This is a genomic window from Kribbella steppae (assembly GCF_004342025.1).
Taxonomy (GTDB): Bacteria; Actinomycetota; Actinomycetes; order Propionibacteriales; family Kribbellaceae; genus Kribbella; species Kribbella steppae.
Window position 1 is genome coordinate 115,344 of sequence record NZ_SLWN01000001.1, and the last position, 178,533, is coordinate 293,876.

At 68.5% G+C, this 178,533-nt stretch carries 155 protein-coding genes, 1 pseudogene and 1 riboswitch (1 of these 157 cut by a window edge); of the genes and pseudogenes, 77 read left to right on the forward strand and 79 right to left on the reverse strand.

All coding sequences use genetic code 11. The annotated features are described in order from the left end of the window. The 4 genes and pseudogenes from EV652_RS00530 to EV652_RS00545 form a co-directional block, all read left to right on the forward strand. Nucleotides 1–713, forward strand: the 3' portion of a protein-coding gene (locus tag EV652_RS00530; RefSeq protein ID WP_132206954.1) for an ROK family glucokinase. Its footprint begins 253 nt before the window's first position; only the last 713 of its 966 coding nucleotides appear in the window; its start codon lies beyond the left edge, outside the window; the stop codon is at nucleotides 711–713. Between the two features lie 103 nt (nucleotides 714–816). Next, nucleotides 817–1,918 (forward strand): annotated as a pseudogene (locus EV652_RS00535) (ROK family glucokinase). A 16-nt stretch (nucleotides 1,919–1,934) separates the two neighbouring features. After that, on the forward strand, nucleotides 1,935–2,708 hold the full coding sequence (locus EV652_RS00540; RefSeq protein ID WP_158441059.1) for an endonuclease/exonuclease/phosphatase family protein: 774 nt from the start codon (nucleotides 1,935–1,937) through the stop codon (nucleotides 2,706–2,708). Between the two features lie 204 nt (nucleotides 2,709–2,912). Beyond that, nucleotides 2,913–3,242, forward strand: coding sequence for an STAS domain-containing protein (locus EV652_RS00545; protein ID WP_500784483.1), 330 nt, complete (start codon nucleotides 2,913–2,915; stop codon nucleotides 3,240–3,242). Between the two features lie 134 nt (nucleotides 3,243–3,376). On the opposite strand, the gene EV652_RS00550 is transcribed toward EV652_RS00545, so the two are convergent. Genes EV652_RS00550 through EV652_RS00565 form a run of 4 tightly spaced genes read right to left on the reverse strand, consistent with a single transcriptional unit; the run spans nucleotide 3,377 to nucleotide 7,819 of the window. Next, nucleotides 3,377–4,261, reverse strand: coding sequence for a carbohydrate ABC transporter permease (locus EV652_RS00550; RefSeq protein WP_132206957.1), 885 nt, complete (start codon nucleotides 4,259–4,261; stop codon nucleotides 3,377–3,379). Continuing rightward, complete coding sequence (locus EV652_RS00555; protein ID WP_132206958.1) at nucleotides 4,261–5,322, reverse strand: carbohydrate ABC transporter permease; 1,062 nt, start codon at nucleotides 5,320–5,322, stop codon at nucleotides 4,261–4,263. The genes EV652_RS00550 and EV652_RS00555 overlap by 1 nt, the downstream gene beginning before the upstream one ends. A gap of 8 nt (nucleotides 5,323–5,330) precedes the next feature. Then, nucleotides 5,331–6,584, reverse strand: a complete 1,254-nt coding sequence (locus tag EV652_RS00560) for an extracellular solute-binding protein (protein ID WP_132206959.1) — start codon at nucleotides 6,582–6,584, stop codon at nucleotides 5,331–5,333. Then, nucleotides 6,581–7,819, reverse strand: coding sequence for a hypothetical protein (locus tag EV652_RS00565; protein ID WP_132206960.1), 1,239 nt, complete (start codon nucleotides 7,817–7,819; stop codon nucleotides 6,581–6,583). Before EV652_RS00565 ends, EV652_RS00560 begins: the two co-directional genes overlap by 4 nt. A gap of 101 nt (nucleotides 7,820–7,920) precedes the next feature. Between EV652_RS00565 and EV652_RS00570 the strand changes: the two genes are divergently transcribed. Then, nucleotides 7,921–9,645, forward strand: coding sequence for a glycoside hydrolase family 36 protein (locus EV652_RS00570; RefSeq protein WP_132206961.1), 1,725 nt, complete (start codon nucleotides 7,921–7,923; stop codon nucleotides 9,643–9,645). Next, nucleotides 9,645–10,679 (forward strand): LacI family DNA-binding transcriptional regulator, encoded by a 1,035-nt coding sequence (locus EV652_RS00575; RefSeq protein ID WP_132206962.1) that lies wholly within the window; start codon nucleotides 9,645–9,647, stop codon nucleotides 10,677–10,679. Before EV652_RS00570 ends, EV652_RS00575 begins: the two co-directional genes overlap by 1 nt. On the opposite strand, the gene EV652_RS00580 is transcribed toward EV652_RS00575, so the two are convergent. Next, nucleotides 10,645–11,145, reverse strand: coding sequence for a LysR family substrate-binding domain-containing protein (locus EV652_RS00580; protein WP_242001467.1), 501 nt, complete (start codon nucleotides 11,143–11,145; stop codon nucleotides 10,645–10,647). The genes EV652_RS00575 and EV652_RS00580 overlap by 35 nt on opposite strands. On the opposite strand from EV652_RS00580, the gene EV652_RS46090 reads away from it, so the two are divergent. Next, entirely contained in the window at nucleotides 11,126–11,440 is a 315-nt protein-coding gene (locus EV652_RS46090) for an SDR family oxidoreductase (RefSeq protein WP_199237937.1), read from the forward strand. The genes EV652_RS00580 and EV652_RS46090 overlap by 20 nt on opposite strands. Here the strand turns inward: EV652_RS46090 and EV652_RS00590 are convergent. Further along, complete coding sequence (locus tag EV652_RS00590; protein WP_369409984.1) at nucleotides 11,415–12,731, reverse strand: MFS transporter; 1,317 nt, start codon at nucleotides 12,729–12,731, stop codon at nucleotides 11,415–11,417. The genes EV652_RS46090 and EV652_RS00590 overlap by 26 nt on opposite strands. A gap of 68 nt (nucleotides 12,732–12,799) precedes the next feature. Here EV652_RS00590 and EV652_RS00595 point away from each other — a divergent pair, with 68 nt between their 5' ends. Genes EV652_RS00595 through EV652_RS00605 form a run of 3 tightly spaced genes read left to right on the forward strand, consistent with a single transcriptional unit; the run spans nucleotide 12,800 to nucleotide 15,465 of the window. Next, on the forward strand, nucleotides 12,800–13,777 hold the full coding sequence (locus EV652_RS00595) for an ArsR/SmtB family transcription factor (protein ID WP_199237938.1): 978 nt from the start codon (nucleotides 12,800–12,802) through the stop codon (nucleotides 13,775–13,777). 26 nt (nucleotides 13,778–13,803) lie between these two features. Continuing rightward, a complete protein-coding gene (locus tag EV652_RS00600; protein WP_199237939.1) occupies nucleotides 13,804–14,451 on the forward strand; it encodes a hypothetical protein in 648 nt (215 codons plus the stop codon). Nucleotides 14,452–14,496: 45 nt separating this feature from the next. Further along, nucleotides 14,497–15,465 carry an EamA family transporter gene (locus EV652_RS00605; protein ID WP_242001468.1) on the forward strand — a complete coding sequence of 323 codons (969 nt, stop codon included), beginning with the start codon at nucleotides 14,497–14,499 and terminating at the stop codon, nucleotides 15,463–15,465. A gap of 102 nt (nucleotides 15,466–15,567) precedes the next feature. Here the strand turns inward: EV652_RS00605 and EV652_RS00610 are convergent, their stop codons facing one another. The 7 genes from EV652_RS00610 to EV652_RS00640 all read right to left on the reverse strand — a co-directional run bounded on the left by EV652_RS00610 (nucleotide 15,568) and on the right by EV652_RS00640 (nucleotide 23,779). After that, entirely contained in the window at nucleotides 15,568–16,716 is a 1,149-nt protein-coding gene (locus EV652_RS00610; RefSeq protein WP_132206966.1) for an alanine--tRNA ligase-related protein, read from the reverse strand. 216 nt (nucleotides 16,717–16,932) lie between these two features. Further along, the gene (locus EV652_RS00615; protein ID WP_132206967.1) at nucleotides 16,933–18,051 is read right to left on the reverse strand and encodes a glycosyltransferase family 4 protein; all 1,119 of its coding nucleotides are present in this window, start codon (nucleotides 18,049–18,051) and stop codon (nucleotides 16,933–16,935) included. Further along, on the reverse strand, nucleotides 18,048–19,292 hold the full coding sequence (locus EV652_RS00620; RefSeq protein ID WP_132206968.1) for a M48 family metallopeptidase: 1,245 nt from the start codon (nucleotides 19,290–19,292) through the stop codon (nucleotides 18,048–18,050). The genes EV652_RS00615 and EV652_RS00620 overlap by 4 nt, the downstream gene beginning before the upstream one ends. After that, on the reverse strand, nucleotides 19,285–20,754 hold the full coding sequence (locus EV652_RS00625; protein WP_132206969.1) for a hypothetical protein: 1,470 nt from the start codon (nucleotides 20,752–20,754) through the stop codon (nucleotides 19,285–19,287). Before EV652_RS00625 ends, EV652_RS00620 begins: the two co-directional genes overlap by 8 nt. 98 nt (nucleotides 20,755–20,852) lie before the next feature. After that, nucleotides 20,853–21,941: a C40 family peptidase gene (locus EV652_RS00630; protein WP_242001469.1), complete on the reverse strand. Its 1,089-nt coding sequence runs from the start codon at nucleotides 21,939–21,941 to the stop codon at nucleotides 20,853–20,855. Between the two features lie 177 nt (nucleotides 21,942–22,118). Beyond that, nucleotides 22,119–22,349, reverse strand: coding sequence for a hypothetical protein (locus tag EV652_RS00635; RefSeq protein ID WP_369409986.1), 231 nt, complete (start codon nucleotides 22,347–22,349; stop codon nucleotides 22,119–22,121). Nucleotides 22,350–22,468: 119 nt separating this feature from the next. Then, the gene (locus tag EV652_RS00640; protein WP_132206972.1) at nucleotides 22,469–23,779 is read right to left on the reverse strand and encodes an NYN domain-containing protein; all 1,311 of its coding nucleotides are present in this window, start codon (nucleotides 23,777–23,779) and stop codon (nucleotides 22,469–22,471) included. 174 nt (nucleotides 23,780–23,953) lie between these two features. Between EV652_RS00640 and EV652_RS00645 the strand changes: the two genes are divergently transcribed. Beyond that, nucleotides 23,954–25,735 carry a DEDD exonuclease domain-containing protein gene (locus EV652_RS00645; RefSeq protein WP_132206973.1) on the forward strand — a complete coding sequence of 594 codons (1,782 nt, stop codon included), beginning with the start codon at nucleotides 23,954–23,956 and terminating at the stop codon, nucleotides 25,733–25,735. Here the strand turns inward: EV652_RS00645 and EV652_RS45675 are convergent. Then, nucleotides 25,732–25,857: a hypothetical protein gene (locus EV652_RS45675; RefSeq protein ID WP_255512552.1), complete on the reverse strand. Its 126-nt coding sequence runs from the start codon at nucleotides 25,855–25,857 to the stop codon at nucleotides 25,732–25,734. The genes EV652_RS00645 and EV652_RS45675 overlap by 4 nt on opposite strands. Before the next feature lie 24 nt (nucleotides 25,858–25,881). Between EV652_RS45675 and EV652_RS00650 the strand changes: the two genes are divergently transcribed. From EV652_RS00650 to EV652_RS00660, 3 genes are all read left to right on the forward strand, one after another. Further along, a complete protein-coding gene (locus tag EV652_RS00650; protein ID WP_199237940.1) occupies nucleotides 25,882–26,022 on the forward strand; it encodes a hypothetical protein in 141 nt (46 codons plus the stop codon). Nucleotides 26,023–26,147: 125 nt separating this feature from the next. Further along, nucleotides 26,148–26,435 (forward strand): Lrp/AsnC family transcriptional regulator, encoded by a 288-nt coding sequence (locus EV652_RS00655; protein ID WP_132206974.1) that lies wholly within the window; start codon nucleotides 26,148–26,150, stop codon nucleotides 26,433–26,435. Between the two features lie 51 nt (nucleotides 26,436–26,486). Next, nucleotides 26,487–29,288: a DUF2510 domain-containing protein gene (locus EV652_RS00660; protein ID WP_132206975.1), complete on the forward strand. Its 2,802-nt coding sequence runs from the start codon at nucleotides 26,487–26,489 to the stop codon at nucleotides 29,286–29,288. A gap of 493 nt (nucleotides 29,289–29,781) precedes the next feature. Here EV652_RS00660 and EV652_RS00665 read toward each other — a convergent pair whose 3' ends face one another. Then, nucleotides 29,782–29,991 (reverse strand): hypothetical protein, encoded by a 210-nt coding sequence (locus EV652_RS00665; protein ID WP_132206976.1) that lies wholly within the window; start codon nucleotides 29,989–29,991, stop codon nucleotides 29,782–29,784. A 450-nt stretch (nucleotides 29,992–30,441) separates the two neighbouring features. Between EV652_RS00665 and EV652_RS00670 the strand changes: the two genes are divergently transcribed. Then, complete coding sequence (locus EV652_RS00670; RefSeq protein WP_132206977.1) at nucleotides 30,442–31,164, forward strand: hypothetical protein; 723 nt, start codon at nucleotides 30,442–30,444, stop codon at nucleotides 31,162–31,164. A 48-nt stretch (nucleotides 31,165–31,212) separates the two neighbouring features. Here EV652_RS00670 and trpD read toward each other — a convergent pair whose 3' ends face one another. From trpD to EV652_RS00685, 3 genes are read right to left on the reverse strand one after another with little or no spacing between them, the layout of a single operon-like run. After that, entirely contained in the window at nucleotides 31,213–32,253 is a 1,041-nt protein-coding gene (trpD, locus tag EV652_RS00675; protein WP_132206978.1) for an anthranilate phosphoribosyltransferase, read from the reverse strand. A 10-nt stretch (nucleotides 32,254–32,263) separates the two neighbouring features. After that, entirely contained in the window at nucleotides 32,264–32,683 is a 420-nt protein-coding gene (locus EV652_RS00680) for an Rv3143 family two-component system response regulator (RefSeq protein ID WP_132206979.1), read from the reverse strand. A 58-nt stretch (nucleotides 32,684–32,741) separates the two neighbouring features. Beyond that, complete coding sequence (locus tag EV652_RS00685) at nucleotides 32,742–33,659, reverse strand: cytochrome c oxidase assembly protein (RefSeq protein ID WP_132206980.1); 918 nt, start codon at nucleotides 33,657–33,659, stop codon at nucleotides 32,742–32,744. A 52-nt stretch (nucleotides 33,660–33,711) separates the two neighbouring features. Here EV652_RS00685 and ctaE point away from each other — a divergent pair, with 52 nt between their 5' ends. The 4 genes from ctaE to qcrB all read left to right on the forward strand — a co-directional run bounded on the left by ctaE (nucleotide 33,712) and on the right by qcrB (nucleotide 38,063). Then, entirely contained in the window at nucleotides 33,712–34,404 is a 693-nt protein-coding gene (ctaE, locus tag EV652_RS00690) for an aa3-type cytochrome oxidase subunit III (protein ID WP_199237941.1), read from the forward strand. Further along, nucleotides 34,401–35,270, forward strand: a complete 870-nt coding sequence (qcrC, locus tag EV652_RS00695) for a cytochrome bc1 complex diheme cytochrome c subunit (protein ID WP_132206982.1) — start codon at nucleotides 34,401–34,403, stop codon at nucleotides 35,268–35,270. The genes ctaE and qcrC overlap by 4 nt, the downstream gene beginning before the upstream one ends. 75 nt (nucleotides 35,271–35,345) lie before the next feature. Next, complete coding sequence (qcrA, locus tag EV652_RS00700) at nucleotides 35,346–36,395, forward strand: cytochrome bc1 complex Rieske iron-sulfur subunit (protein ID WP_132206983.1); 1,050 nt, start codon at nucleotides 35,346–35,348, stop codon at nucleotides 36,393–36,395. A 6-nt stretch (nucleotides 36,396–36,401) separates the two neighbouring features. Then, complete coding sequence (qcrB, locus tag EV652_RS00705; protein WP_132206984.1) at nucleotides 36,402–38,063, forward strand: cytochrome bc1 complex cytochrome b subunit; 1,662 nt, start codon at nucleotides 36,402–36,404, stop codon at nucleotides 38,061–38,063. A 45-nt stretch (nucleotides 38,064–38,108) separates the two neighbouring features. Here qcrB and EV652_RS00710 read toward each other — a convergent pair whose 3' ends face one another. Further along, entirely contained in the window at nucleotides 38,109–38,567 is a 459-nt protein-coding gene (locus EV652_RS00710; protein ID WP_199237942.1) for a MarR family winged helix-turn-helix transcriptional regulator, read from the reverse strand. A 40-nt stretch (nucleotides 38,568–38,607) separates the two neighbouring features. Here EV652_RS00710 and EV652_RS00715 point away from each other — a divergent pair, with 40 nt between their 5' ends. Next, on the forward strand, nucleotides 38,608–39,408 hold the full coding sequence (locus EV652_RS00715; protein ID WP_132206985.1) for an alpha/beta fold hydrolase: 801 nt from the start codon (nucleotides 38,608–38,610) through the stop codon (nucleotides 39,406–39,408). A 78-nt stretch (nucleotides 39,409–39,486) separates the two neighbouring features. On the opposite strand, the gene EV652_RS00720 is transcribed toward EV652_RS00715, so the two are convergent. The 4 genes from EV652_RS00720 to ctaC form a co-directional block, all read right to left on the reverse strand. Further along, nucleotides 39,487–40,755 (reverse strand): L,D-transpeptidase, encoded by a 1,269-nt coding sequence (locus EV652_RS00720; RefSeq protein WP_242001471.1) that lies wholly within the window; start codon nucleotides 40,753–40,755, stop codon nucleotides 39,487–39,489. Between the two features lie 156 nt (nucleotides 40,756–40,911). Then, nucleotides 40,912–41,307: a cytochrome c oxidase subunit 4 gene (locus EV652_RS00725; RefSeq protein ID WP_132206986.1), complete on the reverse strand. Its 396-nt coding sequence runs from the start codon at nucleotides 41,305–41,307 to the stop codon at nucleotides 40,912–40,914. After that, nucleotides 41,304–43,046, reverse strand: coding sequence for an aa3-type cytochrome oxidase subunit I (gene ctaD / locus EV652_RS00730; protein ID WP_199237999.1), 1,743 nt, complete (start codon nucleotides 43,044–43,046; stop codon nucleotides 41,304–41,306). Before ctaD ends, EV652_RS00725 begins: the two co-directional genes overlap by 4 nt. A 26-nt stretch (nucleotides 43,047–43,072) precedes the next feature. Then, nucleotides 43,073–43,966, reverse strand: coding sequence for an aa3-type cytochrome oxidase subunit II (gene ctaC, locus EV652_RS00735; protein WP_132206988.1), 894 nt, complete (start codon nucleotides 43,964–43,966; stop codon nucleotides 43,073–43,075). A gap of 151 nt (nucleotides 43,967–44,117) precedes the next feature. On the opposite strand from ctaC, the gene EV652_RS00740 reads away from it, so the two are divergent. From EV652_RS00740 to pulA, 5 genes are all read left to right on the forward strand, one after another. Beyond that, complete coding sequence (locus EV652_RS00740; RefSeq protein ID WP_132206989.1) at nucleotides 44,118–45,233, forward strand: cysteine desulfurase family protein; 1,116 nt, start codon at nucleotides 44,118–44,120, stop codon at nucleotides 45,231–45,233. Then, complete coding sequence (locus EV652_RS00745) at nucleotides 45,230–45,442, forward strand: sulfurtransferase TusA family protein (protein WP_132206990.1); 213 nt, start codon at nucleotides 45,230–45,232, stop codon at nucleotides 45,440–45,442. Before EV652_RS00740 ends, EV652_RS00745 begins: the two co-directional genes overlap by 4 nt. 43 nt (nucleotides 45,443–45,485) lie before the next feature. Beyond that, a complete protein-coding gene (locus EV652_RS00750) occupies nucleotides 45,486–46,061 on the forward strand; it encodes a GNAT family N-acetyltransferase (RefSeq protein ID WP_132206991.1) in 576 nt (191 codons plus the stop codon). Further along, nucleotides 46,058–46,774: an SIR2 family NAD-dependent protein deacylase gene (locus EV652_RS00755; protein ID WP_132206992.1), complete on the forward strand. Its 717-nt coding sequence runs from the start codon at nucleotides 46,058–46,060 to the stop codon at nucleotides 46,772–46,774. Before EV652_RS00750 ends, EV652_RS00755 begins: the two co-directional genes overlap by 4 nt. Before the next feature lie 231 nt (nucleotides 46,775–47,005). Next, the gene (gene pulA, locus EV652_RS00760; RefSeq protein ID WP_132206993.1) at nucleotides 47,006–52,696 is read left to right on the forward strand and encodes a pullulanase-type alpha-1,6-glucosidase; all 5,691 of its coding nucleotides are present in this window, start codon (nucleotides 47,006–47,008) and stop codon (nucleotides 52,694–52,696) included. A 31-nt stretch (nucleotides 52,697–52,727) separates the two neighbouring features. On the opposite strand, the gene EV652_RS00765 is transcribed toward pulA, so the two are convergent. Next, on the reverse strand, nucleotides 52,728–53,099 hold the full coding sequence (locus EV652_RS00765) for a DoxX family protein (RefSeq protein ID WP_132206994.1): 372 nt from the start codon (nucleotides 53,097–53,099) through the stop codon (nucleotides 52,728–52,730). Between the two features lie 77 nt (nucleotides 53,100–53,176). On the opposite strand from EV652_RS00765, the gene sigJ reads away from it, so the two are divergent. Then, complete coding sequence (sigJ, locus tag EV652_RS00770; protein ID WP_132206995.1) at nucleotides 53,177–54,043, forward strand: RNA polymerase sigma factor SigJ; 867 nt, start codon at nucleotides 53,177–53,179, stop codon at nucleotides 54,041–54,043. Here sigJ and EV652_RS00775 read toward each other — a convergent pair. Beyond that, entirely contained in the window at nucleotides 54,017–54,916 is a 900-nt protein-coding gene (locus EV652_RS00775; RefSeq protein WP_242001472.1) for a diacylglycerol/lipid kinase family protein, read from the reverse strand. The two genes, sigJ and EV652_RS00775, sit on opposite strands and share 27 nt — an antisense overlap. Before the next feature lie 37 nt (nucleotides 54,917–54,953). Between EV652_RS00775 and EV652_RS00780 the strand changes: the two genes are divergently transcribed. Both EV652_RS00780 and EV652_RS00785 read left to right on the forward strand, forming a co-directional pair. Next, a complete protein-coding gene (locus tag EV652_RS00780; protein WP_242001473.1) occupies nucleotides 54,954–56,354 on the forward strand; it encodes a serine hydrolase domain-containing protein in 1,401 nt (466 codons plus the stop codon). A gap of 73 nt (nucleotides 56,355–56,427) precedes the next feature. Beyond that, nucleotides 56,428–57,366, forward strand: coding sequence for an NAD-dependent epimerase/dehydratase family protein (locus EV652_RS00785; RefSeq protein ID WP_132206997.1), 939 nt, complete (start codon nucleotides 56,428–56,430; stop codon nucleotides 57,364–57,366). Between the two features lie 59 nt (nucleotides 57,367–57,425). Here EV652_RS00785 and EV652_RS00790 read toward each other — a convergent pair whose 3' ends face one another. From EV652_RS00790 to EV652_RS00800, 3 genes are read right to left on the reverse strand one after another with little or no spacing between them, the layout of a single operon-like run. Then, nucleotides 57,426–57,926: a DUF3830 family protein gene (locus EV652_RS00790; protein WP_132206998.1), complete on the reverse strand. Its 501-nt coding sequence runs from the start codon at nucleotides 57,924–57,926 to the stop codon at nucleotides 57,426–57,428. Then, nucleotides 57,923–59,368, reverse strand: coding sequence for an amidase (locus EV652_RS00795; RefSeq protein ID WP_132206999.1), 1,446 nt, complete (start codon nucleotides 59,366–59,368; stop codon nucleotides 57,923–57,925). Before EV652_RS00795 ends, EV652_RS00790 begins: the two co-directional genes overlap by 4 nt. Next, nucleotides 59,365–60,483 (reverse strand): D-2-hydroxyacid dehydrogenase, encoded by a 1,119-nt coding sequence (locus tag EV652_RS00800; RefSeq protein ID WP_242001474.1) that lies wholly within the window; start codon nucleotides 60,481–60,483, stop codon nucleotides 59,365–59,367. The genes EV652_RS00795 and EV652_RS00800 overlap by 4 nt, the downstream gene beginning before the upstream one ends. Before the next feature lie 80 nt (nucleotides 60,484–60,563). Between EV652_RS00800 and EV652_RS00805 the strand changes: the two genes are divergently transcribed. The 9 genes from EV652_RS00805 to EV652_RS00845 all read left to right on the forward strand — a co-directional run bounded on the left by EV652_RS00805 (nucleotide 60,564) and on the right by EV652_RS00845 (nucleotide 71,884). Then, complete coding sequence (locus EV652_RS00805) at nucleotides 60,564–61,313, forward strand: maleate cis-trans isomerase family protein (protein ID WP_132207000.1); 750 nt, start codon at nucleotides 60,564–60,566, stop codon at nucleotides 61,311–61,313. Nucleotides 61,314–61,460: 147 nt separating this feature from the next. Next, the gene (locus tag EV652_RS00810; RefSeq protein WP_132207001.1) at nucleotides 61,461–62,645 is read left to right on the forward strand and encodes a M24 family metallopeptidase; all 1,185 of its coding nucleotides are present in this window, start codon (nucleotides 61,461–61,463) and stop codon (nucleotides 62,643–62,645) included. A gap of 4 nt (nucleotides 62,646–62,649) precedes the next feature. Next, on the forward strand, nucleotides 62,650–63,891 hold the full coding sequence (locus EV652_RS00815) for an aminotransferase-like domain-containing protein (protein ID WP_242001475.1): 1,242 nt from the start codon (nucleotides 62,650–62,652) through the stop codon (nucleotides 63,889–63,891). 200 nt (nucleotides 63,892–64,091) lie between these two features. Continuing rightward, nucleotides 64,092–64,200, forward strand: a riboswitch (guanidine-I (ykkC/yxkD leader). 54 nt (nucleotides 64,201–64,254) lie between these two features. Further along, a complete protein-coding gene (locus tag EV652_RS00820; protein WP_132207002.1) occupies nucleotides 64,255–65,841 on the forward strand; it encodes an amino acid permease in 1,587 nt (528 codons plus the stop codon). Next, on the forward strand, nucleotides 65,838–66,536 hold the full coding sequence (locus tag EV652_RS00825; protein ID WP_199237943.1) for a DUF1989 domain-containing protein: 699 nt from the start codon (nucleotides 65,838–65,840) through the stop codon (nucleotides 66,534–66,536). The genes EV652_RS00820 and EV652_RS00825 overlap by 4 nt, the downstream gene beginning before the upstream one ends. Further along, nucleotides 66,533–67,150, forward strand: coding sequence for an urea amidolyase associated protein UAAP2 (locus EV652_RS00830; RefSeq protein ID WP_132207003.1), 618 nt, complete (start codon nucleotides 66,533–66,535; stop codon nucleotides 67,148–67,150). Before EV652_RS00825 ends, EV652_RS00830 begins: the two co-directional genes overlap by 4 nt. Beyond that, nucleotides 67,147–69,096, forward strand: coding sequence for a 5-oxoprolinase/urea amidolyase family protein (locus tag EV652_RS00835; protein WP_242001550.1), 1,950 nt, complete (start codon nucleotides 67,147–67,149; stop codon nucleotides 69,094–69,096). The genes EV652_RS00830 and EV652_RS00835 overlap by 4 nt, the downstream gene beginning before the upstream one ends. Then, nucleotides 69,093–70,673, forward strand: coding sequence for an allophanate hydrolase (atzF, locus tag EV652_RS00840; protein WP_132207005.1), 1,581 nt, complete (start codon nucleotides 69,093–69,095; stop codon nucleotides 70,671–70,673). Before EV652_RS00835 ends, atzF begins: the two co-directional genes overlap by 4 nt. Nucleotides 70,674–70,684: 11 nt before the next feature. Continuing rightward, nucleotides 70,685–71,884: a M20 family metallopeptidase gene (locus tag EV652_RS00845; RefSeq protein WP_199237944.1), complete on the forward strand. Its 1,200-nt coding sequence runs from the start codon at nucleotides 70,685–70,687 to the stop codon at nucleotides 71,882–71,884. A 74-nt stretch (nucleotides 71,885–71,958) separates the two neighbouring features. On the opposite strand, the gene EV652_RS00850 is transcribed toward EV652_RS00845, so the two are convergent. The 3 genes from EV652_RS00850 to EV652_RS00860 all read right to left on the reverse strand — a co-directional run bounded on the left by EV652_RS00850 (nucleotide 71,959) and on the right by EV652_RS00860 (nucleotide 76,939). Continuing rightward, on the reverse strand, nucleotides 71,959–72,435 hold the full coding sequence (locus EV652_RS00850; RefSeq protein WP_132207007.1) for a VOC family protein: 477 nt from the start codon (nucleotides 72,433–72,435) through the stop codon (nucleotides 71,959–71,961). Nucleotides 72,436–72,503: 68 nt separating this feature from the next. Continuing rightward, on the reverse strand, nucleotides 72,504–73,547 hold the full coding sequence (locus tag EV652_RS00855) for a cation diffusion facilitator family transporter (RefSeq protein ID WP_132207008.1): 1,044 nt from the start codon (nucleotides 73,545–73,547) through the stop codon (nucleotides 72,504–72,506). 95 nt (nucleotides 73,548–73,642) lie between these two features. After that, nucleotides 73,643–76,939, reverse strand: a complete 3,297-nt coding sequence (locus EV652_RS00860) for an FAD-binding and (Fe-S)-binding domain-containing protein (protein WP_242001476.1) — start codon at nucleotides 76,937–76,939, stop codon at nucleotides 73,643–73,645. Between the two features lie 45 nt (nucleotides 76,940–76,984). On the opposite strand from EV652_RS00860, the gene EV652_RS00865 reads away from it, so the two are divergent. After that, entirely contained in the window at nucleotides 76,985–77,713 is a 729-nt protein-coding gene (locus tag EV652_RS00865; RefSeq protein WP_132207009.1) for a maleate cis-trans isomerase family protein, read from the forward strand. Next, a complete protein-coding gene (locus tag EV652_RS00870) occupies nucleotides 77,710–78,357 on the forward strand; it encodes a GntR family transcriptional regulator (RefSeq protein WP_132207010.1) in 648 nt (215 codons plus the stop codon). Before EV652_RS00865 ends, EV652_RS00870 begins: the two co-directional genes overlap by 4 nt. Before the next feature lie 61 nt (nucleotides 78,358–78,418). Here the strand turns inward: EV652_RS00870 and EV652_RS00875 are convergent, their stop codons facing one another. Beyond that, on the reverse strand, nucleotides 78,419–79,900 hold the full coding sequence (locus EV652_RS00875) for an NAD-dependent succinate-semialdehyde dehydrogenase (protein ID WP_132207011.1): 1,482 nt from the start codon (nucleotides 79,898–79,900) through the stop codon (nucleotides 78,419–78,421). Between the two features lie 99 nt (nucleotides 79,901–79,999). Here EV652_RS00875 and EV652_RS00880 point away from each other — a divergent pair, with 99 nt between their 5' ends. The 3 genes from EV652_RS00880 to EV652_RS00890 all read left to right on the forward strand — a co-directional run bounded on the left by EV652_RS00880 (nucleotide 80,000) and on the right by EV652_RS00890 (nucleotide 83,699). Further along, entirely contained in the window at nucleotides 80,000–81,253 is a 1,254-nt protein-coding gene (locus EV652_RS00880) for an aspartate aminotransferase family protein (RefSeq protein ID WP_132207012.1), read from the forward strand. 179 nt (nucleotides 81,254–81,432) lie between these two features. Then, nucleotides 81,433–82,764, forward strand: coding sequence for an amidase family protein (locus EV652_RS00885; protein ID WP_132207013.1), 1,332 nt, complete (start codon nucleotides 81,433–81,435; stop codon nucleotides 82,762–82,764). A 122-nt stretch (nucleotides 82,765–82,886) separates the two neighbouring features. Continuing rightward, nucleotides 82,887–83,699 (forward strand): MerR family transcriptional regulator, encoded by an 813-nt coding sequence (locus tag EV652_RS00890; RefSeq protein ID WP_132207014.1) that lies wholly within the window; start codon nucleotides 82,887–82,889, stop codon nucleotides 83,697–83,699. A 48-nt stretch (nucleotides 83,700–83,747) separates the two neighbouring features. Here the strand turns inward: EV652_RS00890 and EV652_RS00895 are convergent, their stop codons facing one another. Then, complete coding sequence (locus tag EV652_RS00895; RefSeq protein WP_132207015.1) at nucleotides 83,748–85,136, reverse strand: MFS transporter; 1,389 nt, start codon at nucleotides 85,134–85,136, stop codon at nucleotides 83,748–83,750. A gap of 203 nt (nucleotides 85,137–85,339) precedes the next feature. Continuing rightward, nucleotides 85,340–86,053: a TetR/AcrR family transcriptional regulator gene (locus EV652_RS00900; RefSeq protein ID WP_132207016.1), complete on the reverse strand. Its 714-nt coding sequence runs from the start codon at nucleotides 86,051–86,053 to the stop codon at nucleotides 85,340–85,342. Nucleotides 86,054–86,156: 103 nt separating this feature from the next. Between EV652_RS00900 and EV652_RS00905 the strand changes: the two genes are divergently transcribed. After that, on the forward strand, nucleotides 86,157–87,773 hold the full coding sequence (locus EV652_RS00905; RefSeq protein ID WP_132207017.1) for a DHA2 family efflux MFS transporter permease subunit: 1,617 nt from the start codon (nucleotides 86,157–86,159) through the stop codon (nucleotides 87,771–87,773). Between the two features lie 205 nt (nucleotides 87,774–87,978). On the opposite strand, the gene erpA is transcribed toward EV652_RS00905, so the two are convergent. Both erpA and EV652_RS00915 read right to left on the reverse strand, forming a co-directional pair. After that, on the reverse strand, nucleotides 87,979–88,335 hold the full coding sequence (erpA, locus tag EV652_RS00910) for an iron-sulfur cluster insertion protein ErpA (protein WP_132207018.1): 357 nt from the start codon (nucleotides 88,333–88,335) through the stop codon (nucleotides 87,979–87,981). A 276-nt stretch (nucleotides 88,336–88,611) separates the two neighbouring features. Next, on the reverse strand, nucleotides 88,612–89,706 hold the full coding sequence (locus tag EV652_RS00915) for a glycerate kinase family protein (RefSeq protein WP_132207019.1): 1,095 nt from the start codon (nucleotides 89,704–89,706) through the stop codon (nucleotides 88,612–88,614). A 114-nt stretch (nucleotides 89,707–89,820) separates the two neighbouring features. On the opposite strand from EV652_RS00915, the gene EV652_RS00920 reads away from it, so the two are divergent. After that, nucleotides 89,821–90,222, forward strand: coding sequence for a VOC family protein (locus EV652_RS00920; protein ID WP_132207020.1), 402 nt, complete (start codon nucleotides 89,821–89,823; stop codon nucleotides 90,220–90,222). 182 nt (nucleotides 90,223–90,404) lie between these two features. Here the strand turns inward: EV652_RS00920 and EV652_RS00925 are convergent, their stop codons facing one another. Continuing rightward, nucleotides 90,405–91,103: a LacI family DNA-binding transcriptional regulator gene (locus EV652_RS00925; RefSeq protein WP_132207021.1), complete on the reverse strand. Its 699-nt coding sequence runs from the start codon at nucleotides 91,101–91,103 to the stop codon at nucleotides 90,405–90,407. 102 nt (nucleotides 91,104–91,205) lie between these two features. Between EV652_RS00925 and EV652_RS00935 the strand changes: the two genes are divergently transcribed. After that, entirely contained in the window at nucleotides 91,206–91,742 is a 537-nt protein-coding gene (locus EV652_RS00935; protein WP_199237945.1) for a CGNR zinc finger domain-containing protein, read from the forward strand. A gap of 283 nt (nucleotides 91,743–92,025) precedes the next feature. Beyond that, nucleotides 92,026–92,700: a deoxyribonuclease V gene (gene nfi / locus EV652_RS00940; protein WP_132207022.1), complete on the forward strand. Its 675-nt coding sequence runs from the start codon at nucleotides 92,026–92,028 to the stop codon at nucleotides 92,698–92,700. Here nfi and EV652_RS45680 read toward each other — a convergent pair. The 8 genes from EV652_RS45680 to EV652_RS00980 form a co-directional block, all read right to left on the reverse strand. Continuing rightward, nucleotides 92,665–93,522, reverse strand: a complete 858-nt coding sequence (locus EV652_RS45680) for an SRPBCC family protein (protein WP_255512554.1) — start codon at nucleotides 93,520–93,522, stop codon at nucleotides 92,665–92,667. The two genes, nfi and EV652_RS45680, sit on opposite strands and share 36 nt — an antisense overlap. A 19-nt stretch (nucleotides 93,523–93,541) precedes the next feature. Then, a complete protein-coding gene (locus tag EV652_RS00950; protein ID WP_132207023.1) occupies nucleotides 93,542–94,396 on the reverse strand; it encodes an FAD binding domain-containing protein in 855 nt (284 codons plus the stop codon). After that, nucleotides 94,393–96,777: a xanthine dehydrogenase family protein molybdopterin-binding subunit gene (locus tag EV652_RS00955; protein ID WP_132207024.1), complete on the reverse strand. Its 2,385-nt coding sequence runs from the start codon at nucleotides 96,775–96,777 to the stop codon at nucleotides 94,393–94,395. Before EV652_RS00955 ends, EV652_RS00950 begins: the two co-directional genes overlap by 4 nt. Further along, on the reverse strand, nucleotides 96,774–97,241 hold the full coding sequence (locus tag EV652_RS00960; RefSeq protein WP_132207025.1) for a (2Fe-2S)-binding protein: 468 nt from the start codon (nucleotides 97,239–97,241) through the stop codon (nucleotides 96,774–96,776). The genes EV652_RS00955 and EV652_RS00960 overlap by 4 nt, the downstream gene beginning before the upstream one ends. 239 nt (nucleotides 97,242–97,480) lie before the next feature. Continuing rightward, nucleotides 97,481–98,677 (reverse strand): XdhC family protein, encoded by a 1,197-nt coding sequence (locus tag EV652_RS00965; RefSeq protein ID WP_132207026.1) that lies wholly within the window; start codon nucleotides 98,675–98,677, stop codon nucleotides 97,481–97,483. Next, nucleotides 98,670–99,764: a vWA domain-containing protein gene (locus EV652_RS00970; protein ID WP_132207027.1), complete on the reverse strand. Its 1,095-nt coding sequence runs from the start codon at nucleotides 99,762–99,764 to the stop codon at nucleotides 98,670–98,672. The genes EV652_RS00965 and EV652_RS00970 overlap by 8 nt, the downstream gene beginning before the upstream one ends. A 7-nt stretch (nucleotides 99,765–99,771) precedes the next feature. Continuing rightward, a complete protein-coding gene (locus EV652_RS00975; RefSeq protein WP_132207028.1) occupies nucleotides 99,772–100,668 on the reverse strand; it encodes an AAA family ATPase in 897 nt (298 codons plus the stop codon). A 38-nt stretch (nucleotides 100,669–100,706) separates the two neighbouring features. Continuing rightward, the gene (locus EV652_RS00980; RefSeq protein WP_132207029.1) at nucleotides 100,707–101,354 is read right to left on the reverse strand and encodes a nucleotidyltransferase family protein; all 648 of its coding nucleotides are present in this window, start codon (nucleotides 101,352–101,354) and stop codon (nucleotides 100,707–100,709) included. Between the two features lie 73 nt (nucleotides 101,355–101,427). Here EV652_RS00980 and nadA point away from each other — a divergent pair, with 73 nt between their 5' ends. Beyond that, nucleotides 101,428–102,618, forward strand: a complete 1,191-nt coding sequence (nadA, locus tag EV652_RS00985) for a quinolinate synthase NadA (RefSeq protein WP_206752077.1) — start codon at nucleotides 101,428–101,430, stop codon at nucleotides 102,616–102,618. A 97-nt stretch (nucleotides 102,619–102,715) separates the two neighbouring features. Here nadA and EV652_RS00990 read toward each other — a convergent pair whose 3' ends face one another. From EV652_RS00990 to EV652_RS01000, 3 genes are read right to left on the reverse strand one after another with little or no spacing between them, the layout of a single operon-like run. Beyond that, complete coding sequence (locus tag EV652_RS00990; protein ID WP_132207031.1) at nucleotides 102,716–103,903, reverse strand: glycosyltransferase family 4 protein; 1,188 nt, start codon at nucleotides 103,901–103,903, stop codon at nucleotides 102,716–102,718. After that, nucleotides 103,903–104,319, reverse strand: coding sequence for an FAD synthase family protein (locus tag EV652_RS00995; protein WP_132207032.1), 417 nt, complete (start codon nucleotides 104,317–104,319; stop codon nucleotides 103,903–103,905). Before EV652_RS00995 ends, EV652_RS00990 begins: the two co-directional genes overlap by 1 nt. Then, the gene (locus EV652_RS01000; protein WP_132207033.1) at nucleotides 104,319–105,050 is read right to left on the reverse strand and encodes a CDP-alcohol phosphatidyltransferase family protein; all 732 of its coding nucleotides are present in this window, start codon (nucleotides 105,048–105,050) and stop codon (nucleotides 104,319–104,321) included. Before EV652_RS01000 ends, EV652_RS00995 begins: the two co-directional genes overlap by 1 nt. Nucleotides 105,051–105,286: 236 nt before the next feature. Between EV652_RS01000 and EV652_RS01005 the strand changes: the two genes are divergently transcribed. After that, nucleotides 105,287–106,525, forward strand: a complete 1,239-nt coding sequence (locus EV652_RS01005; RefSeq protein WP_132207034.1) for an IS110 family RNA-guided transposase — start codon at nucleotides 105,287–105,289, stop codon at nucleotides 106,523–106,525. 259 nt (nucleotides 106,526–106,784) lie between these two features. On the opposite strand, the gene EV652_RS01010 is transcribed toward EV652_RS01005, so the two are convergent. From EV652_RS01010 to EV652_RS45035, 3 genes are all read right to left on the reverse strand, one after another. Continuing rightward, nucleotides 106,785–107,210 (reverse strand): adenylyltransferase/cytidyltransferase family protein, encoded by a 426-nt coding sequence (locus EV652_RS01010; RefSeq protein ID WP_242001477.1) that lies wholly within the window; start codon nucleotides 107,208–107,210, stop codon nucleotides 106,785–106,787. Between the two features lie 88 nt (nucleotides 107,211–107,298). Then, complete coding sequence (locus EV652_RS01015; RefSeq protein WP_132207035.1) at nucleotides 107,299–108,522, reverse strand: glycosyltransferase; 1,224 nt, start codon at nucleotides 108,520–108,522, stop codon at nucleotides 107,299–107,301. 161 nt (nucleotides 108,523–108,683) lie between these two features. Further along, the gene (locus EV652_RS45035) at nucleotides 108,684–108,965 is read right to left on the reverse strand and encodes a hypothetical protein (RefSeq protein ID WP_242001478.1); all 282 of its coding nucleotides are present in this window, start codon (nucleotides 108,963–108,965) and stop codon (nucleotides 108,684–108,686) included. On the opposite strand from EV652_RS45035, the gene EV652_RS01020 reads away from it, so the two are divergent. Both EV652_RS01020 and EV652_RS01025 read left to right on the forward strand, forming a co-directional pair. Beyond that, complete coding sequence (locus EV652_RS01020; protein ID WP_242001479.1) at nucleotides 108,955–110,301, forward strand: right-handed parallel beta-helix repeat-containing protein; 1,347 nt, start codon at nucleotides 108,955–108,957, stop codon at nucleotides 110,299–110,301. The two genes, EV652_RS45035 and EV652_RS01020, sit on opposite strands and share 11 nt — an antisense overlap. 173 nt (nucleotides 110,302–110,474) lie before the next feature. After that, entirely contained in the window at nucleotides 110,475–112,058 is a 1,584-nt protein-coding gene (locus EV652_RS01025; protein ID WP_242001480.1) for a right-handed parallel beta-helix repeat-containing protein, read from the forward strand. On the opposite strand, the gene EV652_RS01030 is transcribed toward EV652_RS01025, so the two are convergent. The 6 genes from EV652_RS01030 to EV652_RS01055 are packed head-to-tail and all read right to left on the reverse strand — an operon-like array spanning nucleotide 112,033 to nucleotide 118,543. Beyond that, nucleotides 112,033–113,418: a mannitol dehydrogenase family protein gene (locus EV652_RS01030; protein WP_242001481.1), complete on the reverse strand. Its 1,386-nt coding sequence runs from the start codon at nucleotides 113,416–113,418 to the stop codon at nucleotides 112,033–112,035. The two genes, EV652_RS01025 and EV652_RS01030, sit on opposite strands and share 26 nt — an antisense overlap. 13 nt (nucleotides 113,419–113,431) lie before the next feature. After that, complete coding sequence (locus tag EV652_RS01035; RefSeq protein ID WP_132207037.1) at nucleotides 113,432–114,271, reverse strand: ABC transporter permease; 840 nt, start codon at nucleotides 114,269–114,271, stop codon at nucleotides 113,432–113,434. Beyond that, entirely contained in the window at nucleotides 114,268–115,152 is an 885-nt protein-coding gene (locus EV652_RS01040) for an ABC transporter permease (RefSeq protein WP_132207038.1), read from the reverse strand. The genes EV652_RS01035 and EV652_RS01040 overlap by 4 nt, the downstream gene beginning before the upstream one ends. Further along, complete coding sequence (locus EV652_RS01045; protein ID WP_132207039.1) at nucleotides 115,149–116,258, reverse strand: ABC transporter ATP-binding protein; 1,110 nt, start codon at nucleotides 116,256–116,258, stop codon at nucleotides 115,149–115,151. The genes EV652_RS01040 and EV652_RS01045 overlap by 4 nt, the downstream gene beginning before the upstream one ends. Next, complete coding sequence (locus tag EV652_RS01050) at nucleotides 116,255–117,487, reverse strand: ABC transporter substrate-binding protein (RefSeq protein ID WP_132207040.1); 1,233 nt, start codon at nucleotides 117,485–117,487, stop codon at nucleotides 116,255–116,257. The genes EV652_RS01045 and EV652_RS01050 overlap by 4 nt, the downstream gene beginning before the upstream one ends. 60 nt (nucleotides 117,488–117,547) lie before the next feature. Next, nucleotides 117,548–118,543 carry a LacI family DNA-binding transcriptional regulator gene (locus EV652_RS01055; RefSeq protein WP_132207041.1) on the reverse strand — a complete coding sequence of 332 codons (996 nt, stop codon included), beginning with the start codon at nucleotides 118,541–118,543 and terminating at the stop codon, nucleotides 117,548–117,550. Between the two features lie 195 nt (nucleotides 118,544–118,738). Here EV652_RS01055 and uxaC point away from each other — a divergent pair, with 195 nt between their 5' ends. Then, nucleotides 118,739–120,169 (forward strand): glucuronate isomerase, encoded by a 1,431-nt coding sequence (gene uxaC / locus EV652_RS01060; RefSeq protein ID WP_132207042.1) that lies wholly within the window; start codon nucleotides 118,739–118,741, stop codon nucleotides 120,167–120,169. A 201-nt stretch (nucleotides 120,170–120,370) separates the two neighbouring features. Further along, the gene (locus tag EV652_RS01065; RefSeq protein ID WP_132207043.1) at nucleotides 120,371–121,909 is read left to right on the forward strand and encodes a right-handed parallel beta-helix repeat-containing protein; all 1,539 of its coding nucleotides are present in this window, start codon (nucleotides 120,371–120,373) and stop codon (nucleotides 121,907–121,909) included. Here the strand turns inward: EV652_RS01065 and EV652_RS01070 are convergent. Both EV652_RS01070 and EV652_RS01075 read right to left on the reverse strand, forming a co-directional pair. Further along, nucleotides 121,906–123,189, reverse strand: a complete 1,284-nt coding sequence (locus tag EV652_RS01070) for an O-antigen ligase family protein (protein WP_242001482.1) — start codon at nucleotides 123,187–123,189, stop codon at nucleotides 121,906–121,908. The two genes, EV652_RS01065 and EV652_RS01070, sit on opposite strands and share 4 nt — an antisense overlap. Before the next feature lie 2 nt (nucleotides 123,190–123,191). After that, entirely contained in the window at nucleotides 123,192–124,817 is a 1,626-nt protein-coding gene (locus EV652_RS01075) for a Wzz/FepE/Etk N-terminal domain-containing protein (RefSeq protein ID WP_132207044.1), read from the reverse strand. A gap of 169 nt (nucleotides 124,818–124,986) precedes the next feature. Between EV652_RS01075 and EV652_RS01080 the strand changes: the two genes are divergently transcribed. From EV652_RS01080 to EV652_RS01090, 3 genes are all read left to right on the forward strand, one after another. After that, on the forward strand, nucleotides 124,987–127,200 hold the full coding sequence (locus tag EV652_RS01080; RefSeq protein WP_132207045.1) for a LamG domain-containing protein: 2,214 nt from the start codon (nucleotides 124,987–124,989) through the stop codon (nucleotides 127,198–127,200). 150 nt (nucleotides 127,201–127,350) lie between these two features. Beyond that, on the forward strand, nucleotides 127,351–128,871 hold the full coding sequence (locus tag EV652_RS01085) for a WD40 repeat domain-containing protein (protein WP_132207046.1): 1,521 nt from the start codon (nucleotides 127,351–127,353) through the stop codon (nucleotides 128,869–128,871). Between the two features lie 102 nt (nucleotides 128,872–128,973). Continuing rightward, complete coding sequence (locus EV652_RS01090; protein WP_132207047.1) at nucleotides 128,974–130,470, forward strand: fibronectin type III domain-containing protein; 1,497 nt, start codon at nucleotides 128,974–128,976, stop codon at nucleotides 130,468–130,470. 199 nt (nucleotides 130,471–130,669) lie between these two features. Here EV652_RS01090 and EV652_RS01095 read toward each other — a convergent pair whose 3' ends face one another. The 5 genes from EV652_RS01095 to EV652_RS01115 all read right to left on the reverse strand — a co-directional run bounded on the left by EV652_RS01095 (nucleotide 130,670) and on the right by EV652_RS01115 (nucleotide 136,296). After that, nucleotides 130,670–131,938, reverse strand: a complete 1,269-nt coding sequence (locus EV652_RS01095; protein ID WP_132207048.1) for an MATE family efflux transporter — start codon at nucleotides 131,936–131,938, stop codon at nucleotides 130,670–130,672. A 163-nt stretch (nucleotides 131,939–132,101) separates the two neighbouring features. Then, nucleotides 132,102–132,890, reverse strand: a complete 789-nt coding sequence (locus tag EV652_RS01100; protein ID WP_242001483.1) for a WecB/TagA/CpsF family glycosyltransferase — start codon at nucleotides 132,888–132,890, stop codon at nucleotides 132,102–132,104. A gap of 3 nt (nucleotides 132,891–132,893) precedes the next feature. Beyond that, nucleotides 132,894–133,877 carry a GDP-mannose 4,6-dehydratase gene (gmd, locus tag EV652_RS01105; RefSeq protein ID WP_132207049.1) on the reverse strand — a complete coding sequence of 328 codons (984 nt, stop codon included), beginning with the start codon at nucleotides 133,875–133,877 and terminating at the stop codon, nucleotides 132,894–132,896. Further along, a complete protein-coding gene (locus EV652_RS01110) occupies nucleotides 133,874–134,806 on the reverse strand; it encodes a GDP-L-fucose synthase family protein (protein ID WP_132207050.1) in 933 nt (310 codons plus the stop codon). Before EV652_RS01110 ends, gmd begins: the two co-directional genes overlap by 4 nt. Beyond that, nucleotides 134,806–136,296, reverse strand: a complete 1,491-nt coding sequence (locus EV652_RS01115; protein ID WP_242001484.1) for a sugar transferase — start codon at nucleotides 136,294–136,296, stop codon at nucleotides 134,806–134,808. Before EV652_RS01115 ends, EV652_RS01110 begins: the two co-directional genes overlap by 1 nt. A 244-nt stretch (nucleotides 136,297–136,540) precedes the next feature. Between EV652_RS01115 and EV652_RS01120 the strand changes: the two genes are divergently transcribed. Beyond that, entirely contained in the window at nucleotides 136,541–137,230 is a 690-nt protein-coding gene (locus EV652_RS01120) for a phosphatase PAP2 family protein (RefSeq protein WP_132207052.1), read from the forward strand. A gap of 37 nt (nucleotides 137,231–137,267) precedes the next feature. Here the strand turns inward: EV652_RS01120 and EV652_RS01125 are convergent, their stop codons facing one another. The 11 genes from EV652_RS01125 to EV652_RS01175 form a co-directional block, all read right to left on the reverse strand. Beyond that, nucleotides 137,268–138,161 carry a phytanoyl-CoA dioxygenase family protein gene (locus EV652_RS01125; RefSeq protein WP_132207053.1) on the reverse strand — a complete coding sequence of 298 codons (894 nt, stop codon included), beginning with the start codon at nucleotides 138,159–138,161 and terminating at the stop codon, nucleotides 137,268–137,270. A gap of 129 nt (nucleotides 138,162–138,290) precedes the next feature. Next, nucleotides 138,291–139,607, reverse strand: a complete 1,317-nt coding sequence (locus EV652_RS01130; protein WP_132207054.1) for a glutamate-1-semialdehyde 2,1-aminomutase — start codon at nucleotides 139,605–139,607, stop codon at nucleotides 138,291–138,293. Further along, complete coding sequence (gene rfbC, locus EV652_RS01135; protein ID WP_132207055.1) at nucleotides 139,604–140,152, reverse strand: dTDP-4-dehydrorhamnose 3,5-epimerase; 549 nt, start codon at nucleotides 140,150–140,152, stop codon at nucleotides 139,604–139,606. Before rfbC ends, EV652_RS01130 begins: the two co-directional genes overlap by 4 nt. 13 nt (nucleotides 140,153–140,165) lie before the next feature. Beyond that, nucleotides 140,166–141,422: a polysaccharide pyruvyl transferase family protein gene (locus EV652_RS01140; protein ID WP_132207056.1), complete on the reverse strand. Its 1,257-nt coding sequence runs from the start codon at nucleotides 141,420–141,422 to the stop codon at nucleotides 140,166–140,168. 2 nt (nucleotides 141,423–141,424) lie between these two features. Then, nucleotides 141,425–142,372 carry a glycosyltransferase family 2 protein gene (locus EV652_RS01145; RefSeq protein WP_132207057.1) on the reverse strand — a complete coding sequence of 316 codons (948 nt, stop codon included), beginning with the start codon at nucleotides 142,370–142,372 and terminating at the stop codon, nucleotides 141,425–141,427. Beyond that, a complete protein-coding gene (locus EV652_RS01150; protein WP_199237946.1) occupies nucleotides 142,369–143,646 on the reverse strand; it encodes an MATE family efflux transporter in 1,278 nt (425 codons plus the stop codon). Before EV652_RS01150 ends, EV652_RS01145 begins: the two co-directional genes overlap by 4 nt. Before the next feature lie 12 nt (nucleotides 143,647–143,658). After that, nucleotides 143,659–144,780: a class I SAM-dependent methyltransferase gene (locus EV652_RS01155; protein ID WP_158441061.1), complete on the reverse strand. Its 1,122-nt coding sequence runs from the start codon at nucleotides 144,778–144,780 to the stop codon at nucleotides 143,659–143,661. A 14-nt stretch (nucleotides 144,781–144,794) separates the two neighbouring features. Continuing rightward, nucleotides 144,795–145,460 carry a PIG-L deacetylase family protein gene (locus EV652_RS01160; protein ID WP_132207060.1) on the reverse strand — a complete coding sequence of 222 codons (666 nt, stop codon included), beginning with the start codon at nucleotides 145,458–145,460 and terminating at the stop codon, nucleotides 144,795–144,797. Further along, nucleotides 145,460–146,317: a sugar phosphate nucleotidyltransferase gene (locus EV652_RS01165; protein WP_199237947.1), complete on the reverse strand. Its 858-nt coding sequence runs from the start codon at nucleotides 146,315–146,317 to the stop codon at nucleotides 145,460–145,462. Before EV652_RS01165 ends, EV652_RS01160 begins: the two co-directional genes overlap by 1 nt. Before the next feature lie 24 nt (nucleotides 146,318–146,341). Then, nucleotides 146,342–147,574 carry a class I SAM-dependent methyltransferase gene (locus tag EV652_RS01170; RefSeq protein WP_199237948.1) on the reverse strand — a complete coding sequence of 411 codons (1,233 nt, stop codon included), beginning with the start codon at nucleotides 147,572–147,574 and terminating at the stop codon, nucleotides 146,342–146,344. Then, complete coding sequence (locus EV652_RS01175; protein WP_132207062.1) at nucleotides 147,574–148,668, reverse strand: NAD-dependent epimerase/dehydratase family protein; 1,095 nt, start codon at nucleotides 148,666–148,668, stop codon at nucleotides 147,574–147,576. Before EV652_RS01175 ends, EV652_RS01170 begins: the two co-directional genes overlap by 1 nt. Before the next feature lie 177 nt (nucleotides 148,669–148,845). On the opposite strand from EV652_RS01175, the gene EV652_RS01180 reads away from it, so the two are divergent. The 11 genes from EV652_RS01180 to EV652_RS01230 all read left to right on the forward strand — a co-directional run bounded on the left by EV652_RS01180 (nucleotide 148,846) and on the right by EV652_RS01230 (nucleotide 164,877). Beyond that, nucleotides 148,846–150,168, forward strand: a complete 1,323-nt coding sequence (locus EV652_RS01180; protein ID WP_132207063.1) for a UDP-glucose dehydrogenase family protein — start codon at nucleotides 148,846–148,848, stop codon at nucleotides 150,166–150,168. Next, nucleotides 150,165–151,394: a glycosyltransferase family 4 protein gene (locus tag EV652_RS01185; RefSeq protein ID WP_206752078.1), complete on the forward strand. Its 1,230-nt coding sequence runs from the start codon at nucleotides 150,165–150,167 to the stop codon at nucleotides 151,392–151,394. The genes EV652_RS01180 and EV652_RS01185 overlap by 4 nt, the downstream gene beginning before the upstream one ends. Before the next feature lies 1 nt (nucleotide 151,395). Further along, the gene (gene asnB, locus EV652_RS01190) at nucleotides 151,396–153,315 is read left to right on the forward strand and encodes an asparagine synthase (glutamine-hydrolyzing) (RefSeq protein WP_132207065.1); all 1,920 of its coding nucleotides are present in this window, start codon (nucleotides 151,396–151,398) and stop codon (nucleotides 153,313–153,315) included. Nucleotides 153,316–153,340: 25 nt separating this feature from the next. Continuing rightward, the gene (locus tag EV652_RS01195) at nucleotides 153,341–155,488 is read left to right on the forward strand and encodes a bi-domain-containing oxidoreductase (RefSeq protein WP_132207066.1); all 2,148 of its coding nucleotides are present in this window, start codon (nucleotides 153,341–153,343) and stop codon (nucleotides 155,486–155,488) included. Continuing rightward, on the forward strand, nucleotides 155,485–157,461 hold the full coding sequence (locus tag EV652_RS01200; protein ID WP_132207067.1) for a heparinase II/III family protein: 1,977 nt from the start codon (nucleotides 155,485–155,487) through the stop codon (nucleotides 157,459–157,461). The genes EV652_RS01195 and EV652_RS01200 overlap by 4 nt, the downstream gene beginning before the upstream one ends. Before the next feature lie 78 nt (nucleotides 157,462–157,539). Continuing rightward, entirely contained in the window at nucleotides 157,540–158,760 is a 1,221-nt protein-coding gene (locus EV652_RS01205) for a Wzz/FepE/Etk N-terminal domain-containing protein (RefSeq protein WP_158441062.1), read from the forward strand. Next, nucleotides 158,757–160,388, forward strand: a complete 1,632-nt coding sequence (locus EV652_RS01210; protein ID WP_132207069.1) for a YveK family protein — start codon at nucleotides 158,757–158,759, stop codon at nucleotides 160,386–160,388. Before EV652_RS01205 ends, EV652_RS01210 begins: the two co-directional genes overlap by 4 nt. Before the next feature lies 1 nt (nucleotide 160,389). Further along, nucleotides 160,390–161,628 carry an O-antigen ligase family protein gene (locus EV652_RS01215; RefSeq protein WP_132207070.1) on the forward strand — a complete coding sequence of 413 codons (1,239 nt, stop codon included), beginning with the start codon at nucleotides 160,390–160,392 and terminating at the stop codon, nucleotides 161,626–161,628. Beyond that, entirely contained in the window at nucleotides 161,625–162,827 is a 1,203-nt protein-coding gene (locus tag EV652_RS01220; protein ID WP_132207071.1) for a glycosyltransferase, read from the forward strand. The genes EV652_RS01215 and EV652_RS01220 overlap by 4 nt, the downstream gene beginning before the upstream one ends. Before the next feature lie 32 nt (nucleotides 162,828–162,859). After that, nucleotides 162,860–164,497 carry a right-handed parallel beta-helix repeat-containing protein gene (locus tag EV652_RS01225; protein ID WP_132207072.1) on the forward strand — a complete coding sequence of 546 codons (1,638 nt, stop codon included), beginning with the start codon at nucleotides 162,860–162,862 and terminating at the stop codon, nucleotides 164,495–164,497. A gap of 5 nt (nucleotides 164,498–164,502) precedes the next feature. After that, the gene (locus tag EV652_RS01230; RefSeq protein WP_132207073.1) at nucleotides 164,503–164,877 is read left to right on the forward strand and encodes a hypothetical protein; all 375 of its coding nucleotides are present in this window, start codon (nucleotides 164,503–164,505) and stop codon (nucleotides 164,875–164,877) included. A 91-nt stretch (nucleotides 164,878–164,968) separates the two neighbouring features. On the opposite strand, the gene EV652_RS01235 is transcribed toward EV652_RS01230, so the two are convergent. The 4 genes from EV652_RS01235 to EV652_RS01250 form a co-directional block, all read right to left on the reverse strand. Beyond that, nucleotides 164,969–165,526, reverse strand: coding sequence for an RNA polymerase sigma factor (locus EV652_RS01235; RefSeq protein ID WP_158441063.1), 558 nt, complete (start codon nucleotides 165,524–165,526; stop codon nucleotides 164,969–164,971). A gap of 147 nt (nucleotides 165,527–165,673) precedes the next feature. Further along, nucleotides 165,674–167,050, reverse strand: a complete 1,377-nt coding sequence (locus EV652_RS01240) for a sugar transferase (protein ID WP_242001485.1) — start codon at nucleotides 167,048–167,050, stop codon at nucleotides 165,674–165,676. A gap of 413 nt (nucleotides 167,051–167,463) precedes the next feature. Next, the gene (pspAA, locus tag EV652_RS01245) at nucleotides 167,464–167,724 is read right to left on the reverse strand and encodes a PspA-associated protein PspAA (protein WP_242001486.1); all 261 of its coding nucleotides are present in this window, start codon (nucleotides 167,722–167,724) and stop codon (nucleotides 167,464–167,466) included. Nucleotides 167,725–167,735: 11 nt separating this feature from the next. Further along, nucleotides 167,736–168,551: a PspA/IM30 family protein gene (locus EV652_RS01250; protein WP_132207076.1), complete on the reverse strand. Its 816-nt coding sequence runs from the start codon at nucleotides 168,549–168,551 to the stop codon at nucleotides 167,736–167,738. A 165-nt stretch (nucleotides 168,552–168,716) separates the two neighbouring features. Here EV652_RS01250 and EV652_RS01255 point away from each other — a divergent pair, with 165 nt between their 5' ends. From EV652_RS01255 to EV652_RS01300, 10 genes are all read left to right on the forward strand, one after another. Next, nucleotides 168,717–169,304 (forward strand): DUF3043 domain-containing protein, encoded by a 588-nt coding sequence (locus tag EV652_RS01255; RefSeq protein ID WP_132207077.1) that lies wholly within the window; start codon nucleotides 168,717–168,719, stop codon nucleotides 169,302–169,304. 55 nt (nucleotides 169,305–169,359) lie between these two features. Continuing rightward, a complete protein-coding gene (locus EV652_RS01260; protein WP_132207078.1) occupies nucleotides 169,360–170,370 on the forward strand; it encodes an aldo/keto reductase family protein in 1,011 nt (336 codons plus the stop codon). Continuing rightward, a complete protein-coding gene (locus EV652_RS01265; protein WP_132207079.1) occupies nucleotides 170,367–170,576 on the forward strand; it encodes a hypothetical protein in 210 nt (69 codons plus the stop codon). Before EV652_RS01260 ends, EV652_RS01265 begins: the two co-directional genes overlap by 4 nt. Nucleotides 170,577–170,853: 277 nt before the next feature. Further along, nucleotides 170,854–171,555, forward strand: a complete 702-nt coding sequence (locus EV652_RS01270; RefSeq protein WP_132207080.1) for an SCO2322 family protein — start codon at nucleotides 170,854–170,856, stop codon at nucleotides 171,553–171,555. After that, a complete protein-coding gene (locus EV652_RS01275; protein WP_132207081.1) occupies nucleotides 171,556–172,656 on the forward strand; it encodes a CbiQ family ECF transporter T component in 1,101 nt (366 codons plus the stop codon). It abuts the gene before it with no gap. Beyond that, nucleotides 172,653–174,263 carry an ABC transporter ATP-binding protein gene (locus EV652_RS01280; RefSeq protein WP_132207082.1) on the forward strand — a complete coding sequence of 537 codons (1,611 nt, stop codon included), beginning with the start codon at nucleotides 172,653–172,655 and terminating at the stop codon, nucleotides 174,261–174,263. The genes EV652_RS01275 and EV652_RS01280 overlap by 4 nt, the downstream gene beginning before the upstream one ends. Further along, nucleotides 174,260–175,099: an ECF transporter S component family protein gene (locus tag EV652_RS01285; RefSeq protein ID WP_132207083.1), complete on the forward strand. Its 840-nt coding sequence runs from the start codon at nucleotides 174,260–174,262 to the stop codon at nucleotides 175,097–175,099. The genes EV652_RS01280 and EV652_RS01285 overlap by 4 nt, the downstream gene beginning before the upstream one ends. Beyond that, a complete protein-coding gene (locus EV652_RS01290) occupies nucleotides 175,092–175,622 on the forward strand; it encodes a bifunctional adenosylcobinamide kinase/adenosylcobinamide-phosphate guanylyltransferase (RefSeq protein WP_242001487.1) in 531 nt (176 codons plus the stop codon). Before EV652_RS01285 ends, EV652_RS01290 begins: the two co-directional genes overlap by 8 nt. 299 nt (nucleotides 175,623–175,921) lie before the next feature. After that, entirely contained in the window at nucleotides 175,922–176,740 is an 819-nt protein-coding gene (locus tag EV652_RS01295; protein ID WP_242001488.1) for an adenosylcobinamide-GDP ribazoletransferase, read from the forward strand. A gap of 467 nt (nucleotides 176,741–177,207) precedes the next feature. Then, entirely contained in the window at nucleotides 177,208–178,407 is a 1,200-nt protein-coding gene (locus tag EV652_RS01300) for an ROK family transcriptional regulator (RefSeq protein WP_132207086.1), read from the forward strand. Nucleotides 178,408–178,533: the final 126 nt, after the last annotated feature.

Here is a 178,533-nt window from a genome sequence, read left to right on the forward strand (position 1 = left end):
GGGACGAGCCGCTCGGCGCCCGGCTCGCGGAGACGCTCAAGATCCCGGTCGTGGTCGAGAACGACGCGAACGCCGCGGCCTGGGGTGAGTTCGCCTTCGGTGCGGCCAAGGACGTCGACCACATGGTCTGCATCACCGTCGGCACCGGGATCGGCGGCGGCGTCGTGATCGAAGGCGAGCTGTTGCGCGGAGCCTATGGTGTCGCGGCCGAGCTCGGGCACATGCGCGTCGTACCGGGCGGGCATCGGTGTGGTTGCGGTGCGCGCGGGTGCTGGGAGCAGTACGCGTCGGGCCGGGCGCTGGTCCGGGAGGGCCGGGCGCAGGCCGAGTCGGGGTCGCTGGCGGCAGCGCAGATGCTGAGCGTGTGCGGGATCTCGGATCCGGCCGAGCTGACCGGGCCGATGATCACCAAGGCGGCCACCGCGGGCGACCCGTGCGCGGTCGAACTCCTGGACGACCTCGGCCGCTGGCTGGGCGAGGGTCTGGCGAGTATCGCGACGCTGTTCGACCCGACCACGATCGTCATCAGCGGCGGGGTGAGCGCGGCAAAGGACCTGCTGCTGAAGTCGGCCCAGGTCGCGTTCGAGAAGCATCTCCCGGCCAAGGCCAACCGGCCGCACCCGAGCTTCGGCCTGGCCGAGCTGGGCACCGACGCCGGCATCATCGGCGCCGCCGACCTGGCCCGCCGCCCCGCCACCGCGGCACCTGCATGACGGCGTACCGGCTGGTGGACCGGCGGACGCGGGATACTGGAGGTAGCTCGGCGGGGGTCGGGGGTACGACGAGGAGGCTCGTGCAGTGGCTCTGACGCAGGCATTGACGATCGGGATCGACATCGGCGGCACCAAGGTGGCCGCGGGCGTGGTCGACCCGGAGGGCAACATCCTGGACCGGTTGCGCCGGGACACGCCGACGAAGGACCCGCGGGAGACCGAGGACGCGATCGCGGAGATCGTTCGCGACCTGGAGTCCCGGCACGACGTGATCGCGGTCGGCATCGGTGCGGCCGGCTTCGTCGACGGGACGCGGTCGTCGGTCCTGTTCGCCCCGCACCTCGCCTGGCGGCACGAGCCGCTGCGGGACGCGGTCGAGCGCCGGCTCGGGCTGCCGGTGGTGGTCGAGAACGACGCGAACGCGGCCGCCTGGTCCGAGTGGCGGTTCGGCGGTGGTCAGGGCGAGAGCCACCTGGTCTGCGTGACGCTCGGCACCGGGATCGGCGGCGCGATCCTGAACGACGGCTCGCTGCAGCGCGGGAAGTTCGGCATCGCGGGCGAGTTCGGGCACATGCAGGTCGTGCCCGGCGGGCATCGGTGCGAGTGCGGTAACCGCGGCTGCTGGGAGCAGTACGCCTCGGGGAACGCGCTCACCCGCGAGGCGCGCGAGCTGGCGCTCTCGGGTTCGCCGGTGGCGCACAACCTGCTGCGGGCAGCCGACGGCGATCCGCGGAAGATCAACGGACCGATGGTGACCGAGCTGGCCAAGGACGGGGATCCGGTCGCGGTCGAGTTGCTGGAGGACGTCGGCCGCTGGCTCGGGATAGGTCTCGCCAACCTCGCCGCTGCATTGGATCCGGGCACGTTCGTGATCGGTGGTGGTGTGTCGGATGCTGGTGAGCTGTTGCTGGCGCCGGCGCGGGAGGCGTTCAAGCGGACGCTGACGGGGCGCGGGTTCCGGCCGGAGGCGCGGATCGTACGCGCTGTGCTCGGTCCTGAGGCCGGCATGGTCGGTGCTGCCGACCTGGCCCGCGAGGAAGCGACCTGGCTGCGTCGGGTTCGGGTCAAGACGACCGCAGTCACGGCGAAGACCGCGGCTGCCCGCAACCGCACGACCCGCCTCGAACGAGCCGCTCGCAAGTCAGCCGGCCGTCGTACCGGAATGCGCGCGGCAGCGCCCGACGACCTGCACCACGCCGACCTGAACGGCGACCCCGAAGCATGACCCTCGGTCCCGACCCGGGATCTGGGACGGCGAGCGAACCTGGCTCGGGTACGGCGGGCAAGCTCGGACCGCCCGGTGATGCGGCGGTGCTGCGGGTGCTGTCGTACAACGTGCATCGGTGGGGTGACGACCGGGCGGCGCTGGCTCGGGTGGTGAAGGCGTGCGCGCCGGACGTGATGCTGGTGCAGGAGGCGCCGACCTGGTGGGGCACGCGGCGGAAGCGCCGGGCGATGGCGGACAGCTTCGGCATGCAGTACGTCGCCGCGTCGGCCCGCAACGCGATTCTGGTTGCCGATGGCATCGAAGTCGCCGAACCGCTGCACTGGCGGATCTGGCGCCCGTTCGTCCGCCGCCGGCTCCGGCTGATCGCGACCCAACTGCCCGGCGGCGCGGTCGGCGGCCGCATCACCCTCGGCTCCACGCCGCTGGCCTTGGTGGTCTGTCACCTCGGCCTCCACATCCTCGGCCGGCAACACGAGCTCGAGCAGGTCCTCCGCGGCTGCCGTTCCTTCGGTACGCCGTACCTCCTGGTCGGCGACCTCAACGAGGAACCCGATGGCCCGGTCTGGAAACGCCTCGCCGAAGAAGGCCTCACCGACCTCGGCGCCGACGCCGGCCCCACCTTCAGCTCCACCAACCCCCACAAACGCATCGACGGCGCCCACCTCACCCCACCCCTCACCGGCCGAGTCCTCCCCACCCCAGCCACCCCCGAAGACCTAGCCGCCGCCTCCGACCACCTCCCCACCCTCATCGAACTAACCGCCTGACCGCCTGCCCAGAGCACCCAGTCTTCCAGCATTACTACACACAGTAGCCGGGGGTTAGCTGGCGGGTACCTAGACGGTTGAAAGGCGGCTGTTCAATGGGTTTGTCGCCGTGCTGGATGTGAGGAGACGTCAGTGGAAAGTCCTGTCCCGGAGCCGCGTGTGGTTGCGTCCGCTCGGCCGCCGTCGGAAGTGAGTGGACCGTTTGTGTGCGGGTGGAGCGCTGTTGGTGAGTGTGCTGTGGTGCGGGTTGCCGGTCAGGTCGACGGCGTCACGGCGTCGGCGTTCGAGACCGAGCTCAAGCGCGTGATCACCACCAAGTTGCCGAAGCTCGTGGTGGACCTGCGGCGCGTCACCGTGATGGAGCCGGCCGGCATCGACGTACTCGCCGAGGCCCACAACCTGGCCGTCAAGCATGGTGGATGGGTGCGCACCTCCGGCGCGGCGAAGTGGCTGGTGGACCTGATCCGGAGCATCGGACCAGACCACTACCCGACCTTGGCGGAGGCTCTCCCCGCCTACCGCCGCGCTATCTGACGTACTGCGGCATCATCCGATCAGCTGATGCCAGCGCGACCTGGATGGGCGATGTGGCTGGGGTGGCTCGTCCGCGAGGCTCGTTGCATGACCACAGAGAGTACGAGAACGCTCCGTGGCTGTCTGTCCATACGTCAGCGGCCGCCGGTGAAGGTGATGCCGTTGGTGATCTGCTTCTGAGCCACGAAGAACACCACCAGGCAGGGCAGCGTGATCATCACGGAGGTTGCCATCAGCAACGGCGTGTCGGTGCCGTTGACGGACTGGAACCCGGCCAGTGCGAGCGGCAGCGTCTTCCACTCGTCGGAGTTGATGTAGATGGCCGGGCCGAGGAAGTTGTTCCAGTACCCCATGAACAGCAGGATCGACACCGCGACGACGGCCGGCCGGGCCAGCGGCAGGTAGACGAGCAGGAACATCCGGAACCAGCCGCAGCCGTCGACGACCGCGGCGTCGGCCAGCTCGGCCGGCATCCGGGCGAAGAACTGCCGGAACAGGAAGATGAAGAACGGGGACCCGAAGAAGGCCGGCAGGATCAACGGGTAGAGCGTGTCGACCATGCCGAGGTTGTTGAACAGCATGAACTGCGGCACCATCGTCACCTCGCCGGGCAGCAGCATGGTCGCCAGGACGACGGCGAACACCACCCCGGAGAACCGCACCCGCAGCCGGGCGAAGGCGAACCCGGCCAGCGCACACGAGAACACCGTCCCGACGATCGGGATGAACGTCGTCAGCACCGAGTTCAGCGCGTACCGCCAGAACGGGAACGACGTGACCGCTCGGGTGTAGTTGTCCCACAGGAACTCCTGCGGCCACACGCTCGCGCCCGAACTGCCCACCCCGGCCAGCGATCGCAGCGACGTCGCGATCATCCAGAGGAACGGGTAGACGAACGCCACCGAGCCGAGGACCAGGACGACGTAGAGAGTGATGGTGAGCGGCACGTTGCGCCGCCAGAACGGCCGGTCGGTGCGGAAGGCGACGGCGACCGGACGGGTTTCGGCCACGACGGCCATTACTTCCTCCTCAGTCGGCGACTCGATCGGCGGCGGTGCCCCGACAGTTCGGTCTCGTAGTACACGGCGAAGGCACTCCCCCGCGCCGTCACGGCGGTCAGCGCCAGGATGACGACGAACAGGATCCAGGCCAGCGCGGACGCGTAGCCCATCCGGAAGTTCTGGAACGCGTTGTCGTACAGGTAGTAGACGAAGAACAGCAGCGAGTCCTTCGGGCCGCCGTTCGCGATGAAGCCCTGAGTGAAGATCTGCAGCGCGCCGATGATGCCGGTGAGCGCGTTGAACAGGATGATCGGGGACAACTGCGGCAGCGTCACGTGCCAGAAGATCCGGACGGCGCCGGCCCCGTCGAGCGCGGCGGCTTCCTGCAGGTTGACCGGCACGTCCTTCAGGCCGGCCAGGTAGATCACCATCGCCCCGCCGACCGTCCACAGACTCATCAGGATCACCGTCGGCAACGCCCAGGACGCGTCGTTGAACCACCCCGGACCTTCGATCCCGACTTTGCCCAGTACGTCGTTCGCCAGCCCGTACTGCGGATTGAACACCCAGAGGAACAGCACCATCTGGGCCACGCCGGACACCAGGCTCGGCAGGTACCAGACAGTCCGGAAGAACCGCATTCCGGGCAGGTCCGCGTTCAGCAGCAGCGCCACCAGGAACGCCAGCACGGTCTGCAGCGGAACGCTGATCACCGCGTACAGCAACGTCACCTTCAACGCCTGCGCGACCCGCGGATCCTGGAACGCCTCGCTGTAGTTGGCGAGACCGACGAACTTCGGCGGCGTGATCAGGTCCCAGGAGGTCAGGCTGACGTAGACCGAGGACAGCATCGGGCCGACCGTGAAGAGAGCGAATCCGATCAGCCAGGGTGAGATGAACAGCCAGAACGCGATCGTCTTGTCGGCCCGCGGCCACTTCCGCTTCGCCCCGTACGCCGCCAGTCCGATGACGGCGTACAGGACGATCAGCAGGAGCAGGAACGGGACCAGCGGCACGAGTACGGCGGGTACGCCCCAGGACTCCGCGAGGCTCCGGATCCAGCCGATGGTCGGATTCATCGCCTACCTCACTGCTTCAGCGCGGCGGTGCACTTGTCGTTGAGCCCGGGCAGGATCTTCGCCACATCGTCCTTGCCGCTGCCGAGCGCGGTGTAGCTGGTGATGCCTTTGTCGGCGTCGCCGGAGATCTGCGCCTCCCGCGGCACCGACGGGCTGACCAGTCCGGTCTTCATCGCGGTGGTGAAGGCGGCCAGGTTCCGCTCGGCCGGGAGTACCTTCTCCAGCGTGCCGGTCGACTCGGCGATGATCGGTACGCCGAGCGCGGTGTTGCCCTGGATCAACTGCTTCTGCGCGTCCGGGTTCGAACTGGCGAACTCGACGAACTTCTTCGCCGTCTCCAACTGCTTGCCACTGGCCCTCTTCGAGATCGCCAACCCGCCGACCTCCATCGGGAATCCCTTGCCCGGGACCGGGACGAGGGTCCAGTTCGGCTTGCTGATCTTGGCGAAGTCGGCGATCGTCCACGGCCCGAAGTCGCTGAACGTGCCCAGCCGGCCGGCCGCGAACCACTGCGCCTGGTCCTGCCCCTGGATGTCGAGCGACGTCGGCGCGTACCGGTTCTTCTGCATGTCCACCAAGTACTGCGCGGTCTTCAGTCCCTGCGCGTCGCCGAAGGTGCATGCGGTCGCGTCGGCGTTGTAGAACCCGCCTCCGGCCGCGGTCAGCCAGCCCTTGAACCACAGGTTGCTCGCGCCGTACACCCGGCTCTTGCCCTCGCCGTGGGACAGCTTGGCAGCGACCTCCTGGTACTCGTCCAGCGTCAGCGGGGTGGTTGCACTCGGCAACGGCAGTCCCGCAGCCTTGAACGCGTCCACGTTGATCGCCATCACCTTGGGCTTGGCGGTGAACGGCATCGCGTAGTATTTGCCGTCGTACTTCAGCGACTCGGAGATGTTCGGCTGGACGAACTTGCCCGGGTCCACCTGCTGCTCGGCGAAACTGGGCGCGAACCCGGCCAGGCTGGTGTTGCTGATCTCCATCACGGTGGACTGGGTACCGGCCGCGATCGAGGTCTGCAGCTTCTGCTCGTAGTCGGCCTGGATCCAGTTGGTCGTCACCTTGGTACCGGGGTTGGCTTTCTCGAACGCGGCCGCGATCGCCTTCAGCGAGGCGGCCTCGGAGTTCGTACCCCAGAACGAGAAGCTGATGTCGGCGTTGCCGCTGTCGCCGCCGGTGTTGGCGGCGGGCGGGCTGCCGGTGGCGCAGCCCGCTGCGAGCAGTACGGCGGCCATCGCCGGGATGAGGCGGTTGGGAAGCTTCATGAAGGGTCCTTGGTCTGAGTGCTGACCCGGGCGGTCCGACCGGGTTCGAGGGTGTGTGGTCCGGCCGAACCGACCCTCACCGTCAGCGGCCCCGGTCCGCTGTGCACAGTGATCTCGGCGGTGTGCCGGCCTTCTTGGGTGATGCGCAGGTCCCACTCGCCGACCCGGACGTGGTCGGCGGTCAGCCGGCCGATCTCGGCGGGCAGATGCGACTCGATGGTCAGCGCCGCGTGAGGCGCGTCCGGCCGCAGCCCGAGCAGACCGGCCACCAGGTGCTCGACGACGGTGAACGAGATCTCCGGGTAGTCGTCCCGGCTGTCGATCAGGTGCTTCGTCCAGCGCCAGGCGGACTCGTCGCGACCATGTTTGAAGAACACAGCCGGCAGGTAGCTGAACGACTCGATGTTCAGCGGCGGGTGGGTTTCCAGCTGGGCTTCCACGTAGTCGAGGAGCCGCTCGTTGCGTTCCCCGGTCCCGCTGAGCCCGAACAGGGGGACCAGATCGTGCGACTCCAGCCCCCAGCCGTAGTCGAGTCCGTCCTTGGTCCGGCCGCGGGCGAACTGCTCCCCGTTCCACCAGTCGTTCAGGAACGTCGCCTGGATCCGCTCGGCCTCGGCGTGGTGGCCGAGTTTGCGGAGTACGGCGTACTGCAGCGCCAGGCCGTCGCCCGCGACGATGAGCGGCGCCTCCCGCTCGTTGTAGGTGGCGGTGCCGAGGAAGATGTCGCCGGTCCCTCCCGCCTCGGGTACGCCGTCGCCGTCGGAGTCGTGGGCCTCGACGAACGCACCGATGCTGTGGCGGTAGTACGCCGCGAGGTCGGCGTCATCGAGCCAGCGGCGGTCACCGGTCCAGTCGTGCTGTTCCAGCGCCCGGTAGGTCAGGTCGAACACCGCGGGGATCTCCCGGACGAAGTGCTCGTCGTGGTGGTAGTCGAGGGCGGCGATCCGCCCGTCGAAGTGGAACGCCCAGATCGGGAACCACTTCCGGGCCGGCGTCGCCGAGCGGGCGAAGTGCCGGAACATCGCGAAGTTCTCCGCGTCCAGACCGAGCAGGTGCGCCCCGATCGCCTGGTGGCAGACATCGCGCGAGTAGAACATCGGCCGGGACGGGTAGCCGGCCCAGTACGACGGCAGGTTGCCCGCCGCGGCATCGGTCTGGACCCAGTCGAGCGCCCGCTTCCGGGCCCAGCCGAAGGCGTCCTCGACGATCGGGTTGTCGGAGCTCAGAGCCAGCACGGCCACTCCTCGGAGAATCGGATATTAGCGCTAAAACTAGGAGCGTCCAGCAATTCAGTCAATACCTTCTTGCACCTCGGTTTTACCGCTATAGTCCAGACGTGACGACTTTCGAGATCTGCTCGCCCGACGGCCGCACGCTCCGCACCGGCTCGGTCTCCGGCGCCCGCTCGATCACCGCACTGCCGGCCACCGAGCCCGGCGTACTGCGGTACGACGTGGTGGCCGAGGACGTCGTCCGGATGCGGTGGACCTGGCCGGCCGAGTCCGCGGTCACGCTGTGGCGGGCGACGCAGGGATCGCATCGCGAACTGCCGACCGACTGGGGTTCTCACCGCGACATCCGGTCGGTCCGCTCGGCGCCGGTCGCGAGTCTCGTCGACGCCCAGGACCACAGCCTGCTGACCGTCGCGCTGTCCGCGACGGTCCGCGGGTGCGATTTCGCGATCGGTGTGCACGAGGAAGGCGCCGAGCAGCTGATCCAGCTCGCAGTCGACGACATCGAGCCGACCGACGGCGTCCGCCGCTTCACCCTGCGGATCGACCTGCGCGACCAGCACTTCGCCGCAGCGCTCAGAGGTGTGACCGAGGACTGGGCGGACGAGTTGGGCGATCGGATCGCGCCGGTGCCCGAGCTCGCCCGGCAGGCGATGTACTCCACTTGGTACAGCGACCACCAGCACGTCTCGGCCGAGTCAGTCGAACGGCACGCTCGCGCGGGAGCGTCGTACGGCTGTCAGGCGGTGATCGTCGACGACGGCTGGCAGACCGATGACACCGCGCGCGGCTACGCCCATTGCGGCGACTGGGAGCCGACCAGCCGGACGTTCCCCGACATGGCCGGGCATGTACGGCGGGTGCACGAGCTCGGACTTGATTACGTGCTGTGGCTCGCGCCGCCGTTGATCGGTGCGCACTCCAAAGCGTGGGAGCGGTTGAAGGACCGGACCCTCGGCTACGTCGACGGACTCAGCGCCTCGGTGCTGGATCCGCGGTACCGCGAGGTGCGTGACCACATCGTCGAGAGCTGCCTCCGGCCGGTGCGGGACTGGGGTGTCGACGGGCTGAAGCTCGACTTCCTCGACTCGTGGGCCTGGTCGTCTCCCCCGCCGGCACCCGACGGTGACTGCTCGTCGATCGACGAGGGCGTCGAGCTGATCCTGCAGGCGATCACGGCCGAGCTGCGGCCGAACGTCTTGATCGAGTTCCGGCAGGACTACGTGAACCCGCGGCTGTGGCAGTTCGGCACGTTCCTGCGGGCCGGAGACTGCGCGATGGACCCGGTGGAGAACCGGGTCCGCACGATCGACAGTCGCTTGCTGGCCGGCGATCGAGCGGTCCACTCGGACATGCTGATGTGGCATCCGGCGGCGGCCCCGGAGACGGTTGCTCAGCAGTTCATCGGTGCGATGTTCAGTACGCCGCAGGTGTCGGTGGAGCTCGATGCACTGCCGGTGGAGCAGGAGCGCGTCGTACGGTTCTGGCTCGGGTTCCTGCGGGACCACGCCGATGTGCTGCTGCACGGCGTACTGACTCCTTCGCGTCCGGACGCGCGCTACACCCAGGTGCGGGCCGTCGGTTCGAAGACTGTGGTTGCCGTTTTCGCCAACCCTGTCGTGCGTTTGAGTGACTCCGATCGGTCGGTCGTGCTGGTGAACGGTGGCAGCGAAGCGCGCATCCTGGTCGAAGGTGCTGGGCCTGGACCGGTCGACCTCGTAGTGTCGGACTGCTCGGGTGTCGAGGTCTATCGGGGTACGACGAAGGCGCCGGAACTGTGGGCGATCGACGTACCTGTGGCCGGCGTGGCCCGGATCGAGCGGAACTGATGGAGGGGGCTGGATTGGCCGAGCAGCGGAAGCCACGGCGGACAACGGTCGCGGACGTGGCCCGGCTGGCCGGGGTGTCGGCGATGACGGTGTCGAACGTGCTGAACGCGCCGCATCGGGTGAGCGACCCGACGGTGCGGACTGTGCGCGCCGCGATCGAAGAGCTCGGCTACGCCCCGAACCACGCCGCCCGGGCCTTGTCGTCAGGTCGCAGTCAGGTGATCGGGCTGCCGCTGTACCTCGACGACGATGCGTTCAGCGACCAGAACCCCGGGCTGGGCGGCTTCCTGCACGGATTGCTCGGCGGTCTGGTGAAGTCGGCGGCGATCTCCGGGTACGGCGTCCACGTCACCACACCGACCGAAGGTGCGACCGAGATCGCGCTGTACGAGAAGCTGATCGCGGCCCGGCAGGTCGACGCGATCGTCGTCCTGGAGACGATGCCGCAGGACGCGCGGATCGAGTTCCTCAGCCAGCGGCCGTTCCCGTTCGTCGCGTTCGGGCGGACCGGGCCGCAGCAACGCCAGTGCTGGGTCGACGTCGACAACGAGACCTCGATGGCCGGCATCGCACACCATCTGGACGCGACCGGCCGGACCAAGGCTGCCTACCTCGCGACGGACAGCGCGCTGCCGTGGGTGCATCAGCGACAGGACGGGTTCTGCCGGGAGTTCGCGTCACCGGTGGCAGTGGAGTCGTTCGGTTCGCTCGAGCAGGTGTCGGCGTACGTCGAGGAAGCGCTCGGTCGCCGTGATCAGCCGGACGTGTTCGTGGCCGACAACGATGCCTATGCCGTGGTCGCGATGCGCGCGCTGCAGCGGCTCGGGGTGAAGGTCGGCCAGGACATCGCCGTCACCGGCTTCAACGACTTCCCCTTCGCCGGCATGCTCGACACACCTCTGACCACCGCCCGGATCCCGCTCCGCGACATCGCCTCGTGCCTCTTCGACCGCGCCCTGGGCGAGATCAACGGCGACCCGGACGAACCCGGCCGCCTCGTCACGGCTCCGCTGGTTGTTCGCTCGAGTGCCTGATGGCGCAATCGAGGAAGCGCGCGATCCAGAGCGAACGGCTGCCGGCCGGCCAGACCAACATCATCTGGTACGGCGCTATGTCGCGGACCGGGAGATAGACGACATCGGGGCGTTGGTTGCTTCGAGCAAGTGAGGTGGGGACCAGGGCGGCCGCTTGCCCGAAGGCGACGACCTCCAGCAGTTGGGATGCGTCCTGGATGATCGGGCCGTCCACCGGGCGACCCGGATGGGCCGACCAGTAGTTTTGGTCGGCGTCGCGCGCGCCACTCCACCGGGGCGCGGGGATATCGGCCAAGTCGTCGGGGCTGAGGACATCACGGGCAGCCAGTTCATGACCGGCCGGAAGTGCCGCCACTCGTGGCTCGGTCCACAACAGTTCGGACTCCAGGCCGTGATCGTCGAACGGCCGGCTGACCAGCGCCACATCCGCCCGGCCGTCGCGGACCATGTCCGCCTGCTCGGTCACTCGAGCTGCTGTCGGACCCGGACGGCCGGCTGGCATCCCAGGGACTGCTCGCGACAGCTCGTCCAAGGCTGCGCTCAACGCGTTGACACTCGTCTACGCGAGCGCGTTGCGGAAGGACGGAATCAAGGTCAACGCTGCGAACCCGGGTCTGGTGCCAACCGATCTGAACTCGCGCGCCAAGGTTCACCGCGGCGACCGGACGACCGCGGACGGCGCCGCGGTGCCGGTTCTGATCGCGACCCTTCCTCCCGACGGTCCGAGTGGTCTGTTCAGGGGACCTGGGTCGCTGGACTAGGTGGTTCCCTGGTGAGTGCCTGACGGGCGATCAGCAGCGTGACCGTCGTACCGAGGATGCCGGAGAAGGCGATGGTGAGGTTCGGTTTCAGGAACGTGCCGATCAGGCCGGCGAGGGCGATGCTGAGGCCCTGGATGGCCATCAGACCGCTGGTCTGAACGGTGAACAGGCGGCCTCGGTACGACGGGTCGACGGTGGCGAGGATCATCGGGTCGATGGCCTGGTTGAAGGCGTAACCGGCGCCGGAGATCGCCAGCAGGACGGCAGCCACTGCGATGGAAGGCGTTGCCAGGAAGGCGATTGCGGGGATCTGGCTGGCGATCAGGAGTGGGACGACGAGCCGTCGCCGCGTGGTAGGGGTGAACCGCGCGACGACGAGCTCGCCGAGTACTGTGCCGGCCGCGTAGCCGGTGAAGAGTGCGCCGGCGGTCGCAGCTGCTGTGCCGGCTTGGGCGGTGTAGGCGACAGCCAGGCCGTCGGGTACCGAGGAGAAGGCGGGCGCGACCCAGGTCAGCAGGATCAGGGTGCGCAATCGCCTGGTGGTGAACAGGTAGCGGAGACCGCTCAGCGAATCGCTGACCGTGTTGCGCTGGCGCTCACCGGGCGGCGTGTACGGCGTTCCGACGCCGATAAGCACTGCGGATGCGGCGAAGGTGACGACGTCCAGCGCCAGCAGCCAGGTGGGGCCGATGGCTGCGACTGCGATCGCGCCGAGTGCGAAGCCGGTGAGGACGGTCAGCTGGCTGATTGCCCGGAGCAACGATCGGCCGACCGGGAAGAGGTCGGCGGGCAGCAGGTGGGCGAGGCTGGCGGCGCGCGCGCCGGCGAAGATCGGGGCGATGATGCCGGTCAGGAGAAGAAGTCCCAGCAGTGCGCCGACCGGTAGGTCCGGGATCAGCATGAGACCGATGCAGAGGGCGCTGAGCAGGTCGCACACCACCAGGACCCGGCGTGCTGGGAAGCGGTCGGCGATAGAAGAGAGCACGATCCCGCCGAGCGCGTAAGGCACGAATGAACACACCAGCACGAGGGCGGAGAGGAGCGGTGAGCCGGTCCGCTCGAACACGAGGATGGACAGGGCCACCTGAGCTGCGATGGTTCCGACCATGGACACGGTGTGGGCAAGGAAGATGTTCCGCATCCCAGGAACCGCAAGCACAGCCAGATAACCGGTCCTCCGGGCCGGCGGAGTCAGGGTGGCAGACGCAGACCCGGCCGTCGTGTGGTTGGCCGGCTCGTCCGGAGGGGGTGGCGGGACGGGGCCGGGGTGTGGTTGGCGGTTGGGAGTCACGGGGTTGAGCGTGTCTGGGATGGGTGGGGGTGGAGTAGAGTTTTGGGTGTGGCCGAAAGTTCTGGGCGATGACGGTCCTGCGGTTCACGCAGGGGGATACGTTGCGGTGCCGGTTCGGGGCCTCGCCGTTGTGGGAGACGATGTCGGCGGTGCGGGTGCTGCACGGGTCCAGGCATCGGCCGTTGTACTCGTCCTGGGTCGCCGCGAAGGCTGAGGTGGCGGCCACGCTGGATCTGCGCGGGTTGCAGGCGGTGCAACCTCGCGTGGGCTTCACACCTGACTTCCTGACGCCGCCACCCAAGGCGTCCCGGGCGAAGTTCGCGACCGAGATCGCCCGAGTGCGGAGCACGCCGCTCGAGCGAGTGCGGGCCGAGTTGATCCGGTCCCGCGACGAGCTCAACAACCCCGGCGCACCCGAGATCAACCGGATGCTGAAAGACCTGTCCGGCACTCGGGAGCGGCTCGCCGACGAGATCGAGAGCGCCTGGACCACCCTGATCCAGCCCGACTGGCCGCTCATCAGCCGCGTCCTCGAGGACGACATCGCCTACCGCGGCCAGCAACTCACCGACGGCGGGCTGGCGGCTCTGTTTGACGACCTGCACCCGACGCTGACCTGGGAGGACGACCGCCTCATCGCCACCCGGTACCGCGAGCCGGGCCGCGAACTCACCGGGCAAGGGCTCCTCCTCGTCCCCGGTGTCTTCGCCTGGCCGTACCTGGTGATGGTCGTCGACCCGACCTACCAACCCACAGTCGTCTACCCTGCACGCGGCGCAGCCCGGCTGTGGTCCGACGCCCCCGCTCCCCCGGACCCACTGGCCCGTCTGCTCGGTCGCACCCGCGCAACTTTGCTGGTGGCGCTGGACCCGCCGGCAACGACCAGTGCGCTCGCAGCACAGTACGGACTGGCCCTGGCAACGGTTGCCGAACACCTGTCCGCACTCCACGGTGCCGGGCTGGCGACCAGGCGGCGTACGGGTCATCAGGTGCATTACCGCCGTACCGAGGTAGGACAGGCAGTGGTCGACGCCTCCGTCGGTTGAGGGCAACGCCGGGTCAGAATGCTCGTGTGAACAAGATGCGTCACATTCGGCGGTGGCCGGCTTCGCTCGCCGTGCTCGCAGTACTGGTGCTGCAACTGCTCGTGCCGACAGAGATCGCCACATTGCCGCGGTGGATCATGCCGGCGCTCGGTGCGGCCCTGCTGCTGCCGCTGGTGTGGGCCAACCCGTTTCATCTGCGCCGGGACGAGCCCTGGTTGCGGTGGGTCGAGTTGGCGCTGCTCGCCGTACTCGTGCTCGTCAACGTCTTCTACCTGGCCGAACTGATCTTCTACCTGGGTTCCGGCGACGCCAACGACGGCATGGTGCTGGTGAAGGCCGCGTTGCTCATCTGGGTGACGAATGTGGTCGCGTTCGGGGTCTGGTACTGGGAGGTGGACCGGGGTGGGCCGTTCGCCCGGGCGCCCGAGCACGAGCATGAGGCCGAGCGGGCCGATCTGCTGTTCCCGCAGATGACGGTCGACCTGCCGGGCTGGGAGCGCTGGCTGCCCGGGTTCACCGACTACCTGTTCGTCGCGTTCACCGCCGCGACCGCGTTCAGCCCGACCGACACGATGCCGCTGACCGCACGGGTGAAGACGCTGATGGGGATCCAGTCGGCTGTCTCGCTGCTGACGATCGCGGTGATCGCGGCCCGCGCGGTGAACGTGCTCTGAGAACGCGCTCGACAGAGATGTAATGGGCATGAGAGGGTTATGCCCATGTACAGCACGAAGTCGGTGGGGCTCGGTTTCGCCGTGTTCTCGGCGGTGACGTTCGGTGGCTCCGGACCGTTCGCGAAGGCGCTGATCGGGGCCGGTTTCAGCCCTGAACAGGCCGCCTGGCTGCGGATTCTCGGGGCCGCGGCGCTGCTCATCCCGCTCGTGCTGATCTTCCGCGGCGTCAGCGGCCTGCGCGCCGCCCGGTCGTCGTGGCGAATGCTCGTCTTGTACGGACTGACCGGGATCGCCGGCTGTCAGACGCTGTTCTTCATCGCGGCCAGCCGGCTGCCGGTCGGGGTCGCGCTGATGCTCGAGTTCACCGGGCCGGTGCTGGTGGTCGCGTGGCTCAAGTTCGGGCAGAAGATCGCCGTACCGCGGACTGCGGCGGTCGGAGTCGGTATCGCGCTGATCGGTCTTGCGACTGTGGTGGAGATCTGGTCCGGGCTGACGCTCGACCTGGTCGGCCTGATCGCCGGACTCGGTGCGGCCGCGTGCCAGGCAACCTACTTCATCCTGATCGACAAGCTGACCGGCGCCGCGGATCCGCTGGTGATGACCGCGGCCGGGAGCGTGGTCGGTGCGGTGGTGCTGACCGCGATCTCCGCGCCGTGGGGCATCCCGTGGCACGCACTGGTCGAGACGATCGCGATCGGCGACCGCTCCGCGCCCGGCTGGGTGCTGGCCACCTGGCTGATCGTCGTCAGCACGGTCGTCGCCTACCTCGCCGGCGCCGCCGCGGTGCAGCGGTTGTCGGCCGCAGTGGGTGGTGCGGTCGCCTACGTCGAGGTCGTTGCCGCGAGCATCTTCGCCTGGATCCTGCTGAACGAGACGTTGCGTACCAACCAGATCATCGGCGGCGTGATCGTCCTGGCCGGTGCCTTCGTCGCCCAGTCCTCCGTCGGCAAGGTCGCCCCACCGGAGGTCCCGGACTCCGACACGCCTCGGACGCTGGACTCGGCGGGGGTTTGAGCGGTACCGAAGGACAGGAGGTAGTCCGCCCGCTCAGCGCCCGGCTCGCTCAGGCCGGCCGGCATCAGCCCACTGGCGGCGACCACCTCCTGTCCTTCGGTCCTACCGCAACGAGTCCACCAACTCCCTGGGCAACCCGTGTGTCTCGTGCAGGTACTCGTAGTCGGTGTCGTCGAGGGACTTGTGGAAGCGCTCGTGACTGAGGACCTTGCGGCCGCGGTCGAGCAGGTTGCTGAACCGGATCTCCTCGTCGATCAGGATCCGGCGGACCAGCGTGACCACCTCGCCCTGGTGGAAGTGGTTCAGCGTGTGCTCGAACAACTCCATCGGCAGGTCGGACAACGTGCGTGACTCGTCGTCGCGCCACAGGACGGTCAGCACCCGGCGAATCAGCCGGCGCAGCACGTAGCCGCGGCCGGTGTTCGACGGGTGCACGCCGTCGCCGACGATCACGATGCTGGATCGCAGGTGGTCGATGACGATCCGCTGCGACTGCTCGTCCAGCCGCCACATCTCCGGGATGATCCGCATCCACGGCTCGAACAGCGAGGTCTCGTAGACCGAGTCCTTGCCCTCCATCAGCATGGTCAGCCGCTCGAGACCGAGGCCGGTGTCGATGTTCTGCTGGAGCGGTTCAAGCGATCCGTCGTCGAGGCGGCGGTACCGCATCATCACGTGGTTCCACACCTCGACCCACCGCTTGTCCGTGCTCGGCGTGCCCTCCGGATCACCCTCGCCGGTCCAGACGAAGATCTCCGAGTCGGGTCCGCACGGTCCGGTCGGGCCGTTCGACCACCAGTTGTCGTCGGTGGTCAGCTCGATCGGCAGCCCGAGCTCCTGCCAGGTCCGCAACGACTCCTGGTCGATCGGGACCTGGCCGTCACCGCCGAACACGGTCACGTACAGGCGCTTGGGGTCGATACCGAACCCCTGGGTGATCAGCTCGTGGCCCCAGCGCAGCGTCTGGCTGCTGCCGTAGTCGCCGAGCGACCACGAGCCGAGCATCTCGAACACAGTGAGGTGGGTCGGATCCCCCACCTCGTCGAGATCGGTTGTTCGCAGGCATCGCTGGATGCCCACGAGTCTGCGCCCCAGGGGATGAGGTTCCCCTTCCAGGTACGGCGTCAGTGGATGCATACCGGACGTCGTGAAGAGCACCGGATCACCGAGCCGCGGAATGAGCGTGGACCCGGTGGTCGGAATATGGCCGCGGTCGAGGAAGTAGTCGATGAAGGTCCTGCTGATGTTCATGGTTCTGGTCCTGTCTTTCACTGACCGGAACCAGACCACCGGGCTTCAGAAACAACAAAACCGGCGAACCGTTTCCGGTCGCCGGTGGGAGGTCGAGATGTCAGGCAGCGGCAGCCGGAGAGCAGTGAGCTCGTACGGCTGCGGTAAGTCGGGACATCTGATGCATGTCCGCCAGAGTACACGACCCGCGACGCTCCCTGTCCAGCGCGTTCCCGATCACAAGTCGAGCAGCTCCCGCAGTACGGCGCCGCTCCCCGACCACGACCAGCTCTCGCGAACCCAGGCCCGACCCGCCGCTCCCATCGCCTTCGCCTTCGCCGGATGGGTGAGCAGAGCGATGAGCCGGGCAGCGACGGCAGGCGGGTTGTACGGGTCGACCAGGTAGCCGGTTTCGCCGTGCCTGACCGTGTCCGCGGCTCCACCCGAGTCTCCGACCACGACCGGCTTGCCGGCGGCGGACGCCTCGAGTGTGACGATCCCGAGCGCCTCCGGCTCGAGCCCGAACCGCCGGGTCCGGCACGGCATCGCGAATACGTCCGCGGCGTCGACGTACGGCGGGATATCCGTCCACGGCACCGGACCGGTGAAGACCACGGAGGACGTGATGCCGAGGGACGCCGCAAGACCCTCCAACCGTTCGCGGTCCGGACCGCCGCCGACCAGCAGGAGAATGGCGGACGGTACGGCGGCCAGCACCCGAGGCCAAGCGCGGATCAGCGTGTCCTGCCCTTTCCGCGGGATCAGCCTCGACACGCACGCGACCACGGGCGCACCTTCGAGCCCGAGTCCTTTGCGCACCTGCTCTCCCCCGCACTCCGGGAAGAATCGGTCGGTGTCGACCCCAGGAGTCAGCCGTCGCATCCGTCGTACTGCGGCCGGTGACAGCGCCGGCGCGATCTGGTCCGCACACCACGACGAGACCGTCGTCACCGTGTCGGCCGCGTCGCCGATCCGCCGGAGCGCCTGGCGAGTGCCCGGTACACCGGCCCACCACGTCTCGTGCCCGTGCGTCATCGCGACGATCCGCCGCGCCCCGGCCCGTCGCAGCGCCGGCCCCATCAGGCCGAGTGGCGCGGCCGCCCCGAACAGCACCCGATCCGCGTTGTGCTCACGCATCAGCCGTACGGCGTACTTCGTGATCCGCGGCGTCGGCAGCAGCATCGTCGTGGGGTCTCGCACCACCGGGAACGGCAGATCTGAGTCGTACGACGTGTCGCCAGGTGAATGTGACGTGTAGACGACGACGTCAGGCAGCTCGTCGCACAGGGACCGGACGAACGTCTCGATCCCGCCCTGGCGTGGCGGGAAGTCGTTGGTGACGACCAACACCCTCATCGCTGGACCAACGGTGGCACCGACGTACCGTGCTCGGCCGCCCAGGACCGGCCCATCGCGATCCGCTCGGGTGCGGTCGGGTGACTGGCGAACATCCAGTACCGCCAGCGGCTCGGGTTCAGCCCCGAGATGTTCGTCACGGCCAGATCGTGCTGCATCGCGACGAAGTTGCCCGGATCGTTCGTCAGCCGCAGCGAGTGGTAGTCCGCCCGGGCTTCGATCCGGCGGCTGACCAGGTTCTGCACCGGAGCGGAGAGCGTCGTACCGGCGACGATCACGGCCAGCAGCAACGCGGTCCGGCGCGGGTCGGACATCCGTGCCCCAAGCAACAACTTGAGCAAGATCACCGCGAAGGCGGTCCCGAGCACACCGATCAGGGTGCCGTGCAGTACGTCGTCCTCCGCGGCGTGACCGAGTTCGTGCGCGACGACCAACCGGACTTGCGCGGGCGGCACATCCTTCAGCAGCGTGTCGTAGACGACCAGCCGCCGGGTCGAGCCGAAGCCCGAAACGTAAGCATTCAAGGCGGTTGTGCGCTTGGACGCGTCCGCGACCAGCACATCCTTGACCGGTACGCCGTCGTCCGCGGCCAGCTTCATGAAGTCGTCGCGCTGCGGTCCGGCCGGCATCGAGGTGAACTCGTTGAACCGCGGCTCGACCAGCACCGGATAGGCGAACGAGACCCCGAGCACGAGCACCGCACCAGCGATTGCCGCAGGCAACCACCACCACGAGCGCCAGCGTTTCGCCAGCCCGACCAGGCCGACCGCGATCACCGCGAGCGCGAGCGACATCAGCAACCAGTTGACCGCCCGGTCACGGGTCCACAACCCCCAGTCCTGCACCGACAGGCCGTACTTCCGGCTGACCCGCTCGGCCATGACATCGGTCGGCACGGTGATCACGCTGGTGAGGAGTCCGAGACCGGCCACGAGCAGCGGTACGGCGACGTACCACCGGCGAATGCGGATCGCGTCGTACAGGCGGCGGCCGAGCGGGCTGAAGCCGATCGCCAGCGGGACCAGCACGGACAGCACCCACGAGGTGGTTGACCACGGCAACAACTCGTGCCGGAACGCGTTCTGGCGGGCGATCTCGGCGGCGGTGAAGTCCAGCGTCGCGTCCGGCGTGGGCAGGTCGATCAGGTGCCACGGGGTGGTGACGACGATGACGACGGTGAGTGCGGCAGCGAGGGCGACGGCGACCACAGGTGGCGTCCACCGTGCGGCCGCGTCAGACACCGGCGAGCCTCTTGAGGTACTGCTGCCACTCCGCGACGAACTCCTGCTCGGTCATGCCGAGCACGGACTTGAAGGCGTCGGCCAGACCGGTCGGACTCTTCGACGCGTGCACGGCCCGGTAGAACTTCACCAACTTGCTCTGCCCCTCCCGCTCGGCGATCAGCCGGCAGGCGAGCCAGGCCGACTCGTAGGCCTGGGGCAGCTCCGACGACGACGCGGCGAACGCCTCGGGCGCTGGGAGTGCCGTCGGCACCTTGCCCGCCCGGATCGCCTTGAACAACTCCTTCGCCGCCGACTCGTCCTGTACGGGTACGGCGGTGAACGCGACGTAGTCCGCGAACCCCTCGGCCAGCCACAACGGTACCGGCGAGGCGGTGGCGGTCGACGCGACGTGGGTCGTCTCGTGGGTCAGCACGATCTTGCGGCCCTGTCTGCCCAGCTCGTCGAACAGCTTGGGGTTCGCCACGATCCGCACCGGCGCACCGGCTTGCGGGGTGTCCAGCTCGGCCATCGTGACCGCGGCGATCTGGGTATAGGTGTTCGGCTGCGCGCCGAGCACGAACTCCATCTGGGCTTGTTTGGCGGGCAGGTAGACGACCGCCTTCTGGCGCCAGCTCCGGCCCCAGACCTTGCTGACCGACTCGACCGCACGGTCGGTGGCGGAGACATAGCTCTCCGCGTTCGCCTCCGAATCAAGGCTGATCACCAGACTGCGATCACCCTCGGCCACGTCGATCGGGCCGAGCGCCCAGATCGGCCGCCGCTGACCGGCCACGAACCGCTCCGAGAAGGAGGCCGCGTACGTCGTACCGTCGCGGGTGACGAAGGTGACCGGCAGGGTCTCGCGGGCCGGTTTTGCGTCGTACCCGCTGAGTTGCCAGGAGACCTCGACCTGGGCCAGCCAGGACTCGCTTCCGCCCAGCGCGGCCTGGCGGTCGGGAGTGAGTGCCGCGGTGTCGTCGCTGACGTAGCGGAACTGGAAGCTGGCGATCGGGAGTTTGCCGAGGTTCGCGAAGATCGTGCGGGCGCTCTCGCGGAACTCGGTCGCCTGCGGGTCGACGGTGGCGAGGAACGCGGACCGGCTCTCGTCCTCGACCGCCGTGGACATCTTCTGCAACACCGCTCCGCCGACGCTGGCACGCCGTACGCCCTCCGCGGCCTCGTCCGGCGTGGTCGAGGTCTGCGGGGACTCCGCGGTGATCGGAACACCTGGATCGGCAGGCGCGTCGGCGATCTGGCGCAGACCGGCATACCCGGCTCCGGCGACCAGGCAGACGGCGACGCCGAGCGCGACCTTCCGCACGATCGGACCGAACGTGGGCGGGACCCGACGCCCGCCATCGACCCGGTCCGCGGTCTCCGGGTGGGGGGCGGGAGGCACCGCGGGCAGGGGCATCGTGTCGCCCTGTTCGTCGATCACCTCGGCCCCTCGCTGCTCACCTGCCCCAGTCAGGCGGGACACTACGTGCCTCCTCTGACAGTAGAGCACTCGGATGGTGGTGAAATGACTCGGCTCCGGGGATGAGACCCCGGAGCCGATGAGTATGACAAAGGTGCGGTTCAGCCCGGACGGACCGCGGTGCTGTAAGGCATCAGGTCGATCGGGTCGGTCTTCACCGGCTTGCCCGGGCGGCTCGCGTGCACGATCCGGCCGTTGCCGATGTACATCCCGACGTGGCTGATCGGCGAGTAGTAGAAGACCAGGTCACCCGGCATCAACTGGCTCTTGCTGACCCGGCGACCCTCGCTGGCCTGCGCCTTCGACGAGTGCGACAGCGAGACACCGGCCTTGCCCCAGGCGTACAGCATCAGGCCGGAGCAGTCGAACGAGTTCGGCCCTTCGGCGCCCCAGACGTACGGGTCGCCCAGCTGCGCCATCGCGGTCTGGACCGCGATCCCGGCGCGGCCGTTGGCCGGCACCGGCAGATCGTCCATCCGGTCGCCGTCCCGGCTCGGACGCTCGTCCTTGGCCTCCTCGGCTTCCTTCTCGTTCTCCGCCTGGATCCGGGCCCGCTCCTCGTCACTGAGCTTGTCGAGCACCTTCTCGGCGGCGTCGAGGTTGGTCTGGATCTGCTTCTTCAGCGCGTCCTGCTGCGCCTGCACGGCCTGCAGCGCGGCCAACTCGGTCTGCTCGCTGGCCTTCAGGTCGCCCAGCTTGCCCTGGGCCTGCTGGTAGCGGCGGAGCGCCGAGTTCTGCTGGCCGGCGAAGGCCTGGGCGGTGGAGGCCTGGCTGAGGAACTGGTCGGGGTTCGTCGACAGCAGCAACTGCGCCGTCGTCGTCATCCCGGAGGTCTGGTATCCGGCGACCGCGAGGGAACCGATCTGCCGCTTCACTCCGTCCACCTGGCCCTGCTGCTTCGCGATGGCGGCCTGCAGGGCCTTCACCCGGGCACCGGAGGCGCTGATCTGCCCGCGCAGGTCGTTGGCCGACTCACCGGCCTCCTCGGCCTTGTGCTGCAGAGCGGCGACCTGCTTCTTCGCCGTGTCCAGGTCCGGCTTCGGATCAGCGTCAGCCGCTCCCTGGATGAAGATCACGCCCGCGACGACTGCGGTGCTGGTGATGGCGGCGAGGGCGATACCCCTGGTGCGGTTGATGCGTCCGGTGGACACAGCCCGGTCGGTCCCTTCCTCTGCTCGCGCCGTCCCCATTGACCACGCCTTCCGCAACGGAACTTACACTGCGGGACCTGACGGGCCACCCATCGGCTTCGTGCTGCCCGGTCGGTCTGATCGGCCGACACCCTGAGGCAACGAGAGGTAACAGTAGTGACCGTTTCGTGACCAGTGCAATTCGCCCCTCGGGTTTGATCCAAAATTAACGAAGGATCACCCCGACCCAACGGCCGTTCCACCTTCCCCGTCAGGGGTTTCGGCAGCAGTGTCAGGATGGACGCTGCTGACAGCGTGTACCAGGCGTAGCGGTGGCACCAGGCCGGACTCGGCCAAGGCGTCCAGCGCGGCCTTCTCGTCGTCGTCGATCCGCAGCGTGCCGGCCCGTTCAGCCGAGAAGCCGAGCACGACCGTCACCACGCAGTCCTGGCAGCCCGGACCTCTCATCACACAAGCGTCGCAGTCGATCAGCACAACGTCCTCCAAAGTGGGGAAGCACCCGGACTTGCATCCGGCTGAGAAGGACGCTAGAGACCCCCGCCGACAGTTTGTGCGGGTTACCGGCTTCAGGCGCGGGCGATCCGGCTGATCAGAGTGGTTGCCGAGAGCGACCGGGCACCCATCGTGATGATGCTTTCGGCAACTTCGCGGTCGGTCGACACGACGACGATCGGGCGGCCGGGCGGTTCGGCCCGGACCAGTTGCCGGATCACCTCATCGGCGATCACCCCGGCCGGGCTGAAACGCACCCGCACACCGCGCGGCGGATTCAGTTGCACGGGGCCCGAAAGTTCGGCGCCGTCGAAGACCACCGTCACCTCGATGCGACGCTGCGCGACCAGCGCCCCCAGTGCCGTCACCAGTCGCTGACGCTGCGAATGCAACGGCGAGTTCGGCCATGCGGTCTTCGTCACGTTGTAGCCGTCGATGATCAGATGTACCTGCGGCAACGACAACAACTCGTCGAACAACGCCGGGTCGTCGTCCGGCGCCGTACGCCCGACCGGTGCGGCCGAAGGCTCCGTCCCGGCGACGGTGTCGGCCGGCCGCAGCTCTCCCCCAGGCGGCAGCGCCAGCTCGCGACGCAGCCCGCTCGCTGCCTCGATCACCGTGTCCAGGAGCAGCCGGGTCCGCGTCGACGCGAGCTCGCGTTCCTGTCCCGCCGTACGACGGGCGGCGTGTTCGACTGCTTCGAGTTCGGTGATGCGGGCCCGGAGTTTGCGCAGCTCACGGTCAACTTCGGCGCGGGCGGCGTCGACCCGTTCGTCGGCCGTCTCGGCCTCGGTGGTGCGGAGTTCCAGCTCGACCTGGAGACCGCTGATCCGCTGCCGCGCCTCGTTGAGCTTGCGCCGCAGCGAGACGTTCTCGGCCTTGAGCTCGTTGACCTGTTCGCGCAGCCGTTCGCGGACCTGCCGGGTCTCGGTCCGCGCCTGGTCGAGCTGGTCGGACAGCCTGCTGACCGCCTCCTCGGCGACGCGCGGTGCCTCCACCGGCACCTGCGCGGCGGCCGCGGCGAGGTGCTGTTCCCAGTCGTCCGGGCGGAGCAGGAAGGCCAGAGCCGCGACCTCGACCGGGTCTGCGGCCGGCACCGGTACGCCGTCGGCAACCGCATCGCCGAGCTCTGGGTGCTCCCGCCGTACCTGGAACGCCGTCAGCCGGCGGAAGTGGTCGTCGGTCTCCAGGATCGGACCGAGGACGGACGCCGAGAGCTTGGCTCGTTTGGCCGGCGCGAAACTGGCGAACCGGCGCAGCGGTGACGGGATGTCGGACGCCGGCAACTGGCCGAGAGCCTGCGCGGCGAGGGCGAGAACCCGTTGCCGGACCGGTTCGGGCAAAGAGGTAGCGGCGGAGCTCGCGGCGGTGCCTGCCTCAGTCACCGGTCCGCAGTCCGGCCCGAACGAAGGTCTGGCTGAGCCAGTGACGCAGACCACAACGCCCCGGCGCGTGGGCCGGTTTCGCGGTAGTCGCCTGTGTACGCATACAGAGAGCCTAGTCGACTCCTACGCGTGTCACCTGCGGAATTGTCGGTGGTGGCTTTTAGCGTCGTTGCCATGACCAGCCCGGCTCCGGACCAGCTGACGCCGATTCGTGGTGTGCAACCGAGTTTCGACGACCTCGGTACGCCGCTGCGCGACGTCACGTTCTGCGTCGTCGACCTCGAGACCACCGGCGGCGCGCCGGGGGACTCGGGGATCACCGAGATCGGCGCGGTCAAGGTGCGCGGCGGCGAGGTGATCGGTGAGTTCCAGACCCTGGTCAACCCGTCCGAGCCGATTCCGCCGTTCATCGCCGTCCTGACCGGCATCACCAACGTGATGGTTGCCTCGTCACCCCGGATCGGTTCGGTGCTGCCGGCGTTCCTGGAGTTCGCGCAGGGCTGTGTGATGGTGGCGCACAACGCGCCGTTCGACATGGGTTTCCTCAAGCACGACAGCCAGGTGCACGGGTACGACTGGCCCGACTTCGCCGTCGTCGACACCGCGTTGCTGGCCCGCCGGGTGATCACGCCGGACGAAGCGCCCAACTGCAAACTCGGCACTCTGGCCAAGCTGTTCCGGACCACCACCACACCGAACCACCGCGCGTTGTCGGACGCCCGCGCGACCGTCGACGTACTGCACGGGCTGTTCGAGCGCGTCGGCTCGCTCGGCGTGCAGACGCTGGAGGACCTGCAGACGTTCTCGGCCCGGGTCGCGCCGGCCGTGCGAGCGAAGCGGCACCTGGCCGAAACGTTGCCGCACGCACCGGGTGTGTACCTGTTCACCGACGACCGCGGCGAGGTGCTGTACGTCGGGAAGTCGAAAGACCTGCGCAATCGGGTCAGGTCGTACTTCACCGCGTCCGAGACCCGGACCCGGATCGGCGAGATGATCGGTATCGCCACCGGGGTGCGCGCGATCGAGTGCGGCACGTCACTCGAGGCCGAGGTCCGCGAACTGCGGCTGATCGCGGAGCACAAGCCGCGGTACAACCGGCGGTCGAAGTTCCCGGAACGGCAACATTGGCTGAAGGTCACCGTCGAACCGTTTCCTCGCCTGTCGCTGGTCAAACAGGTGCGCGACGACGACGCCGGGTATCTCGGCCCGTTCAGCTCGCGGAAGACGGCCGAGCGGGCGATGGCCGCGCTGCACGAGGCGTTCCCGATCCGGCAGTGCACCGCGCGGATGTCGCGGAATCCGCAGCTGTCGCCGTGTGTGCTGGCCGAGATGGGCCGCTGCGTGGCGCCCTGCGACGGGCGGATCTCGATGGATTCGTACGGCGAGTTCGTGACCATGCTGCGGACGGCGCTGACTGTGGACCCGACCCCGGTGGTCGAAGCGCTCGACCGGCGGATCGATCTGTTGTCGGCGGGCGAGCGGTTCGAGGATGCCGCCGTACATCGGGATCGGCTGAGTGCGTTCGTGCGCAGTTCGGCCCGGATGCAGCGGATGGCGTCGGTGACGGGGTGTGCGGAGATCTGCGCGGCGCGGCGGACCGACGACGGCGGGTGGGAGCTGCACGTGATCCGACGCGGACGGCTGGCAGCGGCGGGGATCAGCCCGCGCGGGACGGATCCGCGCCGATACCTGGAGATGCTCCGCGCCTCCGCCGAAACCGTCCTGCCCGGCATCGGCCCGGTCGCGTCCGCCTCCCCGGAGGAGATCGAGCTGGTCCTCCGGTGGCTCGACCAACCCGGTATCCGCCTGGTCGAAATGGACGGCACCTGGACCTGCCCGGTCAGCGGCGCCGGCCGCCACCTGACCCGCCTCGACAATTCCCACTCCGAGGAGCACCACCACCCCACCGAGCGCCGCCGCCGGCTCCGCCCGCTGGGCCCCGCCCGCGCCGGCTAAGCCTCGATGAATTGGTAGTCGGCAGTGATTCGGCCATCCGGCGCGAGCAGCAGGAGGTCGATGCCGATCGCCAGCGTCTCTCCCCCACCGGACGGCACCATTGCCCAACGAAGCTTGACCATGTCCCGGAGCGCCGCAACCTCGCCGTGCCACGTGAACTCGAACTGACCCGCTTCGGTACGGCGATCGAGGTCACCGTCTCGGAGTTGCGGATGGAGGCGTTCCTGCCCGCGGACGAGCCGACCGCGAAGGCGCTGCGCTTACTCGATCCAGCGGCATCGGACTGAGCGGTGGAACGACCGGCCGTGGTCGGTGCGTCGTACCGGCGTCCGTCGTACCGGTGGAGACCGGGTTTCGGGGTCGGCGGCACTATGCTTCAGCGGGTTGAAATGTGATTCGAGGAGAGGACGGCATGGTCACCGCGATCGTGTTCATCAAGGCCGACGTCGCGCGGATCCCGGAGGTCGCCGAGCAGGTGGCGGCGATCGAGGGCGTCAGCGAGGTCTACTCCGTCACCGGTGGGCTCGACCTGATCGCGATGGTCCGGGTCGCCCACCACGAGGACCTCGCCACCGTCATCCCCGAGAAAGTGAACCGGGTGCCCGGAGTGGTGAGCACCGAGACCCACATCGCCTTCCGCGCGTACTCGACGCACGACCTGGAGGCGGCCTTCAGCCTGGGTCAGGAGGACGGTGTCTGAGGGCCGGGAAACCGCGGTCCTGCTGACACGAGCTGAAGTTACGGTGAACGCATGAGCAACCCTCCCGCAGGCTGGTACCCGGATCCCACCGGGCAGCCGAACACCATCCGCTGGTGGAACGGGAAGCAGTGGACCAACCGCACCGAGAAGGAAGACCTCTCCCAGCACCCCACCTCGGCCGCGAGTGGGGCGAACACCACACCGGCCAACGCCGCTCCCGCCCAGTCCGAGTGGTCCCCGCAGGCAGGTTGGACAGCGGACCCCAACCAGCCGACGCAGGACGGCGGAGCAGGTCAGGGCGCTGGGGCAGGTCAGGGCGCTGGGGCAGGTCAGGGCGCTGGGGCAGGTCAGGGTGCTGAGGGGGCTCAGAGTGCTGGGGCGGCTGGCAGTGCTGAGGATGCGCGCAGCCCGTTCGAACGAGCACGCGCCACGTGGGATGCGCCTGTGATTGCACCGGCACCACCGGAACACTGGACGCAACAGCCAGTACCGGACGAGCCGGTCGACGAGCCAGTTGCGGCCACGCCCCAGCAAAACCAGGCGAATCAGCAGGCCGGCTGGACGCTCAAGCTTGCTCCGTCCCCAGAGGACACTGCCGGAGGTACGACGGACGCCGCAGCCGCTCACGGCACGGCTGCCGGTGCTGCCGCCGGAGCCGGCGCGCAGGAGTCGCAGGGTTGGTCAGCCGTGAGCTGGACCCAGCACCCGAACACCGGCGGACCTCAGCCTGACGGACAGCCGACCCAGGACCAGCCACAGGCTCAGTCCTGGGGTGCGCAGGCGACAGACGAGCCCACAGCAGTCCAGCAAGCCCAGGGCGTAGACCTGGATCAGACGGACGGCTGGGCCCAGCAAGCCTCAGGCCCGCAGTCCGGGCAGCAACAGCCGCCGAGCCACGCGGCATGGGGTACTCAGTCCGAAGGCCAACAGACGTGGAGCATCCAGCTCCCCGACGGCCCGACACAGGGCCAGCAGGCCGACGGCTGGGGCACGCAGGCCGCCGAGACGCAAGCGCAAGGCCAGCAGCCGTGGGGATCTCAGGCGGGCGAACAGCAGGCCCAGGGCCAGCAGGCCTGGGGCGTTCAGCCGGGTGACGAACAGCAGGGCTGGGGACAGCAGACTGAAGCTGACCAGGCGCACGCCCAGCAAGGCTGGGGTGCGGAGACCGGCCAGGGCCAGCAGATGTGGGGTGTGCAGGCCGTCGGCGAGAACAACCAGGGCAGCCAGGGCTGGGGCACACAGCAGGCAGGCGACGAACCTACGCAGGTGCAGCAGAGCTGGGGCGTGCAGCCGGATGAGGAGCAGAGCCAACAGCAGGCCTGGGGCGTGCAGGCGGACGAGCAGCAGCCTCAAGGCCAGCAGCCGTGGGGTGTGACGCCGGCCGGCGACAACGCCGAGCAGGGTCAGCAGCCGTGGGGTGCGCAGGCCGCCGACGCCGCCCAGGGCCAGCAGGGCTGGGGGCAGCAGGCCGAACCTAATCAGGCGCAGGCGTCTGGCTGGGGGCAGGAGCACACTGCCGCGAATCCGTGGCAGACGGCTGGTGAGCAGATGGGCGCCGACAACGGCTGGGGTCAGACGTCCGGCGATGGGTGGGGTAGTGCCCAGCAGACGCCTGCCGACGGTGGGCAGCAGGCGGCTAGTGGCACGTGGGGTGGCGGCGACCAGCAGGCGGCCAGCCAACCGTGGGGCGGCGACCAGCAGAGCTCCGGGCAACAGGCGAGCGCCGAGGCATGGGGTGGCGGTGCGCAGCAGGCGGCCAGCCAACTGTGGGGTGGCGACCAGCAGGAGTCCGGGCAAGACAAGGCAACTGAGGCCTGGGGAGCGCAGGGCACCGGGCAGCAGACCGCCGGTGAGTCCTGGGGTTCCCAGGGCACCGGGCAGCAGACCGCGACTGAAAGTTGGGGTGGGCAGCAAGGCTCGGGGCAGCAGGCGGGTGCCGCGGGGTGGGGTGCGCAGGGCGCTGGGCAGCAGACCGCTGGCGAGGGTTGGGGCGCGCGGCAAGGCGCTGGGCAGCAGACGGGTGGCGAGGCGTGGGGTGGGCAGCAGCAGGGGTGGCAGGTTCGGGAGGTTGACGCGGGCGCTGGGGGCGGGCGTGGGGGGAAGGGTTCGGCCAAGGGGAAGACGAAGAGTTCGGGTGGTGGGGGTGGGGGGTCCTCGGCGAAGTTGCCGTTGATGATCGGTGGGGCGGTTGCGCTGGTGATGTTGGTGGTGACGGCCGTCTTCATGATCACGTCCGGGGATGACGAGAAGGCGGGGCCGGACCCCACGCCGACGAATCAGCCGACCGGGAACCAGCCGACGGGCGAGAGCAGCACCAAGCCCGGGCAGTCGAAGAACCCGAAGCTGCACGAGGGCGCCCGGATCTCGTCGGACGCGATCTCGTTCCCGCGGCAGAACCCGCCGTGGTCGGACCGGAAGCGGCTGACTAAGCAGCTGCTCAGCTCCAGCGGGCAGTACGTGCTGTTGCAGGAGAACTTCGACGGCAAGAACGACTGGTACGCCGACGTCTTCGTCGGAGCGCTCGGCACCGGGTCCGGTTTCAGCGGTGACCCGAAGGCGACCGCGGCGGCGTTGTCGATCCAGTTGCGGAGCTCGCTGTACGGCGACATCCCGGTGACTTTCAAGACCGTGAGCAACGGCGCGGTGAAGCGCTCGGACAAGTCGGGCTGGTACTTCCAGCAGCAGGTGACCGCGAAGTCGACGAAGTTGACCGCCCGGGTGCTTACCCTGACGGTGGCCGTTTTCGACCTCGGTGACGGCACTGCAGTCGCTTACATCAGCGACATCCCCACCAACCGGCCGGATCTGAGGGCGGCCGAGAGTCAGGCCTACAAGGGAATCAACGTTGGCTGAGAACGAAGACCAGACCCCGCAACCGCCCCAGCGGCCTCCGGCCCGGCATAGTGCACCCCCGCACGAGCCGGCGGGCCAGGGCGGTTATCCACAGGCGTACCCGCCGGACAAGGTGCCGCCGTCTATCGATCCACTCGCAGGCACACCACAGGCCCCACCGGCACCAGACGCCTGGCAAGCCGCCGGACCGCCGTCAGGAGCTGACCGGCGTTCAGGAGGAGCTGCCCCTCGGTCGGCAGGGCAGGACGAAGGCGGCTCGGGTGACCCGTTGTTCGGCCAGTCCCCTGCGCCCGCGCCGCCGCCTCCTCCATCGGCAGCCCCTTCCGCCGGACCTGCTGGTACGCCGTCCTCCGGCCAGCCGGCGCAGACCAACCCGTACGGGCAGCAGCCCAGCCCGCAGCACTCGGCACCGCAGAGCCCTCAGCAACAGTCCTGGGCCCAGCAGCAGCTAAGCCAGCAGCAGTCCGGGCAGCAGCACGCCGCTCAACACCAGTCAGGTGCACAGCAGTCGGGTGCACAGCAGGCCGGCCACCAGCAGTCGTGGGCACAGCAGCAGCTGAAGCAGCAGCAGGCCGGGCGGCAGCAGCCGCAGGGCTCCGGCCAGCAGCCAGGGCAGCCGCATTACGGCCAGCAGCAGCAACCCGGCTACCAGCAACAGTCCGGCGGCTCTCACCAGGCGCAGCAGCCAGGCAGGGCGCAGCATGCAGCTCAACCGCCCGGCTCGCCGCAAACCGGCCAGCAGGGTGGCAACTACTCACCCGGCCGCGGCCAGCCCCCGTACGGCGGCCAGCCACAGACCCCGCCCTACCCGCACCAACCCGGCCAGCCGTCACACGGTCAGCAGCCTGGTCAGCCGTCGTATGGACAGCGCCCCGGTCAACCTACGCAAGGCCAGCACGCCGGCCAGCAGTCACAAGGCCAGCGCCCAGGCCAGTCGTCGTCGTACGCCCAGCAGTCAGGCCAATCGCCATACGGGCAGCACGCAGGGCAGGTGTCGTACGGGCAGCACGCAGGCCAGGCGTCGTACGGACAACAAACAGGGCAGCAAACTGGTCAGCAGGCCGGTCAGGGTTATGGGCAGCCGTTGCCCGGCTCGGACGGCGGCGGCAGCAGGAGTAAGAGCGGCAGCACCGGCGGCGGTGGGAAGTCGTCGATGAACAGTGTGATGAGGGCGCGGTTGATCGGCGCGCTCGTGCTGGTCGTCGCCGCCCTCGCTGCCACCGGGGTCAGTGTCGGCTGGATCTGGACCAAGGCCGACGCGGTCACCCCGGTCACCTTGCCGTCCGGTGGGCAGAAGCCGATGGAGACGGTCGACCCGTCGGCGAAGCCGTCCGAGACGCCGACCCCGACCGGCAAGGTCCTCGGCACCGAGATGGTGGCCGACAACAAGGACGTGATGCCGATCATGAGCTCGGCCTGGACCAGTCAGTACGAGCGGACCGGGCTGTGGGGCGGGACCGCCATCTGGTTCACGGTGCACAAGAACTACGACGGTAAGAAGAACGACTGGGGCAACTACGTCGCGTTCGGCCAGTTGCCGCCGCAGATCAACTACGTCAACACCGCGGCCGGACGGCGGCAGGCCGCGAGCCAGGCGGGCTCCCGGGCGATCGTCGAGCTGTACACGAAGGACGCGAAGATCTCCGCGGTCACGCACAAGGCGATCACCGTCGGCGACCACCCGGGCCACGAGATCACCGCGCGGGTCGCGATCAACCAGCCGCCGTTGAAGGAGACCTTCTCGACGATCATGATCGCGGTGATCGACCGCGGTGACGGTACGGCGGCGGTCTCGATCGGGGACTTCGCCGGGTCCACACCGGCCTGGCAGAACGTCTGGCGCTACAAGGTCAGCCAGATCAAGATCAACCAGTAGGCGAAAGGGCCGGCGGGGACAACCCGCCGGCCCTTGCTACAAAGAGAGCTACCGCACCGAGGCGCAGGCGCCGATCCAGCGGTCCAGCACGTCCTTGGCGGCGCCCGAGTCGATCGCCTCCGCGGCCAGGTCCATCCCGGCCCGGATCCGGTGAGTGATCGGCTCGTCGGTCGGCGCGTACGCCGCCAGCGCCGCACCCGCGTTCAGCAGTACGACGTCCCGCACCGCTCCCGCCTCACCGTCGAGCAACGCCCGCACGACCTTGGCGTTGAAGACGGCATCCGCACCCTGCAACGCGTCCGCCGTCACCGGCGCGATCCCGAGCTCGCGCGGATCGACCGTGAACGGACCTTCCACCGAACCCCCACCGACCGTCCACACCTGCGACGTCGTCCGGGTCGTCAGCTCGTCCAGCCCGTCGTCGCCGTGGAACACGAGCGCGTCGATGCCCCGCCGCGCCAGTACGCCGGCCATCAGTCCGGCGATCCGGCTGTCGCCGACCCCGACCGCCTGCGCGGACGGGTCACCCGGGTTCGCCAGTGGACCAAGAAAGTTGAAGGTCGTCGGCACCCCGAGCTCACGCCGCGGTACGGCGGCATGCCGCAGCGCGGGGTGGAACGCCGGGGCGAAGCAGAACGTGATCCCGACCTGCTCCCCCACCTCGGCCACCTGCGCGGCGGTGAGGTCGAGCGGAATGCCGAGCTCCTCGAGGACGTCGGCCGCACCGCACGCCGACGAGGCCGCGCGGTTGCCGTGCTTGAGCACCTTGGCACCCGCGCCGGCGGCGACGATCGCGGACATCGTGCTGATGTTCACGGTGTGGGCTTGATCACCGCCGGTCCCGACGACGTCCAGGGTCCGGCCGGAGATGGAGATCCTGGTGGCGAAGTCGCGCATGGTCGCGACCAGGCCTTCGACCTCGGTGACCGTCTCGCCCTTGGAACGCAACGCGATCACGAACCCGGCGAGCTGGGCCGGCGATGCCGCACCGGACAGGATCTGCTCCATCGCCCACGCGGTGGCGGACGCGTCGAGATCCTCACGCCGGAGCAGCGGATTGAGGACCTGTGGCCACGTGTAGGTGGTCATGGTCACTCAGTCAGGCAGTCGTGGCGGGAAGCTTGGCCAGCCGCTGCCGGAGCAGGTCGGCGGTGACCTCGGCCATCCGGACCGGATCGATCGGGTGCGAGACCGCAGCCTCGGCCCGCGACCAGGTGGCCAGCCAGGCGTCCTGCGGACGGCCGGTGATGACGAGCACCGGCGGGCACTGGAAGATCTCGTCCTTCAACTGCCGGGCGATCCCCATCCCGCCGGCCGGTACCGCCTCGCCGTCCAGGATGGCCAGGTCGATCCCGCCCTTGTCCATGGTCTTGATCACGGCCGGCTCGGTCGCGCACTCGAAGTACTCGAGCGTGGGCAGATCAGCGGCCGGCCGCTTGCCCAGCGCGAGCCGGACGGATTCCCGCGTCGTACGGTCGTCGCTGTAGACGAGCACCTTCAGCGGACGCTCTGAACTCATCGATCCATCCCAAGCTGTGTGTCTGTGACGAGTGGACATGCAACCAACACGGCGAATGCTACCGGGGCGCCTGTCCGCTCCGGCGAGCCTGTTCCTCCAACCGGTCCAGGCGGCGGTCCTCACGGCGCGCCTCGCGCTGCGACTCCTTCACCCACTGGACGAAAAGTACGCCGAAGAAGACCAGCCCGACGATGTCGCCCGAGCCCCACAACAGCCCGCCCGCGATGTACTGGTCGTGCAGTGGTGACGGCGGCCAGGACCGGCCGAAGCTGGTGTACCAGTCCTCGGCGATCAGCGTGTTCGCGGACATGATCGTGATGCCGAGGAAGGCGTGGAACGGCAGCGTGAGGAAGATCAGGATCAGCCGGAACGGATAGATCACCCGGCCGGGCACCGGATCGAGGCCGAGCAGCGGCCAGAAGAACAGCGCGCCGATCAGGATGAAGTGCACATGGAGCAGGTCGTGCAACGCGGCCGAGCGCAACGTGGCGTCGTACCAGCCGCTGAAGTACAGCGCCCAGGGGCTCAGCACGAACAGGGTGAAGCCGATCAGCGGGAAGCACATCACCTTGGCGAACCGCGAATGCAACACGGAGAGCAACCATTTCCGCGGCCGGGCCGGAAGGGTGCGCAGGGCCAGCGTCACCGGCGCGCCGAGCGCCATCATCAGCGGCGTGAGCATCGACAGGACCATGTGCTGGGCCATGTGCACGCTCAGCAGCACCGTGTCGTAGGTGCCGAGCGCCGACTGGGTGGCGATGACGGCACTTCCGAGCCCCAGTCCGACGAAGGCGAAGGTGCGGCCGCGGGACCACTTGTCACCCCGCGCGCGAAGCTTGTGGACGCCGTACAGATAGAGCGCGGCCAGTGCGACGATCACGCCGAGTAACACCGGTTCGAAGGTCCAGGCGGTCAGCAACCGGACCGGTGTGAACGGCGCGATCTGGTCGCCGGGCCCGGCGTGGAGGGGAAGCACGCTTCAACAGTAGAAAGCACCAGTCGGCGACATGCATGGGGGTGGTCGTGGCATGCGATCCCCCGACCGACATAATGACCGCGTGGCCACTGCAACTGCGCTCCCAGCGTCTCGTGAACACGGACACCACGACCGTCCCAGCATGGTCAGTGTCGGCACGATCGTCTGGCTCGCGAGCGAACTGATGTTCTTCGCCGCCCTGTTCGCGGCGTACTTCACGATTCGGTCGGTGACGACCGCTTCTGCCGCACCGGGAACGGAGACGTTGTGGCAGACGTCCACCGAGATGCTGAACGTCCCGTTCGCCTCGGTGAACACGTTCATCCTGGTCGCCTCGTCGTTCACCTGCCAGGCGGGTGTGTTCGCCGCCGAGCACGGCAAGGTGGGCCGGTCCGGCTCGGTCGCGAACGTCCGCGGCTGGGGGATGCGTGAGTGGTTCATCCTCACGTACCTGATGGGCGCGGTCTTCATCGCCGGCCAGGTGACCGAGTACGCCGCCCTGGTCCACGAGGGCCTGTCGATCTCGTCGTCGCCGTACGGATCGGTGTTCTACCTGGCCACCGGGTTCCACGGCCTGCACGTGACCGGCGGTCTCATCGCTTTCGTGTACGTCCTGGCCAGGACGTACCTGGCTCGTAAGTTCACCCACGAACAGGCCGTCTCGGCGATCGTCGTGTCGTACTACTGGCACTTCGTCGACGTGGTCTGGATCGCCCTGTTCGCGACCATCTACCTGCTCAAATGAGTGAGAAGAGACTTTCCTTGTCACCGGCGCGCTTTCTCTCTGCGCGACGACGGCACCGGTCCGCCGGCCTCGTCGTGCTCCTGTTCGGCCTCCTGGCAGTGGGCTCGGCGTACGCCGCCTTCGCCCCTGACAGCGCGGTCGCGGACAACTCGGCCCAGTCCCAGCAGATCGAAGAGGGCAAGAAGCTCTTCGCGGTCGGTTGCGCCAGCTGCCACGGCCTGAACGCCGAGGGCGGCGGCAACGGCGAGGGCGAGATGGCCGGCCCGTCGCTGATCGGCGTCGGCGCGGCCGCGGTCGACTTCCAGGTCGGTACCGGGCGGATGCCGGCGATGCAGCCGGGTGCGCAGATCCCGCGCAAGACGCCGGCGTACACACAGGAGGAGATCGAGGCCCTGTCCGCGTACGTCGCCTCGCTCGCCCCCGGCCCGGCCGTTCCGGCGCAGGAGGCGTACGACGTGAGCAAGGCCACTGACGAGCAGATCACCCGCGGTGGCGAGCTGTTCCGCACCAACTGCACGGCGTGCCACAACTTCGCCGGCAAGGGTGGTGCGCTGCCGAACGGCCGCTACGCGCCGTCGCTGATGGGCGTCAGTGAGAAGCACATCTACCAGGCGATGCTCACCGGTCCGCAGCAGATGCCGGTCTTCTCCGACCAGGTGCTGCAGCCGGAGGACAAGCGCGACATCATCGCCTACCTGAAGGCGCTGGAGACCCAGAAGGACCCGGGTGGCTTCGGTCTCGGCCGGCTCGGTCCGGTGTCCGAAGGCTTGTGGGGCTGGCTGGTCGGTATCGGCCTGCTGGTCTGCGTAGCGGTCTGGATCGGCGCCAAGGGCGTCAAGGCCAAGGGAGCGAAGGCCAGTGAGTGAGCGCAGCGAACTCACCATCGAGCAGAGCAGTGACTCTCGGCGCTCATTCGCGCCCGGAGCGAAGCGAGGACGCGAATGAGTGACGACAAACTGCCGGTGAAGGCAGAAGAAGAGGGGCACGGCCAGGTCGAGGTGGCCGAGCCGATCGCGGACCCGGGAATCGAGCCGCACGAGTACCGGATCACCGACGTCGACCCGAAGGCGGCCGACCGGGTCGAGCGCCAGGTGGCCACGATGTTCGGCCTGGCCGGCCTGCTCACCCTCGGCACCTGTGTGGCGTATTTCGCCATCCCGCGCGACGCCGAGCTGACCTTCGGCCCGCTGTCCGGCAACGCGAACAACATGACGCTGGGCCTGACGCTGGGCCTGGCGCTGTTCCTGATCGGCGCCGGCGCGATCCAGTGGGCCAAGAAGCTGATGGTCGACGAGGAGATCTCCGAGGAGCGGCACCCGGCGCACTCGACGATGGAGCAGAAGGCCGAAATCATCGCCGCCTTCCACCAGGGTGTCGACGAGTCCGGATTCACCCGGCGCAAGCTGATCCGCCGGTCGCTGCTCGGCGCGATGGCCCTGCTCGGTCTGCCGCTCATCGTGTTCCTGCGCGACCTCGGCCCGTTGCCGGGCCGCGCGCTCTACAGCACGATCTGGGCGAAGGGCATCCGCGTCGTCAACGACGTCACGCTGCGCCCGATCAAGCCGTCCGACATGGTGATCGGCCAGCTGGTCAACGCCGCGCCCGCCAACCTGGCCGCCATGCAGGAGGAGAGCCCGGTCGAGTACCAGAACTCCAAGGCGAAGTCCGCGGTGATCGTGGTCCGGATCAAGCCGAGCGAGATCATTACGCCGCCCGGCCGGGAGAACTGGGGTGTCGACGGCATCCTGTGCTACTCCAAGATCTGCACCCACGTCGGCTGCCCGATCTCGCTGTACGAGCAGGTCACGCACCACGTGCTCTGCCCATGCCACCAGTCGACGTTCGACCTCGCGGACGGCGCCAAGGTCATTTTCGGCCCTGCCGCCCGGCCGCTGCCTCAGCTACCGTTGGCAGTGGACTCGGAGGGCTACCTGGTCGCGCAGAGCGATTTCACCGAGCCAGTCGGTCCGAGCTTCTTCGAACGAGGGTGACCGCACGTGTCTGACAAGGATTTCCCACCACCGGTCAAGTACCTCGATGACCGCCTGGGCATCGGGAAGATCGGCCGGAAGAACCTGCGCAAGGTGTTCCCGGACCACTGGTCCTTCATGCTCGGCGAGATCGCGCTGTACAGCTTCATCATCTTGATCCTCACCGGCATCTTCCTCACCTTCTGGTTCAAGCCGTCGATGGCCGAGATCGAGTACCAGGGCTCGTACAGCCTGCTCAAGGGCCTGCACATGTCCGAGGCGTACGCCTCGACGCTGGACATCTCGTTCGACGTCCGCGGCGGCCTGCTGATGCGGCAGATCCACCACTGGGCGGCGGTGCTGTTCATCGCCGCGATGATGGTGCACCTGCTCCGCATCTTCTTCACCGGCGCGTTCCGCAAGCCGCGTGAGCTGAACTGGGTGATCGGCTTCACGATGCTGTTCCTCGGCATCATCGAGGGCTTCATCGGCTACGGTCTGCCCGACGACCTGCTGTCCGGGACCGGTCTACGGATCACCCAGGGCATGATCGGTGCGTCACCGGTGGTCGGCACGTACATGAACTTCTTCATCTTCGGCGGTGAGTTCCCCGGCGACGACATGGTGCCCCGGTTCTTCATCGTGCACGTGCTGCTCATCCCGGGCTTGATCCTGTTGCTGGTGTCGGTCCACCTGTTCCTGGTCGTGTACCACAAGCACACGCAGTACCCGGGCCCCGGCCGGACCAACAACAACGTGGTCGGCTACCCGCTGATGCCGGTGTACATGGCCAAGGCCGGCGGCTTCTTCTTCGTCGTGTTCGGCGTCACCGCCCTGATGGGCGCTCTGATGCAGATCAACCCGGTCTGGCTGTACGGGCCGTACAACCCGGCGGAGGTGACGGCGGGATCCCAGCCGGACTGGTATATGGGCTGGCTGGAAGGCTCGGTCCGCATCATGCCCGGATTCGAGTCGACCTTCTGGGGCATCACGCTCAGCTGGAACCTGATCATCCCGGCCCTGCTGATACCACCTGCCTTCGTCACTCTGGTCGCGCTCTATCCGTTCATCGAGGCCTGGATCACCGGTGACAAGCGGGAGCACCACCTGCTGGACCGGCCGCGCAACATGCCGACCCGGACCGGTATCGGTGCCGCCTTCATCACCTTCTACGGGCTGCTCTGGATCGGTGGTGGTAACGACCTGGTCGCCACCCACTTCGGGATCTCGCTGAACAACGTGACCTGGTTCCTCCGGTTCGCGGTCATCCTCGGCCCGATCTTCGCGTTCTGGATCACCCGGCGGATCGCGATCTCGCTGCAGCGGGCCGACAACGACCGGATCCTGCACGGCCTGGAGTCGGGCATCATCGTCCGCTCCCCCGACGGTGCGTACTCCGAGAAGCACACCCCGATCGGGACGTACGAGGCCTACGAGCTCACAGCCCGGGACCGGATGCTGCCACTGGAGATCGGTCCGGAGACCGACGACAACGGCGTCCGCGCCCCGCGCCGGGCCCTGAACAAGCTCCGCGCCCGGCTGTCGCGCTTCTACTTCGCCGACGCGGTGCAGAAGCCGACCTACGAGGAGGTCGAGGAAGCTCACGCCCACGGTCAGGGACCGGGCGACGAGCACGAGGAACTGACCGACACGGAGACCTTCCGCGAGGTCACCAGCGACAGGTCCTGATCAGCACCACACCAAGAAGCCCCGGCCCCGCCGGGGCTTCTTGCGTTATCCGATGGCCTCGTTGACCGCGTTGAGGTACTTGCCGACGACAACCCGCTCGGACTGCCCCAGCTCGACCGCGATCAGGCGCTCGAGCAGCGGGCCGAAGAACTGCCAGCCGAGGTCGACCGCGCTGTCGGACACCTGGAGGCGCGCACTTCGGCCGTCCGAGTGGCTTCTGAGGCGTTCGACGTGCCCGGCGGCCTCCAGCCGGTGGATGACCGCCGTCGTGGCCTGAGAGCTCATTCCCAGCTGTCCAGCGAGCCATCCCGGCGTTGCCTCCACTCCGGCCCTCTCGGCGTCCAGCAGGCGGATCAGCGCGCGTACGTCGGTCCCGTGCAAACCCGTCGTACGCGCGAACTCCCCCACCGCCAGCTCCAGGCGCAGCGCGACCTCCCGCAGCCGGTGCACCAGCTCCAACGCCGCCGCCCGCTCCGGATCCGCCGGCATCACTCGTTCACGCATACCCGGCAACTTACCTCACTGAGTGAGCTATCCTCGCCTCATGACCTTCCAGGACGCGTACGACGCCCTGCTCGAACGCTGGGGTGTCCCGGTGGATCAACTCGACATCGGCGGCACCCACGTGAACGCCTGCGGGCCGCTCGATGCCCCTCCCGTGGTCCTCCTCGCCGGCCACGGCGCGACCTCTCCGGTGTGGTTCTCCGTCGCACCCCGGCTCGCCGAACAGCACCGTGTCTACGCGATCGACCTGCTCGGCGACGCCGGCCGCAGTACCGGCACCCCTCCCCGCACGATCGACGATCTGATGACCTGGCTGACCGGCGTACTCGACGGCCTCAGCGTCGACCGACCACAGCTGGTGGGACATTCGTACGGCGCCTGGCTAGCCCTCACCTACACACTGCGGAATCCCGCGCGGGTCGACCGGCTCGCACTCATCGACCCGACAGATTGCTTCACCGGCCTGCGCCTCCCCTACATCGCCCGAGCGCTGCCGAGCCTCCTTCGGCCCTCCCGGCAGCGCACCCTGTCGTTCCTGCGCTGGGAAACCCAGGGCCTACCGGTCGACGAGCAATGGCTCGAGCTAGCCGCCCTGGCCGCTGAGCAACCCACCGCGCCCTTCGTCCGCCCCAAGCGCCCCACCGACGACCAACTACGGTCCCTGCGACCCGTTCCCCTGGTCCTCGTTGCCGCCCGCAGCAAGAGCCACGACCCCGATCACCTCACTCAACGCGTCACCACGCTCATCCCGTCGGCAACCGTCGTACGCCTGGAAACGGCGACGCACCACTCGCTGCCCGTCCTGCACGCAGACGAGGTAGCGAAGGCTTTGTCAGCCTGAGAACTGGTCCGGCACCTAGGATCTGGTGCCGTGCAGAGCATGGCTCGGAAGTGGCTGGGGCGTCGGAGGAGCTGTGGGTCAGGACAGGGCTGAGCCGGCCTTGTAGGCGGCCCAGGTCGTGTTCCAGTCGGTCCAGCCGTTGCCTGGCTCCATCTTGCGGGTGGTGCCGGTGACGATGACGGGGTCGCCGCGGAGGGTCTGCTGGAAGTACCACTGGCCGTTCGCGAGACTCATGCCGACGCAGCCGTGGCTCACGTTCGCGCTGCCCTGGCTGCCGGACGACCACGGTGCACCGTGCATGAACTCGCCGGAGCTGGTGACCCGCTGGGCCCACTTCACGTCGTGGATGTCGTAGTACTCCGGGTCGCCCGGCTTGATGCCGACGGTCCGCGCGTCCATCCGCTTGGTGGCGAACTTCTCCATGATCACCTTCACCCCGCTGCGGGTGGTGAAGCCGTCCTTGCCGGCGGTGATCGGGATGCTCCGGGCCAGCTTGCCGTTGATGGTGACGTACATCGTGTGCTTCTTGACGTCGACCCTGGTGACCACGGACTTGCCGATGGCGAAGGAGATCTTGCGGCTGGCCGAGCCCCAGGTGTTGCTGCCGGCGTTGACGCCCTGGGTGTCGATGTTCACCGTCACCTTGGTGCCGGCCGGCCAGTAGTTCTTCGGCCGGTAGTTGACCTGCTTGCTGTTCACCCAGTGCCAGCTGCCGTCGACCGGGACCGACGTGGTCACCTTGAGCCGCTTCTCGACCGCCGCCTGGTCCTTGACCGGGTTGTTCCAGTAGATCTGGATCGGTAGCGCGACGCCGACGGTCTCACCGTTCAGCGGGACGACCGAGGCCTTCAGGTTCCTGGCCGCCTTCAGCGTCTTGAAGGTCGAACTGATCGGCACAGTGGCGCCGTCGGTGCCCTCCGCGGAGCCGGTCACGGTGTACGACGCTCCAGGCTCGAGCTGCGGCGCGGACGTCCACTGGTTCTTCTCGGTGTTGAAGCTGCCGGCCACCGTGTCGCCGTCGTCGTCCTTGAGCCTGACGTCCTTCAACGTGCCCACTGAGGTCTTCACGGTCACCGGGGTGTCCGGCTTGACCGAGGTGGCGCCCTTGGCCGGGACGACGGAGACGCTGGCCGCGCCCGGGTCCGGCGACGGAGTCGTCGAGGCACCGGGGGTGGTCGAGGCACCCGGCGTACCGCTACTCTGCGTCGCACCCGGCGATGGCGAGCCTCCCGCCTCGGTGTCACTGCACGCGGAGCCGACCAGCAGCATCACGCAGATCCCCGCCACGGCAAGGCCATGCTTGCGCACCGAACCGCTCACCATTCCCCAGCTCTCCCCTGTTTGCATGAATCGCCGCCAGGGTAACCCGTCGTACCGACAGATCCCGGCAGCGCACCGCCACTGAAGTGGTACGGACCACAACGGTCCGTTCTCCGTGGCACCCCATAAGACGCGCAAAGGCGCCATCCGGTTGGCTCCGGATGGCGCCCGTACGGCGTTCAACTAGTGAGCGTGGTCACCGCGGTAGTACTCGAAGATGAACCCGGACAGCGTGAGGATGCCGAGGGCGCAGCCGGCGATGAACAGCCACCAGCCGAAGACGATGCCCAGCACCACCACCGACAGGGTGAGCGCGCACCACAGCGGCCACCACGAGTACGGCGGGAAGAAGCCGAGCTCACCGGCTCCCTCGACGATCTCCGCTTCCTTGCGGTCCTCCGGCCGGGGGTCCATCCGGCGCGCGGTGATGCTCAGGTAGAACGCCACCAGCAGGGACAGGAAGAACGTCATCACCAGTGCGGTGGTGCCGGTCGGGTCCTCCGACATCAGCCAGTAGATCGGCGTGACGACCAGCACGAACACACTCAGGATCCCGAAGACCCAGGCTTCGATCTTCACGCCCTGTCCTCCCTGTCGGTCTCGATACCGGCGTTCTCCTTCAGGTTCTCGACCCGGCCCTGGTCCTCACCGGCGTCGAGCAGGTTGTCCTTCGAGGCCTGGTTGTCCGGGTACTCCGCCAGCGCGAGGTCCGCGTGGTGCAGGTCGAAGGCCGGGCTCTCGGACCGGATCCGCGGCAGCCGGTCGAAGTTGTGCCGCGGCGGCGGCGAACTGGTCGCCCACTCCAGCGAGCGGCCCCAGCCCCACGGGTCGTCCACGCCCACCAGCGGCGCCTTGCGCGACTTGTAGACGTTGTAGAAGAACGGCAGCATCGACATGCCGAGGATGAAGGCACCGATGCTGGACACCTCGTTCAGCGTGGTGAAGCCCTCGTTCGCGCCGTACGACGCGTAGCGCCGCGGCATCCCCTCGACACCCAGCCAGTGCTGCACCAGGAACGTGGTGTGGAAGCCGATGAACAGCAGCCAGAAGTGGAGCTTGCCGAGCTTCTCGTCGAGCATCCGGCCGGTCATCTTCGGCCACCAGAAGTAGAACCCGGCGAACATCGCGAACACCACCGTGCCGAAGACGACGTAGTGGAAGTGCGCGACCACGAAGTAGGAGTCGGACAGCTGGTAGTCCAGCGCCGGCGAGGCCAGGATGATGCCGGTCAGACCGCCGAACAGGAAGGTGGTCAGGAAGCCCACCGACCACAGCATCGGGGTGTCGAACGACACTGAGCCGCCCCACATGGTGCCGATCCAGTTGAAGAACTTCACCCCGGTCGGGACCGCGATCAAGAACGTCATGAAGGAGAAGAACGGTAGGTTCACCGCTCCGGTGACGAACATGTGGTGCGCCCACACCGCCACCGACAGGATCGCGATACCCAGCGTCGCGCAGACCAGGCCGATGTAGCCGAAGACCGGCTTGCGGCTGAACACCGGCAGGATCTCGGTGATGATGCCGAAGAACGGCAGCGCGATGATGTACACCTCGGGATGCCCGAAGAACCAGAACAGGTGTTGCCACAGCAATGGCCCACCGTTCGCGGCATCGAAGACGTGAGCCCCTAGAGCTCGATCCGCCTCCAGCATCAGCAGCGCGCCGGCCAGGATCGGGAACGCGATCAGGACGAGGATCGACGTGACCAGGATGTTCCAGGTGAAGATCGGCATCCGGAACATCGTCATACCCGGTGCGCGCATGGTGATGATCGTGGTGACGAAGTTGACCGCACCGAGGATGGTGCCCAGACCGGCCATCCACAGACCCATGATCCACAGGTCACCGCCGACACCCGGCGAGCGGACCGCGTTGGACAGCGGGGCGTAGGCGAACCAGCCGAAGTCGGCCGCGCCGCCCGGGGTGAAGAACCCGCTGATGGTGATCAGTCCGCCGAACAGGAACAGCCAGAAGCTGAACATGTTCAGCCGCGGGAAGGCCACATCCGGGGCGCCGATCTGGACGGGCATGATCACGTTCGCGAAGCCGACGAACAGCGGGGTCGCGAACAGCAGCAGCATGATCGTGCCGTGCATGGTGAAGAGCTGGTTGTAGACCTCTTCGTTCACGATCTGCAGACCCGGCTTGGCCAGCTCGGCCCGGATCAGCAGCGCCATCACGCCGCCGATCAGGAAGAACGCGAACGAGACGATCAGGTACAGGTGGCCGATCAGCTTGTGGTCGGTGGTGGTCAGCCACTTGACCGCGATCTGGCCCTTGCTGCGCCGCCGGGGCAGCACGCTGGTCGCACCGATGGCGCCGGTGCGTTCGGCGAAGTCGGTCACTTCTCGCCCTCCTCTGGCCCGTGGCCAGGAATGGTGGTGGCGTCCTGGCCACCGGTGGCGGCGCCGGTCTGGCCCTTGGCGGCCAGTTCACGCAGGTGCGCGTCGTACTCGGAGCGGGTGACCACCCTGACGGAGAAGACCATCCGGCTGTGGTAGAGCCCGCAGAGCTCGGCGCACTTGCCGGCGAAGATGCCGGTCTTGGTCGGGGTCAGCTCGAACTTGTTGGTCCGGCCGGGGATGACGTCGAGCTTGAAGTAGAACGCCGGCACCCAGAAGGAGTGGATGACGTCCGGCGAGGTCAGGTCGAACTGGACCGTCTCGTTCACCGGCAGCCACAGCTGGGCGGGCTTGTCCAGCGTGCCGGTCTCCCAGACGCCTTCCTGGCCGTCGACGGTCGCTTTGTAGTTGAAGGTCCACTGCCACTGCTGGCCGACCACGTTGACGGTGTTCTGCGGGGAGTTCGACATCGCGGTGATCTGGTTGCCGTGCTCGACGGTGTAGTAGAAGAGCACACCGATGATGGCGAACGGCGCGAGCGTGTAGAGCACCTCGAGCGGCAGGTTGTACCGCACCTGCCTAGGAGCGTCCTCGTCGCGCTTGCGGTACCGCACGACGACCCACAGGATCAGGGCCCAGACCAACACGCCGACGATCAGGGCGGCGATCCAGGCGCCGATCCAGAGGCTGAGGACGGCCTCGGTCCGGTCCGATGCGCCCACGGGGAGCCCGAGTCGTTTCCACTGCTCTTTGTTCGCCGTCGAGCAACCGGTCAGCAGCAGGGTGCCGAGCACCACTACCGAACCGACCAGCAGGCGTCGCTTTCCCGGACGTGTGGCGCTGGCAGGACCTGCCGCGCGCTCGTCCACTCCGGGCGTGCCGTTCGAACCCACGGGGCGCCTTTCCCTTCCCAAGTGAGACTGACGACCAAACACTACTGGACACCTTCTGCGGTCCCGCGCATAGGTAGGGCCGAGAGCATGTCGGCTCCTGCGCTGCGTGCTGCGCGGCACTCGGTGGGCGACATGCTCTAGCGTTTCCCCTGTGAGCGAGCGTGCGTATCTGGACGCGGCGGCGGCCGAGTCGTTGCATCCGGCAGCGCGGGAAATGTTGCTGTCGGCAGTCGATTCCGGCTGGGCCGATCCGGTCCGGCTGCACCACGAGGGACGGACCGCACGGCTGCTGCTGGACAACGCCCGGGCGGTGCTCGCGGACGCGGTCGGGGTGCGCCCCGACGAACTCTTCCTGACCACCTCCGGTACGGCGGCCATCCACGCCGGGCTGACCGCGATCACGGCTGCCCGCCGACGGGTCGGTACGGCGGTTGTCCACAGCGCGGTCGAGCATTCCGCCGTACTGCACACGGCCGGATCCGCGGGCGTGGAGGTCGGTGTGGACTCGACCGGGCGGGTCGACCTGGAGGCGTTCACCGCTGCGGTTCGTGAACCGGGAGTGGCGGTCGCGGCGTTGCAGTCCGCCAATCATGAGGTCGGGACCCGGCAGCCGATCGAGGCCGCGGCTGAGGCTTGTGGCGACGTACCACTGTTTGTCGACGCAGCCGCTTCGATCGGGCACGACGACGTACCGGCCGGGTGGTCTGCGCTGGCCGCGAGTGCGCACAAGTGGGGTGGACCGGCCGGTGTGGGGCTGCTCGCCGTACGCAAAGGAACGCGGCTGGCGCCGGCGTGGCCGATGGACGAGCGGGAGGACGGCCTCTCCCCCGGGTTCCCGGACGTCCCCAACACACTCGCTGCGGCGGCCGCCCTGCAGGCTCGCCAGGCTGAGGCTGCGGAGTTGAACAAGCAGCATCGGGCCTGGATCGACGAACTCCGGCACCGCGTCGCCGCGGACATCGCCGATGTCGAGGTGGTCGGCCACCCGGACGACCGGCTGCCGCACGTGCTCACCTTCTCCTGTCTGTACGTCGACGGCGAGGCCCTCGTCACCGCCTTGGACGCAGAGGGCTTCTCGGTCTCCAGCGGCTCGGCCTGTACGTCGAGCACCCTGCGACCGTCCCACGTGCTCGCGGCGATGGGCGTCCTCACCCATGGCAACGTCCGCGTCTCGCTCGGCCGGGCCACGACGTACGACGACATCGACCGATTCGCGACGGTGTTGCCGGGGATCGTGCAGCGGATCCGGGCGGAGGTCGGCCTGTGAACACCGACCTCGACTGTCTCGGCCTGCTCTGCCCACTGCCGGTGATCAAACTGGCGAAACTCTTACCGTCCGTGGCGGTCGGGGACACGATCACGGTGCTCGCCGACGATCCGGCGGCCGCCACCGACATCCCGGCCTGGTGCCGCCTCCGCAACCAGGAACTCGTCTCCGCCGACGCCCCCCGGTTCGTCGTACGGCGCGTGAGCTAAAACCTCTCGCCCTCGGCGCGACCCGGTTGGCAGACTGCACAGCGTGAGCGACTTCTCGTACAAGCCGACGTTGACCGGTGAGCTCGTGATCCTGCGGCCTGTGGACGAGGGCGACTACGACGCGCTCGCCGCCGCGATGGCGGACCCGGACGTCACCAGGTTCACCGGGAGCCATGGGGAGATCGGCGAGGAGAAGGCGCGGGAGTGGTACCGGACCCGGAAGGACCAGACCGACCGGCTCGACCTGGCCATCGTGGACAAGGCGACCGGCTCGGTGGTTGGCGAGGCGGTCCTCAATCAGTGGGATCCGGACAACCGGTCCTGCAGCTTCCGGATCCTGATCGGCCCGTCCGGTCAGGGCCGCGGGCTCGGCACGGAGGCCACCAGGCTGATCGTCGACTACGGCATCGAGGAGATCGGGCTGCACCGGATCAGCCTCGGTGTGTACGCGTTCAATCCGCGGGCGCAGCGTGCATACGAGAAGGCCGGCTTCGTCGTCGAGGGCCGGCTCCGCGACGAGCTGTACTGGGACGGCGAGTGGGTCGACTCGATCGTGATGTCCGTGCTGGCTCCGGAGTGGCAGCGCACCAAGAAGAGCGGGCTAACGTCTGACGCGTGATCGACGCTGAGCACATCGCCGTACTGACCGGAGCCGGGATCTCCACCGCCTCCGGGATCCCCGACTTCCGCGGGCCGCAAGGGCTGTGGACGAAGAACCCGGCCGCGGCGGCGATGTTCGACATCGACGAGTACGTCGCCTCCCGCGCGGTCCGGGTCGAGGCCTGGAAGTTCCGGCTGACCGCGCCCGCGTGGACCGCCGAGCCGAACCCGGGCCACCTCGCTCTGGTCGACCTCGAACGCCAGGGCCGGCTGACCGGCCTGATCACCCAGAACGTCGACGGCCTACATCAGAAGGCCGGCTCCTCCCCCGCGATCGTCCACGAACTGCACGGCACGGTCTGGTACGTCGACTGCCTCGAATGCACCCGCCGCATCCCGATGGCCGACGTACTCACCCGGCTCGAAGCCGGCGACGAGGACCCGGCGTGTGTGGTCTGCGGCGGCATCCTCAAGTCCGCCACCGTTTCGTTCGGCCAGTCGCTCGACCAGCGCGTCCTCGACGCCGCCGTCGCCGCAACCGAAGCCGCGGACGTCTTCCTCGCCGTCGGCACCTCTCTGCAGGTCTACCCCGCGGCCGGTCTCTGCGACATCGCCTTGGCAGCCGGCAAGCCCCTGGTCATCCTCAACGCCGAGCCGACCCCGTACGACGAGCAGGCCACCACCGTCCTGCACACCCCGATCGAGACCACCCTCCCCACCCTCGTGACCTGACCGTACGAGTTTCCCCGGGGGCTGCGACAGGAACTGGTGGGCTGAGACACGGAATAACCTGTCCCGGCCCACCACGCCCTGTGTCAGGTCCCCCGACAGGTGCCGATTCCGCGCCTCCTTACGCCCCGATTGGCGGCAGTGACCTTTCCGTGACCTTTCAGGTCTCCTCACGGTGAAAGTGGCGGGCTAGCGTCCCCGGCAGGGTCAAGCGGCAGCTGGAGGGGGACCGTCATGCGCGGGTTCAGGTTCAGGCGATGGACGGCGGGGTTCACCGCGGCGGCGGTGATCGTGCTCGGACTGGGGACGGCGGCACCGGCGCCTGCGCAGGTCGCGGCGGATCGGGTGATCACGCTGGCGGGGTCGCTGCAGAGCGAGCTGGGCTGTGCGGGCGACTGGGATCCCGGCTGTACGGCGAGCAGTCTCGGGGCGGCGGCGCCGTACACGAAGGTCTTCGACGTCCCGGCCGGGTCGTACGAGTACAAGGTCACCGTCAACGGCAGCTGGGACGAGAACTACGGTGCCGGCGGCGTACTGAACGGTGCGAACATCCCGCTGCGGATCGAGGGGCCGGCCAAGCTCTCGTTCAGCTATGACGACACCAGCCATCTCGTCACGGTGAAGCCGGTCGACCTGGCGGGGCCGGCGGTGACCCCGGCCGACAAGGCGTTGTCGACGCCGAGCCTGCGGCAGGACCTGACCAAGGAACGGTTCTACTTCGTGATGGCGGACCGGTTCGCCAACGGGGACACGTCCAACGACGCCGGCGGACTGACCGGCGACCGCCTCGCCACCGGCCTCGACCCGACGGACAAGGGCTTCTACCACGGCGGTGACCTGACCGGTGTGATCCAGAAGCTCGACTACATCAAGTCCCTCGGTACGACGTCCATCTGGCTCACGCCGTCCTTCAAGAACCGGCCCGTGCAAGGTGCCGGCGCCAACGTCAGTGCCGGGTACCACGGCTACTGGATCACCGACTTCACCCAGATCGACCCACACCTGGGCACGAACGCGGACATGAAGCAGCTGATCAGCCTGGCCCACGGCAAGGGGATGAAGGTCTTCTTCGACATCATCACCAACCACACCGCGGACGTGATCGACTACCAGTCCGGCCAGTACGGCTACATCCCGAAGTCCACCTCGCCGTACAAGGATGCGGCCGGCAACGTCTTCGACGACAAGGTGTACGCCGGTGGGGACACGTTCCCGCCGCTGGACCGGAACATCTCGTTCCCGAACGTCCCCGTCTTCCGAACACCGGCCGACGAGACCGTGAAGGTGCCGGCCTGGCTGAACGACCCGACGCTCTACCACAACCGCGGCGACTCCACCTTCGCCGGCGAATCGGCGGAGTACGGCGACTTCGTCGGCCTGGACGACCTGTTCACCGAGCAGCCCAAGGTCCGCGACGGGATGACCGACGTCTACAAGACCTGGGCCGAGTTCGGTATCGACGGGTTCCGGATCGACACGGTCAAGCACGTCAACATGGAGTTCTGGCAGAAGTTCTCCCCCGCGGTGCTGGCCGCGGCGCACGGTGCGGGGTCGAAGGACTTCTTCATGTTCGGCGAGGTGTTCGACGCCGACCCGAAGTTCATGTCGACGTACACCACGCAGGGCGCGCTGCAGGCGACGCTCGACTTCGGTTTCCAGCAGAACGCGGTCGCGTTCGCCAAGGGCGACCCGAGTACGAAGCTGCGCGACTTCTACGCGAACGACGACTACTACACCGACGCGGATTCGAACGCGTACCAACTGCCGACATTCCTCGGCAACCACGACATGGGCCGGGTCGGCACCTTCCTCAAGCAGGCCGGCGCGTCCGGGCAGGAGTTGCTGGCGCGTGACCAGCTCTCGCACTCGCTGATGTTCCTGACCCGCGGTCAGCCGGTCATCTACTACGGCGACGAGCAGGGCTTCACCGGCGCCGGTGGTGACAAGGACGCGCGGCAGGACATGTTCGCGACGCAGACCGCGGACTACAAGGACGACGAGATTGTCGACGGCACCGCTACGACGACGATCGGCAGCCAGGACCGGTACGACGTCGACGCGCCGATGTACAAGCACATCGCGGCCCTGCAGAAGCTGCGGGCGAAGTACCCGACGCTCGCCGACGGCCGCCAGATCCACCGGTATTCGTCGAACTCCGGCGGGCTGTACGCGTTCAGCCGACTGGGTCAGGACAACGTCGAGTACGTGGTGATTGCCAACAATGCGACAACCGCAAAGTCGGCAACGATCCCGACGTACGGACCCAACACCTGGCTCAAGCCGGTCTACGGCGGCTCGAAGGCGGTCAAGACCGACCGCGAAGGCAGAGTCGTGCTCAGCCAGCCGCCGCTGTCCGTGACGGTGTATCAGGCGGCCAACAAGGTTCCCCACCGCACCAACGCGCCTGCTGTCTACATGAGCTCGCCTGAGCCGGGTGCGACGGTCGGTGGGCGTGCTGAGATCGCAGCAGCGGCGCCGGAGAACACTCCGGTGACTGTGACGTTCGGCTACCGCCCTGTGGGTACGACGGCGTGGCAGCGACTGGGCTCCGACGACAACGCGCCGTACCGCGTCTTCCAGGACGTGTCCGGTCTGCCGAAGGGGACATTGCTCGAGTACCGCGCCGTACTGAAGGATGCGTCCGGCAACTACTCGGTGTCGGGCTCGTACGGCGTTGTTGGCGACGCACCGGCTCCAGGTGGCGGTGGCGGCGGGACAGGACCCGTCGTACAGCCGGCCAACGTCAGTGTGCCCGGCGACCACAACAGTGAGATGGGATGCCCGGCCGACTGGTCGCCGGACTGCGACCAGGCGCAGCTGGCGCTGGACCAGCAGGACAAGGTCTGGAAGGGCACGTACCCGATCCCGGCCGGTGAGCACGCTTACAAGGCCGCGATCAACAAGACGTGGGACGAGAACTACGGGGCGGGCGGCAACCAGAACGGCGCCAACATCTCCTACACGGCAACCGCTGCGCCCACCAACTTCTACTACGAGCACGGCCGGCACTACGCCACGTCCAGTGCCGAGGGGCCGATCATCACCGTGCCGGGCACCTTCCAGAAGGCGCTGGGCTGTACGAACGACTGGGACCCGGCCTGCATGCGACCCTGGCTGACGGACCAGGACGGTGACGGCATCTACACCTGGTCGACCACCGAGATCAAGGCGGGCAGCTATGAGGCGAAGGTCGCGCACAACCTGTCCATGGCCGAGAGCTACCCGGCCAACAACATTCCGATCACCGTGCCGGCGGACGGGCTCGTCGTCACCTTCTCCTACGACATCGCGAGCCACGTGCTGACGGTCACGACGGCCACACCGGGAGCACAGCCTGACCTCAGCCAGGCCAAGGCCTACTGGCTCACCAAGGACCTCCTCGCCGTACCGGCGGTCGCACACCCGGAGAGGTCCCGCTGGCGGCTGCACTGGTCGTACGACGGTTCTCTCAAGGTCGACGCGGACGACATCGGCGGTACGTCGTCCGGCCTCCGCTACGACTCGGCCGGGATACCCGCCGACGTGCTGGCCAAGTTCCCGGCGCTGCAGGGCTACACAGCGCTGAGACTCGGCAAGGCTGATGCCAAGAAGATCCTGACCGGACAACTCGGGTTGGCGCAGTACGACGACGCCGGACGGTTGCTCGACGCGACCGGCGTACAGATCCCTGGCGTCCTTGACGACCTGTACGGCGGCTCGGCGACGAACCGCTCGTACGGCGTGACCTGGCAGGGCGGAGCGCCTCGGTTCACGCTCTGGGCGCCAACTGCACAAAAGGTCAATCTGCTTGTCGGATTGCAGACAATCCCCATGCAGCGCAACGACGACGGCTCCTGGTTCGTGAGTGGGCCACGGTCGTGGAAGAACGCGACGTACCGCTATCAGGTGACCGTGTTCGCGCCCTCGACGGGCAAGGTGGAGACGAACGTCGTCACCGACCCGTACTCGTTCGCGCTCACCACCGACTCGACGCACTCGGTCGCGGTCGATCTCAACGATCCGGCCGGAAAGCCGGCACTGTGGTCGACGACGCCGTCACCGAAGCTGCCCCGGGCGGTCGATTCGACGATCTACGAACTGCATGTCCGCGACTTCTCGATCAACGACACCACCGTGCCGGCCGCACACCGCGGCACGTATCTCGCCTTCGCCGACGAGGGCAACGGCACGAAGCACCTGCGGTCTCTCGCGACCGCCGGTCTGAACACGATCCATCTCCTGCCGACATTCGACATCGCGTCGATCCCGGAGACCGGCCAGCAGTCGCCGGCCTGCGACCTCAAGTCGTTCCCGCCCGACTCCGAGCAGCAGCAAGCCTGCGTGACGGCGGTCGCGGCGAAGGACGGTTTCAACTGGGGTTACGACCCGTTCCACTGGCTCGCGCCGGAGGGCTCGTACGCGACCCAGCGCGACGGTCTGGCCCGGGTCGCCGAGTTCCGCACGATGGTCGGCGGACTGCACAAGTCCGGGCTGCGCGTCGTACTGGACCAGGTCTTCAACCACACGCCGTCCGCCGGTCAGGCGCCGACGTCGGTGATGGACAAGGTCGTACCGGGCTACTACCAGCGGCTGAACTCCACCGGCAAGGTGGAGACGTCGACCTGCTGCAGCAACATCGCCACCGAGCACGCCATGGCCGAGAAGATCATGGTCGACGGCACGGTCAGCTGGGCGAAGAACTACCGCGTGGACGGCTTCCGCTTCGACCTGATGGGCCACCACAGCAAGGCGAACATGCTCAAGGTCCGGGCCGCGCTGGACAAGCTGACCCTGGCCAAGGACGGCGTCGACGGCAAGAGCGTCTACGTGTACGGCGAGGGCTGGAACTTCGGCGAGGTCGCGAACGACGCGCTCTTCGTCCAGGCCCGGCAGGGCAACCTTGGCGGCACCGGCATCGGTACGTTCTCCGACCGGCTGCGTGACGGTGTCCGCGGCGGCGGCCCGTTCGACGAGAACCCGCGGATCCAGGGCTTCGGCTCCGGCGCTGCGAGCGACCCGAACGGCGATCCGATCAACGGCTCCCCCGCGGACCGTGCGAAGCGCCTCGCCCACGACACCGATCTCGTCCAGCTCGGACTGGCCGCGAACCTGCGCGGGTTCACGTTCCGCTCCGCCGAGACCGGGGCCGTCGTCCGAGGGGATGCCGTCGACTACAACGGCAGCCCGGCCGGGTACGCCGACCAGCCGGACGAGGTGATCACGTACGTCGATGCCCACGACAACGAAACGTTGTGGGACTCGCTGACGTACAAGCTGCCGACGGCCCTGACCATGCCGGACCGGATCCGGATGAACACGGTGTCGCTGGCAACGACCGCGCTGGCGCAGACCCCGTCGTTCTGGCACGCCGGCGCGGACATGCTGCGGAGCAAGTCGCTGGACCGGAACTCGTACGACTCCGGCGACTGGTTCAACACCCTCGACTGGACCGGCGCGGACAACGGCTTCGGCCACGGCCTGCCGCCCAAGCCGGACAACGAGGCCAAGTGGCCCTACATCAAGCCGCTGCTGGGCAACCCCGCCCTGAAGCCGACCGCGACCGAGGTGGCGACGGCTTCGGCAGCGGCCGCCGACCTGCTGAAGCTCCGCTTCTCCACGCCGCTGTTCCGGCTGGGCTCCGCCGACCTGATCAACACCAAGCTCACCTTCCCGCTGAGCGGTACGACGCCAGGTGTGATCACGATGCGCATCGACGACACCGTCGGCCCGGACGTCGACCCGGCCTTGAAGGGAGTCCTAGTCGTCTTCAACACCACCGGCTCAACCGTCACCCAACAGGTCCCGGGCCTGACCGGTGCCAACCTGTCCCTGTCCCCGATCCAGACCGCCGGCTCGGACCCGGTCGTCAAGCAAACAACCTGGACCGCCTCATCTGGCACCGTCACCGTCCCGGCCCGCTCGGTCGCCGTACTGGTCCAGACCTAACCACGTCGAGCCTGCTCGAGAGGACCAAGCGCTAGCCCAGTGCGGCGAAGCGGCTGGCTGCTACGAAGGAGGCTAGTGCGAGCAGGGTGACATTGGCGGCGACCGCCTTCGGTTCGCGGAGTGAGGCGTGGGAGACGGCCGCGCCGATCATCACCCCGACCAGACCGACCGCGGCCAAGGGGGTGAGGACGCGCGCCGTACCGCTCAACCACGGCACGAACAGCGCGGCCACGGCGAACAGCTCGGCCACCGCGACGGCGCGGACGACCGGCATCGGGAACGGCGCGATGCCGGTCTGCCCGGTCGCAATCAGCCGCTCCCTCGACATCGTCGACTTCGCGACCCCGGAGACGGTGAAGACGACCGCCAGTAGTCCGGTCAGGATCCAAGTGATGGTGTTCATGCGGGTTGTAGACGATCGACAACCCGATCCTGTGACACTGTCACTGGACGAGGCTGTCGATCGTCTCAGAGGATGTGATGGAGGAGTTCAGGCCGCTGTTGCTGTCGATCGCGTACCGGATGCTGGGCAGTTTCGGTGACGCGGAAGACGTCGTACAGGAGGCCTATCTGCGCCTGCATCGCGAGGAGCGGGTCGACTCGCCGAAGGCGTTCCTCACCACCGTGACGACGCGGCTGGCGATCGATCAGCTCAGGTCGGCCCGCCGGCAGCGGGAGACGTACATCGGTCCGTGGCTCCCCGAGCCGGCCGTCGACGAGTACGTCGACCTCGCAGAACGGGCGGCGTTGTCGGACTCGCTTTCGACCGCGTTTCTCGTCGTACTGGAACGCTTGTCGCCGGACCAGCGGGCGGTGTTCCTGCTCTGCGACGTCTTCGGATACTCGTACGACGAGGTCGCCGCGATCATCGGCAAGACCCCGGCCGCTTGCCGCCAACTCGCCGTACGCGCTCGCCGTCACCTGTCCGAGGACCGGCCGCGCTTCGACGCGTCCCGGCAGGAAAGAGACGAGCTGGTACGACGTTTTGTCGCGGCCGCCGAGGAGGGTGAGCTCGACGATCTCGTGGAGATGCTCGCGCCCGATGTCACGTTCACCGGCGACGGTGGAGGCAAGGCGCTGGCGTTCCCTCGGCCGGTCCACGGCGTCGACAGCGTCAGCAAGCTGGTGCTCGTCGCGTTCGACAAGGTCGCCGACCTCGGCTTCACGATCAGCCGCGTGCACGTCGGCGGTCAGCCCGGCATGCGCGTCCACGACGCTGAGGACCGGACCCTCGCGATCTGGTCGTTCGTGGTGACCGACGGCCTGATCACGTCGATCCACGGAGTCGTCAATCCGGACAAGCTGAGCCACCTGCAGCGGTCAGGGCACCCGGACGATCAGGGCTGACGGGTCGACCGACGCACTCAGCGTGCGGCCGTCCGCGATCGTGTCGCCGTCCAGCTCCCGTCGTACCGTCTTCGCGGCGGTGACCTGGATCCGTCGGCCGGTGAACCGCTCGACGTGGCGCTCCCGCAACGGCTTCACCACCAGGCTCGCCGCGAGCCGGGGCCACTGGCTGATCCGTCGCGGCGCGAGTACGACGGCGTCGATCAGACCGTCGTCCGGTACGGCGTCCGGCAGCAGCGGGATGTTCGCCTGCAGGGTCCCCACGTTGCCGATCACCACGGTCCGGGCCCGGCGTCGTACCGGCGGCTGATCGTCGACAATGATCTCGACCCGGACGAACGGATGGTTGAGATTCCGCAGCGTGGCCACGACGTACGCGGCCCAGCCGACCCGCTTCTTCAACTGGTCGGGTGCGTCCTCGATGATCGCGGCGTCGAGCCCGAGCCCTGCCATCACCACGAACCGGTCGGTCGGCAGCTCGTCCCCCTCGACCTCGACGCTGTCGATCCGCTGCTCGTTGCCACCGAGCAGTTCCGTCAGCGCGGTCTCGAGGTCCAGTGAGATGCCGAGATTGCGCGCCAGCAGGTTGCCGGTCCCGACCGGTAGCACGGCGACCGGGATCCCGCTCCTGGCCAGCTCGGCGCAGACCACCCGCACAGTGCCGTCCCCGCCGGCCACCACGACCAGATCGACGGTCTCCTCGATCGCCCGCTTGGCCATCGTCGACCCGGCATCGTCCTCGGTCGTCTCCAGCCAGAGGGAGTCGTCGAACCCCTGCTTGGTCAGTGCGGTGTCGACCGTATGGCGGAACTCCTCGACGTCCGACACCTTCACCGGGTTGAGGATGACCGCGGCTCGCCTGATGGAACTCACCTGATATTTGTCCGTTCGGGGAGATAGCGTGCTCGGGGTGAGCAGCCTTCCACGGAGTACCCCAGAATCCCAGGGACTATCCGGCACCGCGCTCGACGCATTCGTCACGGCGCTGGACGTGTCCGACCAGGAGATCCAGACCGTGATGCTGCTGCGGCACGGTCACGTCGTACTCGAGGAGGAGTGGTCGCCGTACCGGCTGGCCGATCCGCATCTGCTGTTCTCGGTGTCCAAGAGCTTCACCTCGACCGCCGTCGGGCTGGCGATCGACGCCGGGCTGCTGTCGCTCGACGACACGGTGATCTCGTTCTTCGAGGCCGACGAGCTGCCGGAGACGATCAGCGACAACCTGGCCGCAATGACGATCCGGCACCTGCTCACGATGACGACCGGGCACGCCAAGGACACCGTCGAGGCGCTCAGCCGGGACCGCCGGATGGTGAAGATCTTCCTCGGCCTCGACGTCGAGCACGAGCCCGGCACGGTGTTCGTCTACAACAGCGGCGCGACGTACATGCTGTCCGCGATCCTGCAGCGGCTGACCGGCGAGACGCTGCTCGACTACCTGCGGCCGAGGCTGTTCGAACCGCTGGGCGCTGCGGAAGCGACCTGGCAGGTGTCAACGGAGGGCATCACCACCGGCGGCTGGGGGCTGAGCCTCAACACCGAGTCGCTGGCTCGCTTCGGGCAATTGTTGCTGCAGCGCGGCGTGTGGGAGGGCAAGCAGCTGGTCCCCGCCGAGTGGTACGAGGCGGCGACGTCGAAGCAGGTTCCCAACGACAGCGAGGAGAATCCGGACTGGCATCAGGGGTACGGGTTCCAGTTCTGGCGCGGCCGGCACAACACCTACCGCGGCGACGGCGCGTTCGGCCAGTTCTGCCTGATCTTCCCGGAGTACGACGCCGCGCTCATCGTCACCAGCGCGACCGGGGAGATGCAGGCCATCTTGAACACGGTCTGGGACCACCTGCTGCCCGTCCTGGAGGGCAAAGAGGTCGCTCCGGTTGTGCGGGCCGAGCGGCTGGAGCTGCCGCCACCTGGCGGTCCCGCGCCTTCCGGTGGGAACGAGCGCACCTACCGGTTCGCGGAGAACGAGCTCGGGTTGGAAGCGGTCCGGTTGGCTGCCGACGGCACCGGTACCTTCTCGTTCAGCTTCGCCGGGCCGGGAGACGGCGGAACGCTCGACGTCGTCTGCGGTCCCGGCGGCTGGCAGGAGCATCGTGGCGTCGGTGTGCTCGAGGACGCCGACCCCGCTACCGGGCAGCGCCTGGTGACGAGCGCGTACGCCGACGGGGACCACTACGTGGCGACGATCCGCTTCGTCGAAACACCGTTCGTCCTCACCCTCGCCTGCCACCCGCCCGCGGACACGCTCACCATCGACGTCACCCAGAACGTCTCCTTCGGACCGACCTCCTTCACCCTGACCTCAGAGTGATCCACGTCACTGTCACAGCCCGGGGGTCGCGCGTGTCCTCCGGGTTGTAGCAACAGACGACGGAGGAATCACCATGAAGGTCTTGGTGGCAGGTGCGACCGGCGGACTGGGCCGGTCGCTGGTACCGAAGCTGATCGCGGCCGGGCACGAGGTGACCGGGATGATCCGGTCGGAGTCCGGTGCGGCCGGTCTGCGCGCCGATGGCGCGGGTGTCGTTCTCGCGGACGGCCTCGACGCTGCCGCGGTGATGGCCGCGGTGGACTCGGCTCGGCCGGAGGTCGTCGTACACCAGATGACGGCCCTCAAGGGCGGCATCGACTTCAAGAAGTTCGACCAGAGCTTCGCGGTGACGAACCGGCTCCGCACCGAAGGCACGGACAACCTGCTCGCCGCTTCCCAGGCTGCCGGCGTACGACGGTTCGTCGTCCAGTCGTACGCCGGCTGGAACTTGCAACACGGTGGATCCGCGACGAAGACCGAGGCGGACCCGCTCGACCCGGATCCGGTGCCGGCGCAGCGGCAGACGATGGCCGGGATCAAGCACCTCGAGTCGGTCGTCACCAACGCCGACGGGATCGAGGGCATCGCGCTGCGATACGCGGGCTTCTACGGCCCGACCGGCGACATCGGCAAGGGCGGCTCGATCGTCGACCTGATCCAGAAGCGCAAGCTCCCGTTGATCGGCGACGGCACCGGCGTGTGGTCGTTCATCCACTACGACGACGCGGCCGACGCGACGGTCAAGGCAGTCGAGAGCGATGCCACCGGCATCTACCAGATCGCCGACGACGACCCCGCACAGGCAGCGGTCTGGCTCCCCGAGTTCGCCCGCATTCTCGGCGCGAAACCGCCTCGCCACATCCCCACCTGGCTGGCCCGGCTAGCCGTCGGCGACGTCGGCGTCGCTGCCTTCACCGAAATCCGCGGCGCCGACAACACCCTCGCCAAAGCAACCTTCGACTGGCACCCCGGCTACCCCTCCTGGCGCGAAGGCTTCCGCAAGGGCCTCTGACATCTGAGGACTCAGGCCGACGATGCGGGCTGAGTCCTCAGTCCTGGCGGTCTGGTGCCTCAGTCGCGGCGGGTGAAGGTGAGGGTTTCGCCGCGGGCGCCGCCCATCCAGAGGTCCTGGCAGGCGGCCGCCATACCGTCCAGATTCTCGACGATCGCGCCGAAGACGTTGCCCGGCACCCAGCCCTGGTCACCGTTGATCAGCAGGTTGTTCCGTCCGTAGAACACGGCCAGATCGACGATCGAGCCTTGGGTCCCGGTGCCGGTGGTGTTCTCGTACCCGTACGCCGGATTGCCCAGATCGTCGGAGTCGAACGAGAACCAGCACAGGTCGCCGGGAATCGGCGTCACCGTGGTGTTCTCCTTCCCCGGATCGGTCGGCGCGAAGGCGGGCAGCAGCGTGTAGATCTCGTTCCGCGCGTACTTCCCGTGGAACACCGGCGCAGACAACGGCAGCGCGTCCCACACCGCCGCGCAGGTCCGCGGCGCCACATCGTCGAGCAGCCTGGCGACACAACTCACGCCGCGCTTGTCCAGGCTGACGGTGATGAACCTGCTCATCGTGCCTCCAAGGTCGGTGTCCGTGAATGCCAGTCCGTGGCGGCTTGGTAGGCCTGACCGACGCGCAGCGTGAGCGCGTCCGCGTGCCGCGCGCCGACAATCTGCAATCCGACCGGCAGACCGTCCGACGTGAAACCACAGGGCACGCTCAACGCCGGTTGCTGGGTGAGGTTGAACGGATACGTGTACGGCGTCCAACTCGTCCAATCCGGCGACGACCAGCCATCCGGCACGTCCTGCCCGATCGGGAACGCCGTGATCGGCACAGTCGGCGTGATCAGTACGTCGCACTGCTGGTGGAACCGTCCCATCAGCAGCCCGAGTTCCATCCGTTCGGCGGTGGCGTCGAGGAAGTCGGAGGCCGTGTACGACGACCCGAGCTCGGCGACCCGCCGCAGTCCCGGGTCCACCCGATCGTCAACCGTGTAGGCCGACAAGACCTTCGCCGCACCTGACCACCACAGCACGTTGAACGCGTCGACCGGATCCGCGAACCCTGGATCGACCTCGGTCACCTCGGCGCCGGCCTCCGCGAGTACGCCGACCGCCGCCCGCACCAACTCCTCGACCTCCGGTTGATTGTCGACAAACCCAAGATCGGACGAGTAGGCAATCTTCAATCCGGCAACGCCACCGTCGATCCCGGCCAGGAACGACGTACCCGGCGTCGGCATCGCCGACCAGTCACGCGCGTCGAACCCGGTGACGACGTCAAGCAGCGCGGCCGCGTCCCGTACCGTCCGAGTCATCGGTCCGGCATGCGACAGCGTCCCGAACGCACTCGGCGGAAACAACGGGATCAGCCCGTACGTCGGCTTGAGCGCAACCGTGCCCGTGAACGCCGCCGGGATCCGAACCGAACCGCCGCCGTCGGTCCCGAGCGACCAGGCCCCCATACCGAGCCCGACGGAGGTCGCCGAGCCCCCGCTCGAACCACCCGAGGTCTTCGACGGATCCCAGGGATTACCCGTCGCGCCGTACTTGGAGGAGTCGGTCACGCCCTTCCACGAGTACTCCGGCGTCGTCGTCTTCCCCAGGATCACCGCCCCGGTCTCACGCAGACGCGCGACGGCCGGCGCATCCTCGTCCCACGGCCCTGCCTCGTCGATCATCGTGCTGCCACGCAAGGTCGGCCACCCCTTGGTCCACAGCGCGTCCTTGATCGACGTAGGCACTCCGTCGCCGGGACCCAGTGGCTCCCCACGTTGCCACCGGACCTCCGACTCCTTCGCCGCGGCGAGTGCCCCTTCGGCATCCACCAATACGAAGGCGTTCACTGCCCCGTCGTACCGCTCGATCGCCTCCAACGCCGCCCGAGTCGCCTCGACCGGTGAAACCGCGCCGCTCCGGAAACCCGCGATCAGTTCGGTGGCTGGGATGAATGGGAGTTCGGTGGCCGGGGTGAACGAGGTCGACTGTGGTGACGGATCTGACTGGGTCATCGGGCTCCCGAGGGGATGTAGCCGAGCTTCTTGTCGACCACGTTGCGGAGAGGTTCGCCGGCCTGCCAGCGCTGCAGATTGTCAACAAACTGCGCCGCGAGAACGTCTCGCCAGCCGATCACGTCACCAGACATGTGCGCGGTGATGGTCGCGCCGGGCGCGTCCCACAGGGGATGGTCGGGTGGCAACGGTTCACGATCGAAGACGTCGAGCGTCGCCGCGATTCGCCTGTCCTGCAAGGCATTCAGCAGCGCCGCCTCGTCAACCATCGGACCACGCGCGACGTTGATCAGATGCGAACCGGGCTTCATCGCATCCAGCACCTTGGCGTCGACCAGTCCGCGAGTCGCCGCGGTCAACGGCGCCGCGAGTACCAGGTGATCGACCTCGCCGACCTCGTCCGCAAGGTTGCCGCTGGCAATAACCTCCCCGAAGTCCGGATCCGCGGATCGCGCCACCCGGCCGGCTCCTCGTACCTGCAGCCCTGCCGCACGGAGCAGGCGAGCGATCTCTCGCCCGATCGCCCCAGTCCCAACCACCAACGCCTTCGTGCCGAGCACAGTGTGTGTCTCCCGGTGCCGCCACTCACGCCGTCGCTGCAGATCGAGACTGTGACGGCTGTCCTTCGCGTGCGCGATCACCGCCCCGAGCACGTACTCCGCGATCGGCCGATCGAACACCCCATGCGCATTGGTGACAACAACATTGGAATCGCGCAGCTCATCAAAGAGCAGCGTGTCGACTCCGGCCGCCGTCACATGGATCCACTCCAGCGTCCCGGCGTCGGCCCAAACATCCCGCACCGCAGTCGAGAAGAAGTCCCATAGCAACAACACTCGAGCGCCGCGAACGGCCTCCCGCAACCCGTCCGCATCGCAATACCGGAACTCAACCTCCCCCGCCGCACGCCCCTCCACCCCCGGCGGCCGCAACAACCCATCACCCCGGCCCGCAACCCCAGCGCCACCACCCCCAGCGACCTCACCACCGCCACCGGTCGCACTCCCGGCCCGCTCACCGCCTGCAGTCTTGGGGCCGTCACCGTCGGCGTTGGGACGATCGGGGGCCCGCTCACAGAGCACCGCGATGACGGGACGCTCAGTGGAGGGAGGCACGCCTTGAGGCTAGGAACCGATCCGTAGGATTGTCAACAATCCCTTGTCGTCGCGACCAGCAGGACCGCACACTGAGTCGCATGACGCTCCGTCCGCCCACTCACCCGCTGCCGGCGCCGACACCACCGCTCCTGCAGACGGGGATCGGCGTCGTCGCGCCGTACGACTTCGCGCTGGATCGCGAACTCTGGCGATGGGTCCCGGACGACGTCACCCTGCATCTCACGCGTACGCCGTACGCACCGCTCGCCGCGACCCTCGAGATGGCGGTGCACATCTCCGACCCGGAGTTGATCGCCCGCGCCACAGCCGACGTACTGCCGGTGGCGCCGCTCGCCGTCGCGTACGCCTGCACCTCGGGCAGCTTCGTCGGCGGCCTGACCGGTGAGGCCGCACTCGTCGACGCGATGGTGGCCGCCGGTGCCCCCACTGCGGTGACAACGAGCGGCGCGCTCCTCCTGGCCCTGCGTCACCTCGGCATCAGCCGGGTCGCGACAGTCACCCCGTACACGGACGACCTCACCGCCGGACTGACCGCCTTCCTCGGCGAGGCCGGCGTCGAGGTGGTCGCGACCGCCGGGCTCGGCCTGATCGCCCAGATCTGGACAGTCCCGTACGAGGCCACCATCGAACTAGTCCGCAGCATCGACACCTCCGCCGCGGACGCCGTCTTCATCAGCTGCACCAACCTCCCCACGTACGACGTCATCGCCGGCCTCGAGGCGATGATCGGCAAACCAGTCCTCACCGCCAACCAGGTCACCATGTGGTCAGCCCTCTCCCTGGCCGGCCACCCAGCCATAGGCCCAGGCCAACACCTCCTCGCCTGATCGCCTCCCCCACCACCGCGCTCGCCTGAGCTATCCACCACCTGCCCCGATCAGCCCACCGACTGGGGGTTCTTCTCCGCCGACTTCTGCGGTTAAGCTCCATCGTATTGTCGACAATCTGCAATCGACCGAAGCTGAGGTGAGTGTGTGCCGGACTTGCTGGAGCAGGCGGTTGAGCCGGGCGAGTACGCCGGTCGGCTCCAGCGGGTGCGGGCCGCGATGGCCGGGCGCGACCTCGGCGCTTTGTTTGTCAGCGATCCCGCAAACCTCTTCTACCTGACCGGGTACGACGCATGGTCGTTCTACACACCGCAGTGCCTACTGGTCCCCGCCGATGGCGAACCACATTTGTTCGCGCGCGCCATGGACGCGGCCGGAGCGGCGTACACCTGCAACCTGCGTGCCGACCAGATCCACGGCTACCCCGAGGATCTGGTCCACCGCCCTGACGTCCATCCGTACGACTGGATCGCGGCCAGCGCACGCGAACTCATCCCGCCCGGCGGCGACGTGGCCATCGAGGGCGACGCGCATTACTTCTCCGCCCGCGCGTACCTTGCCCTCGGCAACGGTCTACCCGGGCACCGGCTGGTCGACTCGGCCGAGCTGGTGAACTGGATCCGGCTGGTCAAGTCACCGCACGAGCTCCGCCAACTCCGGATCGCCGGCTCCATCGCCGCGCAAGCGATGCAGCTCGCCCTCAACCAGCTCCGCCCGGGCCGCCGGCAATGCGATCTGGTCGCCGAGATCATGGCCGCTCAGGCGATCGGTACGGCGGAACACGGCGGCGACTACCCGGCCATCGTGCCGATGCTCCCGACGGGTGAAGCCGCGGGTACGCCGCACCTCACCTGGACCGACCGTCCGTTCCGCATCGGCGAGGCGACCACGATCGAACTGGCGGGCGTGTTCGGCCGCTACCACGCTCCGCTCGCCCGCACGGTGATGCTGGGCGATCCGCCGCAGCGGCTGCGCGAGACGGCGAAGGTCGTGGCCGAAGGTATGCGTGCGACGTTGTCGACAATCCGACCGGGCGTCACCGGCAGCGTCGTCCACGCTGCCTTCAATGACGTGATCGCCGCGCACGGGCTGGTGAAGGACTCACGGATCGGGTACTCGATCGGCATCGGATACCCGCCCGACTGGGGTGAGCGCACGGTCAGCCTGCGCCCCGGCGAGACCACCGTGCTGGCGGCCGGGATGGCGTTCCACGTGATCCTCGGGATGTGGATGGACGGCTGGGGTTACGAACTGTCCGAACCGGTGGTCGTCACCGACCACGGCGTGGAGCGACTGACCGACCTGACCCACGAACTGACGATCAGGAGATAGCCCAATGACGCAGGAAGCCCGTGGCAGTGCCGGTCCGTCGAGCACTGGCGCCGTACCCGGAGCGAAGACTCTCCCGTACGCCAAGCGCGTCACCGGGCTGGTCGGGTCGGTGATCGACTCGAGCACCTCACTGCTGCACAAGCAGACCCACGACATCGTGCGGTTCGCGATGGGCTCACCGGCGGCCGAAGCGGTGCCGTCGGCAATCCTGGCCGGTATCGCCGCCGACGAACTGAGTCGCGCCGACGCGTACGACTACGCGGCCACCGAAGGCGATCCGCCACTGCACGAGGCGCTACTGGAGACACTGCGCGGGACGAGTGACGAGACCACCGCCGACCGGCTGACCATCACCGCAGGCGGGATGCAGGGTCTCGACCTGTTCTGCAAGCTGTTCGTCGACCCCGGCGACCTGGTCGTCGTCGAATCACCGACGTACACGAACGGCAGCGCGACCGCTCTCTCGTACGGCGCTCAGCTGCTGGAGGCCCCGGTCGACGCCGACGGGATGATTGTCGACAATCTCGAGCAGCTCCTCGACGGGCGGCGACCGAAGGCGATCTACACCATCCCGACGTTCCAGAACCCGTCCGGCGCGACTCTCTCGCTGGAGCGACGGCAGCGGCTGCTCGAGCTGGCCCGGTCCTGGGGATCGATGGTGATCGACGACGACCCCTACGCGCTCCTGCGGTTCGCCGGCGATCCCTTGCCGACAATCCGCGAGCTCGGTGCCGGTGATCCGCTGGTGTTCGCGGTCCGGACGTTCTCGAAGATCGTCGCGCCCGGGCTGCGGGTCGGCTGGGTGGACACCGATCCGGAGTTGCAGCCGCTGCTGATCAACGCGAAGCAAGCAATGGACACATGCACGAACCTGCCGGCCCAGCGGCTGCTCACCGGGTTCCTGCGGGGCGGGCATCTCGAGGATCACCTGGTCACCCAGCGCGCGGAGTACAGGCGCCGCAAGGAAGCGATGCACGCGGCCCTGCAGGAGCACTTCGGCGACATCGCCCGCTGGACCGACCCCGAGGGCGGCTTCTTCCTCTGGGTGACGCTGGAGAACGGCGTCAACACCGCCGAGCTGTTCGAGATCGCCTTGGCCGAAGGCGTGGCGTTCATCCCCGGTACGGCGTTCTCCCCCACCGGACGATTCACTGACGCGCTAAGACTGTGCTTCGCGTCGACCAAGCCGGACCGGATCCACGAAGGCGTCGCCAGACTGCGGCGGGCCGTCGACAAGCTCGCCTGACCGCACCGCGGCGACGAATGCATCGCCAGACGGCGACGAACGCAACCCCTGGCGGTTCGGGGCGAGAGGCCGTGTTGTTGCCATAGGCAACCGCTCTCACGAGCGCTGAGCCAGTGAGAGGATTCGTTTACGCCGTTGTTACACAGGACGCGGGCCGCCGAAACCAACGCGCCCTGAACTGAAAAGGACCCGCCGAGACGGCGGGGCGCCCCTAGGGTTCCGCTGCCGGCGACGGCAGGCCTGGTCCGAGAGGGGAGACGGCGCTGTCACGACGGCGCCGTTCCACGGCGGGACAAAAGCCCGGGAGGCCTTGAAGGCCCCGGGCTGCCGTGTGCATTCCGGGCCGATCCGATGGAGGCCGGAATGTCAGCCACCCCTGAAACACTGACCTCACCCAACGCCAAGGAACCAGGCGCCGAAGACCTGGGCCGATTCGGCTATTCCCAGCAACTCTCACGCCGGGTCGGCAGCTACGCGTCGTTCGCGGCCGGCTTCTCGTTCGTGTCCATCATGACGACTGTCTTCCAGCTGTTCGGGCTCGGCTTCGGCTTCGGCGGTACGGCCTTCTTCTGGACCTGGCCGGCGGTGCTCGCCGGGCAGTTGATGGTCGCCCTCTGCTTCGCCGAACTGGCCGCGCGCTATCCCCTGTCCGGCGCGATCTACCAGTGGGCCCGGCGTCTCGGCGGCGCCGTCGTCGGGTGGTTCGCGGGCTGGACGATGGTGATCGCGCAGATCATCACGCTGGCCACCGCCGCGATCGCCCTGCAGGTCGTCCTCCCCGCGGTCTGGTCCGGCTTCCAGCTGGTCGGCACCGACTCCACGCTGGCCTCGAAGGACGGCGCCGCGAACGCCGTCGTACTGGGCTGTCTTTTGTTGACAGCAACCACGTTGCTGAACGCGACGAGCGTGCGGATCACCGCGGTCGTGAACTCGGTCGGCGTGACGTGTGAACTGATCGGCGTCGTACTGATCGTCGTGTTGTTGACAAGTCGCGCCGAGCGCGGTCCGTCCGTCGTCCTGCACACGACGAACCTCGACAGCACGACCGGGTACGTCGTACCACTGCTCATCTCGGCGTTGATGGCGGCGTACGTGCTGGTCGGCTTCGACAGCGCGGGCGAACTGTCCGAGGAGACGCACAAGCCGCGCGCGACGACGCCGCGGACGATCATCCGCGCGGTCGTCGCGTCCGGGATCGGCGGCGCCTTCCTGATCATCGCCGCGCTGATGGCAGCCCCGTCCCTGACCAACGGCGACCTCGCCACGCAGGGTCTCCCCTACGTCCTGACCAGCCGGCTCGGTACGACGGCCGGCAAGCTGCTGCTCCTCGATGTCGCCCTCGCGGTCTGTGTCTGCACGCTGGCGATCCAGACGGCGGCGGCCCGGATGATCTTCTCGATGGCACGCGACAACGTTCTGCCGGCGTCGGCCCGGCTGCGCCAGGTGTCCCGTCGTACCGGCACCCCGGTGGCAGCCACCATCGTGCCCGGCGTGCTCGCCGCCGTGTGCCTGGTGGTGAACTTCGGCAACGCGGGTCTGTTCCTCGGCCTCGCGAGCGTCTGCATCATGCTGCTCTACATCGCGTACCTGATGGTCACCGCACCTTTGCTGGTACGGCGGCTGACGGGCAACGGACCGGCCGCCGGGGTCGACGAGAACGGCCGGCCGCTGTTCTCGCTCGGGCGATTCGGTCTGATTGTCAACATCATCGCGGTCGCCTACGGACTCGCGATGGCGATCAACCTGGGCTGGCCACGGGCCGATGTGTACGACCCGGCGGGCGATGGCTGGTATCTGCACTACCTCCCGCTGATCACGCTCTCCATCGTGGCTGTTGGTGGGCTCATCGCATATCGCAGTCAGCGCAGCGCGTACCACGCCTCCATCGGCCTTGTCGTACCGCCAGCCGCCGCAGCTGGGGTCGCAGAGGCAGAAGGAGCGAGCGCGTGAATCACGACATCCCTGGCGCCGCCGCCTGGTCCGCACCGGTCCGCGCGGGGCGCAGCATCACCCTGACCGCTCTGGCCGACGGCGCGAACGCGTCGGTGCTGATCATCGGCGCGGATCGGCTTGATCGGCTGAACGTCCCGGACACGCTGAAGTCGCAGATGTCCGCCCGGATCCGGGCCGGCCTGGTCCTGATGTCGGACCGCGGCCTTGCCCTGGCGACAGTCGTCGCATCGAGCCTCGACTGGCACGACTGCCTGACCGGATTCGTCCCCGACCGATTGTTGACAATCGAACTCGCCAAGCATGGTTTCGGCCCGGCGGACCTGCACGGCTGCATCAACTTCTTCTCGAAGGTCGCGATCGCTGACGACTCCCGCGCATCGCTGGCCTTCGAGCCCGATCACGCGCGCGCCGGAGACACCGTGACCCTGCGGGCCGAGCAAGACCTGCTGGTCTTCATCTCGACCGCACCCCACCCCCTCTCCGACAAGGCTGCCGGCCTCACCCGCTCCGACCAGGCTGCCGCCGGCCTCACCCATTCCGACCTGGCTGCTGCCGCCGACGATCCTCGCTCCGACCAGGCTGCGGCCGCCGGTGTCGCCGTACGGATCGAAGCCTCGGGTCGTGGCGACGATCCCGACCTGCGGGAGGAAGCACTCCGCGCGCTTGAGCTGACTCGGGAGCTGATCGCATGACTGTCACCGAGACAGCCGTCAGCCTCGACACCATCGTGGACCCCGGAGACGGCGCGCTCATCACCGTGCCCGCAGGCGGTCGATTGCAGATTGTCGACCTTCACGGGAACCAGGCCGTCGACACCTTGTTCTACGACGCCCACGACATCGACAACCGCTACTCCGCCTTCGACACGATCCGCGAACAGCGCGCCGTCTTCCTCACCACCGGCTCGCGTCTGTTGTCGACAACCCTCGACGAACTCGCCGTCATCACCGACGACACCTGCGGTCGGCACGACACCGTCGGCGGCGCGTGCTCGCAGGAGAGCAACGTGATCCGGTACGGCGACTTCACCCGTCACCAGCACGCGTGCCGCCAGACCTTCCTGCACTACGGCGCGCAAGCCGGCATCGGACAGCGCCAGCTCACGCACAACGTCAACTTCTTCATGAACGTCCCCGTCACCTCGGGCGGCGACCTGAAGTTCGATGACGGCCTGTCGGCTCCGGGCCGGTACGTCGAGATCACCGCGACCCGGGACATCCTGGTTCTGATCAGCAATTGTCCGCAGGTCAACAATCCTTGCAACGGCTGGAATCCGACGCCGGTCCGACTCCTGGGCTGGTGGTGACGTTGGCAGTCATCACTGTCATCTCCCCGGGCAACCAGACGACAGTGCAGGACCTGACCGGCCGACCAGGGCTGTGGGATGTCGGCGTACCGCCGTCAGGCGCGGCCGACGAACTCAGCTTCGCGCTGGTCAACACGGCGGTCGGCAATCCGGACAGTGCCGCGGGTCTGGAATGCGTGCTCGCCGGACCGGTGCTGACGTGCGACGAGGACCGGCTGATCTGCGTCGGCGGCGCTGTCAACAATGCGACGATCGACGGACTCCGGGTGCGACCCGGCATGGTCGTCCGCCTCCCCGCAGCAGCTGTTCTGGACGTCGGTCCACTCGACGGACCCGGGATGCGGGGGTATCTCGCGATCGAAGGTGGGCTCGACGTCCCGCGCGTACTCGGCAGCCGATCCACCTTCATCCTGGGCGGTTTCGGCGGTCAGGACGGCAGACCGCTCGTGGCCGGCGATCGACTCCCGCTCGGTCGCCGGGAGAACCTGCTCACCCCGATGTCGGTCGACTTGCCGACCATCTCGGGTTCCTGGAATCTGCGCGTGATCCCGGGACCGCATGGCGCTCCAGATCACCTCACCGACGAGGGGGTCGAGGCGTTCTTCGCAAACAGTTGGATTGTCGACCATCGGTCCGATCGCACCGGGACCAGGCTCGTCGGACCCGTCCCGGGCTGGGCCCGGACCGACGGTGGTGAGGCCGGCCTGCATCCGTCCAACGTGCACGACTCGGCATACCCGGTCGGCGGCATCATGCTGTCCGGCGACACTCCGGTGATCGTCGGCAAGGACGGACCGTCGCTCGGCGGCTTCGTCGTACCGGCCGTCGTGATCGAAGCCGATCGCTGGATGCTCGGCCAGCTGAGCGCCGGCGACTCCGTCCAACTCGTACCGGTGACGCTGGAGACCGCGACCGAGGCAATCTCGGTACGACGCCGTTGGCTCACCGACCTCCGGCAGGAGCCGGGGCCGGTCGCATCCATCGTCAGCAGTAGCGGGCGTCCGGAGGTCCTCCATCAGTCCGACGGCGTACCGCCGTACACCATCAGATGTGCGGGAGAACGTCATCTCCTGGTGGAAGCCGGACCGGCCGAGCTCGACCTGACCGTCCGGGTGTGGATTCACCTGTTGGCGCAGGCCTTGCGGGAGCACCGGCCGGACGGTGTCGTCGAGATCGTCGAGGGTGTGCGGTCGCTCCTGATCGCGGTGGACTCTTCGCGGTTGAGGCTGAACGAGCTGGCCGAGGGGCTCGCATTTCTGGCGGCAGGGCTGGCCGATCCGGAGACTGTGGTGCTGCCTGCGCGCGAGGTCACTCTCCCGATCGCGTTCGACCACCCGGAGGCGCACGAGGCGATGCGGCGGTACGCGACCTCGGTCCGGCCCGACGCGCCCTGGTGCCCGGACAACGTGGAGTTCATCCGGCGGGTCAACGATCTGCGGCGTCGGGACGAGGTGTTCGAGATCATCCAGGAGGCGACGTACCTGGTCGTCGGGCTGGGCGACGTCTACCTCGGCGCGCCGGTCGCCGTGCCGGTCGATCCCCGGCACCGGCTGGTGACCACGAAGTACAACCCGGCCCGGACCTGGACCCCGCAGAACGCGGTCGGGATCGGCGGGATCTACCTCTGCGTGTACGGCATGGAAGGACCCGGTGGGTACCAGTTGGTCGGACGCACTGTCCCGGTCTGGCGGCTGTCCCCCAACGACGAGCAACCCTGGCTGCTGAGGCAGTTCGACCTGATCAGATTCACGCCGGTGAGCGCCGAGCAACTCGCCCACGAGCGGGCCGAGATCAAGGCCGGACGGGCCGACCTGCGGGTCAGCCCGGCGACCTTCTCGATCGCCGACGTACACCGGATCGAACAGGAGGCACCTGTGGACATAGCGACGGTACGGGCGAAACGGCGAGCCGCGTTCGAAGCCGAGCGGGCCAGGTGGGGAGCATGAACGTCTGGATCAGCCGGGTCGAGCCGGTCGTGGCCGCGCCAGGACCGTTGCACGGTCTCACGATGGCGCTCAAGGACAACATCGATCTCGCCGGGGTGCCGACCACGGCCGGCGATCCGCGGAACTCCCGTCCGGCGTCGCGGAACGCCTTCGTGGTCGACCAGTTGATCGCGGCCGGCGCCGTACCACTGGGGAAGACCAACCTGGATCAGTACGCGACCGGGCTGGTCGGCACTCGGTCGCCGTACGGCGCTTGTCACTCGGTGTTCTCCGCGGACCACGTGTCGGGTGGATCGAGTTCGGGCAGTGCGGTCGCGGTGGCGAGCGGGCAGGTCGACTTCGCGCTCGGGACGGACACCGCCGGGAGTGGCCGGGTGCCGGCTGCCTTCAATCGGATTGTCGGCATCAAGCCAAGTCGTGGGCTCGTCTCCGCGCGGGGTGTCGTACCGGCCTGCCGATCGCTCGACTGCGTGACGGTGATGGCCCGGTCGGTCAGGACGGCGCGTGCGGTCTTCAACGTGATGGCGGCCTTCGACCCGGACGACGCTTGGTCGCGGCGAGCTTCTGACCTGCCCCGGAGTCGGGCTGGTCGTACGCCGGGGGGTGCCGCGGTGATCGGCGTACCGGATCTGGATCTGGACCTCGATCCGCTGCACGAGCAGGCCTGGCAGCAGACGCTCGACCAGGCTGATCGGCTGGGCGACGTGGTGAAGGTTGATGTGCGGCCGCTGCTCGAGGCAGCAGAGTTGCTCTACTCCGGGCCGTGGCTGGCCGAGCGGTGGCTCGCCTTCGGGGACAAGCTGGACGACGATCCTGCAGTCGACCCGACGGTGCGGTCGATTGTCCACAATGGTGCGACGCTGACGGCGGCAGACGCCTTCGCGGGCTTCGATCGACTCGCGACACTCACTCGCGCGAGCGAGCATCTGTGGACCGAGCTCGACGCACTGCTGCTGCCGGTGACCTCGGGCCACCCGACCCTGGCCGAAGTGGCGGCGGATCCTGTCGGCGTGAACAGCAGGCTGGGACGCTTCACGAACATGGTCAATCTGCTCGACCTGTGCGCGGTCGCGTTCCCCGGTCCGGACCGTTCCGACGGCTTGCCGTTCGGGGTCCAACTGCTCGCGCCCGCCGGTCATGACCAGGTGCTGATGGACCTCGCCGCTGTGTGGTGCGGCGAGGCGACAGAGGAGGTTCTGCTCGCAGTCGCCGGGGCTCATCTGACCGGCCAGCCACTCAACGATGAGCTGGTACGACGTGGTGCCCGGCTCGCGTTCGATGCGCGGACTGCTTCGTCGTACCGGATGTACCTCCTCGACGGACCCAGGCCAGGTCTGACTCGGACGTTGTCGGACGAAGCCGGTCCGGGGATCGACGTGGAGGTGTGGAGTCTGCCCGCGGCCGAACTCGGTGGGTTCGCGGCGACTGTCGAGCCACCACTCGCGATCGGCCCGCTGGAGCTGTCGGACGGGCGGCGGATCCTGGGGTTCGTGTGTACGGCCGACGGGGCAGATCCCGCGCGTGACATCACCTCGTTCGGTGGCTGGCGCTCGTACCTGGCCGGGAGGTCCGCCTAGGCTTCGTGTCCATGACCCCTGACGAACAGAGCGTCCTCGACCGGATCGACGAAGAGCTGCTGGTCCGGGTCACCTGCCAGTTGCTGCAGGCAATCGGGCAGAACCCGCCCGGCGAGGAGGCGGCGACGGTCGCGGTGCTTGCGGCAGCTGGGCGGGAGCTCGGGCTCGACGTGGTGACGTCACCGGTCGAGCCCGGGCGCGACAACGTCAGCATTACCCTTGCCGGGGGCAACGGTCCGGGTCTGTTGATCCTCGGTCATACGGACGTCGTACCGGTCGGTGACGGATGGACGACCGACCCGTACGGCGGGGTGGTGAAGGAGGGGCGCATCTACGGACGGGGCGCGTCAGACATGAAGGGTGGACTCGCCGCCGCGCTGGTCGCGATGGCCGCTCTGCGTGGCGCCGGCTTGAGCGGACCGGTCGAACTCGCGGCAGTGGTGGACGAGGAGGAGACCGGCAAAGGCATCCGCGCGTACGTCGACCACGCGCGCGGAGCCGCCGTCGCCGCCGGGTCGGGGCCGGGGTTCCTTGGGTGTATTACGGCTGAGCCGACTGATCTGCAGACGATCATCGCGGCGCGGGGTGACTCGTACCTTCGGGTCGCGGTCCATGGGCGGGCCTGTCATGCGGGGAATCCGGACGACGGCGCCAACGCGATTTACGGTGCGGCCGCCGTTGTCGCCGAGATCGAGCGGCTGCACGCCGAACTCGCCGCCGATCCTCATCCGTTGCTCGGGCCTGCGACCTGGAGTGTCGGTCAGATCAACGGTGGTACGGGCGGTTCGATCGTCCCGGCCGATTGTGTGATTGTCGCCGATCGACGGCTTCTGCCTGGCGAGTCGCCGGCCGCCGTACTCGATGATCTGCGGGCGCGCGTGGCTGCGCTGCGGCTCGAGGATCGCGGGTTGTCGGTCGAGCTCGAGATGCCGATGGAGATGCCTGCGTTCGAGACGGCTGCGGATGCGGAACTCGTCCGCGTGATCGAGGCGGCCAGGATCGATGCCGGCGGCCCCGAGCTGCCGCTCGCGGGGTGGACGGCGGCCTGCGATGGAGGGTACGTCGCACGCGACCTCGACGTACCCGTTGTTGTCCTCGGTCCCGGCTCCGTCACCACCCAGGCCCACCGGGCCGACGAGTCCGTCCCCATCGCCGAACTCGTCACCGCGGCCCGCGCCTACACCCTCACCGCCCTACGCCTACTCACCTGAGCCGCCGCCGGCCACGTGCGGCATCGGTCAGCCGCGGCTCCGTCAGCCACCGCCTGGGTCAGTCGCGGCCGGGGTCAGGCGCGGCCGGGGAAGAAGTCGGCGCCCGTCACGTACTCCATCCGCCGGGTGAACTCGGGATCCGACAGCCGCTCCATCATCTCCTGCTCGGTCAGCTCCTCGACCCGGGTCTGGATCCAGTAGAGATTGCCGAACGGATCGCGCACCCGCCCCACCTTGTCGCCGAAGAACAGATGCGTCACCTCGGTCACCGACGCCCCGCCGGCCGCGACCGCCTGTGCCTGCGTGGCCTCCGCGTCGTCGACGTACAGACGGAGAAAGGCAGGCGTCGCAGGCCACTCCGGCCGGGAGTCGAACATCATCACGATCGCGTTCCCGATCCGCATCTCCGCGTGCCCGATCCGGCCGTCCGGCCCCACCATCCGGTCGATCTCCTCGGCCCCGAACGCCCGCGTCAGCCAGTGCATCAACCCGTCCGTGTCCGCCCCGATGATCCACGGCGTCACGGTCGTATATCCCTCGGGAATCGGCATCTCAGATCTCCTTCGCTCAGTGTCGGACGAGAGCAACGCTAGAAGGAGAACCGGACAAGTTCTGACCTCTACTGAACTTCGGCCGGACTGACGTGGACGGTGGCGCTGTGCAGCTTGGGCAGGGAGTGCGAGAGGCGATGCTGGGCCTCGTGGGCGATGGCGTGGGCGGCGGCCAGAGTGAGCGTCGGGTCGACGATCACGCTGGTCTCGGCGCGGATGCGGTGGCCGGTCCAGCGGAGCCGGAGGTCTTCGATCGCGGTGACGCCCGGCGTACCGCGCAGCGTGGTCTCGGCAGTGGTCAGCAGTTCGGGGTCGACGGCATCCATCAGGCGGCGGTAGACATCCGTCCACGCGCTCTTCAGTACGACGAGGATCGCGACGGTGATGGCGAGTCCGACGATCGGGTCGGCCAACGGGAAGCCGGCCAGTACGCCGACAGCACCTAGTACGACGGCCAGCGACGTGAACCCATCGGTGCGCGCGTGGAGTCCATCGGCGACCAACGCGGCCGATCCGATCCGGCGACCGACGCGGATCCGATACATGGCGACAATCTCATTGCCGACAAAACCGGCCAGGCCGGCCGCGATCAGCGCGCCGAGGTGGCCGAGCGGCTGCGGATCGATCAGCCGGCGGATCGACTCGTACCCGGCGATCACCGCGGACAACGCGATCATCCCGACGATGAAGATCCCGGCGAGATCCTCGGCCCGGCCGAACCCGTACGTGTAGCGCCGGGTCGCCGGACGGCGCGCGAGCACGAACGCGACCCAGAGCGGTACGGCGGTCAACGCGTCGGAGAAGTTGTGGATCGTGTCGGCCAGCAGCGCGACCGATCCGGTCAGTACGACGAGGATCGCCTGAACGACCGCGGTCACACCGAGCCCGGCCAGGCTGAGCTTGACCGCGCGAATCCCCTCCGCGCTCGCCTCCAACGCCGCATCCACCGACTCCGCAGCATCATGCCGATGCGGCCGCACCACCCCAAGCACCCACCCCACCACCCCGCGCCGCCCGCCCCCGCCGTACTCATCCCCGTGCCCGTGCCCATGACCGTGCTCGTGCCCGTGACCGTGCCCGTGACCGCGCTCTTGCCTGTGCCCGTGGTCCATAAAGACATGCTATCTGCGCAATCATGCATATACGCAAGTAGCTGCCCACCGTGGAACCTTGCCGAAGCCGCCTCGGCTTCTGTCCGCGGTCTCGCCTACCTCTTGAGGGCTTGGGCGAGGAGTTCGGCCAGATGCTGGGCATGGCGCGGGGTGCCCTGAGCGATCTGAGTGCGGCAGCTGAAGCCGTCGGCCAGTACGGCGGTTGCGTCGGGCAACGAACGTACGGCGGGCAGCAGCACGCGCTCACCGATCGCCTTCGAGACGGCGTAGTGGTCGCGTTCGAAGCCGAAGTTGCCGGCTAAACCGCAGCAGCCCGAGTCGGGGATGGTCGCGTCGATGCCGGCCGCTGACATCAGTCGGCGGTCGGCGTCGAAGCCGAGGACGGCGTGCTGGTGACAGTGCGTCTGGACGAGGGCCTCTCCGCCGACCTGCGGTGGTTCCCAGCCGGAGTCGACCAAGAACTCGGCGAAGGTCCGTGTCGACTTCGCTGCTTTGTCGGCGAGCGGATTGTCGGCAATCAGATCAGGTGCGTCGTGCCGGATGGCCGCCGTACAACTGGGTTCGAGCCCGACGATCGGCGTGCCGTCGGCGAGATATGGCGCAAGGACCTCGAGCGACCGATTGAGGACGCGCCGCGCCTTGTGCAACTGGCCGGTGGAGATCCAGGTCAGCCCGCAGCACACCCGCTTGTCCGGCACGACGACCTCGAACCCAGCCGCCTCCAACACCTCCACCGCCGCCCGCCCGATCTCCGGCGCCAGACGATCCGTAAACGTATCCGCCCACAACACAACCCTCCCGCGCCCCGCCGCCCCCACCGAGCCCCGGCCATCGACATCAAGGCCACCACCGGGCGCGCCCTGCCCACCCGCCGTACCTCGATCACTCGCCGCGTCACCACCACCCACTGCGTCGCCGCCATCCGCCGCGCTCCGCCCAGTCGCCACGCCTCGGGCGAGTGGCGCGGTTTGTGTGCGCTTCGCGAACCAGCTTGTGAAGCTCTGGTGGGCGAAGGGTGGGATCTCGCGCTCGGGTGCGATGCCGCCGAGGCGTTTCGTCAGCCGCAGCCGGGCGAAGCGATTCGCGAGACCCGGCACCGGGGAGGCGAGCCGGGCCCAGAGCGGGAGCCAGCCCATTGACCAGTGCGACAGCGGCCGAGCCCACGGACGGCGCGCGTAGTGATGCTGGGTGAACTCGGCCTTGTACGTCGCCATGTCCACGTTGACCGGACAATCGGACAGACATCCCTTGCAGGACAGGCAGAGATCGAGCCCATCGCGAACTTCGGTCGACCGCCAGCCGTCCGTGATCAGGTCGCCCTGCAGCATCTCCCACAGCAGATGTGCACGCCCGCGGGTCGAGTGCTTCTCCTCGCGGGTGACCTGGTAGCTCGGGCACATCACGCCGCCCGAACTCTGCCGGCACTTGCCGATCCCGACACAGCGCCGCTGCGCCTGCGCGAAGTCGTGCTCGTCCTCCGGGTACGCGAAGATTGTCGGCAATCGACGATCCTTCGCCGGCCCGTCGTGCCGGATCGCCAGGTCCAGCGGCGGCGGTTCGACGATCATGCCGGGGTTCATCACTACGGCCGGATCCCAGATCTCCTTCAGCTCCGCGAACAATCGGACACCGTCGGCGCCGTACATCCGGCTGAGCAACTCGCCCCGCGCCCGCCCGTCACCGTGCTCACCGGACACCGATCCCCCGAGCTCGACGACCAGGTCCGTCGACTGCTCGACGAAGTCCCGGTACGTCGCGATGCCATCCCGACTGAGCAGGTCGAAGTCGATCCGCATATGCATGCAGCCCTCGCCGAAATGCCCGTACGACGCCCCGGACAAACCGTGCCGCCCCAGCAAATCGTCGAGGCCGCGAAGGTAGGCACCGAGCCGCTCCGGCGGTACGGCGGCGTCCTCCCAACCACCCCACGCCTCTGCACCGTCAGCTCGACGAGTCGCCAGGCCGGCGGCGTCGGTGCGGCAGCGCCAGAGCACCGCTTGCGCCTTCGGATCCGTCACCAGGCTCGCGGTGGCGGGTGAGCCGGAGTCGTGCAGTTCGTCGAGCATTGTCTGCGCGGACCGGGCGGCCAGCACCTCGTCCTCGCCACCCATCTCCACCAGCAGCCAGGCTTTGCCGTCGGGCAGGCCGGCGCGTACGGCGGCATCCCGCACCTCGGCCGGGAGTCGCTCGACCAGATCGATGTTGATGGACTCCATCGTCAGTGGACCGTGCCGCAACACGATCGGCACACAGTCAGCTGACGTGATCGAGTCCCCGAACCCGAGCACACAGAGGACCTTTGCCTTTGGCAACGGGGTGAGCGCGACGGTCGCGCCCAAGGTTGCCGCCAGGCCGCCCTCACTGCCGGACAACAGCCCGGCGACGTTGTACCCATGCTCGGGCAACAGCCGGTGCAACGCATACCCGGAGATCTGCCGCGTGAACTGCCCGAACCGTCGCCGGATGAGCAACTCATTGCGATCCACGAAGGCCTGCACCGCCCGATGCAGCTCACCCTCCCGACTACCCCGCGCGGCGTACCCCGCCCGCAGGTCCAGGACGTCACGCCCCTGCATTCCAGCCAGAGCACCCGAAGCGCCCGCCTGCCCACCTGAGGCCCACACCTCCGCGGCACCTGTATGCAAGCCAGCAGCACCTCCGCGCGCGCCAGCAGCATCTGCCGGCAGGCCCGACGGGCCTGGCCGACCCAATCCGCCCGGCGGCGTCCCCGACCCGCCCACCTGCGTGCCCGGACCGCCCACCTGCATACCCGCGGCGCCCCGGTAGGCGCCCGCAGCGCCGGGCAAGTTCGTGCCGGCGTCGACCGTGAGTCGGGTGCCGTCGGCGAGGATCACGTCCAGGGAACGTAGGTTGTCCGCGGTGGTACCCCAGGCGACCGAATGCGCGCCGCACGCATTGTTCGCAATCATCCCGCCGAGCGTCGCCCGGCTACCTGACGACGGATCGGCACCGAACGCCAGACCGTGAGACCTGGCCGCCGCCAGCAGATCCGTGAGCACCACCCCCGGCTCGACCACCGCGGTCCGCGACTCCGCGTCGATGTCGAGGATCCGATTCAGATGCCGGGACACATCGACAACCACCCCACCGATCGCGTTCCCCGCCATCGAGGTCCCCCCACCCCGCATCACCACCGGCGCCCCCGCCGCGGCAATCACCGCAACCGCGGTCGCGAGATCGTCGACATCAGCCGGCACCACAACCACGTCCGGTACGGCCCGATAGTTGGACCCGTCCGCCGCGTACAACGCCCGCATCCCGCGATCGTCCCCGACCACCCCACGCAACCCCCGCCGCAACTCTCCAACCAACCGCACCACGTCGTAGCCAGGCTCGGAAGTTCCGGTCGTAGGGTTGTCTGGGGTTAACATTGTCGACAATCTACCCATTTCGGTGCGGGTCAGCCAGGAGGACGGATGGTCACAGTAGGGCTCCTCTATCCCGGTCACAGCGCGGAAGACGACTACCCGGCGCTCGAGGCGCGGCTGGACGGGGCGGTCAAGCTCCCGGTCGTGATCACCTCCGTCGGCGAGGATGCGCACCGGGTGGACGCACTGCTCGACCTGGGCCGCGCCGAGCGGCTCGCCGAAGGCGCCTCCGAGCTCGCCTCCGCCCAGCCGGACGCGGTGATGTGGGCCTGCACGTCGGGCAGTTTCGTCTTCGGACCCGAGGGTGCCCGCAACCAAGCCTCCGGAGTCGCTCAGGCGCTCGGCGTACCGGCATCCTCGACGTCGCTCGCGTTCGTCGACGCTTGCCGGGCGCTCGACGTACGGCGGGTCGCGGTGGCGGCGTCGTACCCGGAAGATGTCGCGAAGCACTTCGTCCGATTCCTGACCGCGGGCGGGGTCGAGGTGGTCGCGATGGGCAGCCACGGGATCATCACCGCCGCCGAGGTCGGCACGCTCGAACCGGAGCAGGTGGTCGCGATGGTGAAGGCCGCGGACCACCCGGACGCCGAGGCGATCCTGGTACCAGACACCGCGATGCACACGCTGGAGATCGTCGACGATCTGGAGGCGGCCGCCGGCAAGCCGGTGCTCACGGCCAACCAGGTGACGGTGTGGAAGGGGCTCCAGTTGATCGGCCCGGTACCGTCACTGCCAGGCTTGGGACGATTGTTTTCAGCAAGGGGGACACACGCGTGACCAGTTTCATCGAGCCGTTGGCGCAGGAGTCGACGCCGAGCATCATCGCCGACAAACTGCGCAAGGCCATCAGCCACGGCGAGCTCAAGCCGGGCGCTCAGCTCGGCGAGGCGGACCTGGCCCGCAAGCTCGGCGTCAGCCGCGGACCGCTCCGGGAGGGGATGCAACGGCTGACCCAGGAGGGCCTGCTGGTCTCGATCCGCAACCGTGGGCTGTTCGTCATCGACATGACGCCCGAAGACGTCCAGGACATGTACCTGGCTCGTGAGGCGATCGAGCGCGCCGCCGCGCGAAGGATCATCGCCGGCGACCACGAGGCGGCCGGCAAGGAACTCCTCGCCATCGTCGAGGACATGGCCACCGCCGAGGGCGACCCGGCCGCGGTCGGCGAACTCGACATCGCGTTCCACGAACGCCTGGTGGCACTCGCTCGCAGCCCTCGCCTGTCCCGGATGCACCAGACCTACATCACCGAGACCCGCATGTGCATCCACGCCCTGGAGGCGACCTACACCGTCTCCGACGTCCGGGTCGGCGAACACAAGGCCCTGGCCGAAGCCATCCGCGCCGGCGACCATCTCCTCGCCGACGACCTCCTGATAGCTCACATGGACGACGCCGTCACCCGCCTCACCACCCGCTGACTCCCCCGCCGCCCGGCGACGGTTGTACGACCACCCGCTGACGTCCCGCCGGGCGACGGGTCTACGGCAGTGCGATACCGATGTACTTGGTCTCCAGGAACTCGTCGATGCCGACGGTGCCGCCCTCGCGGCCGAGACCGGACTGCTTGACGCCGCCGAACGGTGCGGCGGGGTTGGAGACGATGCCCTGGTTGAGGCCGACCATGCCGGTTTCCAGGGATTCGGCGACGCGGAGGGCGCGGCGGAGGTCGTTGGTGAAGACGTAGGCGACCAAGCCCCACTCCGTGTCGTTGGCGGCGGCGACGACCTCGTCCTCGGTGTCGAACGGGGTCAGCGGAGCGACCGGGCCGAAGATCTCCTGGTCGGCCATCAGGGCGTCCCGTGGTACGCCGGTCAGCACTGTCGGCGGGTAGAAGTAGCCGTTGCCAGCGGCAACCTCTCCGCCGGTGAGGACGGTGGCGCCGCGATCCACCGCGTCGGCGACCAGGGATTGCACCTTCGCCAGCCCCGCCTCGTCGATCAACGGTCCGACCTTGACGCCCGGCTCGGTACCGCGGCCGACGGTGAGTGCCGACATCTTCGCGGCCAGCCGGCGCCCGAACTCGTCGATTGTCGACGAGTGGACGAAAAGACGATTGGCCGCCGTGCAGGCCTCGCCCATATTGCGCATCTTCGCCGCGATCGCGCCGTCCACCGCCTCGTCCAGGTCCGCGTCCTCGAACACGATGAACGGCGCGTTCCCGCCGAGTTCGAGCGACGTCCGCAGTACCTTCTCCGCGCTTTGCTCGAGCAGCATCCGGCCGACGCGGGTGGAACCGGTGAACGACAGCTTGCGAGCCAGGCCGGAGCGGATCAGCGGCTCCATCACGCCGCCAGCGTCCATCGCGGTGACGCAGTTGACCGCACCCGCCGGTACGCCGGCCTCGGCCAGGATGTCCATCAACGCCAGCATCGACAGCGGCGTCTGGTGCGCGGGCTTGATCACGCTCGTACAGCCGGCCGCGATCGCCGGGCCGAGCTTGCGGGTGCCCATCGCCATCGGGAAGTTCCACGGCGTGATGAGCAGGCACGGGCCGACCGGCTGCTTGGCGATCAGGAAGCGCGCGTTCCCGGCCGGCGCCGTCTGGTACCCACCGTCGATCCGGACCGCCTCGCCCGCGAAGTGCCGGAAGAACTCAGCCGCGTACACGATCTCGCCGCGCGCCTCGGCCAGCGGCTTGCCCATTTCCAGCGTCATCAGCAGTGCGAGTTCGTCAGCCCGCTCGAGCAGCAACTCGTACGCCGCGGTCAGCATGTCGGCCCGCTCACGCGGCGACAGCTTCGCGAAGGCGGGTTGCGCGGCGACTGCCGCGTCAAGCGCCGCGCGGCCATCAGCCGGCGAGGCATCCGCGACCGAACACAGCTTCTCGCCCGTTGACGGATCCAGTACGTCGAACGTCCGGCCGTCTGCTGCGTCGACCCATTGCCCGCCGACGTACAGCCGCTTCTCGACGGCGTCGACCACCTTCGCCTCGTCGGCGCTGAGCCCTGGATATGCGGTCATGCGGCCTCCATTGACAGTCCAGATGCCTGAGATACGCTGATTGTCGACAATCTACCAGTTGACGAAAAGTGTCGACCGGACGCGTGAAGGGGAGCCGCCGTGCCCGAGCTGTCGCAGGTCTTGAAACAGGCAACCGGAGTCGTCGCCGCCCGGGGTGAGGGTGTGTTGCTGTTCGACGAGGACGATCGGCGGTACCTCGACTTCACGGCGGGCATCGGGGTGACGTCGACCGGGCACTGCCATCCGCGTGTGGTCGCGGCCGCGCAGGAGCAGGTCGGCAAGATCATCCACGCGCAGTACACGACGGTGATGCACCGGCCGCTGCTCAACCTGGTCGAACGGCTCGGCGACGTACTCCCCCAGCACCTCGACCGGATGTTCTTCGCGAACTCCGGCAGCGAGGCGATCGAGGCGGCGCTGCGCCTCAGCCGGCAAGCGACCGGTCGGCCGAATGTGATCGTGTTCCACGGCGGCTTCCACGGCCGGACGGTGGCGGCGGCATCGATGACGACGTCGGGGACCAAGTTCCGGTCCGGGTTCAGTCCGCTGATGGCCGGCGTACAGGTGTCGCCGTTCCCGGACCCCGGGCATTTCGGCTGGCCGGAAGAGCAGGCGACGGACTTCGCCCTGAGCCAGTTGGACTACACATTGCAGACCTTGAGTACGCCGGCCGACACCGCAGCGTTCTTCGTCGAGCCGGTGTTGGGCGAAGGTGGGTACGTCCCGGCGAACGAGCGGTTCTTCGCCGGACTCCGGGAACGCGCCGACCAGCACGGGATCCTGCTCGTCGTGGACGAGGTGCAGACCGGGTTCGGCCGGACCGGGAAGTTCTGGGGTGGCGATCACTTCGGTTCACATCCGGACATCCTGGTCACGGCGAAAGGGCTGGCGTCCGGGTTCCCGCTGTCCGGGATCGCGGCGCCGGCCGCGCTGATGGAGAAGGCGTGGGCCGGCTCGCAGGGTGGGACGTACGGCGCCAACGCGGTCGCGTGCGCGGCGGCACTGGCGACGCTGGACGTCATCCAGGACGAGGGACTGGTGCAGAACTCGGCCGAACGGGGTGCGCAACTGAAGCAGGCGCTGCAGTTGGTCGCGGACAAGCACGAGCAGATCACCGACGTGCGCGGACTCGGGTTGATGATCGGCAACGAGTTCCGCGACGCCGACGGCAAACCCGATCCGGTCACGGCGGCCGCCGTACAGCAGGAGGCAGCGAGGAGGGGTCTCCTGCTGTTGACCTGCGGCGCCTGGGGTCAGGTCGTCCGCTTCATCCCGGCGCTCGTGGTGAACCCGGCCGAGATCGACGAGGCGGCCGGCGTCTGGTCAGACGCAGTCACCGCCGTCATCTCCTGACGGCCCACCGAGAGCACGCCGTCCGGGCGGCCTCATCACCCGCCCGGACGGCCGCCGCGATGACCGGAGCACCGCGTCCAGCCAGCGCGCCGGCCGCAGCGCCAGGCAGCACGACCGCACCGCATTCCCACTGCGGCGGGTGTTGACTCTCACACTGTGTTAGGCCGTAGACCGGCGGCATGAATGGAACAGCAACGGAGGTTGCCGCACGGATCAGGGTCGGCGAGGTGTCGTCTCGTGAGGTCACCGAGGGGATGCTCGCGCGAATCGCGGCCGACACCGACGTGAACGCGGTGGTCGAGACCCGACCGGAGTTCGCTCTGCAGGCGGCGGCAGACGCCGACGAGGCGGTCGCGGTGGGTCGCGAGCTCGGGCCGCTGCACGGCGTACCGATGACGGTCAAGGACTGCTTCAACGTCGCGGGTCTGCGTACGACGTGGGGCGATCCGGCGTTCGCAGAGTACGTCGCGGACTGGGACGCGACTGTGGCCGAACGTCTCGGCCAGGCCGGCGCGATCATTGTCGGCAAGAGCAATGTCCACACGATGCTCGGGGACTTCGGACAGACCACGAACGAGATCTACGGCCGGACGAACAATCCCGCGGATCTCACCCGTACGCCGGGCGGCTCGAGCGGAGGTGGTGCGGCCGCGTTGGCTGCTGGTCTCACCTACCTGGAGTACGGATCGGACCTGGTCGGGTCGATCAGACTGCCGGCGGCGTACTGCGGGGTGTATGGCCTGAAGCCCACCACCGGACTGGTACCGATGCACGGCTTCCAACTGCCGGGACCGCCTGAGCCGCCGACCGAGTTCCCGATGTTGTCGACAATCGGACCACTAGCGCGATCGGCAGCGGACCTGCGTACAGCGCTGACTGTCACCGGTGGTCCGGCGGCACCGTTCTCGTGGCGACTCCAGCCGCCGCGGCACGACCGGTTCGCGGACTTCCGGGTGGGCGTCGTACTCGATCACGCGGACGCGCCGGTGTCGAGCGAGGTGGGTGCGGCGCTGTCGGACACGATCGATCGCCTTGGCCGGAGCGGGGCGAAGATCGTCGAAGGATGGCCGGCGGGTGTCGATGCGTCGGAACAGGCCGAGGCGTTCGGGTTCCAGGTCGGTTTGTTCTTCGCGCTGCAGGGAGGAACATCCGAGTTCGCCAGTCTCGCGGAGGTGGCCGCACGGGAGCGGCGGCGGATCGCCCTTCGGCTGACATGGCAGCGGTACTTCGAGGACGTGGACGTCTTCGTCTGTCCAGCGAGTTTCACGACCGCGTTCCCGCACGACAACAGGCCGTTCGACGATCGGACAATCATCACGTCGTACGGCGAGCAACGCTACGACGCGCAGGTGTTCTGGATCGCCCATGCGTCACTCACCGGACTGCCCGCCCTCAGCATGCCGATCGGATCGACACCCGCCGGCCTTCCCGTAGGCGCCCAGGTCATCGGCCCCTGGCATGAGGACGACACCCCGATAACCTTCGCGGAACGCCTCGCTGAGCTGGACTGAACAACGCCGATCCCTGCAGTCGGGCCTTCGCGGGCCGGCGATGGGTCGGACCGAACTCGTTCGCGCGGCTGGGGGCGGCTGGGCGAGGTTGCTGGTTGACTCGGGGTGGATGGGAGGCCGGATTGTTTGCGATCGGGGACTTTGCCAGGCATGGGCGGGTGTCGGTGCGGATGTTGCGGCACTACGACGCGATCGGGTTGCTGCGACCCACGCACGTGGATCCGGCGACCGGCTACCGGAGTTACGATGCCGGCCAGTTCGCGGAGCTCAACCGGATCGTCGCGCTGAAGGACCTCGGATTCTCCCTCGAGCAGGTGCGGACGATGATCGCGGACGAGATCAGCCCGGCCGAGGTCCGCGCATTGTTGACAATTCGCCGCGCGGAACTGGAGTCCACAGTCGCCGAGAGCGTTGCCCGGCTCGCGCAGGTCGAGTCGCGTCTCCGCGGCATCGAGGGCGCGTTGCCGACTGCCGACGTGGTGATCAAGGAGTTGCCCGCCGTACGCCTGGTGGGACTGACCACGACCGCCGCAAGCTTCACCCCCGAGGACATCGGGCCGGTCGTACGTCCGCTGTGTGCGGAGCTCGGCCGGCGGCTTCCCGATGCCGCGGTGCGCCCGGCAGGCCGATTGACCTGTCTGTACGAGCGATCACAGCGGTCCGAGGACGAAGCCGTCGTACGCGCGACTGTTCCGGCGTCGATCGATGCCGAGGGCAACCTCAACGGACTCGAAGTGGTGGATCTGCCCGCCATGCGGGCCGCGACGCTGGTGCATCGCGGGCCGATCGATCAGGTACTACCCGCGTGGCAGGCGCTGGCTCGCTGGATCGACGACAACAACCATCGGTCCGGCGAGCCTGCGCGGGAGCTCTACCTCGACTGCCCGGACGACCCAGCCCAGTGGGTGACCGAGCTACAGGAGCCCATTGCGTGATCGCCATGGGCTCCTGCTCGCGTGGTTCGCGACAGGCTCCTGTTCGGCTCAGGCCTTGGCGGGTTCCAGGGCTACTGGTGGCAGGGCCCCATCGGTGCCCGGGGTCTCGGTGCCGTTGAGGGGGCAGCGCGTGGTTTCGGGGACCTTGACGAGGGCGATCGCGCCGACGACGCAGGCGGCCATCATGTAGTACGCCGGCATCAGCGCGTTGCCGGTTTGGGCCGTGAGCCAGTCGTTCACCGCGGGCGCCGTACCGCCGAACAACGACGTCGACACGTTGTAGGCGATCGCGAAACCGGCGTACCGGACGTGGGTCGGGAACATCGCCGGGAACGTGGCCGAGATCGTCGCCAACTGCGGGACATAGAGCAGTCCGAGTACGGCGAACCCGATGATCGCACCGGCCACGTTCGTACCCATCAGCAGGAACATCGGCGTGCCGAACACGAACAGCCCGGCCAGCGAGAACCACCACAGCGGTTTGCGGCCGACGCGATCCGACAGCCGGCCGGCGAACGGCAGGAACAGCATCATTGTCAACATTCCGATGATCGGCACGATCAGCGACTCGTCCGAGCTGAGGCCGATCTCGCTCTCCAGGTACGTCGGCATGTACGTGAGCAGGGTGTAGTTGACGACGTTCAGCGCGACGACCAGGCCGCCGAGCTGCAGGATCGGCCGCCAGTAGCCGGCCAGCAGATCCTTGAACTGCGTGGTCGTCTCCTCTTCCTTCTGCCCCTTCGCCTCCAACTCACGGAACACCGGCGTGTCCTCGAGCCGCGAGCGCAGGTAGACGCCGACCAGGCCGAGCGGCGCGGCGACCAGGAACGGCAGCCGCCAGCCCCACGAGTGCATCGCGTCGTCGCCGAGCACCAGCGAGAAGCCGAGCATCAGCAGCGCACCGAGGGAGAAGCCGGCCAGCGTGCCGAACTCCAGGAAGCTGCCCAGGAATCCGCGCCTGCGGCTCGGGGCGTACTCCGCCATGAACGTCGCGGCGCCGCCGTACTCACCACCGGTCGAGAAGCCCTGGATCATCCGGAGCAGGACCAGCAGGATCGGCGCCCACAGCCCGATCGCGTCGTACGTCGGGACCAGGCCGACGCACAGGGTGGCACCGGACATCATCAGGATCGTGATCGCCAGCACGTGCTTGCGGCCGAGGCGGTCGCCGAGCGGGCCCCAGATCAGGCCGCCGAGCGGCCGGACCAGGAACGAGACGGCGAAGGTCATCAGCGCGAGCAGGGTCGCGCTCTCGGTGTCACCCGGGAAGATCGCCGCCGATATGTAGGTCACGCCGTACGCGTAGATGCCGTAGTCGAACCATTCGGTCGCGTTGCCGATGGCCGATGCGGCGATCGCCTTCTTCAGCACCCCTGGGGGCGGTTCGGTCTCGACCGACGGTTTCCTGCTGACCGGCGGCTGGCTCTCGGCGTCCACGGGATCCTCCTGTCGTCACTCGGCCTCACCCGGGTGCCCAACACACGCCTTCAGCACACTCGCCTACGCGTTCCGCGAACGTGCCGCCTCACGCCTGTGGCGCACTCTGACGGCCAAGTCGTACTTTTGTTGACAATCCGAAGGTTAACCATGTGCATTCGTGAACAGCAAGGACCAACTCGAAGCAGGCTGCGCTGAGGCGGTCAGTTACCGTCGGCGAGCGAAGCCAGGCCCGCAGTGATGACGGTGATCCCGAACTCGAACCGCTCGTCACTGCTGGCCCCCGCGGTCAGCGCGCCGGCCAGGGCAACCGTCAACGGGAACCGATCGGCCGGCAGGGACTCGAAGAAGCCGCGGAGATACGCGACGAAGCCGTCGATGTCGTCCTTGGTCCATGTCGCGGCTCCTCCCTTCACCGTCTCCTCGAATGCGGTCGCGGTGACGAAGAGCGGGATCAGGTCGACCGCCCAGGCGGCCGCCTGGTCCGGAAGGTTGCCGGCCTTCAGAATGCCGAGCATCCGTTCAGTGCTGAGCAGCGCCCGCTCCCCCAGCGGGACCTGGCCCATCGCCGCTCGGGCGACCCCCGGATTCGCCCGCATCACGCGGAGCATCTCGCGCATCGCGTCCTTCAACTGCTCCTGCCAGCGGTCCGGATCCGGCGTATCTGGAAGGTTCATGTCCTGCGCCGCGCGGTCGACCAGCAGTTGGTCGAGCTCCTTCTTGTTCGCGACGTGCGCGTAGAGCGAGGCGGGTCCGGTGTCGAGCACCTGGGCGACCTTGCGCATCGAGACCGCGTCGTACCCCTGCTCGACCAGCAGGCGCATCGCGGCGTCGACGATCCGCTCCCGGGTCAGCGGCTCACGGATGGCACGGACGGGCTTCTCGGGGCTGATCGGCTGCCACGGCGACTGACTCATACCGCCCACTGTAGCGAACACCGTACTTGACAGGAACAGTGTTCGCGCGTAGAACGGTGTTCGTTAACGAACAGTGTTCGCCCAGATCTGACAGGAGCCGACGATGAGCACCTCGACCAATACCCCACCGGCCCCACCCGCCGGGCAACCATCAACCGCCTCAGCCGGCTCAACCGTGACCCCTGACTCGGCCGGCTCGACCACGGCGCTGGACTCGGCCGGCTCAGCCGCTACGCCCGACTCGGCCAGCTCGACGCTGGATTCGGCCGGATCGTCGGACTCGGCCGGCTCGTCCGGGGTGGCGGACTCGGCCGGCCCGACTGGTACGCCGTACCGGTGGCGGTGGATCGTGCTGGCGACCGTGTTGATCGCCGAGATCATGGATCTTGTCGACGCGACGATTGTCAACATTGCAGCGCCGTCGATCCGGGCCGAGCTCGGCGGGTCCGAGTCCGCGATGCAGTGGATGCTGGCCGGCTACACGCTCGCGTTCGCGATCGGGCTGATCAGCTTCGGCCGGCTCGGCGACCTGGTCGGACGACGCCGGCTGTTCGTCATCGGTGCGGCCGGGTTCACCCTCGCGTCCGTGATCTGCGGGCTGGCCACCTCACCGGAACTGCTGATCGGCAGCCGGGTCGCGCAGGGTGTGCTCGGCGCGGTGATGATCCCGCAGGGGTTCGCGATCCTGAAGGCGGTCATCCCGCCGGCGGAGATCGGCAAGGCGTTCGCGATGTTCGGTCCGGTGATGGGATTGTCCGCAGTCGCCGGACCGATCATTGCCGGTGTCCTCATCGACGCGAACTGGTTCGACGCGGGCTGGCGGATGATTTTCTTCATCAACGTCCCGATCGGCATGCTCGCCCTGTTCGGCGCGCTCCGCTTCATGCCCGAGGTGAAGACACCGGGCGCATCCCGGCTCGACCCGGCCGGCGTGATCCTGGTCAGTCTCGCGTCCGGGTTGCTGATCTACCCGCTGGTCGAGGGCCGTGAGCTCGGCTGGCCTTTGTGGACAATCCTGATGTTGATCGTGTCGATCCCGATGTTCGCGCTGTTCGGCTGGCGCGAGCGCCGGTCCGGGAACCCGGTCATCGACCCGTCGCTGTTCCGCAGTCGCGGGTACGTCGCCGGCCTCGGCGTGATCACCACGTTCTTCCTGGCGATGTCCGGTTTCATGCTGGTGTTCAACCTGTTCACCCAGCTCGGACTGCACTACAGCCCGCTGAAGGCCGGCCTCGCGATGGTGCCGTTCTCACTCGGGATCGCGATCGGCGCGCCACTGTCCGGCGGACTGCTCGCGCCGAAACTCGGCCGCAACGCGCTGCAACTCGGCATCGCGGTGATGACGCTGGCGATGGGCGGCGTGTGGTTCACCCTGCACGCGTACGGCGACGCGACGACGATCTGGAACCTGGTCCCGGCGACCCTGGCCACCGGGATCGGCGCCGGAATGGTGTTCGCGCCGCTGTTCGACATCATCCTGGCCTCGATCGACGACCAGGCCGCGGGTTCGGCGTCCGGCGTACTGACCGCGATGCAGCAGTTCGGCGGGGCGATCGGCGTCGCGGTGATCGGCACGATCTTCTTCCAGCTGCTGCCGGAGCACGCGTTCCTCGGTGCCACCAAGACCACGGTGGTGGTCGCGATCGGACTGTTCGTGGTGAGCCTCGCCGTCAGCTGGCTGCTCCCGAAGCGCGCCCGCGAGGGAGCCGCCGCCCACTGATCTAGGGCGACCGTCAGTGGAAGAAGTCAGCCCACCCGGCAGATCGACCGAGTGCCGCCACGGCGACCATCGGTGGGACGAGTCGGGGCAACCGTCGGTGGGACGAGTCGGAGCGACCGCCGGTGGGACAAGCCGCCGTCGAGTCGGCCGCGGGCATGCGAAAGCCCCGCTCCTCAGTGCTGAGGAGCGGGGCTTTCGGGCTACGTCAGTTGAACGAGTCGCCGCAGGCGCAGGAGCCGGTGGCGTTCGGGTTGTCGATCGTGAAGCCCTGCTTCTCGATGGTGTCGACGAAGTCGATCGAGGCGCCCTTCAGGTACGGCGCGCTCATCCGGTCGGTCACGACGTTCACGCCGTTGAAGTCGGCCACCACGTCACCGTCGAGCTGACGCTCGTCGAAGAACAGCTGGTACCGCAGCCCGGAGCAACCACCCGGCTGTACGGCGACCCGCAGCGCGAGGTCGTCGCGTCCTTCCTGCTCGAGCAGCGCCTTCACCTTGGCGGCGGCCCCGTCGGTGAGGAGCACACCTGTGGCGACGGCCTGCTCGGTCTGCGCTTCAGTCATTCCTGACTCCAGTCATCTCGTGAGCGCCCGGCTGCTGTGGGCAGGCAGCCGTGCGCGGAAAGTCCGCTGTCATTCCAGGCCAACACCCGTCGATCTGGAACCATTCCCATGGTCGCACACCAATTTCCTGGATCAACTACCTGCCTCGCTGGCCGGACGCCGATTCGACGCACGGCCCGCTCGCCGGCGTTCCGCCGTACGGGCGCCACCCGGTTCCCCGGCGTCCGCGGTACGGGCACCACGCGGCTCCCCGGCGTTCCGCCATACGGAACGAGGTCAGCGGGCCCAGGTCTTGGCGACACGCTCCGCGACGGCGGCCAGCGAGCCGTGCGGGTCGGCGAACGCCTGCGCCTCCCCCACCGCGTCGACAAGCGAGTACGCCGACTCGACGCCCATCGTGCGCATCTCGCGGGAGCCGATCAGGACCTTTCCGGCCAGTACGACGCACGGCCGCATCGCGTCGTTCGCCACCTTCGCGACCCCCGCGATCACCTTGCCGTCACGCGACTGGAAATCGAAGGCACCCTCACCGCTCAGCACCAGATCGACCCGCGACGCCTTCTCCTTCAGCCCGGTCAGCTCCGCGACGAGGTCGATCCCGGACACCCGTTCGGCGCCGAGCAGCAACAGTGCGTAACCGAGTCCACCGGCCGCGCCCGCGCCATTCTGATCCGCGGTCTTGCGATCCGCGAGCTCCGCGAAGTGCGTCAGCCAGCCATCCACCTCGGGCTTGCGCTCGTCCGCGAGGCCCTTCTGCTTACCGAACACATTGGTCGCGCCGCGCAGCCCGAGCATCGGGTTCTCCACGTCACTCGCCGCGACGAACTCGATCCCGGCCATCCGCGTCCGCGCCGGCTCCAGGTCAACCTCGGTCAGCGCCGCGAGGCCTGCCGCTCCGGCGTCCAGGCTGCCCCCGGCGGCTGTCGCTCCCAACGCGGCGAGCAGACCCGCGCCGGCGTCGTTCGTCCCGGATCCACCGAGCCCGAGGATGATCCGCTTCGCCCCGGCGTCGACCGCGGCCGCGATGAGCTGGCCAACGCCGTACGTGGTCGCATCCTCCGGCCGGCGCTGCTCCGGCTCGACCAGGTGCAGACCGCAGGCCTGCGCGGTTTCGACGTACGCCGTTTCGCCCGCGAGCAGCACCGTCGCCGGGGTGTCCTCGCCGAGCGGTCCGCGGACCGTCACCGACAGCAGGGTCCCGTCGACGACGGCCGACAGTACGTCGATGAACCCGGGACCGCCGTCGGCCATCGGCGCGACCAGCACCTCCGCGTCCGGGTCCCGCCGCCGCCAGCCTTCCTCGATGGCAGCCGCCGCCTCAACGGCGGTGAGGGTTCCCGCGAACTTGTCCGGCGCAATCAGCACTCGCATGCCGACATCCTCTCCCACATCCATTCGCCCCCGCCGCCCGGGAACCACCTCGCGGACACGCCTCGCCTTCAGGTCCGTTGACTCGTCTCAGCGCGGGCAGTTGGATCGGCAGCCATGAAGACAATCCTCTTCGCGTACCGCGTGAGCGATCTCGAACGGTCGCTCGCCTTCTACCGGACGGTGGGCTACACCGAGCTCGGCACCGTGCCGTTCGACGACGGATCCAGCCTGGTCTGGCTGAAGCTTCCGGACGAACCGGCGGTGTCGCTCGAACTGGTACACCGGCCCGCCGACGGACCGGTCAAGATCGGCGGCTTCGAGCACTTCGCGATCGAGGTCGAGTCGCTGAGTGAGACGATCGAGCGTCTCACCGAGGCCGGTCTGGAACCGGGATCGATGGAATTCCCCGCGGGTTCCGAGGGCCCGAAGACGTCCTGGCTCATCGACCCCGACGGCTACCGCATCGAGCTGGTCGAGTGGCCGCCTGGCGGGCCGCCGGTGGTCGACCAGGCGTAGTGACGGTCGGCCGACCAGGCGTAGCTACGGTTCGGTCGACTAGGAGTGGCTATGGTCGGTCGACCAGGCGTAGCTACGGTCGGTCGACCAGGCGCGCCGAAAGGGGTACGGCCAGTTCGTGCGCCGCCACGACCTCCTGCGGCGTTCTGCCCTGCGGACTGCATCGCGGCGGCCGACTTCCGCTAGCGTGACCGCGACGCCGCCCCTTGCCGGATCGCCGGGATCACAAGGTGACGTCGTTCGGCCGGACCGACAGCGGCCACGCGGTCGAGCAGGAGACCAACCGCCTTGTCGGCGAACGCCTCATGATCACCGGGACCCGCCTTCTCGGCGAACGCCTCATGATCACCGGACCCCGCCTTGTCAGCGAACGCCTCGTGATCACTGGGACCGGCGAGCAGCGAGTGCGCGTACTCGATCGAGACTCGGTCGAACGCGAGGTCGGAACGCCCCTCCCCCAACAGGACCACCGGCCGGCTCGGAACCGCCGCGGCGCCGGCAGATGCCGACGGCCACAAGAGAATTCCGTCGACCAGCCGGTCACGAAGACCGTCGAGGGCGAGCTCTTCCGCAACTCTGTCTCCGTCCGTCTGCTCGATCAGAACGGCGACGCCGCGCTTCTTCGCTGCCCGGCCGACGGCTCCGGCGAGCCCGGCGAAGTACTCCAGGGCGAGGTCGGGAATCGCCAGCGCGATCACGCCGCAACTCCCCTTGCGCAACGAACGGGCGCCGAGGTTGGGGCGATAGTCCAGTGCGGCGATCGCGGCTTCCACCTTCGCCCGGGTCGCCGGCGTGACATGCGGATAGTGGTTGATGACGTTGGAAACGGTCTTCACCGAGACACCGGCTCGCTGGGCGACATCACGCATCCGCGCCGTCATCGATCCCCCCGTGCCATCACGTGCTCCTGGAATTCATCACGTTACGGCGCCTCGGCGTGAGGTGCAACGCGTTAACGCCGTTCAACGCGTTATGTTGGTGTGGTGCGAGTTCAGGTGGAGCCGATGCCGCTCGACACTCTGGTCGAGCTGGTGAACGGCTGGGGCGTCGAACCTCGCCGCGCGGGTGCCAGATCGGTGGTACCCCCGCTCGCCGACCACGTCGGCCGGGCCGGCGTTCCCGCCTCGGTGGCCGATGTGCTGACGGACTCCGAGCTGATCCAGTTCGCCGACACGGTCTTCGGGATCTTCGCTTCGGGGGGTACGGCTGCTCGCGTCGCCGCGATCTCCGGCCTGCTGACGCGCATCGACGTACGGCCCGACCTCACCTTGGAAGACGGCGACGTCCGGCGGAGGTGGTGGGCGGACGCCGACGACGCTCTGCTGGCCGCGGCTCTGCTGGCCCTGAGGGCGCAGCTGTCCGACGAGGATCCCGCTCGCCTCGGCGTCTGCGTCGACGGCGGTTGCGCGGACATCTACATCGACGTCTCACCCGCTGGGCGGCGGCGCTTCTGCTCGGTCACGTGCCAGAACCGTGCCCGCGCCGCGAGGTACCGGCGCACCCGGCGAAGCGCCCCGTGACCAGTCCGGCCCCATGACCTGTCCGGCCCCGTGACCAGTCCGGCCCCGTGACCTGCCCGGCCGGATGACGTGTCCGGTCCGATGACGTGTCCGGTCCGATGACCTGTCCGGTCCGATGACCTGTCCGGTCCGATGACCTGTCCGGTCCGATGACCTGTCCGGTCCGATGACCTGTCCGGTCGGATGAGCAGCCGGTCGGATGAGCAGCCGGTCGGATGAGCGGCCGGTCGGATGAGCAGCCGGTCCGGTGAGCATCCGCGGGACGGACGGATACGGTGCCTGGATGCAGTGGCCGAGTACACCCGCTGAAGCGATTGCCGTTCAGGAGGAGCTGCGGGAGCTTGTCGACAGTACGGATGTCGGCGATCAGCCGCGGTATGTCGCCGGGCTTGATGTTGCGTACGACGGGGATCGGTTGGCGGCCGCGGTCGTCGTACTCGACTGGGAGACGTTGGCCGAGGTTGATCGGGCGGTCGTGCTTGGGGAGACGACGTTTCCTTATGTGCCTGGGTTGTTCGCGTTCCGGGAGGTTCCAGGGCTGCTGGAGGCGCTGAGGAAGTTGAGTACGACGCCGGATCTGCTGGTATGCGATGGGCAGGGGTTGGCGCATCCGCGGCGGTTCGGGCTCGCATGTCATCTCGGTGTGTTGACCGGGCTGCCGGCGATCGGGGCGGCGAAGACGGCGTTCGTGGGTACGCATGCCGAGCCCGGCCCGGCGCGGGGTGAGTCGGCCGATCTGATTGTTGACAATGAGGTTGTCGGCGCTGTGGTGCGTACACAGGACGGGGTGAAGCCGATCTATGTGTCCGTCGGGCATCGCGTCAGTCTCTCGACCGCTGTGCAGCATGTCCTGCATCTGTCGCCTCGGTATCGGTTGCCGGAGACAACGCGGGCGGCTGATCACCTGTGTCGGCAGGCGTTGTCAGCGGCGGAGCAGGCGGCGGATGAGGAGTGCTAGTACGGCGCCGATGAGGTAGGGGCGGGCTCGACGGACGAGTGCCGGTACGAGCGCGGAGCCCAGATCCAGCGTGGACGCGCCGGCAGTTGGCTCGCCGGATGGGGCCGGCTGAGCCTGACTTGTCGGCTCGTTGGAGACACCTGCAGCGCCGGTGGGAGTGGCGGGTCTGGTTGCGGAGGCGGTGGGCTCGGTTGTGGAGGCAGTGGGTCCGGTTGCGGAGCCGCTGGATTCGGTTGCCTGGCCGCTGGACTTGACTGCGGGGGCGGTGGGTTTGGCTGCGGAGCCGCTGGACTCGGCCGCGGGTGCGCTCGATTCGGTTGCCGCACTGCTCGACCCTGCTGTCGGCGCGGTGGGTTTGGCTGTTGTGGGTGGGGATTGGGTGGTGAGGGTGGTGGTTAGGCAGGTGACGAATTCGGCTAGGAGGTGGTCGGAGACGTCTTGGATGAGGCCGCGGCCGAACTGGGCGGGCCGGCCGGTGACTGTCAGGTCGGTTTCGACGGTGACCGCGGTGGCTGTGTCACCCGAGGCGTCCAGGCGGGCGGTGACCCGGACGGACGCCGTACTGTTGCCGCGCCGGTCCTTGCCCTTGGCCTCGACCACGGCGTGATGGTCCGCCGGGTCGCGTTCGACAAACGTTCCGGTGCCGGAGTACGTCAGCGACACCGGTCCCAGTTTGACCTTGCACGTCCCGGCGAACCCGTCGCCGTCGTACGACGTCAGGGTGGCGCCGGGAAAACACGGCACCACCCGTTCGAGGTCGTTGAACGCGGCCCAGGCCTCCTCGACCGGAGCCGGTACGACGAACTTGTGCTCGAGCTTCATCCACTACCTTCCGCAGATCTCATCCAGTACCTGCCGCGGCCAGCACAGCGCGCCGGGTCAGGACCGACGCCAGGTGCCGCCGGTACTCGGCGTCACCGTTGAGGTCGGTCACCGGAGACGTCCCGTCGGCTGCCCGGGCGGCGGCCTCGCGGACGGCTTCGGCGGTCGCCGGCCGGCCGATCAGCAGGTCCTCGACCGCGGTCGCCCGGATCGGCGTCGAGCCCATGTTGGTCAGCCCGACCCGCGCCTCGGCGATCGAGTCCCCGTCCAGCCGGACCGCGGCTGCGACGGCGACGATCGACCACTGCTGCGCGACCCGGTTGAACTTCTCGTAGTGCGCTCCCCAGCCGGTGTACTTCGGCACCCGTACCTCGACCAGCAGTTCGTCCTCGGCGAGCGCCGTACTGAACACGCCCTGGAAGAAGTCGCCGGCGGCAACGGTACGACGGCCTTCCGCGCCGGCGATCACGAACGACGCGTCCAACGCGACCGCGACCGCCGGCAGGTCGCCGGCCGGATCGGCATGGGCCAGCGAACCGCCGAACGTCCCGCGGTGTCGCACCTGCGGATCCCCGATCGTTGCCGTGGCCAACGAAATCAGCCGGGCGTGCTCGCCGACCAGCGGATCTGACTGGACCGTGCTGTGCGATGTCATCGCACCGATCACCAGCGCGTCCCCGTCGTCGCGGACGCCGCGCAAATCGTCGATCTTCCCAATGTCGACAATCGACTCCGGCGCGGCCAAGCGCAACCGCAGCACGGGCATCAGGCTCTGACCGCCGGCCAGCACCTTGGCGTCGGAGTGTTCGCGCAGCAACGCCACCGCCTCGTCGACCGACGTCGGTGTGAAGTACTCAAAGGCCGCGGGAATCATGACTCCGCACCTCCCTGCAAGGCTTTCCAGACCCGGTACGGCGTACATGGCATCGGCACGTCCGACACACCGAGATGGCGAACCGCGTCGATCACCGCGTTCACCACGGCCGGAGTCGACGCGATCGTGCCCGCCTCGCCGACGCCCTTCACCCCCAACTGGTTCGTCGTCGCCGGGGTCTCGGTGCGTGCGGTCTCGATCGACGGCAGATCGGCCGACGACGGGACCAGATAGTCGACGAACGACCCGGTGATCAAGGTGCCGGTCTCGTCGTGCACCGCTTCCTCGAACAGCGCCTGCGCGATGCCCTGCGCGATACCGCCGTGCACCTGGCCCTCGACGATCAGTGGATTGACGACAATCCCAACGTCGTCAACGCTCACGTACGACCGGATCGTCGTGGCACCGGTCTCCGTGTCGACCTCGACCGCGCAAAGGTGAGTACCGTGCGGGAACGAGAAGTCGTCCGGCTCCAACGTCGCGTCCGCATCGAGCGACCGCTCCGCACCGCCGTCGAGCTTGTGCCCCTGGAACACCGCGAACGCCAACTCCCCCAGCGTCATCCCCGACTCGGTGCCACGCACGCCGAACCGGCCGCCGCTGAAGTCGAGGTCGTCCGCGTTGGCCTCGAGCAGCTGGGCCGCGATCGGCTTCGCCTTCTCGATCACCTTGTCGGCCGCGGCAAGCACGGCCATCCCGCCGACCGCGAGCGACCGCGAGCCGTACGTGTCCAGTCCGCGCCCGGCGACCTGCGTGTCGCCGTGCAGCACTTCCACGTCCTCGAAGGCGACGCCCAGCCGATCGGCGACCAGCTGACTCCACGCCGTCTCGTGCCCCTGGCCGTGCGGGCTCGTCCCGGTGATCACCTCGACTTTGCCGGTCGGCAACATCCGGATCGACGCGTGTTCCCAACCGCCACCGACGTACCCCATCGAGCCGAGCCAGCGCGACGGCGCCAGCCCGCACATCTCGGTGTACGTCGAGACGCCGATGCCGAGCTGGACCGGGTCGCCGGACTCGCGCCGCTTCAGTTGTTCGGCGCGCAGGTCGTCGTACCCGAAGAGCTCCTTGGCCTTGGCAGTCGCGGCCTCGTAGTTGCCGGAGTCGTAACGCAGCCCGGTCACGGTCGGGAACGGGAACTCGTTGTGCTTGATCCAGTTCCGTTCGCGGACCTCGAGCGGGTCGACGCCGAGCTGCGCGGCGAGTTCGTCCATCATCCGCTCGACCACGAACGTCGCCTCCGGCCGCCCGGCGCCGCGGTAGGCGTCCGTCCAGGTCAGGTTGGTGAAGACGTTGGTGCAGCTCAGCCGGTACGCCGGGAACTTGTAGATGCCGTTGTACATCAGGGCCCCGAGGATCGGGACGCCGGCCGAGACGAGCCCGAGGTACGCGCCCATGTTGGCGAGCAGATCGACCTTGAGACCGGTGACGTTGCCGTCGCGGTCAGCAGCGAGGGTGACCTTCTGCCACTGGTCGCGGCCGTGGTGGGCCGCCATCAGCGACTCCGACCTGGTTTCGCTGTATTTACAGGGCTTTCCGGTACGGCGGGCCGCGATCACCGTGAGCACTTCCTCCGGCGTGAACTGCAGCTTGCCGCCGAATCCGCCGCCGACGTCGGGAGCGATCACGCGGATCTTGTGCTCCGGGATGCCGAGAACCAGCGAGATGAAGATCTTCACGAAGTGCGGAACCTGGGTCGAGTCCCACACCGTGAGCTGTTCGCTGGTGGGGTCGACCACGATCGACCGCGGCTCCATGAACGACGGGATCAGCCGCTGCTGGCGGAACTCGCGCTCGATCACGATGCCGTCGTCGCGCGCTGCCGCGATCGCGGTCTCGACCTCGCCGCCGTGGCCGGCCTCGGCCGAGTCGTAGACGAAGGTGGCCGACACGTTGGTGCCGAGACCGGGATGCGCGAGCACCTCGTCGGCGGCGGCCGCCTTCAGGTCGAGCGCGGCCGGAAGCTCCTCGTAGTCCACGTCGACCAGGTCGGCCGCATCGCACGCCTCGGCCGCGCTCCGGGCCACCACGACGGCGACGATCTCGCCGGCGAAGTTCACCGTGTCGACGGCGATGGACGGGTGGTCCGGCTGCACCTGTTCAGGCGTAGCCGTCCAGGCGAACGGCAGCCCGCCTTGCTCATCGGCGAGATCGGCGCCGGTCAGTACGGTGACCACGCCGGAAGCCGCTCGTGCGGACTCGGTGTCGACACCGGTGACCCGCGCGTGGGCGAAGGGGCTGCGAACCATCGCGAGGTGCAGCATGCCGGGCAGTACGACGTTGTCGGTCCAGCGGGTCCGGCCGGTGATCAGCCGGGCGTCCTCCTTGCGCCGACGGGGATTGCCGATCTCGGCGACCGGGCGTTCCTCGGTGGCGGTCATTGCGCACCTCCGGCGGCCGCAGCCTGAACCGCACGCACGATGTTCTGGTAGCCGGTGCAGCGGCAGAGGTTGCCCTCGAGCCCGAGCCGGATCTCCTCCTCGGTCGGGTTCGGGTTGTCGGCCAGCAGATCCAGCGATTGCATGATCATGCCGGGCGTGCAGTAGCCGCACTGCAAGGCGTGGTTCTCGTGGAAGGCCTGCTGCATCGGGTGCAACTGCCCGTTGGTCGCGAGGCCCTCGATCGTGGTGACCTCGTGCCCGTCGGCCTGGACCGCGAACAGCGAGCACGACTTCACACTTCGCCCGTCGAGGTGGACCGTGCACACACCGCAGTTCCCGGTGTCGCATCCGACCACTGTCCCTGTCTTTCCCAGCTGCTCGCGCAGGTAATGCACCAGCAGCGTGCGCGGCTCCACGTCGTCCGTGTAGCTGCTTCCGTCGACTTGCACCGTGATCCGGGTCATCGCCCCGCCTCCAGAAGTAGGCACCCACCTGGACCCGATCCTGCTCTCGTGTGATCTCCACCACAAGAGATCGGACCACTGCCAAACACCTGGCCAGTGCCAGCCAGGGATGGAGTGGGCGCTGGCGACGTGGATGGATGGCCGAGGCTGGTGCTGCCGGTGCCGGGCCCGTCCCGCCGAGACGTGCGGGACGGGTGCATGCGCCGGGCCCGTGGTCGGGGTGAGGGGTGGCGGGGTGGTCAGTGGTGGATGGGGCCGGGGTGGGTTGTGAGGCGGGTGCCGGCGCCGCCCCAGCGGAGGGCGATGATTTCGGCGGCGATGCTGACCGCGGTCTCTTCGGGAGTCCGGGCGCCGAGGTCGAGGCCGATCGGGCTGGCCAAGCGGGCGATCTCGGTCTCCGTGAGGCCGGCTTCGCGGAGGCGCTTCAGCCGGTCGTCGTGGGTACGGCGGGAGCCCATCGCGCCGATGTAGCCGAGTTCCGGCAGACGCAGCGCGACCTCCAGGAGCGGTACGTCGAACTTGGGGTCGTGCGTGAGCACGCAGATCACCGTCCGCCCGTCGATCCGCCCAGCCGCGGCCTCAGCCGAGAGATACCGATGCGGCCAGTCGACAACGACCTCATCCGCCGACGGGAACCGCGAGGCCGTTGCGAACACCCCGCGCGCATCGCACACCGTCACCCGATAACCGAGGAACGCGCCGAGCTTCGCCACCGCCGCCGCGAAGTCGATCGCGCCGAAGACCAACAGCCGCGGCACCGGTGCGTACGACGACACGAATACCCGCATCCCCTCACCACGCCGCTGCCCGTCCGGCCCGTACTCCAACGTCTCCGTCCGCCCCGCCGCCAACAGCCCCCGCGCATCGTCAGCCACCGCATCATCAGCCCGCTCCGACCCCAGACTCCCCACCGTCCCCGCCGAGGTCCCACCAGCCCCACCCGCCGACGGCGCATCCGACGGCGTACCCATCGACGGCGCGCCCGCCACGGCCTCGTCGACTGGACGCACCACCAGCCGGCGGCCGAGTCGGGCCGAGTCCGGATGGGCAACCACAGTTGCGACCGCGACCGGTCGGCCAGCGTCGATGTCGGCTGCCACCTCGTCCAGCCAGGGGTACGACGTTCTGTCGACGCGCTCGACGAAGATATCGATGATGCCGCCGCAGGTGAGGCCGACCGCGAAGGCCGACTCGTCGCTCACGCCGTACCGTTGCAGCACCGGCTCACCGGACTCCAGGATCTCCTCACCGAGTTGGTAGACCGCGCCCTCGACGCAGCCACCCGAGACGCTGCCGACCGCCTCGCCGTCGGGTCCGACCAGCATCACCGCGCCAGGCGGCCGCGGCGCCGACTCGAACGTCGCCACAACGGTGCCCACGGCAACCGACTCCCCCGCGCGCCACCACTCCACCAACCGCTCGAGCACGTCACGCATCGGCTACCACCTTCAGAAGATCCGCAAAGCTGGCCAGGCTGTGTCCCGCGACCAGGTCGTCCAGGTGCGGCAGTACGGCGACGATCCCGGCCTGCACCGGCATGTACCCAGGCTTGCCACGATGCGGGTTCAGCCAGACCACCCGGTGTGCCAGACCCGCCAGCCGCTCCAACTGGGCACCGAGCAGCGACGCGTCCCCGCGCTCCCACCCGTCACTGCACACGACCACGACCGCCCGCCGCGCAGTACCGCGCTGACCCCAGCGATCCAGGAACACCTTCAGCACCTCACCGAGTCGTGTTCCGCCCGACCAGTCCGGTACGACGTCGCCAGCGAGCCGCAACGCAAACTCGGGGTCGCGGTGGCGCAGTGCCGGTGTGACCCGGGTCAGCCGAGTGCCCATGGTGAAGACCTCCACCGACCGCGGTGCAGCCAGGACGAGCGTGTGAGCCAGTCGCAGCAGACTGTCGGCGTACGGGCGCATCGAGCCGGACACATCGACGAGCAGTACGACGCGACGGGGCCTGGTGCCGCGTCGGCGGTAGAGGACTCGGCCGGGCTCGCCGACCTGGCGCAACTGGGCGCGCAACGTCCGCCGCGGGTCGATGTCGCCTCGGTGCGACGGGCGGCGCCGGGCGGCGCGCCGGACCGGGCTCCGGGGGCGGAGTGTGCCGAAGAGCCTGGCCAGCTCGGCCCGGTCGCTTGCGGACAGTTCGGCGACGTCGCGGTGGCGCAGGACTTCCGTCGTACTCGCGGAGACGTTGAGCGAGCGGTCGCTGTCCTCACCGTCAGCGGCCTCGTCGACATCGAGGGCTGCCTGCACCGTCGTCGACGTCGGCGTACGGCGAACAGCCCGGCCCGACCGTTCACCGGAGAACCAGGCGGCGAACACCTCGTCGTACCGCGCAGTGTCGTCCGGCCCGCTGCACAGCGCGGCGCGGCCGGCCCAGTAGACGTCGGCGGCGACAGCAGCGTCCAGCGCGGCGACAGCTCGGAGGAAAAGGTGGACGCGATCGGCGGTGACGGCCAGGCCCGCGTGCCGGAGTGCCGATGCGAAACCGGCCAAGGCGAGGTCTGGAGCGGTCATGGTCGCCTCAGCTCGCCAGCAACCGGTCCAGCGACTCACGCACCCGGTCCGTGTCTTCCCGGTACTTGAGCACCGCCCCCAGCGTCGCGGCCGCCGCCTCGATATCGAGCGTTTCCGTGCCCAGTGCGTCGAGCGCACGCGCCCAGTCGAGGGTCTCCGCGACGCCCGGCGGCTTGAGCAGGTCCATGTCGCGCATCCGCTGCACCGAGCGCGCCACCTGTTCGGCGAGCCGCTGCGACACCTCTGGCAGCCGGGTGCGCACGATCTCGACCTCACGGGCCAGACCGGGGTGGTCGATCCAGTGGTAGAGGCAGCGACGCTTCAGCGCGTCGTGGACCTCGCGGGTCCGGTTGGAGGTGAGTACGACGATCGGCGGGACCTCGGCGGTGATCGTGCCGAGCTCCGGGATCGTCACCTCGTGGGTCGACAGCACCTCGAGCAGGAACGCCTCGAACTCGTCGTCGGCCCGGTCGATCTCGTCCACCAGTAGTACGGCGGGACTCTCCCGAAGCGCTCGCAACACCGGACGGGCGAGCAGGAACCGCTCGTCGAACAGAGACTTCTCGACCTCTTCGAGGGCAGCGTTGGTGGTTTCGACGTCCGGGTCGGCTCGGGTCGCCTCGACGGTGCGCAGATGCAGGATCTGGCGCGGGAAGTCCCAGTCGTAGAGGGCTTGAGTCGAGTCGATGCCCTCGTAGCACTGCAGCCGGATCAGCTGGACGCCGAGCGCTTCGGCGATAGCGGCGGCGAGTGAGGTCTTGCCGGTGCCTGGTTCGCCCTCGAGCAGCAGCGGGCGGTGCAGGGCGAGCGCGAGGTAGCCGACCGTGGCCAAGCCGTCGTCCGCGAGATACCCGGTACCGCGCAGACGGTCAGCGAGCTCTGCGGCGGAGCCGACGGACTTCATCTGCACAGCATTACCCGACGCGCCGACGTTGCCAAGGCTCAGCCGAGCCGATGCCCCTCCGGCAATCCCTCGACCGTGTCCACATCCACCCCATCGGCGAGGTCGCCACACTCGACCTCCACCGGCGGATGCTGCTTGAGGTAAACCCGAGCGCCCTGGTCCCCGACCGAGGTAGCAATCACCCCGTCCCAATGGTCACGACCGAGTACGACGGGGTGCCCCGGAGTCCCGTGGTAGACGGCCCGAACCAGGGCCGACCGGTCGGCCTGGGCCGCTAGGCGCCGGACGACATCGGCGGTGAGACCGGGAACATCAACAGGCACGATGAGCGCCGCGCTGGGGAGAGGTACGGGTGGCACCACGGAGAGCGCGGGGTGGTGAGTCGCGGCCGGGCCGCGCTGCGGATCGGCGAGGCGCTGGAGCGCTGTCAGCCCGGCTCGGAGGGACGCGCCCATCCCCTCCTGCCAGTCGGTTGCCTCGACCAGTTCGACCGAGTCATCCAGTTCAGCCGCCACCTGGTCGGCGGAGGCGCCGATCACGGCAAGCACCGGGGAGCACCCAGCCTCACCCAGCACGCGCGCCGTGCGGGCCGCCCACGAGACACCCTCCGGGTCGCGGATGAGGGCTTTGGGGGCGCCCATGCGGTGGCCGGCGCCGGCGGCCAGGAGCAGTCCTGCGATCTTCACTCTCGGAGGGTAGCGATTTCACAGTCTGAGCAGTGACGTCTACCACGCAGCGCAAGGGGCGCGACGTGGCACGATGTTTGACGTGACGACTACTGCGGATGGCCCGAAGGCTCTTCCTCTGCTGTTCCTGGGACAGAACACCGACCCTCACTCGGAGCGGGGCGTCGAGTGCCCGGGCGCGCTGCCGCCGGCCTCCGACCCGGATCTGGTCGAGCGGGCACTCAAGGCGAAGGCGGCGCTCGGCGACCAGGTGTTCGTACTCGGTCACCACTACCAGCGCGACGAAGTGATCCAGTTCGCCGATGTCACCGGTGACTCGTTCAAGCTGGCCCGTGACGCCGCGGCCCGGCCGGACGCGCCGTACATCGTCTTCTGTGGTGTGCACTTCATGGCCGAGTCGGCCGACATCCTGACGAACGAGCAGCAGACGGTGATCCTGCCCGACCTCGCGGCCGGTTGCTCGATGGCGGACATGGCCCGGATCCAGCAGGTCGAGGCGGCCTGGGACGCGCTCGCCGACGCGGGCGTCGCCGACGTGACCGTGCCGGTCACGTACATGAACTCCAGCGCCGACATCAAGGCGTTCTGCGGCCGCAACGGCGGCGCCGTCTGTACGTCGAGCAACGCGGACACCGCGCTCGAATGGGCCTTCCAGCAGGGCGAGAAGGTGTTGTTCCTGCCCGACCAGCACCTGGGCCGCAACACCGCCGTACTGAAGATGGGCCTGAGCCTGGACGACTGCGTCGTCTACGACCCGCACAAGCCGGGCGGCGGGCTCACCCGCGAGCAGCTCGCGGCCGCGAAGATGATCCTGTGGCGCGGGCACTGCTCGGTGCACGGCCGCTTCACCGCCGCCTCGGTCGACGACGTCCGGGCGCGGGTCCCCGGTGTCAACGTGATCGTCCACCCCGAGTGCCAGCACGAGGTCGTCACCAAGGCGGACCTGGTCGGCTCGACGGAGTACATCATCCAGACCCTCGAGGCGGCCGAGCCCGGTACGTCGTGGGCCGTCGGCACCGAGCTCAACCTGGTCCAGCGGCTGGCCAAGCAGCACACCGACAAGAACATCGTCTTCCTCGACAAGACGGTCTGCTACTGCGCCACCATGAACCGGATCGACCTGCCGCACTTCGTCTGGGCGCTGGAGAACCTGGTCGCCGGCCACGTCGTCAACCCGATCAAGGTCGACGCCGACACCGAGAAGTACGCCAAGCTCGCCCTCGACCGCATGCTCGCCCTCCCCGGCAAAACCGCCCGCGACTGACCGCATTTGGCTGGTTGACCCACCGTCTACAGGGTTTGCCACCCTGAATCCGGGTGCCAAACCCACAATCCGACGGGTCAGCCAGCCAAATTGGGAATCAGTGAGAGACGCGGGCTGGGGCGTACCAGGCGGCGAGGATGTCGGGGAGTCGGTCGGGACCCCAGCGGTCGACTGGGGTGATGCGGCCCTGGAGGGACGCCAGACCGCGAGCGAGCTCGCCCACCACATCGCCGCGCCAGGACACCGCGACGCCTTCACCGGGGCCGACGATGACCGACGGGCCGCCGCGGTCCAGGCAGACGACCGGACAGCCGGAGGCGAGCGCCTCCGTCACCGCCCAGCCCGCGGCCTCACGCAACGCCGGCGCGAGCAGCGCGTCGGCGCGGAACATCGCGGCCAGGACGTCCTCGCGCGGCAGTTGGCCCATGAACTCGACCCGATCGCGGACACCCAACTCATCCGCGAGCCGCTCGGCACGTCCCCAGTCCGGACCGTCGCCGATGATCCGCAGCTCCCAGTGCGCAGCCTCTGGACGCGCGAGAGCGCTGATCCCGAGCAGCACACCCTTCCACGGGATCAACCGCCCGACGAACAACGCCGTCTTGATGCCCGGGGCACCAAACGGTTCATACGGCCCGGATGCGGTGAAGCGGCGGATCGCGACGTTCGGCTGGACCGCGATCTCCCGCGCGTACGGGCGGAACACCTCGGCCACATCGTTGTTCTGAGCAACCATCAGATCGGCGCGCTGGGCCAGCCTCCGCCCGGTCAGCCGCCGCCGGATCCCGGTGTAGGTACGCCGTACCAGCTCAGCCAGCAAGCCACGCGCCCCGAGCCAGTGCGCCATCGACAACGGCGCCGTGGTCGACCCGCCGACCGGACCCCAGATCACCTTGGCGGACGACTCCTCCACCACCCCCGCGGACATCCAGTCGACCGCGAAGGTCAAATGGTGAATCACATCAAACGAATGCTCCGCGTGCAGCTCTCGCGCCGTCCGCCGGGCCAGCCCCTGCCAGAGCGGGTAGTACCAGTACACGTCGGCCGGCCGGCGACGCAGCTTGAGCACCCACTTGGGCAGTTCCAGCGGTACGACGGTCAGCGATGGAACCGGCCGGATCGCCAGCTCCTCCGCGATCTCGTGCGCGAACTTCCCACGGGTCAGCAGCCACACGTCGTGGTCGCGTGCGGCAGCCTTCGCCCAGGCCCAGCCCGCACCCGGCTCCGACCCGCCCTTCGGCCGGCACGCGTACGCGCTGAGCAGGACCTTCGGCCGGGTCGACATCAGCCCATCCCCTCCAGCAACCTGCGCAGATCCGTGCTCGAGGTCGAGGCCGTGTACGGGAAATAATGCACGCTCGCACCGACCTCCCCGAGCAGCCTCTCCAGTCTTGTCCCCTTCTCGGTGCCCTTCCAATCGTCACCTTTGAACAAGACGTCGTACCGGAGCTGCTTCCACATCTCGAACTTGTCGCTGGACCAGTCGCTGACCACCTCGTCGACCAGGCCGAGGGCCCGGACCACCTCCATCCGCTCCTCGTGCGGGACCACCGGCGGCCGGCCCTTGATCCGGGCCACCACGTCGTCCTCGACCACGCCCGCGATCAGGTGGTCGCAGTGCTCCCGGGCGCGGCGCAGGATGTTCAGGTGACCGATGTGGAACATGTCGTACACACCGGGTGCGTACCCGACCACGCCCATCAGCCGCGCACCCCCGGCACCAGCAGCGCCATCTCCCGGTACCACTTGGCGATCGCGGCCGCCAGGAACACCAGGTTGACCGCGAGCAGCGCGCCGTACAGGACGGCGAACACCGACGGCCAGGCGAAGGTGAGGAAGACCAGGCACAGTACGCCGTAGTCGGTCGGTGCGATCAGCAACGACTTGAGCACGGAATCGCCACGCTCGTTGGGCTTCTGCCCACCGCCGTGCCGGCGGCGGAGCTGATCGATCAGGATGAGCCCGAAGAACAGCACCGACGACATGCAGACGTAGGCCAGCGGGATCAGCAGCACCGACTCATTGCTGAAGGCATCGAAGCGGTAGAACGAGATCAGTACGGCGCTGTGCAGCAGCACGATCTTGACCGCGTCGATCATATGGTCGAGCCACTCACCCAACGGCGATCCGCCACCGCGCAGCCGGGCCAGCTGACCGTCCGCGGAGTCGAGGCCGTAGCCGAGCACCAGCAGGGCGGTCACCGCCAGCGCGAGCGTCACCGAGGGCCGCACGGTCGCAATCAGCACGATGCCCACCAGCGAGCAGAATCCGGACGCGAGGCTCACCTGATTCGGCGTGCGCCGACCCAGAAAGGCGGCGGCCGCGAACACGCGGCCGATGCGGCGATTGACGAACCGCGAGTACGCCGGCGTACCCGCCGACGGCTTCTGCGCACGAGAGAGCTGGGCAACGGTCTCCCGGAGGCCGGTCACTAGGGCACCATCCTTGCTGCGGGCACCGATATGGTGCTTGCTGTTCGGACTCGGCGGCAGCCGGGGTGACGGTCTAGGTCGGTCGCTCGTTGAGAGCCTCCATGACACCACCGCCCCCGGTTGTCCTGAGGCCGCGGACTGGCAACAGGGAGATGCGCCGTAGAGCGCCGGTTAGTGACCGCCCAGGTGCCGGCCTCGTCGCCGCTGGGTCGTCGCTGCCACCGCAAGGAGTCGTGTTGTCTGTTGCGTTGCCTCCCGCGCAGTTGTTCGCCGGGCTGGACTGGGCCGCCGAGGTCCATGCCGTGTGCGTGATGGACCCTGCCGGAACGATCGTCGCCCGGTTCACCATCGCCCACACCGCCGACGGGATCGCCATGCTGATCCGCCGCCTGGCCAAGCTCGCGGAGCCCGGTGACGTGCAGGTCGGGATCGAACGGCCCAACGGCCGCCTGGTCGATCTGCTGCTCCAGGCCGGGCACCCGGTCGTGCCCGTCTCGCCGAACGCCATCAAGTCCTGGCGCGACGGCGAGGTCCTGTCCGGGGCGAAGTCCGACGCCGGTGACGCCGCCGTGATCGCCGAGTACCTCAGGTTGCGGCAGCACCGGCTGCGCGTCGCCACGCCGTACTCCGACGACACCCGCGCACTGCGGACCGTCGTGCGGACCCGCACCGACCTTGTCGACATGCGCGTCGCGGCCACCAACCAGCTCGCCGCGCTGCTGGACGACCACTGGCCCGGCGCCAAGGCCGTGTTCGCCGACGTCGAGTCGCCCATCAGCCTGGAGTTCCTGACCCGCTACCCCACCCCCAACAGCGCCAAGCACCTCGGCGAGAAGCGCATGCAGGCGTTCCTGACCAAGCACGGCTACTCCGGCCGCCGCCCGGCCACCCAACTGCTGGAACGCCTGCGGTCGGCCCCCGCCGGCACCAGCAGCGACGCGTTGACCGAGGCACTGCACGACACCGTTCTCGCCCTGGCCGACGTCCTGAAAGCACTCAACACGGCCGTGAAGAACCTCGACCGGTCGGCCACCGCCCACCTCGGGGAGCATCCGGACGGCGAGATCTTCACGTCGCTGCCAAGGTCGGGTCAGATCAACGCCGCCCAGATACTCGCCGAGTGGGGCGACTGCCGCCAAGCCTACGAGACCCCCGACTCCGTCGCCGCACTCGCCGGCTGCACCCCGGTCACCAAAGAGTCCGGAAAACACCGCGCCGTGCACTTCCGCTGGGCCTGCAACAAACGCTTCCGCGTCGCGTTGACCACCTTCGCCGACAACAGCCGCCACGCCAGCCCCTGGGCCGCCCACATCTACAACCAGGCCCGCGCATCCGGCAAAGACCACCCCCACGCCGTCCGCGTCCTCGCCCGAGCCTGGATCCGCATCATCTGGCGCTGCTGGCACGATGGCGTCCCCTACGACCCCGCCAAACACGGTGCCGCAGCGGCGCTCATCAACCCCGTTGCAGCCTGAGGTTGACACAGGGAGTGTCATGGGGCCTCCCGGCCTGGACTGAGGAGCGGAGGGAGCCCGGTCGTGGGGCCTCCCGGCCTGGACTGAGGAATGGAGGGAGCGAAGCGACCGGAGTGACGAGGGAAGGCCGGGAGCCAAAGCCCCACGACCCGCCGCGCCGGAGGCGTGGCAACGTGCACAGCGACTGGAGTGACGAGGGAAGGCCGGGAGGCAAAGCCCCATGACCCTGCCGGCGCCGAAGGCCCGGCAAATAGCACTGTCATGCCACGGAGCTGCGCGACTGCCGCTGGTCGATCGCGGCGCGCAGGATCGGGCTGCGGGAACCACGGCCGGCCGGCAGGACGCTGACCAGCTCGGCCGGAATCCCGTCGAGCTCGTCGACGCCGAGCACGCCGTCGGTGCCACTGGCAGCGAACACGGTCTGGACCCCCGGTACGCCGGTCAGCCACTCGGACCGGACGTTGTCCACCACAACGACCTCGTCAACACAGCGCAGATGCTCGAGGATCTGGGTCCGCTCGACCAGCGGCACGAACGGCCGCGCACCCCAGGCGTCGAACGCCCAGTCGTCGGTCAGCACACCCACCACCAGCCGGTCGCACGCCTGGCCGGCCCGTCCGAGCACGTCGAGGTGCCCGACGTGGAACAGGTCGAAGACCCCAGCCAGAAATCCGACTCGCGACAAGCTACTTTCCCCCAGCAAACGATGTTCCCCCACGTGACCCCGCACGTCCTCGCCGACCTTATACCGTGTGCTCACAGCCCGCCCAGCGTCATGCGTCGTGCTCACGGCCCGCCCAGCGTCCCCGGCGGGTCCGGCCGCCGTCCGCGTGCCGGGCGATCGCATCGGTATAGATCCTCTCCGTGGCCACCAAGTCGTGCTCCGGGGTGAAGCGGTCGAGGTAGACCTGTCGGGCTCGTTCGCCGAAGGCTACCGAAGTGAGGGGATCGCTCACCAACCCGAGGGCCTTCCGCAGGCTTTCGGGGTCCCCGGGCTCTGTCAGTGCCCCGGTCTCGCCGTCGTCCACCAACTCCGCCAGCGCACCCAGCCGGGACGCGACCACAGGCACGCCGTGCGCGAAAGCCTCCACCACCACGAGTCCGAAGGTCTCATACGAACGCGCCGGTACGACGGCGACGCGCGCGGACCGGAGGACTTCCATCCCTTCGGCCCACGGTAGTTGACCCTTCACCTGAATCGACGAGTCCCGCGCTGCCCGCGCCTCCGCCTCGGCACGCAGTGGACCGTCACCGATCACGACCAGCTCGCCGAGCGAGGAGTCCCAGGCCTGCAGCAGATCCGCGAAGCCCTTGTCCTCCTCCAGCCGACCGAGGAACACCAACGCATCGCCGGGCCCCTGACGTACTTCGCCGGAGTGCGGCACCGCGTGCGGTTTCACCACGATCTGGTCCGGATCGAAGCCGTGGGCGACGTACCGCCCGCGGACGAACTCTGACGGCGCGACAAACGTGGTGACGTACCGCTGCCAGGTGCGGAGCGTGTTGTGTACGCCGATGCTGGTCGCCAACGGCAACGTCTGCACCCGCGACTCCCGATAGCAGCCGTGCCGTACACCGGCCAACGGAAGCTTGCCGACGCAGGATTCGCACGGCCGCCCGTCGCGCTGCAGGACCGCGTTGGCGCACATCAGCCGGAAGTTGTGCAGCGTCGCCACCACCGGCAGGTCCAGCCGGTACGCCGCGCGCAGCACGGACGCGCTGAACAGCGGGAAGGTGTTGTGGACATGCACCACATCGGGCCGTTGCTCCTGCAATAGAAGTGTTAAATCGCGTTCCGCCGAAAATGACCAGACGGAGCGGAACGGTAACAGAGCGCGATCTTTCCGGCCCATCTCGGCGATATCGTCGCTGTTCCGCAGGTACAGGTCGACGTCATGTCCTGAGTTACTCAACAAATCAACCGTTTGCGCGACCACGGTGTTCTCGCCGCTGGGTTGACCCGTCCGGTAACGGTTGTGCAACATGGCGACCCGCATGGCACTACCTTATGTCTCGCGGTGGCTACACCTGGTTCCGAGGACTTCCCGGGCGAGTGTGTGCCACACACCCCGGAGGGTGCATTGAGGAAGTTGTGGTTCGCAGCGCTTATCGCGGCTGCGCTCGCCGTTGTTACAGTCGCGCTTCCGGTCATCGCCAATCAGAAGAACGCAACAGACGTCGCGAAGTCACGCGATCTCAGCGACCCGGCGACCTCCGGTGTGCTCCCCTCGCACCGTGCCTCCAAGACGCCGGCGGCAACGGTCCCACCCAAGGCCACCACGACGACCGCGCCCTCGAAGAAGCCGGCCACGACGCCGGCCTCCACCACCCCGAAGCCGACCACCGCGCCGACGACCACCAAGGCGCCGACCGTCCCGAGCGCGGACGAAGGTGACGCCGGCCCGGCTTTCGCGGGACCGTGCAGTGGCGTGGTGATCAAGCCCGGCCAGAACGCCCAGTCGATCGTGAACTCCAAGCCCGCCGGTACGACGTTCTGCTTCGCGGCCGGCCTGCATCGCATCACCGAGACGATCCGGCCGAAGGCGGACACCACGCTGGCCAGTGCGGACCGCGCCGTACTGACCGGATCCGTACCGCTGACCGGCTGGGCCAAGTCCGGTGCCACCTGGGTGGTGCGTGGGGCGCTTCCGGCGGCGTACGGGATGAGCGGGCAGTGTGAGGACAACAAGGCGAACATCTGCCACCTGCGCGAGCAGGTCTTCGTGGACGGCGAACACCTGACCCGGGTGGCGAGCCTGGCCGCGGTCGAGGCCGGCACCTTCTACGCCGACTACGCCGGGAACGCGATCTATGTCGGCAGCGACCCGGCCGGACACGCGGTGGAGATGTCGAAGACGAAGACCGCGATCGAGTCCGGCTCGACCGGTGTGATCGTCCGCGGCCTCACCATCGAGCACTTCGCCAGCGCACCGCAGGCCGGCGCGCTGGTCTCCGGCCCGGGCTGGAAGGTGACCGCGAACGACGTCCGCTGGAACCACGCCGTCGGCGTGATGCTGGTCAAGGCGAACAATACCCGGGTCGAGAAGAACCTGATCCGCAACAACGGCCAGCTCGGCCTGGGCCAGTACAGCTCGGCCGCGGCGACCGTGGCCCGCAACGTGATCACCGGTAACAACACCGACGGTTTCTGGATCGCCGACTGGGAGTCGGGCGGGATCAAGTCGACCCGCTCGTCCGGCACCGTCAGCGGCAACCTGATCAAGGCCAACCGGGGCGTCGGGATGTGGGCCGACGTGGCCGACGACGGCCGGGTGATCAGCGGCAACAAGATCATCGGCAACGCCGCCGACGGGATCCGCTACGAGATCAGCCGCAACGGCACGATCGAGAGCAACACGATCAGCGGCAACGGCTTCGGCACCGGCCGCGGCTCGGGGACGTCGCTGTGGGACGGCGGCGGGGTCAACATCAACACCTCGACCAACGTGACGGTCCGGAACAACGTTGTCTCCGGCAACGTCAACGGCGTGACGATCCAGTCCCGGACCCGCGGCACCGGACCGTGGGGCACCTACCTGCTGCGCGACATCCAGGTCACCGGGAACACGATCGAGATGACCGACGGCAGCCAGAGCACCGGCATGGTGAAGAACTCCGGCGCCGAGGTGCCGGCCGGCGAGGTCGTTTTCAGCGGCAACAAGTACGTGCTGGACGCACTGGGCGCACAACGGTTCGCCCGGTTCGGCACCAAGCTGACCGCGGACGGCTGGCGGCAGGCGGGGCTGGACTCGCTCGGCAGCTTCCTGCTGAACTGATTGTCCCAGGCAATCACCGTTCGAAGCCGGGCTCACGCTCCGCGATCGATGCCGAATGCAACTTTTCCTACCGGAATGTGTTGCAATAGCTACCTGAAGTAGTAGTCTGCTGTGCGAAGCCGCGCCATGGGGGGTGCGCTCAGGACCCACCTGTGCCCCCGGAGGCTCCCGCAGTGAAGACTTCTCGCATCGTTGTAGCGATCGTTGCAGCCGGCACCTTTGCCGCCGCCGGAACGGCCCTGACCGCGACCGGCTCGCCGGTGCTGTCCGACGACCACGCGGACCTGATCCCCGGCATCCTGCCCGACGACCAGCCGTCCACCCCGACGGCCCCACCGACGCCCGCACCGGGCGGCCTCCAGGCCGGACCGTCGCAGGCGCCCGCCTGCACGGGCGTCACGATCACGCCCGGTCAGGACGCGACCCAGATCATCGACGACGCGCCGAACGGGACCACGTTCTGCTTCGCCGCCGGTCTGCATCGCATCAGCCAGACCATCCGCCCGAAGCCCGACCAGGTGCTGGCCAGCGATCAGGGCGCCGTACTGACCGGATCGGTGCGGCTGACCAAGTGGTCCGCGTCCAACGGTGACTGGGTCACCACGGGCGCCCTCCCGCCGGCGTACAGGCAGACCGGGCAGTGTGAGGACAACGTCGCGAACATCTGCTACCTGCGCGAGCAGGTCTTCCTGGACGGGAAGCACCTGACCCGGGTGGCCGCCCGCGACAAGGTTGTCCCCGGCACCTTCTACGCCGACTACCCCGCGAACGCGGTCTACCTGGGTGACGACCCGGCCGGGCGCTCGGTGGAGATGTCGAAGACCGACACCGCGATCCAGTCGAGTGCGAACGGCGTCACCGTGCGCGGCCTGACGATCGAGCACTTCGCCACGCCGCCGCAGGGTGGCGCGATCCAGCTCGGACTGGGCTGGAAGGTGTACGCCAACGACATCCGCTGGAACCACGCGGTCGGAGCGATGCTGGTCAACGCCGACAGCGCCGTACTGGAGAAGAACCTGATCCATCACAACGGTCAGCTCGGCATCGGGCAGTACAGCACGCTGAACGGCACCATCTCCGGCAACGAGGTGAGCTACAACAACACCGACGGTTTCTGGATCGCCGATTGGGAGTCCGGCGGGATCAAGACCACCTGGTCCAACGGCGGCTGGGTCACTGGCAACCTGATCAAGGCCAACCGCGGTGTCGGGCTGTGGAGCGACGCGTACGACGACGGCCGCACCTTCAACGCCAACCAGATCATCGACAACGCGGCCGACGGCATCCGCTACGAGATCGGCCGCAACGGCACCATCGCGGACAACACGATCACCGGCAACGGCCTCGGTACCGGACGCGGCTCGGGGACGTCGCTGTGGGACGGCGGCGGGATCAACGTCAACACGTCGTCGAACGTGCAGGTCCGCGACAACGTGGTCGCGAACAACGTGAACGGCATCTCGATCCAGTCCCGCACCCGCGGTTCCGGTCCGTGGGGCCTGAACCTGCTCCGCGACATCGTTGTCTCCGGCAATCAGGTGACCATGAAGGGCGGTACCACCGCGACCGGGATGGTGCAGAACTCCGGTGCCGTCATCCCGACCGGCGAGGTCACTCTGAAGGCCAACACCTACATCCTCGACAGCCTCACCGCCGACCGGTTCCAGAAGACCGGCCAGTGGTACAGCGCGACCGAATGGCGCCAGACCGGTCAGGATGCCGGCAGCACCTTCACGATCCGGAGCTTAGTGCGCTGACGTGCTCGACCAGCAGTTCGCGCAGGACCTGTGAGTTGCGCAAATCCGGTGTGAAGACGGAGTCCACACCCAGGAGTGCGTCGACCACAGCGGCCGGCTCGGAGGCGCCTGCGACAGCTGCCTTCAGCCGGTCGGCCTGCGGGTCGTCCAGGCTCGGAGTCTTCAGGACGTAGACCATCCAGGCCGCGACGGCCAACGAGATCACCCGGGGCTCGGCACCGGCGGCCAGGCGGTCGCGGACCGTGCCGAGCATCCGGACCGGCAGCTTGACCGAGCCGTCCATGGCGACCTGCGTCGTACGGTGCTTCAACGCGGGATTGGCGAAGCGCTCCAGCACGGTGGCGCCGTACTCGGCCAGGTCCAAACCGTCGGGCGGGTTCAGGGTCGGTACGACGTCCTCGGTCATCAGCGCGCGGGCGAGCGTGGAGAGCTCGTCGTCGCGAACCGCTTCGGCGATCGTCTCGTAGCCGCGGAGCGCACCGAGGTAGGCGAGCATCGAGTGGGTGGCGTTGAGCATCCGGAGCTTGGCCTGCTCCCACGGCGCGACGTCCTGGGTGAGGACGGCACCGGCGCGCTCCCAGGCTGGGCGGTCGCCGACGAAGTCGTCCTCGATCACCCACTGCAGGAACGGCTCCGCGACCACGACCGCTTCGTCGCGTACGCCGAGCAGTCGCGCGGCCTCCGCACGGTCCGCGTCGGTCGTCGCCGGGACGATCCGGTCCACCATGCTGGCCGGGAAGCGGGTCGCCTCGAACACCTCGGGCACCTTGCCGAGGGCCTCGAAGTACTCCCCCACCAGCGTGCGCAGGAAGGGGCCGTTCGCAACCAGGTTGTCGCAGGACACGATCGTCAGCGGCTCGACCCGGCGCGCGAGCCCGGCAGCCAGCTGGCCGACCACGGTCCGCGGCGGGCGGCCGGTCAAGTCGGCCTGGATCTCCGGATCCTCGAGATCGAGCCCTGCCCCGGCGGCGCGGTAACCCTTCTCCGTGACCGTCAAGGTCACCACGGACACCGCCGGATCCGCGATCCGCGCGACGACGGCCTCCGGGTCCTCGGGTGCGGTCAGCACCTCGCGGATGCTCCCGATCACCTGGATCGACGGGTCGCCCAGTCCGCGCTCCAGGACGGCGTACAGACCGTCCTGAGGTGCGAGCTGATCGCGAACCGTGGCCGAGCGCTGGCTCACCCCGGTGATCCCCCACCGCGTGTCCCCGCTGACCACGGCAGCCCGCTCGGTGAACACAGCCTGGTGCGCCCGGTGGAACGCACCCAGCCCGAGGTGGACGATGCCGACCGACAGCTGCCGCGGGTCGACCGCGGGGGCGACGGGAAGGTTGGTGAGACTCAGCCTGCTGCTCAAGCGACGACTTCTTTCACTCGGATGGTTCTTCTTTGACACGGGCCACCAGTTGGGTGGGGTTGACGAAGCGCAATGCCACCACCAGCAGTACCAGCATCATGGCTGTGTACATGACGGCCATCGCGTCGACCGACTGCTGAGCACGGATGCCGGCCGCGGACATCGAGTAGTAGAGCGCGACCACCAGCGTCTGCGAGTCCGGCCCGGCGGTGAGGAAGGTCAGCTCGAACATCCCGACCGTCCGGACCAGCACCAGGATCGCCGAGGCCAGCAGACCGGGCACGAGCAGCGGCGCGAGGATCTTCAGGAATACCGCGCGGGTGTTCGCACCGAGCATCCGGGCCGCACTCTCGATCCGCGGGTCCACCTGCTCGATGAACGGTGTCATGGTCAGGATCACGAACGGCACCGACGGGACCAGGTTGGCCAGTACGACCCCGGAGAGGTGCCCGGCGAAGCCGAACTTGTAGAGCACGGTCGCGAGCGGGATGCCGTACGTGATCGGCGGCATCAGGATCGGCAGCAGGAAGGTCAGATACACCAGCCGCTTCCCCGGGAAGTTCTGCCGGGCCAGCACGTACGCCGCGGGAGCCCCGACCAGCACCGACAGTACGACGACCAGCCCCGACGCGAGCAGGGTCACCGAGATCACCTGGAGCAGGCCGAACTCGCGCCACGCATCGCCGTACCACTGGGTCGTGAAACCGCTCGGCACCCAGGTGTCGAACCAGCGCTTCCCGAACGAGCTGACCAGGACCGACCCGACCACACCGGCCAGGTTGACGAAGAAGAAGATGACCGCGGCCCAGATGAACCACGCGGTCGGGGTCGCTTTGATCGCTCGGCTGCTCATCCCTTGCCTCCCGTCGATCCGGTGTAGAGCCGAGCCCGCCAGAGCAAGACGATGACCACGACGACGAGCTCGACCGCGCCCATGATCATCGCGATCGCCGACGCGTACGCGTAGTCGTACTGCTCGTACGCCGCCTGATACGCGGCGAGTGAGATCACCCGGGTCGAGCCGGCCGGGTTACCGACCAGGACGGCCGACGGGAAGACCGAGAACGCGAGTACGAACGTCAGCAGGAACGTCGTCGCGAGACCGGGCGCCAGCAATGGCAACGTGATCCGGCGGAACCGCTGCGACCGGGACGCGCCGAGGGTGGCGGCCGCACGCTCGAGGGTCGGGTCGATCCCGCTCAGATACGACAGCACCAGCAGGAACGCGAACGGGAACCCGGTGATGATGAGCGAGAAGAACACACCCCAGTAGTTGTTGGTCAACCGGACCGGGTCGTCGATGAGGTGCAGCGACATCAGCACCCGGTTGAACCACCCGGTCGGGCCGAGATAGTTCAGCAGCCCTTGTGCCGTCAGCACGGTCCCGAGGGTGATCGGTACGACGAGCAGCGTCGTGAGCAGCCGTTTGCCGCGGAAGCGCCCACGCATCCGGAACGCGATCGGCACGGCTGCCAGCACGTTCAGCAGCGCGGCCGGTAAGGAGATCTTCAGCGTGGTGAGGATCGTGTCGCGCTGGTAGGCGTCGTCGAAGAATTTCTGGTAGTTGGCCAGCACGCCGCCGCCGTTCATCGGCTGGAACGACAAGCTCAGCCCGTAGAGGAACGGGTAGATGAACAGCAGCAGCACGAAGATCGTGGCCGGCAGCAACAACCAGAGCTTCCGGTCGACGCCACGTTCGGCCAGGCGGTGCTGCCAGCTGAGGGTATTGCTCATACCGCAAGCCCTGCGGAGGCCAGCTCGGCGGCGGGACGATCGGCGGCGCCGTCGGACGGATACACCAGCAGCCGTCCGGGGCTGATCGTGATCGACACCTGCTCGCCGGCTTCGGTCTTGCGCTCAGTGCGGGCGTGCAGCCGGGTGCCGTCGTCCAGCATGATCTCGATGGCGCATTCGCGGCCTTGGTACTCGACGACCTCGACCCTGCCCTTCAGCCCGGCGATGTCCTCGCTACCCAGCTTCACGTCTTCAGGCCGTACTGCTGCGACCACGTCGTCGCCGGTGGCGACCTCACCTTGCGGTACGCCGTCGATCGTCGTACCACCGAGAGGTACGGCGACCGCGTCGCCGCTGACCCGGCCGGCGGTGAGCGGCAACAGATTGCGGTAGCCCATGAAGTCGGCGACGTGCCAGCTGGACGGTTTGGTGTGAACCTCCTCGGGCGTGCCGATCTGCTGCACCCGGCCCTGGCGCATGACGACCAGGCGATCGGCCATGCTGAGGGCTTCCTCCTGATCGTGGGTGACGTACACCGTGGTCAGGCCCAGCGACTGGTGCAGGCGGCGGATCTCGGTGCGCATCTCCAGCCGGAGCTTGGCGTCCAGGTTGCTGAGCGGTTCGTCCATCAGCACCAGCGACGGCTCGAGCACCGTCGCGCGCGCGATCGCGACACGCTGCTGTTGACCACCCGACAGTTGACCGGGCAGCTTCGAGGCGTGGTCCTCGAGCCGGACCATCTCGATCGCAGCGGTCGTCCGGCGCCGTACCTCGTCCTTCGGCAGGCGCTGCATCCGTAGGCCGAAGGCGATGTTGTCGCGGACGGTCAGATGCGGGAAGAGCGCGTAGTTCTGGAAGACCATGCCGAAGCCGCGCTTCTCCGGCGGCAGCGTGTCGATCCGGCGGTCGTCCTGCCAGATGCTGCCGGCGGTCAGCGGCAGCAGCCCGGCCAGGCAGTTCAGCGCGGTGGACTTGCCACAGCCGGACGGCCCGAGCAGGGCGATGAACTCGCCCCGCTCGATGGTCAGATCCAGCCCGGCCAGGGCGTCCGCCGTACCGAACCGTCGGCCAACACCCTCGAGCCGCAGCCGGTTGAAACCACTCACGACTTCTTGACCTTGCTGCCGCCGACCTCGCGGTCCCACTTGTCGAAGGCCGCGACCAGGCTCTTCGCGTCCAGCGGCACCTCGGTCGGATTGTCGGCAATCAGTTTGTCGTACTCCGGGCGGCCGAACTCGGCGATAGCGTCCTTGCTCTCCTGCGGTGCCTGGGCCAGTTCGACACCCTTGATCGCCGGGCCGGGGTAGAAGTAGCCCTTGTCGTACGCCTTCGCCTGCTGCTCCGGGGTGAGCATGAAGTTCAGCAGTTGCAGGATCGCGGCCTGCTTGTCGGTCGAGACACCCTTCGGTACGACGGCGTAGTGCGCGTCGGTGACCCAGTGGAACCCCTTCAGCGGGGTGATCGCGGCTTCCTTCGGCACAGTACCGAGCACTCGCGGGTTGATGTCCCAGCCCGTCGTACTGGCGATGATGGTCGCGGAGCCGTTGGCCAGCGCCTTCATCGTGTCCGCGGTGCCGGACGGGTAGAAGTCGACGTACTGGTTGAGCTCCTCGAGGTACGCCCAGGTCTTGTCCCAGCCGTTGATCGGGTCCTTCGGGTCCTTGTCGCCGAGGATGTACGGCAGGCCCATCAGGAAGGTGCGGCCGGGACCGGAGTTGGCCGGGCGGGCGTACATGACCTTGCCCTTGTTGGCCTTCGCGTAGGCGAGCAACTCCTCGGCCGTCGTGGGCGGCGTCGGGACCTTGGCCGGCAGGTACTCCAGTAGTGGGCCGGACGGGTAGTAGGTGACGGTGATGCCGCTGTTGCCGGCCAGCTCCTGCATCTTCTGCGCGGGCGGCAGGTAGTCCTTCATCCCGGCGACGCGATCGGCGTACTTGGGCAGCAGATCCAGCCACAGACCCTGCTCACGACCGGCGGCCAGGCCGTCGGTGCCGGTCAGGACGATGTCGAGGTCGACGCGGTTCGCGTTCTGCTGGGCCTTGATCTTGCCGGCCAGCTCAGGCGCCGGCGCCTTGGAATAGGTCACCTTGGAGATGACGTCGGGGTGCTGCTTGACGAACTCGTCGATCATCCCCTGGGTCAGCTGCAGGTTGCCGGCCACGTCGAGGATGTTCAGCGTCACCGCCTTCGACGGCTTGTCCGGTACGTCGCCGGTGCTCTCGGCCACCGGCTGGTTGGTGGTCGGTGCGCCGCATGCGGTCAGTACAGCGATCGCGCCGATCGCGGCGATCAGGCGGCGGTTCTTGCGATGGCCGATTCTCCGCTGAATGGGCATCGGGAGTGTCTCCTCTGGATCAAGGGCGGTCCCGGCCGGAGCCAGGGTTGATCACGCGAATCAGTGGTGTGGTGCGGGGCCGGTGGACTCCCGGACGATGAGCTCGCCGTGCAAGGTGCCGCGGGTGGCGATGGCGGTGTCGGGATCCGGGTCGTCGAGGACGGCCAGCAACAGCTCCACCGCGATCCGGCCGGCCTCCTGTTTCGGCAGCCGGACCGTGGTCAGGGCGGGCCTGGCCATCCGGGACATGGCGATGTCGTCGATGCCGACCACGCTGAGGTCGCCGGGCACCGAGATCCCCCGTGCGTGCAACCGGGCCAGCAGCCCGATCGCGACCAGGTCGTTGTAGGTGACCACCGCGGTGGCGCCGGTGGCGACGGCCTGGTCCGCCGCCGCCATGCCGCCCTCGTACGTCGGCGCGAAGCTGCCGACCCGGGCCAGCTCGGCACCCTGGTCGTAGAGGGCGTTGCTGAGGCCGAGGCTGCGGTGCTGGGTCGACCACGAGGTGACCGGTCCGCCGACCCAGGCGATCCGCCGGTGGCCGAGCGCCACCAGATGGGCGACCGCCTGCTGCATGCCCTCCTCGTTGTCGTAGATGATGCCGGGCACGCCCTCGGCGGTGCGGTTGACCAGTACGACGTTCGTCTCCTGGGCGATCGCGGACAGGTCGGCGTCGCTCGCACGGGGTGAGCACAGGATCAGCCCGTCGACCTGTTTGGCCAGTGCACGCACCAGGCCGACCTCGGCCGTCGCGTCCTCGTCGGTGTCCGCGACGAAGACAGCCACGTCGTACCGACGGGCGCGGGCCTGGACGCCCTTGGCGACACTGGCGAAGAACGGGTTGGCGAGGTCAGGCACGACCAGGCCGATGTTGCCGGTCCGGCCGGTGATCAGGCCGCGGGCGGCCCGGTTCGGCTGGTAGCCGAGCTGCTCGACCGCGGCGGCGACCCGGGCCCGGGTGGCGGCGTTGACCATCTCCGGCATCGAGAGCGCACGGGACACAGTCGACGGCGACACGCCGGCCAGCCGCGCCACGTCACGGATGGTCGCGGGCATGGTCACCTCCTCCTGGCTCGGCCCAGCCCCAACTCACGCCGCTGAGTCTGCAATCGGTTTCACCGATGTGTCAAGACCTCACACCCTCGCCATCGCGGCCTGAAGAAATCGCCTTGTGGACAAAGGGTTGTGTCGCGCCGGAGTGACTGCAATCCTTTGCAGCAGCCGTTGCAGCCGACCCCTCACGGAGGACCCATGCCGAAGGCACTGCAGCCCCATCCGGACCGCGCTCTGCCCGCCGGCGAGGCACGTGACATCGCCCGGCGGATCCACGCGTCGACGAAGGACCTGCCGCTGCTCTGCCTGCACGGGCACGTCGACATCGCGTTGTTCGCCACCGACGCACCGTTCGGCGACCCGGCCGAGCTGCTGGTGGTCCCGGACCACTACGTCACCCGGATGCTGATCTCGCAGGGCATCTCCCCCGAGCGCCTCGGGGTGCCCCGCCGCGACGGCGCCCCGGCCGCCGACCCGCGGGAGATCTGGCGGGAGTTCTGCGCGAACTGGCACCTCTTCCGGGCCACCCCGAGCCGGTACTGGCTGGAGCACGAGTTCGCCGAGGTGCTCGGCGTCACGACCCATCCGTCGGCGGAGACCGCGGACGAGCTGTACGACCAGATCTCCGCACGGCTCGCCGAGCCCGAGTTCCGGCCGCGGGCCTTGCTCGACCGGTTCGCGATCGAGCTGATCTCCACCACCGACGCCGCCACGGACGACCTGGCCCAGCACGCCAAGGTGGCCGCGGACCTGCCCGGCCGAGTGATCCCGACCTTCCGCCCGGATGCCGTCGTACACCCCAACCGGCCGGACTGGAGCGACCTCATCCAGCAGCTCGGGGCGTTGGCCGACGTCGACACCTCGACGTACGACGGGTATCTGCAGGCGCTCCGGCAACGGCGTCAGGTCTTTGTGGAGGCGGGTGCGCGGGCGACCGACCACGGGCACCTGAGTGCGGCCGCCATTCCGCTGTCCGATGCGGAGGCTGCGCGGATCTACGCGGGTGCGTTGAAGGGTGACGTGTCGGCGGAGGACGCGAGCGCGTTCGCCGGCCACATGCTGTACCAGTCGGCGGTGATGTCGGCCGAGGACGGCTTGGTGATGCAGCTGCACCCCGGCGTACTGCGGGATCACGATCCGGCGATCCACTCGACGTACGGGCCGGACAAGGGGCACGACATCCCGGTGGCGGCCGAGTTCACCCGGTCACTGCAGCCGTTGCTCGAGCGGTTCGGGCACGCGGCGGGCTTCCGGATGGTGCTGTTCACTGTGGACGAGACGGTCTACTCGCGGGAGCTCGCGCCACTGGCCGGTGTGTACTCCGCGGTGCGGCTCGGAGCGCCGTGGTGGTTCCTCGACAGTCCGGACGGGATGCGCCGCTTCCGCGAGCTGGTCACCGAGACCGCCGGCTTCTACAACACCTCCGGCTTCGTCGACGACACCCGGGCGTTCCTGTCCATCCCGGCCCGCCACGACCTGGCCCGTCGCATCGACGCCGGCTATCTGGCCAACCTGGTCCTCCAGCACCGCCTCGACGAGGACGACGCCTTCCAAGTGGCCCGGGATCTCGCCTACAACCTCGCCCGAGACACCTACCTCAGCGGGCCGGGCGTACCGTCGAACGGGTAGTAGTCGGACACACCCAGTCGGCCAGGCCCACCTGACGCCTAGCCGCTGCGGCCAGACCTGTGGGCGGCTGACCACTACCCGTCGTTCGGTACACCTGGCGAATCATCGCTGTGGGCTGCCGCCCGACCCGGGCGAGGGCGGACCTCGGGTGCCGGTAGTCTCCACCAGATCTGTTCGCCGGGGGCGGGTGAAGGGACCTTGATGAGGCGTCGTCGTGTCGCGGCGAGTGGTGCTGTGCTGGTGCTGGTGCTGGCCGGGTGCTCGGGCGGTGAGGAGAAGCCGTCGGCGGGTAGCCCGGCGACGCCGACCGTGACCGTGACGGTGCCGACCGCTCCCCCGGCTGCTGAGGCTGCGGTGTTAGGTCCGACGGGACCGGGTACGGCGAAAGCGTGTCGAGGGACCGCGATCGCGGTGGGAGCCGATCCGCAGCAGGCGATCGATGCCGCGCCGGCGGGGACGACGTTCTGCTTCGCCAAGGGTGTGCATCGGATCAGCCGGGCGATCCGGCCGCGGGCTGGTGTCACGTTGGGCGGCGGGCCGGGCGTCGTCCTGACCGGGTCGGTGCGGTTGGACGGCTGGAAGCGGGACGGCGACCGGTGGGTGGTGCGTGGGGTGCTTCCGGCGCCGTACCAGCTCAAAGGGCAGTGTGAGGACAACAAGACCAAGCCGTGCCAGCGCGGCGAGCAGGTGTTTGTCGACGGCAAGCATCTGACCCGGGTGATGAGTCTTGAGCAGGTCAAGCCGGGAACGTTCTTCGGCGACTACCAGGCCAATGCCGTGTACGTCGCCGATGATCCGGACGGCCGCGCGGTCGAGATGTCCCGGACGCCGACCGCGATCGAGAAGTCCGCGGACGACGTCACCGTCACCGGGCTGACCATCGAGCACTTCGCCAGCCGGCCGCAGGGCGGGGCGTTGCAGGTCGGCCCGGGCTGGACGGTGATCGCGAACGAGGTCCGCTGGAACCACGCGGTCGGGATCATGGTGATCGAGGGCGACCGGGCCGAGCTGAGCCGCAACACGGTCGCCGACAACGGGCAGCTCGGGATCGGGCAGTACAAGTCGGCCGACGTACGGATCACCGCGAACCTGGTCACCCGGAACAACACCGACGGGTTCTGGATCGCCGACTGGGAATCCGGCGGGATCAAGTCGACCCGGTCGTCGGGTGAGGTGTCCGGCAACGACATCGTGGCCAACCGCGGGATCGGGATGTGGAGTGACATCGCCGAGTACGACCGGCGGATCACCGGAAACCGGATCCGGGACAACGCCGCGGACGGGATCCGCTACGAGATCAGCTACCAGGCGGTGATCGAGCAGAACGTTGTCGAGAGCAACGGGTACGGCACCGGCCGCGGCTCCGGCGGGAGTCTGTGGGACGGCGGCGGGATCAACGTGAACACCTCGGCCGGCGTGCAGGTCCGCGGCAACCTGGTCAAGGCGAACCGGAACGGCATCTCGATCCAGTCCCGCACCCGCGGCGACGGTCCACGCGGCACGTACGTGCTGGCGGACGTGGTGATCGAGGGCAACCAGGTCGTGATGAACGACGCCACCGCGAGCACCGGCGTGGTCGAGAACAAGGGCTCCCCCACGAAGGCCGGCGCCGTCACGTTCCGCCGCAACAGCTACCAGCTCGACGGGAAGACCCCGGACCGCTTTGCCTACCGCGGCAAGACCATGACGTGGAACGAGTGGCAGCAGGCCGGCTTCGACCAGGACTCCATCAGCAGCTAGCGGGCCAGAGCCTGCGCTTGCTGCCTGGCTTGGTGGCGTATTCGGTCGGCGTCGCAGACGGCGGCGGCGACCAGCAGATGCAGGGTCATCGAGCTCAAGTCGGACAGGCCGCTCTCATTGAGCGAGGCGACAGTGATGTAGCCGAGAAGCATCGCACCGCAGGCCTTCACGTACGGCGTGGGGGCGCGGAGGACCGAGATCCAGGCGACGATCAGCGCGATGCCGACGATCGTGACAGCGAGCAGGCCGGTCTCCCAGTAGAGGCCGAGCCAGCTGTTGTCGATCGCCATCACGTCGATGTCACCCTCACCGCGGCGCAGCAGCACGCGTTTGTTGCCCAGGCCGTGGCCGATGATCGCGGTCTGCAGCGACACCTTCTCGTCCAGCACCGCCTGCCAGCTGGTGGTGCGGCCGCTGAGCGAGCTGATCTGCTGGGTGCCCTGGCCGCGCAGCAACCAGGTATGCAGCGACCCGATCGTCAGGAAGGCGACGCCGATCAAGGCGGGCACCCCGAGACTGACGATCCGTCCGGCCCAGGTCTTCCGGGTCAGGATGAGCGCGAGCACCAGCCCGAACGCGATCGCCGCCGCGGACGTGCGGGTCCGGCTGGCGGCGACCAGGACGACGCCCAGCCCGATCAGCCCGGCGGCCGGTACGGCGGACAACTTCTTGCAGACGAACCCGATCAGCGCCAGCCCGAGCAGGATCGCGCCGACCTCACCGACCCGCGGCGGCAGCATCGGGATGATGACACCTTGCAGCCGGTATCCCGCGCCGAGCGACCTGAGCGGCCGCCAGGCCTGGCTCGGCGCGTACGCCAGGCTCAGGATGACCGTTGTCGCGAGCAACAGATGCGCCCAGAGGTGAGCCCGGATCAGCCGCTCCGGGATCTGCACCAGCGGCCGCCAGAGCAGGAAGAGCAGCAGCAGCCCGATCAGGAAGCGGGCCAGCCGCATCAGCGGTCCGGTCGGTTCGGCCAGCAGGAACGCGGTGGCGGTCGCGAACAGCACGTACAACAGGTAGAGGCTGCTCGACGGGGTGAACCGGGTCTTGAAGCCGGGCTTGGTCGCGGCCAGCGCGATCAGGAAGATCGCGCCCAGCAGCAGGCCTTTCATCAGGCTGTTCGTCGACCCGGTGGTCCCCTGCGGCGCGGCTACCCGGGACGACCAGGGCTGGACGCCGAGCACGAACAGGCACCACAGCATCAGCCAGAACCAGGCCGGCTTCTGGACCTCCTCGACGGTCCCCGGCACCGGCCGCTCCAGCTGGTACGACGACACGGTCAGCGGATCGGTGGAGTGGCCGAGTCGGCCGACGTGAAGTTCAGCGGGATCCCCAGCGTCTCGTCGTGCGCCGAGGCACCGATCAGTACGACGCCAAGCACCGGTGCACCCGCGAAGTGCAGGGCTCCGGTGAGCCGGGCGACGTCCATCTCCTTGTCGTGACCGACCTGCACCACCAGCACCGACGCGTCCACGGCGGCTGCCAGCGGCGTGATCCCGTGCCGGCCGACCGCGGCCGGGCCATGGATCACGACGGAGTACCCGGGTGGCAGATCCGCCACGATGCCCGGCACCAGCGACGGGCCGACCGCCTCGGCCGTCTCCTCGTGGTTCAGACCGGGCGGCAGAACGTACAGGTCGGCGACCGTACCGGGCCGGAACAGCTTGCGGGCCCGGATCGCCCGGGTCGCGGCCGGCTCGTGCACCAGGTCGGTCAGTCCCTCGTGCCCGGTCACGTGCTCCAGAACCGGCGTACCCTCCACGTCGGCCAGGACCAGCAGGGTCTCGCGGCCGTCGCGGGCGTTCGCCTCGGCCATCGCGAGCGCGATCCCGGCCGAGTTCGGCGTCGGCGAGGCCGAGACCACGAGCATGGCGCCGGGGCCGCCGCCGGCGAAGGCGCGCGGGTTCAGCTCGCGCCGGGCCAGGGCGCCGCTCGCCTCGGCCCCGAGCGCGGTGATCTCGTACTGCGGGAGTTCGGGGGCCGCACGGTGCCACAGCCGACGGCGGTTGCCCTCCGACGCGGCGATCACCGGCGAACTCGCCGCCCTGGCCGCCTGGTCGCGGGTCAGGATGTACGGCGTCAGGTGAGACCTGAGCAGGGCCAGGCCGAAGCCGAGCACCAGACCGAGGATGGCGCCGACCAGGATGTCGCGGGCAACCATCGGCGACGCGGTCGCGGTGTCCGTCGTGGCCGGGGTGACCAGCTCGCTCCCGGTGCCGACGGCGGTCAGCGCCTTGAGCATCGCGGCGGCCTCGTCGGCCGCCTGCCGGGCCTCGGTCGCCAGGTCGACCCGCTGGCCGCGCAGGGCTGCCGCGGTCTGCGCGTCGCCCCGCTGGACCGCCTCGTCGATCTGGCTGACCAGGCTCTTGGACTGCTGGTTGGCTGTCTTCGACCGGTCCTGTGCCTGGCCGGCCAGAGTGGTCAGCAGCGACTTCGCCTCGTCGTTGCGGGTCTTGAGGTAGATGACCGCGATCGCGTTGGCACGCCGTACCGCTTCCGAGGAGGTCGGGCCGTCGGTGGTGACCAGGTACGCGTTGTCGGTGACCGCCTTGACCCGGGTCACCGCGGCCAGGTCCTGGACAGTCTGGTCCGTGGTCGGCAGGCCGAGCGACTTGGCCACGCTGCGCAGGAGCGTCGGGCTGGCCATCACCCGGGCCTGGGTCTCGGCCGGCAGGTCCATCCCGAGCGGGCCGGTCTTGTCCGCGCTGCTGGTCAGTTTCCCCACCAGTGCGGGCGGTACGGCGGGGCCGATCACCAGTTGGCTCGACGCCGTCCAGCGCTCGGTCTGGGAGAAGGCGAACACGGAGGCGCCGACGAGTCCGAGCAGGATGCAACCCAGGATCAGCCATTTCTGCCGCAGCAGTGACTGGGCGGTCTCGCGCCAGACCACGGTGCCCGGTTCCATCCAGACCTCATTCCCTTGGAGCCAGCGACCCAGGATACGACCTCATGGGCGCGGGCTGGCCAAAGCATCTCTTTCTGTGGCCTACTCTCTTCTCGGGGGATCTCCGGGAGCAGTCCGGGGATTCATTTTCGGCGCCGAGATCGCGCCTGTCCGAGGGGGACACCGCAGGATGAAGAAGAGATGGCTGTTCGCGCGCCTGGGGGTCGTAGGCGCTCTCATCGCCGGCTCGCTGGTCGTCGTACTCGCGCCACCGGCGCAGAGCATCGAGGCCTCGCTGTCGGCGGCCAACAGTCCGACCTGGCAGACCAACGCCAGTGTGCAGGGAATCGCCGTCGCGGCCGGTAAGGCGTACGTCGGCGGCCGGTTCACCAGCGTCCGCCCGCCGGGCGCCGCGGCCGGCACGAGCGAGGTCGCGCAGGCCTATCTGGCCGCCTTCGACGAGAGCACCGGCGACCTGGTCACGTCGTTCACCCCGGTCCTCAACGGCCAGGTGTACGCGGTGGCCGCCTCGGCCGACGGCTCGCGGATCTACGTCGGCGGTGACTTCACCACCGTCAACGGCGTGACCCGGAACCGGATCGCCGCGTTCGACACCGCCACCGGCGCCCTGGTGACGAACTGGAAGCCGTCGGTCTCCTACCGGGTCAAGACCATCTCGGTCTCCGGCGACACCGTCTACTTCGGCGGCTCGTTCGGCCTGGTCAACAACATCGAGCGGCTCCGGCTGGCGGCGGTCAGCGCCGACGTCGGCACCCTGTTGCCCTGGGCACCCGCGGTGAACGGCGACGTGTACGCCGTGGACGTCGCCGACGACGGCTCCAAGGTGTATGCCGGCGGCCAGTTCAGCACCGTCAACGGCACGAACCAGAACACGGTGACCAGCCTCGACCCGGTCTCCGGCGGCGTGCTGCCGTTCCCCGGGGCGACCGCCGTACCGCCGCCGAACGGCTCCTGCACCACCCGGGTGAAGGCGATCGACGCCAGCGGCGACACCGTGTACTTCGGCAACGGCGGAGACGGCGGCGGCTGCTTCGACGGCACCTGGGCGGTCGACATCGCCACCAACACGCTGAAGTGGAAGAACCAGTGCCTGGGCGCCACCGAGACGGTCAAGGTCGTCAACGGCTGGCTGTACAAGGGCTCGCACGCACACGACTGCGTGAACCAGGGAGCCGGCGGCTTCCCGCAGGGCTTCGGCTACCGCTTCCTGCTGACCGAGAACCTGACCGACGGCTCGCTCGGCCCGTGGTTCCCGAACACCAACGCCGGACCGCCGACCGAGGTCGGCCCGCTCGCCTTCGCGACCGGCGGCAACGACCTCTGGGTCGGCGGCGACTTCACCACCACGAACGGCGTCGGCCAGCAGGGCCTGACCCGGTTCACCAACGCGACCCCGGGTGCCGCTCCGGCCAAGCCGGCCAAGCTGCTCCCCTACAGCGTCGAGCCGGGCGTCGTACAGATCCATTTCCCGACCGTGCTCGACAACGACGACAGCACGCTGACCTACCGCCTGCTGAAGGGGTTCAGCAACACCACCATCGCGACCTGGACGGCCAAGTCGACTCCGTGGGACCGACCCTGGCTGCACTTCACCGACGCCGCCGCGGTGCCGGGTGAGGTGACCAACTACCGGGTCGAGGTGACCGACGGCAGTACGACGATCCGGGGCAACTACTCCGACCCGATCACGGTCGCGAGTACGCCTTCCACGGCGTACGACCAGATCGTCAACTCCGACGGGCCGCAGGCGTACTGGCGGCTGGGCGAGGCGGCCGGTACGACGGCGTCGGTCGACTCGTCCGGGCAGAGCAACAACGGCACGTTCACCGGTGTGACGCTGGGCAGCACCGGAGCGATCGCGGGCAACACGGCCATGACGATCAGCTCGAGCAGCGGCCGGATGGTAGGCGAGAAGGCGTACAGCATGCCGCAGCAGTTCACCGTTGAGGCGTGGGTCAAGCAGAGCGGCTTCAACCGCGGCGGCCGGATCATCGGCTTCGGCAACTCCAAGACCACCAACAGCGGTGGCGGCGGCGACCGGATGCTGTACATGCGCACCAACGGCTCGATCGTGTTCGGCGTGAACGACGGCGCCCAGCGCACGCTGACCAGCACGTCGGGCAAGAACGACGGGCAGTGGCATCACGTCGTCGGCAGCTACGACAACGGCTCCATGAAGCTGTACGTCGACGGCGCGCTGGCCGGCAGTGCGAACGTCGGATCGGCGTCGCTGTACTACGGCTGGTGGCGGGTCGGGTACGACAACACCAGCAGCTGGCCGGGAGGTGGAGCGATCCAGACCGGAATGGCGCTCGACGAGGCTGCGGTGTACCCGTACGCGCTCAGCCCGGTCCAGATCCAGGCGCACTTCGACGCGCGCTGAAACTCTGAGTCTGGGAACTGCAGCACAAAGTCATAACGCGAGGGGGAGGTCGGCTTCCGGTCGACCTCCCACAGCGCTAATGTCCGCTGGGTGCGTGCGTGAGGCACGCACCGCCCAACGACTGAACCCCGCCCAGTCCAAAGGACATTGATGAAGAAGTATGTACTGGCCGTTGTCACCGCTGCGGCCGTCCTCGCCGCTGCGCTGATCCCCTCGGGACCGCCGGTGGAGGCGGCGACTCCGGGCTTCGGCTCGGCCGTCTCGGCCATCAAGCAGACCTCGTGGCAGACCAACAACAGCGTGAACGCGCTCGCGATCAGCGGCAACACGGTGTTCGCCGGTGGTCTGTTCACCAAGATCCGGCAACCAGGTAAGCCGGCCGGCCAGGGGGAGGCCGTCCGGACCTACATCGCCGCGTTCAACCGCACCACCGGTGCGCCGACGGCGTTCGCGCCGAAGCTGAACGGCCCGGTCTACAGCATCGCCACCAGCCCGGACGGCAACTGGGTCGTGATCGGCGGCGACTTCACCACCGTGAACGGGATCAAGCGCAGCAAGATCGCGATGTTCTCGGTCGTCACCGGCAGGATGGTCTCGGCCTGGGACCCGGTCGTGTCCGCCCGGGTCAAGGCGCTGGCCATCTTCGGCAACAGCGTGTTCATCGGCGGCGCGTTCGCCAAGGTCGACGGCGCGGTCCGCAATCACCTCGGCGCGGTCCGGCTGATCCAGGGCGACCTGCTGCCGTGGAACCCGAGCGCCAACGGTGACGTGTACGCGATCGACCTGTCCGACAACGGCACCCGGGTGTTCGTCGGCGGCCCGTTCAGCACCATCAACGGCAAGGACCACTATTCGCTGGCGATGACGAACAACACCACCGGCGCGGCGTACTCGTTCCCGGCCGCGGCAGCGATCCCGAAGCCGACCGCGACCTGCACCACCCGGGTGAAGGACATCGACACCCTCGGCGACAACGTGTACGTCTCCAACGGCGGTGACGGCAGCGGCTGCTACGACGGCGTCCTCGCCGCGCAGGTCAGCACCGGCAAACTGCTCTGGAAGAACAACTGCCTGGGCGCGACCGAGGCGATCAAGGCGATCGGCAACTGGGTCTACAAGGGCTCGCACGCGCACAACTGCAGCGACAGCGGCGCCTTCCCCGACGGCACCGGGACGCACTACCTGCTGGTCGAGAGTGCGATCAACGGCAAGATCGGGCCGTGGTTCCCGAACACCGACGCCGATCAGAGCAGCACCACCCAGGTCGGTCCGCTGGCGATGGCCGGTACGAACACCGACCTCTGGGTCGGCGGTGACTTCCTGAACGTCAACGGCAAGCCGCAGCGCGGGCTGACCCGGTTCACCAACACTCCGGGCGGCGCGGCCCCGGCCGTACCGAAGGCCCCGATCCTGGCGCCGTCGTCCGCCAAGGTGTCGGTGCGGTTCAGCGATGTGTACGACCTGGACAACATCTCGCTGACCTACAACGTGTTCCGGGGAACGACGAACATCGGCTCGTTCAAGTACATGTCGTACTACTGGGAGGCCCGCAAGGCCTACACGGTGGTCGACACCGGTGTGAAGAGCGGGCAGACAGTCACCTACCACATCGAGGTGCACGACGGGCGCAACATCATGAAGGGCCCGTCGGTCAGCGTGAAAGTGCCGTAGGAAGCGGTACAGGGGGTCTGCCTCTTCAGGCAGACCCCCTTCGTCTATAGACGGGCGGGGGGCTGCCGGTCGTAGATTAGTTGTCAGGGGCAAGGGGGAATCATGGGGAGAGTTGTCTGTTTGGTGGCCGCGGCCGGTTTGGCGCTGAGCGTCGTACCGGCGCAGACCGCGATCAGCACCGGCGCATCGCTGACCGCGATCGCGAATCCAGCCTGGCAGACCGACGCGAGTGTGCTCGGCCTGGCCGTTGCCAAAGGCAAGGCGTACGTCGGCGGCCGGTTCACCAAGGTCCGTCCGCCGGGCGCCGCGGTCGGTACCAATCAGACGGCTCGGACCTATCTGGCCGCGTTCAACCAGAGCACCGGCGCGCTCGACACCGCGTTCAACCACACGCTGAACGGCGTCGTCTGGTCGATCGTGGCCTCGCCGGACGGCTCCCGGGTGTACGTCGGCGGTGACTTCACCCGCGTCGACGGCCAGGTACGGAACCGCATCGCGGCCTTCGACACCGCCACCGGCGCGCTGGTCGCGACCATCAAGCCGAACGTGTCCTACCGGGTGAAGACCCTCGCGATCGGCGGGACCAGCCTGTACTTCGGCGGCTCGTTCGGGCTCGTCAACGGGGTGGTCCGGAATCGCGCGGCCGCGATCAGCACGGTGAACGGCGGTCTGTTGGCGTGGAACCCGAACGCCGACGCGGACGTGTACGCGATCGATGCGGCCGACGACAATTCGAAGGTCTACCTCGGCGGTACCTTCGCGAAGATCGGCGGGGTCAGTCGCTGGGCGGTTGCCAGCGTCAACAACTCCACCGGCGCGCAGCTGCCGTTCGCCGCGGCGTCCGCCGTACCGCTGCCGCCGAGTGGGTGCACGTCCCGGGTCAAGGACATCGAGACCGCGGGCAACCGGGTGTACTTCGCCAACGCCGGAGACGGCACCGGGTGCTTCGACGGGACCTGGGCCGCGGACGTTGCCACCGGCAACCTGGTCTGGAAGAACACCTGCCTCGGCGCGACCGAGGCGCTGACCTATGTGAACGGCTGGCTGTTCAAGGGGTCGCACGCGCACAGCTGTCCGGGCGCCTTCCCGGACGGCACCGGTGGTCACTTCCTGCTGCTGCAGAACCCGGCGAACGGGTCGCTCGGGCCATGGTTCCCGAACACGAACGCAGGTCCGCCGACCGTGGTCGGGCCGCTCGTGTCGGCCACCGGTGGGGCCGATCTGTGGGTCGGCGGTGACTTCACCAAGGTCAACGGGGTCGGTCAGCAGGGTCTGACCCGGTTCACCAACCTCGGCGCGGGCGCCAAGCCGCTCGGCCCGGTGTTGCCGACCTTGTCCAGTACGACGGCCGGCCAGGTGAAGGCGACCGTGCAGACGTCTCTGGACAACGACGACATCAGGCTGACCTACCGGCTGCTGCGCGGCGCGAGCAACACGGTCGTCGCGAGCACAACGGCGAACTCCACCTTCTGGAGCCGCCCGAACGTCACTATGACGGACACATCAGCACCTTCTGGTACGTCGCAGCTGTACCGGATCGAAGTCTCCGACGGTAACAACGCAGTCCGCGGCGGCTACGCCACCATCACAGTCCGCTGACTGCAGTAAGACGGGCATCCGGAATCCGGAGTGCGCCTCGCTGAGGCTGAGACAGGAAACGGTGGACTGACACCTGATATTTCCTGTCCTAGCCCACCGTAGAGTGTCTCAGCCATCCAGATCTGCCCCGTCTTGACCAGCATCCGGAACCATTACGCAGCCCGGAGCCACGCCACGCCACAGTCACGAACGTGAAGGGTCAGTTGGAGGCTCGGCGATGGGCGGCGATGGCCCGATGTGCCTCGTTCCACCAGAGGAGCAAGGTGCAGAAAGCGGCCCCGGCCAGGCCCCACGCCGCGCCCTCCGGCCCCCACCAGTAGGCACCGCCTACCCCGCCCACGATCAGGATGACCGATGAGATCAGGCGGACCCGGAGGCCCCTGGTGGCGGCTGTCAGGGCTCGCATGATGGCGAAGGCGCCGGCGTTGGAGGCACCGAACGCCTGCAGCAGGATCACCGGCACCATCACAGTGCTGGCCTGCGCCCAGACGCCTGGGCCGAGGAGCTCCTCTCCGACGACCTCAGGCAGGAGCAGGAAGACCGCTCCCCATGCCAGCGCGCCCGCACCCACACCGAGTGAGATCGCCAGGCCGACGAGCCACAGGCGTCGATAGGAGTGCCGCAGCGCCCGCGCTGCCTCGGGGACCGAGATCATCCGGATGCCCTGGTTGATCACGTTCACCGGGCCGAGCAGGACCTGCGCGCCCCGGATGCCCGCGGTCGCCGCCAGGCCGGCGGCGGCCGTGATGCCAAGCATGTAGACCTGGATCGTGCCCGACACCGCGAGCATCTCCCCCATGTACTTCGGGGTGAGATCCCAATGCGTCCGCACCCACTCGCGGATCAGCTGCCGTCGCGGTGCCACACCCGCCTGGAACCGCCCGGCCACGGCCGCGATCACCGCACCGAGTCCCCACCCCAACGTCAGCGTGAACGCGGACGCCGTACCGCTGAGATAGAGCCCGCCGAAGATCGCGAGCATCGCCAACAACCAGATCAGGTCGTTGACGAAGGCTCGATGTCCCTCGCCGACGACGAAGAAGGCCCACCGCCACGCGTCCTGGAGCAGGAGGCCTGGCATCGTCACCGCGAACGCGATCAGCACACCCCTCGACGGCACGCCCGGGACTGCCGCGATCGCCAGACCGACCAGCAGCCCGACGAAGCCCATCAGCAGTGCGGTCGCCGTACTGGCGCGAACAGCTCGTTGCCAGGCCGAATTGCGTTCACCTGAGTAGCGGACGGCCAACGGCTCGGTGGAGAGAGCCCGCGAGACGTTGAGGGCGATCGTGTAGCCGCCGAAGGCAAGCGCGTAGACACCGAAGTCCGCGACCGTGCTGGAGCGAGCGACGACCACACCGACAGCGAGATTGCTCAGACTGGACAGGGCCTGGTCGGCCAACCCCCAGCTCGCCCGGCCGGCCGGTCCGGCCAGTCGCCGGAGCTTCGGCCGCCGGGGGAACTTCACCGCAGCACTCTAGGCCCTGTCTGATGGTCCCGCGCCGTAGCGAGCAGGTGCTCGGTGCGGTAGCTCGGCGTGCTGGAGCGGAGGTCTCGATGCGGAGCATCGTGGCCTTCGCGCCAGTGCGGCGAGGTGCCGTGCCGAGTGCCGCGCAGTAGGCGGGGGACCATCAGACAGGGCCTTGGACGGGCCTCGGTGGATTGCGGAGGATGGCTAGCAGGAAGCGCGGGATGCCCAGGACGTACCGGCGCCACAGCCGCTTGGGCTCCTTGTAGAGGCGGTAGCTCCACTCCAGCCCCGACCGCTGCATCCACAGCGGTGCCCGGTCCAGCCGGCCGGTGTGGAAGTCGAACGCGGCGCCGACACCGATCAGGATCGCGGCGTCCAGCTTGTCCCGGTGCTCGGCCATCCAGCGCTCCTGCTTCGGCGCGCCGAGGCCGATCCAGATGATGTCCGCCTTGGACGCGTTCATCTCGGCCACCACGGCGGCGTCCTCCGCCTCGGTCAGCGGCCGGTACGGCGGACAGTGCACACCGTCAACCTTCAACGCGGGGTGGCGGTCCTGGAAGGTGTCGCGCAACTCCTCGGCGACTCCATCGGCACCGCCGTAGAAGTACTGCGTCCAGCCGCGCTCTGCCGCCTCGGCCATCACCCGCTCGAGCAGGTCCGGCCCGGCGACCCGCCCCATCCGGTCGAACCCGGCCCGCTTCCCCGCCCACACCAGCGGCATTCCATCGGGCACGGTGAGACCGGAGGTGTTGAAGACCTTGGTGAGGTACTCGTCGGCTCGGGCGTGCAGCAGCGAGTTCATGTCGGAGACGCAGACCAGGTGCCGCTCGCCGCGGTCGATCCAGCGCGCGAACGTCTCGACTGTGCTGTCCAGGTCGGTCACGCTGACATGGATGCCGAGCACGTCGACGCGGTCGGCTGTGGTTGTCTCCACCTGCATGTCGGTCATCGGTCAGTCCTCTTGGGTCAGCGCGGCCAGGTCCGCGTCGACCATGATCCGGACCAGCTCGGGCACGTGGACCTGGGCTTTCCAGCCGAGCTCGGTGGTGGCTTTGGACGCGTCCCCGATCAGTGAGTCCACTTCGGTCGGACGCTCGTACCGCGCGTCGTGGTCGACGTACTGTTCCCAGTCCAGCCCGACGTGGTCGAAAGCCAGCGAGACGAAGTCCTTGACCGAGTACGACGTACCGGTCGCGATCACGTAGTCGGACGGGATGTCGTGCTGCAGCATCCGCCACATGCCCTCGACGTACTCGGGTGCGTAACCCCAGTCCCGGCAGGCGTCCAGGTTGCCCAGGTACAGCCGCTGGTCCAGGCCGAGCTTGATCCGGGCGACCGCGCGGGTGATCTTGCGGGTCACGAACGTCTCGCCACGGCGCGGGCTCTCGTGGTTGAACAGGATCCCGTTCACCGCGAACATGTCGTACGCCTCGCGATAGTTCCGGGCCATCCAGTAGCCGTACACCTTGGCCGCGCCGTACGGCGACCGCGGGTAGAACGGGGTGTCCTCGTTCTGCGGCGGCGGGGTCGCGCCGAACATCTCCGACGAGCTGGCCTGGTAGAACCGGCAGTCCAGCCCGATCATCCGGATCGCCTCGAGCAACCGCGTGGTCCCCATGCCGGTGGTGTCACCGGTGTACTCCGGCTCGTCGAAGCTGACCCGGACATGGCTCTGCGCGGCCAGGTGGTAGACCTCGGACGGCTGGATCGATGCCAGCAAGGTGACGAGGCGCGAGCCGTCGGTCAGGTCGCCGTAGTGCAGGAACAGCCGCTTGTCCTCGGCCTGCGGACCTTCGTACAGATGGTCGATCCGCCGCGTGTTGAACGTCGAAGCGCGGCGGATCAGGCCGTGCACCTCGTAGCCCTTGGCCAGCAGCAACTCGGCCAGGTACGAACCGTCCTGGCCGGTGATGCCGGTGACGAACGCCTTCTTCATGCCTGCTCCTGGGACAGATACCAGGCGTAGGTGGCGGCCACACCGTCTTCGAGGTCGGTGGACGGCTTCCACCCCAGCGCGTTCAGCCGGCTCACGTCGAGCAGCTTGCGCGGCGTACCGTCCGGCTTGGACAGATCGTTGCTGATGGCACCGGTGTAGCCGACCACCCGGGCGACCAGCGCGGCCAGCTCGCGGATCGTCACGTCCTCGCCGACACCGACGTTGATCGGCTCCGGCTCGTCGTAGTGCTCCAGCAGGTGCAAGCACGCGTCGGCGAGGTCGTCCACGTGCAGGAACTCGCGTCGCGGCGTACCGCTCCCCCACAGCACGACCTCGGGTGCGCCGGACACCTTGGCGTCGTGGAAACGCCGGATCAGCGCGGGCAGCACGTGCGAGCTGGTCAGGTCGAAGTTGTCGTTCGGCCCGTACAGGTTGGTCGGCATCGCCGAGATCCAGCGCAGCCCGTACTGCCGCCGGACCGCCTGGACCTGCATGATGCCGGCGATCTTGGCGATCGCGTACGCGTCGTTGGTCGGCTCCAGCTCTCCGGTCAGCAGACTCGACTCGCGGATCGGCTGCTCGGCGTACTTCGGGTAGATGCACGACGAGCCCAGGAACAGCAGTCGCGGCGTGCGGACCTCCAGCGCGGCGTCCATCAGGTTCACCTGGATGCGCAGGTTGTCACTGAGGAACTCGGTCGGGTGGTCCCGGTTCGCCAGGATGCCGCCGACCCGGGCCGCCGCGTCGATCACCACCGCCGGGCGGTGCTCGGTGAAGAACGCGAACGTCGCGGCCCGGTCCCGCAGGTCCAGGTCACTCGAGGTCGCGCCGATCAGCTGGGTGAAGCCGACCGCTTCCAGCCGCCGCCAGATGGCGGATCCGACCAGGCCGCGGTGGCCCGCGACGTATACCGGTGCTGCTCTGTCCATCAGTACGCTCCTGCGCCGTAGATCACCGCGCGCACGGTCTTCCAGAGAATCAGGAGGTCGAGCGTCATCGACCAGTTGTCGACGTACCGCAGGTCCAGCCGGACCGACTCGTCCCAGGACAGGTCGCTGCGGCCGCTCACCTGCCACAGGCCGGTGATGCCGGGCTTGACCAGCATCCGCCGGGAGTCGTCCGCGGCGTACAGGGCGACCTCTTCCGACAGCGGCGGACGCGGGCCGACCAGGGACATGTCGCCGCGCAGCACGTTGAACAGCTGCGGCACCTCGTCGAGCGAGAAGCGGCGGATCCACCGGCCGAGCGGTGTCATCCGCGGGTCGTCGCGCATCTTGAAGATGACGCCGTTGCCGTCGCTCAGCGCGTACAGATCACCGAGCCGCTGCTCGGCGTCGGAGTACATGCTGCGGAACTTCAGCATGGTGAACTCGACCCCCGCGCGGCCGACGCGTTGCTGCCGGAAGAGCACCGGCCCCGGGCTGGACAGCCGTACGGCGATGGCCAGGCCGACCAGCAGAGGCGACAGCAGAGTGATGAGACCGAGCGCCAGGACCCGGTCGAAGACGGCCTTCATCAGGTGCGGTCCGCCGCTCACCGAGGGACGCTCCAGGTGCAGCAGGGACAGGCCGGCGACCGGGCGGACGGAGATCCGCGGGCCGGCGACCTCGATGATGCCGGGTGACACGATCAGTTCGATGCCGCGCTGCTCCAAAGCCCAGGACAACCGGCGCAGCGACTGCCCGGCCAGCTCGGGATCGGTCGCGATCGCGACCACTTCTACCGCGTGACGATCGGCGGCAGCCAGGATGTCCGGCTCGTCCAGCTCGTCCGGCTGGATCGGCCCGGCCGAGTGACGGTCGCCGCGTGGCCGGCAGGTCGCCACCACGCGGAACCCGTCGGTCGGCCGGCTCTCGAGGTGCTCACACAAGGTTGCGGCCGGGCCGCTGCGCCCGACCACGAGAACCCGATGCATACAGCGGCCTCGGACCCGGTGCCGATGCAGGTCCTTCCGCAGGGCATAACGCAGTACCAGCGCGGATCCCACCATCACCGGAATCGCCAGCACGATGAAGCCGCGGGCGATCTCGGTCTTGGTCACGTACGACGCCATCGCGACGGCGGCCGTGAGACCGACGCCGGAGCGCAGCAGCGACCGGAACTCGTCCGGACCGGCGCCGAAGTAGCGGGGGTCGTAACCCTTCGACAGGGCGACCGCACCCACCCAGGCCAGCGGAAGCACACTGCTCACGAGCAGATAGCCGCTGCCGACGTGATAGCCGAACCGGGTCAGCAGAGCGATCGAGACACCGAGCATCGCGGCCAGCAGGTCGCCACCGACGGCAGCCCAGCGATAGACGCCCACCCAGTGCGGCTCGGTCGACCGCGAGGGCAGCGGAACGATCGCGGGCACCTCGTGCGGCACCACCCAGAGCGGCCGGCGGCCATCGACCGCGTCAGGCGCCTCTGCTCCGCTCACTCCGACCTCTCGTCTCACGCTGCCAGCACACGGTCACGGTATGTGTCCGCCGCAGTCTGCAATCTGCCCCTTGAACTGTCAAACGGGAGATCGCCACTCAAGGTAACGGCGCACACTGCATTGCCTGAACATCCCCAGAATTCACCCGCCTGTCGGCCGAGCGACATCGCAGCGTACTACGGGCGAGGTTCTGCAGCGACGGTGACTCGACAAGCCTTGGCTAGAATTTGCGTGGGGGTGGGGAATGAAACGGGACAACATCGAACGCCCGCGCGCGCCCGCGCGCACGGCGCTGACACCGGCGGTCCGCCGGCCGGTCACCGCGCTGGCACTGCTCGGGCTGCTGCTGCTGGTCGTGCCGGCGCTGATCTTCGCTGGTGACACCAGCGCGAGCCGCCTGGACACCGCCGCCAAGGCGTTCGTTCTCGAGCACGCGCCGGCCGGCTCGTGGGACATCATTCGCGGCCTGGACTGGCTCGGCGAACCGATCGGCCGGGCGCTGCTTCTGATCGGCGTCACGCTGGCCTGCCTGGCCGCCGGGCGCCGCGCGCTGGCGATCACCGCCGCGGTCAGCATCGCCACGATCAGCGTCCTCGCCACCGCGCTCAAGCCGCTCGTCGGCCGGCGCATCCACGAAGGCTTCCTGTGCTACCCCAGCGGGCACAGCGCGGCGCTCACCGCGGCCGCGCTGATCGTCGGGTTGCTCGTGGCCGACGTGTTCGTCCTCCGCTCCGTCGCCAGTACGGCGGTCATCCTCGGAATCACCGTCGTCGGCGGAGCCCTGACCGCCTGGGCACAGATCAACCTGGATGCGCACTACCCCACCGACACGGTCGGCGGGTTCGGTTGCGCGCTGCTCGTGGTCCCGGTCACCGCGTGGCTGATCGACCGGTTTGCCGCGCGCCGGGCAGCGAACCGGCCGGCGTCGAGGTGACGCCGGCCGGATCGTTCCGCTGATCGGGAGCCTGGACTCAGGCGACCTCGATCGCGGGTGTGTCGAACTCCGCGATGACACCGGCCGGGACATGCTCGAGGTCGCTGACCCGCAGGTAGTCGCCCATCGTCGTACCGGAGCAGTCCGAGTCGATGTTGGGTGCGGCGCGGCCGGCCAGTGCATCACCAAGGTGCACTGTGCGCAGGTCGATGCTGAACCGGGTCCGCCCCGAGGTGTTCGGCACGCTGGAGTGCAGCTGGGCACCCGAGAACAGGATGATCCCGCCGGGCTTGCAGATCGGACGGATCTGAGGCACCAGCTCGACCTCCTCCTCCGGCACCGGCTGCACCCGGGTGTCGACACCGATCTGGGTCGCCGCGATCTGCCGGCTGGTCGCGTTCCACTCCGCGTAGTTGTAGACCCGGGAGCTGTTCCGCACCGGGGTCTGCCAGTACTTCGGGTGGAAGGCGAGCCCGTTGTCGGCACCGATCTCGAAGATCGGCAGCCACCAGTTCAGCTGGACGTACGGCGCCGAGTACCAGGTGTCGCGATGCGGATGGAACGCGAACGCGATCCCGGTGGTCAGGTAGTCGTTCGACGTCGAGCTGCGCATCCGCGGCACGTCGAAGTAGACCTGCTCTTGGTCACACCCGAAGTCGGTCAGCATCTCCTGGATCAGCCGCTTCGACTCCGGGTGATGGATGAACCTCGGCTTCAGCTCGGCGAGCAGCGCCGCGTAGTCCTCGACGGCCATCTCGAACTGGGCCGTCTCCGGATCCAGCGGCGCGAACGCCTGCCGGGCCATCTCGCCCGCGAACTCGGTCAGAGCCAAGGTCGACGGGCGTGGTGAGTAGACGAACAGGTCGCCGTCGTACAACTTCTGCCTGCGTTCGTCGTCGCAGAACTCGGCGTCGACATAGATGGAATGCATGATGAACCCCCTCGTGCGCGAACCGGCTCCGTGCCGGTTCGAGTGACCAAGCCCCGTACTTGCCCCAGCCGTCTGTGCCTCACGGGCTCATCGGCAGGCGCCCCCCAGAGACGTCGTCGTAGCCGTGCGTTATGCGTACCGGCGGAACACCGGCTTGACCGGCCGTCCGCCCATCCACCCCCTCGGATCTCCGGCGTCGAGCGCCTTGCGATACACCAGGCAGGCTTGCTCGACGGTGTCGACGGTGCGGGCGATGTCCTCGTCGGTCAGCGCGGCGCTCACCACGAAGGACGGGCCGATCACCCCGCCGAGGACGAGCTCCCGCAGGAACAGGGTGCGGTACTGCTGGGACGGCTGCAGCTCCTCGTCGAGCGTCGCGAAGACCAGGTTGCTGGCCCGGCCGCGGACGACGACATGGTCCTCGACACCGGCCGCGGCGGAGACCTCCCGGACTCCCGCCGCCAGCTTGTCGCCCAGCTCGTGCAGCCGGGCCGCGATGCCTTCGGTCGCGTAGACGTCCATCACCGCGATGGCCGCCGCGAGCGCATGAGTCTCGGCGCCGTGGGTGGTGGACAGCAGGAACACTCGCTCATGGTCGTCGCGCAGACCGCCGCGCTCCATCAGTTCACGCTTGCCCGCCAGCGCCGACACGGCGAACCCGTTCCCGAGGGCCTTGCCGAAGGTGGACAGGTCGGGCGTCACGCCGTACACGCCCTGCGCGCCCGCCTCGGAGAACCGGAAGCCGGAGATCATCTCGTCGAAGATCAGCAGCGCGCCGTGCCGGTGGGCGAGGTCGCGGAGTGCCTCGAGGTAGCCCTGCGGCGGGTCCTGCTGGGGCGCGGCCTCCAGGATGAGGCAGGCGATCTGCCCGTCGTGATGGGTCAGCAGTTCCTCGGTCGCGGCCAGGTCGCCGTACGGGAAGGCCACCGTCAGGTCGGCGATCTCGCCGGGAATACCGGCCGACATCGGCGTCCGGGCGATGAACCAGTCGTCGATGGAGAAGAACGCGTGGTCGGAGCAGATCGCCACCAGCGGCCGCCCGGTGACCGCACGGGCCAGCTTCACCGCGGCGGTGGTGGCGTCCGAGCCGTTCTTGGCGAACTTCACCATCTCCGCGGTCGGTACCGAGGCCAGGAAGCGTTCGGCCGCCTCGAGCTCGACGATGCTCGGCCGGACGAAGTTGCTGCCGCGGCCGAGTTCCCGCTGGACCGCCTCGATCACCTTCGGGTGGGCGTGCCCGAGGCTGACGGCGCGCAGCCCCGAGCCGTACTCGATGTACTCGTTGCCGTCGACGTCCCAGACGTGGGCGCCGAGGCCGTGCGAGATCACCGGAGCCATCTCGGCCGGGTACTGGTCATCGCCCTTGGCGTACGTGTGCGCGCCACCCGGCACGAGCTCGTGCAACCGGGCGTTGGCCTCGACGGACTTGTCGAACGACTTGGTCATGTCAGCCTCCTGGTGGCGTCGGCGAGGGTGGGGGCGGCTTTGTCCCGGGCCGACATCAGGCTGACCGGCAGCGGCCAGTCGATGTCCAGGCCGGGATCGTCGAAGGCGATCGACACGTCCTCGCTCGGGTCGTGCGCTCGGTCGATCCGGTACGAGACGTCGGCCGGATCCGTCAGCGCCTGGAAGCCGTGGGCGCAGCCGGCCGGCACGTAGACGGTGACCTGGTTGTCGCCGGTCAGCTCGAAGTACTCCACGTTGCGGTACGTCGGCGAGTCCTTGCGCAGGTCGACGACGACGTCGAGGACCTCGCCGTACGAGCAGCGCACCAGCTTCGCCTCGCCGGCGCCCGCGCGGACATGCATGCCGCGGACGACGCCCTTGGCCGACCGGGAGACGCTGTCCTGGACGAACGCGTCCGGGTCGAGTCCGGCCGACGCGACCACCTCGCGGTCGAACGTGCGGCAGAAGAAGCCGCGCTCGTCCACGTGCGGTGTGGGCAGGAACAGCAAAGCCCCCGCGATCCTCGGTACCTGGATGACGTCCATCGGTCCCCTCCTACTACTGGTCACTGCTCGCCGGCACCGACGTGTCCGAGCCGAACAGAGTCGCGGACAGTACGGCGAACTGCCGTTCGAGCGATGCGGCGAACTCGGCGTTTCTGGCGCGCATCGCGGGTTCGATCCCGGCCGCCCGCGCCTCGAGCGCCCGGAGCTGATCCATCAGCAGCGACACGTCGAGACTCCGGATCGACTGCCGGAACTCGGCCAGTTGCATCTCTCCCATCAGCACGTCGCTCTTGACGCCGTAGCTGATCGAGATGGTCGGCTTCGACAACTTCAGCGCGGCCTGCACGTTGTGGTAGCGCGAGGCAACGACCAGGTCGACCTCGGCCAGCTGTTGCATCAGCTCGCCGAGCGACTCCGCGGGCTCGCGCACGAGCCGCTTCTCGACCAGCTCCGGCCGGGTCTGCCGCAGGTCGTCGTACACGACCGACACGACGGCCTCGTCGGACGGGTCGCCGGTGACGAGGCGGATCCGGTAGCCCTCGTCGACCAGCCGGCGGGCGAACTCGACGATCTTCCCGCGGTAGTCCGCCGAGATCTCCGCGGATCGGGCCCGGTCGGCACTGGTGCCGTGGTACGCCATCACGCCGAGGCCGACGGTCGGACGGGACGCACGGACCGGAGGCTGCAGCACCGGATCGGGCAGCGAGAAGGCCAGATCCGGATAGACCGGATCCTGGCTGGTGTCCAGGCCCATCTGCCGCATCGCGTCGCGCGAATAGGTGTCCCGGTACGAGCGGTACGTCGTCAGCCGCGCGGCACTGGTGAACAGCCACCGGTTCGCCCGCTCGTGGGCCACGTTCGCGCCCACGCTGACGAAGGCGACCTTGGCCCCCGCCAGCCGGGCCGACACGCACATCAGGAACAGCGCGTACGGCCAGCCCCACGGGTTCAGCTCGAGCGTCGTCTCCAGCACGCCCATGCCGGGCACGATCACGATGTCGAACCGGCGGAACAGCCTGGGCATCCGGAACAGGTCCGCCACTTTGCCGAACACCTTGCGCATGTTGGTCGTCAGCCGCGTCCGTCCCGGGCCATGGGCCTGGTACCAGGTGATCGCCGTCGACGGGATGCCGTACTGCCGTTCGAGCTCCTCAGGGCCGGAGCACACACAGCTGATCTCGGCCTCCGGGTGCTTGGCCCGGAGGAATCGCAACATCGCGTCGAGCGACCCGTGGTTTCCGAGGTTGCCCGATCCCAGCAGGCCGAAGATCGCGATCCGCGGCGGCCTGCTTGTGCCCGCAGTGCTCATTCCTAGGAAACCCTCCGCTGACCGGCGACCGCGGAACTGTCCGGGATCGCGGTCGGTGCGCTGGGCGGTGCGCTGTCCTCGATCCGGTGCGACGACCTGCCGGGTACGGCACGGTCGGCCATCCAGCGGGCCAGGTGGGCGTAACACCGGCGCCGGTCCGCCGACGACAGCGGCGCCCGGCGGATCCCGCCGACGAAGCCGCCGACGTACTCGGCCAGCAGCCGGACGGTCGGGTGGCGCAGCCGGCTCGCCCGGCGCGGCTCCATGTTCGCCGACCGGGAGCGGATGGTCGGCTTGGCCCGCTCCGCCCGGTCCGGGTGGTCCCGGCGGAAGAACAGCAGCTCGGGCACCTGATGGAAGCGTCCGTACAGCGCCAGCTCCGCCGTGATCGTCCGGTCGGAGTGGTGGTAGCTCCCGTTCAGCGGCGTACGGCGCAGGATGTCCGAACGCATCACGCCGTAGAAGTCGTCACCGCCGACGGTGAACAGCAGACTCCGGAACCGCTCAGGCGCCCGCGGATTGTCGGTGTCGAGCCGGTAGTCGACCTTCAGGACGATCTCGCCGTTCGCGTCGATGATCGCCTGGTGGGCGTGCGCCAGGACCAGCGACGAGTCGGCGTCGAGCGCCTCGATACAGCGCAGCAACAGGTCCCGGCCGTACAGATCGTCGTACGACGCCCACTTGAACAGCTCGCCGCGCGAATGCTCGAAGGTCCAGTTGTGGTTCGGTGTCGCGCCGATGTTGACCGGCTGCCGGAAGTAGCTGATCCGCGGGTCCCGGGCCAGGTACTCGCGGCAGATCTCTTGCGTGCTGTCGGTCGAGGCGTTGTCCGAGATGATCAGCTCGAAATCGCCGTAGCTCTGTCCCAGTAGGGCGTCCAGGGACTCAGCCAGATACTTCTCTCCGTTGTAGACCGGAAGACCGATACTCAGCCTTGGTACCACGTTCATGTGCTCCTCATTTCTGGCATCTCCTCCCGGCCCGCCGCCCCGACCGGCTCCGGTTCCGTCTCATGCCGCCGTTCGCGGATCCCCACCTCGAGACTCCACCACCAAACGATCGCGCCGACGAGCGTCGCACCGGCCGATCCCCAGGCCGAACCGAGGGCGCCCCCCAGCGCCGCACCGCCGACCCCACCGACCAGGTACGCCGCCGACGCGTACAGCTGTGCCCTCAAACTCCGCCGGGCCACGCCGAGTGCGCGCAGACCGGCCGCCGCACCGGTATAGAAACTGGCGAACATCACCGACAAAGTTGCTGGCAGCAACAATGGTTCGGTGCTGTCCCAGACCTCGCCGAGCAGCGCGTGCCCCCACGCGTGCGGCAAGGCGATGATGATCGTCATCCCCCACGCCAGCGCGGCGAGGGACTGGGCGCTGCCGAGCAGCAGACAGAACCGTTGCAACGCCCGCACCGACCGGCGCAGCATCCGCGCCGCCTCCGGCACCGCCACCAGACCGATCCCGGACAGCACGATGAAGAACGGGCCGAGCATCATCTCGGCGCCACGGACGGTGCCGACCGCTGCGACCCCGGCGATGGCGCCGAGGCCGTACATCTTCAGTTGGTACGCGCCGCTGATGGTCACGTTCTCGGCCAGATAGCGCAGCCCCAGGTCGCGATGGTCCCGGAACCACTGCCGGGCCCGGAACAACCTGGGGAAGACGCCGGCCTGCAAACCACTGACCAGCGCCGCGAAGATCCCGGCCGCACCCCAGGCCAGGACGAACTTCGTGACGCTCGGACCGTCGTGTTTCGCCAAGTACAGCAGCGGAACCAGTCCGAGCGCCCAGGTGATGTCACTGACGAACGCCTTGCCGCCCTGACCCGAGGCGAAGAAGGCGAACCGCCAGCTGTCCTGCAACATCAGCCCTGGCAGCACCAGGCCCAGCGCGATGAACGCGGCGCCGGGTCTGCCACCGAGCGCGGCCCCCACCGCGACACAGATCGCCCCGGTCGCCAGACCGACCGCCATCGCCATCCCGGACGAGCTGGCCACCGCGGTCTTCCAGAGCGGACGCGGTACGCCGCTGAACCGAACCGCCAGCGGATCGGTCGCGAGCCCGCGCGAGATGTTGACCACTACCCCATACGTCACCCAGGCCAGGCTGAACGCTCCGAATTCCACAGCGCCCAGCGACCGCGCGACGACGATGCCGACCACGAAGCTGACCAGGCTGGTGACAGCCTGGTCAGCGAGTCCCCAGGTAACGCGGCGCAGCACCCCTCTCATGGGTCAGCCCACGACTTCGTGCGGTTCGGGTAGCGGGACCAGGTACGTGGCACCCCAGCCGCCACCGGCTTCGAGCTGAGAGATCACTTCGTCGGCGATGTCCCAGGTGAGCACCAGGACGACGTCCGGCCGTGCGGCCCGGAGTTCGTCGATCGGCCGGATCGGGACACCACAGCCACCAGGGATCCGGCGACCGTGCTTGCCCGGTGCGGCGTCCACCGTGAACGCCAGCAGGTCGGTGCCGACCTTACTCAGGTCCAGCAACACCGGCGCCTTCGACGGAGCGCCGTACCCGAGCACTGTCCGGCCGGCGGCCTTGTGCCGGGTGAGTTCGTCGTGCAGCGCACCGGCTGCGTGCCAGGCGGCCTCTTGCAGGGTGGCCAACTGGACCTCGTCGGCGATACCGGCGGCGTCCTCGTCCTCCTGTAGTACGGCGACCGATGCGTCCGGCTTGACCTCGTCGGCGTGCCGCAGCATCACCATCAGGCTGCCGCCGAACATGTCGACCTGCTTCACCGACTCGACCGCCAGGCCGTGCAGTGCCGCCAGCCGGTCGACCGCACTGAGCGACAGGTACGACCAGTGCCCGTGCCGGATGGTGTCGAACTGGTTGCCGATGAACAGCGGCAGCAGGTGGTGGAACTCCAGCACCAGCAGCCCGCCCGGTGCGAGCCGCTCCGCCCGCAGCCTCATCATCTCGCCGACGGCCGGCTCGTGTGCGATGCCGTGGACGTCGACCACCAGGTCGGCCCCCTCGCCGTCACCGGCCAGCCGGCAGCCGGCGGCGTACAGGTGCTCGAGCCACGATCCGCCGTGGTGGCTGGCGAACTCGAAGACGACACCGCCGCTGAGCTGCGGGTAGTCCCGCAGCAGTTCCTTCACCGACGACTCGGCGTGCGCGATGCTGGTCGCGGACTCGACGGCCAGCGGCGGCTCGGGCAGCTGCGGCTCGACCGGCCCGAGCTGGACCAGCGTGCAGTCACGGCACAACCACAGCTCGAGCGGCCAGCGCGGATCCGGACCGGGTGTCTCCGCGGTCGGGAAATAGTCGGCACACGGCTGCGCACCGAGATCCACCACCGGTACGACGCTCTCCCCCGCACACCCACGACACTTGAAGTTCACTGCATCCCCTCCGGTCACCATGTCAACGTTGCCTTGGCCGTGGTGAACGCTTCGGCGTACTGCGCCCGGCACTCCATCCCGCGCAGCCGGGCCAGCCCGGCGAAGACCTCTTCGTCGAACCAGTCGTGCCGGACCTGGGACGGGAAGGCCTTGTGCAGCCGGGTGATCTTCTCCCGCAGCTGCTCCTCGGTCAGGTCGACGTACAGCCACGGCCGGCTGATGTCGCCGTCCCACTTGGGGATCTCGTAGTGCAGCACCAGGTGATCGCGCCACACCGTCGGCGCCAGTTCGGCGATCAGACGATGGTCCTGGTGCGCGTCGGTGCGGCTCGGCGCCAGCACCAGGTCAGGGCGTCGGCCACCCTCGGACTGTCCGGCCCGGGCCGTTGCCTCGAGCAACTCCTTGGTCTCGTTCCAGAACGACGGCAGCCGGCCGTCCGGCAGCTCGGCCGAGGTAACGGTCACCTCGCACTCCGGCAGGAACAGCTCCGCGGCGCGGCGGGCCTCCTCGAGCCGGAGCGGACTGCCGGTCGCGATGACGAACTCGGCGGTCAGCTCCGGTACCGACTCGGCCAGCTTGAGCAGCGTGCCGCCGCAGCCGATCTCGATGTCGTCCGGGTGAGCGCCCAGGGCCACCAGGTGGACCGGACGCTCGATCAGACCGAGCTGGAACGGCAGCATCAGATCGCCACCACCATGGGTGCGTCGTCGCCCGGCAGGTCCGGAGCCTTCTCCAGCACCTGCGCGCGCTGCTGCCGGGCCTCATGGCTCCAGAGCGCCCACGGCTTCTTGCCGGAGCGGTACAGCTCCTCGAGCTGGCTGCGCTCCTTCAGGGTGTCCATCGGCGCCCAGAACCCGTGGTGTGGGATCGCCTCCAGCCTGCGCATCGCGGACAGCCGCGGGAACGCGTCCCCGACCAGGTCCTCGTCCTCGTGCAGGACGTCGAAGATCTCCTTCTTGAGCACGAAGTACCCGCCGTTGATCCACACGTTCAGGTCGGCGGCCGACCGCAGCCCGGTGATCCGGGCGTCGGTGCCGAACTCGACCACGTGGAAGGACGCCTGCGGCGGAACCGCGAGCAGGCTGGCGGTGATGTCACTGGTCATCACGTGGTCGACGATCTTGTCCATCGGCGCATCGGTGAGTACGTCGCCGTAGTTGGCCAGGAACGCGTCGTCGTCCTCCAGATACGGCCGCACCCTGCGCAGCCGCTCCCCGATGGAGGTGTCGATCCCGGTGTCGACGAAGGTGATCTTCCACTCGCTGATGTCGGAGTCGAGCAGCTGGATCCGCTGCCCGCCCTTCGACATCACGAAGTCGTTGGACACCGTCTCCTCGTAGCGCAGGAAGTACTCCTTGACCGCGGACCCCCCGAAGCCCAGGCACAGGATGAACTCGGTGTGCCCGAAGTGCGCGTAGTAGCGCATCACGTGCCACAGGACCGGCCGGTCGCCGATCGTCATCATCGGTTTCGGTGCGGAGTCCACCCCGCTGCGCATCCGCAGCCCGAACCCCCCACAGAAGATCACGACCTTCATTGACTTTCCCTCCCCTGGTCGTGTTCAGATCACTTCGAGGCGCGGGATGGGGACGACGAACTTCGCGCCCCACTCCCGTGCGTAGCCGAGTTGGTGCACGATCTCCTCGCGCAGGTTCCACGGCAGGATCACGATGTAGTCGGGGCGCGTCTCGGCGAGGCGCTCCGGGGCGAAGATCGGGATGTGCGTGCCCGGCAGGAACATGCCGTGCTTGTGCGGGCTGCGGTCCACCGTGTACGGCAACAGGTCCTCGCGGATGCCGCAGTGGTTCAGCAGCGTGTTGCCCTTACCGGGAGCGCCGTACCCGGCGACGGTCTTGCCGTCGCGCTGAGCCTGGATCAGGAACTCGACCAGCTCGGCCTTGATGGTGAAGACCTCGCGCGCGAAGCCTTCGTGGCCCTCGACCGTGTGCAGGCCGGCGTCTTCCTCGTCCTTCAGTACCTTGAGCACCAGCTCGGACGGCTCTCCGGCGGTCTCGACCGGCGTCGAGAAGAGCCGCAACGATCCGCCGTGGCTGGCCAGTTCCTGGACGTCGACGACCTTCAGGCCGGCCTTCTCCAGCGCGAGCGCGGCGGTCTTGAGCGTCAGGTACTGGTAGTGCTCGTGGTAGATCGTGTCGTACTGACGCCGCTCGATCAGCCGGAGCAGGTGCGGGAACTCCAGCGACACCAGGCCGTCGTCCTTGACCAGCGCGCGCAGGCCCTTGGCGAAGTCGACGATGTCCGGCACGTGCGCGAACACGTTGTTGCCGACGACAAGGTCCGCCTGCCCGTGCCGAGCGGCCGCGTCCTTGCCGGTCTCCTCGCCGAGGAAGTAGCTCTCGGTCCGGATGCCCTTCTCGTTGGCGATCTCGGCGATGTTCGCGGCCGGCTCGATGCCGAGCACCGGGATGCCGAGCGCCGTCGCGTGCTGGAGCAGGTAGCCGTCGTTGCTGGCGGCCTCGACGATGAGGCTCTCGGCGCCGAGGTCCAGCCGCTCCTGCATGTCCACGACGAACCGGCGGGCGTGCTCCACCCAGCTGGTCGAGTACGACGAGAAATACAGGTAGTCGCTGAACACGTCGTCGGCCGCGACGTACGCCGGCAGCTGGACGAGCAGGCAGTTGTCACAGATCCGGACGTTCAGCGGGTAGAACGTCTCACCGCTGTCCAGCTGGTCGGCCCGGAGGTAGCTCTCGCACGGCGGCGACATCCCCAGATCGACGAAAGTTCGGGTCAAAGGCTCGCCACACAGGCGACAGCCGACGGACTCCCCCATCAGTGCTTCTCCTCAACTGAGTCTTTTGCGGCGAAAACCGGTGCCTCAGGTCCGGGGAACTGCTCGTCGGTCTGCCGGCGCAGCTGGTCGTCGACCAGGCCCGCCGACAGCAGTTGCTGGATCCGGCGCAGCCGGACGAACTGCGCCGAGTCGAAGTCCGCCTGGGTCAGGCCGTGCCGTTCGTAGGCGGCGGCGAGCTCGTCGACGCCCTTGCGCACCGTCCACTGCAGCTGCAGGTCCGGGAAGACGTCGTTGAGCTTGCCGAAGTCGACCTTGTAGTTGCGCAGGTCCGGGCCGGCGCCGTCGGCGATCGACAGGGTCGAGCCGGGGACCGCGTCGCGGACCATCTCGGCGATGTCGCGGACCTGGACCACGTCCTCGGACCGGCCGACGTTGAACGCCTGGTCGTGGATCATCTCGCGTGGCGACTCGAGCACCTTCAGGAACGCGCGGCTGATGTCCTCGATGTGCACCAGCGGCCGCCACGGTGTGCCGTCGCTCTCCAGCCGGACCTTGCCGCTCGTCATCGCGATCGCGGTCAGGTTGTTCACCACGATGTCCAGCCGCAGCCGGGTCGAGACGCCGTACGCGGTCGCGTTGCGTAGATAGGTGGGGCTGAAGTTGTCATCGGCAAGCTTGGCCAGTTCCGACTCGGCCAGCGCCTTGGTCTCGCCGTACGGCGTGACCGGGAACATCTCGGCGTCCTCGGCGACCGCTTCGGAGCCGGCCGCGCCGTACAGGCTGCAGGAGGAGGCGAACAGGAACCGCTCGATCCCGGCGTCCTTGGCGGCCTGGGCGACCTTGAGGGTCCCGTCCAGGTTGACCGAGTACGTCGCCTTGCGGTTCAGATGGCCGAGTGGATCGTTCGACAGCGCGGCCAGACAGACGACTGCGTCGTACCCGGCCAGCTCGGCCGGGCCCACGTCGCGCATGTCGCGCGGCGGCCGGGAGCCGATCGGGTCCGGCCCGCCGAGCAGGTCGCAGCCCTCGTACAGCCCGGTGTCCAGTCCATCCACCTGGTGCCCGGCGTCCCGCAGGAACGGCACCATCACCGCACCGATGTACCCGCGATCTCCGGTGACCAGAACTCTCATCCGCCCGCTCCTCCGCTTGGCTCTGTCATCGCTACAACAGATCACCGAGCCGGCCCCTTGATACATCGCCGCGGATTCGATTCCGGGGGAATTCGGATGTATCAGCATCGGCTGGTCAGTGCTCCATAGAGGGCTGACAGCAGCAATGGGGAGTTCCACGCTCAATTGGGGGGCGTTATGAAGGTTGCCGTATTCGGCTTGGGCTACGTGGGGTCGGTGACGGCGGCATGCCTGGCCGCCAACGGCCACGACGTCTGGGGGGTCGATGTCGACACCGCGAAGGTTGGTCCGATCACAGAGGGACACAGCCCGGTGGTCGAGCCTGGCCTCGACGAACTGGTGGCGGAGGGTGTCACCGCGGGCAGACTGCACGCGACCACCGACCCGCGACTGGCATTGGACGGAGCGGACGTCTCCCTGATCTGTGTGGGAACGCCGTCGACCTCCAGCGGCAGTACTGACCTCACTTACATTCGGCGCGCGGTCCGTGACATAGCGGAAGCGGCCCGTATGGTCGCACCGCCGGCCTCGGGTTTCCACAGCATCGTCGTCCGCAGCACGGTCCCACCGGGCACCGTCGACGACGTCGTCGAGCGAGTCCTGGCCGAGGTGCCGGACTCCGGCGACTTCACCTTCGGTACGGCGATGTGCCCGGAGTTCCTGCGGGAGGGATCCGGACTGGCCGACTTCTACGACCCGCCGTTCGTCGTGGTCGGCACCAGGAACCCGAAGGTCGGTACCGCTCTGACCGACTTGTTCGGCTTCCTGCCCGCCGAGGTGCAGGTGGTCGACGTACGGACCGCGGAGGCGCTCAAGTACGCCTGTAACGCGTTCCACGCGACCAAGGTCTCGTTCGCGAACGAGATGGGGCGGATCTTTCGGTACTACGGGGTGGACTCGCGCGAGGTCATGCGGATCTTCGTCCAGGACACCACCCTCAACATCTCGCCGTACTACCTGCGCCCGGGCTTCGCGTTCGGCGGCTCCTGCCTGCCGAAGGACTTGCGCTCTGTCCTCCACCTGGCCCGGCTCAACGACACAGACCTGCCGCTGCTGGCCGGCACACTCACGACCAACGAGCTGACCGTCCGCGACGTCGTGGACCGCGTCGTGGCCGGACCCGGCCGTGAGATCGCGCTGCTCGGCCTGAGCTTCAAGACCGCGACCGACGACCTGCGCGAGAGCCCGAGTGTCGAGCTGGCCGAGCGGCTGATCGGCAAGGGCTACAACCTGCGCATCTACGACGCGATCGTCAACCCGAGCCGTCTGGTCGGCGCCAACCTGCGGCACGTGCGGTCCAAGCTGCCGCACCTGCAGCGGGTCCTGACCGCCGACCCGGTCGAGGCCCTCCGCGGCGCCGACCTGGCGCTGGTCTCGGCTACCGACAGCTCGGCCATCAGCGCCCTGCTCACCACCCCGCCGGCCCGGACCATCGATCTGAGCGGCCGGCTCGGAACCGAGGTCGAGGCGCTGCCCGGATACGAAGGAGTCGGCTGGTGAGTGGTCCGCGCGTCCTGATCATCATCCAGAACCTGTGGGTCCCGTTCGACCGCCGGGTCTGGCTGGAGTGCCAGGCCCTGGCAGGATCCGGGTACGACGTGACCGTGGTCTGCCCGAAGGGCCCGAACGATCCGTCGTACCAGGTCCTCGACGGCGTCACCGTGCACAAGTACAAGGCGTACGCGCCCGGCGGCAGCAAGATCGGTTTCATCGCGGAGTACGTCTACTCGTTCCTGATGACGCTGCGACTGGTGCTGCGGGCCCGGAAGGCCGGCAAGTTCGAGGTCATGCAGGCGTGCAACCCGCCGGACATCTTCTGGCCGATCGCGCTGCTGCTGCGCCGGCTCGACCGGACCCGGTTCGTGTTCGACCACCACGACCTGTGCCCGGAGCTGTTCCAGTCCCGCTTCGGCGGTACGACGAGCCCGGCGTACAAGGGACTGCGCTGGCTGGAACGGCGGACGCACCGCACCGCCGACCACGTCATCTCGACCAACGACTCCTACCGTCACATCGCGATCACCCGCAGCGGTAAGGCCAACCACGACGTGACCGTCGTCCGCACCGGGCCCGACCCGGAGAAGCTGCGTCGCGGCACCGCCGACGAGTCGGTCCGTCGCGGCCACCGCTACCTGGTCACCTACATCGGTGTGATGGGTCCGCAGGACGGTGTCGACATCGTGGTCCGCGCGGCGGACGTGGTCGTCAACAAGCTCGGCCGGACGGATATCGCGTTCACCCTGATGGGTGGCGGCGACGCCTTCGACGAAGTAGTCGCGCTGCGGGACGAGCTGGGCCTGGACGAGCACGTCGAGTTCACCGGCCGGGTGCCGGACGAGACGGTCCGCACGGTGATGTCGACGGCCGACCTCGGTGTGTCCCCGGACCCGAAGAATCCGCTCAACGACGTCTCCACGATGAACAAGACGATGGAGTACATGGCGTTCGAACTGCCGGTCGTCGCCTTCGACCTGATCGAGACCAAGGTGTCGGCCGCCGACGCCGCGGTCTACGTGGAGCCGAACGACGTGGAGAAGTACGGCCAGGCCATCGTCGACCTGCTGGACGACGAGGTCCGCCGCCGCCGGATGGGCCGGCTCGGTCGCGAACGGGTCGAGCAGGTGCTCGCCTGGAAGCACCAGCAGAAGGCCTATCTCGAGGTGTACGACCGGCTCACCGGTCACTCGCGCCTGGTCGGCGACTTCCCCCAGGCTGCGGGGTCCTGACGTGTGCGGCATCGCCGGTTGCTATCAGCAGTACGACGGCCTCGCGCTGGCCGAGACGATGAACAACCGGATCGCACACCGCGGTCCGGACGCCGACGGTGTGTACCGGTTCGAGGACGGTGACATCCGGGCGTACCTTGCGCATCGCCGGTTGTCGATCATCGACCTGTCCTCGGGTGCGGACCAGCCGTTCACCAAGCGGGGCCTGACGATCAGCTACAACGGCGAGCTCTACAACTACAAGGAACTGCGCGCCGAGCTGGCCAGGTCCGGGGTCACCTTCCGGACCAGTTCCGACACCGAGGTGGTGCTGGAGGCCTGGCGCCGCTGGGGTCCGGCGGCGCTGACGCGGTTCCGCGGCATGTTCGCGTTCGCGATGCTGGACGAGGACAGCGGCAGCCTGTACCTGGCCCGCGATCCGCTCGGCATCAAGCCGCTGTACGTCCGCCGCCGGCACGGTGGCGTGATCTTCGCGTCCGAGCTGAAGGCACTGGTCACCGCGATCGGACCTGAGCTGCGCACCGACCCGACCGCGATGATCGCGTCGATGCTCTACTACTGGCTGCCCGAACAGCAGTGCGCGATCGACGGTGTGGAGAAACTGCCGCCGGGTTCGTGGGCCGAGTTCCGGCCGGACGGCAGCAGCCGGCACGAGACGTACTGGCGGGTGACGGACGTCGCCACCGAAGCGGCCGCCGGGCCGCCCGCCGACCTGCGGACCGTGATCGAGGAATCGGTCGCCGCCCACCTGGTCGCCGACGTCGGCGTGTCGACGTTCCTCAGCGGTGGTCTCGACTCCAGCCTGGTCACGGTGCTGGCCAAGCGCCTCGACCCCAGCATCGACTCGTACACGATCACCTTCCGGTCGCAGGACCAGAAGCTCGAGGCGATGCCGGACGACGCGATCTACGCCCGCAAGGTGGCCCAGCAGTTCGGGATCGACCTGCACGAGATCGAGATCGCGCCGGACGTGGTCGAACTGCTCCCCCGGATCGTCGACATCCTGGACGAGCCGATCGGCGACCCGGCCGCGATCAACACGCTGCTGATGTGCGACGCCGCCCGCGACGCCGGCGTCAAGGTGCTGCTGTCCGGGATGGGCGCCGACGAGTTGTTCGGCGGCTACCGCAAACACCTCGCCTGTGTGATGGGAGCGCAGTACCAGCGGCTTCCCGGCGTACTGCGCAATGGTCTCGTCGGTCCCGCGGTCCGGCGGCTGCCGGTCACCGCGAACGGTCGCGGCCTGCGGTACGCGCGCTGGGCGAAGCGGTTCCTCACCTTCGCGGACCTGCCCGAGGAGGCCGCGTTCCGGCGCAGCTACACGATGTACGACGCCGGCGAACTGGCCGGCCTGCTGAGTCCGAACCTCGAGCCGTACGTCGGCAAGCTGATCGCCGAGCACAGCGACATCTACCACGACACCACGCTCGACGACCACGTGAACCGGATGTGCCTGGCCGACGCGCGGATGTTCCTGCCCGGCCTCAACCTGGCCTACACCGACCGGGCCAGCATGGCCGCGTCGACCGAGGTCCGGACACCGTTCGTGGACCCGATCGTCGCGCAGGCGGCGTTCTCCATCCCGGGCAGCGAGAAGATCCACCGGCGGCAGGGCAAGCTCGCGCTGAAGAAGGCGGCCGAGGCCTGGTTGCCGAAGGAGATCATCTACCGGCCGAAGGCGTCGTTCAGCGCGCCGCTGCGGGCCTGGGTCCGCAACGACCTGCGCGAACTGGTGGACGACGTCCTGCTGCGCGGCGAACTGGTCGGCAGTGGCTTCCTGCAGCAGTCGGCGGTGCAACGGCTGGTCGACGACGAGCGGGCCGGACGTGAGGACTACTCGAAGCAGATCTGGCAGCTGCTGACCCTGGAGACCTGGACCCGGCACATGCGCTCGCTGGGCGTGACCATCACCTCCTTGTGAAGACTTCTCTCTCTGAAGGACTGGCATGAAACAGGTTGCACAGAACTACAAGTCCGGTGAGCTCGCGGTTCTCGACGTACCGGCGCCGACCTGCGCGCCCGGTGGTGTCCTGGTCCGCTCGCTCTACTCGCTGATCTCGACCGGGACCGAGCTGATGAAGGTCGGCGAGGCCAAGCTGTCCATGCTCGGCAAGGCCCGGGCCCGGCCCGACCAGGTGAAGAAGGTCCTGGACTCGGTCGCTCAGCAGGGTGCGGTCAACACCTACAAGAAGGTGATGAACAAGCTCGACTCCTACACGCCGCTGGGCTACTCGCTGTGCGGTGTGGTGGTCGAGGTCGGCCCCGGTGCCGAGGAGTTCAGTGTGGGCCAGTTGGTCGCTGCCGCCGGCAACGAGTTCGCGCTGCACGCGGAGTACAACTGGGTGCCGGTCAACCTGTGCGTTCCGGTGCCGGACGGCGTACCGCCGGAGCAGGCCGCGTTCTCGACGGTCGGTGCGATCGCGATGCACGGCGTCCGGCAGTCGGAGGTGCAGCTCGGCGACACCGCAGTCGTGATCGGGCTCGGCCTGGTCGGTCAGCTCGTGGTCCGGCTGCTGGTCGCGGCCGGGGTCCGGGTGTTCGGGATCGACACGGTCGAGGATCGATGCCGGATGGCGGAGAAGGCGGGCGCGCTGCACTGCTCGTCGGCCGACGAGGCCGGGATCGCCGTCCTGGAGCGGTCATTGCTGGAAGCAAGCAACGGGCTGGGCGCGGACCACATCCTGCTCGCGGCCGGCGGCCACTCGAACGGTCCGGTCGAGACGGCAGCGCGACTGGCGCGCGATCGTGCCCGGGTCGTCGACATCGGCAAGACCAAGCTCGACCTGCCGTGGAACGCGTACTACGACAAGGAACTGGACCTCCGGTTCTCCCGCTCCTACGGCCCCGGCCGGTACGACGACCGCTACGAGCTCGAGGGTATCGACTACCCGGCCGGCTACATCCGCTGGACCGAACGCCGCAACCTGGAATGCTTCGTCGACCTGATCGCCCGCGAACAGATCGACATCGGCTCCCTGGTCGCCCGGGTCTTCCCGATCGCCGACGCGACCGAGGTCTACCAGCAACTGAGCTCAGGCGCCCTTCCCGGCGTCGGCTTCCTCTTCGAGTACCCGGATATTCCGCAGGAAGAGAAGCAGGAGACGACGAGGGTTGCGCGCCCGGCCGAAAGCACAGCTGGTGCGGCGCGACTTGGATTCATTGGCGCAGGTAACTATGCGTCCTCCATGCTCCTGCCGCATCTTCAGAAGAACGAAGATGCGGTGCTGGCTCACGTCGCGACCAACAAATCGTTGTCCGCGGCCAATGCACAACGTCGGTTCGGTTTCGAGCAGATCGCCACTGAGGCGAATGCTGTGCTGTCGGATGAATCGCTCGACGCAGTGTTCGTGGTGACGCGGCACAGCACGCACGCCGAGCTCACCTGCCGCGCGCTGGAAACCGGCAAAGCCGTCTTCGTCGAGAAGCCGTTGGCGTTGAACGACGAGGATCTCGACCGGATCGTCGCCACCGCGGATGCCACCGGCAACGATCGCCTGATGGTCGGGTTCAACCGCCGGTTCGCTCCGCTCCTGACCGACCTGCGCGACCGCTTCGGCACACCCGGCGGCGGCTCCTCGCTGCGCTACCTGGTGAACGCCGGCCGGCTGGACCCGTCCAGCTGGTACCTCGACCAGGACAAGGAAGGCAGCCGGTTCGCCGGTGAGGGCGGCCACTTCATCGACACCCTGAGCTGGTGGCTCGACAGCCCACCCACCGAGGTGTACGCCGTACCCGGACCGGACGCCGGCGACGTGATCGTCAGCCTGCGGTTCGCGAACGGATCGGTCGGCACGATCAGCTACGTCGGCGGTGGCAACTCACGGTTCCCGAAGGAGACGGTGGACATCACCGGCGGCGGCCGTAACGGCCGGCTGGACAACTTCCAGAGCGCCTCGGTGTGGACCGGCCGGAAGCCGTCGACGCGCAAGGCCCGCAGCACCGACAAGGGCCAGCGGATCGAGCTCGAGCGGTTCGTCGCGGCGGTGAAGTCCGGCGGCCCGATGCCGATCTCGTTCGACTCGCTGATCGCCACCACCCGCGCAACCATCGCAGTGGACAAGAGCCTCGCCAGCGGCAAACCGGAGAGCATATGAATCGCCAGCCCCTGGGCTGGTACGTCCGTCGCGTGCGCCGGATGTCCCCCACTGAGCTGGTCTGGCGCGCGCGCGACCACGGACGACGTACTGCCTGGGCCTACCAGCAGGTCCGGCCCGGGCAGGACTCGACGATCCAGCTGCCACTGCGCAAGGAGCTGACCTTCCCGGCGACACTGCCTCCGCATGCGGCGGACGCCGTACCGGAGGAAGCGCGCAAGGCGGTGATCGCGACCGCCGACGCGATCCTGGCCGGGAAGCTGGAGGTGCTCGGAGTCGACCGGACCGATCTGAAGTCGCCGGACTGGTTCCGCGATCCGATCACCGGGCGGCGGTCGGATCCGTCGGAGTACACGTTCCGGCTGAACCATCGCAACGAGGAGTTGGTCGGAAACGTCAAGCAGGTCTGGGAGTTGTCCCGGCATCACCACCTGACCCAGCTGGCCGCGGCCTGGTACCTGACCCATGACGACACGTACGCCGACCGCGTCGCCGAGCACCTGAACGACTGGTGGCGGTCGAACCCGTTCCTGTCCGGCGTCCATTGGGCCAGCGGCATCGAGATCGGGATCCGGCTGATCAGCTGGACCTGGATCCGGCGGCTGCTCGACGACTGGCCCGAGGTCACGGATCTCTTCGAGCACAACCAGTTGGCGCTGCGGCAGCTCTACTGGCACCAGCGCTACCTGGCCGCTTTCCAGAGTCGGGGTTCGTCGGCGAACAATCACGTCATCGCGGAGGCCGCCGGCCAGTTGGTGGGCGCCTGCGCGTTCCCCTGGTTCGCCCAGAGCGACAAGTGGCGTGCGGACGCGGCTGCGCTGCTGGTGCGGGAGTTGGACGCCAACACCTTCCCGTCCGGCGTCAACCGTGAGCTCGCGTCCGACTACCACCGTTTCGTCTCCGAGCTCGGCCTGTACGCCGCTCTGGAGGCAGACAAGGCCGGTCATCCGCTGAGCCAGCAGACCTGGTCGCTGCTGACCCGCACGTTCGATGTGGCCGCGGCGATTGTCGACGAGACCCTGCGGCCGCCACGCCAGGGCGACGACGACGAAGGCATGGTGCTCGTCCTCGATCCGCCCGATGTGCACAGCTGGTCGGCGTTCGTGTCACTCGGCGCTGCCACGCTCGGCAGCCCGTCGTGGTGGCCGTCGAGTCCGTTGACGGCGACCGCCGTACTGGCAGGAAGTTTGATCAGCGGCACCCAGCCGCATCGCCCGGCAGAGCGCCCGGACCACTTCGCCGACGCCGGGATCACGATCCTGCGCAGTCGCACCGGTGTCGACGGAGGTGGCGGGCCGGAGATCTGGTGCCGCGCCGATGCCGGACCGCACGGGTTCCTGTCCATCGCGGCCCATGCCCACTGCGACGCGCTCTCACTCGAGGTCCGGGTCGGCGGCGTCGACATCCTGGCCGATCCAGGCACGTACTGCTATCACGGCGAGGAAGAGTGGCGGAACTACTTCCGCTCCACCATCGCCCACAACACGGTCGAGGTCGCCGGTGCCGAGCAGTCCGTCTGGGGCGGCCCGTTCCTGTGGCTGCGCGGCGCAACCGGACGCGTACGGCGCTATGCGGCCGACGGCGACGTGGTCACCTGGGACGCCGAGCACGACGGGTACCAGTCCGGCGAAGTACCGATCACTCACCGGCGGACCGCCGTACTGGATGACGGCGTGCTGCGGGTCGAGGACCGGCTGGACGGCCCGGCCGACGTACGAATTGCGTGGCATCTCGGTCCGGATGTGACGGTCGAACTGGACGGAGCGACCGGGCGGCTGAAGTGGCCGAACGGGTCCGCGGTCGCCGAGTTGCCGGCCGGATTGAGCTGGACCGCGCACTCCGGTGGCGACGATCCGTTGCTGGGCTGGTACTCACCGCGATTCGGCCGCAAGGTGCCGATTACGACACTGGTCGGGTCCGGGACGCTCGGACCCGACGCCCCAGCGGTCAGCAGGTTTCAATTCCGGTCTTGACCGGAGGTTGCTGTATCAGTCCCGGTTTCCGGCCCTCTATTACTCCGAACCAATCGTGACGCTCGTCTGGAGGGGCATGTGAGCGCACAGCAGCTCGACGTCAAGAAGTCCTGGCGAGCCATTCGGCGATACCGCCTCATCGTGGCCGCCGTGGCAGCCGTCGGCTTGCTCGGCGGTGTGGGCTACGGCCTGCTGGTACCGCCGATGCACACGGCCACATCGCTCGTCGTCCTGCCGCCGCCACCCGCGGCCGACCAGGAGAAGGCGGAAGGCACGCAGAGCATCGAGACCCAGGTCTTCATCGCCGAGAGCGAGCCGGTGCTCAAGAGCGCCGGACAGAACCTGTCCCCGGCGCTGTCCACCAAGGTGGTGCGTGACCGGGTCAAGGTGACGGCGGTGACCACGGACGTCATCAAGATCGATGCCAAGGGCACGACAGCGGCGCAGTCGATGCGGCTGGCGAACGCAGTCGCCGAGGTCTACCTGGTCTTCATCACCACCGACCAGGTACTGCCCGGCGACCTGGGGAAAAAAACGGGGGCACGCGTGCTGGAGCAGGCGACAAGCGCACGGGACGGCAACCTGGCCGTCCATCTGGGGATCTGGGGTCTGCTCGGTGCGCTGCTCGGCGCCATCGCGGGGGCGATCGGTGTACTGGCCAAGGCCCGCGGCGACCGGCGGCTCCGGCTCCGGGACGAGATCGCGGACGCGGTCGGTCTGCCGGTGCTCGCTTCGGTCTCGTCGTACCGGGCGACCGACGTGTCCGACTGGACCTATCTGCTGGACCACTACTCACCGACCGCGGTCGAGGCCTGGAGCCTGCGCAAGACGCTGCACCACCTCGGCCTGGACGTGAAGGGCGGGAGCACGCCGCTCTCGCTGACGGTCATCTCGTTCGCCGGCGACGACAAGGCGCTGCCGCTCGGTCCGCAACTGGCCGCACTCGCGACCTCGATCGGCATCTCCACCTCGATCGTGGTCGACACGCACCAGGAGCCTGCCGGGAAGGTTGCCCTGGACATCCATCTGGTCGTGGTCGACCGGGACGCGCCGCACCTGGCCGGCACCACCCGGACCACCAACACGATCGTCGCGCTGTCGGCCGGCATGGTGACGGCCGAGGAACTGGCCCGGCTGGCCGTCGCGGCCGCGGCCGACGACCGCACCATCGACGGCCTGGTCGTCACCGATCCGGACCCGTCCGACCGCACCATCGGGCGTGTCTCGCAGTCCACCCGCCGATCCGGTTCGCGGCTGCCAACCCTCCTCACCGGCACCACCGCGCGGAGGATCAAATGAGCAATCAGCCACATACCGAGCCCGTCACCACTGATCCCGGCTGGACCGACGACGACGGCCTGTTCGTCAACGAACCGTCGAGCGCCTTCCCGCCGGACAGCCTGGTCACGTTCCGGTTCCTCCGCGACGCCGTCCTCCGGCACTGGCGCATCTGGGTGGTGCTCGCTGTCGTCGGACTGCTCGGCGGGCTGGGGTCGACCTACGTCGTGCCGCAGCCGCATGTGTCCTCGACCCGGCTGCTACTGACCCACAAAGAGGGTGAGGACCCGGCCAAGGCGATGGCCACGGACCTGAGTCTGGCCACCACGCACACGGTCGCGCAGCGGGTGATCGATCTGCTCGGGCTGCAAGAGACTCCCGACGACCTGATGAAGCGGTACACCGCCACTCCCCTGACCGACCGCGTGGTCGAGATCAAGGTGCAGGCCGAGACATCGGACCAGGCCAGCAAGCAGGCAACGGTCGTGGCCCAGGTCTACCTGGTCTTCCGCAAGGAGCAGATCGCGCTGCAGGACGTCCCGCTGCGTCGCGATCTCACCGCCGCCGAGACCGCACTGTCCGTCGCCGAGGCGGCGGTCCGCGCGGCCGGAGACGATCCGGTCGAGCTGAAGCGGCCGAACAGCCCGGAGGCGCTGCGGCTCGGCGTCGCCCGGGACCGGGTGCAGTACGTCCGTCAGCAGATGCTGGACCAGGAGGTCCAGGCCTCCCGGATGAACAGCAGCCGGATCCTCGACCTGGCCGCACCGGTCCCCGTTTCGGCCAAGCGGGCGCTGGCGATCAACGCCGCCACCGGCCTGATCGCCGGCCTGTTCGTCGGCCTCGTCTTCGTGATCGTGCGGGCGCTGATCTCCGATCGGCTGTGGAAGCGGCAGGACATCGCCCGTGCGCTGGGCGCGCGGGTCCGGCTGAGCACGGACCGACCGCCCCGCTGGCGGTTGCTGCCGTACCCCCGCTACCTGCGCGAGTCCCAGCGCCGGCAGCCGGAGATCCAGCTGATGGTGCAGCACCTCGGCCAGCGCATCTTCTGGAGCGAGCGGCCCACGCCGTCGATCGCGGTGGTCAGCGTCGACGACGTCCGGACGTCTGCCCTGGTGGTGGCGTCGTTGGCGGTCTCGATGGCCGAGGAAGGCAAGCACGTCCTGGTCGCCGACCTGACCGGAACCGGCATGCTCGCGGCGATGCTCGGCGTAAAGTCGCCGGGCACCCATGAGTCGCGGTTCAGCGAGCAGCACCGACGCATCGATGTCCACTTCCCCGACCCGCACGGCGCTCCTGCGGAGGGCAGCTACCTGCACCTGAGCGAGACCAACCGGCCGTCGAGCTCCGGCGACCTGGCCCTCGACGCCGCCTGGGACGTTGCCGACTTGGTGCTCACCCTGGCCACCCTGACTCCGGAACTGGGAGCCGACCACCTGGGCACCTGGGGCTCTCACGCCGCCGTCGTGGTGACCGCCGGCCGCTCGACCACCAACAAGATCAACGCCACCGGTGAGATGCTGCGGCTGGCCGGGCTCGAGATCGACACCGCGGTGGTGCTTCGTCCGGACCGCACCGACGAGAGCGTCGGCGTCGCCGAGGCCACGGCCGGTCCGGCCCGCACCGTGGACGTCGAGATGTTCGGCCGCTGAGATGAGCACTGGGCTGAGCGAGCGACTGACGACCCGGATCGGCATCCGCCCGTCCCGGCGCGTCGTCGCGCCCGACGTCCGCCGGCGCCGCCGGGTCCAGATGGTCTGGGGCCTGCTGGTGCTGAACGTGATGACGTTCTTCCCCGGTTCCCCGCACCTGCTCCCGATCCCGGGCATCGTCGGCAAGCTCATCGCGCAGGCGTCGCTGGTGGGTGCCCTGATGCTGGTCCTGACCGTCAACCGACCGGTGCGGGTCCGGCCCAGTGTCTTCATCTTCCTGCTCGTCCTGCTGGCGTCCGAGGCCCTGCTGGCCAGCGTCCGGGCAGAGTTCCTGTTCGGCGCGCTGTTCCGCGCCAGCCGCCTGCTCACGTTCGCGATGGTCCTGTGGCTACTGACACCGTGGTGGATCCGACGTGATCTGCTCCTGGTGCGGACACACCTGATCGTGCTGTGGTTCATCCTCGGCTCCGTCGTCGTCGGACTGCTGGTCGCACCCGGCGTCGCACTGACCGAGGACCGGCTGAACGGGATCCTCTGGCCCATCCCGCCGACCCAGGTCGGGCACTACGCAGCGGTGGCGGCCGGACTGACGATCGTGCTGTGGCTGTCCGGGCTGCTCCGGCGCAGCGTCGCGCTGGCCAGCGTGCTGGTGGCCATCCCGGTGCTGTTGCTGACCCACACCCGGACCGCCCTGATCGCGATGCTGGCCGGCGTACTGATCGCTGGGCTGAGCCTGTTCACCGCGCGCACCAGGGCCCGCAGGTTCCTCGCGATCGGTGTGGGCGTCTTCACCATCGGAGCGCTCACCCTCGGCTCGGTGGTGGCCACCTGGCTGGCCCGTGGGCAGGACTCCGAGGAAGTGACCGCGCTGACCGGCAGGCGGGCGGTCTGGGAGTCGATCCTGGCCACACCGCGCTCCACCTTCGAGCAGCTGTTCGGCTTCGGGCTGTCCAACAAGTCGTTCAACGGCCTGCCGATCGACAGCAACTGGCTCGGCACGTACTACGACGTAGGCCTGGTCGGCGTGGCGATCACCGTCATGCTCGTGCTGTTCGTCCTGACCGCCGCGTGGTTCCGGCCGCAGGGTCCACAGCGCGCCCTCGCTCTCTTCCTGGTCGCGTACTGCGTGGTCGCGTCCTTCACCGAGAGCGGGCTGAGCGAGGCGTCGCCGTACCTGCTCGAGCTCACGCTGGCAGCTTCGCTGGTTTACCAGGTGAACACCCGTGAGGGAGCACGATGAAGATCCTGCTGGTGCACAACAGGTACCGATCGACCGCGCCGAGCGGTGAGAACCGGGTGGTCGACCAGGAGAGCGCTGCGCTGTCCGCACTCGGGCACGAGGTCCGGCACTTCGAGCGGTTCAGCGACGAGATCGAGGAATGGCCCGCCTGGAAGAAGGCGACGCTGCCGGCCCGGGTGGTCTGGAACCCGACGAGCAAGCGCGACCTCGCTGCCGAGCTGGCCGAGTACCAGCCGGACGTCGTCCACATCCACAACACGTTCCCGCTGCTGAGCCCTTCAGTGCTCTACGCCTGCCGGGACGCCGGTGTGCCGGTCGTGATCACGCTGCACAACTACAAGCTGCTGTGCGCCAGCGGTGACTTCTTCCGCGAAGGTGCGGTCTGCCACGACTGCGCCGGTGGCAATCCCACCCCCGGGGTGCGCCACGGCTGCTACCGCGGATCCAAGCTAGCGACGGCGACGACCGTGCTGAACACGCGCGGCCACCGACGGACCTGGCGCAATCTGGTCTCGGCGTACGTCTTCATCTCCGAGTCCCAGCGCGGTTTGATGGCCGGGATGGACCTCGACCCGCATCGCACCTTCGTCAAGCACAACCTCGTCCCGTACGACGGCCCACTGGGCGGAACGCGAGACCGGCAGGTGAGCTACGTGGGTCGCCTGGACGCGGCCAAGGGCGCACCCTTGCTGATGAAGGGCTGGGACGCGTACCGGGCGATCGCCGGGGACGACTCGCTGCGGCTCGTCATCGCCGGCGGCGGACCGCTGCTGGACGAGGTGACCGCCTGGGCGGCCGAGCGGCCGTCGGTCGAGCTCCGCGGCCTGATGAGCAAGCAGGAGGTCTTCGAGCTGATCGGCCGGTCCCGGGCCGTCGTGCTGCCGTCGGAGTGGGAGGAGACGTTCGGGCTGGTGGTGGTCGAGGCGATGGCAGTCGGCGTACCGCTGCTCGCGTCCGGTCACGGTTCGTTCCCGGACCTGATCGAGGACGGTGTCGACAGCATGCTCTTCGAGCCCGGCCGGCCGGACGCCCTGGCCAAGCTGCTGCTCGACGTGGACACGTCACCGGACCGGTACGAGGAACTCGGCCGCCGCGCCCGGAAGACCTACGAGGAGAAGCACCAACCGCACCACAACCTCGAGCAACTGCTCGACATCTACCGGTTCGCCGTCCGCCACCCGGTCTCTGCCCACCGCTGAGTCCGAGAACTGTGCCCCCTGAAGGAAGTGCCATGGAACATCGCGACCCGCCCCCTGCGGCCTCCGGCGGGAGATCCGCGTGGTACCGCGACCGACGGATCATCGGCGCCGTCGCGCTGATCGTGGTCGCCGCGCTGGTGGCGATCGGCTTCGCCGTCTTCGACGGCGATTCGTCCGGCGAGCAGGCTCAGGCCGGACCTGCCACGACACCGGCCGCGCAGGCACCGACTCCGGCGCCGGTGGCACCGACGACGCCGCCGGCGAAGATCTGCGGCAACACCACGGCACTGACCGGACCGGCCCAGGCACCGGCCGGAGCGATCGTGGTGAGCACGACGCAGAACGTCAACCAGCTCACCGAGGCGAACCCGGCCGGTACGACGTTCTGGCTGGCCGCCGGCACGCACGTCCTCGGCACCGGGCCGTACGCCCAGGTGATCCCCAAGGAGGGCAACGTCTACATCGGCGCGCCCGGTGCGGTGCTGGACGGCCGCAAGCAGAACCGGTACGCGTTCACCGGGTACGCCGCCGGCGTCACGGTGAAGAACCTGACCATCCAGAACTTCGGCGCGGCCAAGACCAACAACGACGAGGGTGTGGTCAACCACGACGCCGCCTCCCGCTGGACGGTCGAGGCGAATACGATCCGCCACAACGCCGGCGCCGGGGTGATGGTCGGTGACCACAATGTTGTCCGCGGCAACTGTCTGCAGGAGAACGGCCAGTACGGCTTCAACGCCTACAACCCGGACAAGGTGAACGGCATCACCATCGAGGGCAACGAGATCGCCGGGAACAACACCGACGACTGGGAGGCCCTCAAGGTCGGCTGCGGCTGCACCGGCGGCGGGAAGTTCTGGGAGGTCACCGGCGCGGTGATCCGGAAGAACTGGATCCACGACAACCGCAGCGCCGGGCTGTGGGCGGACACCAACAACACCGGCTTCGTGATCGAGGGCAACTACATCTCCAGCAACCTGGCCGAGGGCATCGTCTACGAGACCAGCTACAACGCCGGGATCCGGGGCAACACGTTCGCCCGCAACGGCCTCGGCAAGGGACCGCAGAACCAGGGCTTCCCTACGTCCGCGTTGTACATCTCCGAATCCGGCAGCGACAAGCGGGTGCCGGGCGTGTTCAACGAGACCTTCGAGATCAGCGGGAACGTCTTCATCGACAACTGGGGCGGCGTGATTCTCTGGGAGAACGCGGACCGGTTCTCCGGCTCGGCGGCCAACACCAGCACCGGTGCCGGCACCCTGGTCAACCCATCCGTGGTCACCGCCGAGACCTGCAACGCGAGCACCATCAAGAACCAGCCGTACCTGAGTGACTGCCGGTGGAAGACCCAGAACGTGCACGTGCACGACAACGTCTTCTCCATCGATCCCAACAAGATCGGCAAGACCTGCGCGTCCCGGGCCGGCTGCGGCTACAACGGCCTGTTCTCCAACTGGGGCACGTTCCCGACCTGGTCGCCGTACCAGAAGGCCACCGTGCAGGACGCGATCACGCACAAGCAGGGCAACAAGTTCTACGACAACACCTACGCCGGGCCGTGGAACTTCATCGTGCACGAGCAGGGCAACCGGGTCCCCTGGGCGTCCTGGCAGGGCGCGCCGTACGGGCAGGACCCGGACAGCGTGATCAAGGTGGCCGGGGAGCGCTGACGACGATGATCGGGCCACCGGAGCGTGCCGCGGGCGAGCAGATCGCACAGCTCCGCTCGGTCGGCTATGCCGCGTTCGGGCGGCACGAACGGGATCTCGACGTCCTCGACCTGGTCTTCGACAGCTTGGTCGATGCCCCGGAGCACTGGCGCGACGAGGTGCGGACGCTGCGCTTCGCCGGCCACGGCATCACCCTGGACGTGGACGTCCGCGGCCGGGACGACCTGACCATCGAGCTGCGGGTCTACCCCATCGGTCCGGTGGTGGTCGAGTCGCGGGGTTCGGACGACGGCCCGACGACGGCCCGGCTGGTCAGCTTCCTGCTCCGCTGGCCGGGCACGACGCAGCGGCCGGTCCGGACCGCATGGGTCATGCTCTGACCACACTGCGCCGGGCACGACGCAGCGGCCGGTCTGGACAGCGTGGTCTGAGGATGACCCACGCGGTCCGGACCGGCCGCCCGCTACTGCTTCAGGAGGCAAGCAGCAGTCTGAGTTTGTCCAGGCAGCGGCCCCGGATCGGGCCGATGCTGCCGATCGGGATGCCGATGGTCGCGGAGATCTCGGCGTACGGCGTCGGCGGGTCGGCCATCAGCATGCCCATCAGTTGCTGCCACCGATCCGGCAGGCTTTCCAGCGCCCGCCGTACGTCGACCGCGCGCTCGTCGGCGAGCATGTCGGCGTCCAGCTCCGGCTGGTCGCCCGGCACCGCTTCGAAGGCGGACGACTCGTAGGTCAGCAGCACCCGCTTGCGGAACGCCAATACCCGCAGGCATTCCCGGCGGGTCGTGACGACCAGCCAGGCGCCGACCCGCTCGGGGTCGACCCGGTGGATGTGCTCGAGCAACCGCAGCCAGACCATCTGGGAGACGTCGGCGGCATCGCTGTCGCCGAGCCGGAAGCTGCGGGTCACCGCCCAGACCAGCCGGGCGTAGTGATCGACCAGCCTGCTCCAGGCCCCCTGATCGCCGGACGCGGCCTGGATCACCAGGTTCGCGGCCTCGGACCTGGCCGGTGCTTCGTCGGTCATAGATTCGTCAGTGCCAGACGGAGCACTGAGTTGCTGCAACATTGGATTCCCCCCTCGGGAATGCACCGTTGTCGTCGTACTCAAGTGGTGCTTGGTGTGCTGCTTAGGTGCTGCGCGCCGCCGGCCGGCAGAGGCCGGAGGCGGATTTCAGTAGGCGCCGTCGCTGCCGAGGACGGCGCGCGCGGTCTTCCACAAAATGAGCAGGTCCAGCGCGATCGACCAGTTGTCGGCGTACCGCAGGTCGAGCCGCATGGACTCCTCCCAGGTGAGATCGCTGCGCCCACTGACCTGCCACAGGCCGGTCAGTCCGGGCTTCACGAGCATCCGCCGCTCGTCCTCGATGGCGTAGCGCGCCACCTCGGTCGGTAGCGGCGGCCGGGGCCCCACCAGTGACATGTCCCCCCGGAGCACGTTCACCAGTTGAGGCAGCTCGTCGATCGAGAACCTGCGCAGATACTTGCCGACCTTGGTCACCCGCGGGTCGTCACGGAGTTTGAACAGCACCCCGTTGCCCTCGTTCAGCGCCTGCAGCTCCGACTTGCGGGCCTCGGCGTCGACGACCATGGTGCGGAACTTCAGCATCTGGAACCGCTCACCGCCGCGGCCGACCCGGGTCTGCTTGAACAGCACCGGACCTCGGCTGGTGAACTTCACCAGCACTGCGGTGACGAGCAGGATCGGCGCGACCCCCATGATCAGCAGGCAACCGACCACCCGGTCGAACAGGCTCTTCAGCAGGTGCGGTCCGCCGCTCACCGACGGCCGCTCCAGGTGCAGCAGCGACAGGCCGGCGACCGGGCGGATCGAGATCCGCGGACCGGCGACCTCGACGATGCCGGGCGAGACGATCAGATCGACACCGCGCTGCTCGAGCGCCCAGGACAGCTTGCGCAGCGAGTGCCCGGCCAGTTCCGGATCGGCGGCCACCGCGACCACGTCGACCTCGAACTGGTCGACCGCGGCCAGGATGTCCATCTCGGTCCGGCCCAGTTGCTCGGGCGCCGGCTCCTCGAAGGCATCACCGCGTGGCAGGCAGCTCGCCACCACGACGTACCCGTCGGCCGGCCGCTCCTCCAGGTGCCGCCGCAGCGTGGTCACCTGGTCGTTGCGTCCGACAACGAGTACCTGACGCATGCAGCGGCCGACGAAGCGCCGCCGGGAGATGCTGCGGTGCAGCACCCAGCGGGCGACCATCGCGGCCAGACAGGTCATCGGCACAGCCAAAACGACGAAACCACGGGCGACTTCGAGCTTGATCGCGTACGACGTGATCGCGACCAGTGCGGTCAGAGCCACCGCGGCCCGGATGATCGACCGGAACTCTTCTGGTCCGGTGCCGAAGTACCGGGTCTCATAGCCACGCTCCAGCGCCACACACGCCAGCCAGACGACCGGCAGTGCCGCACCGAGCAAGAAGTAGCCGAGGTTGATCTGGGCACCGAACCGGGCGGCCAAAGCCACCGACCCACCGATCAGCGCCGCGGCGAGGTCACCGGCGAGCGCTGCCCACCGGTACTTCGCCACCCACCGCGCCTCGGTGAACCGTGCCGAACGAGGCACGATCGCGGGCACTTCGTCCGGTACCACCCAGACCGGCCGACGTCGTTCCCTCGACGGCGCCGGCCGTAGATCAGCCGAATCGGCCAACCCCTCAGACATGACAAATTCAGTCACGCACAGTCACCCCCCACAGGTGAACGCGAAACCCGTGACCAACCCACACCCCGTCACGGACCTCGATGAACGCCGCCCCCACAACGGCGTGAACCAGACAGTACTACGTCAGCGCCGCGTAAGACAGTACTGATCGGCAGTGTTTACCGCGGCGCAACCAGATCGGCAGACGAAGACCCCCGGGACCCATTTGCGGGTCCTGGGGGTCTCGTTTCGACTACTGTTGGTGATCGGCCGCCGGGTCGGGGCGCCGATCGGGGTGATCAGCCGGCGATCAGGCCGTCGCCGCTGATCAGCTCGCGCATCTCGGCCAGCGAGCTGTCGCTCGGCGGCAGGATCGCGTCGGAGTCGTGCAGCTCGGTGTCCGGCAGTTTGTCACCCGAGCGGACGAACTCCAGCAGCGCGGCGAAGGCGACCTTGAAGGCCTCCTCGTCACCGGCTGAGACAGCCTGCTCCAGCTCACCGTCGACCTTGTTGAGGTCGTCCAGCTTCTCGTCGGCCAGTCGCCACTGACCTTCACTCATGATGCGAACGATCATCGAGCGTCTCCGTCCTGAGGTCTCACCGGCTCCGCGGCCGGCTGCTGCGTGGGCTGCTGCGCCTGGGCGGTTCCTTGCGGGGTCTCGCCGGACAGCTCCTTGGGGGCGCTGCCACCGGAGATCTGGGCCTTCATCGCGGCCAGTTCACTCTCGACGTCGGAGCCGGACGACATCCGCTCCAGCTCCAAGGTGATGCTGTCCTTGTTGGTGCCGGAGGCGTCGTCGAGCGCGCCGGAGGCCAGCAGCTCGTCGATCGCACCGGCCCGGGCCTGCATCTGCTGGGTCTTGTCCTCGGCCCGCTGGACCGCCAGGCCGACGTCGCTCATCTCCTCGGAGATGCCGGAGAACGCCTCGTTGATCCGGGTCTGCGCCTCGGCCGCGGTGTAGGTGGCCTTGATGGTCTCCTTGCGGGTCCGGAACGACTCGACCTTGGCCTGCAGCCGCTGGGAGGCGAGCGTCAGCTTCTCCTCCTCACCCTGCAACTGGGCGTGCTGGGTCTGCAGGTCCTCGATCTGGCCCTGCAGGGCCGACTTGCGGGTCAAGGCCTCGCGGGCCAGGTCCTCGCGGCCCATCGAGAGCGCCTTCTGGGCCTGGTCCTGCAGCTTCTGCGACTGGGACTGCAGCTGGGAGGCCTGCAGCTCCACCCGCTTCCTGCTGGTAGCCACGTCGGCCACGCCCCGCCGCACCTTCTGCAGCAGTTCCAGCTGCTTCTGATACGAGTAGTCAAGGGTTTCGCGAGGATCTTCGGCCTTGTCCAGGGCGGTGTTCGCCTTGGCCTTGAAGATCGTCGACATCCGCTTGAAGATGCTCATCGATATCCGTACCCCTTCTGTGCCGGCGAGTCGACCCGGCGTGCGTCAACCACCCTATGTCCACACGGGTCACCACACCATCAGGACCGGCCCCGATAAAGTAGGGGTCAGGTCCGGGGACCACCCCGAGTCGCGACCTGCCCTGCCGAATGAGGTTCAGACCCCGTGTTCCGTCGTACCAAGTCTGAGACAGATACCACCGTACCCGCCGAGCCCCAAGGCAAGCCGGGCGGCAAGGGACGGCCCACGCCGTCCCGCCGGGAGGCCGAGGCCGCCCGCAAGGCCGCGCTGAAGAAGCCGCGCAACCGCAAGGAGGCCTCGGCCTACCGGCGGGAGAAGGTCCGGGCCGAGCGCGGCAAGATGCAGGAGGCGATGCGCACCGGCGACGACCGGTACCTGCCGGTCGCCGACAAGGGCCCGGTCCGGCGGTTCGCCCGCGACTACGTGGACGCCCGCTACTCGGTGATGGAGTTCGCGCTGCCGATCCTGCTGGTGGTCTCGCTGCTCGGCGTGGTCTTCTCGCCCGCGTTCCCGTGGCTGGCCGGCACGGTCAACCTGCTCTTCCTGGCGATGATCCTGCTGATCGCGGCCGACTGGTTCCTGCTGACCGCGGGGCTGAAGAAGGCGGTCGGGGTGAAGTTCCCGAAGGAGTCGGCCAAGGGCATCGGCTTCTACGCCGTCCGCCGGACCATGCAGATGCGCCGCTGGCGGCTGCCCAAGCCGATGGTGAAGCGCGGCGAGAAGCCCTCCTGACCCGTACGGCGGACTCCCGGCAGCCGCCGTCGGTCGCTGCCAGTAGGGTCGGGGTATGGACTTCCGCTATCTCGGCAACAGTGGTTTGAAGGTCAGCGAGATCTCGTACGGGAACTGGCTGACGCACGGTTCCCAGGTGGAGAACGATCAGGCCAAGGCGTGTGTGCGGGCGGCGCTGGACGCCGGCATCACCACGTTCGACACGGCCGACGTCTACGCCAACACCAAGGCCGAGGTGGTCCTCGGCGAGGCGCTGGAGGGTGAGCGGCGCGAGTCGCTGGAGATCTTCACCAAGGTCTACTGGCCGACCGGCCCCGGCGGACCGAACGACGTCGGCCTGTCCCGCAAGCACATCCACGAGTCGATCAACGGGTCGCTGAAGCGGCTGAAGACCGACTACGTCGACCTCTACCAGGCGCACCGGTACGACACCGAGACGCCGCTGGAAGAGACGATGGAGGCCTTCGCCGACGTCGTCCGGGCCGGCAAGGCGCTCTATATCGGCGTGTCCGAGTGGACCGCGGAGCAGCTGCAGGAGGGTCACCGGCTGGCCCGCGAGCTGCGCATCCCGTTCGTCTCCAACCAGCCGCAGTACAGCATGCTCTGGCGGGTGATCGAGGCCGAGGTGGTGCCGGCGTCGGAGGAGCTCGGCATCGGCCAGGTGGTGTTCTCGCCGATCGCGCAGGGTGTGCTGACGGGTAAGTACCTCCCCGGCCAGCAGCCGCCGGAGGGCTCCCGGGCCACCGACGCCAACGGCGCGAACATGATCAGGCGGTTCCTCAACGACGACGTGCTCACCCGGGTGCAGGAGCTCAAGCCGATCGCGGACGAGGCCGGCCTCTCGCTGTCCCAGCTCGCCATCGCCTGGGTGCTGCAGAACCCGAACGTCTCCTCCGCGATCATCGGCGCCTCCCGGCCCGAGCAGGTGGTGGAGAACGTCAAGGCCTCCGGCGTACGGCTCGAGGACGGCCTGCTGAAGCGGATCGACGAGACCCTCGGCAGCATCGTCGAGCGCGACCCGGCCAAGACCGTGCAGAACGCGCCGCAGACCCGGCCGGGCTCATGAGCTGGAGCTGGCGGTTCGAGACCGCATCCGGCGCCGTGGTCGACCCGGGCGAGGTCGGTGGGGCCGAGTTCTCCGCCCAGGGTGACGCGGAGAGCTGGCTGGGCGAGAGCTGGCGCGACCTGGCCGAGCACGGTGTCGGTCAGGTCTTCCTGCTGGAGGACGGCCGCGAGGTCTACGGCCCGATGAGCCTCGCCGCCCCGGAGTAGTCGTTCGGTGGACCCCGTACGACGCTGTGCTCAACAGCACGGCGTCGTACGGGGTTCCTGCTTGTTAAGCTGCCGCTGAACCACTCCTGTGTCGCAGGGAAGCCGGTCCAAGTCCGGCGCTGACCCGCAACCGTAGGCCACTTCTGGTGGCGAGCCGGAACACTGCTGACGCAGGCAGACAGGCTCAACTACCCGCCGTGGTCCGCGGGTGGAGCCCCACCCTGCCCGTGCAGGCGGGACTTCCTCCACCGGGCCGCGGCCCGATCGAGGACACGAGATGACTGCACACCGGACCGTACGACTGGTCCTCAGCCTGCTGGCGGGTCTCCTGCTGGCGGGGACCGTCGCCACCACCGCCCAAGCCGAGGACGGCTACCGCTTCTGGGGCTACTACCAGTGGAGTGGAGGCCAGTGGGCCTTCGCTCAGAAGGGCGCAGACGGCGTCGTACCGGCCGACGGGGCCGTGGAGGGGTGGCGGTACGCCCTCGGTGGCGCCAAGCCCCGGGTGCCGCGCGCAGCGGGCGACTTCGAGGACATCTGCGGCAAGACCCCGGCGGAGACCGGTAAGAAGCGGGTGGCCCTGGTCGTCGACCCGGGTACGCCGGCCGACGCGCTCAGCGGCGAGACACCGGGGCCTGCCACCGGCACCTGCGTGGTGACGGACGTTCAGGCGACGGGTGCGAAGATCCTGGCGGCCGCTGGGCCAGTCCGGATCGAGAAGGGTCTGACCTGCGGTATCGCGGGCTACCCGGCCAAGGGCTGCGGAGACCAGGTCAAGAACATCAGTGTCCCGGCGACGGACGAGCCCGTGACCCTGCAGATCAACGCGGCGGTCGGGTCCACGGTCGTGCCGGCTACTGCGGAATCCGATGACGACGGGCCACCTGTGACCGCCATCATCGCCGTCGCGGTCGCGGTCGTCGTACTGGCCGGTGGTGGCTTGGTGCTGAGCCGCCGGCGCTCGAGTCAGCAGAGCTGAGTGCGTACTGTCCATCACCTCACGCTCCCCCGGGCACTCCACCCGGGGGCATGGTGGTTGTGGGCACTCGGCATGGCTGTGGCCGCCAGCAGGACCCGCAATCCGGTGCTGCTGGTGCTGATCCTCGCGGTCACCGGCTTTGTTGTGTCGGCCCGGCGGAGCGACGCTCCCTGGGCCCACAGCTACGCCGCGTTCCTCAAGCTCGGTCTGGTGGTCATCGGCATCCGTGTCGTGTTGCAGGCGCTGCTGTCCACCCGTTCGCAGGGGAACATCGTGCTGTTCATACTGCCCGAGATTCCCTTGCCTGACTGGGCAAACGGCGTGAAGCTCGGCGGCGAGGTCACTCTCGAGGCGTTGCTGACCGCGCTGTACGACGGCCTCCAGCTGGCCGTCATGCTGTGCTGCATCGGCGCGGCCAACGCACTCGCCAGTCCACGGCGTCTGCTCAAGTCGTTGCCTGGGGCCCTTTACGAGATGGGCGTGGCCTGCGTGGTCGCCCTGACGTTCGCACCGCAACTGGTGACCGACGCCCGTCGTATCCGCGCCGCCCGCCGACTGCGCGGCCGTACCCGCGGCTCCTTCCGCACGACGGCCATGCCCGTGCTGGAAGGTGCGTTGGACAGATCGGTGGAACTGGCCGCTGCGATGGATTCACGCGGCTACGGCCGTACTGCGCAGGTCCCACGACGCCAGCGCCGGATCACCGGGGTGTGCGTGCTGCTGGGACTGCTGGGCATCCTGCTCGGCGTCTACGCGTTGCTGACCGACTCCATGGCATTCCCACTCGCTACAACCGCTCTGGCGATCGGGCTGCTGCTCGCTGTGGGCGCGATGGCTATCGGGCGGCAGCGAGTGACGCGGACCCGGTACCGGCCGGACCCGTGGGCGCTACCCGAGTGGCTGGTCGTCGGCTCCGGTGCGCTCGCTGCGGGGTCGATGATCACGGCCGCCGCGCTCGGTATCGAGGGGCTGGTATTGGCGGGTCCCCTGGTGATACCGCCCGTTCCGCTGCTGCCGGTCGCCGGCATCCTGCTTGGACTGGCTCCTGCGGTGGTCGCACCGCCACTGCAGGCTCGGCGACGTGAGCTGGTGGCCGCATGATCGAGTTCGACCGGGTGACGGTCACGTACGACGGTGCGACGGAGCCCGCGTTGCGGGACGTGAGCTTCACAGTGCCAGAGGGTGAGCTGGCGCTCGTGATCGGGCGGACAGGTTCCGGCAAGTCCACACTGCTGCGGGCAATCAACGGCCTGGTGCCGCACTTCAGCGGAGGCACGTTGGCCGGGCGGGTGCTCGTCAACGGCCGCGACACCCGGGAGTTCCGGCCGCGTGATCTGGCCGATGTGGTCGGCATGGTCGGCCAGGACCCGATGGCCGGGTTCGTCACCGACACCGTGGAAGACGAGCTCGCTTACAGCATGGAGTCCCTCGGGGTTGCCCCTGACGTGATGCGTCGACGTGTCGAGGAGACCCTGGATCTGCTCGGGCTGGCCGACGTACGGGATCGGGCGTTGACGTCACTGTCCGGTGGGCAGCGGCAGCGGACGGCCATCGGGGCCGCGCTCACGTCGCACCCTGCTGTGCTCGTACTGGACGAGCCGACGTCGGCGCTGGACCCGCAGGCCGCTGAGGAGGTGCTGGCCGCGTTGCAGCGGCTGGTGCACGATCTGAACGTCACTGTGGTGCTGGCCGAGCATCGGCTCGAGCGGGTGATCCAGTACGCCGACAGCGTGATCGAAGTACCGGGTGGCTCGGCTGCTGTCTCTACTGGGCTTCCGGCCGAGCGGATGGTCACTGCACCGGTCGCGCCGCCGGTGGTTGAGCTGGGACGACTTGCGGGCTGGTCCCCGCTCCCCTTGTCTGTGCGGGACGCTCGCCGGGCTGCTGTCTCGCTGCGCAGCCGGTTGGGCGAGGTGGCGCCGCTCCGGTCCGTCGCTGCAACAGGTGCCGAGCTGGCGCACTGCAGGGACCTCGTAGTCGGCTACGGCAACGTCACTGCGCTGCGTGGAGTGTCACTGAGCATCAACGCCGGTGAGGTCGTCGCACTGATGGGCCGCAACGGTGCCGGCAAGTCAACGCTGCTGAACGCCCTGGTTGGGATCATCACGCCACGGTCAGGTACGGCGACCGCAGCCGGAACGGACCCACTTCGCACGCGACCGTCCAAGCTGGTCAAGGCCGTCGGACTGGTGCCGCAAGAGCCCGCGGACCTGTTGTACGCGGCCACCGTGGCTGACGAGTGCGCGGCGGCCGACGCCGACTTCCGGATGCCGGCGGGTAGTTGCCGAGCGCTACTAACCCGGCTGGCGCCGGACGTCGACGACAAGATGCATCCACGCGACCTGTCCGAGGGACAACGCCTGTGTCTGGCGCTGGCCGTCGTACTGTGTGGTGCTCCGCCACTGTTGCTGCTGGACGAGCCGACGCGTGGGCTGGACTACGGCGCCAAGCGGCGGTTGGTGGAGATCCTGCGAGAGCTGGCTGCTGCGGGCCATGCCGTAGTGCTGTCGACGCATGACGTGGAGATGGTGGCTGAGGTGGCCACGCGCGTGCTGGTGCTGGCTGAGGGCGAGCTGGTGAGTGACGGCGAGACGGCCACCGTCATCGCCGGGTCTCCGGCATTTGCTCCGCAGGTGGCGAAGATCCTTGCGCCGTTGCCGTTCCTGACCGTCGGTGAGGTTGCCACCGCTCTGGAACGTGCGTCGTGAGAGGGCGAGCTCCGCGCATCCGCCCGCTCAACCTGGTCCGGTTGAAGCCGCGCAGTACGGCGATGCTCGTGGTGGCGTCTCTGGTCGGACTGCTGGCTTTCGGGTGGCCGTTGCTGTGGCAGACCGATCAGGTGGGTGAGTCGGCGATCGGACACACAACCGACGCGCCGTGGCTGTTCGTGTTGCTGCTGCCGTTGCTGGTGGCCGTCGTACTGGCTGAGCTGTCCGAGTCGGGGATCGACGCCAAGGTGATCTCACTGCTGGGCATGCTCGCGGCTGTCGGGACTGCGCTGCGTGCGCTCGGTCCTGGTACTGCTGGACTGGAGCCTGGGTTCTTCCTGCTCGTGCTGGCGGGTAGGGCGTTCGGAGCCGGGTTCGGGTTCGTGCTGGGGGCTGTGTCGCTGCTGGGTGGGGCGATGATCAGTGGTGGGGTCGGGCCGTGGATGCCGTTCCAGATGTTCGCCTGCGCGTGGGTGGGATGCCTGGCGGGTCTGCTGCCGCGGGTGGGCGGCCGGATGGAGGTGCTCATGCTGGCGGCGTACTCACTCGTCTCGGGAGTGCTGTACGGCGTGGTGATGAACCTGTGGTTCTGGCCGTACGCGACGTTCGGCAGCGACTTCTCGTTCATCCCGGGTGACGCGCTGGCGGAGAACCTGCATCGGTACTTGCTGTTCGTGGTGGCGACGTCACTGGGGTGGGACATTCCACGTGGAGTGCTGAGCGCCGTACTGGTGCTGGTGCTCGGACGGCCGGTGCTGAATGCTTTCCGTCGGACGGCGCGCAAGGCGGCCTTCGACGTACCGGTGGTGTTCGACTCGAGGAGGGCCGATGGCTGAACAGCGGACGTTGATCCTGGGCGGTGCCCGGTCCGGCAAGTCGATCGCCGCCGAGCGACTGCTGGCCGCCGAGCCCGAGGTCCTGTACGTCGCAACCGGTGGTGACGGCTCGTCCGATCCGGAGTGGGCCGAGCGGATCGCCAAGCATCGCGCGCGGCGGCCGGCGACGTGGGGGCTGGCGGAGACGATCGACCTGGTGCCGCTGCTCGACTCCGATGGGCCGCCGCTGCTGATCGACTGCCTGACGCTCTGGCTGTCGCGCACGATGGACGCTCTCGACATCTGGTCCGACCTGAGCCGCGCCGGGCTGGTGGAGCACGAGATCGCCCAGCTGGCCGAGGCCTGGTCACGAACCTCTCGCATGGTGGTTGCCGTGAGCAATGACGTGGGCTCGGGAGTGGTACCGGCCGACGCAGGCACCCGCCTCTTCCGCGACCAGATGGGCCGCCTCAACACCACAATCTCCCTCCGCTCCACCACCGCCCTCTGGACCATCGCCGGCCGAACCCTCCCCCTCACATGAACAGCTACAAGCCTTCGGACCCAGGCGGACGGGATGACGGCGACGCCAGGGGGCCGGGCAGCGGTGACGCCGGTGGGCCGGGTGAGCCACGCGAGTCGGGCGGGCCGGGTGGCGGTGACGCAACTGTTCCGAGTGAGCTGGGTGGCGGTGAGACGGGCGGGCCGGGTGAGCCACGTGACCCGGGCCAGCCAGCTGGCGGTGACGCAAGTGGCCCGGGTGGGCTCGGTCGCGGCGACGCAGGTGGGATGGGTGGCGGGCCGGGTGTAGGCGGGGTTCGGCTGCCGCGGCGTGGGGGGTGGGTGGATGGGTTGTGGCTGGCGGTTGGGACGCTGAGCGTGCTGCCGACGCCGATGCCTTCGCGGGTTGACCGGGTGGTCGGCGGGCGGGCGATGACGCTCGCGCCACTCGTCGGGGTGTTTCTCGGTGGGATCTCGGCCGGGGTCGTGGCGCTGGTTCACCTCATGCGGCCGAATGCGCCTCTGCTTGCGGCTGTGCTCGGCGTGCTCGTTCTCGTCGTACTCTCCGGGGCGCTGCACCTGGACGGGCTGGCCGACTTCTCGGACGCGCTCGGCAGCCGACGGGATCGCGAGACCATGCTTCGAATCATGAAGCAGAGCGACATCGGCCCCTTCGGCGTCGTCGCGATCACCATCGTCCTGCTCCTCGACGTCGCGGCGCTCACGGCGTGCATCCAGTCGGGCTTCGGCTGGCAAGCAATCCTCATAGCCACCACCGCCAGCCGACTGACCCTCCCTTGGACCTGTCGCACTACGGTCCCGTCGGCCCGCCCCGACGGCCTGGGCGCCACCGTCGCCGCCACAGTTCTCCCCATCACGGCCACCCTCACCACTATCGGCGTACTGGCCGCGGCCCTCGTCCTCACCTGGCTCACCACACCAACCACCCCACCAGGGGAAGACCCCTTCGACCAGGTCGCCTCCATCGACGGCCCACTCCTAGCCGGCACCACAGCCGCCGTACTCCTGGCTGTCGCAGTCAGCCTCCTAGCCACCCGCCGAGCCCGCACAGCCCTCGGCGGCACCACCGGCGACGTCCTAGGCGCCACCATCGAACTCGCCCTACCCACCACCCTCCTAACCCTCGCCCTAACCACCTGACCTCCCCAGCCCACGCACCCCAGCAGGCCCGCTGCAACCCGCGAGGCCGACCGCACCACCGCCAACCACCGCCGCCCTCGTCCCCACCGGCGCGGCACAGCTCGCCGCCGTCCACCTCGCCGTCGGCATTTCAGTGGATAACCCTCGAAGTTGGCCCTTCTCCTGCCGTATTTCGAGGGGAGAAGGGCGCAGTTGAGCCGGATATCCCCTCATTTGGTGGTTGGCCCGGCACCTCGGGGGTTCTGCACCCTGAGTCCGGGTGGCGAACCCACCAGCTCGGGGGTCGGCCAGCCAAATGGGGACTGTGGATGGGGTTGTGGCGGGTCTGCGGAGGGGGCGGTGGGTGGTGCATTACTGTCACCGGGGACGTTCGTGTGGGGCAGTCAACGGCGAGGTCAGATGGCGATGTTCTGGGTTGATCAGCGGTGTTTGGCAGCGGAGGCCTCGCGATCCGTTATGTTTATGTAATGAACGCAACCCGCCCGGCGCCTGGGTCGCAGGCTTCGCTGCGCGAAGCCAACCGCGAGCGCGTTCTGGGAGTCGTGCGGCAGCACGGCCCGCTCACCCAGGTCGAGATCGCCGCCGCCTCCGGCCTGTCCGCCGCGACCGTGTCGAACATGGTCCGCGAGCTCGACCAGGCCGGCATGGTCGGCCTGTCCCGCAGCATCCGCAACGGCCGCCGCGCCGTACTCGTGTCGCTCGCGTCCGGCGGCGGACTGCTCGCCGGGGTCGCGTTCGGCGAGCGCGACGTCCGGGTCGCCATCGCCGACGAGTCCCGCGTGATCCTGGCCCAGCAGCTGATGCCGCTGCAGGCCGACCACGTCGCCGACGACGGGATGGAACGCGCCGCGCGGCTGCTCGCGGACCTGGCCGAGACGGTCAGTTCCGGTGTCGAGGATATCGCCGCGATCGGCTTCGGCCTGCCCGCGCCGGTCGACTCGGTCAGCGGCGAGGCCGGCTCGGACGCGGTGCTGCCGGGCTGGCGCGGCGTCAACGTCGCCGATGCGATGGCCGGCCATCTGCGGTCGCCGGTCGCACTCGACAACACCGCCAACTTGGCCGCGCTCGGCGAACTCCGCAACGGAGCGCTGCGCGGCGTCCGGCACGGCTGCTACCTGAAGTTCTCGTACGGCGTGGGCGCCGGAATCGTCCTGGACGGTGAGGTTTTCCGCGGCTCGGCCGGTACGGCGGGCGAGATCGGGCACGTCACCATCGACGAGAACGGGCCGATCTGCCGGTGCGGGAACCGGGGCTGCCTGGACACGTTCGTCGGATCCCGGGCGCTGATCCAGAGCCTGGCCGCGTCACACGGCCCACTCAGGCTGAAGGACATCATCCACCGCGCCCTGCAGGACGACCTCGGTTGCCGCCGGGTGATCGAGGACGCCGGCCGCCGGGTCGGGGTCGCGGTGGCCGGGATGGTGAACCTGCTCAACCCCGAGGTGATCGTCGTCGGCGGCCTGATGGCCGAAGCCGGTGACCTGATCATGGACCCGCTCCGCGAGGCCCTCGACCGCTGCGCCATCCCCAGCGCCGCCGCCACCGTCGAACTCCGCCGCGCCGAACTCGGCGACGAAGCCGACATCCTCGGCGCCATCCACCTCGCCTCCGTCCTCAGCCACTCCCAGGCCACCAAGTCCCTCACCACCTCCACCACCCCGGCCTAACCCCCACCGCCTCCGCCCGCCCCGCCCGCCGCCTCCGCCCGCCCCGCCCGCCGCCTCCGCCCGCCCCGCCCGCCGCCTCCGCCCGCCCCGCCCGCCGCCTCCGCCCGCCCCGCCCGCCGCCTCCGC

Bases quoted from the DNA above. Each gene is read 5' to 3' on its own strand.
- EV652_RS00540 (WP_158441059.1), top strand. From the start codon at position 1,935: ATGACCCTCGGTCCCGACCCGGGATCTGGGACGGCGAGCGAACCTGGC.
- EV652_RS00550 (WP_132206957.1), bottom strand. From the start codon at position 4,261: ATGGCCGTCGTGGCCGAAACCCGTCCGGTCGCCGTCGCCTTCCGCACC.
- EV652_RS00555 (WP_132206958.1), bottom strand. From the start codon at position 5,322: ATGAATCCGACCATCGGCTGGATCCGGAGCCTCGCGGAGTCCTGGGGC.
- EV652_RS00560 (WP_132206959.1), bottom strand. From the start codon at position 6,584: ATGAAGCTTCCCAACCGCCTCATCCCGGCGATGGCCGCCGTACTGCTC.
- EV652_RS00575 (WP_132206962.1), top strand. From the start codon at position 9,645: ATGGAGGGGGCTGGATTGGCCGAGCAGCGGAAGCCACGGCGGACAACG.
- EV652_RS46090 (WP_199237937.1), top strand. From the start codon at position 11,126: ATGTCCGCCTGCTCGGTCACTCGAGCTGCTGTCGGACCCGGACGGCCG.
- EV652_RS00595 (WP_199237938.1), top strand. From the start codon at position 12,800: ATGACGGTCCTGCGGTTCACGCAGGGGGATACGTTGCGGTGCCGGTTC.
- EV652_RS00605 (WP_242001468.1), top strand. From the start codon at position 14,497: ATGTACAGCACGAAGTCGGTGGGGCTCGGTTTCGCCGTGTTCTCGGCG.
- EV652_RS00610 (WP_132206966.1), bottom strand. From the start codon at position 16,716: ATGAACATCAGCAGGACCTTCATCGACTACTTCCTCGACCGCGGCCAT.
- EV652_RS00615 (WP_132206967.1), bottom strand. From the start codon at position 18,051: ATGAGGGTGTTGGTCGTCACCAACGACTTCCCGCCACGCCAGGGCGGG.
- EV652_RS00630 (WP_242001469.1), bottom strand. From the start codon at position 21,941: ATGGGGACGGCGCGAGCAGAGGAAGGGACCGACCGGGCTGTGTCCACC.
- EV652_RS00635 (WP_369409986.1), bottom strand. From the start codon at position 22,349: ATGAGAGGTCCGGGCTGCCAGGACTGCGTGGTGACGGTCGTGCTCGGC.
- EV652_RS00645 (WP_132206973.1), top strand. From the start codon at position 23,954: ATGACCAGCCCGGCTCCGGACCAGCTGACGCCGATTCGTGGTGTGCAA.
- EV652_RS45675 (WP_255512552.1), bottom strand. From the start codon at position 25,857: ATGGTCAAGCTTCGTTGGGCAATGGTGCCGTCCGGTGGGGGAGAGACG.
- EV652_RS00655 (WP_132206974.1), top strand. From the start codon at position 26,148: ATGGTCACCGCGATCGTGTTCATCAAGGCCGACGTCGCGCGGATCCCG.
- EV652_RS00660 (WP_132206975.1), top strand. From the start codon at position 26,487: ATGAGCAACCCTCCCGCAGGCTGGTACCCGGATCCCACCGGGCAGCCG.
- EV652_RS00665 (WP_132206976.1), bottom strand. From the start codon at position 29,991: ATGCTGCGCCCTGCCTGGCTGCTGCGCCTGGTGAGAGCCGCCGGACTG.
- EV652_RS00670 (WP_132206977.1), top strand. From the start codon at position 30,442: ATGAACAGTGTGATGAGGGCGCGGTTGATCGGCGCGCTCGTGCTGGTC.
- trpD (WP_132206978.1), bottom strand. From the start codon at position 32,253: ATGACCACCTACACGTGGCCACAGGTCCTCAATCCGCTGCTCCGGCGT.
- EV652_RS00680 (WP_132206979.1), bottom strand. From the start codon at position 32,683: ATGAGTTCAGAGCGTCCGCTGAAGGTGCTCGTCTACAGCGACGACCGT.
- ctaE (WP_199237941.1), top strand. From the start codon at position 33,712: ATGCGATCCCCCGACCGACATAATGACCGCGTGGCCACTGCAACTGCG.
- qcrC (WP_132206982.1), top strand. From the start codon at position 34,401: ATGAGTGAGAAGAGACTTTCCTTGTCACCGGCGCGCTTTCTCTCTGCG.
- qcrA (WP_132206983.1), top strand. From the start codon at position 35,346: ATGAGTGACGACAAACTGCCGGTGAAGGCAGAAGAAGAGGGGCACGGC.
- EV652_RS00710 (WP_199237942.1), bottom strand. From the start codon at position 38,567: ATGCGTGAACGAGTGATGCCGGCGGATCCGGAGCGGGCGGCGGCGTTG.
- EV652_RS00715 (WP_132206985.1), top strand. From the start codon at position 38,608: ATGACCTTCCAGGACGCGTACGACGCCCTGCTCGAACGCTGGGGTGTC.
- EV652_RS00720 (WP_242001471.1), bottom strand. From the start codon at position 40,755: ATGCAAACAGGGGAGAGCTGGGGAATGGTGAGCGGTTCGGTGCGCAAG.
- pulA (WP_132206993.1), top strand. From the start codon at position 47,006: ATGCGCGGGTTCAGGTTCAGGCGATGGACGGCGGGGTTCACCGCGGCG.
- EV652_RS00765 (WP_132206994.1), bottom strand. From the start codon at position 53,099: ATGAACACCATCACTTGGATCCTGACCGGACTACTGGCGGTCGTCTTC.
- sigJ (WP_132206995.1), top strand. From the start codon at position 53,177: ATGGAGGAGTTCAGGCCGCTGTTGCTGTCGATCGCGTACCGGATGCTG.
- EV652_RS00785 (WP_132206997.1), top strand. From the start codon at position 56,428: ATGAAGGTCTTGGTGGCAGGTGCGACCGGCGGACTGGGCCGGTCGCTG.
- EV652_RS00790 (WP_132206998.1), bottom strand. From the start codon at position 57,926: ATGAGCAGGTTCATCACCGTCAGCCTGGACAAGCGCGGCGTGAGTTGT.
- EV652_RS00795 (WP_132206999.1), bottom strand. From the start codon at position 59,368: ATGACCCAGTCAGATCCGTCACCACAGTCGACCTCGTTCACCCCGGCC.
- EV652_RS00805 (WP_132207000.1), top strand. From the start codon at position 60,564: ATGACGCTCCGTCCGCCCACTCACCCGCTGCCGGCGCCGACACCACCG.
- EV652_RS00815 (WP_242001475.1), top strand. From the start codon at position 62,650: ATGACGCAGGAAGCCCGTGGCAGTGCCGGTCCGTCGAGCACTGGCGCC.
- EV652_RS00820 (WP_132207002.1), top strand. From the start codon at position 64,255: ATGTCAGCCACCCCTGAAACACTGACCTCACCCAACGCCAAGGAACCA.
- EV652_RS00830 (WP_132207003.1), top strand. From the start codon at position 66,533: ATGACTGTCACCGAGACAGCCGTCAGCCTCGACACCATCGTGGACCCC.
- atzF (WP_132207005.1), top strand. From the start codon at position 69,093: ATGAACGTCTGGATCAGCCGGGTCGAGCCGGTCGTGGCCGCGCCAGGA.
- EV652_RS00845 (WP_199237944.1), top strand. From the start codon at position 70,685: ATGACCCCTGACGAACAGAGCGTCCTCGACCGGATCGACGAAGAGCTG.
- EV652_RS00850 (WP_132207007.1), bottom strand. From the start codon at position 72,435: ATGCCGATTCCCGAGGGATATACGACCGTGACGCCGTGGATCATCGGG.
- EV652_RS00855 (WP_132207008.1), bottom strand. From the start codon at position 73,547: ATGGACCACGGGCACAGGCAAGAGCGCGGTCACGGGCACGGTCACGGG.
- EV652_RS00860 (WP_242001476.1), bottom strand. From the start codon at position 76,939: ATGTTAACCCCAGACAACCCTACGACCGGAACTTCCGAGCCTGGCTAC.
- EV652_RS00865 (WP_132207009.1), top strand. From the start codon at position 76,985: ATGGTCACAGTAGGGCTCCTCTATCCCGGTCACAGCGCGGAAGACGAC.
- EV652_RS00875 (WP_132207011.1), bottom strand. From the start codon at position 79,900: ATGACCGCATATCCAGGGCTCAGCGCCGACGAGGCGAAGGTGGTCGAC.
- EV652_RS00885 (WP_132207013.1), top strand. From the start codon at position 81,433: ATGAATGGAACAGCAACGGAGGTTGCCGCACGGATCAGGGTCGGCGAG.
- EV652_RS00900 (WP_132207016.1), bottom strand. From the start codon at position 86,053: ATGAGTCAGTCGCCGTGGCAGCCGATCAGCCCCGAGAAGCCCGTCCGT.
- EV652_RS00905 (WP_132207017.1), top strand. From the start codon at position 86,157: ATGAGCACCTCGACCAATACCCCACCGGCCCCACCCGCCGGGCAACCA.
- erpA (WP_132207018.1), bottom strand. From the start codon at position 88,335: ATGACTGAAGCGCAGACCGAGCAGGCCGTCGCCACAGGTGTGCTCCTC.
- EV652_RS00915 (WP_132207019.1), bottom strand. From the start codon at position 89,706: ATGCGAGTGCTGATTGCGCCGGACAAGTTCGCGGGAACCCTCACCGCC.
- EV652_RS00920 (WP_132207020.1), top strand. From the start codon at position 89,821: ATGAAGACAATCCTCTTCGCGTACCGCGTGAGCGATCTCGAACGGTCG.
- EV652_RS00925 (WP_132207021.1), bottom strand. From the start codon at position 91,103: ATGACGGCGCGGATGCGTGATGTCGCCCAGCGAGCCGGTGTCTCGGTG.
- nfi (WP_132207022.1), top strand. From the start codon at position 92,026: ATGCAGTGGCCGAGTACACCCGCTGAAGCGATTGCCGTTCAGGAGGAG.
- EV652_RS45680 (WP_255512554.1), bottom strand. From the start codon at position 93,522: ATGAAGCTCGAGCACAAGTTCGTCGTACCGGCTCCGGTCGAGGAGGCC.
- EV652_RS00950 (WP_132207023.1), bottom strand. From the start codon at position 94,396: ATGATTCCCGCGGCCTTTGAGTACTTCACACCGACGTCGGTCGACGAG.
- EV652_RS00955 (WP_132207024.1), bottom strand. From the start codon at position 96,777: ATGACCGCCACCGAGGAACGCCCGGTCGCCGAGATCGGCAATCCCCGT.
- EV652_RS00960 (WP_132207025.1), bottom strand. From the start codon at position 97,241: ATGACCCGGATCACGGTGCAAGTCGACGGAAGCAGCTACACGGACGAC.
- EV652_RS00965 (WP_132207026.1), bottom strand. From the start codon at position 98,677: ATGCGTGACGTGCTCGAGCGGTTGGTGGAGTGGTGGCGCGCGGGGGAG.
- EV652_RS00970 (WP_132207027.1), bottom strand. From the start codon at position 99,764: ATGACCGCTCCAGACCTCGCCTTGGCCGGTTTCGCATCGGCACTCCGG.
- EV652_RS00975 (WP_132207028.1), bottom strand. From the start codon at position 100,668: ATGAAGTCCGTCGGCTCCGCCGCAGAGCTCGCTGACCGTCTGCGCGGT.
- nadA (WP_206752077.1), top strand. From the start codon at position 101,428: ATGTTTGACGTGACGACTACTGCGGATGGCCCGAAGGCTCTTCCTCTG.
- EV652_RS00990 (WP_132207031.1), bottom strand. From the start codon at position 103,903: ATGTCGACCCGGCCGAAGGTCCTGCTCAGCGCGTACGCGTGCCGGCCG.
- EV652_RS00995 (WP_132207032.1), bottom strand. From the start codon at position 104,319: ATGGGCGTGGTCGGGTACGCACCCGGTGTGTACGACATGTTCCACATC.
- EV652_RS01015 (WP_132207035.1), bottom strand. From the start codon at position 108,522: ATGCGGGTCGCCATGTTGCACAACCGTTACCGGACGGGTCAACCCAGC.
- EV652_RS01035 (WP_132207037.1), bottom strand. From the start codon at position 114,271: ATGAGCAGCCGAGCGATCAAAGCGACCCCGACCGCGTGGTTCATCTGG.
- EV652_RS01040 (WP_132207038.1), bottom strand. From the start codon at position 115,152: ATGAGCAATACCCTCAGCTGGCAGCACCGCCTGGCCGAACGTGGCGTC.
- EV652_RS01050 (WP_132207040.1), bottom strand. From the start codon at position 117,487: ATGCCCATTCAGCGGAGAATCGGCCATCGCAAGAACCGCCGCCTGATC.
- EV652_RS01055 (WP_132207041.1), bottom strand. From the start codon at position 118,543: ATGCCCGCGACCATCCGTGACGTGGCGCGGCTGGCCGGCGTGTCGCCG.
- uxaC (WP_132207042.1), top strand. From the start codon at position 118,739: ATGCCGAAGGCACTGCAGCCCCATCCGGACCGCGCTCTGCCCGCCGGC.
- EV652_RS01065 (WP_132207043.1), top strand. From the start codon at position 120,371: ATGAGGCGTCGTCGTGTCGCGGCGAGTGGTGCTGTGCTGGTGCTGGTG.
- EV652_RS01075 (WP_132207044.1), bottom strand. From the start codon at position 124,817: ATGGAACCGGGCACCGTGGTCTGGCGCGAGACCGCCCAGTCACTGCTG.
- EV652_RS01080 (WP_132207045.1), top strand. From the start codon at position 124,987: ATGAAGAAGAGATGGCTGTTCGCGCGCCTGGGGGTCGTAGGCGCTCTC.
- EV652_RS01085 (WP_132207046.1), top strand. From the start codon at position 127,351: ATGAAGAAGTATGTACTGGCCGTTGTCACCGCTGCGGCCGTCCTCGCC.
- EV652_RS01090 (WP_132207047.1), top strand. From the start codon at position 128,974: ATGGGGAGAGTTGTCTGTTTGGTGGCCGCGGCCGGTTTGGCGCTGAGC.
- EV652_RS01100 (WP_242001483.1), bottom strand. From the start codon at position 132,890: ATGACCGACATGCAGGTGGAGACAACCACAGCCGACCGCGTCGACGTG.
- gmd (WP_132207049.1), bottom strand. From the start codon at position 133,877: ATGAAGAAGGCGTTCGTCACCGGCATCACCGGCCAGGACGGTTCGTAC.
- EV652_RS01110 (WP_132207050.1), bottom strand. From the start codon at position 134,806: ATGGACAGAGCAGCACCGGTATACGTCGCGGGCCACCGCGGCCTGGTC.
- EV652_RS01120 (WP_132207052.1), top strand. From the start codon at position 136,541: ATGAAACGGGACAACATCGAACGCCCGCGCGCGCCCGCGCGCACGGCG.
- EV652_RS01125 (WP_132207053.1), bottom strand. From the start codon at position 138,161: ATGCATTCCATCTATGTCGACGCCGAGTTCTGCGACGACGAACGCAGG.
- EV652_RS01130 (WP_132207054.1), bottom strand. From the start codon at position 139,607: ATGACCAAGTCGTTCGACAAGTCCGTCGAGGCCAACGCCCGGTTGCAC.
- rfbC (WP_132207055.1), bottom strand. From the start codon at position 140,152: ATGGACGTCATCCAGGTACCGAGGATCGCGGGGGCTTTGCTGTTCCTG.
- EV652_RS01140 (WP_132207056.1), bottom strand. From the start codon at position 141,422: ATGAGCACTGCGGGCACAAGCAGGCCGCCGCGGATCGCGATCTTCGGC.
- EV652_RS01145 (WP_132207057.1), bottom strand. From the start codon at position 142,372: ATGAACGTGGTACCAAGGCTGAGTATCGGTCTTCCGGTCTACAACGGA.
- EV652_RS01160 (WP_132207060.1), bottom strand. From the start codon at position 145,460: ATGCTGCCGTTCCAGCTCGGTCTGATCGAGCGTCCGGTCCACCTGGTG.
- EV652_RS01165 (WP_199237947.1), bottom strand. From the start codon at position 146,317: ATGAAGGTCGTGATCTTCTGTGGGGGGTTCGGGCTGCGGATGCGCAGC.
- EV652_RS01170 (WP_199237948.1), bottom strand. From the start codon at position 147,574: ATGGGGGAGTCCGTCGGCTGTCGCCTGTGTGGCGAGCCTTTGACCCGA.
- EV652_RS01175 (WP_132207062.1), bottom strand. From the start codon at position 148,668: ATGAGAGTTCTGGTCACCGGAGATCGCGGGTACATCGGTGCGGTGATG.
- EV652_RS01180 (WP_132207063.1), top strand. From the start codon at position 148,846: ATGAAGGTTGCCGTATTCGGCTTGGGCTACGTGGGGTCGGTGACGGCG.
- EV652_RS01195 (WP_132207066.1), top strand. From the start codon at position 153,341: ATGAAACAGGTTGCACAGAACTACAAGTCCGGTGAGCTCGCGGTTCTC.
- EV652_RS01200 (WP_132207067.1), top strand. From the start codon at position 155,485: ATGAATCGCCAGCCCCTGGGCTGGTACGTCCGTCGCGTGCGCCGGATG.
- EV652_RS01210 (WP_132207069.1), top strand. From the start codon at position 158,757: ATGAGCAATCAGCCACATACCGAGCCCGTCACCACTGATCCCGGCTGG.
- EV652_RS01215 (WP_132207070.1), top strand. From the start codon at position 160,390: ATGAGCACTGGGCTGAGCGAGCGACTGACGACCCGGATCGGCATCCGC.
- EV652_RS01220 (WP_132207071.1), top strand. From the start codon at position 161,625: ATGAAGATCCTGCTGGTGCACAACAGGTACCGATCGACCGCGCCGAGC.
- EV652_RS01225 (WP_132207072.1), top strand. From the start codon at position 162,860: ATGGAACATCGCGACCCGCCCCCTGCGGCCTCCGGCGGGAGATCCGCG.
- EV652_RS01230 (WP_132207073.1), top strand. From the start codon at position 164,503: ATGATCGGGCCACCGGAGCGTGCCGCGGGCGAGCAGATCGCACAGCTC.
- EV652_RS01235 (WP_158441063.1), bottom strand. From the start codon at position 165,526: ATGACCGACGAAGCACCGGCCAGGTCCGAGGCCGCGAACCTGGTGATC.
- pspAA (WP_242001486.1), bottom strand. From the start codon at position 167,724: ATGAGTGAAGGTCAGTGGCGACTGGCCGACGAGAAGCTGGACGACCTC.
- EV652_RS01250 (WP_132207076.1), bottom strand. From the start codon at position 168,551: ATGAGCATCTTCAAGCGGATGTCGACGATCTTCAAGGCCAAGGCGAAC.
- EV652_RS01260 (WP_132207078.1), top strand. From the start codon at position 169,360: ATGGACTTCCGCTATCTCGGCAACAGTGGTTTGAAGGTCAGCGAGATC.
- EV652_RS01265 (WP_132207079.1), top strand. From the start codon at position 170,367: ATGAGCTGGAGCTGGCGGTTCGAGACCGCATCCGGCGCCGTGGTCGAC.
- EV652_RS01270 (WP_132207080.1), top strand. From the start codon at position 170,854: ATGACTGCACACCGGACCGTACGACTGGTCCTCAGCCTGCTGGCGGGT.
- EV652_RS01280 (WP_132207082.1), top strand. From the start codon at position 172,653: ATGATCGAGTTCGACCGGGTGACGGTCACGTACGACGGTGCGACGGAG.
- EV652_RS01290 (WP_242001487.1), top strand. From the start codon at position 175,092: ATGGCTGAACAGCGGACGTTGATCCTGGGCGGTGCCCGGTCCGGCAAG.
- EV652_RS01300 (WP_132207086.1), top strand. From the start codon at position 177,208: ATGAACGCAACCCGCCCGGCGCCTGGGTCGCAGGCTTCGCTGCGCGAA.